General features: G+C 72.6%; 210 protein-coding genes and 5 tRNA genes (2 of these 215 cut by a window edge). 152 read left to right on the top strand and 63 right to left on the bottom strand.

The annotated features are described in order from the left end of the window. From JOE38_RS04700 to JOE38_RS04685, 4 genes are all read right to left on the bottom strand, one after another. Positions 1-1,257, bottom strand: the 5' portion of a protein-coding gene (locus tag JOE38_RS04700) for an amidohydrolase family protein (RefSeq protein ID WP_204575087.1). The gene continues 198 nt to the left of window position 1, outside the view; the window shows 1,257 of its 1,455 coding nt (coding positions 1-1,257); the start codon lies at positions 1,255-1,257; its stop codon lies beyond the left edge, outside the window. Between the two features lie 146 nt (positions 1,258-1,403). Then, positions 1,404-2,036, bottom strand: a complete 633-nt coding sequence (locus JOE38_RS04695; RefSeq protein WP_204575086.1) for a hypothetical protein — start codon at positions 2,034-2,036, stop codon at positions 1,404-1,406. A 13-nt stretch (positions 2,037-2,049) separates the two neighbouring features. After that, positions 2,050-2,658: a hypothetical protein gene (locus tag JOE38_RS04690; protein WP_204575085.1), complete on the bottom strand. Its 609-nt coding sequence runs from the start codon at positions 2,656-2,658 to the stop codon at positions 2,050-2,052. Positions 2,659-2,745: 87 nt separating this feature from the next. Beyond that, positions 2,746-3,375 carry a hypothetical protein gene (locus JOE38_RS04685; protein ID WP_204575084.1) on the bottom strand — a complete coding sequence of 210 codons (630 nt, stop codon included), beginning with the start codon at positions 3,373-3,375 and terminating at the stop codon, positions 2,746-2,748. 186 nt (positions 3,376-3,561) lie between these two features. On the opposite strand from JOE38_RS04685, the gene JOE38_RS04680 reads away from it, so the two are divergent. Continuing rightward, the gene (locus JOE38_RS04680) at positions 3,562-4,668 is read left to right on the top strand and encodes an XdhC family protein (RefSeq protein WP_204575083.1); all 1,107 of its coding nucleotides are present in this window, start codon (positions 3,562-3,564) and stop codon (positions 4,666-4,668) included. Continuing rightward, on the top strand, positions 4,665-5,951 hold the full coding sequence (locus tag JOE38_RS04675) for an APC family permease (protein ID WP_204575082.1): 1,287 nt from the start codon (positions 4,665-4,667) through the stop codon (positions 5,949-5,951). Before JOE38_RS04680 ends, JOE38_RS04675 begins: the two co-directional genes overlap by 4 nt. An 11-nt stretch (positions 5,952-5,962) precedes the next feature. On the opposite strand, the gene JOE38_RS04670 is transcribed toward JOE38_RS04675, so the two are convergent. Both JOE38_RS04670 and JOE38_RS04665 read right to left on the bottom strand, forming a co-directional pair. Next, positions 5,963-8,842, bottom strand: coding sequence for a molybdopterin-dependent oxidoreductase (locus JOE38_RS04670; RefSeq protein ID WP_204575081.1), 2,880 nt, complete (start codon positions 8,840-8,842; stop codon positions 5,963-5,965). Next, entirely contained in the window at positions 8,839-9,750 is a 912-nt protein-coding gene (locus JOE38_RS04665; RefSeq protein WP_204575080.1) for an FAD binding domain-containing protein, read from the bottom strand. Before JOE38_RS04665 ends, JOE38_RS04670 begins: the two co-directional genes overlap by 4 nt. 175 nt (positions 9,751-9,925) lie before the next feature. Here JOE38_RS04665 and JOE38_RS04660 point away from each other — a divergent pair, with 175 nt between their 5' ends. From JOE38_RS04660 to JOE38_RS04650, 3 genes are all read left to right on the top strand, one after another. Beyond that, positions 9,926-10,651 carry a hypothetical protein gene (locus tag JOE38_RS04660; RefSeq protein WP_204575079.1) on the top strand — a complete coding sequence of 242 codons (726 nt, stop codon included), beginning with the start codon at positions 9,926-9,928 and terminating at the stop codon, positions 10,649-10,651. 132 nt (positions 10,652-10,783) lie between these two features. Then, positions 10,784-12,448 (top strand): stealth family protein, encoded by a 1,665-nt coding sequence (locus tag JOE38_RS04655; protein ID WP_204575078.1) that lies wholly within the window; start codon positions 10,784-10,786, stop codon positions 12,446-12,448. Next, positions 12,445-13,425 carry a J domain-containing protein gene (locus JOE38_RS04650; RefSeq protein ID WP_204575077.1) on the top strand — a complete coding sequence of 327 codons (981 nt, stop codon included), beginning with the start codon at positions 12,445-12,447 and terminating at the stop codon, positions 13,423-13,425. The genes JOE38_RS04655 and JOE38_RS04650 overlap by 4 nt, the downstream gene beginning before the upstream one ends. Before the next feature lie 72 nt (positions 13,426-13,497). Here JOE38_RS04650 and JOE38_RS04645 read toward each other — a convergent pair whose 3' ends face one another. The 3 genes from JOE38_RS04645 to JOE38_RS04635 all read right to left on the bottom strand — a co-directional run bounded on the left by JOE38_RS04645 (position 13,498) and on the right by JOE38_RS04635 (position 15,514). Then, a complete protein-coding gene (locus JOE38_RS04645; RefSeq protein WP_204575076.1) occupies positions 13,498-13,755 on the bottom strand; it encodes a hypothetical protein in 258 nt (85 codons plus the stop codon). 74 nt (positions 13,756-13,829) lie between these two features. Then, positions 13,830-14,858 carry a hypothetical protein gene (locus JOE38_RS04640; RefSeq protein ID WP_204575075.1) on the bottom strand — a complete coding sequence of 343 codons (1,029 nt, stop codon included), beginning with the start codon at positions 14,856-14,858 and terminating at the stop codon, positions 13,830-13,832. Between the two features lie 221 nt (positions 14,859-15,079). Continuing rightward, positions 15,080-15,514, bottom strand: coding sequence for a hypothetical protein (locus JOE38_RS04635; protein WP_204575074.1), 435 nt, complete (start codon positions 15,512-15,514; stop codon positions 15,080-15,082). A 91-nt stretch (positions 15,515-15,605) separates the two neighbouring features. Here JOE38_RS04635 and JOE38_RS04630 point away from each other — a divergent pair, with 91 nt between their 5' ends. After that, the gene (locus tag JOE38_RS04630) at positions 15,606-16,580 is read left to right on the top strand and encodes a 3-methyladenine DNA glycosylase (RefSeq protein WP_204575073.1); all 975 of its coding nucleotides are present in this window, start codon (positions 15,606-15,608) and stop codon (positions 16,578-16,580) included. On the opposite strand, the gene JOE38_RS04625 is transcribed toward JOE38_RS04630, so the two are convergent. Next, complete coding sequence (locus JOE38_RS04625; protein ID WP_204575072.1) at positions 16,577-16,996, bottom strand: RNA-binding S4 domain-containing protein; 420 nt, start codon at positions 16,994-16,996, stop codon at positions 16,577-16,579. The genes JOE38_RS04630 and JOE38_RS04625 overlap by 4 nt on opposite strands. 43 nt (positions 16,997-17,039) lie before the next feature. Between JOE38_RS04625 and JOE38_RS04620 the strand changes: the two genes are divergently transcribed. Then, the gene (locus JOE38_RS04620) at positions 17,040-18,533 is read left to right on the top strand and encodes a flavin monoamine oxidase family protein (protein WP_204575071.1); all 1,494 of its coding nucleotides are present in this window, start codon (positions 17,040-17,042) and stop codon (positions 18,531-18,533) included. On the opposite strand, the gene JOE38_RS04615 is transcribed toward JOE38_RS04620, so the two are convergent. Next, on the bottom strand, positions 18,530-19,279 hold the full coding sequence (locus JOE38_RS04615; protein ID WP_204575070.1) for a hypothetical protein: 750 nt from the start codon (positions 19,277-19,279) through the stop codon (positions 18,530-18,532). The genes JOE38_RS04620 and JOE38_RS04615 overlap by 4 nt on opposite strands. Positions 19,280-19,328: 49 nt before the next feature. Continuing rightward, positions 19,329-20,072 (bottom strand): Pr6Pr family membrane protein, encoded by a 744-nt coding sequence (locus JOE38_RS04610; protein ID WP_204575069.1) that lies wholly within the window; start codon positions 20,070-20,072, stop codon positions 19,329-19,331. Between the two features lie 116 nt (positions 20,073-20,188). Here JOE38_RS04610 and JOE38_RS04605 point away from each other — a divergent pair, with 116 nt between their 5' ends. Then, positions 20,189-21,196: an NADP-dependent oxidoreductase gene (locus JOE38_RS04605; protein WP_239544744.1), complete on the top strand. Its 1,008-nt coding sequence runs from the start codon at positions 20,189-20,191 to the stop codon at positions 21,194-21,196. Between the two features lie 40 nt (positions 21,197-21,236). Here JOE38_RS04605 and JOE38_RS04600 read toward each other — a convergent pair whose 3' ends face one another. Further along, the gene (locus JOE38_RS04600; RefSeq protein WP_204575067.1) at positions 21,237-21,716 is read right to left on the bottom strand and encodes a hypothetical protein; all 480 of its coding nucleotides are present in this window, start codon (positions 21,714-21,716) and stop codon (positions 21,237-21,239) included. Between the two features lie 40 nt (positions 21,717-21,756). On the opposite strand from JOE38_RS04600, the gene JOE38_RS04595 reads away from it, so the two are divergent. Further along, a complete protein-coding gene (locus JOE38_RS04595; protein ID WP_204575066.1) occupies positions 21,757-22,713 on the top strand; it encodes an NUDIX domain-containing protein in 957 nt (318 codons plus the stop codon). Here JOE38_RS04595 and JOE38_RS04590 read toward each other — a convergent pair. From JOE38_RS04590 to JOE38_RS04570, 5 genes are read right to left on the bottom strand one after another with little or no spacing between them, the layout of a single operon-like run. Next, positions 22,710-24,293, bottom strand: coding sequence for an inositol monophosphatase family protein (locus tag JOE38_RS04590; RefSeq protein ID WP_204575065.1), 1,584 nt, complete (start codon positions 24,291-24,293; stop codon positions 22,710-22,712). The genes JOE38_RS04595 and JOE38_RS04590 overlap by 4 nt on opposite strands. Next, the gene (locus JOE38_RS04585) at positions 24,290-25,450 is read right to left on the bottom strand and encodes an ABC transporter ATP-binding protein (RefSeq protein WP_204575064.1); all 1,161 of its coding nucleotides are present in this window, start codon (positions 25,448-25,450) and stop codon (positions 24,290-24,292) included. The genes JOE38_RS04590 and JOE38_RS04585 overlap by 4 nt, the downstream gene beginning before the upstream one ends. A gap of 7 nt (positions 25,451-25,457) precedes the next feature. After that, complete coding sequence (locus JOE38_RS04580) at positions 25,458-26,273, bottom strand: ABC transporter permease (protein ID WP_204575063.1); 816 nt, start codon at positions 26,271-26,273, stop codon at positions 25,458-25,460. After that, entirely contained in the window at positions 26,273-27,223 is a 951-nt protein-coding gene (locus JOE38_RS04575; RefSeq protein ID WP_204575062.1) for an ABC transporter permease, read from the bottom strand. Before JOE38_RS04575 ends, JOE38_RS04580 begins: the two co-directional genes overlap by 1 nt. Next, positions 27,220-28,428, bottom strand: coding sequence for an extracellular solute-binding protein (locus JOE38_RS04570; RefSeq protein ID WP_239544743.1), 1,209 nt, complete (start codon positions 28,426-28,428; stop codon positions 27,220-27,222). The genes JOE38_RS04575 and JOE38_RS04570 overlap by 4 nt, the downstream gene beginning before the upstream one ends. Before the next feature lie 112 nt (positions 28,429-28,540). Here JOE38_RS04570 and JOE38_RS04565 point away from each other — a divergent pair, with 112 nt between their 5' ends. Then, entirely contained in the window at positions 28,541-29,614 is a 1,074-nt protein-coding gene (locus tag JOE38_RS04565) for a LacI family DNA-binding transcriptional regulator (protein ID WP_204575061.1), read from the top strand. A 21-nt stretch (positions 29,615-29,635) separates the two neighbouring features. Here the strand turns inward: JOE38_RS04565 and JOE38_RS04560 are convergent, their stop codons facing one another. From JOE38_RS04560 to JOE38_RS04540, 5 genes are all read right to left on the bottom strand, one after another. Next, positions 29,636-30,496, bottom strand: a complete 861-nt coding sequence (locus JOE38_RS04560) for a DUF3097 domain-containing protein (protein WP_204575060.1) — start codon at positions 30,494-30,496, stop codon at positions 29,636-29,638. Beyond that, positions 30,493-30,753, bottom strand: a complete 261-nt coding sequence (locus JOE38_RS04555; RefSeq protein ID WP_374191167.1) for a protealysin inhibitor emfourin — start codon at positions 30,751-30,753, stop codon at positions 30,493-30,495. Before JOE38_RS04555 ends, JOE38_RS04560 begins: the two co-directional genes overlap by 4 nt. A gap of 12 nt (positions 30,754-30,765) precedes the next feature. After that, positions 30,766-31,812 (bottom strand): M4 family metallopeptidase, encoded by a 1,047-nt coding sequence (locus JOE38_RS04550; RefSeq protein WP_204575058.1) that lies wholly within the window; start codon positions 31,810-31,812, stop codon positions 30,766-30,768. 93 nt (positions 31,813-31,905) lie between these two features. Then, positions 31,906-32,607: a response regulator gene (locus JOE38_RS04545; protein ID WP_204575057.1), complete on the bottom strand. Its 702-nt coding sequence runs from the start codon at positions 32,605-32,607 to the stop codon at positions 31,906-31,908. Beyond that, positions 32,604-34,328 (bottom strand): sensor histidine kinase, encoded by a 1,725-nt coding sequence (locus JOE38_RS04540; protein WP_204575056.1) that lies wholly within the window; start codon positions 34,326-34,328, stop codon positions 32,604-32,606. The genes JOE38_RS04545 and JOE38_RS04540 overlap by 4 nt, the downstream gene beginning before the upstream one ends. Positions 34,329-34,469: 141 nt before the next feature. On the opposite strand from JOE38_RS04540, the gene JOE38_RS04535 reads away from it, so the two are divergent. From JOE38_RS04535 to JOE38_RS04520, 4 genes are all read left to right on the top strand, one after another. Next, positions 34,470-35,855 carry a cation:dicarboxylate symporter family transporter gene (locus JOE38_RS04535; protein ID WP_204575055.1) on the top strand — a complete coding sequence of 462 codons (1,386 nt, stop codon included), beginning with the start codon at positions 34,470-34,472 and terminating at the stop codon, positions 35,853-35,855. A gap of 88 nt (positions 35,856-35,943) precedes the next feature. Beyond that, positions 35,944-36,426 carry an FHA domain-containing protein gene (locus tag JOE38_RS04530; protein ID WP_012298726.1) on the top strand — a complete coding sequence of 161 codons (483 nt, stop codon included), beginning with the start codon at positions 35,944-35,946 and terminating at the stop codon, positions 36,424-36,426. Next, complete coding sequence (gene ftsR, locus JOE38_RS04525; RefSeq protein WP_012038570.1) at positions 36,426-37,127, top strand: transcriptional regulator FtsR; 702 nt, start codon at positions 36,426-36,428, stop codon at positions 37,125-37,127. The genes JOE38_RS04530 and ftsR overlap by 1 nt, the downstream gene beginning before the upstream one ends. A 311-nt stretch (positions 37,128-37,438) precedes the next feature. Then, a complete protein-coding gene (locus tag JOE38_RS04520; RefSeq protein ID WP_012038569.1) occupies positions 37,439-37,981 on the top strand; it encodes a MerR family transcriptional regulator in 543 nt (180 codons plus the stop codon). 94 nt (positions 37,982-38,075) lie between these two features. On the opposite strand, the gene JOE38_RS04515 is transcribed toward JOE38_RS04520, so the two are convergent. Next, positions 38,076-38,888, bottom strand: a complete 813-nt coding sequence (locus tag JOE38_RS04515; protein WP_045528295.1) for a ParA family protein — start codon at positions 38,886-38,888, stop codon at positions 38,076-38,078. A 79-nt stretch (positions 38,889-38,967) separates the two neighbouring features. On the opposite strand from JOE38_RS04515, the gene JOE38_RS04510 reads away from it, so the two are divergent. From JOE38_RS04510 to JOE38_RS04500, 3 genes are read left to right on the top strand one after another with little or no spacing between them, the layout of a single operon-like run. Beyond that, entirely contained in the window at positions 38,968-42,369 is a 3,402-nt protein-coding gene (locus tag JOE38_RS04510; protein ID WP_204575054.1) for a pyruvate carboxylase, read from the top strand. A 15-nt stretch (positions 42,370-42,384) separates the two neighbouring features. After that, the gene (locus tag JOE38_RS04505; RefSeq protein ID WP_204575053.1) at positions 42,385-43,845 is read left to right on the top strand and encodes a mycothione reductase; all 1,461 of its coding nucleotides are present in this window, start codon (positions 42,385-42,387) and stop codon (positions 43,843-43,845) included. Positions 43,846-43,879: 34 nt separating this feature from the next. Then, positions 43,880-44,371: a peptide deformylase gene (locus JOE38_RS04500; RefSeq protein ID WP_104234875.1), complete on the top strand. Its 492-nt coding sequence runs from the start codon at positions 43,880-43,882 to the stop codon at positions 44,369-44,371. 44 nt (positions 44,372-44,415) lie between these two features. On the opposite strand, the gene JOE38_RS04495 is transcribed toward JOE38_RS04500, so the two are convergent. Further along, complete coding sequence (locus JOE38_RS04495; RefSeq protein WP_204575052.1) at positions 44,416-46,242, bottom strand: AMP-dependent synthetase/ligase; 1,827 nt, start codon at positions 46,240-46,242, stop codon at positions 44,416-44,418. 132 nt (positions 46,243-46,374) lie between these two features. Here JOE38_RS04495 and JOE38_RS04490 point away from each other — a divergent pair, with 132 nt between their 5' ends. The 3 genes from JOE38_RS04490 to JOE38_RS04480 all read left to right on the top strand — a co-directional run bounded on the left by JOE38_RS04490 (position 46,375) and on the right by JOE38_RS04480 (position 49,536). Further along, positions 46,375-47,340 (top strand): ROK family glucokinase, encoded by a 966-nt coding sequence (locus JOE38_RS04490; protein ID WP_204575051.1) that lies wholly within the window; start codon positions 46,375-46,377, stop codon positions 47,338-47,340. 76 nt (positions 47,341-47,416) lie between these two features. Beyond that, entirely contained in the window at positions 47,417-48,106 is a 690-nt protein-coding gene (locus JOE38_RS04485) for a lysophospholipid acyltransferase family protein (RefSeq protein ID WP_012038562.1), read from the top strand. 59 nt (positions 48,107-48,165) lie between these two features. Further along, positions 48,166-49,536: a class II 3-deoxy-7-phosphoheptulonate synthase gene (locus tag JOE38_RS04480; RefSeq protein WP_015490537.1), complete on the top strand. Its 1,371-nt coding sequence runs from the start codon at positions 48,166-48,168 to the stop codon at positions 49,534-49,536. Between the two features lie 80 nt (positions 49,537-49,616). Here JOE38_RS04480 and pknB read toward each other — a convergent pair whose 3' ends face one another. Both pknB and JOE38_RS04470 read right to left on the bottom strand, forming a co-directional pair. Then, positions 49,617-51,566 (bottom strand): Stk1 family PASTA domain-containing Ser/Thr kinase, encoded by a 1,950-nt coding sequence (pknB, locus tag JOE38_RS04475; protein ID WP_204575050.1) that lies wholly within the window; start codon positions 51,564-51,566, stop codon positions 49,617-49,619. 82 nt (positions 51,567-51,648) lie between these two features. Next, positions 51,649-52,923: a LysM peptidoglycan-binding domain-containing protein gene (locus JOE38_RS04470; RefSeq protein WP_204575049.1), complete on the bottom strand. Its 1,275-nt coding sequence runs from the start codon at positions 52,921-52,923 to the stop codon at positions 51,649-51,651. Positions 52,924-53,136: 213 nt separating this feature from the next. Here JOE38_RS04470 and JOE38_RS04465 point away from each other — a divergent pair, with 213 nt between their 5' ends. Continuing rightward, a complete protein-coding gene (locus JOE38_RS04465) occupies positions 53,137-53,478 on the top strand; it encodes an Rv2175c family DNA-binding protein (RefSeq protein WP_204575048.1) in 342 nt (113 codons plus the stop codon). A gap of 50 nt (positions 53,479-53,528) precedes the next feature. Here JOE38_RS04465 and JOE38_RS04460 read toward each other — a convergent pair whose 3' ends face one another. Continuing rightward, complete coding sequence (locus JOE38_RS04460; protein ID WP_204575047.1) at positions 53,529-54,650, bottom strand: polyprenyl synthetase family protein; 1,122 nt, start codon at positions 54,648-54,650, stop codon at positions 53,529-53,531. Between the two features lie 77 nt (positions 54,651-54,727). On the opposite strand from JOE38_RS04460, the gene JOE38_RS04455 reads away from it, so the two are divergent. The 20 genes from JOE38_RS04455 (at position 54,728) to dnaE (ending at position 78,486) form a co-directional block, all read left to right on the top strand. Next, positions 54,728-55,123 (top strand): DUF3040 domain-containing protein, encoded by a 396-nt coding sequence (locus JOE38_RS04455; protein ID WP_204575046.1) that lies wholly within the window; start codon positions 54,728-54,730, stop codon positions 55,121-55,123. 338 nt (positions 55,124-55,461) lie between these two features. Continuing rightward, positions 55,462-55,893 (top strand): division/cell wall cluster transcriptional repressor MraZ, encoded by a 432-nt coding sequence (gene mraZ / locus JOE38_RS04450; protein WP_012038555.1) that lies wholly within the window; start codon positions 55,462-55,464, stop codon positions 55,891-55,893. Positions 55,894-55,996: 103 nt separating this feature from the next. Continuing rightward, positions 55,997-56,953 carry a 16S rRNA (cytosine(1402)-N(4))-methyltransferase RsmH gene (gene rsmH / locus JOE38_RS04445; RefSeq protein ID WP_204575045.1) on the top strand — a complete coding sequence of 319 codons (957 nt, stop codon included), beginning with the start codon at positions 55,997-55,999 and terminating at the stop codon, positions 56,951-56,953. Beyond that, complete coding sequence (locus JOE38_RS04440; protein WP_204575044.1) at positions 56,950-57,624, top strand: hypothetical protein; 675 nt, start codon at positions 56,950-56,952, stop codon at positions 57,622-57,624. Before rsmH ends, JOE38_RS04440 begins: the two co-directional genes overlap by 4 nt. Before the next feature lie 91 nt (positions 57,625-57,715). Beyond that, positions 57,716-59,497 carry a peptidoglycan D,D-transpeptidase FtsI family protein gene (locus JOE38_RS04435; RefSeq protein ID WP_204575043.1) on the top strand — a complete coding sequence of 594 codons (1,782 nt, stop codon included), beginning with the start codon at positions 57,716-57,718 and terminating at the stop codon, positions 59,495-59,497. Positions 59,498-59,509: 12 nt separating this feature from the next. Then, complete coding sequence (locus tag JOE38_RS04430; RefSeq protein ID WP_204575042.1) at positions 59,510-61,054, top strand: Mur ligase family protein; 1,545 nt, start codon at positions 59,510-59,512, stop codon at positions 61,052-61,054. 1 nt (position 61,055) lies between these two features. Continuing rightward, complete coding sequence (locus JOE38_RS04425; protein WP_204575041.1) at positions 61,056-62,465, top strand: UDP-N-acetylmuramoyl-tripeptide--D-alanyl-D-alanine ligase; 1,410 nt, start codon at positions 61,056-61,058, stop codon at positions 62,463-62,465. After that, complete coding sequence (gene mraY / locus JOE38_RS04420; protein WP_204575040.1) at positions 62,459-63,568, top strand: phospho-N-acetylmuramoyl-pentapeptide-transferase; 1,110 nt, start codon at positions 62,459-62,461, stop codon at positions 63,566-63,568. The genes JOE38_RS04425 and mraY overlap by 7 nt, the downstream gene beginning before the upstream one ends. A gap of 2 nt (positions 63,569-63,570) precedes the next feature. Next, on the top strand, positions 63,571-65,115 hold the full coding sequence (murD, locus tag JOE38_RS04415) for a UDP-N-acetylmuramoyl-L-alanine--D-glutamate ligase (RefSeq protein WP_204575039.1): 1,545 nt from the start codon (positions 63,571-63,573) through the stop codon (positions 65,113-65,115). Beyond that, positions 65,072-66,361 (top strand): putative lipid II flippase FtsW, encoded by a 1,290-nt coding sequence (gene ftsW, locus JOE38_RS04410; protein WP_204575037.1) that lies wholly within the window; start codon positions 65,072-65,074, stop codon positions 66,359-66,361. The genes murD and ftsW overlap by 44 nt, the downstream gene beginning before the upstream one ends. Further along, a complete protein-coding gene (gene murG, locus JOE38_RS04405; RefSeq protein WP_204575036.1) occupies positions 66,358-67,458 on the top strand; it encodes an undecaprenyldiphospho-muramoylpentapeptide beta-N-acetylglucosaminyltransferase in 1,101 nt (366 codons plus the stop codon). The genes ftsW and murG overlap by 4 nt, the downstream gene beginning before the upstream one ends. Positions 67,459-67,503: 45 nt before the next feature. Continuing rightward, positions 67,504-68,934: a UDP-N-acetylmuramate--L-alanine ligase gene (gene murC, locus JOE38_RS04400; protein WP_204575034.1), complete on the top strand. Its 1,431-nt coding sequence runs from the start codon at positions 67,504-67,506 to the stop codon at positions 68,932-68,934. Continuing rightward, positions 68,931-70,145: an FtsQ-type POTRA domain-containing protein gene (locus tag JOE38_RS15900; RefSeq protein ID WP_307838831.1), complete on the top strand. Its 1,215-nt coding sequence runs from the start codon at positions 68,931-68,933 to the stop codon at positions 70,143-70,145. Before murC ends, JOE38_RS15900 begins: the two co-directional genes overlap by 4 nt. A 137-nt stretch (positions 70,146-70,282) precedes the next feature. After that, positions 70,283-71,422: a cell division protein FtsZ gene (gene ftsZ, locus JOE38_RS04390; RefSeq protein ID WP_204575032.1), complete on the top strand. Its 1,140-nt coding sequence runs from the start codon at positions 70,283-70,285 to the stop codon at positions 71,420-71,422. Next, on the top strand, positions 71,419-72,150 hold the full coding sequence (locus JOE38_RS04385) for a YggS family pyridoxal phosphate-dependent enzyme (RefSeq protein ID WP_204575030.1): 732 nt from the start codon (positions 71,419-71,421) through the stop codon (positions 72,148-72,150). The genes ftsZ and JOE38_RS04385 overlap by 4 nt, the downstream gene beginning before the upstream one ends. A 46-nt stretch (positions 72,151-72,196) precedes the next feature. Next, positions 72,197-72,691, top strand: coding sequence for a cell division protein SepF (locus JOE38_RS04380; RefSeq protein WP_204575028.1), 495 nt, complete (start codon positions 72,197-72,199; stop codon positions 72,689-72,691). A 66-nt stretch (positions 72,692-72,757) separates the two neighbouring features. Continuing rightward, the gene (locus JOE38_RS04375; RefSeq protein ID WP_015490517.1) at positions 72,758-73,057 is read left to right on the top strand and encodes a YggT family protein; all 300 of its coding nucleotides are present in this window, start codon (positions 72,758-72,760) and stop codon (positions 73,055-73,057) included. Positions 73,058-73,196: 139 nt separating this feature from the next. Then, positions 73,197-73,850 carry a DivIVA domain-containing protein gene (locus JOE38_RS04370; protein ID WP_204575026.1) on the top strand — a complete coding sequence of 218 codons (654 nt, stop codon included), beginning with the start codon at positions 73,197-73,199 and terminating at the stop codon, positions 73,848-73,850. 129 nt (positions 73,851-73,979) lie between these two features. Continuing rightward, complete coding sequence (locus JOE38_RS04365; RefSeq protein ID WP_204575025.1) at positions 73,980-74,897, top strand: RluA family pseudouridine synthase; 918 nt, start codon at positions 73,980-73,982, stop codon at positions 74,895-74,897. Positions 74,898-75,024: 127 nt separating this feature from the next. After that, on the top strand, positions 75,025-78,486 hold the full coding sequence (dnaE, locus tag JOE38_RS04360) for a DNA polymerase III subunit alpha (protein WP_239545055.1): 3,462 nt from the start codon (positions 75,025-75,027) through the stop codon (positions 78,484-78,486). Between the two features lie 46 nt (positions 78,487-78,532). On the opposite strand, the gene JOE38_RS04355 is transcribed toward dnaE, so the two are convergent. Next, complete coding sequence (locus JOE38_RS04355; RefSeq protein ID WP_204575022.1) at positions 78,533-79,048, bottom strand: flavin reductase family protein; 516 nt, start codon at positions 79,046-79,048, stop codon at positions 78,533-78,535. Positions 79,049-79,109: 61 nt separating this feature from the next. Between JOE38_RS04355 and hisD the strand changes: the two genes are divergently transcribed. From hisD to JOE38_RS04340, 3 genes are all read left to right on the top strand, one after another. After that, entirely contained in the window at positions 79,110-80,414 is a 1,305-nt protein-coding gene (gene hisD, locus JOE38_RS04350) for a histidinol dehydrogenase (protein ID WP_204577121.1), read from the top strand. Positions 80,415-80,431: 17 nt separating this feature from the next. After that, positions 80,432-80,905, top strand: a complete 474-nt coding sequence (nrdR, locus tag JOE38_RS04345; RefSeq protein ID WP_204575020.1) for a transcriptional regulator NrdR — start codon at positions 80,432-80,434, stop codon at positions 80,903-80,905. Between the two features lie 63 nt (positions 80,906-80,968). Continuing rightward, positions 80,969-82,003, top strand: a complete 1,035-nt coding sequence (locus JOE38_RS04340; RefSeq protein ID WP_204575018.1) for a quinone-dependent dihydroorotate dehydrogenase — start codon at positions 80,969-80,971, stop codon at positions 82,001-82,003. A 58-nt stretch (positions 82,004-82,061) separates the two neighbouring features. Here JOE38_RS04340 and JOE38_RS04335 read toward each other — a convergent pair whose 3' ends face one another. After that, a complete protein-coding gene (locus tag JOE38_RS04335) occupies positions 82,062-82,655 on the bottom strand; it encodes a DUF3043 domain-containing protein (protein ID WP_204575016.1) in 594 nt (197 codons plus the stop codon). A 40-nt stretch (positions 82,656-82,695) separates the two neighbouring features. Here JOE38_RS04335 and JOE38_RS04330 point away from each other — a divergent pair, with 40 nt between their 5' ends. From JOE38_RS04330 to JOE38_RS04305, 6 genes are all read left to right on the top strand, one after another. Next, positions 82,696-84,117 (top strand): dipeptidase, encoded by a 1,422-nt coding sequence (locus JOE38_RS04330; RefSeq protein ID WP_204575015.1) that lies wholly within the window; start codon positions 82,696-82,698, stop codon positions 84,115-84,117. A 134-nt stretch (positions 84,118-84,251) separates the two neighbouring features. Continuing rightward, positions 84,252-84,614 (top strand): iron-sulfur cluster insertion protein ErpA, encoded by a 363-nt coding sequence (gene erpA, locus JOE38_RS04325; RefSeq protein ID WP_012298767.1) that lies wholly within the window; start codon positions 84,252-84,254, stop codon positions 84,612-84,614. A 124-nt stretch (positions 84,615-84,738) separates the two neighbouring features. Beyond that, complete coding sequence (ctaC, locus tag JOE38_RS04320; protein ID WP_204575013.1) at positions 84,739-85,650, top strand: aa3-type cytochrome oxidase subunit II; 912 nt, start codon at positions 84,739-84,741, stop codon at positions 85,648-85,650. A 10-nt stretch (positions 85,651-85,660) separates the two neighbouring features. Next, a complete protein-coding gene (ctaD, locus tag JOE38_RS04315; RefSeq protein WP_172405937.1) occupies positions 85,661-87,406 on the top strand; it encodes an aa3-type cytochrome oxidase subunit I in 1,746 nt (581 codons plus the stop codon). A gap of 1 nt (position 87,407) precedes the next feature. Further along, entirely contained in the window at positions 87,408-87,824 is a 417-nt protein-coding gene (locus JOE38_RS04310; RefSeq protein ID WP_204575011.1) for a cytochrome c oxidase subunit 4, read from the top strand. Between the two features lie 4 nt (positions 87,825-87,828). After that, positions 87,829-88,266, top strand: coding sequence for a GNAT family N-acetyltransferase (locus JOE38_RS04305; RefSeq protein WP_204575010.1), 438 nt, complete (start codon positions 87,829-87,831; stop codon positions 88,264-88,266). A 135-nt stretch (positions 88,267-88,401) separates the two neighbouring features. Here JOE38_RS04305 and JOE38_RS04300 read toward each other — a convergent pair whose 3' ends face one another. The 6 genes from JOE38_RS04300 to ctaE all read right to left on the bottom strand — a co-directional run bounded on the left by JOE38_RS04300 (position 88,402) and on the right by ctaE (position 95,255). Further along, a complete protein-coding gene (locus tag JOE38_RS04300) occupies positions 88,402-89,769 on the bottom strand; it encodes a PP2C family protein-serine/threonine phosphatase (protein WP_204575008.1) in 1,368 nt (455 codons plus the stop codon). A gap of 217 nt (positions 89,770-89,986) precedes the next feature. Beyond that, entirely contained in the window at positions 89,987-90,904 is a 918-nt protein-coding gene (locus JOE38_RS04295) for a methyltransferase domain-containing protein (RefSeq protein WP_204575007.1), read from the bottom strand. 115 nt (positions 90,905-91,019) lie between these two features. Further along, the gene (gene qcrB / locus JOE38_RS04290; RefSeq protein ID WP_204575006.1) at positions 91,020-92,651 is read right to left on the bottom strand and encodes a cytochrome bc1 complex cytochrome b subunit; all 1,632 of its coding nucleotides are present in this window, start codon (positions 92,649-92,651) and stop codon (positions 91,020-91,022) included. Further along, positions 92,635-93,744 carry a cytochrome bc1 complex Rieske iron-sulfur subunit gene (gene qcrA / locus JOE38_RS04285; protein WP_204575005.1) on the bottom strand — a complete coding sequence of 370 codons (1,110 nt, stop codon included), beginning with the start codon at positions 93,742-93,744 and terminating at the stop codon, positions 92,635-92,637. Before qcrA ends, qcrB begins: the two co-directional genes overlap by 17 nt. Before the next feature lie 45 nt (positions 93,745-93,789). Then, a complete protein-coding gene (gene qcrC / locus JOE38_RS04280; protein ID WP_204575004.1) occupies positions 93,790-94,590 on the bottom strand; it encodes a cytochrome bc1 complex diheme cytochrome c subunit in 801 nt (266 codons plus the stop codon). 26 nt (positions 94,591-94,616) lie between these two features. Continuing rightward, positions 94,617-95,255, bottom strand: a complete 639-nt coding sequence (ctaE, locus tag JOE38_RS04275; protein WP_079533409.1) for an aa3-type cytochrome oxidase subunit III — start codon at positions 95,253-95,255, stop codon at positions 94,617-94,619. A 79-nt stretch (positions 95,256-95,334) separates the two neighbouring features. Between ctaE and trpD the strand changes: the two genes are divergently transcribed. Next, entirely contained in the window at positions 95,335-96,390 is a 1,056-nt protein-coding gene (trpD, locus tag JOE38_RS04270) for an anthranilate phosphoribosyltransferase (protein ID WP_204575002.1), read from the top strand. Positions 96,391-96,437: 47 nt separating this feature from the next. Beyond that, positions 96,438-97,184, top strand: coding sequence for an SOS response-associated peptidase (locus tag JOE38_RS04265; RefSeq protein ID WP_204575001.1), 747 nt, complete (start codon positions 96,438-96,440; stop codon positions 97,182-97,184). A gap of 78 nt (positions 97,185-97,262) precedes the next feature. Here the strand turns inward: JOE38_RS04265 and glpK are convergent, their stop codons facing one another. Both glpK and JOE38_RS04255 read right to left on the bottom strand, forming a co-directional pair. Then, positions 97,263-98,780 (bottom strand): glycerol kinase GlpK, encoded by a 1,518-nt coding sequence (gene glpK, locus JOE38_RS04260; protein ID WP_086513256.1) that lies wholly within the window; start codon positions 98,778-98,780, stop codon positions 97,263-97,265. A gap of 27 nt (positions 98,781-98,807) precedes the next feature. Further along, entirely contained in the window at positions 98,808-99,614 is an 807-nt protein-coding gene (locus tag JOE38_RS04255) for an MIP/aquaporin family protein (RefSeq protein WP_204575000.1), read from the bottom strand. 227 nt (positions 99,615-99,841) lie between these two features. Between JOE38_RS04255 and dhaK the strand changes: the two genes are divergently transcribed. Genes dhaK through dhaM form a run of 3 tightly spaced genes read left to right on the top strand, consistent with a single transcriptional unit; the run spans position 99,842 to position 102,231 of the window. Next, entirely contained in the window at positions 99,842-100,843 is a 1,002-nt protein-coding gene (gene dhaK / locus JOE38_RS04250; protein WP_204574998.1) for a dihydroxyacetone kinase subunit DhaK, read from the top strand. Between the two features lie 3 nt (positions 100,844-100,846). Beyond that, positions 100,847-101,500 (top strand): dihydroxyacetone kinase subunit DhaL, encoded by a 654-nt coding sequence (gene dhaL, locus JOE38_RS04245; protein ID WP_204574997.1) that lies wholly within the window; start codon positions 100,847-100,849, stop codon positions 101,498-101,500. Further along, entirely contained in the window at positions 101,497-102,231 is a 735-nt protein-coding gene (gene dhaM / locus JOE38_RS04240; protein ID WP_204574995.1) for a dihydroxyacetone kinase phosphoryl donor subunit DhaM, read from the top strand. Before dhaL ends, dhaM begins: the two co-directional genes overlap by 4 nt. Before the next feature lie 25 nt (positions 102,232-102,256). Here the strand turns inward: dhaM and JOE38_RS04235 are convergent, their stop codons facing one another. After that, a complete protein-coding gene (locus JOE38_RS04235) occupies positions 102,257-102,673 on the bottom strand; it encodes a YchJ family protein (RefSeq protein WP_204574993.1) in 417 nt (138 codons plus the stop codon). A 90-nt stretch (positions 102,674-102,763) separates the two neighbouring features. Between JOE38_RS04235 and JOE38_RS04230 the strand changes: the two genes are divergently transcribed. Then, on the top strand, positions 102,764-103,279 hold the full coding sequence (locus JOE38_RS04230) for a mycothiol transferase (RefSeq protein ID WP_204574992.1): 516 nt from the start codon (positions 102,764-102,766) through the stop codon (positions 103,277-103,279). 37 nt (positions 103,280-103,316) lie between these two features. On the opposite strand, the gene JOE38_RS04225 is transcribed toward JOE38_RS04230, so the two are convergent. Next, the gene (locus JOE38_RS04225; protein ID WP_119401694.1) at positions 103,317-103,808 is read right to left on the bottom strand and encodes a glutathione peroxidase; all 492 of its coding nucleotides are present in this window, start codon (positions 103,806-103,808) and stop codon (positions 103,317-103,319) included. Between the two features lie 116 nt (positions 103,809-103,924). Continuing rightward, the gene (locus tag JOE38_RS04220) at positions 103,925-105,685 is read right to left on the bottom strand and encodes a glycerol-3-phosphate dehydrogenase/oxidase (protein ID WP_204574990.1); all 1,761 of its coding nucleotides are present in this window, start codon (positions 105,683-105,685) and stop codon (positions 103,925-103,927) included. 107 nt (positions 105,686-105,792) lie between these two features. Here JOE38_RS04220 and JOE38_RS04215 point away from each other — a divergent pair, with 107 nt between their 5' ends. Beyond that, a complete protein-coding gene (locus tag JOE38_RS04215; RefSeq protein WP_204574989.1) occupies positions 105,793-106,752 on the top strand; it encodes a sugar-binding transcriptional regulator in 960 nt (319 codons plus the stop codon). 41 nt (positions 106,753-106,793) lie between these two features. Here JOE38_RS04215 and JOE38_RS04210 read toward each other — a convergent pair. After that, a tRNA-Val gene (locus JOE38_RS04210) sits at positions 106,794-106,866 on the bottom strand. A gap of 280 nt (positions 106,867-107,146) precedes the next feature. Between JOE38_RS04210 and JOE38_RS04205 the strand changes: the two genes are divergently transcribed. The 16 genes from JOE38_RS04205 to JOE38_RS04130 all read left to right on the top strand — a co-directional run bounded on the left by JOE38_RS04205 (position 107,147) and on the right by JOE38_RS04130 (position 121,156). Continuing rightward, positions 107,147-107,218: transfer RNA gene (locus JOE38_RS04205), tRNA-Gly, on the top strand. 50 nt (positions 107,219-107,268) lie between these two features. After that, positions 107,269-107,339, top strand: a tRNA-Cys gene (locus tag JOE38_RS04200). Between the two features lie 13 nt (positions 107,340-107,352). Next, positions 107,353-107,427: transfer RNA gene (locus tag JOE38_RS04195), tRNA-Val, on the top strand. Positions 107,428-107,586: 159 nt separating this feature from the next. After that, positions 107,587-109,641 carry a threonine--tRNA ligase gene (thrS, locus tag JOE38_RS04190; RefSeq protein ID WP_204574988.1) on the top strand — a complete coding sequence of 685 codons (2,055 nt, stop codon included), beginning with the start codon at positions 107,587-107,589 and terminating at the stop codon, positions 109,639-109,641. Between the two features lie 2 nt (positions 109,642-109,643). Continuing rightward, positions 109,644-110,228 (top strand): HIT family protein, encoded by a 585-nt coding sequence (locus JOE38_RS04185; protein ID WP_204574987.1) that lies wholly within the window; start codon positions 109,644-109,646, stop codon positions 110,226-110,228. A 13-nt stretch (positions 110,229-110,241) separates the two neighbouring features. Further along, positions 110,242-111,144, top strand: a complete 903-nt coding sequence (gene pdxS / locus JOE38_RS04180; RefSeq protein WP_119382817.1) for a pyridoxal 5'-phosphate synthase lyase subunit PdxS — start codon at positions 110,242-110,244, stop codon at positions 111,142-111,144. Then, a complete protein-coding gene (gene pdxT, locus JOE38_RS04175; RefSeq protein ID WP_204574986.1) occupies positions 111,134-111,763 on the top strand; it encodes a pyridoxal 5'-phosphate synthase glutaminase subunit PdxT in 630 nt (209 codons plus the stop codon). The genes pdxS and pdxT overlap by 11 nt, the downstream gene beginning before the upstream one ends. A gap of 77 nt (positions 111,764-111,840) precedes the next feature. Beyond that, positions 111,841-112,608: a YebC/PmpR family DNA-binding transcriptional regulator gene (locus JOE38_RS04170; RefSeq protein WP_204574985.1), complete on the top strand. Its 768-nt coding sequence runs from the start codon at positions 111,841-111,843 to the stop codon at positions 112,606-112,608. Positions 112,609-112,659: 51 nt separating this feature from the next. Next, positions 112,660-113,268 (top strand): crossover junction endodeoxyribonuclease RuvC, encoded by a 609-nt coding sequence (gene ruvC, locus JOE38_RS04165; RefSeq protein WP_204574984.1) that lies wholly within the window; start codon positions 112,660-112,662, stop codon positions 113,266-113,268. Between the two features lie 17 nt (positions 113,269-113,285). Continuing rightward, positions 113,286-113,930 carry a Holliday junction branch migration protein RuvA gene (gene ruvA, locus JOE38_RS04160; protein ID WP_204574983.1) on the top strand — a complete coding sequence of 215 codons (645 nt, stop codon included), beginning with the start codon at positions 113,286-113,288 and terminating at the stop codon, positions 113,928-113,930. Next, entirely contained in the window at positions 113,927-115,006 is a 1,080-nt protein-coding gene (gene ruvB, locus JOE38_RS04155) for a Holliday junction branch migration DNA helicase RuvB (RefSeq protein ID WP_204574982.1), read from the top strand. The genes ruvA and ruvB overlap by 4 nt, the downstream gene beginning before the upstream one ends. Before the next feature lie 76 nt (positions 115,007-115,082). Beyond that, positions 115,083-115,466, top strand: coding sequence for a preprotein translocase subunit YajC (yajC, locus tag JOE38_RS04150; protein ID WP_239544740.1), 384 nt, complete (start codon positions 115,083-115,085; stop codon positions 115,464-115,466). Positions 115,467-115,595: 129 nt separating this feature from the next. Further along, positions 115,596-117,404, top strand: a complete 1,809-nt coding sequence (gene secD / locus JOE38_RS04145) for a protein translocase subunit SecD (RefSeq protein WP_204574980.1) — start codon at positions 115,596-115,598, stop codon at positions 117,402-117,404. After that, positions 117,404-118,414 carry a protein translocase subunit SecF gene (gene secF, locus JOE38_RS04140; protein WP_204574979.1) on the top strand — a complete coding sequence of 337 codons (1,011 nt, stop codon included), beginning with the start codon at positions 117,404-117,406 and terminating at the stop codon, positions 118,412-118,414. Before secD ends, secF begins: the two co-directional genes overlap by 1 nt. Continuing rightward, a complete protein-coding gene (locus tag JOE38_RS04135; RefSeq protein ID WP_204574978.1) occupies positions 118,411-118,770 on the top strand; it encodes a rhodanese-like domain-containing protein in 360 nt (119 codons plus the stop codon). The genes secF and JOE38_RS04135 overlap by 4 nt, the downstream gene beginning before the upstream one ends. Positions 118,771-118,906: 136 nt before the next feature. Beyond that, positions 118,907-121,156: a RelA/SpoT family protein gene (locus JOE38_RS04130; protein WP_204574977.1), complete on the top strand. Its 2,250-nt coding sequence runs from the start codon at positions 118,907-118,909 to the stop codon at positions 121,154-121,156. On the opposite strand, the gene JOE38_RS04125 is transcribed toward JOE38_RS04130, so the two are convergent. The 3 genes from JOE38_RS04125 to JOE38_RS04115 form a co-directional block, all read right to left on the bottom strand. Beyond that, positions 121,143-121,751, bottom strand: a complete 609-nt coding sequence (locus JOE38_RS04125) for a type IV toxin-antitoxin system AbiEi family antitoxin (protein ID WP_204574976.1) — start codon at positions 121,749-121,751, stop codon at positions 121,143-121,145. The genes JOE38_RS04130 and JOE38_RS04125 overlap by 14 nt on opposite strands. A 94-nt stretch (positions 121,752-121,845) precedes the next feature. Beyond that, positions 121,846-123,078 (bottom strand): DUF349 domain-containing protein, encoded by a 1,233-nt coding sequence (locus tag JOE38_RS04120; protein WP_204574975.1) that lies wholly within the window; start codon positions 123,076-123,078, stop codon positions 121,846-121,848. A 208-nt stretch (positions 123,079-123,286) separates the two neighbouring features. After that, the gene (locus JOE38_RS04115) at positions 123,287-123,598 is read right to left on the bottom strand and encodes a dioxygenase (protein ID WP_204574974.1); all 312 of its coding nucleotides are present in this window, start codon (positions 123,596-123,598) and stop codon (positions 123,287-123,289) included. Positions 123,599-123,671: 73 nt separating this feature from the next. On the opposite strand from JOE38_RS04115, the gene JOE38_RS04110 reads away from it, so the two are divergent. The 48 genes from JOE38_RS04110 to pyk all read left to right on the top strand — a co-directional run bounded on the left by JOE38_RS04110 (position 123,672) and on the right by pyk (position 177,406). Then, positions 123,672-125,093 (top strand): replication-associated recombination protein A, encoded by a 1,422-nt coding sequence (locus JOE38_RS04110; protein ID WP_204574973.1) that lies wholly within the window; start codon positions 123,672-123,674, stop codon positions 125,091-125,093. A 249-nt stretch (positions 125,094-125,342) separates the two neighbouring features. Continuing rightward, positions 125,343-125,972 (top strand): 30S ribosomal protein S4, encoded by a 630-nt coding sequence (rpsD, locus tag JOE38_RS04105; RefSeq protein WP_012038492.1) that lies wholly within the window; start codon positions 125,343-125,345, stop codon positions 125,970-125,972. Between the two features lie 196 nt (positions 125,973-126,168). Next, positions 126,169-126,390, top strand: coding sequence for a hypothetical protein (locus JOE38_RS04100; protein ID WP_086513230.1), 222 nt, complete (start codon positions 126,169-126,171; stop codon positions 126,388-126,390). Between the two features lie 6 nt (positions 126,391-126,396). Continuing rightward, positions 126,397-129,054, top strand: coding sequence for an alanine--tRNA ligase (gene alaS / locus JOE38_RS04095; protein ID WP_204574972.1), 2,658 nt, complete (start codon positions 126,397-126,399; stop codon positions 129,052-129,054). Further along, positions 129,054-129,539 carry a Holliday junction resolvase RuvX gene (gene ruvX / locus JOE38_RS04090; RefSeq protein ID WP_204574971.1) on the top strand — a complete coding sequence of 162 codons (486 nt, stop codon included), beginning with the start codon at positions 129,054-129,056 and terminating at the stop codon, positions 129,537-129,539. Before alaS ends, ruvX begins: the two co-directional genes overlap by 1 nt. A gap of 163 nt (positions 129,540-129,702) precedes the next feature. After that, positions 129,703-131,061, top strand: a complete 1,359-nt coding sequence (mltG, locus tag JOE38_RS04085) for an endolytic transglycosylase MltG (RefSeq protein ID WP_239544739.1) — start codon at positions 129,703-129,705, stop codon at positions 131,059-131,061. Next, positions 131,054-131,944 (top strand): shikimate dehydrogenase, encoded by an 891-nt coding sequence (locus JOE38_RS04080; protein ID WP_204574970.1) that lies wholly within the window; start codon positions 131,054-131,056, stop codon positions 131,942-131,944. The genes mltG and JOE38_RS04080 overlap by 8 nt, the downstream gene beginning before the upstream one ends. An 87-nt stretch (positions 131,945-132,031) precedes the next feature. Further along, on the top strand, positions 132,032-133,270 hold the full coding sequence (aroC, locus tag JOE38_RS04075; protein WP_204574969.1) for a chorismate synthase: 1,239 nt from the start codon (positions 132,032-132,034) through the stop codon (positions 133,268-133,270). Between the two features lie 2 nt (positions 133,271-133,272). Beyond that, on the top strand, positions 133,273-133,764 hold the full coding sequence (locus JOE38_RS04070; protein WP_204574968.1) for a shikimate kinase: 492 nt from the start codon (positions 133,273-133,275) through the stop codon (positions 133,762-133,764). Then, positions 133,761-134,894 (top strand): 3-dehydroquinate synthase, encoded by a 1,134-nt coding sequence (aroB, locus tag JOE38_RS04065; protein ID WP_204574967.1) that lies wholly within the window; start codon positions 133,761-133,763, stop codon positions 134,892-134,894. Before JOE38_RS04070 ends, aroB begins: the two co-directional genes overlap by 4 nt. Beyond that, complete coding sequence (locus JOE38_RS04060) at positions 134,891-135,676, top strand: SDR family oxidoreductase (protein ID WP_204574966.1); 786 nt, start codon at positions 134,891-134,893, stop codon at positions 135,674-135,676. Before aroB ends, JOE38_RS04060 begins: the two co-directional genes overlap by 4 nt. A gap of 20 nt (positions 135,677-135,696) precedes the next feature. Further along, positions 135,697-136,137, top strand: coding sequence for a type II 3-dehydroquinate dehydratase (locus tag JOE38_RS04055; RefSeq protein ID WP_204574965.1), 441 nt, complete (start codon positions 135,697-135,699; stop codon positions 136,135-136,137). Positions 136,138-136,249: 112 nt separating this feature from the next. Beyond that, the gene (efp, locus tag JOE38_RS04050; protein WP_012038481.1) at positions 136,250-136,813 is read left to right on the top strand and encodes an elongation factor P; all 564 of its coding nucleotides are present in this window, start codon (positions 136,250-136,252) and stop codon (positions 136,811-136,813) included. A gap of 3 nt (positions 136,814-136,816) precedes the next feature. Further along, positions 136,817-137,230, top strand: a complete 414-nt coding sequence (nusB, locus tag JOE38_RS04045; protein ID WP_204574964.1) for a transcription antitermination factor NusB — start codon at positions 136,817-136,819, stop codon at positions 137,228-137,230. A 139-nt stretch (positions 137,231-137,369) separates the two neighbouring features. After that, positions 137,370-138,221, top strand: a complete 852-nt coding sequence (locus tag JOE38_RS04040) for an ABC transporter ATP-binding protein (protein WP_204574963.1) — start codon at positions 137,370-137,372, stop codon at positions 138,219-138,221. Positions 138,222-138,294: 73 nt separating this feature from the next. Continuing rightward, positions 138,295-139,347: an aliphatic sulfonate ABC transporter substrate-binding protein gene (locus JOE38_RS04035; RefSeq protein ID WP_204574962.1), complete on the top strand. Its 1,053-nt coding sequence runs from the start codon at positions 138,295-138,297 to the stop codon at positions 139,345-139,347. Further along, the gene (locus JOE38_RS04030) at positions 139,344-140,207 is read left to right on the top strand and encodes an ABC transporter permease (protein ID WP_204574961.1); all 864 of its coding nucleotides are present in this window, start codon (positions 139,344-139,346) and stop codon (positions 140,205-140,207) included. The genes JOE38_RS04035 and JOE38_RS04030 overlap by 4 nt, the downstream gene beginning before the upstream one ends. Before the next feature lie 73 nt (positions 140,208-140,280). After that, the gene (gene acs, locus JOE38_RS04025; protein WP_204574960.1) at positions 140,281-142,326 is read left to right on the top strand and encodes an acetate--CoA ligase; all 2,046 of its coding nucleotides are present in this window, start codon (positions 140,281-140,283) and stop codon (positions 142,324-142,326) included. Between the two features lie 112 nt (positions 142,327-142,438). Continuing rightward, complete coding sequence (gene pyrR / locus JOE38_RS04020) at positions 142,439-143,023, top strand: bifunctional pyr operon transcriptional regulator/uracil phosphoribosyltransferase PyrR (RefSeq protein WP_204574959.1); 585 nt, start codon at positions 142,439-142,441, stop codon at positions 143,021-143,023. Beyond that, positions 143,020-143,976 (top strand): aspartate carbamoyltransferase catalytic subunit, encoded by a 957-nt coding sequence (locus JOE38_RS04015; protein ID WP_204574958.1) that lies wholly within the window; start codon positions 143,020-143,022, stop codon positions 143,974-143,976. The genes pyrR and JOE38_RS04015 overlap by 4 nt, the downstream gene beginning before the upstream one ends. Beyond that, on the top strand, positions 143,973-145,382 hold the full coding sequence (locus JOE38_RS04010; RefSeq protein ID WP_204574957.1) for a dihydroorotase: 1,410 nt from the start codon (positions 143,973-143,975) through the stop codon (positions 145,380-145,382). The genes JOE38_RS04015 and JOE38_RS04010 overlap by 4 nt, the downstream gene beginning before the upstream one ends. Next, positions 145,379-145,906, top strand: a complete 528-nt coding sequence (locus JOE38_RS04005; protein WP_204574956.1) for a PH-like domain-containing protein — start codon at positions 145,379-145,381, stop codon at positions 145,904-145,906. Before JOE38_RS04010 ends, JOE38_RS04005 begins: the two co-directional genes overlap by 4 nt. Positions 145,907-145,911: 5 nt before the next feature. Continuing rightward, entirely contained in the window at positions 145,912-147,081 is a 1,170-nt protein-coding gene (carA, locus tag JOE38_RS04000; RefSeq protein ID WP_204574955.1) for a glutamine-hydrolyzing carbamoyl-phosphate synthase small subunit, read from the top strand. Further along, entirely contained in the window at positions 147,081-150,371 is a 3,291-nt protein-coding gene (gene carB / locus JOE38_RS03995; protein ID WP_204574954.1) for a carbamoyl-phosphate synthase large subunit, read from the top strand. The genes carA and carB overlap by 1 nt, the downstream gene beginning before the upstream one ends. Further along, complete coding sequence (gene pyrF / locus JOE38_RS03990) at positions 150,368-151,264, top strand: orotidine-5'-phosphate decarboxylase (protein ID WP_204574953.1); 897 nt, start codon at positions 150,368-150,370, stop codon at positions 151,262-151,264. The genes carB and pyrF overlap by 4 nt, the downstream gene beginning before the upstream one ends. Beyond that, complete coding sequence (gmk, locus tag JOE38_RS03985) at positions 151,261-152,169, top strand: guanylate kinase (protein ID WP_204574952.1); 909 nt, start codon at positions 151,261-151,263, stop codon at positions 152,167-152,169. Before pyrF ends, gmk begins: the two co-directional genes overlap by 4 nt. Positions 152,170-152,217: 48 nt before the next feature. Next, positions 152,218-152,487: a DNA-directed RNA polymerase subunit omega gene (gene rpoZ / locus JOE38_RS03980; protein WP_012038467.1), complete on the top strand. Its 270-nt coding sequence runs from the start codon at positions 152,218-152,220 to the stop codon at positions 152,485-152,487. A gap of 80 nt (positions 152,488-152,567) precedes the next feature. After that, positions 152,568-153,782, top strand: a complete 1,215-nt coding sequence (gene coaBC / locus JOE38_RS03975) for a bifunctional phosphopantothenoylcysteine decarboxylase/phosphopantothenate--cysteine ligase CoaBC (protein WP_239545027.1) — start codon at positions 152,568-152,570, stop codon at positions 153,780-153,782. Positions 153,783-153,820: 38 nt separating this feature from the next. Then, positions 153,821-155,032 carry a methionine adenosyltransferase gene (gene metK, locus JOE38_RS03970; protein ID WP_045528172.1) on the top strand — a complete coding sequence of 404 codons (1,212 nt, stop codon included), beginning with the start codon at positions 153,821-153,823 and terminating at the stop codon, positions 155,030-155,032. Between the two features lie 66 nt (positions 155,033-155,098). Next, positions 155,099-157,210, top strand: a complete 2,112-nt coding sequence (locus JOE38_RS03965) for a primosomal protein N' (RefSeq protein WP_374191153.1) — start codon at positions 155,099-155,101, stop codon at positions 157,208-157,210. Positions 157,211-157,313: 103 nt separating this feature from the next. Continuing rightward, a complete protein-coding gene (gene fmt / locus JOE38_RS03960; protein WP_204574949.1) occupies positions 157,314-158,231 on the top strand; it encodes a methionyl-tRNA formyltransferase in 918 nt (305 codons plus the stop codon). 67 nt (positions 158,232-158,298) lie between these two features. After that, positions 158,299-159,780: an RsmB/NOP family class I SAM-dependent RNA methyltransferase gene (locus JOE38_RS03955; protein ID WP_204574948.1), complete on the top strand. Its 1,482-nt coding sequence runs from the start codon at positions 158,299-158,301 to the stop codon at positions 159,778-159,780. Between the two features lie 10 nt (positions 159,781-159,790). Then, positions 159,791-160,459 (top strand): ribulose-phosphate 3-epimerase, encoded by a 669-nt coding sequence (gene rpe / locus JOE38_RS03950; protein ID WP_194666699.1) that lies wholly within the window; start codon positions 159,791-159,793, stop codon positions 160,457-160,459. A gap of 34 nt (positions 160,460-160,493) precedes the next feature. Further along, positions 160,494-160,862 carry an FKBP-type peptidyl-prolyl cis-trans isomerase gene (locus JOE38_RS03945; protein ID WP_012038460.1) on the top strand — a complete coding sequence of 123 codons (369 nt, stop codon included), beginning with the start codon at positions 160,494-160,496 and terminating at the stop codon, positions 160,860-160,862. Positions 160,863-160,971: 109 nt separating this feature from the next. After that, positions 160,972-161,235: a phosphoribosyl-ATP diphosphatase gene (locus tag JOE38_RS03940; protein WP_043586624.1), complete on the top strand. Its 264-nt coding sequence runs from the start codon at positions 160,972-160,974 to the stop codon at positions 161,233-161,235. 48 nt (positions 161,236-161,283) lie between these two features. Beyond that, a complete protein-coding gene (hisG, locus tag JOE38_RS03935) occupies positions 161,284-162,123 on the top strand; it encodes an ATP phosphoribosyltransferase (protein WP_086522439.1) in 840 nt (279 codons plus the stop codon). A gap of 2 nt (positions 162,124-162,125) precedes the next feature. Next, complete coding sequence (gene hisF, locus JOE38_RS03930; RefSeq protein WP_204574947.1) at positions 162,126-162,920, top strand: imidazole glycerol phosphate synthase subunit HisF; 795 nt, start codon at positions 162,126-162,128, stop codon at positions 162,918-162,920. Further along, a complete protein-coding gene (hisI, locus tag JOE38_RS03925) occupies positions 162,917-163,315 on the top strand; it encodes a phosphoribosyl-AMP cyclohydrolase (RefSeq protein ID WP_204574946.1) in 399 nt (132 codons plus the stop codon). The genes hisF and hisI overlap by 4 nt, the downstream gene beginning before the upstream one ends. After that, the gene (locus JOE38_RS03920) at positions 163,312-164,871 is read left to right on the top strand and encodes an anthranilate synthase component I (protein WP_204574945.1); all 1,560 of its coding nucleotides are present in this window, start codon (positions 163,312-163,314) and stop codon (positions 164,869-164,871) included. The genes hisI and JOE38_RS03920 overlap by 4 nt, the downstream gene beginning before the upstream one ends. Continuing rightward, positions 164,871-165,509: a Trp biosynthesis-associated membrane protein gene (locus JOE38_RS03915; protein ID WP_204574944.1), complete on the top strand. Its 639-nt coding sequence runs from the start codon at positions 164,871-164,873 to the stop codon at positions 165,507-165,509. The genes JOE38_RS03920 and JOE38_RS03915 overlap by 1 nt, the downstream gene beginning before the upstream one ends. Positions 165,510-165,612: 103 nt before the next feature. Beyond that, complete coding sequence (locus tag JOE38_RS03910; protein ID WP_015490434.1) at positions 165,613-165,852, top strand: DUF6704 family protein; 240 nt, start codon at positions 165,613-165,615, stop codon at positions 165,850-165,852. Continuing rightward, positions 165,853-166,629, top strand: coding sequence for an indole-3-glycerol phosphate synthase TrpC (gene trpC / locus JOE38_RS03905; protein WP_204574943.1), 777 nt, complete (start codon positions 165,853-165,855; stop codon positions 166,627-166,629). Further along, positions 166,626-167,840: a tryptophan synthase subunit beta gene (trpB, locus tag JOE38_RS03900; protein WP_204574942.1), complete on the top strand. Its 1,215-nt coding sequence runs from the start codon at positions 166,626-166,628 to the stop codon at positions 167,838-167,840. Before trpC ends, trpB begins: the two co-directional genes overlap by 4 nt. Beyond that, positions 167,837-168,655 carry a tryptophan synthase subunit alpha gene (trpA, locus tag JOE38_RS03895; RefSeq protein WP_086513568.1) on the top strand — a complete coding sequence of 273 codons (819 nt, stop codon included), beginning with the start codon at positions 167,837-167,839 and terminating at the stop codon, positions 168,653-168,655. Before trpB ends, trpA begins: the two co-directional genes overlap by 4 nt. 71 nt (positions 168,656-168,726) lie before the next feature. Beyond that, positions 168,727-169,749, top strand: coding sequence for a prolipoprotein diacylglyceryl transferase (lgt, locus tag JOE38_RS03890; RefSeq protein WP_204574941.1), 1,023 nt, complete (start codon positions 168,727-168,729; stop codon positions 169,747-169,749). 104 nt (positions 169,750-169,853) lie between these two features. Continuing rightward, the gene (gene gltB, locus JOE38_RS03885; RefSeq protein ID WP_204574940.1) at positions 169,854-174,425 is read left to right on the top strand and encodes a glutamate synthase large subunit; all 4,572 of its coding nucleotides are present in this window, start codon (positions 169,854-169,856) and stop codon (positions 174,423-174,425) included. Continuing rightward, positions 174,418-175,875 carry a glutamate synthase subunit beta gene (locus tag JOE38_RS03880; RefSeq protein WP_204574939.1) on the top strand — a complete coding sequence of 486 codons (1,458 nt, stop codon included), beginning with the start codon at positions 174,418-174,420 and terminating at the stop codon, positions 175,873-175,875. Before gltB ends, JOE38_RS03880 begins: the two co-directional genes overlap by 8 nt. An 85-nt stretch (positions 175,876-175,960) precedes the next feature. Beyond that, positions 175,961-177,406: a pyruvate kinase gene (gene pyk / locus JOE38_RS03875; RefSeq protein ID WP_204574938.1), complete on the top strand. Its 1,446-nt coding sequence runs from the start codon at positions 175,961-175,963 to the stop codon at positions 177,404-177,406. Between the two features lie 97 nt (positions 177,407-177,503). Here pyk and JOE38_RS03870 read toward each other — a convergent pair. Further along, positions 177,504-177,586, bottom strand: a tRNA-Leu gene (locus JOE38_RS03870). An 85-nt stretch (positions 177,587-177,671) separates the two neighbouring features. Here JOE38_RS03870 and JOE38_RS03865 point away from each other — a divergent pair. Then, on the top strand, positions 177,672-178,280 hold the full coding sequence (locus JOE38_RS03865; protein WP_015490426.1) for an ANTAR domain-containing response regulator: 609 nt from the start codon (positions 177,672-177,674) through the stop codon (positions 178,278-178,280). A 32-nt stretch (positions 178,281-178,312) separates the two neighbouring features. On the opposite strand, the gene JOE38_RS03860 is transcribed toward JOE38_RS03865, so the two are convergent. After that, positions 178,313-178,747: a PaaI family thioesterase gene (locus JOE38_RS03860; protein ID WP_204574937.1), complete on the bottom strand. Its 435-nt coding sequence runs from the start codon at positions 178,745-178,747 to the stop codon at positions 178,313-178,315. A gap of 53 nt (positions 178,748-178,800) precedes the next feature. Here JOE38_RS03860 and polA point away from each other — a divergent pair, with 53 nt between their 5' ends. The 16 genes from polA to JOE38_RS03780 all read left to right on the top strand — a co-directional run bounded on the left by polA (position 178,801) and on the right by JOE38_RS03780 (position 199,707). Further along, complete coding sequence (gene polA / locus JOE38_RS03855; RefSeq protein ID WP_204574936.1) at positions 178,801-181,485, top strand: DNA polymerase I; 2,685 nt, start codon at positions 178,801-178,803, stop codon at positions 181,483-181,485. Positions 181,486-181,533: 48 nt separating this feature from the next. Continuing rightward, a complete protein-coding gene (locus tag JOE38_RS03850; protein WP_204574935.1) occupies positions 181,534-181,992 on the top strand; it encodes a PTS sugar transporter subunit IIA in 459 nt (152 codons plus the stop codon). Further along, positions 181,989-183,668: a DUF885 domain-containing protein gene (locus JOE38_RS03845; RefSeq protein ID WP_204574934.1), complete on the top strand. Its 1,680-nt coding sequence runs from the start codon at positions 181,989-181,991 to the stop codon at positions 183,666-183,668. Before JOE38_RS03850 ends, JOE38_RS03845 begins: the two co-directional genes overlap by 4 nt. A gap of 186 nt (positions 183,669-183,854) precedes the next feature. After that, positions 183,855-185,309: a 30S ribosomal protein S1 gene (gene rpsA / locus JOE38_RS03840; RefSeq protein ID WP_012038440.1), complete on the top strand. Its 1,455-nt coding sequence runs from the start codon at positions 183,855-183,857 to the stop codon at positions 185,307-185,309. A gap of 99 nt (positions 185,310-185,408) precedes the next feature. Further along, positions 185,409-186,023: a dephospho-CoA kinase gene (gene coaE / locus JOE38_RS03835; RefSeq protein ID WP_204574933.1), complete on the top strand. Its 615-nt coding sequence runs from the start codon at positions 185,409-185,411 to the stop codon at positions 186,021-186,023. A gap of 9 nt (positions 186,024-186,032) precedes the next feature. Beyond that, entirely contained in the window at positions 186,033-188,099 is a 2,067-nt protein-coding gene (gene uvrB / locus JOE38_RS03830) for an excinuclease ABC subunit UvrB (RefSeq protein ID WP_204574932.1), read from the top strand. 79 nt (positions 188,100-188,178) lie between these two features. Continuing rightward, complete coding sequence (gene uvrA / locus JOE38_RS03825; protein WP_204574931.1) at positions 188,179-191,100, top strand: excinuclease ABC subunit UvrA; 2,922 nt, start codon at positions 188,179-188,181, stop codon at positions 191,098-191,100. Further along, positions 191,100-193,028 carry an excinuclease ABC subunit UvrC gene (gene uvrC / locus JOE38_RS03820; protein ID WP_204574930.1) on the top strand — a complete coding sequence of 643 codons (1,929 nt, stop codon included), beginning with the start codon at positions 191,100-191,102 and terminating at the stop codon, positions 193,026-193,028. Before uvrA ends, uvrC begins: the two co-directional genes overlap by 1 nt. Before the next feature lie 76 nt (positions 193,029-193,104). Continuing rightward, positions 193,105-193,980, top strand: coding sequence for an RNase adapter RapZ (gene rapZ / locus JOE38_RS03815; protein WP_204574929.1), 876 nt, complete (start codon positions 193,105-193,107; stop codon positions 193,978-193,980). A gap of 29 nt (positions 193,981-194,009) precedes the next feature. Beyond that, on the top strand, positions 194,010-194,990 hold the full coding sequence (gene whiA, locus JOE38_RS03810; RefSeq protein WP_012038434.1) for a DNA-binding protein WhiA: 981 nt from the start codon (positions 194,010-194,012) through the stop codon (positions 194,988-194,990). Positions 194,991-195,157: 167 nt separating this feature from the next. Further along, the gene (locus tag JOE38_RS03805; protein ID WP_204574928.1) at positions 195,158-195,784 is read left to right on the top strand and encodes a superoxide dismutase; all 627 of its coding nucleotides are present in this window, start codon (positions 195,158-195,160) and stop codon (positions 195,782-195,784) included. A 127-nt stretch (positions 195,785-195,911) separates the two neighbouring features. Further along, positions 195,912-196,919: a type I glyceraldehyde-3-phosphate dehydrogenase gene (gene gap / locus JOE38_RS03800; protein ID WP_204574927.1), complete on the top strand. Its 1,008-nt coding sequence runs from the start codon at positions 195,912-195,914 to the stop codon at positions 196,917-196,919. 6 nt (positions 196,920-196,925) lie between these two features. After that, positions 196,926-198,140: a phosphoglycerate kinase gene (locus JOE38_RS03795; RefSeq protein WP_204574926.1), complete on the top strand. Its 1,215-nt coding sequence runs from the start codon at positions 196,926-196,928 to the stop codon at positions 198,138-198,140. Next, positions 198,131-198,934: a triose-phosphate isomerase gene (gene tpiA / locus JOE38_RS03790; protein WP_204574925.1), complete on the top strand. Its 804-nt coding sequence runs from the start codon at positions 198,131-198,133 to the stop codon at positions 198,932-198,934. The genes JOE38_RS03795 and tpiA overlap by 10 nt, the downstream gene beginning before the upstream one ends. A 141-nt stretch (positions 198,935-199,075) precedes the next feature. Beyond that, entirely contained in the window at positions 199,076-199,327 is a 252-nt protein-coding gene (gene secG, locus JOE38_RS03785) for a preprotein translocase subunit SecG (protein WP_012038429.1), read from the top strand. Positions 199,328-199,338: 11 nt separating this feature from the next. Further along, positions 199,339-199,707: an RNA polymerase-binding protein RbpA gene (locus JOE38_RS03780; protein WP_012038428.1), complete on the top strand. Its 369-nt coding sequence runs from the start codon at positions 199,339-199,341 to the stop codon at positions 199,705-199,707. Between the two features lie 193 nt (positions 199,708-199,900). Here the strand turns inward: JOE38_RS03780 and pgl are convergent, their stop codons facing one another. From pgl to tkt, 6 genes are all read right to left on the bottom strand, one after another. Continuing rightward, positions 199,901-200,671 carry a 6-phosphogluconolactonase gene (gene pgl / locus JOE38_RS03775; RefSeq protein ID WP_204574924.1) on the bottom strand — a complete coding sequence of 257 codons (771 nt, stop codon included), beginning with the start codon at positions 200,669-200,671 and terminating at the stop codon, positions 199,901-199,903. Beyond that, a complete protein-coding gene (locus tag JOE38_RS03770; RefSeq protein ID WP_043586688.1) occupies positions 200,668-201,666 on the bottom strand; it encodes a glucose-6-phosphate dehydrogenase assembly protein OpcA in 999 nt (332 codons plus the stop codon). Before JOE38_RS03770 ends, pgl begins: the two co-directional genes overlap by 4 nt. Continuing rightward, positions 201,663-203,204: a glucose-6-phosphate dehydrogenase gene (zwf, locus tag JOE38_RS03765; protein ID WP_204574923.1), complete on the bottom strand. Its 1,542-nt coding sequence runs from the start codon at positions 203,202-203,204 to the stop codon at positions 201,663-201,665. The genes JOE38_RS03770 and zwf overlap by 4 nt, the downstream gene beginning before the upstream one ends. 38 nt (positions 203,205-203,242) lie before the next feature. Further along, positions 203,243-204,838 (bottom strand): glucose-6-phosphate isomerase, encoded by a 1,596-nt coding sequence (locus JOE38_RS03760; RefSeq protein ID WP_204574922.1) that lies wholly within the window; start codon positions 204,836-204,838, stop codon positions 203,243-203,245. Then, on the bottom strand, positions 204,835-205,950 hold the full coding sequence (tal, locus tag JOE38_RS03755) for a transaldolase (RefSeq protein ID WP_204574921.1): 1,116 nt from the start codon (positions 205,948-205,950) through the stop codon (positions 204,835-204,837). The genes JOE38_RS03760 and tal overlap by 4 nt, the downstream gene beginning before the upstream one ends. A gap of 150 nt (positions 205,951-206,100) precedes the next feature. Next, a complete protein-coding gene (tkt, locus tag JOE38_RS03750) occupies positions 206,101-208,191 on the bottom strand; it encodes a transketolase (RefSeq protein ID WP_204574920.1) in 2,091 nt (696 codons plus the stop codon). 173 nt (positions 208,192-208,364) lie between these two features. Here tkt and JOE38_RS03745 point away from each other — a divergent pair, with 173 nt between their 5' ends. After that, complete coding sequence (locus tag JOE38_RS03745) at positions 208,365-209,285, top strand: heme o synthase (protein WP_012038421.1); 921 nt, start codon at positions 208,365-208,367, stop codon at positions 209,283-209,285. A 269-nt stretch (positions 209,286-209,554) separates the two neighbouring features. On the opposite strand, the gene JOE38_RS03740 is transcribed toward JOE38_RS03745, so the two are convergent. After that, positions 209,555-210,565 carry a COX15/CtaA family protein gene (locus JOE38_RS03740; RefSeq protein ID WP_204574919.1) on the bottom strand — a complete coding sequence of 337 codons (1,011 nt, stop codon included), beginning with the start codon at positions 210,563-210,565 and terminating at the stop codon, positions 209,555-209,557. Between the two features lie 266 nt (positions 210,566-210,831). Between JOE38_RS03740 and sufB the strand changes: the two genes are divergently transcribed. The 6 genes from sufB (at position 210,832) to JOE38_RS03710 (ending at position 216,717) form a co-directional block, all read left to right on the top strand. Then, positions 210,832-212,250: a Fe-S cluster assembly protein SufB gene (sufB, locus tag JOE38_RS03735; RefSeq protein WP_043669553.1), complete on the top strand. Its 1,419-nt coding sequence runs from the start codon at positions 210,832-210,834 to the stop codon at positions 212,248-212,250. Further along, complete coding sequence (gene sufD, locus JOE38_RS03730) at positions 212,251-213,462, top strand: Fe-S cluster assembly protein SufD (RefSeq protein ID WP_204574918.1); 1,212 nt, start codon at positions 212,251-212,253, stop codon at positions 213,460-213,462. Then, a complete protein-coding gene (locus JOE38_RS03725; protein WP_204574917.1) occupies positions 213,459-213,779 on the top strand; it encodes a non-heme iron oxygenase ferredoxin subunit in 321 nt (106 codons plus the stop codon). Before sufD ends, JOE38_RS03725 begins: the two co-directional genes overlap by 4 nt. 13 nt (positions 213,780-213,792) lie before the next feature. Further along, a complete protein-coding gene (gene sufC / locus JOE38_RS03720) occupies positions 213,793-214,563 on the top strand; it encodes a Fe-S cluster assembly ATPase SufC (protein ID WP_015490399.1) in 771 nt (256 codons plus the stop codon). Further along, positions 214,560-214,895, top strand: coding sequence for a metal-sulfur cluster assembly factor (locus JOE38_RS03715; RefSeq protein ID WP_012299299.1), 336 nt, complete (start codon positions 214,560-214,562; stop codon positions 214,893-214,895). The genes sufC and JOE38_RS03715 overlap by 4 nt, the downstream gene beginning before the upstream one ends. Positions 214,896-215,118: 223 nt before the next feature. Beyond that, on the top strand, positions 215,119-216,717 hold the full coding sequence (locus JOE38_RS03710; RefSeq protein WP_204574916.1) for an ABC-F family ATP-binding cassette domain-containing protein: 1,599 nt from the start codon (positions 215,119-215,121) through the stop codon (positions 216,715-216,717). 6 nt (positions 216,718-216,723) lie between these two features. Here JOE38_RS03710 and JOE38_RS03705 read toward each other — a convergent pair whose 3' ends face one another. From JOE38_RS03705 to JOE38_RS03695, 3 genes are read right to left on the bottom strand one after another with little or no spacing between them, the layout of a single operon-like run. Beyond that, positions 216,724-217,569: an SURF1 family cytochrome oxidase biogenesis protein gene (locus JOE38_RS03705; RefSeq protein ID WP_204574915.1), complete on the bottom strand. Its 846-nt coding sequence runs from the start codon at positions 217,567-217,569 to the stop codon at positions 216,724-216,726. Then, positions 217,566-217,823: a hypothetical protein gene (locus JOE38_RS03700; RefSeq protein ID WP_086522221.1), complete on the bottom strand. Its 258-nt coding sequence runs from the start codon at positions 217,821-217,823 to the stop codon at positions 217,566-217,568. Before JOE38_RS03700 ends, JOE38_RS03705 begins: the two co-directional genes overlap by 4 nt. After that, complete coding sequence (locus tag JOE38_RS03695; RefSeq protein WP_204574914.1) at positions 217,820-218,275, bottom strand: DUF3099 domain-containing protein; 456 nt, start codon at positions 218,273-218,275, stop codon at positions 217,820-217,822. The genes JOE38_RS03700 and JOE38_RS03695 overlap by 4 nt, the downstream gene beginning before the upstream one ends. Before the next feature lie 120 nt (positions 218,276-218,395). Between JOE38_RS03695 and fabG the strand changes: the two genes are divergently transcribed. Then, positions 218,396-219,106: a 3-oxoacyl-ACP reductase FabG gene (gene fabG / locus JOE38_RS03690; protein ID WP_204574913.1), complete on the top strand. Its 711-nt coding sequence runs from the start codon at positions 218,396-218,398 to the stop codon at positions 219,104-219,106. Between the two features lie 23 nt (positions 219,107-219,129). Further along, complete coding sequence (locus tag JOE38_RS03685) at positions 219,130-220,086, top strand: phosphotransferase enzyme family protein (protein ID WP_204574912.1); 957 nt, start codon at positions 219,130-219,132, stop codon at positions 220,084-220,086. A 24-nt stretch (positions 220,087-220,110) separates the two neighbouring features. Here JOE38_RS03685 and serB read toward each other — a convergent pair whose 3' ends face one another. Together serB and JOE38_RS03675 are read right to left on the bottom strand one after the other, a co-directional pair. After that, positions 220,111-220,809: a phosphoserine phosphatase SerB gene (gene serB / locus JOE38_RS03680; protein ID WP_204574911.1), complete on the bottom strand. Its 699-nt coding sequence runs from the start codon at positions 220,807-220,809 to the stop codon at positions 220,111-220,113. Beyond that, on the bottom strand, positions 220,806-222,047 hold the full coding sequence (locus tag JOE38_RS03675) for a glucose-1-phosphate adenylyltransferase (protein WP_204574910.1): 1,242 nt from the start codon (positions 222,045-222,047) through the stop codon (positions 220,806-220,808). Before JOE38_RS03675 ends, serB begins: the two co-directional genes overlap by 4 nt. 46 nt (positions 222,048-222,093) lie before the next feature. Between JOE38_RS03675 and glgA the strand changes: the two genes are divergently transcribed. The 3 genes from glgA (at position 222,094) to JOE38_RS03660 (ending at position 224,541) form a co-directional block, all read left to right on the top strand. Continuing rightward, complete coding sequence (gene glgA / locus JOE38_RS03670) at positions 222,094-223,278, top strand: glycogen synthase (protein ID WP_204574909.1); 1,185 nt, start codon at positions 222,094-222,096, stop codon at positions 223,276-223,278. Positions 223,279-223,365: 87 nt separating this feature from the next. After that, entirely contained in the window at positions 223,366-224,154 is a 789-nt protein-coding gene (locus JOE38_RS03665) for an ABC transporter ATP-binding protein (RefSeq protein ID WP_204574908.1), read from the top strand. A gap of 129 nt (positions 224,155-224,283) precedes the next feature. After that, entirely contained in the window at positions 224,284-224,541 is a 258-nt protein-coding gene (locus JOE38_RS03660) for a type B 50S ribosomal protein L31 (protein ID WP_204574907.1), read from the top strand. Positions 224,542-224,616: 75 nt separating this feature from the next. Here the strand turns inward: JOE38_RS03660 and JOE38_RS03655 are convergent, their stop codons facing one another. Together JOE38_RS03655 and treS are read right to left on the bottom strand one after the other, a co-directional pair. Continuing rightward, positions 224,617-225,318, bottom strand: a complete 702-nt coding sequence (locus tag JOE38_RS03655; protein WP_204574906.1) for a 3'-5' exonuclease — start codon at positions 225,316-225,318, stop codon at positions 224,617-224,619. Positions 225,319-225,328: 10 nt separating this feature from the next. Continuing rightward, entirely contained in the window at positions 225,329-227,062 is a 1,734-nt protein-coding gene (gene treS / locus JOE38_RS03650; protein ID WP_174239530.1) for a maltose alpha-D-glucosyltransferase, read from the bottom strand. 123 nt (positions 227,063-227,185) lie between these two features. Between treS and JOE38_RS03645 the strand changes: the two genes are divergently transcribed. Both JOE38_RS03645 and JOE38_RS03640 read left to right on the top strand, forming a co-directional pair. Next, the gene (locus JOE38_RS03645; protein ID WP_204574905.1) at positions 227,186-228,082 is read left to right on the top strand and encodes an alpha/beta fold hydrolase; all 897 of its coding nucleotides are present in this window, start codon (positions 227,186-227,188) and stop codon (positions 228,080-228,082) included. Further along, positions 228,079-229,173, top strand: coding sequence for a glycosyltransferase family 4 protein (locus JOE38_RS03640; protein WP_204574904.1), 1,095 nt, complete (start codon positions 228,079-228,081; stop codon positions 229,171-229,173). Before JOE38_RS03645 ends, JOE38_RS03640 begins: the two co-directional genes overlap by 4 nt. Positions 229,174-229,218: 45 nt before the next feature. Here the strand turns inward: JOE38_RS03640 and JOE38_RS03635 are convergent, their stop codons facing one another. Beyond that, a complete protein-coding gene (locus tag JOE38_RS03635) occupies positions 229,219-229,854 on the bottom strand; it encodes a histidine phosphatase family protein (RefSeq protein ID WP_204574903.1) in 636 nt (211 codons plus the stop codon). Next, positions 229,851-229,979, bottom strand: partial view of a Sir2 family NAD-dependent protein deacetylase gene (locus JOE38_RS03630; protein WP_204574902.1) — the final stretch only. It continues 726 nt past the right edge of the window; the window shows 129 of its 855 coding nt (coding positions 727-855); its start codon lies off the right edge, out of view; it ends in the stop codon at positions 229,851-229,853. Before JOE38_RS03630 ends, JOE38_RS03635 begins: the two co-directional genes overlap by 4 nt.

The following is a 229,979-nucleotide window of genomic DNA, read 5'->3' as shown; positions in this document are numbered from 1 at the left end:
GAGGTTGCCGTAGCGGTCCTCCATGTCGAGCGCGCGGGCGCCGGCGAGCGTGCCGGTGAACAGCAGCTCGGCCGCGTCGATCTCCACGCCCGCGTCGCCCGGCTCCGAGAGGTGCACCTTGAACGCGTCGTTGAGCACGCGGGAGACGAGCCACTCGTCGCCGGCCCCCACGTCGGATCCGATCGCCACGTTCACGCCCGACGCCACCGTGCGGCGCCACGGCATGGTGCCGGAGCCCAGGAACTGCTGCGACGTCGGGCAGTGCGCGATGCTGCTGCCGGTCTCGGCGAGGCGCGCGAGCTCGGAGTCCTGGCAGTGCACCGCGTGGGCGAAGACGCTGCGGCGGCCGAGGAGGCTGGATCCGCCCCGCTCCGACCCGGGCAGGAAGAGCCCGTCGTAGGTGTCGAGGTAGGTGGCGGTGCCGAAGACCTCGCGGACGGCGGCGATCTCGCCCGTGCCCGGCCGGTCGTTCTCGTTGAGGTGCGAGTGGAAGTGCACGCCCTCGCCGCGCGCCACGTCGTACAGCTCGCCGAGGCCGCGGAGGGTCGTCGGGGTCACCGAGAGGCTGAAGCGCGGCACGATCGCGACCTGGAGCGTCGCGGTCGTCGCGTCGCCCGTGTCGACGGCGTGCCAGCGGTCGATCTCCGCGCACGAGAGCGCGATCGCGTCCTCCTCCGAGGTGAGGAGCGGGGCGGCGGGGCCGGAGCCGACCGTCTGGATCCCGCGGCCGCTCACCAGCCGGAGGCCCGCGTTGCGGGAGGCCTCGAACAGGGCGTCCTGGGCGTGCGGGAACGCGGATCCGAACACGAGCGCGCTCGTCGTGCCCGCCATGATCCGGCGGCGCGTGAAGTCCGCCGCGATCATGCGCGCGAAGCCCTCGTCCTCGAGCCGTGCCTCGGACGGGAAGACGCACGTGTCGAGCCACTCGAGGAGCTGGCCGCCGCCGTGCGCGCTCGTCGTGTAGGTCTGCGGGAAGTGCACGTGGGCGTCGACGAAGCCGGGGATGAGGAAGTCGGACGCGTCGCCGTGCACGGGGGCGTCGGCGAAGGCGGCTGGGAGGTCGCGGAACGGGCCGACCCACGCGATCCGGCCGGCGTCGTCGACCGCGAGCGCGCCGTCGGGGACGGAGACGAGGTGGCGCCGGGCGTCCTGCACGAGCGGGGCGCCCGTGATGTGGAGGACGTGGCCGCGGTGCACGGCGCGGCGGGCGGCCGTGGCGGGCGCGGCGGGGGAGGGCGTGGTGCGGTGGTCGCTCATGCGGATCCGTTCGCTCGGATGGTGCGTGACGGTGAGGGGCGGCGGGACGGCGGCGCAGCGGGCGCGTTCCCCGGACGATGGTCGACCGCGGGCGACCGGCGGGCATCCGACACGCCGCGCGGGACGGCCGCGCTCAGGAAGCCGTCCTACTCGTGCGCCCGCGGCTCGTCGTCCCGGCCGTCGTCGAGGCCGTCGCCGTCGTGCCGTGCCGCTCTCCGGGCCTCCTCCGCGAGCAGCGGCTGGAGCAGGGCGTCGATCCGCTCGAGCCGACGGCGTCGCACGACGGCCATGCCCGCGACCATCGCGGCGAGGACCGCCGGCAGCGTCCAGGCGCACGGCGGCCCGCCGAGCACCCCGAGCGCGATCGTGCCGACGAGGAGCACGGCCGCGACGAGCACCGCCCACGGTCCGCCGAGCTGGTCGTGCACCTCGCGGCGGCGGAGCAGGAGGAATCGCCAGGCGTCCGCGTCGTCCTCGGCGTCCGTGGGCAGCTGCCCGGCGTCGATCGCCTCGGAGACGTCGATCCACCGCAGGAGGGGACGGCCGCCGCGTCGGCGACGCGCGAGGACGAGCGTCAGGACGGCGGCCGCGAGCAGGGCCACGGTGAGGGTCCCGAGGATCCGGTCGCCGCTCGCCTCGTGCCCGAACGCGGCGCGCGAGTAGAGCGTGATCCCCGCGTAGGCGGCAGCGGCGGCCAGGGCGGGCACCGCGGGGTGGCGGTCGGCGAACCGGCGGGCGCGCCAGACTCGGCCACGCGCGGGGTTCGTCGGGCCGGTCACGGGCGGAGACGGATCAGGCGCCCGCCGCCGGGCTCGTGGGAGCCCGCCGGGTCGCGTCGCCGGTGTCGCCGGCGTAATCCGCGTCGGCCCGGGCCCCGTCGCGCTCGCGGAACTGGCGCAGCAGGTCGTCGATGCGGGGGATGGTGCGGCGGGCCTGCACCACGCTGACGATGCCGAGGGCGAGGAAGACGACCACGATGATCCAGCCGGCGGGGGAGCCGGGGACCAGCAGGGCCGCCGCGACGCCCATCGCGACCAGCACCACGACGAGCACGGGCATCAGCCACAGCGAGCGCCGGAACTGCCGGCGCCGCCACTCGAGGGCCGGGATCCACGCGGCGGGGTCGGCATCGAGCGGGAGCTGCCGGGTCTTCAGCGACGTGGTCACGTCGGCCATCGTGTCGGCGCCGCCGCTGCGACGGCGCTGACGCGCGACGACGAACGTCATGACGCCGGCGATGAGCAGCGAGCTGACGAGGGTCGCGATCGTGCGGCCGGGCGACAGGGCGTCGTCGAGCAGGAGGGGCCCGACCAGGGTGCGGACGACGAAGACGATGGCCGCGAGGACCAGGAAGACGATCCCGAGGGGAGCCCGCTGGAACCGGTCCGACAGGGCCTTCATGCGGTGGGGCCGGACGCGCGGCGGGTCGTCGGGGTCATGGTCGCTCCTCGGATTCGCGGGGCGCCCGGTCGTCGCGCGCGCTGCACATTATCCAGCAGCCGGGGGAATGCGGTCTTCCGAGGACGGCGGCGCCCAGCCGGCGCGACGCTCCTCGTCGGCGCGCGCCGACTCCTGCAGCGGGATGAGCAGGGCGTCGACGGCGTCGCGGCGGCGGGTGCGCGAGACGATCAGCACGGCGGCCCAGGAGACGAAGACCGCGAGGAACACGATCCCCGCGACGGCGCGGTCCGCGCTCGCGCCGTTCAGGAAGGTCAGGGCCACGACGACGACCAGCGCGATCGGCACGAGCCACGCCTCCTGCCGGATCTCGGCGCGGCGTCGCTCCAGCGCCGCGAGCCAGGCGCCGGGGTCCGCATCCGCCGGGAGCTCCCCGTCCTCGGTGGCCTCCGACACCTCGACCCAGCTGGGGGTGCGGGCCGAGCGTCGGCCGCGGATGCGGCGCGAGCCGATCATCAGCGCGCCGAACACGAGCGCGAGGCCGGCGCGGAGGAGCAGGGCGAACCCGACCTCGTTCCACCCGGCGAAGTCGATGAGGGTCAGGAAGCCGAAGTAGACCACGGCGACGGCGAGCACCTGCACGACCGCGGGCGCATCGGCCCACGCGCGGCGGATCCGCCGGAACATCGGCTGCGGGCGATCGGGTGCGGTCGACGTCATGGGTCCCCCTCTGGCGGCGCCGGATGCGGCGCGCGACACCGCGGGAGGATCCCCCCGGCATCCGCGTCCCACCCTACGCAGGGGCCGTGCGAGGCTTGACGCGGGCGGTACCATCGCGATCCCGCGGGCCACCGCCCTCCCGCCCGTTCCGCGCCCGACCATCGGCGCGCCCGTCCCGGAGGTGCCGTGCTCGAGATCGCCGCCGAGGTGCTCGACGCCCTCGCCGACGGCCGCCGCCTCGCCGTCGCGTGCGTCACGGACGTGCTCGGCAGTGCCCCGCGGACGGCGGGCACCGCGATGGCGGTCGACGACGGGGGCCGCGTCATCGGATCCATCTCCGGCGGATGCGTGGAGGGCGCGGTCGTCGAGGTCGCGACCGGCGTGCTCGACGACGGGATGCCCGCGCTCACGTCCTTCGGCGTCAGCGACGACGACGCGTTCCAGGTAGGCCTCACGTGCGGCGGTCGGATCGGCGTGGTGGTCGTGGAGGTCGCGCCCGCCGGCGACGCGCGGTCGCCCGTGTGCGACGCCGTGCGCTCGGCCCTCGAGGACGCCCGCGCCGGCCGTGCCGCGTCGCTCGCGCTCGTGCTGGAGGGGCCGGCCGTCGGCACCTGGATCACGAGCGCGCCCGACGCCGCGGTGGATGCGGCCGTGGGCGCCGACCCCGCCCGCCGGATCCGCGCCGAGCTCGCCGCCCGCCTCGCCGCCGGCCGCTCGGGCACGACGGAGGTCGACTGCGCCGACGGCCCGCTGCGCGTCCTCCACCTCGTCGCCGCCCCGCCGCCCCGGCTCCTCGTCTTCGGCGCCGTCGACTTCTCCGCCGCCCTCGCCGACGCGGCAGCGCTGCTCGGCTACCGCGTCACCGTGTGCGACGCCCGACCGGCCTTCGCGACGCGGGCGCGCTTCCCGACGGCGCACGAGGTCGTCGCCGAGTGGCCGGACGAGTACCTCGCGCGCACCGAGGTCGACGCCCGCACCGTGATCTGCGTGCTCACCCACGACGACCGCTTCGACGTGCCGCTGCTCGTCGCCGCGCTCCGCCTGCCGGTCGCGTTCGTCGGGGCGATGGGATCCCGCGCCACCGACGTGCGTCGCCGCGCTCTCCTCGTGGAGGAGGGCGTGACGGACGCGGAGCTCGCGCGCCTGCGCTCGCCCATCGGCCTCGACATCGGCGCGAGCACGCCGCAGGAGACGGCCGTCTCGATCCTCGCGGAGGTGCTGGCCGCGCGCGCCGGCGCCGCGGGTGCGCCGCTCACGACGACCACCGGGCCGATCCACGGGGAGACCGCATGACCGCCGCATCCGCATCCGCCGCGCCGCAGCCCGGCCTCGCCCGCCGCCTCGGCCTCCTCGACGCCACCGTGCTCGGCCTCGGCGCGATGATCGGCGCCGGGATATTCGCGGTCATGCCCGCCGCCGCCCGCGCGGCAGGTTCCGGCCTGCTCCTCGGCCTCGCGATCGCGGCGGTCGTCGCCTTCTCCAACGCCACCGCATCCGCCCAGCTCGCGGCCCGCTACCCGTCGTCCGGCGGCTCCTACCTCTACGGCCGGGAGCGGCTGGGGGAGTGGCCGGGCTTCCTCGCGGGCTGGTCGTTCGTCATCGGCAAGACCGCGAGCTGCGCGGCCATGGCCCTGACCTTCGCCGCGTACGCGGTGCCCGCCGCGTGGCAGCGGCCCGTCGCCGCGCTCGCCGTCGTCGCCCTGGCGGTGGTCGGCTGCCTCGGCGTGACCCGCACGGCGCGGCTCGCCCGCGTGATCATCACGGTGGTCCTCGCGGTGATCGCGCTCGTGCTGGTCGCCGGCCTCCTCGCGGGCGGACCGACCGCCGGCGCGGACCCGGTCACCGGCGTCGTCGACACCACCCCGTACGGCGTCCTCCAATCCGCCGGACTCCTGTTCTTCGCCTTCGCGGGGTACGCGCGCATCGCGACCATGGGCGAGGAGGTGCGGGATCCCGCGCGCACCATCCCGCGCGCGATCCTCCTGGCGCTCGGTGGCGCGCTCGTCGTCTACGCGCTCGTGGCCGTGACGCTCCTCGGGGTGCTCGGGGAGGCGCGGCTCGGCGGATCCACCGCGCCGCTCGCCGACGTCGTGCGCGACGCGGGCTGGGCGTGGGCGGTGCCGGTCGTCGGCGTCGGGGCCGCGGCCGCGTGCCTCGGCGCGCTGCTCGCGCTCCTCGCCGGGATCGGGCGCACGTCGCTCGCGATGGCGCGCGAGGGCGACCTGCCGCGCGGGCTCGCGGTCGTGCACCCGCGGTACCGGGTACCGCAGCGGGCCGAGATCGCGGTGGCCGTGGTCGTCGTCGCGCTCGTGCTCACGGTGGACCTCCGCGGCGTCGTCGGCTTCTCGTCCTTCGGCGTGCTGCTGTACTACGTGGTCGCCAACGCCGCCGCGTTCACGCAGGAGCGCGCGCACCGTCGGTACCCGAAGGCGCTGCAGGTGCTCGGCGTCGTCGGCTGCCTGGTGCTCGTGGCCACGCTGCCCGCGGCGTCGATCGCGGTGGGGGTCGGCGTGCTGCTGGTCGGCGTGGTCGGGCGCGCGGTCGTGGTGGCCCGGCGGCGCCGCGTCGCCGCCTGATCGCCCCGCGGCTACTCCCGCGTCCCGCGCTCCCCGAGCGTCGTCGGGCTGTCGAACCGCGGCTGCGGCCCGCCGCCGTGCAGGAGCCGCCACACGCGGTCCCGCGACATCGGCAGGTCGTGCGGCCGGATCCCGATGGCGTCGCGCACCGCGTTCGCGAGCGCGGGCGCGACCGGGTTGTAGGGCGCCTCGCTCATCGACTTCGCGCCGTGCGGCCCGTTGTCGTCGTGCGTGTCGGCGAACAGCACCTCGGTCACCGGCAGGTCGGCGAGCTGGGGGATGTGGTAGTTCCGCAGCACGTCCGTGAGGATCCGCCCCTCGCCGTCGTGCACGACCTCCTCGTACATGGCCGTGCCGAGCGCCTGCGCCGTCCCGCCCTCGACCTGGCCGCGCAGCTGCGCGGGGTTGAGCACGGTGCCCGCGTCGACGGCCTGCACCGAGCGGAGGATGCGGACCTCGCCCGTCGCGGGATCCACCGCCACCCGGAACGCGTGCACGTTGAACGCGAGGGAGCGGAGCGCGCCGTCCTCGTGAGCCTGGGCGGCGAGGCCGTCGGGGCCGATGAGCTCGGCGATCAGCACTTGCACGCCGTCGGCGACGAGCGCGTCCGGCGTGAGCGCGAACGCGTCCGCGGCGATCCCCGTGCGCGCGGCGGCCGCCTCCCGCAGCAGGCCGGCGAGCGCGACGGCGGCCCGGTGCACGGCCTTGCCCGCGACGACCGTGCCCGCGGAGCCGAACGCGCCCGTGTCGTAGCGGGTGACGTCGGTGTCGGACTGGCGGATGCGGATCCGGTCGGGCGTCGTGCCGAGCGCGGTCGCGGCGAGCTGCGCGTGCACGGTGGTCGTGCCGTTGCCGAACTCGGCCGTGCCGACCGACACCGTGACGACCCCGTCGGCGGCCATCGCCACCGTCACGTCGGCGAAGTGCCCGCGCGGCGGCATGGTGGCGATCATCGCCGCGGCCATGCCCTCGCCCACGAGCCAGCGGTCGCCGGCGGGCACCGGATCCCCGCCGCCGTCGCGGAGCGCCTGCTCGGCGAGGTCGAGGCACTGGTCGAGCCCGTAGCTGCCGCCGAAGCCGAGGTCCGGGCCCTCGGCGTGCGTGATGATCAGCGGGTCGCCCGGCACCACGGCGTTGCGGCGCCGGATCTCGAAGCCCGAGATGCCGAGCTCCCGCGCGAGCTCGTCGAGCGCGGACTCGATCGCGAAGATCACCTGCCCGAGGCCGTAGCCCCGGAACGCGCCCGACGGGAGGTTGTTCGTGTAGATGCTCTGCGCGTCCACGCGCTTGGCCGGCGAGCGGTAGAGCGCGATCGACTCGTTGCAGCCGTGGAACATGACGCCGGGCCCGTGGTTGCCGTATGCGCCCGTGTCGCTGAGCACGTCGACGGCGAGCGCCGTGAGCACGCCGTCCGAGGTCGCGCCGGCCGTGACGCCCACCCGCATCGGGTGCCGCGCGGGCGAGAGCGTGAACTCGTCCGACCGCGTGAACTCCAGCTGCACCGGGCGGCCGGTGGCGAGCACGGCGAGGGTGACGACGTCCTCGGTGAGGATCTCCTGCTTGCCGCCGAACCCGCCGCCGACGCGCGCCGTGAAGACGCGCACCTCCTCCGGCTCCAGCTCGAACAGCCGGCAGATCTCGCGCTGCACGAGGAACGGCACCTGCGAGCTGGTGCGGAGCACGAGGCGGCCCTCCTCCATCCAGCCGACGGTCGCGTGCGTCTCCAGGTGCGTGTGCGCGACGCGGTGCGTCGACCACGTGCCGCAGACGACCGCGTCGGCGCGGGCGAGCCCGGCCGCCACGTCGCCGTGCTCGCCGTGCATCTCCGCGACGACGTTGCGCTGCGGGTCGGCGAGGCGCGAGACGGCGGGATCCTTGTCGCCGTGCACCAGGGGAGCCCCCGGCCGCCTCGCCTCCTCCGGGTCGAAGACGGCGGGGAGCACCTCGTAGTCGACCCGCACCAGGCGCGCGGCGGCCTCCGCGATCCCGACCTCGTCGGCGATCACGGCGGCCACGCGCTGCCCGCGGAACCGCACCACGTCGTCGAAGACGCGGCTGTCGTCGGGATCGTCGAAGCGGTCCTCGTGCCGGGCGGACGAGTAGAGCGTCGCGGGGGAGTCGTGGTGGGTGAGCACGGCGTGCACGCCCGGCAGCGCGAGCGCCTCCGTCGTGTCGATGGAGCGGATGCGCGCGTGCGGGTGCGGGCTGCGCACCAGGCTCGCGTGCAGGAGGCCCGGGATCGCGACGTCGAGCGTGTAGGGCTCGAGGCCGCTGACGACGCGCTCGCTCGCGGGCGCGTGCAGCGACGTGCCGACGCGGCCGGTCTGGGCGCGCTCGGCGGTGCGGGCGTCCTCGGCCGTCGCGGCGGATCCGGCGGCGGACGCGGATCCCGTCGCCCGCACCGGCCCCAGCCCCTCGGGCCGCGCCCCGCCGCAGCCCTCCGCGTGCGCGTGATCCGCGCCGCCGTGCTCCCCGCGGATCGCCTCGTCGATCGCCCGGTACCCCGTGCACCGGCAGAGGCTGCTCTTCATCAGGCGCGGCAGGTCGTCGAGGTCGTCCGCGCCGAGCGATGCCGCCGTCACGACCATGCCGGGCGTGCAGAACCCGCACTGGAACCCCGCCGCCTCGACGAACCGCTCCTGCACCGGATGCAGGTCGCCCGGCGTCCCGAGCCCTGCCGCCGTCGTGACCTCCCGGCCCGCCGCCCGGAACGCCGGCAGGATGCACGAGTGCACGGCCTCGCCGTCGAGGAGCACGGAGCACGCGCCGCAGTCGCCGGAGTCGCAGCCCTTCTTCACGCTGAAGACCTCGTGCGCGCGCAGCCAGGTGCGCAGGCTCTGGCCGGGGGCCGGTTCTCCCGGGATCTCGCGGCCGTCCACGGTCATGCTCACGGGCGTGCTCCTGCCGTCGTCGTGGTGGCGGCGCCGGGCGGGGTGCCGCGCTCGCCGGATGCCGGCCCGTCGCCCGAGCCCGCCGCATCGCCCGCCAGCTCCGCGCGGATCTCCTCCGCGAGCAGCGCGCTCACCGCACGGCGCCAGTCCGCGGCCCCGTGCGCGTCGGTGAACCAGGATCCGATCGCCCGCACGTCGTCCGCGAGCGCCTCCGCCGCGGGGAGGGCCTGGTAGCGCAGCTGCTCGGGCCGCAGGGTGGCGCCCGTCACGGTGAGCGCGAACGCGCCGTCCTCGTCGAGCCGGCCGATCACCACGGACCCGGAGCGCCCGATGGGCGACAGCGCGATCTTGCGGAACGCCGTCCGGGAGCGCAGCGACGACGCCGGGACGTGGATCGACCGCAGCACGTCGCCCGGCCGGAGCGCGGTGGTCCGGTCGCCGGTCACGAGCTCGGAGACGGGCATGCGCTCGTCGTGGGCGGGGTCGTCCGCGGTGGCCGCCCGCCAGATCAGCGCCTCCGCGTCGAGCGCGGACGCGAGCGCCGTCATCGGGCCGGCCGGCAGCGCCGAGCAGACGTTCCCGCCGACCGTCGCGACCCGCCAGATCTTCGTCGATCCGAACAGCGCCGTGCAGGCCTGGAGGAACAGCGGGTGCGCCGCCCAGCCGTCCCGCGGCGCGATCCCGGCGACCTCGGCGATGGTGCACGTCGCCGCGATCTCGAGCCCGTCGTCCGTGACCACGAGCGACGGCCAGCCGAGCGCCTGCAGGTCGACCAGCCCCGTGAGGTGCGGGTGCGGCTCGGCGAAGATGCCGGATCCGCCCGCGAGCGCCGCCACGGTCGGCCCGAGCGCGGCGAGGTCGTCGCGCGTCCGGGCGGGCACGACGGAGCGGACGGTCGGCTGGTCCATGGATCTCCTCTGCGGGCGTCCCGGTCGACGGCCGCGGATCCACCGGGGGAGCGCGGTCGGGCGTGGGGTCTGACAGCGATCCTCGCATCCGCGTGGCCGCGCCCCCGCCGGCGCGCCCCCGACTTGCCGCGGTCCGGGCCCTGCTGCCACGCTCGGAGGGAGACCCGGGGAGACCATGAGCATCCGCACCACCGTCCACGCCGCCCGTCCCCGCCGTCGATCCCGCGGCCGCGCCGCGCTCGCCGCGACCGGATCCGCGCTCGCCGCATCCCTCCTCCTGGCGGGCTGCTCCGTCGGACCCGACGGCCCGCCCGCGCCGCCGTTCGACGCCGTGACGATGGACCCCGCCGCCGCGCCCACGGTCACCCCCGGCCAGCGCGTCGCCCTCGGCGAGGTGGTCGCCCTGCCGAGCGTCGACGAGACCGGCGCGACGGACGACGTGGTCGCGACGACACTGCTGGGCGTCGCCGAGGGGCAGCCCACCTACTGGTCCGGCTACGAGGACGGCGCGCGGTTCGCCGACCGCACCCCCTTCTTCGCGTTCGTGCAGACCCGGTGGCTCCAGGGCCAGGCCGGCCCGCAGAACGGCCCGGTCCTCCGCCCGTTCCTCGCCGACGGCACCGAGGTCGACATCATCCAGCGCCAGCTCGGCGGCATCTCCGACGACGCCGAGTGCCCCTACGAGGTCCCCGACCTCGGCCTGGAGGACGGACACGACGTGGAGGAGCGGATGCAGTGCGTCGTCTACGCGGTCCCCGTCGGCCAGGAGCTCGCGGAGCTGCGCTGGCACGACGTCCCGCGCACGATCCTCCAGACGCCGGACCCCGCCACGCACCCGTTCCTCGCGGAGCCGGTGGTCTGGGAGGTCGACGCCCTCCCGGCCGCCGACGTCGAGGGCTGAGAGCCGGACGTCCCTCATCCGCTGACCGCCCCCGACCGGGGGCGCTGGCCCCGGCTCGGTAGAATGGCGCGTCGCCACCCGTCGGGTCGGGCGCACGCATCAGGCACACGAGAAGCACCAAGGGGATGATCCATGGCGGGCAGCGCACGGCAGTTCAACGTAGCGCTCGAGCCGACGGTCGATCCCGCCACCAGCGAGGAGGAGTACTCCCGCCAGGACGACGCGGTCGCTCCCGCGCCCGCCACGTGGCCCACCACGCACCACCGCCCGGACGTCGTCGTCCGCAAGGGCCTCGCGACCCTCGTCAACCGCACGCTCACGCCGCACCAGGCGCTCGTCACCGACCTCCTCTTCATCCGGGACGCGCTGCTCGCGACCGGCATCGACTTCTGGCTGATCCGCGGCAACGACGAGCGCCCGGTCATCGCCATCGACGTGGCGAACCGCGACACCGTGGTGCGCGCCCTCGTCGCCGCGTGCGCGGACGAGCCGCTCTACGCGAAGACCGTCGACGGCCGCCGCCGCCCGCCGCTGCTCGTCGCCGACGGCCGCCTCACCGACAATCCCGACGCCGGCATCTTCCGCCTCTACCGCCCGCGCATCGAGCCGGTGGGCCTCCTGGCCTACGGCGCGTCCACCGCCGTCGAGCTGCAGTTCTTCCGCTTCGAGGGCGAGACCATCGTCTGGCCGGTCGAGAACTCGCTCACCCGCGAGATCCTCCCCGCCGCCGAGGTGGTCCCCACCACGGTCGAGATGTACGGCCACGAGTGGAAGACGCTCCGCGGCATGTTCGACGCGCAGGCGTCCGACATCACGTTCGACATCGACATGGTCTTCTCCTGGGTCGACGGCAACGACCCCGAGTTCCAGAAGCGTCGCGCCGAGCGCATGAAGGACGTCGTGGTCGGCGAGGGCGACGACTCCGAGGCGCGCTTCCGCCAGATCGACGAGCTCAAGTACGCGCTCCGTTCCGTCTACCTGTTCGCGCCGTGGGTGCGCCGGATCTTCATCGTCACCGACTCGCCGAAGCCGTCGTGGCTGGCCGACCAACCCGCCGTCACGTTCGTGCGCAGCGAGGAGTTCTTCACGGATCCCGCCGCCCTGCCCACGCACAACTCGCAGGCCGTCGAGTCGCAGCTCCAGCACATCCCCGGCCTCAGCGAGCACTTCCTCTACTCGAACGACGACATGTTCTTCGGCCGCCCGGTGCAGCCCGGCATGTTCTTTTCGCCCGGCGGGATCACCAAGTTCATCGAGGCGTCCACCCGCATCGGCCTGGGCGACAACGACTCCGACCGCAGCGGCTTCGAGAACTCGGCGCGCGTCAACCGGCGCCTGCTCATGGACCGCTTCGGCCGCCTCATCACGCGCCACCTCGAGCACGCCGCCACGCCGCTGCGCAAGAGCGTGCTGCTGGAGCTCGAGCAGGAGTTCGCGGAGGACTTCCACCGCACGCAGCTCAGCCGCTTCCGCTCGAGCACCGACATCTCGGTCACCAACTCGCTGTACCACTACTACGCGCAGATGACCGCGCGCGCGGTGCAGCAGGAGAACGCCAAGGTCGCCTACGTCGACACCACGTCGCGCGCCGGGCTGGACATGCTCCCCGGTCTCCTCAAGCGCCGCTCGCAGGACTTCTTCTGCCTCAACGACGGCTCCTTCCCCGAGGTGCCCGCCGATGAGCGCCAGGCGCGCGTGCAGGACTTCCTCGAGCGCTACTACGGCATCCCGGCGCCGTGGGAGGCGGAGGTCCAGGACGAGGCCGCCGCCGACGCGCCCGCCTCTCCCGCGGAGTGAGCCGCGCGGGCAGCCCCGCCGACCGCACGCCGTACGAGGTGCTCGGCGTGGATCCCGCCGCGGACACCGCGACCCTCCGCGCCGCGTACCGCCGGCTCGTCCGCGCGACCCACCCCGACACGGGCGGCGAGGCGCACCTGTTCCACGCGGTGCAGCGCGCGTGGGAGCTCGTGGGGGATCCCGACGACCGCGCCGCCTACGATCGCGGGCAGGGGCGCGCGTCCGCCGCCGACGACGAGCCGCTCGGCCCGGACGAGGCCGGATACGCGCCCGCGCCCGGATCCGGCACCCGCATCGGCGCGGCCGTCCACGGCGTCGCGGGCGCGCTCGCCCGGGCCCACTACCTCGACCGCGTCGCCGACTGGCAGGGCGTCGCGCCGGGCGCCGACCCGGGCGTGGATCCCTGGTCGCCCGAGCTCGTGCGCCGCGCCCCGCGCGACGTCCGCTGGCTGCTCGCGAAGGCCCTGGCCGAGGAGGCGACCGCGCGCGCCGCGGCGTCGCTCGGCATGGGCGCCACGATCTTCCACGACGTCCGGCCGCTCGCCGGAGCCGGCAAGGTCGACCACGTCGTGCTCGCGCCCGCGGGCCTCTTCGCGCTCAGCTCCGAGGACTGGGGCACGGACGTCCAGCTCGTGCGCGGCGAGCTGCAGCCCGTCGCGGCGGATCCCGAGGGCGCGTTCGCCCCGGGCGACGCGCCCGTCACGTGGCTGGTCGGTGCCGCGCGGGCCCTCGCGGCCTCCGCGGGCGTGCGCTTCGCGGCCGCGGTGGTCGTCGTGCCGGACGACGCGCTCGCGCAGCCCGTCGAGCGTGTGGAGCGCGGACGCAACCGGGGCGCGCTCGTCGTCCGCCGATCCGTCCTTCCGCTCGTCTTGCGCGACGGCGTCTCCGAGGAGGGGCGGCTGAGCGTCGCGGATCCCTACGCCGTCCGGGCGCTCCTCCGCGAGCGGCTGACGCTGCTGGGGCCCGCCGCGGGCTGACCCGGGCCCGCCGGCGCGCGCACGAGGGCCCGCCGTGACGGATCACGGCGGGCCCTCGGGCGGTGCGGTGGATCAGGCCGGCAGGTCGGTGGGCGCGTCGCCCGAACCCGCGCCCGTGTCGGCCGCGTCCTCGTCGGAGCCGAGCGAGTCGCCGCCGCTGGAGAGACCCCCGTCGCCGGGCGCCTCGTCGTCGTCGACGTGCTGGATGCTCTCGCCGTCGGGGACCGTGCCGCCGACGCTGGCGTCGGAGTCGCCCTCGCCGGGCATGGCCTGCGTGACGCCGGGGGCGCCCTGGACGGTGGACAGGGGATCGATGTCGGAGTCGCTCATCCCTCGACCGTACGCCGGAGCCCCGCGCGCGTCCGGGCCGGCGCGGACGGGCGGCCGCGGACGGGCGGGCGCGGTCAGACGGCGGGGGCGAGCGGCGCGTCGAGCTCGTCGACGCAGCGGGCGAAGGCGCGGGCGAGCGCGTCGAGCTCCCCGGCGTCCGGACGCGGATCCGGGAAGAGCGCACGCGCCTCCCCGACCTCCCGACCGGCGAACAGCAGGGCGCGCTCGTGCAGGCGCTTGTCCCCGGCCGCGACGCAGGCGTCGCCCATGAGCGCCACGTGCTGCTCGACGCGTGCGTCGAGACCCGCCGCACGGGCGTGGGCCACCCGCCAGAGGATCGGGGTGCGCGGGTTGTGCATCGTCGTGGCCGCGACGACGCGGTCGACGGCGGCGTCGAACTCCGCGACGGGGAGGATCGGACGTCCCACCCGGGACCGGGCGCGGATCAGCTGGCAGACCTCGACGGCCGTGGCGGGAGGCGAGCCCGGCGCGGCGGCGGGCGCGTCGTCGTCGAGTGCCGCGACGTAGTCGAGCGCCGCGTCGAGCAGCGGGCCGCCCCCGTCGCGGCTGTCCTCGGCCGCGGACCGGGCGAACGCGAGCGCCTCGGCCTCGTCGCCGACCGCGACGAGGGTCTTGAGCAGCGAGATCCGGCTGCGCAGCCGCAGCATGAACATGGCGCCGCCGATCACCGCCGGGCTCGCGTCCCGGCCGCGCACGAGATCCACCCCGAGGATCTCCGCGCGATCCGGCTGCCGGCCGCCGGACAGCTCGTGCACCTCCCGCAGGAGCGCGATCGCGGCACGCGGCTGACCTGCGTACCGCAGGAGGTCGGCGTGGTTGATCACGCACTCGACGCCGAACCGGATCGCGTCCGCGTCCGCGCGCATGAGCCGGTCGGCCGCCCGGATCCCGCGATCCAGCAGCTCGGACGCCTGCGCTGCCCGGCCCGAGCGGGCCAGCACCAGCGTGAGCGTGTTCAGGGCGAGGAACAGGCGGTCGGGCGTGCGGGCGTCGATGCCGTCGACGTAGCGCCGGGCGTTGTCGACCAGCTCCGAGGTGCGCCACAGCTGCGGAGGCGTGTCGATGAGGGTCTCGTTGATCATGCGGTGCTCGGCCTCTCCCCGTGGGGCGCCGGCTGTCCGGCGCTCGTGATGCGCCGTCGGGCGCCCCGCGTCCCGGGGCCGTGGGCGAGGCCGCCGGCCGGATCGGGACGGGAGGTCCACGGTAGGGCGCCCGTCGCCCGGGGCGCCCGCCCCGTCCACACCCGCGGCCCACGCACGAGCGCGCCGCCCGCGATGCGGACGGCGCGCTCGGGGATCGCGACTCAGTCGATGCGCTTCAGGCTGTCGAGGCGACCGAGCAGGTCGCGGTCCTGGGCGTCGAGGTCGCCGTCCGCCGCGACGATGCGGATGGCGGCCTCGAAGTCGAGGTCCTGGTCGTCGGCGACGCCCGCGACGTCGGCCACGACCCAGAGGAAGCTCACGAGCTCGGGGAGGATCTCGGACAGCACCGCGTCCGGGAAGATCGCGGCGGCCTGGCGGAACATGCGGTCGGTGGCCGGGCCGCCGAACGCGTGGTCGAGGTCGGCGACGATGCCGTCGTCCTCGTCGAGGTCGGTGGAGATCCAGTTGGCGACGTGCTCGCCGTCGAGGTGGATCGCGGAGATGAAGAGGGGCTCGCCGCCCGACTCGCTCTCGACGATCTCGGTGATCGTGTAGCCGGCGACGCCGGGAGGCGTGAGAAGGGAGTCGTCATCCATGCGCTCATGCTATCCGGGCACGGGCCTCCGGCGAGCCCCCGTTCCGCGCCCCCGGGCGGATCCCGGGAGGCGCCGCGGGTAGCCTCGACGGATGACCCCCGCCGCCGACCTCGCGCCCTCCGCGGCGACGGTCCCGGCGGCCCTCGCGGTCGACCCGGAGGCGCGCGACCTGCCCGCGGTCCTGGATCCCGCCGCCTGGCGCGAGCGCGCCGCCCGGCACGCCGACCGCGCCGACGCCTTCTCCGCGGGCTTCCGCGCGCGCCGCCTCGCCGGCCGCACCCACGAGGTCGACGACTTCCTCTTCACCTACTACCCGCACAAGCCGTCGCTCCTGCGGCGGTGGCACCCGGGCGCGGGCGTCGCGCTCGCGGACGCGGCGGGCGACGAGCGCGCGGCCTGGCGCTGGTACGTCGCGGACGAGGAGCGGGCGGCGGGTGGAGTGCGCGTCGAGGCGTCCGCGTACCTCGAGGCGCGCGGATCCACCGCCTCCTTCATCGAGCGGATCCTCGGCCGCACCGCCGCGCGCCCCGGCCGCTTCTCCTGCTTCGGCCTGCACGAGTGGGCGATGGTCTACAGGGTGGGGCCCGGCGAGCAGCGGCACGAGCGGCTGCCGCTGCGCCTCGGATCCGCGGCCACCGACGAGGTCGTCGAGACGCACAGGCTCGCGTGCACCCACATCGACGCGTTCCGCTTCTTCACGCCCGAGGCCGTGCCGCGGAACGCGCTCGCGCCGACCCGCGAGACGCAGCCGGAGCTCGAGCAGCCCGGCTGCCTGCACGCCGGCATGGACGTCTACAAGTGGGCGACCAAGCTCGGCCCGCTCGTGCCCGGCGAGACGCTGCTCGACGCGTTCGAGCTGGCCCGCGACATCCGCTCGCTCGACATGCGCGCGAGCCCGTACGACGTGTCGGGCCTCGGGCTCGAGGCCGTGCGGATCGAGGAGCCCGCGGGCAAGGCGCGCTACGCCGCGGAGCAGCGCGGGTTCGCCGAGCGGTCGAACGGGCTGCGGGCGCGGATCCTCGCGGAGCTCGCGCACGCCCGTCGCGCGGCGGACGCCGGGCTCTAGCGCCCGCGCATCCCCTCCGGGTCGCGCAGCCGCTCGATCTCGCGCCGGTCGCGCTTCGTCGGGCGTCCGGCGCCGCGGTCGCGCACGACCGTCGCGGGCGCGGCGTCGCGCGGGGGCGGCGCGGGAGTGAGGTCGGTCATCGCCTCCGCGGCGATCGCGGGACCCACGCGCTTCACGAGCGTGCGGCGCACCACCAGGATCCGCTCGGCGCCCGCGACGCGCACGCGCACCTCGACGCCGGGACGCACCGGCTGCGACGCCTTCGCGCGCTCGTCGCCGACCTTGACGTGCCCGGCCCGGCAGGCGGCCGTGGCCTGCGACCGGGTCTTGTAGACGCGCACCGCCCAGAGCCAGCTGTCGACGCGGACGGCGGACTGCGCGGCGCCCGCGGGAGGCGGGGCGGCGTCGGACGGCATGCTCCGACCCTAGGCGACGGCTCCCCGGTACGCTGGCCCGAGCATGTCGATCTCCCGCCGCACCCTCCTCACCGCGTCCGTGTCGGGGCTGTCGCTCCTCGGGCTCGCGGCGTGCACGCGGACGAAGCCGACGCCCGCGACCCCCACGGCCACCCCCTCGACGACGCCGACCCCCACGCCCACCGTGGGAGCCGCCGGACTGCCGGAGCCCGTCGCCTTCGCGCGCTCCGACTGGGCGGGCGACCCCTTCGCGCGCGGATCCGGCAGCTTCCTCCGACCCGGCGCCACGACCGCCGACCGCGAGGCGCTCGCCCGCCCGATCGAGGACCGCGTGTTCTTCGCCGGCGAGGCCACGAGCGCCGACCGCCCCGGCACGGTCGCGGGCGCCTACGCGTCGGGGCTCCGCGCGGCGGGGGAGGTGGATCGCGCGGGCGCCGGATCCGAGCGCGTCGCGGTCGTCGGCGCCGGCATCGCGGGCACCGCTGCGGCCCGCGCCCTCCGCGACGCCGGGCACGACGTCGTCCTCGTCGAGGCGCGCGCCGAGCTCGGCGGCCGGATCCGCGCGGCCGGCGGCACCGACTGGCCGCACCCCGCGGAGCTCGGCGCCCTCTGGATCGCCGCGGACCACGACGACCTCCTGCGGGACGCGCTCGAGGCCGCCGGCATCACCCGGTACGGCCTCGCGCTCGTCGCCGAGAGCCGCGGACCCGACGGCGCGGTGCTGGAGCCCTCGACCGCCGGATCCGACGCCCTCGCCGCCGCGCAGGCCCGGGCCCGCGCGCAGCCCGGCGCCGTGAGCCTCGCGGCGGCCCTGCGCGAGACCGGCGGCGAAGCGCTCTCCACGGAGGGCGGCGCCGCGTCGCCCGCCGCCCGCCTCGCCGCGCTCCTCGCGACCGACGTCGCGATCGCCCACGGCGCGTCCCCCGACGAGCTGTCCGGCGCCCGCGGCCTCGACGAGCCGGCGCCCGTCGGCAACGTCGCCGTCACGGGCGGCTTCGCGGGCCTCGTGCAGCACCTGCTGCGCGACCAGGACATCGACGTGCTGCGGGAGTCCACGGTCACCCGCATCGCCTTCGGCAACGGCCGGGTGGGGCTGCGGCTGGGATCCGGCGAGTCGCTCTCGGTCGACCGCGTGGTCGTCACGGTGCCGCTCGGCGTGCTGCAGGAGGGCGCGATCGCCTTCGACCCGGCGCTGCCGTCCTCCCACGACGTCGCCATCCGCGCGCTCGGCCGCGGCCGCGCCGACCGGATCTGGCTGCGCTTCGCCGAGCCGTTCTGGTCGACAGCGGCCACGGTCTGGACCTCCTACGACGCCGGCGGAAGCTTCACGCGCTGGTACAACCTCATGCCGATCTCGGGCGAGCCCGTGCTGATGGCCGAGGTGGGCGCGGCGGCGGCGGAGCGGGTCGCGGCCATGGACGACCCGGCGCTGCGGTCGGCGGCGCTGCGCTCGCTCGCGCCGTTCGCGGATCCGGCGCTCCTCGCGCTGGGGACGGCCACCCCGGAGCCGGGCCCGAGCGCCACCCCGACGCCCTAGGCCGGATCCGGCTCCTCCGCGGGCTCCGGCCCGAGCGCGTCCCGCCGCGTCACGGCCTCGGCGACCTCCCGGCGGGTCGCCTCCGCCGAGTACGGCAGGAGGTCCTGCAGCTGCGTGTGCAGCACGAGCTGGGCGTGCTCCTCGTCGAGGTCGAGCAGCAGGCGGATCCGTGCCACGGCCTCGGCCCGGGACGCGACCGCGGCGAGCTCGGAGCCGAGGGGCACGAGCGCGTCGGCGGCGGCGACGCGCGTCCGGAGCCAGGCGATGCGCGCGTCGTACGAGCGGCGCATGTCGGAGTCCGTCGGCGGCCGTCCCGACGTCGCGACGGGGCGGCGGCGCGCGATGCCCTCGGCCGTGACGGTCACGCGGAGGGGGCCGGCCCGACGCGCGTGCGGCCCGACGAGCGCGGCGTGGAGGTCGTGCGGGCCCGGGCGCAGCTCGGCCCAGTCGCCGGCCGGGATCGCGACGGGCACGCGCGTGCTGTCGCCGGGATCCAGCGCCACCGCACCGCGCGGCCCGCCCGCGAAGGCGAAGGGGATCCCGGGCGCGGGCGCGCCGGGCTCCGTGAACGCGCCGAACGCCAGGAGGGCGTCGCCCTCCCGGGGGATCCACCGCTCGGTGCCGACGTTCACGACGTCGACGACCGGGGCCTCCGGGTCGCCGCCGTCGGTCATCACGGTCGGCCAGCGCAGCTCGAGGGCGGGGCGGTCGTCGTCCGGGGCCCGGGGGTCGTCGGGAGCGGTCATGCCCCCAGGCTCGCACGTGCGCATCCGCCCGTCCCGGCGCGGCGGACGCTCAGCGCTCGGCGGCCGCCGTCTCGCGCGGCGTCGACGCGGACGCGGGCGTCGAGACGGGCGCGGGCGCGCCGTCCACCCGGTCCGGCTCCCCGCCCCCCGATCGCGCGCCGTCTCGGGTCCCGACCCCCGCCGGCCGCACGCGGCTGAGCGCCACGACGAGCGCGGACACCCCCGCCAGCACGCCCGCGACGAGCGCCAGCCAGGCGGCGATCTCGAACGGCACCCCGACCTGCGCGGGATCCAGGAAGAAGTAGGGGTACCAGCCGACGCGCGGACCGCGGACCTCCGTGAACGCGCACCAGGCGACCGGGAAGAGCATCGCCCAGCCGACGGCCTTCCACGTGACGCGCGGACGGCCGGGGGCGAGGGTCCAGTCGAGGAGCGCGTAGGCGGGGATCACGAAGTGCAGCAGCCGGCTCGACCACGGCACCTCGACGTAGTAGGCCTGCGAGCTCGACTCCAGCACGATGAGCCCGAAGACCACGCCGGACACCACGACGTAGCTCAGCACCACCGCGCGCACGGCCGCCATCAGCCTCGGCTCGACGCCGCCGCGCAGCGCGTGCAGCCCGGAAGCCGCGAGCACCACGGCGCCCGCCATCCCGCTCTGCGTCGTGAAGTAGCTGAACCAGTTCTCGGCCGCGAAGGTCGTGAAGCCCTGCACGTAGTCGAAGTCGGCGACGAGCGCGGCGACCACGACGATCGCGGCGACCAGGCGCACGCCACCGAGGATCCTCTGCACGTGACTCCGATCGCGGCCGACTCCGGGCAGGCCCGCCGCGTCCAGTGTACGAACGAGGTCTCACGATCGGCTCCGTGCCCTCGCGCGTCGCGGGCGGGAGCGGCAGGATGACGCGCATGAGCCCTTCATCGCGATCCACCAGCCAGCAGGTGCAGTTCGGGTCCTTCGGCGGCGTCGACGTCCTCGAGGTCGTCGACATCCCGCGTCCGTCGCCCGGCCCCGGCGAGGTCCTCGTCGAGGTCTTCGCGGCGGGCATCAACCACATCGAGGCGTACATCCGTCAGGGCCGGTTCCCCGACGAGGTGCCCACCGCCTTCCCCAACGGGCAGGGCAGCGACTTCGCCGGATGCATCGCCGCGGTCGGCGAGGGCGTCACCCGCTTCAAGAAGGGCCAGGACGTCCTCGGCCACACCGTCATGGCCGCGCACGCGACGCACGTGGTCGTGCCCGCGGGCAACGTCGTCCTGAAGCCCGCGCAGCTCCCGTGGGAGGTCGCGGGCGGCCTGTTCCTCGCGGGGCTCGTCGCGCACGACGTGCTGCACGCCGTCACGGTCGGCGAGGGCGACACGCTCGTCGTCACCGCGGCGGCCGGCGGCGTGGGCAGCATCGAGGCGCAGCTCGCCATGCGACGCGGCGCCCGCGTCATCGGCACGTGCGGCGAGCGCAACTTCGACTACCTGCGCCAGATCGGCGTCACCCCCGTGGTCTACGGCGACGGCCTGGCCGACCGGATCCGCGCGGCCGCCCCGAACGGCGTGCAGGGCTTCGTCGACAACTTCGGCGGCGGCGAGCACGTGGCCGAGGAGCTGGGCGTGGCGGGCAAGCGCTTCAGCTCGAGCGACGACCGCCGCGAGCTCGAGCTCGAGGCCGTCCTGCCGCCCGTCGACGAGGACGACGTCCACCGCTCCCGCACGCTCGCGACGGTCGCGGAGCTCGCGGCCAAGCGCGAGGTCGACGTGCTCGTCTCGGGCTTCTACCCGCTGGCCGAGGTGCAGGACGCGTTCGACGACCTGGAGCGGCGGCACGCGCGCGGCAAGATCGTGCTGGGCATGCGCCCCGTGCACTACCCGGGCGATCGCCGCAGCACGACGAAGGCGCGCGACGTGGCGGAGGGGCGGGCCTGACGCGGGTCGGATGACGCCCGCCGTGTGAGGCGCGTCGCGGTCAGCGCGCGACGACCTCGGCGGGCTCCGGCTCGGCCGGCGTCTCGATGTGCGCCTCGCGCCAGCGCAGCAGGTCGCGCACGGCGGGCGACTCGTCGCACTCGAGCATGGCGACGGCGGCGCGCGGCGTCTGGTCGTTGACGGCCAGCCAGGAGCGCACGCGCTCGGACGTGTCGCCCACCAGCATCGTGAGCACGGCCACGGGTGCCTGGGGGTTCCGGGCGAGGCACGCGCGGACGCCCTCGTCGGGGTCGCGCGCGAGCGCCCGCTGCACGTCCTCGGGCGCGTGCAGGCTGCTCGCCACGCTCTCCCGCACCTTGGGGTCGCGGTGCTCGGCGAGCAGGCGCAGCCGGCGGATCTTGCTGGGCGTGACCTCGGGCGCGGGATGCAGCGCCGCGGCCTGCTCCGCGGTGAGGACGGCGGGCGCGGTCCGGTGCAGGGCCTCGAGCTGCGCGGCGGTGGTGAACCTGATGCACGACATGCCCCGACGCTATCGAAGGTGCCCGTGAGATGGTGGATCCATGACCGCCGAGCGCCCGCCCGAGCCCCCGCGCGGGGCGCATCGCGACAGCGGCGACGCGTGGGTGGAGGGCCCCGACGGCCAGCGGTTCTGGGGCGCGTTCGGCGCCGCGGGACTGCTCGTGCACGACCCGGATCGCGGCGTCCTCCTCCAGCACCGCGTCGCGTGGAGCCACCACGGCGGCACGTGGGGCCTGCCCGGCGGCGCGCGTCATGCGGGCGAGTCCGCGGTCGACGGCGCCGCGCGGGAGGCCGCCGAGGAGGCGGGCGTCCCTCCCGCGGGGATCCGGCCCGTGCTCGCCACCGTGCTCGACCTCGGCTTCTGGAGCTACACGACCGTCACCGCGCGCACCGTCCGTCCGTTCGAACCGCGCGTCGCGGACGCCGAGAGCATCGAGCTGCGCTGGGTGCCGGTCGACGAGGTCGACGACCGCGAGCTGCACCCGGGCTTCGGCGGGGCCTGGCCGATGCTCCGCGACGAGCTCGCGCGCGAGGTGATGCTGGTCGTCGACACCGCCAACCTCCTCGGCTCCCGGCCGGACGGCTGGTGGCGCGACCGCGCCGGATCCACCTCCCGCCTGCTCGCCGAGCTCGACGCCCTGGCGCGCGACGGCCTCCCCGCCGCCGACCTCGGGCTGCCGGGCGACGTTCGGTGGCCGGACGTGGTGGCCGTCGTGGAAGGGCACGCGCGCGACGCGGCGCTGCCGGCGGTGCCGGCGGAGGAGCCCGCGGCGCCCGTGCTGCGCGCCCCCGGCGTGGCGGTGGTGGAGGCCGCGGCGGACGGCGACGGCGAGATCGTGCGCGTGGTCGGCGCGGCGCGCGAGGCCGGCCGCGACGTCGTGGTGGTCACGGCCGACCGCGGGCTCGTCGCGCGGGTCGAGGCGCTCGGCGCGCGGGCGCTGGGGCCCGGCCGGATCCGCGCGCTGCTCGACGCGCGCGCGGACCGCGACGCGGGCTAGGCGGCCGGAGCCTGCTCGGCCGACGGGAGCGCGGCCGAGGTCGCGTCCACGATCCCGGCGCGCCAGAGCGCGTGCAGCGCCTCGGCGGTCCTGCGGTCGCGGGCCGCGAGCACCCCGCCCGACGCGGGGAACAGCGTGTCCTCGCCGTCCGCGTCGAGCACCACGCCCCCGGCCTCGCGCACGATGAGCGTCGCCGCGAGGTGGTCGACCGGCCCGAACGAGCCGATCACCGCGCCCGCGCCGTGGCCGAGCGCGATGCCGGCGACCGTGAGGGTGCCGGATCCCATGATCCGCAGCGTGCAGTACCGCGCGGCGAGCGCGTCGAGCAGGGGGAGCATCCCCGGCCAGGGCGCGTGGCCCGCGAGCTCGGTGCTCACCATCCGGCCGCGGAGCGGATCCGCGTCGGGCGCGTGCACGCCGCCGGGCGTCGCCGTCAGGTCGAGGCGCGCGCCGGCGGACCAGGCGCCCTCGCCGGCGGCGGCCTCGACGACCGTGCCGCGCCAGGGGTCCGCGACGATGCCCACCACCGGCTCGCCGTCGACCACGAGGGCGAGCGAGAAGCTCGTCCACGGCACGCCGTTCGCGAGGTTCGCGGTGCCGTCGACCGGGTCGAGGTACCAGCACGGGCGACCGGGCACGGCCTCGCCGCCGTACTCCTCGCCGACGAGCACGTGGTGCGGGAACTGCGCTCCGATCACCGCGCGCACGTCGCGCTCGACGGCGCGGTCGATCTCCGTCACGTGGTCGGCCGGGTTCGCCTTCGTCGTGACGGCGCCGACCTCGTGCGACCGCACGTGGTGCACCGCGCGCGCGGCGAGGTCGCGCGCCGCGACGCGGGCGCGGGTCCGCTCGGCGGCGGGCGCCGACGCGCGGGCGTCCGCGGCGGCGGGATCCTCCGCGCGGCGCGCGAGCACGTCGAGGAGCGTCGCCAGCTCGTTCGTGGTGATCGCGTCCACGCCGATCGACGCCAGCCACTCCATCTGAGCGGGCTCGTCGACGGTCCAGGCGGCCACCCGGGCGCCCAGTCCGTGCACGGCGTCCACGAGGGCGCGGCCGACGACGACGTGCGGCATGTTGACGACCGCGGGTCGGAGCTCGGCGAGGTCGTCCGCGGTGGGCGGCTGGGGGTCGGCCCACGGCAGCCAGATGACGGCTTCCGGGTCCAGCTCGCGGATCACGCGCATGCCGTCGAGGTGCCCGCACCAGGCGACGCGCGGCGTGCGGGGAGCCGCGGCGACGACCGCGTGGGCGGCGGCGGCCGGATCCCCCGCGGCCATGTCGATCACGAGCTCGACGTCGGTGCCCGCGAGGAGCTCGAGCGCCTCGGCCAGCAGCGGGATCCGGAGGTCGCCGCCGCCGAGCGCCCGCACGTCCGCGTGGTCGAGGTCAGCGACGCGCGCGTCGACGCCCCAGAGGCGCTCGAGCGTGTCGTCGTGGAGGAGCACGACCCGGCCGTCGCGCGTGACGTGGACGTCGACCTCGACCGTCCGCGCGCCGGCCTCGGCCGCCGAGCGGATGGCGGCGAGCGTGTTCTCGCGGTGCCGGGAGGAGTCTCCGCGGTGGGCGGTCGCGGCGGTCATCGGGCGTCCTCGGCACCGGTGGGCGCAGCCGACACGGCGGGGGCGCCGTGGCCGGGCACGAGGATGCCGTCCCGGTAGTGCCGCACCTCGCGGAGCGTCACGGTGCCGGCCTCGCCGACCGCGGGCGCGGATCCGGTCGCGAGCGCCCGGACCTCCACGCCGCCCGCGTCGAGCACGAGCTCCTGGAAGTGGCCGTGCGGCAGGACGCGGCGGACGACCACGGACGTCGCGTCGGGCTCCGGACGCGTGCCGCGCGGCGCGTAGGCGACGTCCTCGGGGCGCACGGCCCAGACATCCACGTCGGCCGATGTCGGGACGAAGGCCGCGGGTGCGCCGGCCGTGAGGGTCTCGGGCGTCGTGCCCTGCAGGCGCGGCGCGGGCAGCAGGTTCATGCTGCCGATGAACGACGCGACCACGAGCGTCCGCGGCCGGGCGTACAGCTCGGTCGGGGCCGACACCTGCTCGATGCGGCCCTGGTGCATCACGGCGACGCGGTCGGAGATGGCGAGCGCCTCGTCCTGGTCGTGCGTGACCATCACGGTGGTGATCCCCAGGCGCTGCTGGATGTCGCGGATCTCCTCGCGCACCTTCACGCGCAGCTTTGCGTCGAGGTTCGACAGCGGCTCGTCGAGGAGCAGCAGGTCGGGCTCCTGCACGATCGCGCGGGCGAGCGCGGCGCGCTGCTGCTCGCCGCCGGAGATGTGCGCGGGCCGCGAGTGCGCGTGGTGGGCGAGGTTCACGGTCTCGAGCGCGGCCATCACCCGGCGAGCCACCTCGTCCTTGGGCAGCTTCCGCAGCGTGAGCGGGAAGGCCACGTTCTTGAACACGGTGAGGTGCGGCCAGAGCGCGTAGTTCTGGAACACCATCGCGCTCGGCCGCTTGTTGGGGCCGGACGCGGTGACGTCGCGGCCGCCGATGACGACGGATCCCCGGTCGGGCTCGAGGAACCCCGCGATCATGCGGAGCGTCGTGGTCTTGCCGCAGCCCGACGGGCCGAGGAGCGCGACGAGCTCGCCGCGCGCGACGTCGAGGTGGAGGTCGTCGACGATGGTGCGGCCGCCGAGGTCCTTCGACAGGCCCGCGATGGAGAGGCCCGCCGTGGCGGGGGCGCCGGTCGCGGAGGCCGCGGGGGCGGGGATCGTGGGGGAGGAGGTCATGTCCGTCCTAACGGATCTGGAAGCCCTCGGCCAGACGCCCGCCCATGATGTAGCGGCGGGCGAGCAGGAGGAGGGCGACGGAGGGGATGGAGAGCAGGATCGCGAACACGGCGGCCACCTGCTTCGGGTAGTTGAGGACGAGCGAGTACATCTCGGTCGGCATCGTCATGTAGACGGGCGCGCCCACGAGGTAGGTGCCCTGGGCCTCGTCGAACGCGGCGAGGAACGACATCAGCACGGCGACGAGGATGCCCGGCAGCGCGAGCGGCAGGGTCACGCGGAGGAACGTGCGCGCGCGCCCGGCCCCCGCGTCGCGCGCCGCCTCCTCGAGGGAGCGCGGCACGGCGCTGAACGCGGCGGCCGGGATCCAGGTCATGAACACGACCGTGCCGATGAGCTGCACGATGACGATGCCCGTGACCGTGTTCATCAGGTGCAGCCCGTAGAACAGCGACGCCATCGACACGAAGAGGCCCATCTTGGGGAAGGCGTTCGTCGCGAACAGGCCGACCAGGAGGATCCGCCTGCCGGGGAACTCGTAGCGCGAGAACGCGTACGCGGCGGGGAGGCACACGATCGCCGACACCAGCACCGTGAGCGGCGCGAAGTACAGCGAGTTCTTGACGGCCGCGGCGAGCTGGGCGTCCTCGAAGATCACCGACCACCAGTGCAGGGTGAGGCCCGCGGGCAGGAGGCTCGGGTAGTCCCATGACGTGGCGAACGCGTGCGCGGCCAGCCAGACGAGCGGTCCGAGGATGAACACGGCGACGAGGGCGAACAGCGCGGCGGTGACCAGCGCGCGGGGGATGGCGAGTGCGCGCATCAGACGCGGCCCTCCTTCTTGGCGGAGCGGAAGTTGGCGCGCACGTAGAGGAACGCGATGCCGGAGGCCATCACGAACACCACGACGGCCATCACGATGGACTGCTGCGGCTGGTTGAAGGACGTGAAGTACTTCGAGATGTCGACGCCGAGCATGCTCGGCGCGTTGGCGCCCGTGAAGTACGGCACCGTGAAGGAGCCGAGCACGCCGATCGCCGTGAACGTCGCGGCGATCACGAGCGGGATGGCGGCGAGCGGCACGAGGATCCGCGTGATGATCGCGAGCGTGGACGCACCCGCGTCCTTCGCGGCCTCGATCATCGCGTCCGGGACGGCCTGGACGCCCGAGGTCGCCATGAGCGTGGCGAAGGGCAGGCTGGTCCACACGGATCCGATGACCACCGCCACCGTGGTGTACCCGTAGGTCGGCCCCTCGAGGCCCACGAGCGCGAACACCGTGCGCACGAAGCCGTCACCCGAGTAGAAGGTGAGGATCGCCCACGAGGCGATGACCACCGGGATGAACAGCGGCACCACCGCGAGCCCCGCGAACAGGGTCGCGAGCCGGCCGCCGCGGAGGCGCAGGTTGATGGCGATCGCGACCGCCATGACCAGCACGATCACCGTGGAGAGCACCGTCACGCCGACCGTCATGCCGAGGTCGCGGAGGAAGCGCGGGTCGCGGAACACGTCCGCGTAGGCGTCGAGGGTGCCCCACCACTCGGTCGCCGTGTGCGTGCCGAGGCCGATGGAGGCGATGGTGCTGTTGAGCCCGCCCGTGTGGCCGAGGCTGAACCCGATGGCGAGCACGACGGGGATCCCGACGAACACCGCGAGCAGCAGGGCGGGCGGCAGCGCGAGCGCCAGGCCGATGCCGGCGCGGCGGGCCTCCGAGGAGACCCGCCGCGCTGCACCGGCCCGGGCGCGGAGCCCGGACCGGACGGCCGTCACTGGCCGGGGACCTTCTGGTCCCAGAGGTTCGACATGTCCTGGCCCATCTTGCTGTAGTAGCCGGGACGCAGGGTCGACGGGTCGGCCGCGGCGAAGGTGTCCTTCAGGTCGGCGGGCACGTCGTCGAGGGAGATGACGGGGTAGCCGGCGATCGTCGAGGCGATGACCGCCTGTCCCTCGGCGGAGAGCACGTAGTCGGCGAGCTTCTGCGCGACGTCCTGGTGCGTGGCGGTCTTCGGGATGCCGAGGTACGACGCGCTGCCCGTGAACGACGGGTTGGAGATCTGCGTGTACTTCACGGTCGACGGCAGCGTGCCCGTCTTCTGCGCGGTGATGACCTGGTCGCTCCAGACCGGGGCCATCTCGATGGCGCCCGTGCCGAGGAGGTCGAGCACCTGGTTGTTGCCGTTGGGGTAGACGCCGTCCTGGTACATGGAGGAGCCGAGGCTCTTCAGCTCGTCGAAGCCCTTGTCCCACGCGCCCTCGAGCGACTGGTCGTAGCCCGTCGTCATCTTGTCGCGGGTGTCCGTGTCGACGTACTTGTCGAGGACGCTCGTGACGAAGGCGGCGCCGGATCCGCCGGTGGAGGGGGAGTTGTAGGCGAACTGGCCGGGGTTGTCGGTGATCCACTGCAGCAGCTCGTCGAGCGACTTCGGCGGCGTGCTCACCTTGGTGGAGTCGTAGGCGAGGAGCACGGAGGAGGCGCGGTAGGGGATCCCGAAGCCGTTGCCCGCCTTCACGGTGGCATCCGGCACGGTCGCGAGGTTGGGGATGGTGGAGGAGGAGACCGGCGCGAGGAGGTCGGCCGAGCCGGCCGCCTGGATGAAGCCCGAGTCGATGAGGTCGTAGCCCGGGTCGGAACCCGCCTGCACGGAGCTCGTGAGCGTGGCCATGGTCTGCGCGTCGTGCTCGCCGTGCAGGTCGAGGGTCGTCGTGACCGACGCCCCGGGGTTGGCCTTCTCGAACGCGGGGATGATCCCGTCGTTCCAGAGGCTCTGGATGTTGGTGTCTCCGGAGATGAAGAGGCGGACGGAGCCCGAGGCGTCGGTGACGGCCTGGTTCTGGGCCTGCGCGGCGGTGCTCGTGGTCGGCGCGCAGCCGGCCAGCGAGACCGCGGCGGCGGCGACCGCGGCGAGGGTGAGGAGGGAACGGCGGGGGATCACGGGTCGGGTGTCCTTCTGCTGGGGGAGCGATGCGGATCGCATCGTTTCGATGGTGCGTTCCTCCGGTGGCCCGGACGTGAACGGGACGTTGCGATCCCGGTCCCCGAGGGCGAACGGGCCTGCCGGGGAGCGGGCCGTGAATAGGGTGGGCGGCATGAGGAGGAACTCGCCGCGTGCCTCCGTGACCCTCGCCGACGTGGCCGCCCTCGCGGGCGTCTCCACCTCCACGGCGTCGCTCGCGTACCGCAGCACCGGCTCGATCACGCCCGCCACCCGCGCCCGGATCCTGCGCGCCGCGGCCAGCATCGGCTACGCGGGGCCGGATCCCACGGCCAGGTCCCTGAAGAGCGGCCGGACCGGCATCGTCGGGGTCGTCGTCGCGGGCAGCATCCGCCGCGCGTTCCAGAACCCGGTCGCGCTGGCGACCATGGCCGGACTCAGCGAGGCGCTCGACGACCTCGACGTCGGACAGCTGCTGCTGCCGGGTCGGCGGGAGCCGCGCGAGGGATCCGCGCCCCTGCTCGAGGGCATGCCCGTCGACGCCGTGGTCTTCCTCACCCGGGGCGAGGAGGTGGACGCGCTCCTGCCCGGGCTGCGCGCGCGCCGGATCCCCATGGTGGGCGTCGAAGGGCCGCACGGCGAGGGCGTCGCCGTGGTCGACATCGACGACGCCCGCGGCATGGGCGAGCTCGCCCGCCACGTGCGCGCCCTCGGCCACCGGCGCGTCGCCGTGCTGATGCGCACCACGCGGATCGAGGAGGACGGCCCGCCCGGACCCGTGATGCCCGTGGGTCGCGGTCTCGAGGAGATCGTCAACCGCACGATCCGCGAGCGCCTCCGCGCCGCGCGCAGCGTCTTCCCCGACGCCGTGCGCGTCGAGGCGGGCGGGCGCGACCTGGAGGCGGGGGAGCGCGCCGCGGGCGTGCTGCTCGACCTGCCGTCGCGGCCCACGGCGATCCTCGCCCAGAACGACATGCTCGCCGCGAGCGTCATCCGCGCCGCCGCCGCCCGCGGGCTGCGCGTGCCGGAGGACCTCACGGTCACGGGCTTCGACGGCGCGCACCTGCCGTGGCTCGAGCGCCGTCTCACGACCGTGGAGCAGCCGCTGCACGACCGCGGCGTGCGCGCCGGGCGCATGGTCGGCGAGCTGCTCGCGGGCCGGACGCCATCCGACGTCGTGCTGCCGGTGCGCGTGCGGATCGGCGACACGGCGGCGGCGCCCGCCTGATCGCGCGCCGCCGTCCGCGCGCTAGCGTCCCGCGGGGTCCGTCACGAAGTCGATGAGCTGCTCCACGCGGCCGAGGAGCGCGGGCTCCAGGTCCTGGTACGAGCGCACCTGCCCGAGGATCCGCTGCCACGCCCGCGCGATGTCCGCCTGCTCCGCGTGCGGCCAGCCGAGCGCCGCGCAGATGCCGTGCTTCCACTCCACATTCCGCGGGATGACGGGCCACTCGCGGAGGCCGAGGCGCCCGGGCTTCACGGACTGCCAGACGTCGACGTAGGGGTGCCCCACCACGAGCGCGTGCGCGCGGTGCGGCCCGCGGGCGACGGCCTCGGCGATCCGGCTCTCCTTGGATCCCTTCACGAGGTGGTCGACGAGCACGCCCACGCGGCGGCCCTTCCCGGGGCGGAAGCGGTCGAGCTCCTCGTCGAGGTGGTCGACGCCCTCGAGGTACTCGACGACGACGCCCTCGATCCGGAGGTCCTCGCCCCACACCTTCTCCACGAGCTCGGCGTCGTGCCGGCCCTCCACGAAGATCCGGCTGGGCAGCGCCACGCGGGCCTGCCGGTCGGAGACCGCGAGCGATCCGGAGGCCGTGCGCGCGGGGCCGGCGGGAGCGGCGCGCGGGACGCGGAGCGCCACCGGCTCGCCCTCGAGCAGGAAGGACCCGCCGAGCGGGAACGTGCGCTGCTTCCGACGGAAGTCCTCGAGCACGACCATGCCGGACTCGACGCGCACGATGGCGCCGCAGAACCCGCTCGACAGCTCCTCGACCACGAGGTCGCGCGTCGCGTCCTGCGGCCGCGGGGCCTTCTTCGCGGGCCCGCGCCAGCCGGCGGCGAGCACGTCCTGTCCGTAGCGGTCGTCGTCGAAGGGAGGCGGCGTCATCCTCCGAGGCTCTCACGGGACGCGTCGCGCACCCGGTCGACGAGCCGACGCCACGGACCGTCGACCGCGGCCTCGCCGAGGCGCGCCTCGCGGTCGCCCGCGCGCACGAGGTACACGAAGCGGTCGGCGCCGGGCGTGGGCACGGCGGGCTCGTCCCAGGGGCAGGCGTCGACGAGCTCGCCCCACTCGGACGCGCCGGCGTCCACGCGCACTGACCAGGTGCGGGTCATGCCCGCCATCCCGCCCGTGCGCGACACGGCGATCTCCACCTAGACCTCGATCCCGACGCCCTCCCACGCCGCCTGGACCGCGGCGACCTCGGACGCGCCCTCACCGTACCGCGCGGACGCGGCGTCGACCGTGGCCCGAGCGAACGCCGGGAAATCCGCGTCGGCCCGCACGGCGCCCGACTCGATCACGTCGTACCAGACGCGGCCCGCGCCCTCCCAGGCCGCACCGCCGATCCCGGTGGCCGCCAGGAAGAACGCGCGGTTCGGGATCCCGGAGTTGATGTGGACGCCGCCGTTGTCCTCCTGGGTCTCCACGTAGTCGTCCATGTGGCCGGGCTGCGGGTCCTTCCCGAGCACGTCGTCGTCGTACGCGGTGCCGGGCGCGCGCATGGAGCGGAGCGCGAGCCCCGTCGATCGCTCCAGGAACAGCTCCGGCCCGACGAGCCACGTGGCCTCGGCAGCCGTCTGCCCGAGCGCGTGCTGCTCCACGAGCACGCCGAACACGTCGGAGATGGACTCGTTGAGCGCGCCCGACTGCCCCTGGTAGACGAGGCCGAGCGTCAGCTCGGTGACCCCGTGGGTCAGCTCGTGCCCGATGACCGTGAGCGACCGCGTGAAGGGCGCGAACACCTCGCCGTCCCCGTCGCCGAAGACCATGCGGGTGCCGTCCCAGAAGGCGTTGTCGTACTCCTCGCCGTAGTGCACGGTCGCGAGCAGCGGCAGGCCGCGGTCGTCGAGCGACTCGCGGCCGTACACCTCGGAGAAGAGCGCGTACGTGGCGCCGAGCCCCACGTAGGCCTCGTCGACCTGGGCGTCGCCCGTGTCGGGCGCGCCCTCGACCCGCACCGCGCGGCCCGGGAGCTCCTCGCGGTTCCCCGCGTCCGAGATGGTGCGGTGGATCCCCGACGGGTCCCGCTCGGCGAGCGCCGACGCGTCCGGCGCGGCGCCCGTCCCGCGACGGTCGTGGATGAGCGGCCCCTGGTCGCGGAGGGCGCGGCGGGCGGCCTGGCGGGCGGCGGCCATGCGGTCGGGGTCGGCCTCGGCGAGGCGGGTCAGCAGGTACGGCGGGAGGATGGTGCGTCTCATGACCCGAGACTCGCACGGGGCGGCGACATCGTCACGGGCCGGGTCGGGATCCGGCGCCGGGTGGCGTGACCCCGTCTCGTGCCGTACGGTGCGTCAGCTCGTCCAGCGGTACCCGAGCTCGGGTCGGCCGGGCGTCCCGTAGCGCGGCACCCGCTCCACCTGGCCGACGTCCGCGAGGTATTCGAGGTACCGGCGCGCGGTCACGCGAGACACGTCGAGCGCGCCCGACACCTCCGCCGCCGAGACGCCCTCGGCGGCGGTCGCGGGCGCGTCGCCCCGCGCGATCCCGCGCACCAGGTCGAGCGTCTCCGCCGACATGCCCTTGGGCAGCCGCGCGTCCGACGCGGGGGAGCGCAGCGCCGCGAGCGCCCGATCCACCTGCAGCTGCGTGGTGCTCCCGCTGCCCGCGCCGAGCCCCTCGCGGTAGCCGACGTACGCCGCCATCTTCTCCGCGAAGGCCGCGAACGTGAACGGCTTGATGAGGTACTGCACGATGCCGGCCGTCACCGAGCTCCGCACGACGGCCTGGTCGCGCACCGCGGTCACGGCCACCACGTCGGTCGCGCGACCGGCGGCCCGCAGGCGGCGGCACACCTCGAGGCCGTGCATGTCGGGCAGCGTCATGTCGAGCAGCACCAGGTCGATCCCGTCGGGTCCGGCCTCCGCCACGAGCCGCAGCGCCTCGCCGCCCGTGTGCGCGAGACCCGCGACCTCGAAGCCGTCGAGCCGGCCGACGTAGAGGGCGTGCGCCTCCGCGGTCAGCGCGTCGTCGTCGACGACCAGCACGCGGATCACGCGCGGACCCCGCCGTCGAGCGCGTCGGCGCGGCCGGCTCCCCGGGCGGCGGCCGGATCCGCGGGCAGCACGACCCGCACGCGCGCCCCGCCCAGCGGAGCGTCCGCGTCGCCCACCTCGACCCGTCCGCCGAGCCGCGCGGCCGAGCGCGCCACGAGCGCGAGGCCCACGCCGCGTGGTCCCGCGTCGCCCGTCTTGGTCGTGACCCCGAACTCCAGCACGCGCGGCCGGACCGCGGGATCCACGCCCGGACCGTCGTCCGCCACCTCGACGACGAGCGCGCCCGCCTCCGTGCGCGACAGCGACAGCTCGACCCGCCCGCGGTCGTCCCCGCGCGCCGTGGCGACGGACGGGTCGGCCGCCGCGTCGATCGCGTTGTCCACCAGGTTCCCGACGATCGTCACGAGCTCGGTCGCGGGCACGCCCGGATCGCCCGTGCCGTCGGCCACGCGCACGGACAGCTCCACGCCGCGCTCGGCCGCCTGCGCCGTCTTGCCGCGCACGAGGGCGCGCACGACGGGATCCGCGTCCGCCGCCAGCCCGCCCTCCGACGCGCGCCGGTCCGTCTCGAGCTCGGATGCCGCGAGCGCCAGCGCCTCGCGCGTCCGCTCCAGCTCGATGAGCGAGACGATCGTGTGCAGCCGGTTGGCGAACTCGTGGGTCTGCGCCCGCATGGCGTCCGAGAGGGTCCGCAGCGTCGCGAGCTCGCCCGACAGGCGCTGGATCTCCGTCCGGTCGCGCAGCGTCGTCACCGTCCCGAGCCGCGCGGCGCTGCCCGTGCGTCCCGTCGGCAGCGCCGGCCGCTGCGTCACGACGAGCACGCGCCCGCTGGGCAGGTGCACGACCTCGTCGGCCGTCGACCCCTCGAGCAGCAGCCGCTCGATCGCGGGCGGCAGCCCGAGCGCCCGGACCTCGACGGGGCCGGCCGCGGGATCCAGCTCGAGGTCGAGCAGCTCGGCCGCCTGGTCGTTGTGGAGCACGAGCCGCCGGTCGCGGTCGACGAGCACGATCCCCTCGCCGACCGAGTGCAGCACCGACTCGTAGTACGCGAGCATGCGCGCCATCTCCTCGGGGCCGAGCCCCCACGTCGTCCGCTCGAGCGATCGGCTGAGGAGCACGGCCCCGGCGGCGAGCAGGAGCGCGAGCGCCCCGACCGTGCCGACGAGCCCGGGGATCCTGGCGCCCAGCACCTCGGTGACGCGGTCGACGGTGACGCCGGCCGCGACCAGCCCGACGATGCCGCCGTCCGCGTCGCGCACGGGCACGACCGCGCGGACGCTCGGCCCCAGCGTCCCCGTGAACGTCTCGGTCAGCGACCGGCCGGCGAGCGCCGGGCCCGTGGTGCCGAGGTACCTGCGGCCGATCTCGTCGAGGTCGGGGTGCGTGACGCGCACGGTGTCGCGGTCCATGATCGTGACGAAGTCGACCCCGGTGTCGCGCGTCACGTCCAGCGAGTAGTCGAGGAGGGCGGCCGTGGGATCCGCGGACGCGAGGCCCTCCGCCACCCGCGGCGAGTCGGCCACGGTCGTCGCGACGGCCAGGCTCCGATCCGCGGCGGCCTGCTCGGCGCGCTGCCGGGAGTCGGACCACAGCGCCGCGGTGGCGACGACGGCGACGAGGAGCAGGACCGCGAGCTGGACCACCAGCAGACGGGCCGCGATGCCACGGGGGAGGCCGACGCGGGAGGAGCGGATGCGGTCGGCGAGCGCGCGTCGCGCCATGCTGCCCCCTCGCGTCCGCGGCCGGCACCCGGCAGGAACATTATGAACACAACGCCGGAGCGCTCCCGCGCGTGGGCCATCCTGTCGAGGACCGCCTTGCGCACCCGTGCGCGGGCGCCGCTCACGAGACAAGGACGTCCCATGACCAACCCCATCGCCGCGCTCCGTCGCCTGGACCGCCAGCACTACCTCTACATCGCCGTCATCGTCGCGGTGATCCTCGGCGTCACGGTCGGGCTCGTCGCCCCCGAGGCGGGCGTGGCCCTGAAGCCGATCGGCGACGCGTTCGTCGCCCTCATCAAGATGATGATCGCGCCCATCATCTTCTGCACCATCGTGCTCGGCGTCGGCTCGGTGGCGAAGGCCGCCACGGTCGGCCGGGTCGGCGGCCTCGCGCTCCTCTACTTCATCGTCATGTCGACGTTCGCGCTCGCGATCGGCCTCGTCGTCGGCAACCTCATCCACCCGGGCGAGGGCCTCGACCTCAGCGGGCTGCGCGCGCCGGAGGGCTCGACCGAGGCGGCGGGCGAGACGGACTTCCTCCTCTCGATCATCCCCACGTCGCTGCTCTCGTCGCTCACCTCGGGCAGCATCCTGCAGACGCTGTTCGTGGCCCTCCTCGTCGGCTTCGCCCTGCAGCAGCTCGGCAAGCGCGGCGAGCCCGTGCTCGAGGGCATCCGCAACATCCAGATCCTCGTGTTCCGCATCCTCAGCATGGTGATGTGGGTGGCCCCGCTCGGCGCGTTCGGCGCGATCGCGGCGGTCGTCGGCGCCACCGGGTTTCAGGCGGTCATCAGCCTCGCGACCCTCATGATCGGCTTCTACATCACGTGCGCGCTGTTCATCGTCGTGATCCTCGGCTCGCTCCTCTGGTTCGTCACCCGCGTCAGCATCTTCAAGCTGATGCGCTACCTCGGCCGCGAGTACCTCCTCATCGTGTCCACGTCCTCGTCCGAGGTCGCCCTGCCCCGCCTCATCGCGAAGATGGAGCACGTGGGCGTCTCCAAGCCCGTCGTCGGCATCACCGTGCCCACCGGCTACTCGTTCAACCTCGACGGGACGGCCATCTACCTCACGATGGCGTCCCTCTTCATCGCCAGCGCGCTCGGCAGCCCGCTGGCCCTCGGCGAGCAGGTGTCGCTGCTGGTGTTCATGATCATCGCGTCGAAGGGCGCGGCGGGCGTCACGGGCGCCGGCCTCGCGACCCTCGCGGGCGGCCTGCAGTCGCACCGGCCGGACCTGGTGGACGGCGTCGGCCTCATCGTCGGCATCGACCGCTTCATGTCGGAGGCGCGCGCCCTCACGAACTTCACCGGCAACGCGGTCGCGACGCTCCTCATCGGCACCTGGACCCGCGGCATCGACGCCGACCGCGTCGCCCTCGTCCTCGGCGGCGGCGACCCCTTCGACGAGAAGACCATGGGCACCGATCACGAGGCCCAGCTGGCGGCCCCCGCCGAGGCCCTCGAGGCGGACGTGACGCGGGCGGGAGAGCGCGGCGACGAGCCGCGCACCCCCGCCCGCTGACCCGGACCGGGGCCACGCCCGGGTCGCACCCACCGTGGTCCCGGCCGTGTCCGATCCGTTACGCTGTCAGGTCACAGGAGGTACGACCATGGATGGACGCGAAGAGGGTCACGGCGCCACGCGCGTGCCCGAGCAGTACACGAGCACGGACACCACGGCCACCTTCCGCGATGAGCTCGGAGCGGCGCTCGCGGGTCTCGACGGCGCGGTCTCCGCCGAGGAGAAGGACGCCGTCACGGCGCTCCCCTCCGGATCCGCCCTCCTCGTCGTCCGCCGCGGCCCCAACCAGGGCGCGCGCTTCCTCCTCGACGCCGACGTCACGGTGGCCGGCCGCCACCCCGACGCCGACATCTTCCTCGACGACGTCACCGTCTCCCGTCGTCACGCGGAGTTCGTCCGGCAGGGCACGTCGTTCCAGGTCAAGGACCTCGGCTCGCTCAACGGCACCTACTTCGACGGCGTGCGCATCGACACCGCGCTCCTCCAGGACGGCGCGGAGGTCCAGGTCGGTAAGTTCCGCCTCACGTTCTACGCGTCCCGCACCGACCTCGTCGGCCGGACCGCCGAGTAGTGCCGGCGTCCGCCGCCCGGTCGACGCCAGCCCGCACACCCGGTCTCCTCAGCATCGGGCAGGTGCTGGCGCGCCTCACGCCGGAGTTCCCCGACCTCACGAACAGCAAGCTCCGCTTCCTCGAGGAGCAGGGGCTCGTCCAGCCGTCCCGCACGGAGTCCGGCTACCGCAAGTTCAGCCCGGCCGACGTCGAGCGCCTGCGCACCGTCCTCGGGATGCAGCGCGACCACTACCTCCCGCTCAAGGTCATCCGCTCCTACCTGCACGACCTCGATGCAGGCCTCTCGCCCGCGCTCCCCGGCGGCACGCCCGTCCCGACGGTCTCCATGCTCGATCAGGAGCGTCGCTACAGCCGCGCCGAGCTCGTACGCGAGTCCGGCGCCACCGCCCCGCTCCTCGGCGACGCCATCACGGCCGGCGTGCTCATGCCGGCGGAGGTCTACGGCGAGGAGGCGGTCCAGGTGATGCGGGCGCTCGTCGAGCTGCAGCGCACCGGCATCGAGCCGCGCCACCTCCGCGGCTTCCGCCAGGCGGCGGAGCGCGAGCTCAGCCTCATCGAGTCGGCCCTCGTCCCCGTGTCGCGTCGCCGCGACGCGTCCAGCCGGGCGCACGCCGCGGAGCTCGCGCGCGAGATCGCCACCCAGCTCGAGGTCGTGCGGGGGAGCCTCATCCGCTCCGCCCTCGGCCGCCTCTCGTCCTGACCTCGCGCTCGCGCCGGAGTCCGCGCTCGGCCGCCTGTCGTCCCGATCCGGCGCCCGCGTGCGGACGCGGCCGGTAGGCTGACGTGTCCGCACGGGGCCGTCCGCACTCCGGAGGGACCCATCGGGACCGGTCGACGCGCACCCCCGACGGGGGCGCGACGGAGGGCCGGGACGACACGCCGGGCGCTTCCGCCGGATGTCGTTGATCGGGCCCGCGGGCCCCGCTACCGTGAGAACACGATCCCGACGAACTGACCCGAGCAGCGCGCGAACCCCTCCGGGGCGAGCGCTGAGGGGTGGAAGGCAGAACGATGAGCGACTCCACCCCGGACTCCGGGCGCTACGACCTCGGTCTGCTGTTCACCGACGGCCTGCCCGAGATGGACGCGAGCGCCGGATACCGCGGTGCCGTGGCTGCCCGCGCCGCGGGGATCACCTACCGCCAGCTCGACTACTGGGCCCGCACCGGCCTCGTCGAGCCGACCGTCCGCGGGGCCTCCGGCTCCGGTACCCAGCGCCTCTACGGCTTCCGCGACATCCTCGTCCTCAAGCTCGTCAAGCGCCTCCTCGACACCGGCATCTCCCTGCAGCAGATCCGCACCGCCGTGAACCAGCTCCGCGAGTCCGGCGTCGTCGACCTCGCGCAGACCACGCTCATGAGCGACGGCGCGAGCGTCTACCTCTGCACCAGCAACGACGAGGTCATCGACCTCGTGAGTCGCGGCCAGGGCGTCTTCGGCATCGCCGTCGGCAAGGTCCTCCGCGAGGTCGAGCACTCCCTCGTCGAGATCGACACGCAGACCGTGGATCCCACCGACGAGCTCGCCGCCCGTCGCGCCGTCAAGGCCTCCTAGGTCCCATCGCACCCCCGGGCCGCCGGTCCGCCCTCGTCGAACACGACGAACGCCGCCCCTCGAGGAGGAGCGGCGTCCGTCGAAGCGGAGCGGATCAGCGCGCGGCGTTCTCCGCGTAGTCGCCGATCTTCGCCGTGCGCATGATGCGCTCGAGCAGCTGGTCGAAGTTGCGCGCCATCTCCTGCGCGCTCTCGCCGGGCCACACGTGCAGCGGCTTGGCGGCGCCCTGCGCCTGCTGGAGCGACGTGCGCTCGGGTAGCTGCGGGCTGAGCACGAGCGGGCCGAACATGTCGCGCAGCTCCTTGATGCGGAACTGGTGCTCGAGCGACTGGACGCGGGCGCGGTTGACGATGATCCCGAGGGGCTGCAGGCGCGGGGAGAGGCCGCGGCGGATCTCCTCGATGGCGCGGAGCGCGCGGTCGGCGGCGGCGACGGAGAAGAGGCCGGGCTCGGTGACGACCGTCACGCGGTCGCTGGCGGCCCACGCGGTGCGCGTGAGGGCATTGAGGGAGGGCGCGCAGTCGATGAGCACGAGGTCGTAGTCGGCCTCGACGTTCGCGAGCGCCTCCTCGAGCTTCCAGATGTCGCGGATGCTGGGGTGCGGGCCGTCGAAGTTGATGGCGGACGGGCTGCCGATCATGACGTCGATGGTGCCGGTGCGGCCCTTGGTCCAGCCGCTGGGCGCGATGGCCGCGCGGACGATCTTCTCCTTGGGGGAGGCGAGGACGTCGGCGACGTTGAGGTGGCCGGCGACCTGGATGTCCATGCCCGTGGACACGTCGGCCTGCGGGTCGAGGTCGACCACGAGGGTCCTCAAGCCGCGGGAGAAGGCGGCGGACGCCAGTCCCAGGGTCACTGTGGTCTTTCCCACGCCCCCCTTCAGGGAGCTGACGCTCAGTACATGCACGTGGGAGAGGCTACCGTCGATACTCTGGGAAGACCTAAACGCGGGGGTGCCCGAGCCCCATCCGACGAGAGGCCCCGCCATGTTCGAGAAGATCCTGGTCGCCAACCGCGGGGAGATCGCGATCCGCGCGTTCCGCGCCGCCGTCGAGCTGGGCGCCCGCACGGTCGCCGTCTACCCGCACGAGGACCGGCACTCGCTGCACCGGCTCAAGGCGGACGAGGCGTACCTCATCGGCGAGGAGGGCCACGCCGTCCGGGCGTACCTCGACGTCGACGAGATCATCCGCGTGGCGAAGGAGTCGGGCGCCGACGCGATCTACCCGGGGTACGGCTTCCTGTCGGAGAACCCGGACCTGGCGCGCGCCGCGGCGGCGAACGGCATCGTCTTCATCGGTCCCGACGCCGGCGTGCTGGAGATGGCGGGCAACAAGGTCACGGCGAAGGAGCACGCGACCGCGGCGGGCGTGCCGGTCCTCGCGTCGACGCCGCCGTCGACCGACGTGGAGCTGCTGCTCGAGCAGGCGGCCGGCATCGGCTTCCCGATCTTCGCCAAGGCCGTCGCGGGCGGCGGCGGCCGCGGCATGCGGCGCGTCGAGCGCGCGGAGGACCTCGAGGACGCGCTCCGGGCCGCCATGCGCGAGGCGGACAGCGCCTTCGGCGACCCGACGCTGTTCCTCGAGCAGGCCGTGCTGCGGCCCCGGCACATCGAGGTGCAGATCCTCGCCGACGCCGCCGGGGAGACCGTGCACCTGTTCGAGCGCGACTGCTCGGTGCAGCGCAGGCACCAGAAGGTCGTGGAGATCGCCCCGGCGCCGAACCTCGACCCCGCGATCCGCGACGCCATGCACGCGCACGCGATCGCCTTCGCGCGGAGCATCGGGTACGTCAACGCCGGCACGGTCGAGTTCCTGCTCGACACGGACGGGCCGCGCGCGGGCCAGCACGTCTTCATCGAGATGAACCCGCGCATCCAGGTGGAGCACACGGTGACCGAGGAGGTCACCGACGTCGACCTCGTGCAGTCGCAGATGCGCATCGCAGCGGGGGAGACCCTCGCGGAGCTCGGCCTCCGCCAGGACGCGATCGTGCTGCGCGGCGCGGCGCTGCAGTGCCGGATCACGACGGAGGACCCCGCGCAGGGCTTCCGGCCGGACACCGGCAAGATCACGACGTACCGCTCGCCCGGCGGCGGCGGGATCCGCATCGACGGCGGCACCGTGGCGACCGGCGCGCAGATCAGCCCGCACTTCGACTCGATGCTCGCGAAGCTCACGTGCCGCGGGCGCGACTTCCCGACGGCCGTCAGCCGGGCCAAGCGCGCCCTCGCCGAGTTCCGGATCCGCGGCGTCTCCACGAACATCCCCTTCCTCCAGGGCGTGCTCGACGACCCCGACTTCCAGGCGGGCGACATCAGCACGTCCTTCATCGACGAGCGGCCGGGGCTCGTGCGGAGCAATGTGTCGAAGGACCGCGGCACGAAGATCCTCAACTGGCTGGCCGACGTCACCGTCAACCAGCCGAACGGGCCGCGGACGGCGGTCGTGCGGCCCGCGGACAAGCTGCCCGAGGCCGACCTCCGGCAGCCGGCGCCCGCCGGATCCCGCCAGCGGCTCCTCGAGCTCGGGCCGCGCGGCTTCGCCGAGGCCCTCCGCGCGCAGACCGCCCTCGCGGTCACGGAGACCACCTTCCGCGACGCGCACCAGTCGCTGCTCGCGACGCGGGTGCGCACGCGCGACCTCGTGGCCGTCGCCCCGTACGTCGCGCGCACGACGCCCGAGCTGCTCTCGGTCGAGGCGTGGGGCGGGGCCACCTACGACGTCGCCCTGCGCTTCCTCGGCGAGGACCCGTGGGAGCGGCTCGCGTCGCTGCGCGAGGCGCTGCCGAACGTCGCGATCCAGATGCTTCTGCGCGGCGCCAACACCGTCGGCTACACGCCGTACCCCACGGAGGTCACCGACGCCTTCGTGCAGGAGGCGGCGGCCACCGGCGTCGACGTGTTCCGGATCTTCGACGCGCTCAACGACGTCGAGCGGATGCGGCCCGCCATCGACTCCGTGCTCGCCACCGGCACCACCGTCGCCGAGGTCGCGCTCTGCTACACGGGCAACCTGCTCGATCCGGCGGAGGACCTCTACACGCTCGACCACTACCTCGGCCTCGCCGAGCGCAGCGTGGCCGCGGGCGCGCACGTCCTCGCGATCAAGGACATGGCCGGGCTCCTGCGTCCTGCCGCGGCCGAGAAGCTCGTCACCGCGCTCCGCCGCGAGTTCGACCTGCCGGTGCACGTGCACACGCACGACACGGCGGGCGGCCAGCTCGCGACCCTGCTCGCGGCAAGCCGCGCCGGGGCGGACGCGGTCGACGTCGCGAGCGCGCCCATGTCGGGCACCACGAGCCAGCCGTCGGCGTCCGCGCTCGTCGCCGCCCTCGCCGACACCGAGCGCGACACGGGCCTCTCGCTCGACGCGGTCAGCGACCTCGAGCCGTACTGGGAGGCTGTCCGCCGCCTGTACCGGCCGTTCGAGTCCGGGCTCGCCGGCCCGACCGGGCGCGTGTACCGGCACGAGATCCCGGGCGGCCAGCTGTCGAACCTGCGGCAGCAGGCCATCGCGCTGGGGCTCGCCGACGACTTCGAGCTCATCGAGGACATGTACGCCGCCGCCGACCGCATCCTCGGCCGCATCCCCAAGGTCACGCCGTCGTCGAAGGTGGTCGGCGACCTCGCCCTCCAGCTGGCGGCCGCGAAGGCCGACCCGGCCGACTTCGAGCGGAACCCGCAGGACTACGACATCCCCGACTCGGTCGTGGGCTTCATGGCGGGCGAGCTCGGCGACCTGCCCGGCGGCTGGCCGGAACCGTTCCGCACGCGCGTGCTCCAGGGCCGCGACGTGCGGATCGGGGTCACGCCGCTCTCCGACGACGACCGGGCCGCGCTCGAGCTGCCCGGCGCCGCGCGGCGCCGCACGCTCAACCGCCTGCTCTTCCCGCAGCCGACCGAGCAGTTCGAGACCATCCGCGAGCTCTTCGGCGACCTCTCCGTGCTCGACACCGACGACTACCTGCACGGCCTCCGCCCGGGTCAGGAGCACGCGGTGCGGATCAGCCGGGGCGTCGAGGTCCTCATCGGGCTGGAGGCCGTGGGCGAGGCCGACGAGTCGGGCATGCGCACCGTCATGGTCGTCATGAACGGGCAGCTCCGCCCGGTGTTCGTGCGCGACCGCGGCATCGCGGTCACGACGACCGCCGCCGAGCGCGGCGACCCCGCGAAGCCGGGCCACGTGTCGGCGCCGTTCTCCGGCGTCGTCACGCTCAAGGTCGAGGAGGGCCAGGTCGTCGCCGCCGGCCAGCCCGTCGCGTCCATCGAGGCGATGAAGATGGAGGCGGCCATCACGTCGCCCGTCGCGGGCCGCGTCGCGCGGCTCGCGGTCCCCACCACCCAGCAGGTCGACGCGGGCGACCTGCTCGTGGTCGTCGAGCAGTAGGAGATGAGCCACGAGATGACCGACACCCCCGAGGACCAGCGCTACGACCTCGTGATCGTGGGGGCCGGATCCGGCAACTCGATCGCCGACGAGCGCTTCGCCGACCAGCGCGTGCTGCTCGTCGACGACGGGGAGCACTTCGGCGGCACGTGCCTCAACGCGGGCTGCATCCCGACGAAGATGCTCGTGCACGTGGCGGACGTCGCCGCGGAGACGCGCGACGGCGCCGCCCTCGGGATCCGCGCCTCGGTCGACGCCGTGGACTGGCCCGCCATCGGCGCCCGCGTGTTCGGCCGCATCGACGCGATCAGCGAGGGCGGCCGCGAGTGGCGCGAGAGCGGCTCGGAGAACGTCACGCTGCTGCGCGAGAGCGTCGGCTTCGAGGCGCCCGGCGTGCTCGTCTCCGCGAGCGGGCAGCGGATCACCGCCGATCGCATCGTGCTCGCGGCGGGTTCCCGCCCGCGGCCGCTGCAGGCGGTCTATGCGCCCGACCCGGACATCCACGACTCCGACTCCATCATGCGGATCGCCGAGCTGCCCGCCTCGCTGCTCATCGTGGGCGGCGGATACGTCGCGGCCGAGTTCGCGCACGTCTTCAGCCACCTCGGCGTGCACGTGACGCAGGTCGCCCGCTCCGCGCACCTGCTCGGCAACCTCGACGCCGACGTCTCGACGCGCTTCACGACGCTCGCGCGCACGCAGTGGGACGTCATCACCGACTGCGAGGTCGAGGAGATCGAGCGCGACGGCGACGTGCTGCGCTCACGGCTCGCCTCGGGCCACCTGGTCGAGACGGAGGCGGTGCTCATGGCCCTCGGCCGCGTCCCCAACACGGACACGCTCGCGGTCCAGAACGCGGGCTACGACATGCACGACGACGGCCGCATCGTGGTCGACGACCGGCAGCGCGTGCTCGCGGGCGGCGAGCCGGTGCCGGGCGTCTTCGCCCTCGGCGACATCAGCGCCGACCACCAGCTCAAGCACGTCGCCAACCACGAGGCCCGCGTCGTGCAGCACAACCTGCTGCACCCGGAGGACCTCATCGGCGGAGCTCCCGGGCCCGTGCCGCAGGCGGTCTTCTCGCGCCCGCAGATCGGCTCCTTCGGCCTCACGGAGGCCGAGGCACGCGAGGCCGGACCCGTCGTCACGATCGAGCAGCCGTACTCGTCCACCGCGTGGGGTTGGGCGCTCGAGGACACGACCTCGTTCTGCAAGCTCGTGGTGGATCCGCGCGACGGGGGCACGCTCCTCGGGGCGCACATCATCGGCTCGGACTCCGCGGCGCTGATCCAGCCGCTCCTCATGGCCGCGAGCCTCGGCCATCCGGTCACCGGGCTCGCGCGGGCGCAGTACTGGCCGCACCCGGCCGTGACGGAGATCGTCGAGAACGCGCTGCTCGCCGCCGAGTCCGCGGTGGCCGACTGGGCACGGGAGAATGGCCAGGGCGACGCGCCCGCGGGGGCCGGTCGATCCTGACCCGCCGCCCGCCCAGGAACCACGGAAGCAGAGAATGACTGAACGACAGATCCGCCTGTTCGGCGATCCGGTGCTGAAGACCGTCTCCTCGGAGATCCACGAGATCGACGAGGGCGTGCGAGCCCTGGTCGAGGACCTCCTCGACAGCGTGCGGCCCGACGGCCGCGCCGGGGTGGCCGCCGCGCAGATCGGCGTGAACCTCCGGGCATTCAGCTACAACGTGGGGCCGGCGTTCGGCTACGTCCTCAACCCCGTCATCGAGGAGCTCCGCGGCGAGGCCGTCCTCGTCGACGAGGGCTGCCTCTCGGTGCCGGGCCTCTGGTTCCCCACCATGCGCCACCCCGAGGCCGTCATCACCGGCATCGACCTCGACGGGAAGCCCGTCCGCATCGAGGGCACGGGCGTCCTCGCGCAGGCCTTCCAGCACGAGGTCGACCACCTCGACGGACTCGTGTACCTCGACCGGCTCGACAAGCAGCGCCGCCGCGAGGCCATGAAGCAGGTGCGCGAGTCCGACTGGTTCTGATCCGAAGCGTCGGCCCGCGCGCTCGCGCGGGCCGACGCTCAGGGTCAGTGGACCAGCGAGTGCCCCTCGGTCGTCGGCGCCGCCTCGTAGATCCGCGTGATCACGTCGGCGAACGCGTCGAGCACCACCTGGCGCTTGATGCTGAGCTTCGGCGTCAGGTGCCCGGCCGCCTCGGTCAGCTCCACCGGCAGCACGACGAACTTCCGGATGGACTCCGCGCGCGACACCGTCGCGTTGGCCGCGTCGACCGCGCGCTGCACCTCGGCGAGCACCGCCGGGTTCTGCGACGCCTGCTCGAGCGTCATGGCGGGATCCTGCCCGTTGTTCGCCAGCCAGACCTTGAGCATCTCGGGATCCAGCGTGATGAGCGCCGAGATGAACGGCCGCCGGTCGCCCGCGACCACGACCTGCCCGACGAGCGGGTTCGCGCGGATCGGGTCCTCGAGCGCGGCCGGCGCGACGTTCTTGCCGCCCGCCGTCACGATGATCTCCTTCTTGCGGCCCGTGATCGTGAGGTAGCCGTCGGCGTCGTAGCTGCCGAGGTCGCCCGTGCGGAACCAGCCGTCGTCGAAGACGGCCGCGGTCGCCTCCTCGTCCTGCCAGTAGCCGTCGAAGACGTTGACGCCCTTGACCTGGATCTCGCCCTCGTCGGTGATGCGCGTCGCCACGCCGGGCATCGCCGGCCCCACCGTGCCGATGCGGAATCCCTTGACGAGGTTCACGCTGACGGGCGCGGTCGTCTCCGTCAGGCCGTAGCCCTCGAGGATCGTGAGGCCGAGCGACCGGTAGAAGTGCCCGAGCCGGAGGCCGAGGGGCGCGGATCCGCTCACCGCGAAGCGCACGCGCCCGCCCATCGCCTGCCGGATCTTGGAGTACACGAGCGCGTCGAACACCTTGTACTGGAGCTTCAGCGCGAGCGGCACCGATCCGGCGTCGACGGCGACCGAGTGCGCGTACGCGACCTCGGCGGCCTTGCGGAAGACCTTCCCGCGGCCGGCGCCCTCGGCCTTCTGCTCCGAGGAGTTGTAGACCTTCTCGAACACGCGCGGCACCGCGAGCAGGAACGTCGGCTTGAACGACGCGAGCGCGGGCAGGAGCTGCGTGGTGTCGGCCTGGTGCCCGGTCTTCACGCCCGCCTGCACGTTGAGGATGGAGATGAAGCGCGCGAACACGTGCGCGGTCGTGATGAAGAGGAGCGTGGACGCGCCGACCCGCACCACCTCCTCCATCGCGACCTCGGCGTTCCGCGAGAGCTCCACGAAGTTCGCGTGCGTGAGGATGCAGCCCTTCGGCCGCCCCGTGGTGCCCGACGTGTAGATGAGGGTCGCCATGTCCGAGCCGACCGCGATGTTCCGGCGACGCTCGATCTCGGCGTCCGGCACGTCGACGCCCTGCTCGGCGAGCTTGTCCAGGTCGCCGAGGTCGATCTGCCAGACGCGGCGCACCGCGGGCAGCTCCGGGTGGACCTCGTCGAAGCGCGAGAAGTGCTCGGCCGTCTCGAGGATCATCGCGACCGCGCCGGAGTCCTGCATGTTCCAGTGCACCTGGCCGGGGGAGGAGGTCTCGTAGACGGGGACGAGGACGGCTCCCGCGAAGAACACCGCGAAGTCCACGAGGGTCCACTCGTAGCGCGTCCGGCACATCATCCCGATGCGCTCGCCCGGCTCGATCCCCGCGGCCACGAGGCCCTTCGCGAGGGCGATCACCTGGCGGTGGAACTCGGACGCCGAGACGTCGCTCCACCCGCCCGACCCGTCCGGCAGCGCGAACAGCGGAGCGTCGGGGCTCGTCCTCACGCGGTGCACCAGGACGTCGGTGATGTTGTCGTCGGGTCTCGCCTCGACGACGGCGGGCATGGTGTGCTGTTCCACGGCAACTCCCTCGGTACCGGAAATGGATGTGACCAGACTACGGGGCGGGCCCGCCGGGCGCTCGTCCCCGCTCGGGGGCGCCGGACGCCTCAGTAGGATCGACGGGCGAGACGATGAGGAAGGGCCCGCGGAGTGCATGCAATAGGGATCGACATCGGCGGGACGAAGATCGCGGGAGCCGTGGTCGACGAGCTCGGCGTCATCGCGGCGGAGGAGCGCACGCCCACCGAGGCGAGCAGCCCGGACGCCATCGTCGAGGCCGTCGTCGGGATGGTCGAGCGGCTCCGCGCCCTGCACCCCGACGTCGTCGCGGTCGGCGTGGCGGCCGCCGGCTTCATCGACGCCGCGCAGTCCACCGTCTACTACGCCCCGAACATCAACTGGCGAAACGAGCCGGTGCGCGAGAAGCTGCGCAGCCGGATCGACCTCCCCATCGTCATCGAGAACGACGCGAACGCCGCCGGCTGGGCTGAGTTCCGCTACGGCGCGGGTCGCCTGGTCAGCGACATGGTGACGCTCACGATCGGCACGGGCGTGGGCGGCGCGATCGTCGCCGACGACCGCCTCTTCCGTGGCGGCTTCGGCGCCGGCGCCGAGCTCGGCCACATGCGCGTCGTGCCCGACGGCCTGCCCTGCGGCTGCGGCGCCCGCGGCTGCATCGAGCAGTACGGATCCGGCCGCGCGCTCCTGCGCACCGCCGACGAGCTGGCCGACCTCGGCGGCACGCACGGCGAGGGCCTCGCCGCCCGCCGCCGGGAGGTGGGCACGCTCACCGGCCACGACGTCAGCGACCTCATCCAGGCCGGCGACCCCGGCGCGCTCCTCGCCCTCCGCCGCCTCGGCGGCTGGCTCGGCGAGGCGGCCGCGAGCATCGGCGCGATCCTCGACCCGCAGATGTTCGTGATCGGCGGCGGCGTCGCGCAGGCGGGCGACCTCCTGCTCGACCCGATCCGCGAGGCGTACCTGGCGCACCTCCCGGCCCGCGGCTACCACCCGGAGCCCGAGTTCCGCATCGCGGAGCTCGTCAACGACGCCGGAGTCGTGGGCGCGGCCGACCTCGCCCGCCGTCACGCGGCCGCGCTGCACCACGGGGCCTGACCCGGCGTCGGCCTGCGGCGTCGCGCCGCCCCGGCCGCCTATGCTGGATGCGACCCCACCCGGAAGGTGACCGACGATGTTCTACTGGTTCATGAAGAACCTGGTCGCCGGACCCCTCCTCCGGAGCACGTTCCGGCCCTGGGTCACCGGGATCGAGAACATCCCCGCCAAGGGCGGCGTGATCCTCGCGAGCAACCACCTCTCGTTCATCGACTCGGTCTTCCTGCCGCTGCTGGTCGACCGCAACCTCGTCTTCCTCGCGAAGAGCGACTACTTCACCGGCACCGGCCTCAAGGGCTGGGCCACCAAGATGTTCTTCACGGCCACGGGCATGCTCCCCATCGACCGCTCCGGCGGCAAGGCGTCCGAGGCGTCGCTCAACACCGGCCTCCGCGTGCTCGCCGAGGGCCGCATGCTCGGCATCTACCCCGAGGGCACCCGCAGCCCGGACGGCCGGATGTACCGCGGCCGCACGGGCGTGGCGCGCATGATCCTCGAGGGCGACGTCCCGGTCGTCCCGATCGCGATGATCGACACCGAGAAGGTCATGCCCATCGGCACCCGCATCCCGAAGGTCCGCCGGATTGGTGTGGTCATCGGCGAGCCGCTAGATTTCAGTAGGTTCGCCGGCCTCGAGGGAGACCGCTTCATCCTCCGCTCCATCACCGACGAGATCATGTACGAGCTCTCGAGGCTGAGCGGCCAGGAGTACGTCGACGTCTATGCGACCTCGGTCAAGGAGAAGCGCGCGAGCGCGGCCCGCTGACCGTCTCCCGCACAGCCTCCACCGCGCACCACGCGCACGACACGAACCGGGATCCCACCGTGGCCTCTGAGCACCTCGTCCCCGCCCATCCCGACGTCCTCGCCGGCCTCGACCACTGGCGCACCCTCGAGGTCAAGCAGCAGCCGCAGTGGCCCGACGCCGCCGCCGTGCACGCCGCTTCCGCCGAGATCGCCCTGCTGCCGCCCCTGGTCTTCGCCGGCGAGGTCGACCTGCTGCGGTCGCGCCTGGCCGCCGCCGCCGACGGCCGCGCGTTCCTGCTCCAGGGCGGCGACTGCGCCGAGACCTTCGCGGGCGCCACGGCCGACGCCATCCGCAACCGCGTGAAGACCGTGCTCCAGATGGCCGTCGTCCTCACCTACGGCGCGGCCATGCCCGTCGTGAAGATGGGCCGCATGGCCGGCCAGTTTGCGAAGCCCCGCTCGAGCGACTCCGAGACGCGCGGCGACCTGACCCTGCCCGCGTACCGAGGCGACATCGTCAACGGCTACGACTTCACGCCCGAGTCGCGCGCGGCCGATCCCGCGCGCCTCGTGAAGGGGTACCACACGGCCGCCTCGACGCTGAACCTCATCCGGGCCTTCACGCAGGGCGGCTTCGCCGACCTCCGCGAGGTGCACAGCTGGAACAAGGGCTTCGCCGCCAACCCCGCGAACCAGCGCTACGAGCAGCTCGCGCGCGACATCGACCGGGCCATCAAGTTCATGGAGGCCGCGGGCGCCGACTTCGACGACCTCAAGCGCGTCGAGTTCTACACCGGCCACGAGGGCCTCCTCATGGACTACGAGCGGCCCATGACGCGCATCGACTCGCGCACCGGCACGCCCTACAACACGTCGGCGCACTTCATCTGGATCGGGGAGCGGACGCGCGACCTCGACGGGGCGCACGTCGACTTCCTCTCGCGCGTCCGCAACCCGCTCGGCGTCAAGCTCGGCCCGTCGACCACGCCGGAGACCGTGCACGAGCTCATCGAGAAGCTCGACCCGGACCGCGAGCCCGGCCGGCTCACCTTCATCACGCGCATGGGGGCGGGCAGGATCCGCGATGCCCTCCCGCCCCTGCTCGAGGCCGTCAAGGCGTCGGACGCGAACCCGCTCTGGGTCACCGACCCGATGCACGGCAACGGCCTCACCACGCCCACCGGCTACAAGACGCGGCGCTTCGACGACGTCGTCGACGAGGTGCAGGGCTTCTTCCAGGCGCACCGGGCGGCGGGCACGCACCCCGGCGGCATCCACATCGAGCTCACCGGCGACGACGTCACCGAGTGCCTGGGCGGATCCGAGCACATCGACGAGGCGACGCTGGCCACGCGCTACGAGTCGCTGTGCGACCCTCGGCTCAACCACATGCAGAGTCTGGAGCTCGCGTTCCTGGTCGCGGAGGAGCTCGCCGCCGCGCGCAGCTGATCCCGACCGCACGACGATGCCCCGCGGCCCTCGAGGCCGCGGGGCATCGTCGTGCCGGGACTGCGGTCGTGCGCGTCGGATCAGCCGGACGCGGTGATGCCGAGGTTGACGGTGGACCCGCGACGGGCCATCGCCTGCGCCTCCGGGCTGGCCGAGGCCACCCGGGTGATGCTGTTGGGCAGCGCGTCCCAGAACGCGGAGTACGCGTACTTGAAGCCCGCCGCGTCGAGCGCCGCCTTCGCCTCGTCGCGCGTCAGCCCGACGACCGCCGGCACCGCCACGAGGTCGGGCCCCTTCGAGATCTCGAGGCCGACCTTGCTGCCGGGCGCGCCGTCGAGCCCCGAGCGCACGGGGTTCTGGTCCACCGGGTAGACCGAGATGACCTCGCCCTTCTCGACGTCGTCGCTGAAGCTCTGCTTCCCCGCCTCGCCGACGAGACCCGCCTGGGCGAGCGTCGCCACGGCCTGGTCGACGGAGCGGCCATTCACCTGGGGGATCTTCCCGGCGGCGACCACGAGGGTCACGGGCTGCTGCTCTGGGTACTGCGCCGCGACGGGGGCTCCCGAGGAGTCCAGCACCTGCACGACGGTGCCCTCGGCGGCGTCACCGTACTGCCGGATGGTCGCCTCCTGGACGACGAAGGGGACGCCCTCGAGGCGCGTGCGGGCGTCCGCCTCGGCAGCCCCGACCACGTCGGGCACGTCGAGGAGCCGCGGTCCGGTCGAGGCGTAGACGGTCACGGTGGACCCCTGGTCGACGGGCGTGCCGGAGGCCGGGACGCTGCGGGTCACGTGCCCCACCTCGACGTCCACGCTCGGCTCCTCGGCACGCGCGACGACGAAGCCCTGGCCCTGGAGCGTGCCGGCGGCGTCGTCGACGGCCATGGCCGTGACGGACGGCACGGGCACGCGCGCGCCCGGCCCCTGGCCGTAGTACCAGCCCGTGCCACCGGCGAGGGCGGCGAGCATCACGACGAGGAGCGCGAGCATCCAGCCGCGCGAGCGGCGGCGCGATCCGGCCTCCGCCAGCGCGACGACGGACTCCGGCTCGGTGCGCTCGGTCTCCTGGCGCGTCATGACCGGGGGACCTCCCACGACCTGCGTCTCGCCGGTCGTGACGGAGGGGAGCGCCGGGGCGCTCGGGAAGACGACGGTGCGCTGGAGCGGAGCCGGGTCGCCCGACCGGGCGTCGAGCCGGTTCTGCACGGCGTAGAGCTCGTCGAGGAGGGCGCGGGCGTCGCGGGGCCGCTGCTCGGGATCCCGGGCGGTGGCCCAGAGCACGAGCTCGTCGAGCTCGACGGGGACGGACGCGTTGGCTGTGCTCGGGGTGGGCACCTGGTCGTTCGCGTGCTGGTACGCGATCTGCATCGGCTGCTCGCCCTTGAACGGCTGCTCGCCCGCGAGCATCTCGTACATCATGATGCCGACCGCGTAGATGTCGCTGCGGGTGTCGGCGATGCCCCGGGTGACGAGCTCGGGGGAGAGGTACGCGATGGTGCCGAGGAGCGCCTGCCCGGTGGCCGTGTTGGCGCTGACCGCGCGCGCGAGGCCGAAGTCGCCGATCTTGATGCGTCCGTCGTCGGCGAGCAGCACGTTCTCGGGCTTGAGGTCACGGTGGACGATGCCGGCCTTGTGCGCGGCGGCGAGGCCGGAGAGCACGGCCTCGAGGATGTCGAGGGTCTGCTCCGGCGTCAGCCGCTCGTACTCCTGCAGCAGCTCGCGCAGCGTCATGCCGGGCAGGTACTCCATGACGAGGTACGCCATGTCGGAGTCCTGGCCCTGGTCGAAGACGTTGACGACGTTGGGATGGGCCAGCCGCGCGGCCGAGCGCGCCTCCTGGATGAAGCGGTCGCGGAACGCGCTGTCGTCGGCGAGGTGCCCGTGCATCACCTTCACGGCGACGCGGCGCTCGAGCCGCAGGTCGGTGGCCACGTAGACCGTCGCCATCCCGCCGCGCGCGATGCGGGACCTGACCTGGTACCGACCGTCGAGGAGACGGCCGATCATGGGGTCGGTCGGGCTGGAGGTCACTGGATGATTCTAGGGATCGCCGGTGCCGGGGCCTCCCCGGCACACCGGTGCGCCGCCGCGCGGGTGCGCCTGCGGATCGGCGTCAGCCGATCTCGTCGAGCCACGCCCAGGCGGATGCCTCCCACTTGGCGTAGGCGTCGGGGTAGGCCGAGTACTGCACGGCCTGCGCCGCCTGCGTGACGGTCATCGACTTCCAGCCGGCGATGTCGAGGAGACCGCGCGTCGCGCCGGGGTTCGGGTTGACGCTCCCGCCGAAGAACGCGCGCGCCGCGTACACGGGGTCGTTGAGCTGGGCGGGCTGACCCCAGCCCTGGCTCGGGCGCTGCTGGAACAGGCCGATCGAGTCGCGGTCGCCCCAGTCGAGGTTGCGGAGGGTCGACTCCTGCGCCGCGGTGGCGAGGGCGATGACGAGGCCGTAGTCGCTCACGCCGGCGGAGCGTCCGACCTGGACGATGACGCGCGCGTTGCGGCGCATCTCATCGGTCATGATCGTCGTCCCGTCCAGCGACGCGACCTGCACGACGGATGCGGACACGTGCGGGATGGTGAGCTTGCTGCCGGCGTAGATGATGCTCGACCAGTTGAGGCCGTTGGCATTCAGGAGGTCCTGGATGGTGACGCCCGACTCCGTCGCGATGCTGTGCAGCGTGTCGCCGGTCTCGATCGTGTAGGTGCCGGAGAGGCCCTGCTTCGCGGCGGGGGAGGCGCTGGCGGGTGCCGCGGGCGCGGCCGGCGCGGCGGTGGAGCCGGCCCCCGGGATGATGAGCCTGTTGCCGGGGAAGATCGTGCTCGTCGCCTGCAGGCCGTTGGCCTGGAGCACCGCCGAGGTCGAGACGCCGTGCTTGCCGGCGATGCCGGTGACGGTGTCGCCCGCGACGACCGTGTAGCTCGCGCCCGATCCCGTGGACGCCGCGGCGGGCGCCGGGGTCGATGCGCCGGATCCGCCGAGCGTGAGCGTCTGGCCGGGGAAGATCGTCGTCTTCCAGCCGAGGCCGTTCTGCGCGAGGACGGATGCGGTGGAGAGGCCGTAGCGACCGGCGATGCTGGACACGGTGTCGCCCTGCTCGACCACGTACGTGGAGGGAGCGGCCACGGTGGGCGCCGCTGCCGGGGCTGCCGTCGGAGCGGCGACGCGCGGGAGCTTGGTCTGCGTGGGGCCGGACTTGGCCTTCGGGATGCGCTTGACGGGGGCCGCCTCCGCGGGCGTCGCCATGCCGAGGCTCACCGCGAGGGAACCGACGAGCACGATGGGCATGGTCGCGAGGAGAGCCTTGGAGCGGCGGTTCGCCGAGCGTCCGGCACCGGTGTCCGCGGATCGATGGGGGTCGCGAGGGGAGGTGGGTTCGGTCATGGGCATGCTGGTCTACTCCGGCCGTCGTGCTCGATTCCCTGATGCAGGAGTTCCACGTTAACACGCAGAGAGAGAAAAGGGCACATAAGGGACGGATGTGACTGGAGTGAACAGCGACACGCGCCTTCGGCGGATAGGCAGGCGCGCGACGTCGCCGAGCTCCGGGCCGTCGCGGCGCCCGGTCCCTGGCCCGTCGCATGACGTGCCAGCATGTGAGGCGTGAACGAGCCCTATGCCGACCGTGAGTGGTTGACCGTCCCCGATCTCGTCGACCTCCTGGGTCTCACCGTCAGCCGCGTGCGCCGGCTCATCGAGGACAGGCGCCTGCTCGCGGTCCGCCTCGACGGCGTGCTCAAGGTGCCGGCCGTCTTCCTGCGGGACGGCGAGCCGCTGTCCGAGCTGCGGGGCACGATCATCGTGCTCGGGGACAACGGATTCACCGACGAGGAGGCCATGCACTGGCTCCTCGCGGAGGAGCCGAGCCTGGGTGCCGCCCCCGTCGACGCCCTGTTGGCCGGACGCAAGGCCGAGGTGCGTCGGGTGGCGCAAGCCAGCGCCTGATCGACGCCTGCCCGGTCGGAGTCCAGCCGTCAGGCGCGGATGGCGTCGGATCAGGTGACGCGACGCGTGACGCTGTCGACGAGCAGCTCGAGCTGGTTCCTCGCCCGGGCGCCGATCGGGGCCTCGCGCAACGCCGCGAGCGACTCTCGGACGTGGCGGGAGATCATCCCCTCCACCTCGTCGAGAGCGCCGCTCTCGCGGAGTATCGACTGGAGCGCGCGGATCTGATCGTCGTCGAGGTCCGGATCCCCGAGGAGCGCGTCGACCGTGCGGCGCACCCCGTCCGGCAGCCGACGGCGCGCCAGCGCGATGAGCACCGTGCGCTTGCCCTCGCGCAGGTCGTCGCCGCTCGGCTTCCCGGTCACGGCGCTGTCGCCGAAGACGCCGAGCACGTCGTCGCGCAGCTGGAACGCGATGCCGAGCGGCAGGCCGACGGCCCGGAGCGCCGCGACCTGCTCGGGCGTCGCCCCCGCCAGGCTCGCGCCGACGACGAGCGGAGCCTCGATGCTGTACTTCGCTGACTTGTAGACGATGACGTTGTGGGCGCGGGCGAGCGTGTCGTCCTCGGGAACGGTCGGCCACGCGACCTCCTCGAGCACGTCGAGGTACTGGCCGAGCGTGACCTGGGTCCGCATCGTCGCGAGCTCCGCGCGGGTGGCACGGGCGGCGGACCCGTCCGCGAGCGCTAGCAGCGAGTCGATGAGCAGCTCGTCGCTCCACCCCAGGAGGAGGTCGCCGAGGAGGGTCGCCCCCGCCTCGCCGAAGCCCGCCGACGACCCGCCCCAGCCGCTCGCCGCATGCAGCGCCTCGAAGCGGCGGTGCGCGGCGGGACGGCCCCGACGGGTGTCGGAGCGGTCGATGATGTCGTCGTGGACGAGGGCCGCGGCGTGGAAGATCTCGAGGCCCGCGGCGACGCCGACGACCGCGCGGTACCCCGGTCGCTCCTCGCCCTGCGGCCGTCCGGCGGGGGAGGGCTCGAGGTCGATCACCGACCGCCAGCCCCAGTAGCAGAACTGCGCCCGGAACCGCTTCCCGCCTCTCAGCAGATCCGAGGAGAACTCCTGGATGGGCACAAGATCCGGGCTGATCTCCCGGAGTCCCGCCGCCTGGGCCGTCAGGAAGTCGTCGAGGCGGGTCTGGACGTGGCTGACGAGGCGGTCGCTTTCGGGCACCCGCCTAGCCTAGCCAGGGGCAGGGAGCTAGAATCCACAGGTGAACATCGACGCGTCGTCCCGAGCCTGAGGGGAACATGATGCCGCTTTCCGAGCAAGAGCAGCGCCTGCTGGAGGAGATGGAGCGCAGCCTCTATCGCAACGACGCAGACTTCGTGGCGACCGTCAGCGGTCGCCGCACCAGACCGAACTACACGATGGTCGTGGTCGGGGTGCTGGTCATCGTCCTCGGCATCGCCGCCCTGGCCGCCGGCGTCATCACCAAGCTGGCCATCATCGGCATCCTCGGCTTCGCGATCATGATCGTGGGGGCGCTCCTCATCTTCAGCCCGCGCGATGCGGCCGCCGATGCGTCGGCTCCGACCGCGCCCCGGGCCGCCGGCCGTGGTCCCGGCAAGCGACCCGCCTCGTCGTCCTCCTTCATGGACCGCATCAACGAGCGCTGGGAGAAGCGCCAGGGCGGTCAGGACTGACCTCCACCTGAGGCGGTCCTCCACCGCCCTCCACTCGACCCGAAGGGGCCGATCCCGAACCGGGATCGGCCCCTTCTCGTGTCCCCAGCACCACCCGCATCCCTCCCCGGCGCTCCACGGGCGGTCCCTCGACCCCCCGCGGGGCGCTTCTGCGTGTCCGCGGCGCGCCGGTCGCTCGATTCCCCTCCACATCCCTCCCCTCAGCACATGCCCCGTATCCACGGGCATCGGGGGACACGCGCCGGGAATTCACCTCGCATGCCTGGCGATAGGTGGAGGGCTGTGGAGTAAAGTGGAGCAAGTCCTGAACCACGGCCGGAGAGACAGGGGGTGTCGGTGTGTTCCTCGGCACCCATTCGCCTCGTCTCGACGACAAGGGGCGGCTCATCCTCCCCGCGAAGTTCCGCGACGAGCTCGAGGGCGGCGTCGTCATGACGCGCGGCCAGGACCGCTGCATCTACGTGTTCACGACGCGCGAGTTCGAGGAGCTGCACGACCGCATGCGCCAGGCGCCGCTCGCGAGCAAGCAGGCGCGCGACTACATGCGCGTCTTCCTGTCCGGCGCGAACGCCGAGACGCCGGACAAGCAGCACCGCATCACCATCCCGCAGGCGCTCCGCACCTACGCGGGCCTCGACCGCGAGCTCGCGGTCATCGGCGCGGGCAGCCGCGTCGAGATCTGGGACGCCGGCACGTGGGACGAGTACCTCACCGCCAACGAGAGCGCGTTCGCCGACACCGCGGAGGAGGTGATCCCCGGCCTGTTCTGACCCCGGCCCCTGACTCCCAGCCGTCCGACGCCCTGCCGCACTTCCCCGGTGGCAGGTCGGGACGGATGGGGATCAGGAGCCGCGGACAGGACAGCGGGATGCCATGGCCCTCGACGACATCCACACCCCCGTCCTCCTCGAGCGGTGCCTCGAGCTGCTCGCCCCCGCCCTGCAGGGTGATGGCGCAGTGCTGGTCGACGCCACCCTCGGGATGGCCGGCCACTCCGAGGCGTTCCTCGACGCGCTGCCCGGCCTCCGGCTGGTCGGGCTCGACCGCGATCCGGACGCCCTCGCGATCGCGGGGGAGCGGCTCGCGCGGTTCGGCGACCGCGTCCACCTCGTGCACACGGTCTACGACGGCATCGGGCGCGCGCTCGACGGGCTCGGGATCGGCGAGGTGCAGGGCGTGTTCTTCGACCTGGGCGTCTCGTCGCTCCAGCTCGACCGCGTCGAGCGCGGATTCTCGTACTCGCAGGACGCGCCCCTCGACATGCGCATGGACGGGACCGCGGGCCTCACCGCCGCCCAGGTCGTGGCGGAGTACGACGAGCTCGAGCTGCGCCGGATCTTCTACGACTACGGCGAGGAGAAGCTCGCCCCCCGCTACGCCAGCCGCATCGTCCAGGCGCGCGAGGTGGAGCCGATCACCACGTCGGCCAGGCTCGTGGAGATCATCCAGCAGGCCACGCCCGCGGCGGTGCAGCGGGCCGGGCACCCGGCCAAGCGCGTGTTCCAGGCGCTGCGCATCGAGGTCAACCAGGAGCTGAGCGTGCTGGCGCGCGCCATGCCGGCCGCGATCGACCGGCTCGCCGTCGGCGGACGCGTGGTCGTCGAGTCCTACCAGTCGCTCGAGGACCGCATCGTCAAGCGCGAGCTGCGCGCCCGCTCCACGAGCACGGCGCCCGTGGGGCTCCCCGTCGAGCTGCCCGAGCACCGTCCCGAGCTGAAGCTCCTCGTCCGCGGCGCCGAGCTCGCGGACCAGCACGAGATCGCCCAGAACCCCCGCGCCGCTTCCGTCCGGTTGCGCGCCGCCGAACGAGCCAGGAGGCGACACGCATGACCGATGCAGCACGCGCGACCGCGCGTCCCCGGATCCGGCCGTCCGCCGAGCCGCCCACCCGCCACATCGAGGTCGTCGCCACCCGCGGCCAGCGTCGCGCCCGACCGCGCACCGTCTACGCGGTGATCGTCGTGGGCGGGCTCTTCGTCGTCCTCCTCGCGCAGCTGCTGCTCTCCATCGGCCTGTCCGACGGGGCGTACGCGATCCAGTCGCTGCAGCAGCAGCAGAAGGAGCTGGACCGCACCCACCAGGCGCTGACCGAGGACGTCGACCGGCTGTCGTCCCCGCAGAACCTCGCGCGGAACGCCCAGGCGCTCGGCATGGTCGCGAGCGCGTCGCCCTCCTTCCTCTCGCTCGACGGCACCATCCAGGGCACGCCGCAGGCGAAGGACGGCGCCACCACGGCGCTCACGGCCGACACCCTCATCGGCAACTCGCTCCTCGGCGGCGTCCCGCTCACCATCGAGAGCGACCCCGCGAAGCGGGCGGCCGCCCTCCAGGCCGCCACCGCGCAGGACGGTGCCGCCGCGGTCGACCCGGGCTCCGCGATCCCGGGCTCCGCGGAGGCCGCTGGCGGGGTGACCGCCGGGACCCCGAGCGCGCCTCCCGTGTCAGGCGCGGCCTCCGGGCTAGCGTCGGCCACGGCGATCCCGACCCCGCAGACCCGCTGAGGCCGGGCCCCGTCGAGGGGCCGTCGGCACCGCACGACACCGCTCCGACGGAGCACCGCACCGCATCGCAGGCATCGAGAGGAACCCCCGAGTGAGCACGATCTCGAACCGACGGCGCATCGCCTTCTCCCTGATCGCGATACTCGCCGTCATCGGGGTCTTCGTCGTCAAGCTCATCGACATCCAGGTCGTCCAGGCCTCGGAGCTCAACGAGGAGGCGCTCGGCAAGCGTGCGATCTCGCAGACCCTGCCCGGCGTCCGCGGCAGCATCTACGACGCCGACGGCAAGGTGCTCGCGGACAGCGTGCTCCGCTACGACGTCACGATGGATCCGTCCAAGGCCGGCGACTTCACCCGGACGGTCACCGGCGACGACGGCAAGCCCGTGAAGCAGGACGTGTCGCTGGCGGACGCCGAGGCGCAGCTGGGCGCGATCACCGGGCAGAAGCCCGAGGAGATCGACGGGCTCATCACGGGAGCGCTCGCCAAGGACCCCAAGTCGCTCTTCGGCTACGTGACCAAGGGCGTCGACGTCGACGCCTACCTCGCCATCCGGGACCTGAAGATCCCGTGGATCTACTTCCAGGCCGTGTCGAGCCGCACGTACCCGAACGGGCAGATCGCGGGCAGCATCCTCGGCTACATCGCGGGCGACGGGACGATCAAGGCCGGGCTCGAGCAGGAGTACGACTCGTGCCTCGCCGCCCAGGACGGCGCGCAGACCTACGAGCGCGGTGCGGACGGCGTGCCCATCGCCGGCAGCACCGTCACGCAGAAGCCGGCCGTCGACGGCAGCGACGTGATGACCAACATCGACACGGACCTCGAGTACTTCGCGCAGACCGCGGTGGCCGAGCAGGCCGTGAAGGTCGGTGCCGACTACGGGCACGCGACCATCGTCGAGGTGAAGACCGGCAAGGTCCTGGCGGTCGCCGAGTACCCGTCGGTCGACCCCAACGACGTGTCCGCCACGAAGCCGGAGGACCGGGGGAGCCGCGCTTTCAGCTCGCCGTTCGAGCCCGGATCCACGCTCAAGGCCGTGACCGCCGCCGCGCTCCTCGACTCCGGCAAGGCCGACGCGGGCACGCATGTGGTGGCGCCCTACACGTTCACCCGTCCGAACGTGAAGCTCAGCGACAGCTACGTCCACCCCGACCTGCACTTCACGCTCGCGGGCGTGCTCATGGACTCCTCGAACACGGGCATCTCTGCGCTCGGCGAGCGTCTCTCCGCCGAGGATCGCTACAACTACCTCAAGGCGTTCGGGGTGGGCGGCGATACCGGCCTCGGCTTCCCCGGCGAGAGCAGCGGCCTGATCCGGCCGTGGCAGGAGTGGGATCCGCAGACCAACTACGCGACCATGTTCGGCCAGGGCCTCACGACCACGGCGCTGCAGGTCGCGAGCATCTACCAGACCATCGGCAACCACGGCGTGAAGCTGCCGCTGTCGCTCGTCTCCGGCTGCAAGGCCGCCGACGGCACCGTCACGGACCAGCCTTCGACCCAGGGCACGCAGGTCGTCTCGCCCCAGGCCGCCGACTCGACCGTGAACATGCTCGAGACGGTCGTCACCGACGGGCACCTCTCCAAGGACCTCACGATCCCCGGCTACCGGGTCGCGGCGAAGTCCGGCACGGCGCAGGTCGCGGAGGCCGACGGCAAGTACGGCAAGAACTACCTGGTGTCGATCGCGGGCCTCGCGCCGGCCGAGGACCCCCAGTACGTCGTGTCGATCAGCCTGGCCAATCCGGATACCATGAAGTCCTCGGCGGCCGCGGCGCCCGTCTTCCAGAAGATCATGTCCCAGGTCCTGAAGACGTACCGGGTGCCCCCCTCCACCGTGCCGTCCCCGAACCTCCCGACGACCTACTGAGAGATGAGGGCGATGACCTCCCCTGCCACCCCCGCCCTCCGCCCCGAGCATCCCGTCGCACGGTCGCTGTCCGGCCTGGTGAGCGACTTCGCGCTCGACGTCGTCGGTGACGTGGACGACGTGGAGGTCACGGGCGTCACGCTGTCCTCCGGCGACGTGCAGCCCGGCGACCTCTACGTGGGGCTCCGCGGGGTCCGCGTGCACGGTGCCCGCTTCGCCTCCGACGCGGCGGCGAGCGGCGCGGTCGCGGTGCTGACCGATCCCGACGGGCTGGCCGACGCCCAGGGGTCCGGCCTCCCGGTGATCCTCACCCCCGACCCGCGGGCCGCCCTCGGCGACATCGCCGCGTGGGTCCACCGCTCGGCCGAGAACCCGGCGACGCTGTACGGCGTCACGGGCACCAACGGGAAGACGAGCGTGGTGTACCTGCTCGACGGCCTGCTCCGCCAGCTCGGCGTGGTGACCGGGCTCACGTCCACGGCCGAGCGCCGCATCGGCGAGGAGAGCATCACCAGCCGGCTCACGACGCCCGAGGCGAGCGAGCTGCACGCGCTCCTCGCCCGGATGCGCGAGGCCGAGGTCCGCGCCGTGACGATCGAGGTGTCGGCGCAGGCCCTCACCCGGCATCGGGTCGACGGCCTGGTGTTCGACGTGGCCGCGTTCATCAACCTGAGCCACGACCACCTCGACGACTACGCGGACTTCGAGGAGTACTTCGACGCCAAGGCCGCGTTCTTCGACCCCGACCGCGCGCGCCGCGGCGTCGTCTCGCTCGACACCGAGTGGGGCCAGCGCATCGTCGACGGATCCCGCTTGCCGATGACCACGATCGCCTCGAAGCCCGGCGTCGACGCCGACTGGACCGTCACGGTGCTCGAGCAGACGCCCGACTCCACGGGCTTCCGTCTCGAGGGGCCCGACAACCGCGTGCTCGTCTCCCGCGTGCCCGTCCCCGGCTGGTTCATGGCCGCCAACGCGGGGCTCGCCATCGTGATGCTCGTCGAGTCCGGCTACGACCTCGACGCCGTCGCCCACGTGCTCGACCGCGACGGCGGCATCCAGGCGTACATCCCGGGTCGCGCCGAGCGCGTCTCCGGCGAGACCGGCCCCCTCTTCTTCGTCGACTACGGGCACACGCCCGACGCCTTCGAGCAGACGCTGCAGGCGCTGCGTCCCTTCACGCCCGGCAAGCTCGTGATGGTGTTCGGCGCCGACGGCGACCGCGACACCACGAAGCGCGCCGAGATGGGCGCGATCGCGGCCCGCCTCGCCGACGTCGTGGTCATCACCGACTACCACCCGCGCTACGAGGACCCGGCGTCCATCCGGGCCAGCCTCATCGCGGGCGCGACGGCCGCGGTGCCCGACCGCGAGATCCACGAGGTGCCCGACCCCGCCACGGCGATCCGCACGGCCGTGTCGCTGGTCGGCGAGGGGGACACCATCCTCGTCGCCGGACCCGGGCACGAGGACTACCACGAGGTGGCCGGGCGCAAGATCCCGTTCTCCGCCCGTGACGACGCGCGCGCGGCCCTCCGCGACGCAGGCTGGAGCTGACATGATCGCCCTCACCCTCGCCGAGATCGCCGAGGCGGTCGACGGCCGCCTCCTGCTGCGCGGCGACGCGACCGCGCAGACCGTCGTCGACGGCGTCGTCGACACCGACAGCCGGCTCATCGCGCCCGGCGGGATCTTCGTCGCCAAGCCCGGCGAGGAGACCGACGGCCACCTGTTCGCGCCCGCGGCGGTCGAGGCGGGCGCCGCGCTGCTCCTCGTCGAGCGCGAGCTCGACCTGCCCGTGCCGCAGGTGCTCGTCCCTGACGTCGTCGACGCGCTCGGCCGCCTGGCGCACGAGGTCGTGGCGCGGGTGCGCGCGCTCGGCGACCTGCGGATGGTGGCGGTCACGGGATCCAACGGCAAGACCACCACGAAGAACCTGCTGCACGCGATCCTCTCCACGCAGGGCGAGACCGTGTCGCCCGTCGCGTCCTTCAACAACGAGGTCGGCGCTCCGCTCACCATGCTCAAGGTCACGCGCTCCACGCGGTTCCTCGTGGCGGAGATGGGCGCGAGCGGGCTGGGCGAGATCACGCGGCTCATCCGCATGGCGAAGCCCGACGTCGGCATCGTGCTCACCGTGGGCCTCGCGCACGCGGGCGGCTTCGGCGGCATCGAGCGCACGCTCGTGACGAAGACCGAGATGGTCAAGGACCTCCTGCCCGAGGACACGGCGGTGCTCAACGCGGACGACCCGCGCGTGGCCTCCATGAGCGACAAGACCGAGGCGCCCGTGCTCTGGTTCGGCCGCGACGCCCGCGCCGCCGTCCGCGCGACCGACATCGTCGCGTCCGCCGCCGGCACGACCTTCACGCTGCACCTGCCCGACGGATCCGAGCGGCCCGTCTCGTTCCGCGTGCTCGGCGAGCACCACGTCACCAACGCGCTGGCCGCGGCGGCGGGCGCCTGGGCGCTCGGCGTCGACGGCGACTCCATCGTCTCCGCCCTGCAGACCGTGCAGCGCGCCGAGCGCTGGCGCATGGAGGTGCTCGGCGGCAACGGCGTCACGGTGATCAACGACGCCTACAACGCGAGCCCCGACTCCATGGCCGCCGCCCTCCGCACGCTCGCGCAGATCCGCGGCCCGGAGCAGCGCACGGTCGCGGTGCTCGGCGAGATGAGCGAGCTCGGCGAGTTCTCCGAGGAGGAGCACGACCGCGTGGGCCTGCTCGCTGTGCGCCTCAACATCGGCCAGCTCGTCGTGGTCGGCCGGCCCGCCCGCCGCCTGCACCTCGAGGCCATCGCGCAGGGATCCTGGGACGGCGAGTCGATCTTCGCCGAGGACGCGGCCGAGGCCCGCGAGATCCTCGACCGAATCCTCCGCGACGGCGACCTCGTGCTCGTGAAGTCCTCGAACTCCGCCGGGCTCCGCTTCCTCGGCGACGAGCTGGGGGAGAAGTACTCGTGGTAGCCCTCCTCGGCGCGGGCGCCATCTCGCTCGTCTTCACGCTCTTCCTGACGCCGCTGTTCATCAAGCTGTTCCACCGGCTGCAGTGGGGCCAGTTCATCCGCGACGACGGTCCGCAGTCGCACCACACGAAGCGCGGCACGGCCACGATGGGCGGCATCGTCATCATCCTGGCGAGCGTCATCGGCTACTTCGTGGGGCACCTGCTCACGTGGGACGGGATCCGGTTCGACCCCGTGACGCCGTCGGGCCTGCTCGTGGTGTTCATGATGGTCGGCCTCGGCTTCGTCGGATTCCTCGACGACTACCTGAAGACCCGCAAGCAGCAGTCCCTCGGCCTCGGCGGCTGGCAGAAGATCGCCGGCCAGGTCCTCGTCGCCACCGTGTTCGCCGTGCTCGCCATCACGCTGCGCGACCCGGTGTCGGGACTCACGCCCGCGTCCACCGCCATCAGCCTCTTCCGCGACCTGCCGCTCGACTTCATGGCGCTCGGCGCGGTCGTCGGCACGGGCCTGTTCATCGTCTGGATCTGCCTCATCGTCGCGAGCGCCTCCAACGGCGTGAACGTGGCCGACGGCCTCGACGGCCTCGCGGCCGGCGCGTCGATCTTCTCGATCGGCTCCTACGTCATCATCGGCTTCTGGCAGTTCAACCAGTCGTGCGACAGCGTCTCCAGCTACCAGAACGAGTACCGCTGCTACGAGGTGGCGAGCCCGCTCGACCTCGCGATCATCGCGGCCTCCATCGTCGGCGCGCTCATCGGCTTCCTCTGGTGGAACACCTCGCCCGCGCAGATCTTCATGGGCGACACCGGATCCCTCGGCCTCGGCGGCGCCCTCGCGGCCCTCGCCATCCTCAGCCGCACCGAGCTGCTGCTCGTCTTCATCGGCGGCCTGTTCGTCATCGTTGCGGGCTCGGTGGTGCTGCAGAGGATCTACTTCAAGCTCACGCACGGCAAGCGCATCTTCCTCATGAGCCCGCTGCACCACCACTTCGAGCTCAAGGGCTGGGCGGAGGTCACGGTCGTCGTGCGCTTCTGGATCATCGCCGGCCTGCTGGTGGCGGCGGGCGTCGGCACCTTCTACCTGGAATGGATCACGCAGTAGAGATGACAGACGGCACCTCGGACGGCGGCCGGGCGCTCGCGCGACCCGACTCCCTGCACAGCTGGCACGACGACTGGACCGGCCTGCGCGTCGCCGTCCTCGGCCTCGGCCGCACGGGCTTCTCGGTGGCCGACACCCTGATCGAGCTCGGGGCGGACGTGCTCGTGGTCGCCGCCGACGCGTCGCCCGAGCGGCTGGCGCTGCTCGACGTGATCGGCGGGCGCCTCGTGCGGCCGACCGAGGAGGAGCCCGTCCCCGCGGAGCTCGCGGCCTTCGCGCCCGAGCTCGTGGTCGTCTCGCCGGGCTACGCACCCACCCACCCGCTGCCCGCCTGGGCGACGGAGGCGGGGATCCCGCTGTGGGGCGACATCGAGCTCGCGTGGCGCGTGCGCGACAAGACGGGCACGCCCGCCGAGTGGATCACCATCACCGGCACCAACGGCAAGACCACCACCACGCAGCTCACGGCCGCGCTCCTGCAGGAGGGCGGCGTGCGCGCGGTGCCGTGCGGCAACATCGGCCTGCCCGTGCTCGACGTCGTGCGGCACCCGGACGGCTTCGACGTGCTCGTCGTCGAGCTCTCCAGCCACCAGCTGCACTACATGCGCGAGGTGCGGCCGTACTCGAGCGCCTTCCTCAACCTCGCCGACGACCACCTCGAGTGGCACGGGTCACGTCAGGCGTACGCCGCGGCCAAGGGCCGCGTCTACGCGGACACGCGCGTCGCCTGCGTCTACAACCGCGCCGACCGCGCGACCGAGGACGCCCTCCGCGACGCGGACGTCCAGGACGGCGCGCGCGCCATCGGGTTCGGGCTCGACGCGCCGGGCCCGAGCGACCTCGGCATCGTCGACGGGATCCTCTGCGACCGCGCCTTCCTCGAGGAGCGCTTCACGAGCGCCCTCGAGCTGACGACGCTCGACGAGCTGCGCGCGGTGGGCCTCGCGGCGCCGCACATCGTGCAGAACATCCTGGCCGCGGCGGCGCTCGCCCGGTCCTACGGCGTCTCGCCGGCGGTCGTGCGGCAGGCGCTCCAGCGCTTCGAGCTCGACAGCCACCGCATCGAGCGGATCGGGGAGCGCGACGGCGTCGCGTTCGTCGACGACTCGAAGGCCACCAACCCGCACGCCGCGTCCGCGTCGCTCGCGGCGTTCCCCTCCGTGGTGTGGCTCGTCGGCGGCCTGCTCAAGGGCGTCGAGCTGGACGAGCTGATCCGCGCCCACGCGCCGCGCCTGCGCGCCGCCGTCGTCATCGGCGTCGAGCGCGCCGAGGTGCTCGCGGCATTCGCGCGACACGCGCCCGACGTCACCGTCCTCGAGGTGGCCGAGAGCGACACTGAGGAGGTCATGCGGTCCGCCGTGCGGCTCGCGGCGGGCGTGGCCCGGGAGGGCGACACCGTCCTCCTGGCCCCGGCAGCGGCATCCATGGACCAATTCACCGACTACGCCGATCGCGGAAGCCGATTCCGGGCCGCGGTCGACCACCACCTGGGAGGTGCGGCGGATGACACTGCCCCCGAGAACGACGCGGACCCCTCGCGCGGCTGACGCGCCGGGCCCCCGCGGTCCGCGCACCCCGCAGGCGCACGACCAGGACGCGCAGGAGGGGACGCAGCGCCGCGGACTCGCCGCGCGGATCCACCTCGGCCGCGCCTTCCACGCGGAGAGCGGCTCCTACTTCCTGCTGCTCGGCACGACGCTCTTCCTGGTCGTCTTCGGCCTGGTGATGGTGCTGTCGTCCTCGAGCATCGACTCGTTCGTCGCCGGCGGCGGCTTCTTCGGCATCTTCCTCAAGCAGGGCATGTTCGCGCTCATCGGCGTGCCGCTCATGCTCCTCGTCTCGCTCGTGCCGCCTATGTTCTGGAAGCGCTGGGCCTGGGTGCTGCTGATCGCGGCCAGCGCCGTGCAGCTGCTGGTGTTCGGCCCCATGGGCGTGAAGGTCGGCGAGAACATCGGCTGGATCCGCATCGCCGGCACCACGTTCCAGCCCGCCGAGCTCATCAAGGTGGGCCTCGTGATCTGGCTGGCGTTCATCCTCGCGAGGAAGCGCCACCTGCTGCGCACCTGGCCGCACATCCTCATCCCCGTGCTGCCCGTCGCGGGCGGCGCCGTCGGCCTCGTCGCGCTCGGCGGCGACCTCGGGACCGTGATCATCATGGCGAGCATCGTGCTCGGCGCCCTGTTCTTCGCGGGCATCCCGATCGGCAAGCTGACGCTCATGCTCACGATCGGCTCCGTGCTCGCGGTGCTCATGACCGTGATCAGCGACAGCCGCATGCGCCGCGTCACCGAGTTCCTCACCGGGCAGTGCGACTACGCGGGCGGCTGCTGGCAGTCCACGCACGGCCTGTACGCGCTGGCCGCCGGCGGGATCTTCGGCGTCGGCCTCGGCAACTCGAAGGCCAAGTGGATGTGGCTGCCCGAGGCCGACAACGACTACATCTTCGCGATCATCGGCGAGGAGCTCGGCCTCATCGGCGCGATCGTCGTCATCCTCCTGTTCGTCGTGCTCGCCATCGGCTTCATCCGCGTGATCCGCGCCAACACCGACACGTTCGCGCGCGTCGCCACGGGCGCCGTCATGACCTGGATCATCGTGCAGGCCTTCGTCAACATCGGCGTGGTGCTCAACCTGCTCCCGGTGCTCGGGGTGCCGTTGCCGTTCGTGTCGTCCGGAGGGTCATCGCTCGTGACGACGCTCGTGGCGATGGGCATCGTGCTCGGCTTCGCCCGGAGGCCCACCACCGAGGAGTCGCCCGACGTCATCCCGGCCGTGATCGGCATGCGCTCGTGACCACCTATCTGCTGGCCGGCGGCGGCACCGCGGGGCACGTGAACCCGCTGCTCGCCGTGGCGGACGAGCTGCGCGCGCGCGAGCCGGAGGCGGCGATCCTCGTCCTCGGCACGCGCGAGGGCCTCGAGGCCCGGCTCGTCCCGGCGCGCGGCTACGAGCTCCTCACCATCGCGCGCCTGCCCTTCCCGCGCCGTCCGAACGGGGCCGCGGTGCGCTTCGCCCCCGCATTCGCCCGGGCCGTCGGGCAGATCCGTCGCATGATCGCCGAGCGGGGGATCGACGTGGTCGTCGGCTTCGGCGGCTACGCGGCCGCGCCCGCCTACCTCGCCGCGCGCCGCTCGGGCGTCCCGGTCGTCGTGCACGAGGCGAACGCGTCACCCGGGCTCGCCAACCGGCTCGGGGCCCGCGTCGCGACCGCCGTCGGAATCACGTTCCCCGACACCGCCCTCCCGCGGGCGCAGGCGGTGGGCATGCCGCTGCGCCGCGAGATCGCGACCCTCGACCGCGACGCCGTCCGCGATGCCGCGCGCGCTGAGCTCGGCCTCGACGCCGACCGGCCGACGCTGCTCGTCACGGGCGGATCCACGGGCGCCCGCAGCCTCAACCGCACGATCGTGCAGGTGGCCGAGCGCATCACCGCGACGGGCGCGCAGATCCTGCACATCGTCGGCGGCGCGCAGGACTTCACCGACCCGCACGTCGAGCGCTACCACGTGGTCGGCTACTCCGACCGGATGGAGCTCGCGATCGCGGCGGCCGACCTCGTCGTCTCCCGCGCCGGCGCCGGCGCCCTCTCCGAGCTCACCGCCGTGGGCGTCCCCGCGGTCTACGTCCCGTACCCCGTCGGCAACGGCGAGCAGGCCGTCAACGTCCGCGGCGTGGTCGCGGCGGGCGGCGGGATCGTCGTGGCCGACGCCGACTTCACGCCCGACTGGGTGCTCGCGCACGTCCTCCCGCTCCTGTCCGACCCGGCGGCGCTCGCGCGCATGTCCGAGGCGGCGGCCTCCGTCGGCACGCGCGACGGCGCCGCCCGGATGGCCGCCCTCGTCCGCGACGCCCTCGCCGCCCGACCGTCCCGGCCCGCCGCGCGGCGCTGACCGCCCGCCGCCCGCCCCGCTTCCCACCTCCCGAGGAGACCGCACGTGATCGCACCCGACCTGACCATGGACATCCCGAGCGAGCTCGGCCGCGTCCACTTCGTGGGCATCGGCGGGTCCGGCATGAGCGGCATCGCCCGCCTGTTCCTCGCCGCGGGCCATCGCGTCACCGGATCCGACTCCCGCGACTCCGACGCCGTCCAGGCGCTCCGGGAGCTCGGCGCCGAGATCCACGTCGGCCACGACGCCGCGCACGTGGGCGATGCCGAGGCGCTCGTCGTCACGGGCGCGCTCTGGCAGGACAACCCCGAGTACGTGCTCGCGAAGGAGCGGGGCCTCCCGATCCTCCACCGCTCGCAGGCGCTCGCCTGGCTCATCAGCGGCCAGCGTCTCGTCGCCGTCGCGGGCGCGCACGGCAAGACCACGTCGACCGGCATGATCGTCACCGCGCTCCTCGAGGCGGGCCGCGACCCGTCGTTCGTCAACGGCGGCGTGATCGGCGGGCTCGGCGTCTCGAGCGCCCCCGGATCCGAGGAGCTGTTCGTCGTCGAGGCCGACGAGTCCGACGGCTCGTTCCTCCTCTACGACACGGCCGTCGCGCTCATCACCAACGTCGACGCCGACCACCTCGACCACTACGGCTCGCACGAGGCCTTCGACGACGCGTTCGTGCGCTTCGCGAGCGCGGCATCCGAGCTCGTCGTCATCTCGAGCGACGATCCGGGCGCGCGGCGCGTGACCGCCCGCATCGAGGGCCGCGTCGTCACGTTCGGCGAGGACCCCGCGGCCGACATCCGGATCACCGACATCGTCACCGACGGCCCCGTCGCCTTCACGCTGACCCACGACGGCGTGTCCCGTCGCGCCGCGCTCCGCGTCCCCGGCCGCCACAACGCGATCAACGCCGCGGGCGCGTACGCCGTGCTCGTGGGCCTCGGCGTGGATCCCGACGACGCGATCGCGGGACTCGCCGGCTTCACCGGCACCGGCCGCCGCTTCGAGCTGCACGCGGAGGTCCGCGGCGTGAGCGTCTACGACGACTACGCGCACCACCCCACCGAGGTGCGCGCCGCGCTCGAGGCCGCGCGCACGGTCGTCGGGGGCGGCCGCATCATCGCCGTCCACCAGCCGCACCTCTACAGCCGCACGCAGATGATGGCCGGCGACTTCGCGCGCGTGTACGAGGAGCTCGCCGACCACACCATCGTGCTCGACGTCTTCGGCGCCCGCGAGGACCCGATCCCCGGGGTCACCGGCGCCCTCGTCTCCGAGCGCTTCCAGGACCCGAGCCACGTGGACTACCTGCCCGACTGGCAGCAGGCGGCCGACCGCGCGGCGGAGATCGCGCGCGACGGCGACTTCGTCGTGACACTCAGCTGCGGCGACGTGTACCGGATCATCCCGCAGGTGATCGGCGCGCTCGAGCGCGGCGCCGGATCCCCGCAGCCCGCCGCGTCCGCCCGGCCCCGCGAGTGAAGCGGCCCGAGGGCTTCGACCGGCCCCGGGTCCCGAAGCCGCCGACGCCCGACGCGCCCGTCGAGGGGGCCGACGCCCCCGCCCGTCGCCGCCGCGGATCCGCGCCCGTGACGCCCGCGCCGACGCCGACCCCGACGCCGCCGCCGCCCGCGGCCCCGCGCCCTCGCGCCGCGTGGCGCGACGACGACGAGCCGGACACCGAGCCCATCGTCCTCCCGCACCTCCAGCAGGCGCCGGTGCAGGCCCCGCCCGCGCCGCGCACCGGGCGTGAGGAGGCCGCCGCGCGCACGGGCGGTCTCCTCGGCAGGGTCGGCGTCCGGGCGCGCGGGGCAGCGGAGGCGGCTGCCGCCCCGAAGCCGTTCCGGCGGCGCACGCCGGCGGACGCGGACGGGGAGCCCACGCCCCGGTCCCGCCGCCCCGCCCGCCCCGCGAGCGCGGCCACCGGCGACGCGGAGGCGCGCCGCCAACTGCGCCGCGCCCGCCGCGAGCGGCAGCGCTACGAGCGCCAGGAGGTCCGCCGCTTCACGCAGCGCGCGCGCCGCCGACGCGCCGGGCTCCTCGGCGCGCTCGGAGCCGTGGTGACCCTGGCGATCGTCGTCGGCATCGCCGTGTACTCCCCGCTGCTCGCGCTCCGCACCGTCGAGGTGGAGGGCGCCGACCGCGTCTCGCCCGCGAGCATCCAGGCGGCGCTCGCGGACCAGGTCGGCACGCCGCTGCCGCTCGTCGACCTCGACCGCGTCGGGGAGGAGCTCCGCGCGTTCCCCCTCATCCGCAGCTACAGCACCGAGAGCCGCCCGCCGTCGACGCTCGTGATCCGCATCGTCGAGCGCACGCCCGTCGCCGTGATCCAGTCGGGCGCGGGCTTCGACCTCGTGGATCCCGCGGGCATCACGATCGAGCGGTCCACCGCGCGCCCCGACGGCTACCCGCTCATCGACCTGCCGAGCGCGGACTTCTCGTCCCCGCGCTTCCAGGCCGCCGCCGCCGTGCTGGTCGCGCTGCCCGCGGACTTCCTGCCGCAGGTCGACAGCATCCAGGCGAACACGACCGACGACGTGATGCTCACGCTGCGCAGCGGCAAGAAGGTGCTGTGGGGGAGCGGCGAGCGCTCGGTCGACAAGGCCGAGGTGCTGCAGGCGCTCGTGAAGGCGCGGGGCGACGTCGGCTCGTACGACGTCTCGGCGCCCGACGCGCCCGTCGCCGGCCCCTGATCCCGCCCGGCCTTCGCGACACGCGGCACGGGAGTCGGCGCGCCGACCCCGAGCCCCCTAACGTCGGGATCAGGAAATGCATACTGAGTAAACTCTAAGCCTCCACCGGAGGTCGAAGGTTCTAGCGGAGGCCCGTCGTGTCGAACAACCAGAACTACCTCGCCGTCATCAAGGTCGTCGGCATCGGCGGTGGCGGCGTCAACGCCGTCAACCGCATGATCGAGCTCGGTCTGCGGGGCGTGGAGTTCATCGCGATCAACACCGACGCGCAGGCGCTGCTCATGAGCGACGCGGACGTCAAGCTCGACGTCGGCCGCGAGATCACCCGCGGCCTCGGCGCGGGCGCGGACCCCGAGGTCGGCCGTCGCGCCGCCGAGGACCACGCGGAGGAGATCGAGGAGGCCCTCTCCGGCGCCGACATGGTCTTCGTCACCGCGGGCGAGGGCGGCGGCACCGGAACCGGCGGCGCGCCCGTCGTGGCCCGCATCGCGAAGTCCATCGGCGCGCTCACCATCGGCGTCGTCACGAAGCCCTTCGGCTTCGAGGGCAAGCGCCGCTCGGCCCAGGCCGAGCTCGGCGTCGCGACGCTGAAGAACGAGGTCGACACCCTCATCGTCGTGCCGAACGACCGCCTCCTGGAGATCAGCGACCGCGGCATCAGCATGCTCGAGGCGTTCGCGACCGCCGACCAGGTGCTCCTCGCGGGCGTCCAGGGCATCACCGACCTCATCACGACCCCCGGCCTCATCAACCTCGACTTCGCCGACGTCAAGTCGGTCATGCAGGGCGCCGGATCCGCGCTCATGGGCATCGGCTCGTCCCGCGGCGCCGACCGGTCCATCAAGGCCGCCGAGCTCGCGGTCGCGTCGCCCCTCCTCGAGGCGAGCATCGAGGGCGCCCACGGCGTGCTCCTCTCCATCCAGGGTGGATCCAACCTCGGCATCTTCGAGATCAACGACGCGGCCAAGCTGGTGCAGGAGGCCGTCCACCCCGAGGCGAACATCATCTTCGGCGCGGTCATCGACGACACCCTCGGCGACGAGGTGCGCGTCACCGTCATCGCCGCGGGCTTCGACGGCGGCGAGCCGGCCTCCAAGGTCGAGAACCGCCGCAGCGGCTTCGTCGCCGCCGGCGGGGGAGCGGTCGCCGCTCCCGAGGCCGTCGAGCAGGCGCCGGCCCGCCCGCAGGCCGAGGCGCCCGTCGCGTCCGTCCCCGCGAGCGACCCGACGTTCGAGGACGACGGCGACGACCTGGACATCCCCGACTTCCTGAAGTGACCGACGCTCCGCTGATCGGCGGCGCGCACGCGTCGGACGCCCACCCTGGCGAGGCCCACCCCGGCCTCGCCGAGCGGTGGGCGTCCGTGCAGGCGGACGTCGCCGACGGGATCCGCGCGGCGGGCCGCCAGCCGGACGAGGTGACGACGATCGTCGTCACCAAGTTCCAGCCCGTCTCGCTCCTGCGCGCCCTCGTCGACCTGGGCGTCCGGGACCTCGGCGAGAGCCGCCACCAGGAGGCCCAGGGCAAGGCGGCCGAGCTCGAGGGCACGGGCGTCGCCTGGCACTTCGTGGGCCAGCTCCAGGGCAAGAAGGCCAGGCAGGTCCGCCGCTACGCCTCGGTGATCCACTCCGTCGACCGCCTCTCCCTCGTCGACGCGCTCGCGTCCGACGAGCAGGAGACGCGCGTGTTCCTGCAGGTGAACCTCACGGACGACGCGGGGCGCGGCGGCGTCCCGCCGGCGGAGGCCGAGGCCCTCGCCGAGCACGCGGCGGCCGCCCCCGGCATCCGCGTCCTCGGCGTCATGGCGGTCGCGCCCGACGACGGGGAGCCCCGGCGCGCGTTCGCGCGCCTCCGCGGCATCTCCGACGACGTGCGCCGCATCCTGCCCGAGGCGAGCGCCATCTCCGCCGGCATGTCCGGCGATCTCCACGAGGCGCTCCTCGAGGGCGCGACACACCTTCGGATCGGATCGGCAATCACGGGAAAGCGACCCGGCGGCCCTTAATGTCGACAGTGCGGTCCGGTCGGAGGCCGACCCGGAAAGAGGAATGATGGCCAACCCACTTCGCAAGACCATGGTGTACCTGGGACTCGCCGACGAGGAGCTCGAGTACCAGCAGGGGCAGCAGCCCGCGCAGCAGCAGCAGTCGCCCGTGCAGGCCGTCCCGACGCCCGTCCCCGCTCCCCAGCAGCAGGCGAAGCGCGCACCCGTGACCCCCCTGCACAAGCCCTCGACCACCACAAGGAATGCGGCGCCGGCTGAAATGAACGAGATCCTCACCGTCCACCCCAAGGCCTACAAGGACGCGCAGGTCATCGCCGAGAACTTCCGCGAGGGCGTGCCGGTCATCATCAACCTCTCGCAGATGACGGACGACGACGCGCGTCGCCTCATCGACTTCGCGAGCGGCCTGTCCATCGGCCTCTACGGCAAGATCGAGCGCGTCACGGCGAAGGTCTTCCTCCTGTCGCCGTCGCACGTCGCCGTGTCCGGCGAGCAGTCGGCCACCGAGGCCGAGGTCGAGGCCTCCTTCTTCGGACGCTGATCCACCGAGCCCCGCGATGGCGGGCGTCGACGGGACCTCCCATCGGCGCCCGCCATACTTGTGTCCGTGATCATCGTCAACATCGTCGCCACCGTCCTGTGGTTCGCCCTCCTGGCGTTCATCATCTGCATGTGGGGCCGGTTCGTCCTCGACCTGGTCCAGTCGCTGTCGCGGCAGTGGCGTCCGCGCGGCGCGATGCTCATCGTCGCCGAGGCCTCCTACACGGTCACGGATCCGCCCATCGGCTTCGTCCGTCGCCTCATCCCGCCGCTGCGCCTCGGCCCGGTCGCGCTCGACTTCGGCTGGATGATCACGATGCTCGTGGCGATCATCCTGTTCAACGTCGCCAGCTCCCTGATGCGCTGAGGCGGGTCCGCCGCGTCCGCCGATCCGCGCGCGGGTCCCCGGAGCGACGCGTTCCGCTGATAGCGTTGGGTCGCACGTTGTCCCGAATCCCCGTCCGCTCCTGCGGACCCCGCTCTACGCACAAAAGAGGTGGCAGGCCATGGCTCTCACTCCTGAAGACGTCGTCAACAAGCGTTTCCAGCCGACCAAGTTCCGCGAGGGATACGACCAGGACGAGGTCGACGACTTCCTCGACGAGGTGGTCGTCGAGCTGCGACGCCTCCACCAGGAGAACGAGGAGCTGCGCCAGCGCCTCTCGTCGGGCGACGCCGCCCCGGCCGCGACCACCGTCATCGACACCCCCGCTCCCGCGCCCGCCGCGGTCGAGCAGGCCCCCGTCGTCGTCGAGCCGGAGCCCACCCCGGAGCCCGAGCCGGCCCCCCTCGTCGCCCAGGCGCCCGCCGCCCCGGCCGCCGGCGATGACGACGAGACCTCCAGCACGAGCAGCCTCCTGAAGCTCGCCCGCAAGCTCCACGAGGAGCACGTCCGCGAGGGCGTCGAGAAGCGCGACGCGCTCGTCGCCGAGGCGCACGCCACCGCCGCCCGCATCGCCGCCGAGGCCGAGGCGGAGCAGCGCTCGAAGACCGCCGCCCTGGAGAAGGAGCGCCAGGTCCTCGAGGGCCGCATCGACGAGCTGCGCACGTTCGAGCGCGAGTACCGCACCAAGCTCAAGGGCTACATCGAGGGCCAGCTCCGCGAGCTGGACTCCGCCGGTTCCAGCGAGGCGCCCGCCACCGCCTCGTTCGGCAACTAGCACCGCACCACCCGCGCGCCCGACGGCGGCGCGGGACCCGGCTCCTCGGAGCCACGGGGTCCCGCGTCGCCGTCGTCGTTCGCGCCCCCGCATCCGCGCATCCCGCCCCGCACCGGAAGAGGTCCCCCGATGGAGCACCGCACCATCCCCGTCCCCGACGGGCTCGACGGCCAGCGCGTCGACGCGGGCCTCGCCCGGCTGCTCGGCTTCTCCCGGAGCTTCGCGGCCGAGGTCGCGGAAGCCGGCGGCGTGACGCAGGACGGGCGGGAAGCGGGCAAGTCCGACCGCCTCGTCGGCGGATCCATGCTCGCCGTCAGCTGGCAGCCGCGACAGGAGCCCTCGGTCGTCCCGCTCGCCGTCCCCGACCTCGGCATCGTCCACGACGACGACGACATCGTGGTCGTCGACAAGCCCGTCGGCGTCGCGGCGCACCCGAGCGTCGGCTGGACGGGGCCCACCGTCCTCGGGGCGCTGGCCGCCGCCGGCTTCCGCCTCAGCACCTCGGGCGCGGAGGAGCGGAAGGGCATCGTCCACCGGCTGGACGCGGGCACCAGCGGCCTGATGGTGGTCGCCAAGACCGAGCGCGCGTACACGGAGCTCAAGCGCCAGTTCCACGACCGCGAGGTCGAGAAGATCTACCACGCGGTCGTCCAGGGCCATCCGGATCCGCTCGCGGGCACCATCGACGCGCCCATCGGCCGCCACCCGCGCAGCGACTGGAAGTTCGCGGTCACCGCCGACGGCAAGCCGTCCGTCACGCACTACGAGACGCTCGAGGCGTTCCGCCGCGCGGCGCTGCTCGAGGTGCACCTGGAGACCGGCCGCACCCATCAGATCCGCGTGCACATGGCCGCGCAGCGCCACCCCTGCGCGGGCGACGCGATGTACGGCGCCGACCCGACCCTCTCGGCCCAGCTCGACCTCCACCGGCAGTGGCTGCACGCCATGCGGCTCGAGATCACGCACCCCGCCACGGGCGACCGCGCGTCGTTCTCGAGCACCTACCCGGCCGACCTGCAGCACGCGCTCGACGTCCTGCGCGACTGATCCGCGACACGCCCGAGGGGCCTCCCGGAGCCTGCCTATGATGGCCACACCGTCGATCGACCAGTAGAAGAGACCCGTGCCCCGCAACGACTCGTTCGTCCATCTCCACGTCCACAGCGAGTACTCGATGCTCGACGGGGCGGCCCGCGTCGGCCCGCTCGTGCAGGCCGCCGCCGAGCAGAAGATGCCGGCCGTCGCCATCACCGACCACGGCAACGTGTTCGGCGCGTTCGACTTCTGGAAGCAGGCGAAGGCCGCGGGCGTGAAGCCCATCATCGGCACCGAGGCGTACATCACGCCGGGCACGCACCGCGGCGACCGCACGCGCATCCGGTGGGGCAACGGCGGCCAGGACGACGTCTCCGGATCCGGCGCCTACACGCACCTCACGATGCTCGCTGAGACGACGGAGGGCATGCACAACCTGTTCCGGCTCTCGTCGCGCGCCTCGCTCGAGGGCTACTACTTCAAGCCCCGCATGGACCGCGAGCTCCTCAGCACCTACGCGAAGGGCCTCATCGCCACCACCGGCTGCCCGTCCGGCGAGGTGCAGACGCGCCTCCGCCTCGGCCAGTACGACGAGGCCGTGAAGGCCGCGGCGGACTTCCGCGACATCTTCGGCGCCGAGAACTACTTCTGCGAGGTGATGGACCACGGGCTCGGCATCGAGCGACGGATCATGACCGACCTGCACCGGCTCGCGAAGGACCTCGGCCTCCCGCTCGTCGCTACCAACGACCTGCACTACACGCACGAGCACGACGCGACGAGCCACGCGGCGCTCCTGTGCGTCCAATCCGGCACCACGCTCGACGACCCCAACCGCTTCAAGTTCGACGCCGACGAGTTCTACCTCAAGACCGCGCAGCAGATGCGCCACCTCTTCCGCGACCACGAGGAGGCCTGCGACAACACGCTGCTCATCGCCGAGCGGTGCGACGTGCAGTTCAACGAGTCCGCGAACTACATGCCGCGCTACCCGGTGCCCGAGGGCGAGAGCGAGCAGACCTGGTTCGTCAAGGAGGTCGAGCGCGGCCTCGTGCGCCGCTACCCGCGTGGGTTCTCGGACGACGTGCGCAAGCGCGCCGACTACGAGGTCGGGGTCATCGCGCAGATGGGCTTCCCGGGCTACTTCCTCGTCGTCGCCGACTTCATCAATTGGTCCAAGGAGAACGGGATCCGCGTGGGCCCCGGCCGCGGATCCGGCGCCGGCTCGATGGTCGCGTACGCCATGGGCATCACCGACCTCGACCCGCTGGAGCACGGACTGCTGTTCGAGCGGTTCCTCAACCCCGACCGCGTCTCCATGCCCGACTTCGACGTCGACTTCGACGACCGTCGCCGCGGCGAGGTCATCCGGTACGTGACCGACAAGTACGGCGACGAGCGCGTCGCGCAGATCGTCACCTACGGCACCATCAAGGCCAAGCAGGCGCTGAAGGACTCCAGCCGCGTGCTCGGCTACCCGTTCTCCATGGGCGACAAGCTCACGAAGGCCATGCCGCCCGCGATCATGGGCAAGGACATCCCGCTGTCCGGCATCCTCGACACCGACCACCCGCGCTACCGCGAGGCCGGCGACTTCCGCGAGGTGCTCGCGATGGACCCCGAGGCGCAGAAGGTCTTCGAGACCGCGCAGGGCATCGAGAACCTCAAGCGCCAGTGGGGCGTGCACGCGGCCGGCGTCATCATGTCGAGCGAGCCGCTCATCGACATCATCCCGATCATGAAGCGGGAGCAGGACGGCCAGATCGTCACGCAGTTCGACTACCCCGCGTGCGAGTCGCTCGGCCTCATCAAGATGGACTTCCTGGGGCTGCGCAACCTCACGATCATCGACGACGCGCTCAACAACATCGAGTCCAACCGCGGCGAGAAGCTCGTGCTCGAGGACCTGGGCCTCGACGACCAGGGCGCGTACGACCTGCTCGCCCGCGGCGACACCCTCGGCGTCTTCCAGCTCGACGGCGGTCCCATGCGCTCGCTCCTGCGCATGATGAAGCCCGACAACTTCGAGGACATCTCGGCTGTCATCGCGCTGTACCGGCCGGGCCCCATGGGCGCCAACTCGCACACGAACTACGCGCTGCGGAAGAACGGCCTGCAGGAGATCACCCCGATCCACCCGGAGCTCGAGGAGCCGCTGCGCGAGGTGCTCGGCACCACGCACGGCCTCATCGTGTACCAGGAGCAGGTGATGTCGGTGGCGCAGAAGCTCGCGGGCTTCACGCTCGCGCAGGCCGACCTGCTCCGCCGCGCGATGGGCAAGAAGAAGAAGTCGGAGCTGGACAAGCAGTTCGAGGGCTTCTCGCAGGGCATGAAGGACAACGGCTACTCGATGGCCGCGGTGAAGGCGCTCTGGGACATCCTGCTGCCGTTCTCCGACTACGCGTTCAACAAGGCGCACTCCGCGGCGTACGGCGTCGTGTCGTACTGGACCGCGTACCTCAAGGCCCACTACCCGGCCGAGTACATGGCCGCGCTCCTCACGAGCGTCGGCGACTCCAAGGACAAGATGGCGCTGTACCTCAACGAGTGCCGCCGCATGGGCATCAAGGTGCTGCCGCCGGACGTGAACGAGTCCATCGGCTTCTTCGCGGCAGCGGGAGCGGACATCCGGTTCGGGCTCGGCGCCGTGCGCAACGTCGGCGCGAACGTGGTCGAGGCCCTCCGCGGCGCGCGCACCGAGCAGGGCGCGTTCGAGTCCTTCGACGACTTCCTCAAGAAGGTGCCGCTGCCGGTCGCGAACAAGCGCACCGTGGAGTCGCTCATCAAGGCCGGCGCCTTCGACTCGCTGGGCGACACCCGCCGGGCGCTCCTCGAGGTGCACGAGGGCATGATCGACGCCTCCGTCAGCGACAAGCGCGCGGCCATGAACGGGCAGGTCGGGTTCGACTTCGACAGCCTGTGGGACGAGCCGCAGCACGCGCGCAAGGTGCCCGAGCGGCCGGAGTGGGCGAAGCGCGACAAGCTCGCCTTCGAGCGGGAGATGCTCGGGCTCTACGTCTCCGACCACCCGCTGGCCGGGCTCGAGATCCCGCTGGCGAAGCTCGCCTCGACGGGCATCGCCGAGCTGCTGGCGACCGACGCTTCGATGGACGGCGAGACGGTCACGCTCGCGGGACTGCTCACGAGCGTGCAGCACCGCACCGCGCGGAACTCCGGCAACCAGTACGGCATGGTGCAGCTCGAGGACTTCGGCGGCGAGATCACCTGCATGTTCATGGGCAAGGCGTACCAGGAGTTCGCGCCGGCCCTCCAGAGCGACACCGTCGTGGTGATCCGCGGACGCGTGTCCACGCGCGACGACGGCATGAACATCCACGCCTTCTCGATGTTCCAGCCCGACCTCGGGCAGAGCCTCGGGTCCGGCCCGCTGCTCATCAGCCTCGCGGAGAACCGCGCGACGACGGAGACCGTCATGGGCCTCAACGACGTGCTCATCCGCCACTCGGGCGACACCGAGGTGCGGCTGCAGCTCGTGAAGGGCGATACGGGACGCGTCTTCGAGATCCCGTTCCCGGTCACCGTGAGCGCCGACCTCTACGGGGAGCTGAAGTCGCTGCTCGGGCCGAACTGCCTGGGCTGATCCGGGGATCCGGCCGCCCGGGCGCCGACGCGCAGACGGTCGGGGCTCAGGCCTCGGCGCCCGGCCGCAGGTAGCGGCGCGCGTGGTAGACGAGCGGGTCGTCGTCCACGCCGGTCCCGCCGTCCTCGATCCGCACGATCACGACGACCGCGTCGTGCACGTGAACCCGCTCGACGATCCGGGCGACGAGGAGCGCCGTCCCGCCCGTGAGCACGGGGAGGCCGTGCGGGCCGGAGGACCAGTGGTCGCCCGCGAAGCGCTCGGAGGCCGGGCCGCTGAGCCGCTCCGCGAGGTGCCGGTCGCGCGCGCCGAGCACGTGGATCGCGACGTGGTCGGCCGCCGCGAGGGCGGCGGCGCTCGACGCCGTGCGCGCCAGGCTGAAGCTGGCGAGCGGCGGATCCGCCGAGACGGAGGCGAGCGACGTCGCCGTGAAGCCGACGGGGGAGCCCTGGGCATCGCGGGTCGTGACGACCGCGACGCCCGCGGCGTGGCGCCGGAACGCAGCGCGGAAGGCGGCCTGGCCCGGGGCCTCGGCGAGCGTGGTGACGGGGTGCGCGTCCATGCCTGGAGACGCTAGCCGCCGGATCCGCCACGCGCCCGCTCGGTAGACTTCCGGAGTCATGATGCGCATCCAGGACCTCCGCGGCACCACGCCCAGCACCGCCGACCTGCTCGACCTCCTCCCGCGTCCCGTCACCGACGTCGCCGTCGCGCTCGACGTGGCGCGCGAGCTCGTCGAGGACGTGCGCACCCGGGGGAGCGCGGCCCTGCTCGACCAGGCGGAGCGGCTCGACCGCGTGCGCCCGGAGTCGCTGCGCGTGCCCGCCGCGGACATCGCCGCCGCCGTGGAGTCGCTCGACCCCGCCGTGCGCGCGGCCCTCGAGGAGGCCATCCGCCGCGTGCGCCTGGGATCCGCCGCGCAGGTCCCGCCGGAGACCACCACCACGGTCGTGCCCGGCGGCACCATCGTCCAGCGCTGGCAGCCGGTGCGCCGGGTGGGCCTCTACGTCCCCGGCGGCAAGGCCGTCTACCCGTCGAGCGTCGTGATGAACGTCGTGGCCGCGCAGGTCGCGGGAGTGGCGAGCATCGCCCTCGCCTCGCCCGCGCAGGCCGCGCACGGCGGATCCGTGCACCCGGTCATCCTCGGCGCGGCCGGCCTCCTCGGCGTGGACGAGGTCTACGCGATGGGCGGCGCCGGGGCCATCGGGGCCTTCGCGCACGGAGTGCCGGATCTCGGCCTCGAGCCCGTCGACGTCGTCACCGGCCCCGGCAACATCTACGTGGCCGCCGCCAAGCGCGTCGTGCGCGGCGTCACGGGCATCGACTCCGAGGCCGGCACGACCGAGATCCTCGTCATCGCGGACGCGCAGGCCGACGCGCGCCTCGTGGCCGCCGACCTCGTCAGCCAGGCGGAGCACGACGAGATGGCCGCCTCCGTCCTGGTCACCGACTCGCCCGAGCTCGCGCGCGCGGTCGACGCCGAGGTCGAGGCCCTGGCCGCGACCACCGGACACGCGGGCCGCGTCGGCCAGGCGCTCACCGGCCCGCAGTCGGCGATCCTCGTGGTCGACGACCTCGTCACGGCCGCGCGCTACAGCGACGCGTACGGCCCCGAGCACCTCTCCGTCCAGACCGCCGACCCGGACGCCCTGCTCGCGCACCTGCACAGCGCCGGCGCGATCTTCCTGGGTCCGCATTCGCCGGTGAGCCTCGGCGACTACCTCGCCGGATCCAACCACGTGCTCCCCACGGGCGGCCAGGCCCGCTTCGGCTCGGGCCTCGGCGCGTACACGTTCCTCCGCCCGCAGCAGGTGGTGCGCTACGACGCCGATGCTCTCCGTGAGGCCGAGCCGATGATCGTCGCGCTCAGCCGGGCCGAGGACCTGCCCGCGCACGGCGACGCGGTGACGGCGCGCCTCACGCCCTGACGTATCCTGGCCACACCATGTTCTGCCCCTTCTGCCGCCACCCCGACTCCCGCGTCGTCGACTCCCGCACGAGCGACGACGGGCTGTCGATCCGCCGGCGCCGGCAGTGCCCCGAGTGCGGCCGCCGCTTCAGCACGACGGAGACCGCGAGCCTCAGCGTGATCAAGCGCAACGGCGTGGTCGAGCCGTTCAGCCGGGAGAAGATCGTCACCGGCGTCCGCAAGGCGTGCCAGGGGCGTCCCGTCACCGACACCGACCTGGCGGTCCTCGCGCAGCGCGTGGAGGAGGCGATCCGGGCCACCGGCGCGTCGCAGATCGAGGCGAACGACATCGGGCTGAGCATCCTCCCGCCGCTCCGCGAGCTCGACGAGGTCGCGTACCTCCGCTTCGCCAGCGTCTACCAGGGCTTCGACTCGCTCGACGACTTCGAGTCGGCCATCGCGCAGCTGCGCGTCGCGCACGCGGCGACCCCCGACGTCGACGCGCCCTGAGCCCCGCCGCGACCCGGACCGGGGCAGCCGACGGGGGCCCGCGCAGGCGCTAGCCTGGTGCCGATGTATCCCCTCCTCTTCCGCACGGTCCTGTCGCGCATGGATCCGGAGGACGCCCACCACCTCGCGTCCACGGCCATCGCCCTCCTCCCGTCGTCCGGCCTCGGTTGGATCGCCCGGCGGCTGACCGCACCGGATCCGTCGCTCGCGGTCGACGCGCTCGGCCTCCGCTTCCCGTCGCCGTTCGGCGTGGCCGCCGGCTTCGACAAGGACGCGCAGGCCGTGCTCGGACTCGGCCAGCTCGGCTTCGGCCACGTGGAGGTCGGCACGGTCACCGCCGCGGCGCAGCCCGGCAACCCGCGCCCGCGCCTGTTCCGGCTCGTCGAGGACCGCGCCGTCATCAACCGGATGGGCTTCAACAACGGGGGAGCGGCGGCCCTGGCCGACCGGCTCCGTCGCCTGCGGGCCCGGCCCGACCGGCCCGTCATCGGCGTCAACATCGGCAAGACGCGCGCCGTCGCCGTGGAGGACGCGGTCGCCGACTACGTCACGTCCACGCGCCTCGTCGCCCCCGTGGCCGACTACCTCGCGATCAACGTCAGCTCGCCGAACACGCCGGGCCTCCGCGGCCTGCAGGAGATCGAGCTGCTCCGGCCGCTCCTCACGAGCATCCGCGACGCGGCGGACGGCGTGCCCGTCCTCGTCAAGATCGCGCCCGACCTGCAGGACGCCGAGGTCGAGCGGATCGCGGAGCTCGCCACCGAGCTCGGCCTCGCCGGCGTCATCGCCACGAACACGACCCTGTCCCGCGCGGACCTCCGCACCGACGCGGCGGTCGTCGAGGCGGCCGGCGCCGGCGGCCTGTCCGGTGCGCCGCTCGCCCCGCGCGCGGTCGAGGTGCTTCGGATCCTGCGCCGCGTCCTGCCGTCCGAGGCGTGCGTCATCTCGGTCGGCGGTGTGGACACGGCTGCCGACGTCCAGGCGCGGCTCGACGCGGGCGCCACCCTGGTGCAGGGCTACACGGCCTTCCTCTACCGCGGTCCGCTCTGGGCGCGGTCGGTCAACACCGGCCTCGCTCGGATCCGCCGCTCACGCTGACCCGCGCTCCCCGAGCGACGGAGCGGTCGCGCGCCCGGTCCGGGCCCGCGGGCGTCGATCAGCTGAAGGTGACCTTCTCGCGGCGCTTCACCTGCGGCTTCGGCAGGCGCATCGGCCGCATCTGGATGGTGCGCATGCCGGTGTACCAGCGGATGCCGCGCTCGACGCGGTCGGCGCCGACGCGGGCGGCGATGGCGGCCCGCACGCGGCGCCCCGTGAGGTACGCGTCGATGATCGCGGCGATGACGAAGACGTAGATCGACAGCAGCGGGATCGCCGACAGGTTCGGCAGCACGAACGTGAGCACCACCACGACGCCCATCACGGGCAGGAGCAGCTCGCCGACGCTCCAGCGGGCGTCCACGACGTCGCGGGCGTACCGCTTCTGCGGGCCCTTGTCGCGGACGGGCAGGTAGCGCTCGTCGCCCGCGGCCATGCCAGCGTTGGCGCGGGCGCGTGCCTCGCGCGCCTTCTCCTTGGCCTGCTGCGCCGCGAGCTTGCGGTCCTGGGGCACGAGCGGGCGGAGGTTCGCGGCCTCCCGCTCCCGACGGGTCGGGGTGGGGCCCTTCTTCCCGTCGGCCGTGCGGCCGTCGACGGGCACCGGTGCGCTCGTCTCGGAGGGGGTCTCTGCGGGGGTCTGCTGCTTCGCCACGTCTCTCGTCCTTGCCTGGAGTGAATCTAAGATTACCTGCATGACGCCTCCCGACACCTCCGCAGACGCCGTGACCGCACCGGACCAGGAGGCCGTCGACCGGCTCGCCGCCGTCGTCGCGGGCGGGCTGCCCACCACGATCGCCGACCTCTCGGCGCTCGTGCGCATCCCCTCCGTCTCCTGGCCGGCCTTCGACCCGACCCACGTCGTGGCCAGCGCGGACGCCGTCGCGGGCCTGCTCGCGGGGCTCGGCGTCTTCGACGACGTCTCCGTCCACCGCGCCTCGACGCCGTCGGGCGACGACGGGCAGCCGGCCGTCCTCGCCACGCGCGTCGCGCGGAACGGCAAGCCCACCGTCCTCCTCTATGCGCACCACGACGTGCAGCCCCCCGGCGCGGACGAGCACTGGGAGACCCCGCCCTTCGAGCCCACCCTCCGCGGCGACCGCCTGCACGGGCGCGGCGCCTCCGACGACAAGGCCGGCATCATGACGCACGTCGCGGCCATCCGCGCGCTCGTCGAGGCGGAGGGCGACGACCTCGACCTCGGCCTCGCCGTCTTCATCGAGGGCGAGGAGGAGGCCGGATCCCGCTCCTTCTCCGACTTCCTCGCGACGCACCACGACGCCCTCGCGGCCGACGTCATCGTCGTCGCCGACAGCGACAACTGGGACGTCGACACCCCCTCCATCACCGTCGCCCTCCGCGGCAACGTCACGTTCCGCCTCACGGTGCGCACGCTCGACCACGCGTCCCACTCGGGCATGTTCGGCGGCGCCGTCCCCGACGCGATGATGGCGACCGTCCGCCTCCTGGACACCCTGTGGGACGAGAGCGGATCCGTCGCGGTCGCGGGCCTCACCTCGACCGGGATGGACACGCCCGCCTACGACGACGCGCGCCTCGCGGAGGAGGCCGCGCTCCTGCCGGGCGTCTCGCCCGTGGGCACCGGCCCGATCCTCACGCGCCTGTGGGCGCAGCCGTCCATCACCGTGACGGGGATCGACGCGCCTTCGGTCGCCAACGCGAGCAACACGCTCCTCCCGGAGGTGTCCGTGCGCCTCAGCGCGCGCATCGCCCCCGGGCAGACCGGCGCGGACGCGTACCGCGCCCTCGAGGCGCACATCCAGGGGAACCGTCCCTTCGGCGCGCACGTCGAGATTAGCGACGTCGACCAGGGCGATCCGTTCCTCGTCGACACGAGCGGCTGGGCGATGGCCGAGGCCACCGCCGCGATGACGGCGGGCTGGGGCCGCGCGCCCGTGCAGACCGGCATCGGCGGATCCATCCCGTTCATCGCCGACCTCGTGCAGGCCTTCCCCTCCGCGCAGATCCTCGTCACCGGGGTGGAGGACCCGGACACCCGCGCGCACAGCCCGAACGAGTCGCAGCACCTCGGCGTGCTGCAGCGCGCGATCCTCAGCGAGGCCGTCCTCCTGTCGCGCATCGCCCGCCGCAGCTGACGGTCGCGTTCCGGTCCAGGAGCACATGACGGATCGGGCCGGCGGACGGGAACACCCGGGTGACTCCCGCGGTTGCACGACGTAGACTCCACCGGAGTCGCCCGACCGCAGATCCCACCACCCGAGGAGTGCTCATGACCGACACCACGCTGACCGAGACCGCCGAGGCGGCCCACCGCGTCGGACTCACGGACACCGCGGCGAGCAAGGTCAAGAGCCTGCTCCAGCAGGAGGGCCGCGAGGACCTCCGCCTCCGCGTCGCCGTCCAGCCCGGCGGCTGCTCCGGCCTCATCTACCAGCTCTACTTCGACGAGCGCGAGCTCGACGGCGACGCGACGGTCGACTTCGACGGGGTCGAGGTCATCGTCGACAAGATGAGCGTCCCGTACCTCGACGGCGCCACGATCGACTTCGAGGACACCATCCAGAAGCAGGGCTTCACCATCGACAACCCGAACGCGGGCGGTTCGTGCGCGTGCGGTGACTCGTTCCACTGACACACGGAACGGTAAGCGGATCTGGGCCCGGAAACACGGGGCCCGAGCAGGGAGTCGTCCTTCGGGCGGCTCCCTGTCGCGTAGTGTGGAACTCGTCACATCCGGTTCTCCGAAGGGTCTGCACGTGCGCTTCACTCGCCGTCAACGTTGGCTGACGATTCCCGTCGCCCTGGGCATCTCGATACTCCTCGCGGGGTGCACCCAGCAGCAGCTCCAGGGATTCCTGCCGACGGAACCGGGCACGACCAACCACGTCGATTCGGTCATCGGACTGTGGGTCACGGCCTGGATCGTCCTCCTCGCGGTGGGCGTCCTCACGTGGGGCCTCACCATCTGGGCCGCGGTCGTGTACCGCCGCCGCAAGGGCCAGACCGGCCTGCCCGTGCAGATGCGCTACAACATGCCGATCGAGATCTTCTACACGATCGTGCCGCTGATCCTCGTCCTCGGCTTCTTCGCGTTCACCGCCAAGGACCAGGCCGCCATCGAGGCCCGCTTCGACAAGCCCGAGGTCAAGGTCCAGGTCTTCGGCAAGCAGTGGGCGTGGGACTTCAACTACCTCGGCGGCGAGACCGAGGCCGGCCAGCCCATCGAGGGCGGCGCCTACGAGCAGGGCGTCCAGGCCGTCGACGACCCGAACGGCCCCCAGGGCTCCATCGACAAGGACAAGCTCCCCACGCTCTACCTGCCGGTCAACACCAAGGTCGAGCTCGAGCTCAACACCCGTGACACGCTGCACTCCTTCTGGGTCGTGGACTTCCTCTACAAGAAGGACCTCATCTCGGGCAAGACCAACTACATGACGTTCATCCCCGAGAAGGAGGGGACGTACATGGGCAAGTGCGCCGAGCTCTGCGGCGAGTACCACTCGCTCATGCTCTTCCAGGTCAAGGTCGTCTCGATCGACGAGTACAACGCGTACATCGAGAAGCAGAAGGCGGCCGGGTTCGCCGGCGACCTCGGCAAGGACTACGACCGCCTGCAGAACCTCCCCGGCACCGACGTGCCGGCCACCACCGAGTCGTCCGAGAAGTAGGGCACACATCGTGACATCGACACTGAACCGTCCCACCGCGATCCCCGCGGGTCAGGCGAAGGTCCTCGACGGCTCCGGCAAGGCCGAGCGTCGCGGCAACGTCGTGGTCAACTGGATCACCTCCACCGACCACAAGACCATCGGGTACCTGTACCTGATCACCTCGTTCCTCTACTTCTGCCTCGGCGGGGTCATGGCGCTCGTCATCCGCGCCCAGCTCTTCGAGCCGGGCCTGCACGTGGTGGAGACGAAGGAGCAGTACAACCAGCTCTTCACCATGCACGGCACGATCATGCTGCTCATGTTCGCGACGCCGCTCTTCGCGGGCTTCGCCAACGTGCTCATGCCGCTGCAGATCGGCGCTCCGGACGTCGCGTTCCCGCGACTCAACGCGTTCGCGTACTGGCTGTTCAACTTCGGCTCGCTCATCGCGGTCGCCGGCTTCCTCACCCCGGCCGGAGCGGCCTCGTTCGGATGGTTCGCGTACGCGCCGCTGTCCAGCACGACGTTCTCGCCAGGGTTGGGAGGGAACCTCTGGGTGATGGGCCTGGCGCTCAGCGGCTTCGGGACGATCCTCGGCGCGGTGAACTTCGTGACGACCATCATCACGATGCGCGCGCCCGGGATGACGATGTTCCGCATGCCCATCTTCACGTGGAACATCCTCGTGACGTCGATCCTCGTGCTGATGGCGTTCCCGGTGCTCGCGGCGGCGCTGTTCGGCCTCGGTGCCGACCGCATCTTCGACGCGCACATCTACGACCCGGCCAACGGCGGCGCCATCCTGTGGCAGCACCTCTTCTGGTTCTTCGGGCACCCCGAGGTGTACATCATCGCCCTGCCGTTCTTCGGCATCGTCTCCGAGGTCTTCCCGGTCTTCAGCCGCAAGCCGATCTTCGGGTACAAGACGCTCGTGTACGCGACCATCTCCATCGCGGCCCTCTCGGTCACGGTGTGGGCGCACCACATGTACGTCACCGGATCCGTCCTGCTGCCGTTCTTCTCGCTCATGACCATGCTCATCGCGGTCCCCACGGGCGTGAAGATCTTCAACTGGATCGGCACCATGTGGCGCGGCTCGGTCACGTTCGAGACGCCCATGCTCTGGGCCATCGGATTCCTCATCACGTTCACGTTCGGCGGTCTCACCGGCGTCATCCTCGCGTCGCCCCCGCTCGACTTCCACGTGTCCGACACGTACTTCGTCGTCGCGCACTTCCACTACGTGGTCTTCGGCACCGTCGTGTTCGCCATGTTCTCCGGCTTCTACTTCTGGTGGCCGAAGTGGACGGGCACGATGCTCAACGAGCGCCTCGGCAAGGTCCACTTCTGGCTGCTGTTCATCGGCTTCCACACGACGTTCCTCATCCAGCACTGGCTGGGCGTCATGGGCATGCCGCGTCGCTACGCGACGTACCAGCCCGAGGACGACTTCACGTGGATGAACCAGCTGTCCACCATCGGCGCCGGCATCCTCGCGCTGTCGATGATCCCGTTCTTCCTGAACGTCTGGATCACCGCCCGCACGGCGCCGCGCGTCACCGTGAACGATCCGTGGGGCTACGGCCGCTCGCTCGAGTGGGCGACCTCGTGCCCGCCGCCGCGGCACAACTTCACGTCTATCCCGCGCATCCGCTCGGAGGCCCCGGCCTTCGACCTCAACCACCCCGAGGCGGGCATCCCCGTGGGAATCGGTCCGGCCAAGGACGCTCCCGATGCCGCGACCTACGACATCTCCAGCGACAAGGTGAAGTGACGTGCGCGCCAATAGGAACCTCTTCTACGTCCTCGCGGTCTTCTTCGTCATCGCGGCGGCCGCGTACACGGTCTGGCACCTGATCGACCAGAACACGGTCGAATGGGTGGGCACCCTGGCCATCGCGCTCTCCGGCGTGCTGGCGGCGTTCATCGGCTTCTTCGTGGCCCGGCTCTACGCCGCCCAGAACGGCGAGCTCCCGGAGGACCGCAGCGACGCCAACGTCGACGACGGCGACCCGGAGCTCGGGTTCTTCAGCCCCTGGAGCTGGTGGCCCGTGATCCTCGCGGCCGGCGCCGCATCCGTGTTCCTCGGCCTCGCCGTGGGCATCTGGATCGCGATCATCGGCGGCGGGCTGGCGATCATCGCGCTCGTGGGCTGGACCTACGAGTACTACCGCGGCTACTTCGCGCGCTGATCCGATGGTCGACATCCGGCACGCCCAGGCATCGGACGGGGACGCGGTCTTCGCCCTCTGCCAGCAGCTCGACATGATCAACGCCCCGGCGACTCGGGACGACTTCGACGTCACGTTCTCCCACATCCTCCGTGCCAACAAGGACGTGGGACGGGACGTCCTGCTGGTCGCCGAGGACGGCGGCCGGGTCGTCGGCTACGCGTACCTCGTGGTGTCGCGGCTCCTGTACGCGGGTGGGCTGAGCGCGCACCTCGAGGAGCTCGTGGTCGACACCACGGCGCGCAGCGCCGGGACGGGGTCCGCGCTGGTCGGCGCGGTCGAACGGCTGTGCGGGGATCGCGGCGTCGGGCAGATCACGATGAGCACGCGTCGGGCGGGCGAGTTCTACAAGCGCCTCGGTTACGAGCGGACGGCCGAGTTCTACAAGAAGCTCTTGCGCTAGACGCTCGCTGACGCATCGACGAAGCCCGGCCCCCGAGGGGGCCGGGCTTCGTCGCGTCCGGTGCGCGGCGGAGCCGGGCCGCCGACGGAGCCGCGGCGATGGCGACGGGGGCGACACGAGCTGCGATTCCGGGGTTCAGCGTGGCGAGGCGGCCCGCCGGATCGCCACGACGGTGACGTCGTCGGGTGGCGTCGTCGCCAGGCGCGTGAGGCTCGTGACGGCGGCATGAGCCGTGGTCGCAGCACCGGCGGCCGTCCGGGCGGCGATGTCCATCGAGGCGGAGGTGCCGTCGAAGAGATCCAGGACCCCGTCGCTGCAGACGAGCAGCATGTCACCGGGATCGAGCCGGATGGTCGTCGTGGTCCACTCCTGCGTGCCCAGCACGCCGAGAGGGAGATGACGCGACGGCACGGGCTCCCGCCGGCCGTCGGCGCGGCAGACGACGGAGAGCCCGTGGCCCGCGTCGACGAGGGCGATCTCCCCGCTGCGGGCGTCGAGGCGGAAGTGCAGGAGGGTGACGAAGGCGTCGTTCGCGTCGAGGTCCGACACCACCGCGCGATCCACCACGGAGAGCGTCCGGGCGGGGTCGAGGGCGGGGGAGGCGACGCGGAGCGCGGCGCGGACCGTCGCCGCGATCATCGCGGCGCCCACCCCCTTCCCCATGACGTCGGCGAGCGTGACGACGAGGCCGTCCCGCGTGCGCTGCCAGTCGAAGAAGTCGCCGCTCACCGCGCCGCTGGGGACGCACGACCCGGCGACCTCGTAGCCGGGCAGATCCGGGACGGTCTGCGGCAGGAGACGTCGCTGCACGCCGCCGCCGTCGACGAGCTCCTGACGGGACGTCGCGGCCCGCGCGGCGAACATCTTCGCCACCTGCTCACCGCTGAGCGACGCCATGCTGAACGACACGACGACCAGGAGCAGCATCGTGATCAGCGTGGTGCTCGGGGTGCCGAACCACTCGACGAACGCGTCGCTCCGCGGACCGGCGACGAGGAACACGACCGTCCGGACCACGTAGTAGGCCGCCAGCGCCCCCGACGCCAGGATGAGCGGCCACCGGGTCCGGGACAGCCCCGCGTCCAGCATGACGATCTCGCGGGTGGACATCCCGATGAGGCTGGCCATGAGCGCCAGGTAGAGCGGACCGCCGGACCAGTCGTTCGTGGCAGGGGAGTCCGCGGCGGACACGACCGTGATGAGCGTCGCGGGACTCGCCACGAGCCACCAGGGCGTCTCCCGCTCGCGGAGGGATCGGCTCCCCATCCACACCGACGCCGCACCGGCCACGATGAGCCCGTTGCCCAGCGGGTTGCTCCACCCCTGCGCGGTCGTCCCGTCCAGGAGGTAGGCGAGCGAGCCGCCCATGAAGAGGGCCAGCGCGGCGCACCACCAGAAGCTGAACGGCGATCGCGTGCTGCGGAAGGTCACGAGGGCGAACAGCAGGAACAGCGTGAGGGTGGTGACGCCGAAGGCCACGCGGAGGGTGAGCGAGTCGAGCAAGGTGCGGTCCGTGTTCCCTGGGTCGGGCTCGGCGGGAGATCCGCAAGAGGATCCGCCCGTCGCGAGAGCGGGGCCCCCACCGGGAGGGACGACGCCGAGGGAACCGCTTCCCCCCGGCAGCAGCAGTGTGACGTCCACCACGCTACCCGCGGTCGGGCGTGCTGTGGCGCTCGGGAGGGTGACCGACGTGCATCGGCGTGCCCTGATCGGTCGAGGGTCAGGCCGGGGCGTTCCGCTCGCGCCGGCGCAGCACGTGGATCATCACGTCGATCGTGACGCCCTGCCGGATGGCGCCGGCCGCTGTCGCGTCGACGGGGGAGGGCAGCTCGAGGGCGTCCTGGCCGGGCGGATGGTGGGCGGACGGACCCATGCCCAGCAGCAGGTCGACGTCCTCATCGGACAAGCGCAGGACGCGCTGCACGCGCGTCTCCGACACGGCCTCGAAGAGGGCATCGGCGGCCCCGAGGATGCGCTCCCGCTTGTCCTCCTGGACGCCCACGGCGCGACCCTCGTCCCGGAGCTCCGCCAGGTGATGCGGCCCAGCGGCGACGATGGCCACATGCCCGCCCGGACTGAGCGCACGGTGGAACTCGGGCAGGTTGCGCGGCGCGAACACGTCGAGGATCACGTCGGCCACGCCGTCGCGCAGGGGGAGGGCCGCCCAGGTGTCGGCGACCAGTCCGTCCACGTCGTGCCTGCTGCGCACCGCGATCGCGACGGCCGCGGGGGAGAGGTCGGCCGCCAGGCCGGTCGCACCGGGGAACCGGTCGAGGACACCGTGCAGATAGTGCCCCGTCCCGCATCCGGCGTCGAGGATGCGGAGCCCGCCGGCCGACGCCAGCGCCGAGCTCGCCGCGGAATCGTCCTGACGGCTCATGGCCGCCGTGAGCGCACGGATCAGCGCGTCGACCAGCGGCGCGTAGTGGCCGCGCTCGAGGAAGCCGCTCCGGGCCGCGAGCATTCCGGACGAGTCGCCGGTGACACGGGTGCCCGGCGCGAGCAGGGAGGCGTAGCCCCGCTTGTTGACGTCGACGGCGTGGCCGCGGTCGCAGCGGAGGACGAGCGGTGGCACGGCGTGGAGGCCCTCGCCGCAGGTCGGGCAGCGGAGCCACGATGCGAGCCGGACGAGATCCACGGGTGCTCCTCGAAGGTGGTGACGGATGCGGCGGGCGGACGCACGAGAGCCGGTCCAGCGTGTCGCCGGACCGGCTCTCGGTCATCGTCCGCCGTGAGCGGGGACGGGGTGGTGCCTAGTGGTGGTCGCCGTGGCTGCGCTCGACGTCCTTCGTGGTGACCGGGGAGATCCGGTCCTCGAAGAACCACTTCGACAGCGCCGCGCGGGCCCGCTGGTTGACCGTGATGCGTCCACGGCTGTCCGGGCGGATCATGAGCGGCTTGTAGTCGTCGAAGCTGACCAGGCACCAGCGCTCGTACTCGTCGAGCTGCTCGTGCACCTCGATGAACTCGCCGCCGGGCAGCTTCACGATGCGGCCCGACTCGACGCCGTGGAGGGCGATCTCGCGGTCCTTCTTCATGAGCGCCAGGCAGATGCGCTTCGCCACCTGGTAGGCGATGACCGGTCCGAGGATCAGCAGCGCCTGCAGCGTGTGGATGACGCCCTCCATCGACACCTTGAAGTGCGTGGCGATGAGGTCGGAGCTCGCGGCGGACCAGAGGACCGCGTAGAACGTGACGCCGGCGGCGCCGATCGCGGTGCGCGTCGGGGCGTTGCGCGGGCGGTCGAGGATGTGGTGCTCGCGCTTGTCGCCCGTGATCCACGCCTCGATGAAGGGGTAGAGCGCGACGAGCACGATGAACAAGCCCAGGACCGTGATCGGCAGGATGATGTTGAACGAGAACGTGTGGTCGAACAGCACGAACTCGAGTCCCGGCGGCACGAGACGCAGCGCGCCGTCCGCGAAGCCGATGTACCAGTCGGGCTGGGTGCCGGCCGACACGGGCGAGGGGTCGTAGGGGCCGTAGTTCCAGATCGGGTTGATCGTGAAGAACGACGCCATCACGACGATCACGCCGAAGACGACGAAGAAGAACCCGCCCGCCTTCGCCGCGAAGGTGGGGAGCACCGGGACGCCGACCACGTTCTCGTTCGTGCGGCCGGGGCCGGCGAACTGGGTGTGCTTGTGCACGACCACGAACAGGAGGTGGAGCGCCAGGAACGCCACGAGGATCGCCGGCAGCAGCAGGATGTGCAGCGTGTAGAGCCTCGGGATGATGTGCGTGCCCGGGAACTCGCCGCCGAAGAGCAGGAACGAGATCCACGTGCCGATGACCGGGATGCCCTTGACCATGCCGTCGATGATCCGCAGGCCGTTGCCGGAGAGCAGGTCGTCGGGGAGCGAGTAGCCCGTGAAGCCCTCGGCCATCGCGAGGATGAAGAGCACGAAGCCGATGAACCAGTTGAGCTCGCGTGGCTTGCGGAACGCACCCGTGAAGTAGATGCGCAGCATGTGCAGGCCGATGGACGCCACGAACAGCAGCGCCGCCCAGTGGTGGATCTGCCGCATGAGCAGTCCGCCGCGGATGTCGAACGAGATGTCGAGCGACGACGACATCGCGACCGACATCTCGACGCCCTTGAGAGGCGCGTACGAGCCGGCGTAGTGCGTCTCCGCCATCGACGGGTTGAAGAAGAAGGTCAGCCATGTGCCCGTGAGCAGGATGACGACGAAGCTGTAGAGCGCCACTTCGCCGAGCATGAAGGACCAGTGGTCGGGGAAGATCTTCCGCCCGAACTCCTTGACGGCGACGCTGACGCTGGTGCGCTCGTCGAGGTAGGTGGCGGCGGCGGCGGTGAGGCCGCCTCCGCTCTTGGCGGCGGGCGCGGCAGCACCCGTCGTGGTCGGATCAGCTGTTGTAGTCACCACGACGCTCCCAGAAACTCGCCCCTACGGGCTCGGTGAAATCACTCTGTGCAATGAGGTAGCCCTCGTCGTTGACGGCGATGGGCAGCTGCGGCAGGGGCCGCTTGGCCGGTCCGAAGATGACCTCGCAGTGGTTGGTCACGTCGAACTGGGACTGGTGGCAGGGGCAGAGCAGGTGGTGGGTCTGCTGCTCGTAGAGCGCCACCGGGCAACCCACGTGCGTGCAGACCTTGGAGTAGGCGACGATGCCGTCGTAGGACCAGCCCTTGCGTTCCGGCGACTCGACGAGGTCCTCGGGGCGGAGGCGCATGAGCAGCACCGCGGCCTTGGCCTTCTCCTCGAGCTTGCCCTCCTCGAGCTCCATGAGGGAGGCCGGGATGACGTGGAACGCGGAGCCGATCGTGACGTCCGATGCCTTGATGGGGGTGCCGGAGGGATCGCGGGTCAGGACCTCGCCCTTCTTCCACAGCGTGTGGCTGAGGGCGGAGGCGGGCTCCTCGGCGCTGCCCGGGTACAGGTCGCGGAACAGGATCACGGCCGGGAGCGGGAAGGCCACGAGGGCGCCGATGAGGCTGTTGCGGATGAGCGAGCGGCGGCCGAAGCCGGACTCCTCGTTCGCCTGCGCGAAGATCTCGACGGCGCGGGCCTGCGTGGCGGGTGAGCCGCCCTGCGGGTGGCGCTCGTCGATCAGCTCGTGGTCGCTCATGAGCGCCTTGGACCAGTGGATGGCGCCGATGCCCAGGCTGAGGAGGGCCAGCGCGATGCCGACGCCGAGGAACAGGTTGTTCAGGCGCACGCTCCCCGGGTCGTCCGCGTAGATCGGGAAGCCGAAGTAGGCGCCGATCGCGAAGACGCTGCCCACGATGGACAGGTAGAACCAGGTGTAGACGACGCGCTCGGCCGTCTTCGCCTTCTTCGGGTCCTTGTCGGTGACGCGGAGGCGGTGCTCCGGGAAGCCGGGGTTCTGGAACGCGTCGCGCGTGGCGACGGCGGTGCCGCCGGCGAGCACGACGTCACGGCCTGCCGGCTCGAGCTCGCCGGCGTCGTAGCCCGCGGGGACGACGCCCGACTCGTCCTTATCGTCGTGTGCCATGTGCGTGCCTCTCCTGTGTTCTGGTGCGGGTCATCGATGCGGGCGTCAGTTGGACCGGGCCGTGAGCCACACGGTCAGGGCGACGATGCCGCCGAGGCCGAAGATCCACATGAAGAGCCCCTCGGAGACCGGGCCGAGCCCGCCGAGGTTCGCGCCGCCGACCGTGCTGTTCTCCTCGATGTACTGCAGCGACGTGATGATGTCGCGCTTGTCCTCGGGGGAGATGTTGGTGTCGTTGAAGACCGGCATGTTCTGCGGGCCCGTGACCATGGCCTCGTAGATGTGGACCGGGGCGACGCCCTCGAGGCTGGGCGCGAACTTGCCCTCCGTGAGGGCGCCTCCCGCCGCGGCGACGTTGTGGCACATGGCGCAGTTGATGCGGAAGAGCTCGGCGCCGTTGGCGGCGTCGCCCTTCCCGTCGAGGTACTGGCCGTCCGGGATGGCCGGGCCGGGCGCGAGGGAGGCGACGTAGGCCGCGAGCTGCTTCACCTGCGTGTCGGTGAACTGCGTGGGCTTCTCGGGCGCCTGGACCGTGGTGCCCTGCAGCGGCATGCGGCCCGTGCCGACCTGGAAGTCGACGGAGGCCGCGCCGACGCCGATGAGGCTCGGGGCCACGCCGGTGCCGGTCGCGTCCATGCCGTGGCACGTGGCGCAGTTGGAGCCGAAGAGCTTCTGGCCCTCGTCGATGGTCTGCGCCGACTTGAGGTCGACCTCGGCCGACGCGGTGCCCGACTGGATCATCGCGTAGGCGCCGCCCGTGGTGAGCAGGCCGATGGCGAGCAGGGCGATGGTGGTCAGGGGGCTGCGGCGACCGGTTCGACGGGCGCGTGCTGTCTTGGTGCTCATGCTGTGGTTGATGCTCCCGCTCGGTGCTATTTGAGGACGTAGATGACCAGGAAGAGCCCGATCCAGACGACGTCGACGAAGTGCCAGTAGTAGGACACGACGATGGCGCTCGTCGCCTCCCTGTGCCCCATCGACCGGACGGCGAAGATGCGCCCGATGACGAGGAGGAAGGCGATGAGTCCGCCGGTGACGTGCAGGCCGTGGAAGCCCGTGGTCATGTAGAACGCCGAGCCGTAGGCATTGCTGCTGAGCGTGATGCCCTCCGTGACGAGGGTGGCGTACTCGAAGATCTGACCCACGACGAAGATCGCGCCAAGGGCGTAGGTGAGGAAGAACCACTCGACGGTGCCCCACTGGCTGGGCTTCCAGCCGGTGGCCCGCGCCTGCAGGCGCTCGGCCGCGAACACGCCGAACTGGCAGGTGAACGAGCTCGACACGAGGATGAGCGTGTTCACGAGGGAGAAGGGCACGTTGAGGCGTCCCGCCTCGAACTCCCACAGGGCGCCGGACGTCGAGCGCAGGGTGAAGTAGATCGCGAAGAGACCCGCGAAGAACATCACCTCGCTGCCGAGCCACACGATGGTGCCGACGGCGACCGTGTTCGGCCGGTTCACCACCGGCGCGGTCGATACAGGGGAGATTGAGGTGGTCGTCACAGGTTCCATTATGACCTAGCCCGGCGACACCGGACGCCCACCCGGCCGCCCGTGAGATCCGATCCAGCCGCTCGTTAGGCTGATCGCCATGCCCTCCGCCCCGACCTGGCCCGCGCTCATCACCACGCTCATCGAGGGGCGCCACCTGTCGGTGTCCGAGTCCACGTGGGCCATGCGCCAGGTGATGCGCGGGGAGGCCACTCCCGCGCAGCTGGGCGGCCTCCTGGTCGCGCTGCGGGCCTCGGGCGAGACCGTCGACGAGATCGTCGGCTTCCGCGACGCCGTCCTCGAGGAGGCCCTGCCACTCGACGCCGATCCGCGTGCGCTCGACATCGTGGGCACGGGAGGCGACCCTTACGGCGCCGTCCTCAACATCTCGTCCGTGGCCTCGGTCATCGCCGCCGCCGCGGGCGTCCCCGTGATCAAGCACGGGAACCGCGGGGCGAGTTCCGCCTCGGGCGCGTCCGACGTGCTGACGGCCCTCGGGGTCGACCTCACCATCACGCCCGAGCGCGTCGCGGAGGTGCTGCGCGAGACCGGCATCACGTACGCGCACGCCGCCCTCTTCCACCCGGGCTTCCGCCATGCCGCGGCCACCCGGCGCGAGCTCGGCATCTCGACGCTGTTCAACGTGCTCGGGCCGCTCTGCAACCCGGCGCGCCCCGAGGCGTCCGCGGTGGGCGTCGCCGACCTCTCGCGCGTCCCGCTCATGGTGGGCGTCTTCCGGACCCGCGGCGCCACCGCGCTCGTCTACCGCGGCGACGACGGGATCGACAAGCTGACGACCACCGGGCACAGCCACATCTGGGAGGTCAGCCGGGGCGCGGTCACCGAGCACGACCTCGACCCGCTCGAGCTCGGGATCCCCCGAGCTCCCATCGAGGCGCTCCTCGGCGAGGGGGTGGAGGAGAACGCGGGGGTGATCCGCCGCGTCCTCGCCGGAGAGCCCGGTCCGCAGCGCGACGTGGTGCTGCTGAACGCGGCGGCCGGCCTCGAGGCCTTCGACCTGATGGGGGATCCGACGCGCGTGCAGCAGCCGATGGCGCGCCGGCTGCGCGAGAAGGTCGCGGTCGCCGCCGACGCGGTGGACTCCGGCCGCGCCGCCGCGAAGCTCGAGGAGTGGGCGGCCGCGACGCGCGCCTGATCGGCATCGCCGCGGACGATGTCCGCCGTGCGGCGGATGATGGACGCATGTGCGGGAGATTCGTGGTGGCGCGGGCGACGGGCGACCTCGTCGGGGACTGGGCGGTCGACGACGTCGAGGGCGACGACCCGGCACCGTCCTGGAACGTCGCCCCGACCACCACGGTCCGCATGGTCGCCGACCGGCATCCGCGCGACGACGCGGGCGGCGACGTCCGCCGCGTCGTGACCGGCGCCCGGTGGGGGATCGTCCCGCCGTGGGCGAAGGCCGTGCAGGGGGCGCCGCTCATCAACGCGCGCGTCGAGACGGTCACGGAGAAGCCGACGTTCCGCAGGGCGGTTCTGACGCGACGGGCCGTCGTCCCGGCGGACGGGTACTACGAGTGGCAGGCCACCGCGTCGGGCAAGCAGCCCGTGTACCTGCACGGCGAGGACGAGCGCCCGCTGGCGTTCGCCGCCGTGTACGAGCACTGGCGGGACCCGGCCGTCCCGGACGGGGAGCCCGGCGCGTGGCTGCGGAGCCTCGCGATCATCACGTCCGCCGCGAGCGACGCGCTCGGGCACATCCACGACCGCACGCCCGTGATCGTGCCGCGCGACCGCCTCGACGACTGGCTCGACGCGGGCACGACCGCCGTCGACGACGTGCGGCACCTGCTGGGCTCCCTGCCCGAACCCCGCCTCGTGCCGCGCCTCGTGTCGACGCGCGTCAACAGCGTGCGGAACGACGGGCCGGACCTCGTGGCGCCCGTCGACGATGCACCCGCGGACGACGGTCAGCCGACGCTCATCTGACCTGCCGGGTGGTCGCCGGGAGACGCCGCGCGCCCCGCCAGCGATGCTGACGGGGCGCGCGGATCGTACCGGTGCGGTCTACTGCACGTCGTCGTCGACCCAGTCGAAGGTCTTCGTGACGGCCTTCTTCCAGAGACGCAGCTGGCGCTCGCGCTCGGCGTCGTCCATGTCCGGCGTCCAGCGGCTGTCCTCCTGCCAGTTCTGGCGCAGGTCGTCGAGGTCCTTCCAGAACCCGACGGCGAGGCCCGCGGCGTACGCGGCGCCGAGCGCGGTGGTCTCCGCGACGACGGGGCGGACGACGGGCACGCCGAGGATGTCGGCCTGGAACTGCATGAGCAGGTTGTTGGCGATCATCCCGCCGTCGACCTTGAGCTCGGTGAGGTCGACGCCCGAGTCGGCGTTGACGGCATCCAGCACCTCGCGCGTCTGGAAGGCCGTGGCCTCCAGCGCCGCGCGGGCGATGTGGCCCTTGTTGACGAAGCGCGTGAGTCCCACGAGCGCGCCGCGGGCGTCCGAGCGCCAGTACGGCGCGAACAGGCCGGAGAACGCGGGGACGAAGTACACGCCGCCGTTGTCCTCGACCGTGGCCGCCAGGGTCTCGATCTCCGCGGCGCTCGACACGAGGCCGAGGTTGTCGCGCATCCACTGCACGAGCGAGCCCGTGACCGCGATGGATCCCTCGAGCGCGTAGTGCGGCTCCGCGTCGCCCAGCTTGTAGCCGAGCGTCGTGAGGAGGCCGTTCTGCGAGTGGATGATGTCGGTGCCGGTGTTGAAGATCAGGAAGTTGCCGGTGCCGTACGTGTTCTTCGACTCGCCCTGGTCGAACGCGGCCTGCCCGAACGTGGCGGCCTGCTGGTCGCCGAGGATGCCCGCGATGGGCACCTCACGCAGGAGGCTGGACGACTCGACGACGCCGTAGACCTCGGAGGAGCTCTTGATCTCGGGGAGCATCGAGCGCGGCACGTCGAACGCCTTCAGGATCTCGTCGTCCCACTGGAGGGTCTCGAGGTCCATGAAGAGGGTGCGGGACGCGTTGGTCACGTCGGTGACGTGGACGCCGCCGTCGGTGCCGCCGGTGAGGTTCCAGAGGACCCACGTGTCGGTCGTGCCGAACATGAGGTCGCCGGCCTCGGCCTTCTCGCGGGCGCCGTCGACGTTCTCGAGGATCCAGACGATCTTCGTGCCCGAGAAGTAGGTGGCGAGCGGGAGCCCGACGGTGGGCTTGAAGCGCTCGACGCCGCCGTCGGCCGCGAGGCGGTCGACGATCTTCTGCGTGCGGGTGTCCTGCCAGACGATGGCGTTGTAGACCGGCTTGCCCGTGGTGCGGTCCCACACGACGGCGGTCTCGCGCTGGTTGGTGATGCCCACGGCCTCGACGTCGTGGCGCGTGATGTCGGCCTTGGACAGCGCCTGGCCGATGACCTCGCGCGTGTTGCGCCAGATCTCCATCGGGTCGTGCTCGACCCAGCCGGCCCGGGGGAAGATCTGCTCGTGCTCGAGCTGGCCGGTGGACACGATGGATCCGCTGTGGTCGAAGACGATGGCACGCGTGCTGGTGGTGCCCTGGTCGATGGCGACGATGTACTTCTCGCTCATGTGGTCTCTCCTATGAGGTTCGGGGTTCTAGAGGATGGGGAGCAGCGCGTAGGACGCGAGGCCGGCGAGGACGCCGCCGATGGCGGGGCCGACGACGGGCACCCAGGCGTAGGACCAGTCGCTCGAGCCCTTGCCCTTGATGGGGAGGATCGCGTGCGCGATGCGGGGTCCGAGGTCACGGGCCGGGTTGATGGCGTAGCCGGTCGGTCCGCCGAGGGAGGCGCCGATGCCGACCACGAGGAGGGCGACGGGGACCGCGCCGAGGGCCGAGAGGCCGGCGGGGGTGGCCGCGTCCGCGTCGGGGTTGTTCGCGAGGCTGAAGCCGAGGATCACGATCACGAGCACGAAGGTGCCGATGATCTCGGTGACGAGGTTCCACGCGTAGTTGCGGATGGAGGGGCCGGTCGAGAACACGCCGAGCTTGGTGGCCGCGTCGGGCTCCTCGTCGAAGTGCTGCTTGTAGGCGAGCCAGCAGAAGACGGCGCCGATGATCGCGCCGACCATCTGGGCGAGGATGTACACGGGGACGCTGGCGACGTCGTCGATCTTGCCGGCGGCGAGGAGGCCGAGCGTGACGGCCGGGTTCAGGTGCGCGCCGGACGCGTAGGAGACGGTGACGCCGGCGAAGACCGCGAGGCCCCAGCCGAAGTTGACCATCAGGGTGCCGCCGGCGAGCCCCTTCGACTTGATGAGCGCGACGTTCGCCACGACTCCGCATCCGAGGAGGACGAGGAGGGCGGTGCCCACCGTCTCCGACAGGAATATGACTCCAAGATCCACTGCGTGGTGCTCCGATCGTTCGTCGAGGCGCGGGGGCGACCTCTTCCGCATCATCGCGGTGGCTCCAATCTAGTGCCGGTGGCGCGACCCTCCCTGTCGCGGCTAGCCGCTCGGCGACGCGGATCCCTGCCCCTGAGGGAGGGTCGGCGGGGCTGTCGGAGCTCCTCCTGCCGGGCGTATGTTGGCGACACACCCGAGTCGCCGCCGACCGAGTCCCGTCCTCGATCCGGCTCGGATGCGCGGCGGCCGTCCGGCCGCCCGGGACCCGCGAGGAGCCGGCAGTGAAGAAGCTGATCAACGATCCGAGGGCGGTGGCCGACGAGGCCGTCGCGGGCTTCGCCGCCGCCCATCCCGACCTGGTCGCCCTGAGCGTCGATCCGCTCTTCGTCCGTCGTGCGGAGGCCACCCGCCCCGGGCGCGTGGCCCTCGTCAGCGGCGGCGGCAGCGGGCACGAGCCGCTGCACGCCGGGTTCGTGGGGCACGGGATGCTCGACGCGGCCGTGCCCGGACCGGTGTTCACGAGCCCCACCCCGGATCCGGTCGTCGCCGCCACCCTGGCCGTGGATGGCGGGGCGGGCGTGCTGCACATCGTGAAGAACTACACGGGCGACGTCCTCAACTTCGAGACCGCGGCGGAGCTCGCGGAGGCGGAGGGCGTCCGGGTGCGGACGGTGGTGGTCGACGACGACGTCGCCGTCACCGACTCCCTCTACACGGCAGGCCGCCGCGGGGTGGCCGGCACGGTGCTCGTGGAGCGCATAGCGGGTGCGGCGGCGGAGCGCGGGGACGACCTCGACGCCGTGGCCGCGATCGCCGAGCGGGTGGTCGGGCAGGTGCGGAGCATGGGCGTCGCCATCCGCGCGTGCACCGTCCCCCACGCCGGCGAGCCGAGCTTCGCGCTCGAGGACGACGAGATGGAGATCGGCATCGGGATCCACGGGGAGCCCGGCCGCGTCAAGCTGCCGCTCGAGCCCGTGGACGCCATCGTGGAGCGCCTCCTCGACCCCGTGCTCGAGGACCTGGGCGCGCCGGCCGGCAGCCGCGTCCTGCTGCTCGTGAACGGGATGGGCGCGACGCCGCTGTCCGAGCTCTACATCGCCTACCGCCGCGCGGCCGCCGTGCTCGAGGAGGCCGGCCTGACCGTCGCCCGCAGCCTCGTGGGAGACTACGTCACGGCCCTCGACATGGAGGGACTGTCCCTCACGGTGCTCCTGCTCGACGACGAGCTCGTCGACCTGTGGGACTCGCCCGTGCAGACCGCCGCGCTGCGGTGGGGGAGGTAGCTCATGGCACTCGGGACCGACTGGGTCGTCGCCTGGATCACGGAGGCGGCGCGCGTCGTCGCCGACCAGCGCGGTGAGCTCATCACGCTCGACCGCGAGATCGGCGACGGCGACCACGGCGAGAACCTCGACCGCGGCTTCGGCGCCGTCACGGAGAAGCTGGCGGGCCTGGCGTCCGACGCCGCGCCCGCCGACGCGCTGAAGACCGTCGCCACCACGCTGATCTCCACCGTCGGCGGCGCATCCGGCCCGCTGCTCGGGACGGCGTACCTCAAGGCCTCCGCGGCCGTCGCGGGCCGCGCGGACCTCGACGCGTCCGCGATCGCCGACCTCCTCGAGGCGGCGGTGGGCGGCATCGTCCTCCGCGGCAAGGCCGAGCGCGGCGACAAGACGATGGTGGACGCGTGGGGGCCCGCCGCCGAGGCCGCCCGGGCGGCCGCCGGCGCGGGATCCGCACCCGCCGACGCCCTCGAGGCCGCCGCCGACGCCGCCGCGCGCGGGGCGGAGGCGACGGAGCCGCTCGTGGCCCGCAAGGGACGCGCGTCCTACCTGGGCGACCGCGCCATCGGCCACCGCGATCCGGGCGCGCAGTCGTCCGCGCTCATCCTGCGCGCGGCGGCCACCACCGCCCGCGCCGCCGACGGGGCGTCATCGTGAGCGTCGGCCTCGTCCTCGTCTCCCACAGTGCCCTCATCGCGCACGGGCTCGTCGACCTCGCGCGCCAGATGGCGCCGACCGTCGCCCTCGTCCCCGCGGGCGGGTCCGGCGACGGCACGCGCGCCGACGCGGGCATCGGCACGAGCTTCGACGTCGTCTCCGCGGCGCTCGCCGAGGCGGAGGGCGGCGACGGCGTCGTCGTGCTCGCCGACCTCGGATCCGCGTACCTCACGGCCGAGACCGCGGTCGACATGCTCGACGAGGACGCCGCCGCGCGCATCGTCGTGGTGCGCGCGCCGCTGGTGGAGGGCGCGGTCGCCGCCGCGGTGGCCGCCGAGACGGGTGGATCGCGCGAGGACGTGGCCGCGGCCGCCGCCTCGGCCGCGGTCGCCGACTCCGCGGACGACGCCGATGCGGGACTCGCGCCGGATCCGCGCGCCGACGGCACGGGACCCGCTCCCGCATCGGGCACGGGCACCGTCCGCGGCGAGGCCACCCTGGTCAACCGCGACGGTCTGCACGCGCGGCCCGCGGCCGACTTCGTCACGCGCGCATCCGCCTACTCCTCGGCCGTCACCGTGAACGGGCAGAACGCGGCGTCGCTCCTCGGCGTCATGGCCCTGGGCCTGACCCGCGGCGCGCACGTCGTGATCGAGGCCACGGGCGATGACGCCGAGGAGGCGGTCACCGCGCTGGTCGAGCTGATCGAGTCGGGGTTCGGCGAGGCCTGACGAGCGGCTCCCGGCCGCGAGGCGGTCAGAGGGCGTCGAGGTAGACCCAGGATCCCGCCTGCCGGACGAAGCGGCTAGCCTCCCGCTGGCCGCCGCGCTCGCCGCCCTGCCGGAACGCCGCCTCGAATTCGACGACGCCGGTCGCGTCGTCGGGACCTCCGAGAGCGGTGCGGTGGATCGTGAGCCGGAACCAGCGGACGGACGGGTCGAGGTCGATCTCCCCGGGGCGCGTCGACGCGTGCCAGCTGCGCGCGAGGTATGCCGCGTCGCCGCGGGAGTAGGCGGCGAAGCGGGAGCGCATCAGCCGCTCGGCGGTCGGGGCCTCGGCGTCCCCCCGGTGCAGCGGGCCGCAGCACGTGCCGTACGGGTCGCCGCTCGTGCACGGGCACCAGGCGTCGTCGTCGGGTGTCGACCACGGAGCGTCGGGGCAAAGGCGCGTCATCCCCCGAGCCTCCCACGACGGCGGCCGGAGCAGGATGGGAGGAGCGACCGCCTCGCTGGCCCACCCCATCCCCGACCCGAGGAGAGCACCATGACCCCCGCCACCGACCTGCTCGTGGACGCCTACGGGCGCATCGCCGAGATCGTCCGCGACGCCGTCGACGGCCTCGGCGCCGACGACCTCGCCTTCCGCCCCGATGCCGAGGCCAACTCCGTCGGCTGGCTCGTCTGGCACCTCGCCCGCGTGCAGGACGCCCAGGTCGCCGACGTCGCCGGCCGCGACCAGACGTGGACGTCCGGTGGTTGGGCGGGGCGCTTCGCCCTCCCGTTCGACGACTCGGCGACCGGGTACGGGCAGTCGCCCGACGACGTCGCGTCGCTCGAGGGCATCACCTCCGAGCTGCTGCTCGGCTACCTCGACGCCGTGCAGTCGGCCACGCTGTCGTACCTCGCCGGGCTCGACGACACGGAGCTCGACCGCGTGATCGACGAGGACTGGACCCCGCCCGTGACGCTCGGCGCCCGCCTCGTCAGCGTGCTCGCCGACGACCTGCAGCACGCCGGGCAGGCGTCGTACCTCGCGGGCCTCATCGCCCGTCGCCGCTGACCGCGCCGGCGCGAGCGCGGGGCCGGGGGAGACGCGCTCAGGCGGGCAGCTCGGCCTCGATGAGGGACACGATCTCCGGCGCGTCCGGCTCGACCGTGGGCCGGAAGCGGTGCACGGCGCCCGACGGCGTGACGACGAACTTCTCGAAGTTCCACTTCACGCGGCCGGCCTTGCCCTCCGCGTCGGGCGTCTTCGTGAGCTCCGCGTAGACGGGATGCGCGGAGCGGCCGTTGACCTTGACCTTCTCCATCATCGGGAAGGTGACGCCCCACGTGGTGGAGCAGTACTCGTCGATGGCCTCCGCGGATCCGAGCTCCTGCAGGAACTGGTTGCTCGGGAAGCCGATGACCGTGAAGCCCCGCTCCCCGTACGTGCGCTGCAGCTGCTCGAGCTTCTCATACTGCGGCGCCAGGCCGCAGCGCGAGGCGACGTTGACGACGAGCACGACCTTGTCGGCGTACGCGCCGAAGGTGGTGTCCTCGCCCTGGAGGGTGGTCAGCGGGATCGGGTCGAGCCGGGGATGCGTCATGGCCCGACCGTAGACCCGTCCGCTGACAGCGGCTCCCGGCTCCCGGGACGCGGGGAGGCCGGCCGCCCTTCGGCGACCGGCCTCCCGGATGCGGATCGGATCCGCCGTGCGCGGTGCTAGTTCGCGAACTCCGTGACGGTCGCGTCGGCGGCGACCTTCGTGGCGCCCACGTCGACCCCGTGGTACGTCAGCAGCGTGTCGACGGTGTCCTGGATCTCCGCGTCGCGCTCCTCGCCGGTCCAGCCGAGCGCGTCCTGCAGCACGTCCGCGATCTCGGCGAGCATCTCGTGGGTCACGCCGCCGACGAACGCGAGGTTCGTGCGACGGAGGACGACGTCGGCGAGGTGCACCGCGTCCTCGTGCGTGGCGAAGTACGCGATCTCGGCGCGCGTGAGCTGCGGGTCGGTCGCGAGCGGCGTCGAGGGCTGTCCGGAGAGGACGTCGATGACGCTCGTGGCGCGGGTGCCGTAGCGGTTCAGCAGCCGGTCGACCTGCTCGGTGCCGATGCCCTCCGCGCGGGCGGCCTGCGTGGCGATCCACCGTGCGCGGGCGGTGCTGGAGGACGGGAAGTCCTTGCCGCCGCCGATGGGCATGCCCGTCGTGTCGACCGAGCGCTCCACGCCGAGGCGCGTGGTGGCCTCGGTGGAGAGGTGCGCGGACAGCGCGCGGAACGTCGTCCACTTGCCGCCGACGAGGCTGAGGACCTTCGCGTCGGGCAGGCCGTCGATCTCGGTCTCGACGATGCGGTAGTCGCGCGACACGAAGCCGGGCGCCGTGTCCTCGTGGCGCGGCAGCGGGCGGATGCCCGAGTAGCGGTACACGATGTGGTCGCGGTTCAGCTCGATCTGCGGGAAGACGTGCTTGACGAGGTCGAAGAAGTAGTCGACCTCCTCCTCGGTGCAGACGGCCGGCTCGCTCGGATCGGCGTCGATGTCCGTGGTGCCGATGAGGACGCGGCCCTTGAGCGGGTAGATGAGGACGATGCGGCCGTCGTTGTTCTCGAAGAAGATCTCGCGGCCCTTGGTGGCCTCGAGCAGCTCCGCGTTGTCGACGACGATGTGCGAGCCCTTGGTGCCGCCCATGAACTTCGTGTCGCCGCCCATGGCCTCGTTGGTGAGGTCGGTCCAGGGGCCGGACGCGTTGACCACGACGTCCGCGGTCACGACGAACTCGGTGCCGGAGATCACGTCGCGCAGCTTCACGCCGCCGTCCGCGACGCCCACGGCCTCGAGGTAGTTGGCGCTGCGCGCGTGGTCGCCCGCGGCCAGGCCGTCCTTCAGCACGTCGAGCGCCAGGCGCTCCGGCTCGTGCACGGAGGCGTCGTAGTAGGTGCCGGTGAACTTGACGTCCTTGTTGAGGGCGGGCATGTCCTCGCGGGCCGCCTTGCCGATGCGGAAGCGGTGACGGGGGACCGAGCCGCCGTCGCGGGAGAAGGAGTCGTAGAGCGTCATGCCGACGCTGATGAGGAGGGCGCCGCGCTCCTTGGTGGAGCGCTGCTTGTGGGTCAGCATGCGCAGGGGCGCGTTGAGGATGCCCGAGAACGTGGAGAAGATCGGCATGGTCGTCTGCAGCGGCTTCACGTAGTGGGGCGCGATGCGGATCAGGCCGTTGCGCTCCTCGACGGACTCGCGGACGAGGCGGAACTCGCCGTTCTCGAGATAGCGGATGCCGCCGTGGATCATGTGCGAGCTCGCGGCCGAGGCACCCGAGCCGTAGTCGGCGCGCTCGACGAGGACGACGTCGACGCCCTGCAGCGCGAGGTCGCGGAACGTCGCGATGCCGTTGATGCCACCGCCGATGACGAGCACCTTGGCGCTCGGGCGGTCGTGGATGCGGGCGACGTTGTCCCGCAGGTCGGTCTTCTTCGACTGGGTCACGAGGGCTTCTCTCTGTTGAGACGTGCGTGGTGCGCGTGCTGTGACTCCATCCTCCGCCCGCGAACGGATTCGACCTAGCCCGTGCACGGATGTGCAAGGCTCGCGTCATGGTCGACGGCATCGCGCACGAGCGCACCCAGGACGCCCTCCGCGCGGCGCACCTCTACTACATGCAGGACCTGACGATGGAGGCGATCGCGCGCGAGCTCGGGACGAGCCGCTCCTCCGTCTCGCGGCTCCTCTCCTTCGCCCGGGAGACGGGGCTCGTGGACATCCAGATCCGCTCGCCGCTCGACCTCGCGACGGTGCTGGGGGAGCAGCTGCACGACCGCTACGGCGTGGTCGCGCACGTCGTGCCCGTGCCGGACCAGACGAGCGACGTCGACCGCGTCGACCGGGTCGCGCTCTCCGCTGCACGGATGCTCACCCAGTACGTCGACTCGAACATGGTCGTCGGCGTCGCGTGGGGCTCGACCGTGAGCGCCGTGAGCCGGTACCTCGTGCCGAAGCCGACGCACAACACGCTCGTGGTGCAGCTGAACGGGGCGGGCAACGTGCGCACGACGGGGATCATGTACGCGAGCGAGATCCTCCGCCGGTTCGGCCAGGCGTACGGCGCGACCGTGCAGCAGTTCCCCGTGCCGGCCTTCTTCGACGACCCGGCGACGAAGCTGGCGCTGTGGCGCGAGCGGAGCACGAAGCGCGTGCTCGAGCTGCAGGAGCGGATGGACATGGTGCTGTTCGGTGTCGGATCCCCCGTGGCCCTCGTGCCGAGCCACGTCTACTCGGGCGGCTACCTCGAGCGGTCCGACCAGCGCGCGCTCGACGCCGACGGCGTGGTGGGCGACGTCTCCACGGTCTTCTTCCGCGAGGACGGCTCGTCGGCCGACATCGCGATCAACGCCCGGGCGAGCGGGCCGGACCTCGCGACGATCCGCAAGGCGCCGCGGCGCGTGTGCGTGGTCGCGGGCGCGTCCAAGGTCCGCAGCGTGCGGGGAGCGCTGGCCGCCGGGCTCGTGACGGACATCGTGCTCGACGAGGGGACGGCGCGCGCCCTGTTGGCGTGAGGCGAAGGATTGCCACGGGATCCGTGAGGGGACTGCTTCGGTGGGCGATACCGGACTCGAACCGATGACCTCTTCCGTGTGAAGGAAGCGCGCTACCAACTGCGCCAATCGCCCGTGCTCGCACCGCGGACGGTGCGGATCCATGATGCCATACCGCGGGGCCGCTCGCGGTCACGGGGCGGCGGCGGCACGAGGCGGAGCGGACCCGTCCGCGACACGCCCGGGGCGCCATGCAGCGCGCGTCCACCCGATCCGCGTGAACACGGGGCGAACGGCGCGTGGGCGCCGCGCCGAGGGCGCTCGGGAGGGCGTCGTTTTGCACCCGCGCCAGGAGATCGGCTAGAGTCATCGAGCACGCAGGGTCGCCGGGAAGCCGGCGGTGAGCGAGCGAAATGCGGATGTGGCGCAGTGGTAGCGCATCACCTTGCCAAGGTGAGGGTCGCGAGTTCGAATCTCGTCATCCGCTCGAACAGGGGCCCCGAAGGGGGTCCCTTTCACAAGGTGGGAACCACCGGTGGTGGGGTGGCCGAGAGGCGAGGCAGCGGCCTGCAAAGCCGTCCACGCGGGTTCAAATCCCGTCCCCACCTCGAGCAAGTGCATGAGCGATTGGCGCAGCGGTAGCGCGCTTCCCTGACACGGAAGAGGTCGCTGGTTCGATCCCAGTATCGCTCACCACCAGAAGGCCCCGGGAGACCGGGGCCTTCTGCTTTTCCCGGGCGCTTCGCGCCGATGGCCGGCGGCCGTCGGGGCGCTCCGCGCTCCTCTCGTCGATGGGGCCTCGTCGCGCGCCGGTAGTCTGGATCGGTTCCCTCCCCGTCCCGCAAGGAGCCCGCAGTGGTAGACGCCGCCCAGCCCGAGATCCACGACGAGGCCGCGCCCGCGGAGACGACCGGGCAGCCGGTCGAGGCGACGGAGGCGGGCACCGGGTTCACGCTCTTCTCCGACCGCGCCGTCGTCGCCATGCGCATCGGCGGGGAGCTCAAGGACCTCGCGGCCGAGGTCGCCCCCGGCGACGTCGTCGAGCCCGTCCGCATCGACTCGCCCGACGGGCTCGCGATCCTCCGCCACTCCGCCGCGCACGTCATGGCGCAGGCCGTGCAGCAGATCAACCCCGACGCGAAGCTCGGCATCGGGCCGCCCGTCACCGACGGCTTCTACTTCGACTTCGACGTCGACGAGCCCTTCACGCCCGAGGACCTCAAGGCCATCTCCAAGAACATGGAGCGCATCATCCGGCAGGGCCAGCGCTTCACGCGCCGCGTCGTGACCGAGGACGAGGCCCGCGAGCTCATGGCCGAGGAGCCGTACAAGCTCGAGCTCATCGGCCTCAAGGGCGGATCCAGCGAGGAGCTGGGCGAGGACGGCGAGTCCGTCGAGGTCGGCGGCGCCGAGCTCACGGTCTACGAGAACGTCGACGGCAAGACCGGCGAGGTCTTCTGGCGCGACCTCTGCCGCGGCCCGCACCTGCCGAGCACGCGCATGGTCGGCAACGGCTGGGCGCTGTCGCGCGTCGCCGCCGCCTACTGGCGCGGATCCGAGAAGAACCCGCAGCTGCAGCGCATCTACGGCACGGCGTGGCCCACGAAGGACGAGCTGCGCGCGTACCAGGGCCGCATCGAGGAGGCGCTCAAGCGCGACCACCGCCGCCTCGGCGCCGAGCTCGACCTCTTCTCCTTCCCGGACGAGATCGGATCCGGCCTCGCGGTCTTCCACCCCAAGGGCGGAATCATCCGCCGCGAGATGGAGGACTACTCGCGCCGCCGGCACGAGACGGCCGGCTACGAGTTCGTCTACTCGCCGCACATCACGAAGTCGAACCTGTTCGAGACGAGCGGCCACCTCGACTTCTACAAGGACGGCATGTTCCCCGCCATGCACCTCGACGAGGCGCGGAACGACGAGGGCGAGATCACGCGCCAGGGCGCGGACTACTACCTCAAGCCCATGAACTGCCCCATGCACGTGCTCATCTACCGGTCGCGCCAGCGCTCGTACCGCGAGCTGCCGCTGCGCCTGTTCGAGTTCGGCACGGTCTACCGCAACGAGAAGTCCGGCGTGATCCACGGCCTCACCCGCGTGCGCGGCATGACGCAGGACGACGCCCACATCTTCACGACCCGCGAGCGCATGGCCGACGAGCTGAAGGGCACGCTCGAGTTCGTGCTGTCGCTGCTGCGCGACTACGGCCTCGACGACTTCTACCTCGAGCTGTCGACGAAGGACCCGGAGAAGTTCGTCGGATCCGACGAGGTGTGGGAGGAGGCGACCGAGACGCTCCGCCAGGTCGCGGTCGACACGGGCCTCGAGCTCGTGCCGGATCCCGCGGGCGCCGCGTTCTACGGCCCCAAGATCTCGGTGCAGGCGCGCGACGCCATCGGGCGCACGTGGCAGATGTCGACGATCCAGCTCGACTTCAACCTGCCCGAGCGCTTCGGCCTCGAGTACACGGCGAACGACGGCACGCGCAAGCAGCCCGTGATGATCCACCGCGCGCTGTTCGGGTCCATCGAGCGCTTCTTCGGCGTGCTCACCGAGCACTACGCGGGCGCGTTCCCGGTGTGGCTGTCTCCCGTGCAGGTCGTCGGGATCCCCGTGGCCGAGGACTACGAGGAGTACCTCGGCGGCGTCCTCGACCGGCTCCGCGCGGAGGGCGTGCGCACGCAGCTCGACACCTCGGACGACCGGATGCCCAAGAAGATCCGCACGCACACCAAGGCCCGGGTGCCGTACCAGCTCATCGCGGGCGAGGACGACCGGGCGGCCGGATCCGTGAGCTTCCGCTTCCGCGACGGCACGCAGGTCAACGGCGTGCCCGTGGCCGAGGCCGTCGAGCGGATCACGGGCGCCATCGCGCGCCGCGAGCAGGTGGTGACCGCGTGGCCCGTCTGACGATGTCGGACCACGAGTCCGGGGGCGAGGACGAGCGGGCCGACGTGCGCGTCGACGACCCCGGCCACCTCGCGGGCGTGCCCGACGAGTTCCAGCGCCTGTGGACCCCGCATCGCATGGTCTACATCCAGAAGGGGCAGCAGCCGGACCGCGACGAGTGCCCGTTCTGCATCGCGCCGTCGATGTCGGACGAGGACGCGCTCATCGTCGCGCGCGGCGAGCACGCGTACGTGCTGCTCAATCTCTTCCCGTACAACAGCGGGCACTTGCTCGTCTGCCCGTATCGTCACATCGCGACCTACGATCTCGCGAGCGCGGAGGAGGTCGCCGAGATCGGGTCCCTCACGCAGACCGCCATGCGGGTCGTGCGCGAGGTGTCGCGGAACGACGGCTACAACATCGGCATGAACCAGGGCCAGGTGGCGGGCGCCGGCATCGCCGAGCACCTGCACCAGCACATCGTGCCGCGGTGGGGGCAGGACGCGAACTTCCTGCCGATCATCGCGAAGACCAAGGCGCTGCCGCAGCTGCTGGGCGACGTGCGCGCATCCATCGCCGCAGCCTGGCCCGCCCCCGCGGGCGAATAGGATAGGGATCACAATGACTGACACCAACACCCCCGGACAGGTCGGCTCGAGCCGCGTCAAGCGCGGACTCGCGGAGATGCTCAAGGGCGGCGTCATCATGGACGTCGTCAACGCCGAGCAGGCGCGCATCGCGGAGGACGCGGGAGCGGTCGCCGTCATGGCGCTCGAGCGCGTCCCCGCCGACATCCGCTCGCAGGGCGGCGTCGCGCGCATGAGCGACCCCGACCTCATCGACCAGATCAAGGCCGAGGTCTCCATCCCCGTCATGGCGAAGGCCCGCATCGGCCACTTCGTCGAGGCGCAGGTCCTCCAGTCCCTCGAGGTCGACTACATCGACGAGTCCGAGGTGCTGAGCCCGGCCGACTACGTGAACCACATCGACAAGTGGGGCTTCACCGTCCCCTTCGTCTGCGGTGCCACCACGCTCGGCGAGGCGCTCCGCCGCATCACCGAGGGCGCGGCCATGATCCGCTCCAAGGGCGAGGCCGGCACGGGCGACGTCTCCGAGGCCACCAAGCACATCCGCACGATCAAGTCCGAGATCCGCGCGCTCAGCGCCCTCACGCACGACGAGATCTACGTCGCCGCCAAAGAGCTGCAGGCGCCGTACGACCTCGTGCTCGAGGTCGCGAGGACCGGCCAGCTGCCCGTCGTCCTCTTCACCGCCGGCGGCGTGGCCACCCCGGCCGACGCGGCGATGATGATGCAGCTGGGCGCCGACGGCGTGTTCGTCGGATCCGGCATCTTCAAGTCGGGCAACCCGGTCGCGCGCGCCAAGGCCGTCGTCACGGCGACCGCCCTGTTCAACGACCCCGACGCCATCGCCGAGGCGTCGCGCGGGCTGGGCGAGGCCATGGTCGGGATCAACGTCGCCGACGTCCCCGCCCCGCACCGCCTCGCCGAGCGTGGCTGGTAGCACGGCGGGGCAGCACGGGGACGGTCCGCTCGTCGGCGTCCTCGCGCTGCAGGGGGACGTCCGGGAGCACGTGCGCGTGCTCGAGGGCTTCGGCGCCCGGACGCGGCTCGTCCGCCAGCCGAAGGACCTCCCCGGCCTCTCCGGGCTCGTGATCCCCGGCGGCGAGTCCACGGTGATGGACAAGCTCTCGCGCCAGTTCGGGATCGCGGAGCCGCTGCGCGCCGCCATCGACGACGGCCTGCCCGTCTACGGCACGTGCGCGGGGCTGATCATGCTGGCCGACGAGATCGTGGACGCGATCCACGACCAGCGGAGCATCGGCGGCCTCGACGTCTCCGTGCGCCGGAACGCCTTCGGATCCCAGACGGCGTCCTTCGAGGTGGACCTCGACGTGCCCGAGCTGGGGGACCCGCCCGTGCACGCGGTCTTCATCCGCGCACCCGTGGTGGCCTCGGTCGGCCCGGCCGCGTCGGCGCTCGCCTCGCTCGACGACGGCCGCGTCGTCGCCGTCCGGCAGGGCGCGCTCCTCGGCACCTCGTTCCACCCGGAGGTCACGGGCGATCTCCGGTTCCACCGCCTCTTCCTCGACATGGTCGAGGACGCGGGCCGCACCCTCTGACCTCTCCGGTCGTCGGCGGCGCGCCCCCGATGGTCCATCATTGACAGCGAGCAGACGCCGCGTAAGGAGATCCACCCGTGTCCGGACATTCCAAGTGGGCGACCACGAAGCACAAGAAGGCGATCATCGACTCGCGGCGCGCCAAGTCGTTCGCGAAGCTGATCAAGAACATCGAGGTCGCGGCCAAGATCGGCGGCGCCGACATGTCCGGCAACCCGACCCTCGTCGACGCGGTGCAGAAGGCCAAGAAGACCAGCGTCCCGAACGACAACATCGACCGTGCCGTCAAGCGCGGAGCCGGCCTGCTCGGCGAGGTCGTCGACTACCAGACGATCATGTACGAGGGCTACGCCGCCAACGGCGTCGCGATGCTCGTCGAGTGCCTCACCGACAACAAGAACCGCGCGGCCGCCGAGGTCCGCACGGCCATGAGCCGCAACGGCGGCACGATGGCCGACCCGGGCAGCGTCGCCTACAACTTCCACCGCAAGGGCGTCATCGCGGTGCCGCACGCGGACGCGCCGACCGAGGACGACGTCCTCGCGGCGGTCCTCGACGCCGGTGCCGAGGACGTGACCGACCACGGCGAGGTGTTCGAGATCCGGTGCGAGCCGTCCGACATGGTCGCCGTCCGCCAGGCGCTGCAGGACGCGGGGATCGACTACGACTCCGCCGACGTGGAGTTCGTGCCGCAGGTCAAGGTCGAGGTCGACCTGGAGACCGCGCGCAAGGTGAACAAGCTCGTCGACGCCATGGAGGACCTGGACGACGTGCAGAACATCTACGTCAACAGCGACGTGCCCGCTGACGTGCAGGCCGCGCTGGACGACGAAGACGAGGAGTAGGACCTCATCGCCGGGGTGCGGGGGAGCGGCGCGGCGGGCAGCGGCCCGTCCGTGCGGATCCTCGGGATCGACCCCGGCCTGACGCGCTGCGGCGTCGGGGTCGTGGACGTCTACGCCGACCGGTCCGCGCGGCTCGTCGACGTGCAGGTCGTCCGCACGAGCCCGACGGCGGAGCTGCACCACCGGCTGCTCGCGGTCGGCGACGGCATCGAGGAGCTCGTGGACCGGCACCGGCCGTCCGTCGTCGCCATCGAGCGCGTCTTCGCGCAGGACAACCTGTCGACCGTGATGGGCGTGGCGCAGATCACGGGCGTGGCCCTCGTGGGCGCGGCGCGGCGCGGGCTCGACGTCGCCCTGCACACGCCGAGCGAGGTCAAGGCCGCCGTCACCGGGTACGGGCAGGCCGACAAGAAGCAGGTGGCGACGATGGTCGCGCGGATCCTCGGCCTCGACGAGCTGCCGACGCCCGCCGACGCGTCGGACGCGCTCGCCCTCGCGATCTGCGCCGGCTGGCGAGCCGGCATGTCCCGCGCCGGCATCGCGGGCACCCCGGAGCCGGTGGCGCGCGGTGCCGCCCCGGGCGCTGCTGCCGGCGCGGGGCCGACCGCGGCGCAGACCGCGTGGATCGCGGCCGAGCGTGCGCAGCGGGGTCGGCGCTAGCTCGTAGGGTTGGGGGCGTGATCTCCTCCCTCCGCGGCACCGTGCTGTCCGTCTCCGGTCAGACCCTCCTGCTGGAGGTGCACGGGGTGGGCTACGGCGTCTCGGTGACGCCGCGGCACGCGCTCGAGCTGCGGCACGGATCCGAGGCGACGGTGCTCACCTCGCTGGTCGTCCGCGAGGACTCGCTGACGCTGTTCGGCTTCCCGGGGCCCGACGAGCTGCGGGCCTTCGAGCTGCTCTGCGGCGTCACGGGCGTCGGCCCGAAGTCGGCCCTCGCGGTGCTCGAGCACCTGGATCCCGAGGCGATGGCCGATGCCGTCGCGGCCGAGGACGACGCCGCCTTCCGCCGCGTCTCCGGCATCGGCCCGAAGACCGCCAAGCTCATCGTGCTGCAGCTCGCGGGGAAGCTGTTCGTCACGCAGCCGCGTGCGCGTCCGGCGGCGTCCGCGTCGTCGACGGTCACGGCCGACGTGGTCACGGCCCTCATCGGCCTGGGCTGGTCGGAGCGCGTCGCCCGCACCGCGGTCGACGACGCCGCGGCCGCGGCCGCCGAGCAGGGGGCGCCCGCCGACATGCCCCGCCTGCTGCGCGTGGCGCTCGGGATGCTCGGGCCGCAGCAGCCCGCGGGCGCCTCCGCCGCCGGGCAGGCGGCCGACCGGTGAGCGACCTCGCGCACGGCGACGCGTCCAGCCCCGTCCCGGAGTCCGACGCGGAGCTCGCCTTCGAGGGCGCGCTCCGCCCGAGGTCGCTGTCCGAGTTCGTCGGCCAGGTCAAGGTCCGCGGCCAGCTGGAGCTGCTGCTGACCGCCGCCGCCATGCAGAACCGCTCGCCCGACCACATCCTCCTCGCCGGTCCGCCCGGCCTCGGCAAGACGACGCTCGCCATGATCGTGGCCGAGGAGAGCCGCCGCCCCCTGCGGCTCACCAGCGGTCCGGCCATCCAGCACGCGGGCGACCTCGCTGCCGTGCTGTCGGCGCTGGTGCCGGGCGAGATCCTGTTCGTCGACGAGATCCACCGCATGGCGCGCTCCGCCGAGGAGATGCTGTACCTCGCGATGGAGGACTTCCGCATCGACATCATGGTGGGCAAGGGCGCGGGCGCGACCTCCATCCCGCTGGAGCTGTCGCCCTTCACGCTGGTGGGCGCGACGACGCGCTCGGGCATGCTGCCGAGCCCGCTCCGCGACCGCTTCGGCTTCACGGCCCACCTCGAGTTCTACGAGACGCACGAGCTCGAGCAGGTGATCGAGCGCGCGGCCCGCATGCTGCACCTGGAGATCGAGCACGAGGCCGTCGCCGAGATCGCCGGACGCTGCCGCGGGACCCCGCGCATCGCGAACCGCCTGCTCCGCCGCGTCCGCGACTACGCGCTCGTGCACGGCACGGAGGCCGGCCTCGAGTCCGTCCGCGCGGCGCTCGACCTCTACGACGTGGATCCGCTCGGCCTCGACCGCCTCGACCGCGCCGTCATGCGCGGCATCCTCACGCGCTTCGGCGGCGGTCCCGTGGGGCTCAACACGCTCGCCGTCTCGGTGGGGGAGGAGGCGGAGACGATCGAGTCGGTCGTCGAGCCCTTCCTCGTCCGCATCGGCCTGGTGACGCGCACCCCGCGCGGCCGGGTCGCGACGCCGGCGGCCTGGGAGCACTTCGGGCTCGTAGCTCCCGCGGCCCCGGCCGCCCCCGCCCGCGCGACGGGTCTGCCGAGCGCCGCGGGGGCGCTCTTCGGCGATGAACTATGATTCAAGCTGGCCTCCCGCGGAACGTCGCCGGTTCGTCGTGTCCGTCACCTCCCAGCACCTGAAAGGCCCGTCCCGCATGGACCCGTTCACCCTGATCATGTTCGCCGTCCTGGCGCTGCTCATCTTCTTCATGTTCCGCAACAGCCGGAAGCGCCAGAAGGACCTGGCCGAGCTGCAGACGCAGATGGTCCCCGGTGCCGAGGTCATGACCGCGTCCGGCATCTACGGCACGCTCGTCTCCTTCGACGAGGAGAACAACCTCGCCTACCTCGAGGTCGCGCCCGGCACGGTGCTGAAGCTGCACCGCCAGACGATCGCCCGCGTGGTCGAGCCCACCGTCGCCGACGACGCCTCCGTCCTCGTGGACGACGCGCCCGCGGCCGACGCGGTCGACGAGACCGGCACGAGCGACGTCCCGCGCCGCATCGACGACGGCGACGCCCCCACCGCGCGCTCCTGATCCCCCGGGCGGGCGGCCACCGGTCGTCCGCCCCACCCGGGCGCCTCCCCGCCCGGACCCGCTCACCCCCTCCATCCGGAGCGCCGCGCGGTTCCCGCCGGCCCACCGCGAAGAAAGTCGAGTGTCCAGGTGGCCAAGTCGCCCACACCGGTACGCAAGGCCAGGCGCAAGCTCATCTGGCTGCTGGTCATCATCGGCCTCCTGGCTGGCGGCAACGCCGCCAGCGTGGCGTTCAGCAACGGGTCCTGGACCCCGAAGCTCGCGCTCGACCTCGAGGGCGGCACGCAGATCATCCTCGCGCCGCAGCTCGACGGCGCGTCCTCCGGGCCCACGAGCGAGCAGCTCGCCCAGGCGGTCTCGATCATCCGGCAGCGCGTCGACGCGAGCGGCGTGTCCGAGGCGGAGATCACCACGCAGGGCGGCAGCAACATCGTCGTGAGCCTGCCCGGCGAGCCCGACGCGGCCACCATGCAGCGCCTGCAGTCGTCGGCGAAGCTCGAGCTCCGCCCCGTGCTCATCGGCGCGGCCGGCACGGCGTCGGTCGCCCCTACCCCGACGCCCACGCCCACCGACGGATCGGCGCCCGCGGATGGGTCCACCCCCGCGGCCGAGACGCCGGCCGCGGCGGCCACCCCGGATCCCTCCACCCTCTCCGACGAGCCGACCGCGGAGCCCACAGGCCCGAGCGACGTCTCCTGGGTCACCCCGCGCCTCCAGGCCGAGTTCGCCGCCTACGACTGCGCGACCGCCCCCGAGAGCGACGGCCAGGCCGCTCCCGCCGACCGCGCGATCATCGCCTGCTCCGACGACGGCGCCGCGAAGTACGTGCTCGGCCCCGTCGAGGTGGACGGCAGCACCATCTCCGACGCCACGAGCGGCCTCCAGCAGTCCAGCCAGGGCGTCAGCACCGGCACGTGGTCGGTCAACCTGGTCTTCGACGGCGACGGCACCAAGCAGTTCGGCGACATGTCCACGCGCCTCATCACGCTCGAGTCGCCGCGCAACCAGTTCGCGTTCGTGCTCGACAACGAGGTCATCTCGGCGCCGGTCACGCAGGGCGTGGTCACCAACGGCAAGCCGTCCATCACCGGCAACTTCACGCAGGAGAGCGCCAAGGCCCTCGCGGACCAGCTCAAGTTCGGCGCCCTGCCGCTCAGCTTCACGCTGCAGAGCTCGGACGTCATCTCGGCGACCCTCGGCTCCTCGCAGCTCACCAGCGGCCTGATCGCGGGCCTCATCGGCCTCGTGCTCGTGGTGCTGTACTCGCTCGTGCAGTACCGGGTGCTCGGCACGGTCACCATCGCGTCACTCGTGATCGCCGCCGTGATCACCTACCTCCTCATCACGCTGCTCAGCTGGCGGGAGGGCTACCGGCTGTCGCTCGCCGGGGTGGCGGGTCTCATCGTGGCCATCGGCATCACGGCGGACTCGTTCATCGTCTACTTCGAGCGCATCAAGGACGAGCTGCGCGACGGCCGCGGCCTCGTCTCCTCGGTCGAGCAGGGCTGGAAGCGCGCGCTGCGCACGATCATCGCGTCCGACACGGTCAACTTCCTGGCCGCCGCGGTGCTCTTCATCCTCGCGGTCGGCAACGTCAAGGGCTTCGCGCTCACGCTCGGGCTGACGACGATCATCGACCTCATCGTCGTGTCGCTCTTCACGCACCCGATCCTCCAGCTGCTCGCGAACCGGCCCTTCTTCGCCGAGGGCCACCGCTGGAGCGGGCTCGACCCGCGGGCGCTCGGCGCGGTGTACCGCGGCCGCGCGACGTTCCGCACCCCCACGGCCGCTGCGGGGCGCAACGCCGCCGCCGCCAAGGAGGCCGCGCGCCGGCAGACCATCGCCGAGCGCAAGGCCGCCCAGGGTGGGGCGACCGGATCCACGAAGACCGCGACGATCGACGCACCGCGGGCCGACGACACGAGCAGGGACGACTGATGGCTGGCTTCTCCGAGTTCGGCAACGACCTCTACACGGGCAAGCGCTCGTTCGACATCGTCGGCCGCCGGCGCCTCTGGTACGCGATCGCGGCGATCTGCATCCTCGTCTCCATCCTCGGCCCGCTCCTGCGGGGCGGCTTCACGTTCGGCATCGAGTTCACGGGCGGATCCGAGTACACGGTGAGCGGCGTGCAGTCGCAGTCGCAGGACATCGCCAGCGAAGCCGTCGCCACCGTGACGCCCGTGCCGGCGCGGGTCTCGTCCGTCGGGTCGGACGCCGTCCGCGTCCAGACCGACCAGCTGCAGCCCGAGGACAGCACCGCCGTCCGCCAGGCGCTCGCGACCGCGTACGGCGTCGAGACGTCGAGCGTCACCGAGTCCTTCATCGGGCCGTCGTGGGGCCAGGACATCACCCGCCAGGCGCTCTGGGGGCTCGTGGTGTTCCTCGCGCTGGCGGCGGTCGTCATGTCGGTCTACTTCCGCACGTGGAAGATGTCGGTCGCCGCGATCATCGCGCTGCTGCACGACCTCGTCCTCACCGCCGGCATCTACGGCATCACGGGCTTCGAGGTCACGCCGGCCGCGGTCATCGGCTTCCTCACGATCCTCGGGTACTCGCTCTACGACACCGTCGTGGTGTTCGACAAGATCCGCGAGAACACCGCGGAGGACGGGCAGGAGTCGAGGCGGACCTTCGGGCAGTCGGTGAACCTCGCGGTGAACCAGACCCTGGTGCGCTCGATCAACACCTCCATCGTCGCCATCCTGCCGGTCGGCTCGATCCTCTTCATCGGCGCCGTCGTGCTCGGCGCCGGCACGCTGCGCGACATCGCCCTGTCCCTGTTCATCGGCATCATCGTCGGCACCTACTCGACGATCTTCATCGCGGCCCCGCTCTACGCGCACCTCCGCGAGGGCGAGCCCAAGGTGAAGCGCGGGGACGCCCTCGCGGCGTCGGCCGCGAGCCGGGCGCAGGCGGAGCGCGCCGCCGTGGCGGTGGAGTCGTGACGAGCGCGCAGGGCGCGGGCGTCCCCGAGGACCTCGACGCGGCCACCGCGAAGGCCCGCACCACGACGGGGGACTCCTGGCTCCTCGACGTGCGCGAGCCCGACGAGTGGCAGGCGGGGCACTCCGCCGTCGCCCACCACATCCCCATGGGCGAGCTCGAGGCCCGTGTCGGCGAGATCCCGACCGACCGGCACATCGCGGTCGTCTGCCGCTCCGGCCACCGGTCGGGCATCGCGACCCAGGCGCTCCTGCGCGGCGGGTTCGCGGCATCCAACATCACGGGCGGCATGCACGCCTGGTCGGAGATGGGCGGCGACGTCGTCACCGACGACGGGCAGCCCGGCCGCGTCGCCTGATCCGCGACCGCCGCGCCCCTCGTCGGATCTCGTCCTCCGGGACGCGCCGCCCCAGACGCTGCTGGTCCGCCCGTGGTCGGGAGCCCTCGGGCACGGTGATAATTTGGTCTCCAGCACACGCCTGGGAGGCTGAACGATGACGGAGACGACCTCGAGCACGGCTTCCCTCCGGCGCCTGGTGCCCCGCCTCTTCTCCCGGGCGCAGCCGGCCGGCGCCGTCGAGCAGCTCATCCGCACCGCGCGCCTGCACCACCCGAAGGCCGACATGAGCCTGATCGAGCGGGCCTACGCCGTCGCCGAGCGCGCGCACGAGGGGCAGAAGCGCAAGAGCGGCGAGCCGTACATCACCCACCCGGTGGCCGTGGCGCAGATCCTGGCGGACCTCGGCATCGGCCCCAAGACCCTCGCGGCGGCCCTCCTCCACGACACGGTCGAGGACACCGACTACACGCTCGACATGCTTCGCCACGACTTCGGCGACGAGATCGCCATGCTCGTCGACGGCGTCACGAAGCTCGACAAGCTCAAGTACGGCGACAGCGCCCAGGCCGAGACGGTGCGCAAGATGGTCGTGGCCATGTCGAAGGACATCCGCGTGCTCGTGGTGAAGCTCGCCGACCGTCTGCACAACGCGCGCACGTGGGGCTTCGTCGAGTCGGCGTCCGCCGAGCGCAAGGCGAAGGAGACCCTCGAGATCTACGCGCCGCTCGCGCACCGCCTCGGCATCTCGACCATCAAGTGGGAGCTCGAGGACCTCTCGTTCGCCGTGCTCTACCCGAAGATCTACGTCGAGATCGAGAACCTCGTGAAGCAGCGCACGCCGCAGCGCGAGGAGTTCGTGCAGCAGGTGATCGACAGCGTCAACGACGACCTGCGCGCCGCCAAGATCCGCGGCAAGGTGGCCGGCCGGCCGAAGCAGTACTACTCGATCTACCAGAAGATGGTCGTGCGCGGCCGCGAGTTCGACGAGATCTACGACCTCGTGGGGATCCGTGTGCTGGTCGACTCGCTCCGCGACTGCTATGCCGTGCTCGGCGCGATCCACGCCCGATGGACGCCCGTGCCCGGGCGCTTCAAGGACTACATCGCCACGCCGAAGTTCAACCTCTACCAGTCGCTCCACACCACCGTCATCGGTCCCAAGGGCCGCCCGGTGGAGATCCAGATCCGCACGCACGAGATGCACCAGCGTGCCGAGTTCGGCGTCGCGGCGCACTGGAAGTACAAGGACCGCATGAACGGCGGGCGCGCGGCCGAGGTGTCGCCGCAGGGGGACACCGACCTCGCCTGGCTCGCGCACATCTCCGACTGGCAGTCCGAGACCGCGGATCCGGGCGAGTTCCTCGACTCCCTGCGCTTCGAGATCGGCGCGAAGGAGGTCTACGTCTTCACGCCGCACGGGAAGGTCATCGGCCTGCCCGCCGGCGGGACCCCGGTGGACTTCGCGTACGCCGTGCACACGGACGTCGGCCACCGCACCATGGGCGCGAAGGTGAACGGGCGGCTGGTGCCGCTCGAGAACCCGCTCGCCACGGGCGACGTGGTCGAGGTGTTCACGTCGAAGAACCCCGACAGCGGTCCGAGCAAGGACTGGCTCGCGTTCGTGAAGAGCGCCCGCGCGCGCAACAAGATCAAGCAGTGGTTCACCAAGGAGCGGCGCGAGGAAGCGATCGAGCAGGGCAAGGACGCCATCGCCCGCGCCATGCGCAAGCAGAACCTGCCGCTGCAGAAGCTCATGAACCAGGACGCGTTCTCGGACGTGGCGCAGAGCATGAAGTACGACGACGTCGCGGCGCTCTACGCGGCCGTCGGCGAGGGCCACGTCTCCACGCAGTCGGTGATCGAGAAGGTGCTCTCCTCCATCCAGGGCGACAGCGGCGGGGAGGCCGAGGAGGTCTTCGCCGTCACGCAGCGCTCGCGCGTGTCGCGCAACAGCGACTCCGGCGTGCTCGTGCGCGGCGCCCCCGACATCCTCGTGAAGCTCGCCAAGTGCTGCACTCCGGTGCCGGGCGACGAGATCATCGGGTTCGTGACCCGGGGCGCAGGCGTCTCCGTGCACCAGGCCAACTGCCACAACGTGGACTCGCTGCGCGCCGAGCCCGACCGCATGATCGAGGTGGAGTGGGCGCCGTCGTCGAAGAGCTTGTTCCTGGTGCACATCCAGGTCGAGGCGCTCGACCGCTCGGGGCTCCTCAGCGACGTGACGCGTGTGCTGTCGGAGCACCACGTCAACATCCTCTCCGCGTCCGTCTCGACGTCGTCCAACCGGCTGGCCATCAGCCGCTTCGTCTTCGAGATGGGCGACGTGACGCACCTGGACCGCGTGCTCAACGCGGTGCGCCGCATCGACGCGGTGTACGACGTGTACCGCGTCAACGGCGGCTGACCGGATCCGCTCCACCGGCGCTCCCCGCGGGAACCGCCGATGCGCCGCGGCGGGCCAGGGCGTCGAGGCGCGTCAGCGCGCGGCGCTTGTCGGGAAGCGCGCCGGAGGCCGCGAGGTGCTCGCGGGCGGCCGAGTCCGTCACCCCGGGCAGCGCCAGCAGACCGAGGCACGCGGCCTCGTGGATCGGCGTGAAGTCGGCGACCGTGCGCGCGATGTCGCACAGGGTCCGCAGCGGGGTCGTGACGCGGAGGCCGGCCAGCACGACCGTGTCGCGATCGTCGAGCACGACCTCGCGGATGCGCACGTTGCGCAGCGCCGGCGGGTGGCAGCGCGCGACGCTGTCGACGCAGTACTCGTGCGTCCGGGGCGGGGTGCGGACGGCGCCGTGCACCCAGGCCGCCGTCGACCTCTCGGCGATGAGGCGCGAGGGTACCTGCGTGGCGAGGGCCGCGGCGCGGAGCCAGGGCGAGGCCAGCTCGTCCACGGGGGAGTAGCAGGCGTCGACCTCGTACACCTCGCCGTCGAGGCGGGCGGAGCAGAGCTCGGCGAGCGGGAGGTCGAGGACGGACAGGACGGGCGCGAGGCGGGGTGGCATGCGCGCACCATGCCATCGCGCGCCGCCGTACGCACGACGGCCCGGGATCCTGTGGAGGATCCCGGGCCGTCACGGGTGGTGCGGAGGGGGCGCGCTACGAGCCGAGCGCGTCCAGCCAGACGCGGCGGGCGGCGAGCGCCTCCTCGGCGTCCTTGATGCGTCGCGCGTCTCCGTCGGCCTTGGCCGCATCGAGCTCGCGCTGCAGCTTGTCGATCGCGGCGCCGAGCTGCGAGGCGAGCCCCTCGGAGCGCGCCTTGGTCTCCGGGTTGTTCTTGCGCCAGAACTCCTCGTCCAGGGTGCGGACGTGGGTCTCGACCTTGCGCAGCCGATCCTCGACGGTCTTGACGCTGTCCCGCGGGACGCGACCGATGGCGTCCCAGCGCAGCTGGACGGCGGTGAGCTTGTCGCGCGCCGCCGTGCGCTCCGTGATCTGCAGGATCGGCTCGGCCTCGTCGAGGAGGGCGAGCTTGGCCTGGAGGTTGGCCTGCTGCTCCTCGTCGTCCGCGGCGTCGACCTCGGCCTTGGCGCCGTACAGGACGTCGCCGGCGGCCTTGAACTGCGCCCACAGCGCGTCGTCGTACCGCTTGCCCGCGCGCCCCGCGAGCTTCCACTCGTCGAGGAGACGACGGTACGCGGGGATCCCGCCGACGCCCTGCGGCTCGAGCGCACGCGCCTGCTCGACGATGGCCTGCTTCTTCGAGCGGGCGTCCTTGTGGGCGTTGTCGAGCTCGGCGAAGAACGCCTTCCGCTCAGTGTCGATGGTGGAGCGCGCGGTGCGGAAGCGCTTCCAGAGCTCGTTCGCGTCGGTCTTGGGCAGACGCGGTCCCGTCTGCTGGTGCTGCTGCCAGCGGCCGAACAGCGCGTCGACCTCGGCGGTCAGCTGCTTCCACTGGACCTTCGAGAAGTCCTGCGTCGCGAGGCGCTCGGTCTCCTCGACGATGGCGGTCCGCTCGGCGATGGCGCCCTGCACCACCTGCCGCTGCTCCTCGCCCTGCTTCTCGGTGAGCTCGCCGACGGTGGCGGCGAGGACGTCGAGCCGGGCGCGCAGGGCGGCGAGGTCGCCGACGGCGTTCGCGCCGGTGACGGCCTCGATGAGGTGCGCGACGGCCTTGGAGACGTCGGCAGCGGGTGCGCCGCGCTTGGCGCGCTGCTCCAGGAGCGTGACCTGGCCCGCGAGGTCGGTGAACTTGCGCTGGAAGTAGGCCAGCGCCTCCTCGGGGGTCCCGTCGGGGTACTGGCCGACGGCGCGTTCGCCGTCGCCCTCGCGGAGGAAGACGGTGCCCGTCTCGTCGACGCGGCCCCAGGGGGTCTGATCGTTGTCAGCCACGGATGTTCACCTTGTTCGTAGGACCGGCCGGACCGGTGCGGAGACGTGCACGCCAGCCTAGAGCACGCCTCGCGGGCGGGATCGTCTCGCGACGGACGCTGGCTGACCTGTCGATCATGCCCCAGGGCGGGCCGGGCCTGCGCGGGCGCGGCGCCCATCGGCCTCGGCTCGCAGACGCTCGTGAGGACCGGCCGGCCGGATCGGCGGCTCAGGGTGTCGGGGTCGCCTCCGGCACGGGGGCGGGGTCGGCGGTCGGGGTGACGTCGGGCGTCGTCGGCGCGGGGGCGTCGGGGGACGTGGGGGTGGAGGACGCCGGCACCGGTGCGGGAGCTCCGGGACCCGACTCGTAGGCGAGCTGCGCCCCGATGGCGAGGGCGGCGACGACGACCACGGCGACGACCGCCGCCAGGTCGTCGCGGCGACGGCGTCGGACGGCCCGTGCGTGGAGCTCCTGACGGGCCGCGTAGCGGCGGAGCCGGGCCTGCGCCTCGCGGGCTGCGCGGTCGTTCTTCGGGGCCACGGCGTCCTCACGGTCGGTCCCGCCCGAGGCGGCGGTACGGGAACCATAGCCGGTCGCGCCTACCATCGAGACCATGACCGACACGCGACCGGGCCTCCGTTCGGGGGCGACGCCCCTGGCCGTCCGGATGCGTCCCCGCAGCCTCGACGAGGTCACCGGTCAGCGTCATCTCCTGACACCCGGCTCGCCCCTCGTGAGCCTCGCCTCGGACGTGGCGGGGGAGCAGGGCTCGGTCTCGATCATCCTGTGGGGCCCGCCCGGCACGGGCAAGACGACGCTCGCGCAGGCCATCGCGCACGGATCCAGCCGCCGATTCGTCGAGCTCTCGGCCGTGACCGCGGGCGTCCGCGACGTGCGGCAGGTGATGGAGAAGGCGCTGAGCGACCGCGACCTCTTCGGCGTCTCGACCGTGCTCTTCCTCGACGAGATCCACCGCTTCACCAAGGCCCAGCAGGACGCGCTGCTGCCGGGCGTGGAGAACGGGTGGGTGATCCTCATCGCGGCCACCACCGAGAACCCGTCGTTCTCCGTCATCTCCCCGCTGCTGTCCCGCAGCCTCCTCCTGACCCTGGAGCAGCTCGACGACGACGACCTCGGCGTGCTGGTCGACCGCGCGGTCGCCGACGACCGGGGCCTGGGCGGGCGGTTCTCCCTCGACGACGACGCGCGGGCGATGATCATCCGGCTCGCGTCGGGGGACGCGCGACGCGCGCTGACGGCGCTCGAGGCGGCGGCCGTGTCGGCCCAGGCGGACGCGTCGGGCAAGGCGCGCGCGGCGTCAGAGGATGACGAGGACGGCGACGCGGACGAGGACGATGACGAGGGCGGCGACGCGGCTCCCGCCGAGGATCCCGCGCCCATCCCCATCTCCACCGAGCAGGTCGCGCTCGCGGTCGACCGCGCGCTGCTCCGCTACGACCGCAACGGCGACGAGCACTACGACGTCATCAGCGCGTTCATCAAGTCGATCCGCGGATCCGACGTCGACGCCGCGCTGCACTACCTCGCCCGCATGATCGAGGCGGGGGAGGACCCGCGCTTCATCGCCCGGCGGATCATCGTCTCGGCCTCCGAGGACATCGGGCTCGCCGACCCGCAGGCGCTCGTCGTCGCGGTGGCCGCCGCCGACGCGGTGCAGCTCATCGGCATGCCCGAGGGGCGGATCCCGCTGGCGCAGGCGGTCGTGCACCTCGCGACCGCGCCCAAGTCGAACGCCTCCTACCTCGGCATCGACCAGGCGATCGCGGACGTGCGCGCCGGCGCCTTCGGCCGCGTGCCCCTGCACCTCCGCGACGCGCACTACCCGGGCGCGAAGCGGCTCGGCCACGGCAGGGGCTACCGCTACCCGCACGACGCGGACATCGGCGTCGTCACCCAGCAGTACCTGCCGGACGAGCTCGTCGGACGCACCTACTACTCGCCCACGCAGCACGGGCACGAGCGCGACCTGTCCGCCCGGCTGGAGAAGCTGCGGCGCATCGTCCGCGGCGGCTGATCCCGGCGCGGCGCATCCCCGGGATCGCGCCCCTCGCGTGCTACGCTTGCTGACGCCTCAATCGGGTGTCGCGTGCGGCTGCGTCGACATCATGATCAAGGGACACGTCCTGTAGCCGGACGACCCGTGGCGAATCCCTCTACTTCCGCAGGACACCGCATCAGCGGTCTCGTGTCGTCGCGCGCACATGCGTGTGCGCGGACGCCCTGCATCATCCGTAGTCAGAGACTTTCTCCCTGGAAGGAAAACGTGTCCACCAAGTCACGCACCCGCAGCAAGACCCGCCTCTCCCGCGCGCTGGGCATCCCGCTCACGCCGAAGGCGGCCAAGTACCTCGAGAAGCGCCCCTACGCACCGGGCGAGCACGGTCGGTCCAAGCGCAAGCAGGACAGCGATTACGCCGTCCGCCTGCGCGAGAAGCAGCGTCTGCGCGCCCAGTACGGCATCCGCGAGGCCCAGCTCAAGATCGCCTTCCAGGAGGCGCGTCGCACGCAGGGCCTGACCGGTGAGAACCTCGTCGAGATCCTCGAGCAGCGCCTCGACGCGCTCGTCGTCCGCTCCGGCCTCGCGCGCACCACGGCGCAGGCCCGCCAGCTCGTCGTGCACCGTCACATCATGGTCGACGGCAAGATCGTCGACCGCCCCTCCTTCCGCGTGAAGGCCGGCCAGATGATCCACGTCAAGCCGCGCTCCGAGGGCACCGAGCCGTTCCAGGTCGCCGCCGCCGGCGGTCACGCCGACGTGCTGCCGAAGCTCCCCTCGTACCTCGAGGTCGAGCTCGACAAGCTGCAGGCCCGCCTCGTGCGCCTGCCGAAGCGCGCCGAGGTCCCCGTGACCTGCGAGGTCCAGCTGGTCGTCGAGTACTACGCGGCACGCTAAGCACCGCACCACCGTCCGCGAGGCGGGTCGTCCATCCGGGCGGCCCGCCTCTCGGCGTCTCCGGGCCCGGACGCGATCCGGACGCCGCCCGACGCGGGTGGCGCGCGGACCGGCCGGTAGGATCGCCCTCGGCCCCCGCTGGCCTCCGCACCGCACGTCACCTCCGTCTGGGGGCAGCTCCCGGAAGGGGAGAAGCATGAAGAACCTCGTCCTCATCGTCGTGGGGGTCGTCATCGGCTTCGCCGTCGCCCACGTGGTCGACCGCACGCCGGCCGGGCACCGCCTGTTCCAGGGCGTCGACGCCCGGGCCCGCCGGTTCGGCGAGGCCGTCGAGGACGGCTACCGCCGCCGCGAGGCCGAGCTCCGCTCCGCCGTGGGCGAGGCCGAGGACACCATCACCGAGCTGGGAAAGCAGTAGGACCGCATGCAGACCGCAGACATCCGCAACGCCTGGCTGACGTACTTCGGCGACCGAGGGCACACCGTCGTGCCGTCGGCGTCGCTCGTCAGCGACGACCCGACCCTGCTGTTCACGGTGGCCGGCATGGTGCCGTTCGTGCCGTACCTCACGGGCGTCGTGCCCGCGCCGTTCCCGCGCGCCACGAGCGTCCAGAAGTGCATCCGCACGCTCGACATCGAGGAGGTCGGCCGCACGCCCCGGCACGGCACCTTCTTCCAGATGAACGGCAACTTCTCCTTCGGCGACTACTTCAAGGAGCAGGCCATCGCGTACGCGTGGGAGCTGCTCACCACGAGCGAGGCCGACGGCGGGCTCGGCTTCTCGCCCGACGACCTCTGGGTCACCGTCTACCACGAGGACGACGAGGCGCGTCAGGCGTGGAAGCGCATCGCGGGCCTGCCGGACGAGCGGATCCAGGGCCTCGGGCGCGACACGAACTACTGGCACACGGGCCAGCCGGGCCCGGCGGGCCCCTGCTCGGAGATCTTCTTCGACCGCGGCCCCGCCTACGGCGCCGATGGCGGCCCGGCGACCGACGACGACCGCTACGTGGAGATCTGGAACCTCGTCTTCATGCAGTACCTGCGCGGGGCCGGCACGGGCAAGAGCGAGTTCGAGATCCTCGGCGACCTGCCGAAGAAGAACATCGACACCGGCATGGGCCTCGAGCGCGTCGCGTTCCTCAAGCAGGGCGTCGAGAACATGTACGAGATCGACCAGGTGCGCCCCGTGCTCGACCGCGCGGCCGAGCTCGCGGGCCGCCGCTACGGCGCCGACCACGAGGACGACGTGCGCATGCGCATCGTCGCCGACCACGTGCGCTCCTCGCTCATGCTCATGTCCGACGGCGTGCGGCCGTCCAACGAGGGGCGCGGCTACATCCTGCGCCGCCTCATGCGCCGCACCGTGCGGGCGATGCGCCTCATGGGCGTGGACGCCGCGACCTTCGGCGAGCTGTTCCCCGCGTCGCGCGATGCAATGAAGGCCGCCTACCCCGAGGTGTCCGACGACTTCGACCGCATCTCCCGCCTCGCCTACGCGGAGGAGGAGACCTTCCTCCGCACGCTCTCGGGCGGCACGACGATCCTCGACGTGGCCGTCGGCGAGACGAAGGCGAAGGGCGGCGAGCGGATCGCGGGCGACACCGCGTTCCTGCTGCACGACACGTTCGGCTTCCCCATCGACCTCACGCTCGAGATGGCCGAGGAGAACGGCCTCACGGTCGACCGCGAGGCCTTCGACCGCCTGATGCTGGAGCAGCGCACGCGCGCCAAGGCCGACGCCAAGAGCAAGAAGACCGCCCTCGCCGACCTCACCGTGTACAGCGAGTTCCGCGCGGCGGGCGAGACGCGCTTCACCGGGTACGACGAGCTGGAGACCGGGACGACGATCCTCGGCCTCATCGTGGGCGGCCACAGCGTCGACCACGCGGTCGCGGGCGACATCGCGGAGGTCATCCTCCCCGAGACGAGCCTCTACGCGGAGTCCGGCGGCCAGGAGGCCGACGCGGGCAGCATCGTCGGCCAGGGCTTCGACCTCGAGGTGCTCGACGTGCAGAAGCCCGTGAAGGGCCTCATCAGCCACCGCGTGCAGGTGCGCTCGGGCGAGGTGGGCGTCGGCGACGCCGCCACCACGGTCGTCGACGCCGACTGGCGCCGCGGCGCGACGCAGGCGCACTCGGGCACGCACCTCGTGCACGCCGCGCTCCGCCAGGTGCTCGGCCAGGACGCCCACCAGTCCGGCTCCTACAACCGGGCCGGCTACATGCGCCTCGACTTCGCCTGGAACCAGGCGCTGAGCCCGGAGACGCGCAGCGAGATCGAGGACATCGCGAACGGCGCCGTGCGGGACGACCTGCAGGTCGTGACGCGCGTGATGCCGATCGACGAGGCCAAGCAGCTCGGCGCCATGGCGCTGTTCGGCGAGAAGTACGGGGACACCGTGCGCGTGGTCGACATCGGCGGCCCGTGGTCGCGCGAGCTCTGCGCCGGCACGCATGTGTCGTCCAGCGCGCAGATCGGGCTCATCAACGTGGTGGGGGAGTCGTCCGTCGGATCCACCAACCGCCGCATCGAGTCGCTCGTCGGCCGCGAGGCGTTCCAGGACCTCGCCGTCGAGCGCGCGATCGTGTCGCAGCTCACGTCGAGCCTCAAGACGCCGCGCGAGCAGCTGCCCGACCGCATCGCCGACCTCCTGCAGAACCTGAAGACGGCGGAGCGGCGCATCGCCGACTTCGAGGCGCAGGCGCTGCAGCAGCGCGTGCCGGCGCTCCTCGCGCAGGGCTCGCGCGTCGGATCCGTGACCCTCATCCAGGAGTCGCTCGGCAGCGTGCGCTCGGCCGACGAGGTGCGCCAGCTCGTGACGCTCGTGCGGGAGCGCGCGGGATCCGAGCCCGTCGTGGTCGCCCTCGCGGGCGACGCGGGCGGCAAGCCGACCGTCATCGTGGCCACGAACCAGGCCGCGCGCGACGCCGGCGCCAAGGCCGGGCAGCTCGCCCGTGCGGCGGCGGCCGTGCTCGGCGGCGGCGGCGGCGGCAAGGACGACCTCGCGCAGGGCGGCGGATCCGACGTGTCGGCCATCGGCGACGCCCTCGCCGCTGTCCGCCAGGCGCTCGCCTCCTGATGCGCGTCGGGTCCCGGCTGGCGGTCGACGTGGGGAAGGCCCGCATCGGCCTCGCCCGGTCGGATCCGCACGGCCTGATCGCGACGCCCGTCGAGACCGTGCCGCGCGACGCGGCCGGCTCGGCGGACGTGCGGCGGATCCTCGAGGTGGCCGCCGAGATCGACTGCGCGGAGATCCTCGTGGGCCTGCCGCTCGCGCTCTCGGGCCGGGCCACGGCGTCCACGGAGGACGCGGAGGGGTTCGCCCGGCGCCTCGCGGATGCGACGGAGATCACCGTGCGGCTGGTCGACGAGCGCCTCTCGACGGTCTCCGCGCAGGGCGCCCTGCGCGCCTCGGGCAGAGGCTCCCGTAAGCAGAAGCCGGTGATCGACCAGGTGGCGGCCGTTATAATCCTTCAACATGCGCTCGAGACCGAGCGCGCCGCCGGCTCCCCACCCGGTGCTCTCGTCCCGAGGAACCGAGTCGATCCTGACCGACACGCCTGAGACCGATCCCACCCGACGCGCCGCGGCGGCCGCGGGTGGCGGTGGCGACCCCTTCGAGAGCCTGTTCGGCGATCAGCCCGGCGATGCCCCGGCACCGGCCGCGACGCCGGCTCCGTCTCCCGCTCCCCGCGGCGAGGGCCCCGGCATCGGCACCGGCGCGCCCATGACGCGACGCGAGCTCCGCGCCCTGCGCGAGGCCGCGGAGGCGCAGGCGGGGACCCCGGCGCCCGCACCGGACGACGCGCCGCGATCGGCGGCGGCCGACGGGCGTCCCGCCGCACGGGAGACCGCACCCCTGCCGCCCGCCGGCGCTCCCCGTCCCGCATCCGAGGACCGGTCGCGCGTCGACGTGGCCGCGGCGAGCGTGGCCCGGACCTCACCGACCCCCCTCACGCCCACCCGCGAGACGTCGGACGGCGGACGCGGTGCACCGCCGCGCCAGAAGGCCCCCGTCGCCCCGAAGCCGAAGCGGCGCCACCCCAAGTGGCCGTACGTCGTGGTCCTGCTCATCGCGCTGTTCGGCGGCGCGGCCGTCATCGCCACGTCGCTCTTCGGCCCGGTGGTGACGGCGCTCCTCACGCCCGCCGAGCCCACCGACTACGACGGCGACGGATCCGGCGAGGTGCAGGTGGTCGTCAAGACGGGTGACACCGGCAGCACCATCGGTGACACGCTCGCGGCGCAGGACGTCGTGAGGACGTCGAAGGCGTTCTACCAGGCCGTCGTCGCGTCCGGCGGCGAGGTCGTCTTCCAGCCGGGCACGTACACGCTCCGGAAGCAGATGAGCGCGGCGTCCGCGCTCGCGCTGCTGCAGGATCCGTCGAGCCAGATCCAGGCCAAGGTCACCATCCCCGAGGGCCAGACGGCCGCGCAGGCGTTCGAGCTCATCGCGGAGGGCACCGGCACGCCCGTCGCCGACCTGGAGGCAGCCGCCGCCGATCGCGCCGCGCTCGGCATCCCCGCGGAGGCGCCGAACATCGAGGGCTACCTCTTCCCGGCCACGTACGACTTCCCGCCCGGCACCTCCGCGACGGACATGGTGAAGGCGATGGTGAGCCGCACGTTCCAGGCGCTCGACCAGGCCGGCGTCGCGGCCGCCGACCGGCACCGCGTGCTCACGCTCGCCGCGCTCATCCAGAAGGAGGCCCGCTTCGAGGGCGACTTCTACAAGGTGTCGCGCGTGTTCCAGAACCGCATCGCGATCGGCATGCCGCTGCAGTCGGACGCCACCGTCGCCTACGGCGCGCAGTCCGTCGGCCGGGTGACGACCACCGACGCCGAGCGCGCCGACGACAACCCCTGGAACACCTACGTGCACCCGGGGCTGCCGGTGGGCCCCATCTCGAACCCGGGCGACCTCGCGATCAAGGCCGCGCTGGCGCCGGCCGACGGCCCGTGGCTGTACTTCGTCACGGTCAACACCATCACGGGCGACACCGTGTTCTCCCAGACGTACGAGGAGCACCAGAAGGCCGTCGCCCAGTGGCAGCAGTTCATGAAGGACAACCCCGGCAATGGCTGATCCGCGGACGCCGGCCGTGCGGCTGGCGGTCCTCGGCAGCCCCATCGCGCACTCGCTCTCGCCGCGGTTGCACGCGGCGGCCTATCGGGTGCTCGGGCTCGACTGGTCCTATGAGGCGGTGGAGTGCACGGGGGCCGACCTCGGCGCGTTCGTCGCGGGCCTCGGATCCGGTTGGCGCGGCCTCTCGCTCACGATGCCGCTCAAGCGCGACGTGCTGCCGCTCCTCGACCTGCTCGACGACACCGCACGCCTCGCGGGCGCGGCCAACACGCTGCTCCTCGAGGAGGACGGCGACGGCGGGGTGCGGCGCCGCGGCGCGAACACGGACGTCGCGGGGATCGTGAGGGCCTTCGGGATGGCCGGCGTCGCGCGGTGCGGGCGTGCCGTCGTGCTGGGCGCCGGATCCACCGCGCGCTCGGCCGTCGTCGCGCTGGGTCGCATGGGCGCCCGCGAGATCGTGGTCGCGGCCCGCCGCCCGGAGCAGGGGCGGGAGCTCGCGCCGCTGGCCGAGGAGCTGGGCATCGTGCTCCACGCCGTGCCGCTCGACGACGCCGTGAGCGCGCTCCGCGACGCCGACACCGTGATCAGCACCCTCCCGGGCGACGCCGCCGCGGCGGTGCCGCTGCCGTCCTACCTGCCGGAGGCGACCGTGCTCCTCGACGTCACTTACGCCCCATGGCCCACGGGCATCGCCAGCGGGTGGGAGCGGGCGGGCGGCCGCGTCGTGCCGGGGATCGACATGCTCGTGCACCAGGCGCTCGACCAGGTGCGCCTGTTCGCGCACGCCGACGACGCCCGGCCGCTGCCGGACGAGGAGCGCGTGCTGGCGGCGATGCTCGCGAGCGTCGGCCGGGATCCGGATCGGGCCTGGGCCGGCGCCTGACCCGCGGGTCGGTCCCTGCCGTTGTGGGAGGCCGTGGACGCGAGCCTGCTCGCGGGTCGGTCCCTACCGCTGTGGGAGGATGGGGGCATGCTGCGTTGGCTCACCGCCGGGGAATCCCACGGCCCCGAACTCATCGCCGTCCTGGAGGGCCTGCCCGCGGGCGTGCCCGTCAGCCTCGACGGCATCCGCGCCGACCTCGCCCGTCGCAAGCTCGGCTACGGCCGCGGCGCGCGCATGGCGTTCGAGCAGGACGAGCTGAGCCTGTCGACCGGCGTGGTCCACGGGCGCACGCTCGGCAGCCCCATCGCCGTGCGCATCGGCAACACCGAGTGGCCCAAGTGGGTCGACGTGATGAGCCCCGAGCCGGTGGACCCCGCGAAGCTGCAGGGCGCGCGCGCCGCGGCCCTCACTCGTCCCCGCCCCGGCCACGCCGACCTCGTGGGCATGCAGAAGTACGACTTCGACGAGGCGCGCCCCGTGCTCGAGCGCGCGAGCGCCCGGGAGACCGCCGCCCGCGTCGCGCTCGGCGCCGTGGCGCGCGCGTTCCTCGCCGAGCTCGGCATCACGCTCGTGAGCCACACGCTCGCCATCGGTCCCGTCCGCGTGCCCGAGGGCGCGCCGCTGCCGACGCCGGCCGACGTGGACGCGCTGGACGCGGATCCGCTGCGCTGCTTCCACCCCGAGACGAGCGCCCGCATGGTCGCCGAGGTCGACGACACGAAGGCCAGCGGCGACACGGTCGGCGGCGTCGTCGAGGTCCTCGCCTACGACCTGCCGCCGGGCCTCGGCTCGCACGTGCACTGGGACCGCCGCCTCGACTCGAAGCTCGCGGCCGCGCTCATGGGCATCCAGGCGATCAAGGGCGTCGAGGTCGGCGACGGCTTCCTCACCACCACGCGCCGCGGATCCGAGGCACACGACGAGCTGTTCTCCACGGACGCCGGCATCGGCCGGTCCACGGACCGCGCTGGCGGCACCGAGGGCGGCATGTCGACGGGCACGGTCCTCCGCGTCCGTGCGGGCATGAAGCCCATCGCGACCGTGCCGCGCGCCCTCCGCACCATCGACACCGCCACGGGCGGCGCCGCCCCCGCGAACCACCAGCGCTCCGACGTGTGCGCGGTGCCCGCCGCGGGCGTCGTGGCCGAGGCCATGGTGGCGCTCACGCTCGCCGACGCCGTGCTGGAGAAGTTCGGCGGCGACTCCGTGGGCGAGACCCTGCGGAACCTCCGCGGCTACCTCGACGCGATCCCGGAGGGCCGCCGCACGGGCGCCGACCTCGTGGACGAGGCGGACGCCGCGCCGCCGGCGGCGCCCGAGGCCTGAGCGTGCCGGTCGTCCTGATCGGCCCGCCCGGCGCGGGCAAGACCACGGTCGGCCGCCGCGTGGCGAAGGCGCTGGGCGTGCCGTTCACCGACACGGACCGCGCGATTGTCGAGGCGCACGGATCCATCGCCGACATCTTCCGCGAGCACGGCGAGCCGCGGTTCCGCGAGCTCGAGCGGGCCGCGGTCGCCGCGGCCCTCGCGGACGACGGGGTCGTCTCGCTCGGTGGGGGAGCCGTGCTCGACCCGGCGACGCGCGCCGACCTGGAGTCCTGCCGGGTCGTGCTCCTGACCGTGAGCGAGCACGCCGTGCGCGCGCGGATCCGCGGCCACGACCGCCCGCTCGTCGACGGCCTCGACAGCTGGCGCCGCATCGTCGCCGACCGCGAGGAGCTCTACCGCTCGCTCGCCGACCTGACCATCGACACCTCCGACCGCCCGCTCCCGCGCATCGCCCGCGAGATCGAGCGCTTCGCCCGGGAGAGGCAGCCATGACCGACGCACACCCCACCGACGCTGACGCCCCCGCGACGCCGGCGACCGCCGAACCCGACGCGCCCACCGTGATCCGCGTCTCCGGCACCCCCGGCTACGACGTCACCGTGGGCCGCGGCCTCGTCCAGGGCGTGGGCGCGCTGCTCGGCCCGCGCGTCCGCAAGGTGCTCATCGTGCACGCGCCCGCCCTCGCCGAGGAGGCGTCGCGGCTCCGCGAGCGCCTGCAGGGCGACGTGGAGGTGTACCTCGCGGAGGTGCCCGACGCCGAGGGCGCCAAGCGCGTCGAGGTCGCCGCGTTCTGCTGGAAGATCATGGGCACCACCGACTTCACGCGCTCGGACGCCGTCATCACGCTCGGCGGCGGCGCCACGACCGACCTCGGCGGGTTCGTCGCGGCGACGTGGCTGCGCGGCGTGATGCTCATCCAGATCCCGACGACGGTGCTCGCCATGGTCGACGCGGCCGTCGGCGGCAAGACGGGCATCAACACCTCCGAGGGCAAGAACCTCGTCGGCGCCTTCTACGCGCCGACCGCCGTGATCGTCGACCTCGACCTGCTGGCGACCCTGCCGCGGAACGAGATCGTCACGGGCTTCGCGGAGATCGTGAAGGCCGGGTTCATCGCCGTGCCCGAGATCCTCGACATCATCGAGCGCGACGTGGCGCGGGTCACGGACCCGACGGCACCTGAGTTCCGCCGCGTCGTGGAGCTGTCCATCGCGATGAAGGCCGAGGTCGTGGGGGAGGACTTCACCGAGAAGGGCCGCCGCGAGATCCTCAACTACGGCCACACGCTCGGCCACGCCATCGAGCACGCCGAGCGCTACCGCTGGCGGCACGGCGCGGCCGTCGCGGTCGGCATGGTCTTCGCGGCCGAGCTGTCGCGCCTCACGCGCTCGCTCTCCGACGAGGCCGTCGACCGGCACCGGCGGATCCTCGACTCGCTCGACCTGCCCACCAGCTACCCCGTCGGCCGCTGGCCCACGCTCGTCGCGAGCATGAAGCGCGACAAGAAGGCGCGCGGCGACATGATGCGCTTCATCGTGCTCGACGGCGTCGGCCGGGCGAGCGTGCTCAACGGGCCCGAGGAGGCGCTGCTGTTCGCGGCGTACCAGGAGATCGGCTCGTGACCGACCCCGCGCATCCCGACGCGCCCGTCCGGCCCGTCGCGCTGATCACGGGCGTCGGCCGGGTCGCGGGGCTCGGCGCGGCCATCGCCGAGGACCTGGCCCTCGGCGGGTGGGACGTGGCCTTCTCGTACTGGTCGGCCTACGACGCGCGCATGCCCTGGGGCCCGCAGCCCGAGGACCCCGCGCGGGTCGCCGACGCCGTCGAGCGCGCCGGCGGCCGCGCGCACGCGATCGAGGCCGACCTGATGGACACGGGCGCGGCCGAGCGGATCCTCGACGAGGTCGAGCGGGAGCTCGGCCCCATCACGGGCCTCGTGCTCAGCCACGCCGAGTCGGTCGACAGCGGCCTCCTCGACACGACCGTGGAGGCCCTCGACCGGCACCTCGCCGTGAACGTGCGAGCGTCGCTCCAGCTCATCCAGGGCTTCGCCCGGCGGTACCGCGCCGAGCCCGGCGCCGGCCGCATCGTGGCGCTCACGAGCGACCACGTGGTCGGCAACGTGCCGTACGGCGCGAGCAAGGCCGCGCTCGACCGGATCGTCATCGCGGCCGCGCGCGAGCTCGAGCACGTGCGCGTCACGGCGAACCTCGTGGATCCCGGGCCCACCGACACCGGCTGGTTCACGCCCGAGCTGCGCGAGGGCCTCCGGCAGGCCACGCCCCGCGGCCGGCTCGCCGAGCCCCGCGACGCCGCCGCGCTCGTCTGCTTCCTGCTGTCGGCCGAGGGCGGCTGGATCAACGGCCAGCGCATCCGCTCCGACGGCGGCCAGAGCGTCGGCTGACCCGCCCCTAGGCTGGATCCATGACACGCGTGCTCGTCCTCAACGGCCCCAACCTCGGACGGCTCGGCAGCCGCGAGCCCGACGTGTACGGCACGGGATCCCTCGACGACCTCCGCCGCGAGCTCGTCGCGTTCGCGCCCGACGACGTCGAGATCGACCTGCGGCAGACCGACGACGAGGCGACCCTCATCGGCTGGCTGCACGAGGCCGTCGACGCCCGGACCCCCGTGATCATGAACCCCGCCGCCTTCACGCACTACTCGTACGCGCTCCGCGACGCCGCCGCGCTCGTGACGAAGGCCGGGATCCTCCTCATCGAGGTGCACATCTCCAACCCGCACGCACGCGAGGAGTTCCGGCACACCAGCGTCATCTCGCCCGTCGCGACGGGCGTCATCGCGGGCCTCGGGCAGGGCTCGTACCTCCTGGCCCTCGCGCACGTCGTGACCGGCACCCGTTAGGCTGATCCCTCGGATCGCCACGCCGCCCGCACCGGGTCGGCTCCCGGCATCCCCGTGCGGCCGCACCGACGCCGCACCTCCCGCTCGTCGAACAGGCAAGGACCCTCCCCGCATGGCCTCTACCGCTGACATCAAGAACGGCGTCGTCCTCAACATGGACGGCCAGCTGTGGACCGTCATCGAGTTCCAGCACGTCAAGCCGGGCAAGGGCGGCGCGTTCGTGCGCACCAAGGTCAAGAACGTGATGAGCGGCAAGGTCGTCGACCGCACGTTCAACGCGGGCGCGAAGATCGAGACCGAGACGGTCGACCGCCGCGACTTCCAGTACCTCTACGCCGACGGCGAGAACTTCGTGTTCATGGACACGAGCGACTACGACCAGATCACGCTGTCCGCGGCGCAGGTCGGCGACGCGAAGAACTTCATGCTCGAGAACCAGGACGTCACCGTGGCGCTGCACAACGGCGAGGGGCTCTACGTCGAGCTGCCCGCGTCGGTCGTGCTCACCATCACGTACACGGAGCCGGGCCTGCAGGGCGACCGCTCGACGGGCGGCACCAAGCCCGCGACCGTCGAGACCGGCCACCAGATCCAGGTCCCGCTCTTCCTCGAGCAGGGCACGCGCGTCAAGGTGGACACCCGCACGGGCGACTACCTCGGCCGCGTCACCGACTGACCCGTGAGCGCACGCACCAAGGCGCGCAAGCGCGCCCTCGACGTCCTCTACGTCGCGGACATCCGCGGCGAGTCCATCCCCGCGACCCTCGCGGTCGAGCAGCAGCGCGCCGCCGCCGAGCCCGATCGGCAGGCCTCGTGGCAGTACGCGCGCGAGATCGCCGAGGGGTTCGTCGCGCACCAGGACGAGATCGACGAGCTCATCGAGACGTACTCGGTGAACTGGACGCTCGCCCGCATGCCCGCCGTCGACCGCGCGATCCTGCGCATCGGCATCTGGGAGATCCTCTTCAACGCGGACGTGCCCGACGGCGTCGCGATCTCGGAGAGCGTCGACCTCGCGTCGTCGCTGTCGACGGACGAGTCGGCGTCGTTCGTCAACGGCATGCTGGCGCGGATCGCGGCGGCGCAGGCCTAGACCGGGCGTCGACGGCACACTGGCGCGGATCGCGGCGGCGCGGGCCTGATCGCGCCAGCCCGTTACGCCGCGTGACGCTGCGCGACGGCGCGTGACGCGGGCCGCATCGCCCGCGCGCGCGTCGCCCTAGCGTCGGGTCATGCCCGTCACCGCATCCGCCTCGCGACCCGACCCGACGACCGCCGCGTCGCCAGCCCCCGGCTCCGCCGGCGCGGTCGAGCTCCGCGGGGTCGGCCGCTCGTTCCCCGTGGAGGGATCCCGGGCAGGGCGCACCGTGCTCCGGGACGTGGACCTCGACCTCGCCGCGGGCGACGTCGTCGCGATCCTCGGGCCGTCCGGCTGCGGCAAGTCGACCCTCCTCCGCCAGGTGAGCGGGCTCGACCGGCCGGACGCCGGATCCATCCGCATCGACGGCACGCCCGTGCGCGACGTCGACCAGCGCTCCGCCGTCGCGTTCCAGGAGCCGCGGCTGCTGCCGTGGCGCACGATCCGCGCCAACGTGCGCCTCGGCCTGCCCCGCGACGTGCCGCGTGCCGAGGGCGACGCCCGCGTGCGCGACCTGCTCGAGCTCACGGGCCTCGCCGAGGCCGCCGACCTCCGTCCGCGACAGGTCTCCGGCGGCATGGCGCAGCGCGCGTCGCTGGCCCGCGCGCTCGCCCGGCGGCCCCGTGTCCTCGTGCTCGACGAGCCGTTCGGCGCGCTCGACGCCCTCACGCGCCTCCGCATGCAGGACCTGCTGCTCGACGTGCACGCCGCCATCCCGACCACGGTCCTCCTCGTCACGCACGACGTGGACGAGGCCCTGCACCTCGCCGACCGCGTGGTGCTGCTCGGCCCGGATCCCGCGGAGGGCGCCGCTCCGGGCGCGACGGTCCGCCGCGTCCTCGATGTGCCGGGCGCCCGCCCGCGCGACCGCGGCGACGCGACCCTCGCCGCCCTCCGCGCCGAGCTGCTCGAGGGGCTCGGCGTGCCGGGCCATCGGGCGCGCTGAGCCCGACCACCACCGACACCAGCCGCTCGACCACCCGACCTGCCACCATCCGACACCGCACCGAGGACCCACCGTGACCCGTCTCCTGCCCCGCAGATCCATCCCCGCCCTCGCGCTCGCGGGCGCCGCCGCGATGCTCCTCGCCGGATGCGCCGCGGGGGAGGGGTCGGCCGTCGCCCCCGCCGCCGACGCCACCGCGGATGCCGCGGGCTGGAGCGCCGACACGCTCACCCTCGACTGGGCGACCTACAACCCGCTGAGCCTCATCGTGAAGGACCAGGGCCTCGTGGAGAAGCGGCTCGGGTCGGACGTGAAGGTCGACTGGGTGCAGAGCGCCGGCTCGAACAAGGCCAACGAGCTGCTGCGCGCGGGTGCCGTGGACGTGGGATCCACCGCCGGGTCCGCCGCGCTCCTCGCCCGGGCCAACGGATCGCCCATCCGCACCATCGACGTGTACTCGCAGCCGGAGTGGACCGCGATCGTCGTGCCGAAGGGGTCGCCCATCACGAGCGTCGACCAGCTGCGCGGCGCCGACATCGCCGCGACGAAGGGCACCGACCCCTACTTCTTCCTGCTGCAGACGCTCGAGGAGGCGGGCATCCCCGCCTCCGACGTCACCATCCAGAACCTCCAGCACGCCGACGGCCGCGCCGCCCTCGAGAACGGCTCCGTCGACGCGTGGGCGGGGCTCGACCCGCTCATGGCCGCGAGCGAGGCCGAGGCGGGATCCACGCTGCTGTACCGCAACGTCGACTTCGCGACCTACGGGTTCCTCAACGCCACGCAGTCGTTCCTCGACGCGTCGCCCGACCTCGCGCAGGCCGTCGTCGACTCCTACGAGGAGGCGCGGGCCTGGGCCGTCGACCACCCCGACGAGACGGCGGCGATCCTCGCGCAGGCCGCCGCGATCGACCCGGCCGTGGCGTCCACGGTGATCGACCGCACGAACCTCGGCGTCGATCCCGTGCCCGGCGACGCCCAGCGCGACGTGCTCGAGCGCGTCGGCCCGATCCTCGTGGAGTCCGGCGACGTGCCGGACCAGGGGAAGGTCGACACGGCCCTCGACGAGCTGTTCGAGCCGCGGTTCGCCGAGGCCGCGGATCCCGCCTCCGGGTCCGCCGGATGACCGCGCTCCGGCCCGCGCGGGAGATCGTCCGCGCCGACGACCGCACGGCCGCCGACGCCCCGGACGACGACGGCCGCGTCGCGCGACGAGCCCCGGGCCGCGCGACGGGCGGCGCGCTCGTCCGGGTCGGCGTGGGCCTCGTCGTGCCCGTCCTGGTGGTCGGCCTCTGGGCGGTCGTCACCGCCACGGGCGCGGTCGCGCCGCACCTCCTGCCCGCGCCGCTCGACGTCGTGCGCGCCGGCGTTGAGCTCGGCCAGCAGGGGATCCTCGGCCAGTACGTCGCCATCTCACTGCAGCGCGTCCTGCTCGGCTTCGCGCTCGGCGCCACCGTGGGCCTCGTGCTCGGCGCCGTCGTCGGGCTCTCCCGCGTCGGCCTGCTCCTCCTCGCGCCCACCGCCGGCGCGTTCCGCACCGTGCCGTCGCTGGCGTGGGTGCCGCTGCTGCTGCTCTGGATGGGGATCAACGAGGACTCCAAGGTGACGCTCGTCGCCATCGGCGCGATGTTCCCCGTGTACACGACGGTCGCGGGCGCGCTCCGGCACGTGGACCCGCACCTCGTGGAGGTGGGGCGCGCGTACGGGCTCACGCGGATCCCGCTGCTGGTCACCGTGCAGCTGCCCGCCGTGCTGCCCGCCGTCGTCTCGGGGCTCCGGCTCGCGCTCGCCCAGTCGTGGCTGTTCCTCGTGGCGGCGGAGCTCCTCGCCGCGTCGATGGGGCTCGGGTACCTGCTCACGGAGTCGTCCTCGAACGGACGCGTCGACCGGGTGCTGCTCGCGATCGTGCTGCTCGCCGTGCTGGGCGCCGTCACCGACGCGGTCGTGGGCCTCGTGGAGCGGGTGCTCGTCCGCCGCTGGGGCTGACGGCCTCCCTCTCCGTGTCGTCGCGTGACGTCCCGGTTCCGGATCGGGGCCGCGCCGCCCGTAGCGTCGGCGCATGACCTCGCAGCGCGCCGAGCAGGCCGAGACCGCCGACCCCGAGCCGGACACCGACGCGACCGTCGAGCAGGCGCTCTACCCGCCGCCCGCTGCGCTCGCCGCCTCCGCCAACGTCACGGCGGAGGCGTACGCGCGCGCCGAGGCGGATCCGGTCGCCTTCTGGGAGGAGGCCGCCCGCCGCCTCGACTGGGAGACGCCGTGGGAGACCGCGCACACGTGGATCCCGCCGGTCGCCGCCGACGGCACCCCGCGGGTCCCCGAGGCCACCTGGTTCGCGGGCGGCCGGCTCAACGTCGCCGCGAACTGCGTCGACCGCCACGTCGTCGCCGGCCGTGGCGAGAAGGTCGCGCTGCACTTCGAGGGGGAGCCGGGCGATCGCCGCACGGTCACCTACCGCGACCTCCAGGAGGAGGTGTCGCGCGCCGCCAACGCGCTCACGGCGCTCGGCATCGGGCCCGGCGACCGCGTCGTGATCTACCTGCCCGTGCTCGTGGAGACGATCGTCGCCACGCTCGCGGTCGCCCGCATCGGCGCCGTGCACTCGCTCGTCTTCGGCGGCTTCTCCGCGGAGGCGCTGCGGTTCCGGGTCGAGGACACGGGCGCCAAGCTGCTCATCACGAGCGACGGGCAGAACCGCCGCGGCCAGGCCGTCGCCACCAAGCCGCAGGCCGACGAGGCCGTCGCGGGCGTCGCCTCGATCGAGCACGTGCTCGTCGTGCGCCGCACCGGCCAGGACGTGCCGTGGAACCCGGCACGCGACGTGTGGTGGCACGACGCCGTGGGATCCGCGTCGCCCGTGCACGAGCCCCGGGCCTTCGACGCCGAGCACCCGCTCTTCATCATCTACACGTCCGGCACCACCGGCCGCCCCAAGGGCCTCGTGCACACCTCGGGCGGGTACCTGACGCACGCGTCGTGGGCGCACTGGGCGCACTTCGACGCCAAGCCCGACGACGTGCACTGGTGCACGGCCGACCTCGCCTGGGTCACCGCGCACACCTACGAGATCTACGGGCCGCTCTCCAACGGCCTCACGCAGGTGATCTACGAGGGCACGCCCGACACGCCCCACCGCGGCCGGCACCTCGAGATCATCGAGCGGTACGGCGTCACGACCTACTACACGGCGCCCACGCTCATCCGCTCGCTCATGGGCTGGTACCCGGACGGCGTCGCCGGGCACGACCTGTCGAGCATCCGGCTGCTGGGATCGGTGGGGGAGGCCATCAACCCCGCCGCGTGGCGCTGGTTCCACCGCGAGATCGGCGGGGGATCCGCGCCCGTCGTCGACACGTGGTGGCAGTCGGAGACCGGGGCCGCGGTCATCGCGCCGCTGCCAGGCGTCTCGACCCTGAAGCCCGGCGCCGCCGGCCGCGCGCTGCCCGGCTTCCGGGTGGACGTGGTCGACGACGACGGCGCGCCCACGGCGCCGGGCGAGGCCGGCCTCCTCGTGATCCAGCGCCCGTGGCCCGGCATGGCCCGCACCGTGTGGGGCGACCCCGCCCGCTACCGCAGCGCGTACTGGGAGCGGTTCGCCGACCGCGGCTGGTTCCTCGCGGGCGACGGCGCCCGGCGCGACGCCGACGGCGACGTGGCGCTGCAGGGGCGGATCGACGAGGTCGTCAACGTCTCCGGGCACCGCCTGTCCACCATCGAGATCGAGTCGGCGCTCGTCGCGCATCCGCGCGTGGGCGAGGCCGGCGTCACGGGAGTCGCCGACGACCTCACCGGGCAGCGCGTGGTCGCGTTCGTCGTGCCGCGCGGCGACGACCGCCCCGCGGACGACGACGCGGCCGGCTGGGCAGCGCTCGCCGCGGAGCTCGGGCCCGTGCTCACCGCGCACGTGGCGCGCGCCATCGGGCCGGTCGCCAAGCCCCGCCGGATCGTCGCCGTGCCGGACGTGCCCAAGACGCGCTCGGGCAAGATCATGCGCCGCCTCCTCGCCGACCTCGTGGAGGGCCGGACCCTCGGCGACGCCACGAGCCTGCAGGACGCGGCCGTCCTCGGCCGGATCCGCGCGGTGCTCGACGCGTCGCCGCGCTGAGGACACGCGCGGGCTGCGCGACGCACCCCGCGCACGGGGGACACCCGCTAGAGTGACCGGCGGAACAGACCACCTTTAACATCCGTCCCGAGAGGCGGGGAAGGAGGTCGGATTGCCTCAGCGCATCGTGCTGCAGCCCTCTGACATCACCCGTGCGCTCACGCGCATCGCCCACGAGATCCTCGAGTCGAACCGCGGTCCCCACGACCTGCTGCTCCTCGGGATCCCCACCCGCGGCACCGTCCTCGCCGAGCGCATCGGCCGGATCATCGCCCGCCTCGAGCCCGAGGCCCCCGCCGACCTGGTGGGCTCGCTCGACGTCACCATGTACCGCGACGACCTGCAGCGGAACCCCACCCGCGCGCCCGCGCCCACGCGGCTGCCCGCCGGCGGCGTCGACGGCCGCACCGTCGTGCTCGTCGACGACGTGCTGTTCTCCGGCCGCACCGTGCGCGCCGCCCTCGACGCGATCGGCGACCTCGGCCGCCCCACGGCCGTGCGGCTCGCCGCGCTGGTCGACCGCGGCCACCGCGAGCTCCCCATCCGCGCCGACTTCGTGGGCAAGAACCTGCCGTCCAGCCTCGCCGAGCGGATCTTCGTCCGGCTCGAGGAGACCGACGGCGAGGAGTCGGTGAGCATCGCCGGCCCGGACGACGAGCCCGCGACCGGAGCCGCCGACGAGGGGGCGACGCGATGAGGCACCTGCTCTCCACGCGCGACCTGTCCCGGGACGAGGCCCTCCACATCCTCGACGTCGCCGAGGACATGGCCGACGTCGGCACGCGCGAGATCAAGAAGACCCCCGCGCTCCGCGGCCGCACGGTCGTCAACCTCTTCTTCGAGGACTCGACCCGCACCCGCATCTCGTTCGAGGCCGCCGCCAAGCGCCTGTCGGCCGACGTCATCAACTTCAGCGCGAAGGGCTCGAGCGTCTCCAAGGGCGAGAGCCTCAAGGACACCGCGCAGACGCTGCAGGCCATGGGCGCCGACGGCGTGGTCGTCCGGCACCCCTCCTCGGGCGCGCCGCACACGCTCGCCGGCAGCGGCTGGATCGACGCCGGCATCGTCAACGCGGGCGACGGCACGCACGAGCACCCCACGCAGGCGCTGCTCGACGCGTTCACCATCCGCCGCCGGCTGCACGGATCCGCCGCGCGCGGGAAGGGCCTCGACGGCACGCGCGTCGTCATCGTCGGCGACGTGCTCCACAGCCGAGTCGCGCGCTCCAACGCGTGGCTGCTCACGACGCTCGGCGCCGAGGTCACGCTCGTCGCGCCGCCCACGCTCGTGCCCGTGGGCGTCGGATCCTGGCCCGTCACCGTCCGCTACGACCTCGACGCGGCGCTCGCGGAGGGGAAGCCCGACGCCGTGATGATGCTCCGGATCCAGGCCGAGCGCATGCGCGCCGCCTTCTTCCCGAACCCGCGCGAGTACGCGCGCATCTGGGGGCTGGACGACGCGCGCCTCGCGCTCCTCGGGCCCGATACGATCGTCATGCACCCGGGGCCCATGAACCGCGGGCTCGAGATATCCGCCGCCGCCGCCGACTCGGAGAGGTCCACGGTGCGCGAGCAGGTCGCCAACGGCGTCTCGGTGCGCATGGCCGTCCTCTACCTCCTGCTGTCCGGCGACGGGAAGGCCGACCGATGACCCAGAACGCGATGAACCCCGACGACACCCACCTGATCCGCGGCGCGACCATGCCGTCGGGCGAGCGCGCCGACATCCTCGTCGCGGACGGCCTGATCCGCGAGATCGGGCCCGACCTCGAAGCCGCCGCGGGCGCGCACGTCATCGAGGCCGACGGCCTCGTCGCGCTGCCCGGCCTCGTCGACCTGCACGTGCACCTCCGCGAGCCCGGCTACGAGCAGAGCGAGACCGTGCTCACGGGATCCCGCGCGGCGGCCCTCGGCGGCTTCACCGCGGTCTTCGCGATGGCGAACACCATGCCCGTGCAGGACACGGCGGGCGTGGTCGAGCAGGTCAAGGCCCTCGGCGACGCCGCCGGGTACGCGACCGTGCGCCCCATCGGCGCCGTCTCGGTCGGCCTGGCGGGGGAGTCGATGGCCGAGATCGGCGCGATGGCCTCCAGCCGCGCCGCCGTCCGCGTCTTCTCCGACGACGGGAAGTGCGTCTCCGACCCGCTGCTCATGCGCCGCGCGCTCGAGTACGTGAAGGCCTTCGACGGCGTGATCGCGCAGCACGCGCAGGACCCGCGCCTCACCGAGGGCGCCACCATGAACGAGGGCGCGCTGTCCGGCGAGCTCGGCATCACGGGCTGGCCCGCGGTCGCCGAGGAGTCGATCATCGCGCGCGACGTCCTGCTCGCCGAGCACGTCGGATCCCGCCTGCACGTCTGCCACGTCTCCACCGCCGGCTCGGTCGACGTGATCCGCTGGGCCAAGGCCCGCGGCGTCGACGTCACCGCGGAGGTCACGCCGCACCACCTGCTCCTCACCGAGGACCTGGTCGCCGGCTACGACGCGCGCTACAAGGTGAACCCGCCGCTCCGCCGCCGCGAGGACGTCGAGGCCCTCCGCCAGGCCCTCGCCGACGGCACGATCGACGTCGTCGCGACCGACCACGCGCCGCACCCCACCGAGGCCAAGGACTGCGAGTGGGACGCGGCCGCGTTCGGCATGGTCGGCCTCGAGTCGGCGCTCTCCGTGGTGCAGCTCGCCATGGTCGACACGGGGCTCCTCGACTGGGCGGGCGTCGCGCGGGTCATGTCGCACGCGCCCGCGCGCATCGGCCGGCTCGCCGAGCACGGGCACGCGCTCGAGGGCGGATCCCCGGCCGACATCACGCTGTACAACCCGGCCGCGTCGCGCGTCTTCGGCCGCGACGACCTCGGCGGCCTCAGCGGCAACTCGCCGTACCTGGAGATGACGCTGCCCGGCCGCGTCGTCGCCACCTTCCACCGCGGCTACCCGACCGTGCTCGACGGCGCGCTCGTCGACCGCGAGACGGTCGCCCGCGCCGCGGTCCTCCGCGACCGCGCGGACGCCGACGCGCGCGACGCTTCCTCCTCCGGCGCCCGGGCGGGACGCGCATGAGCGACCGCATCGGACCCGCGATCACGGTGATCGCCTTCCTCCTCCTGCTCCTCGCGCTCATGGTGCTCGGCTGGCGCGCGCGCCGCCGACGCCAGCGCGCGCTGCCCGAGCCGCCGCGTCCGCCCGCCGGGCTCGGCGCCCCGACGCTCGAGGTCGACGTGCTCTACGTCGCCACGACCACGGCCGGCGAGCCGCTCGACCGGCTCACGGTCGCGCCCCTCGGCTTCCGCGGGCGCGCCGCGGCCCGGGTGCACGACGCGGGCCTGGTGCTCGCGATCGACGGCGAGCGCGAGGTGCTCGTGCCCGCCGACCGCATCACGGGATCCGGGCTCGCGACCTACGCGATCGACCGCGTGGTGGAGGAGGGCGGCCTGGTGGCCGTGACCTGGATCCTCGACGCGGACGCCGGAACCGCGGTCGACACGTACCTCCGGGTGATCGACCCGCGCGAGAAGACCGCGCTCGTCGACGCCCTCCAGCGGATCCAGCGCATCGCGCACGACGACGACAACGAAGGGAAGTGACCGACATGGCCCGACACGAACCAGCTGTCCTGGTGCTCGAGGACGGACGGAGGTACGTCGGACGCGCGTACGGCGCCCGCGGCGTGACCCTCGGCGAGGCCGTCTTCGCGACCGGCATGACCGGCTACCAGGAGACGATCACCGACCCGTCCTACGCGGGCCAGATCGTGCTCCAGACGGCGCCGCACATCGGCAACACCGGCATGAACGACGACGACATGGAGTCCCGCCGCATCTGGGTCGCCGGGTACGTCGTCCGCGACCCCTCCCGCGTGGTCTCCAACTTCCGCGGGCAGCGCACGCTCGAGGACGACCTCGTCGCCCAGGGCGTCGTCGGCATCTCCGGCATCGACACGCGCGCCGTCACGCGCCGGATCCGCGACGAGGGCGCCATGCGCGCCGGCGTCTTCTCCGGCGAGGCCTTCGCGCTCGGCGACGACGAGCAGCTCGCGCAGGTGCGCCAGGCGCCCGACATGGCGGGCCGCAACCTCTCCGCCGAGGTCTCCACGCAGGAGACCTACACGATCCCGGCCGAGGGCGAGCGCATCGGATCCGTCGCCGTGCTCGACCTCGGCATCAAGACCGCGACGGTGAAGCACCTCGCGGCCCGCGGCCTCGACGTGCACGTGGTGCCGCAGTCGATCACCACGGCCGAGCTCGCCGAGCTCGCGCCCACGGCGGTCTTCTACTCGAACGGCCCCGGCGACCCCGAGGCGTCGCAGTACCACGTCGAGCTCCTGCAGGACGTGCTGCGCAAGGGCATCCCGTTCTTCGGGATCTGCTTCGGCAACCAGCTCCTCGGGCGCGCCCTCGGGTTCGACACCTACAAGCTGCCGTTCGGCCACCGCGGGATCAACCAGCCCGTGCTCGACCGCCGCACCGGCCGCGTCGAGATCACGAGCCAGAACCACGGCTTCGCGGTCTCCGCGCCGCTCGACGGCCCCGTGGACAGCCCCGCCGGCTTCGGCCGCGCGGAGGTCAGCCACGTCTCGCTCAACGACCAGGTCGTCGAGGGGCTCAACTGCCTCGACATCCCCGCATTCAGCGTCCAGTACCACCCGGAGGCGGCCGCGGGCCCGCACGACTCGTCGTACCTCTTCGACCGGTTCATCGAGCTGATCCACGATGCCGCGGGCACCGCCCCCGCCGCCGCGACCCCCCAGGAGACCGTGTAATGCCCAAGCGCGACGACATCAACAGCGTCCTCGTCATCGGCTCCGGGCCGATCGTCATCGGCCAGGCCGCCGAGTTCGACTACTCCGGCACGCAGGCCTGCCGCGTGCTCCGCGAGGAGGGCGTGCGCGTCATCCTCGTGAACTCGAACCCCGCCACGATCATGACCGACCCGGGCTTCGCCGACGCGACCTACATCGAGCCGATCACGAGCGAGGTGCTCGAGAAGATCATCATCAAGGAGCGTCCCGACGCGGTGCTCCCCACCCTCGGCGGCCAGACCGCGCTCAACGCGGCCATCCGCCTCGACGAGCTCGGCATCCTCGCCAAGCACGGCGTGGAGCTCATCGGCGCGAAGGTCGAGGCCATCCAGAAGGGCGAGGACCGCCAGCTCTTCAAGGACCTCGTCATCGAGTCCGGCGCCGACGTCGCCCGCTCGCACGTCGCGAAGACGCTCGAGCAGGCCGTGGAGTTCGCCGAGGACCTCGGCTACCCGCTCGTGATCCGCCCGTCCTTCACCATGGGCGGCCTCGGCTCCGGCTTCGCGCACACGCGCCAGGAGCTCGAGCGCATGGTCGCCGACGGCCTGCAGTCGAGCCCCACCACCGAGGTGCTCCTCGAGGAGTCGATCCTCGGCTGGAAGGAGTACGAGCTGGAGCTCATGCGCGACACGGCCGACAACACGGTGGTGGTCTGCTCCATCGAGAACGTCGACCCGGTCGGCGTGCACACGGGAGACTCGATCACGGTCGCGCCGGCGCTCACGCTCACCGACCGCGAGTACCAGCACATGCGCGACATCGGCATCGACATCATCCGCCGGGTGGGCGTCGACACGGGCGGCTGCAACATCCAGTTCGCGGTGGACCCGACGGACGGCCGCCTCATCGTCATCGAGATGAACCCGCGCGTGTCCCGCTCGAGCGCGCTCGCGTCGAAGGCGACGGGCTTCCCCATCGCGAAGATCGCCGCGAAGCTCGCCATCGGCTACCGGCTCGACGAGATCCCCAACGACATCACCAAGGTCACGCCCGCGAGCTTCGAGCCCACGCTCGACTACGTGGTCGTGAAGGTGCCGCGCTTCGCGTTCGAGAAGTTCCCGGCCGCGGACGCCGAGCTCACGACCACCATGAAGTCGGTCGGCGAGGCCATGGCCATCGGCCGCAACTACTCCACCGCGCTGCAGAAGGCGCTGCGCTCGCTCGAGAAGCGCGGATCCTCCTTCCACTGGGGCGCCGAGAGCCGCTCGGTCGACGAGCTGCTCGAGGTGAGCCGCACGCCCACCGACGGCCGCATCGTCACGGTGCAGCAGGCGCTCCGCGCGGGCGCCACGGCGGAGCAGGTCTTCGACGCGACGAAGATCGACCCCTGGTTCATCGACCAGATCGTGCTGATCAACGAGGTCGCCGACGCCGTGCGCGACGCCGACGAGCTCGACGCCGACACGCTCCGCGAGGCCAAGGACCACGGCTTCTCGGACGCGCAGATCGCCGAGATCCGCGGCCTCGCCGAGCAGGAGGTGCGCGACGCGCGCCACGCGGCCGACATCCGGCCCGTCTACAAGACGGTCGACACGTGCGCGGGCGAGTTCCCGGCGCTCACGCCGTACCACTACTCCAGCTACGACTCCGAGACGGAGATCGTGCCGTCCGACCGCCGCAAGGTGATCATCCTGGGCTCGGGCCCCAACCGCATCGGCCAGGGCATCGAGTTCGACTACTCGTGCGTCCACGCGTCCTTCGCGCTGGCCGACGCCGGGTTCGAGACCATCATGATCAACTGCAACCCGGAGACGGTCTCGACCGACTACGACACGAGCGACCGGCTCTACTTCGAGCCGCTCACGCTCGAGGACGTCCTCGAGATCGTGCACGTCGAGCAGCAGGCGGGCGAGCTCGTCGGCGTGGTCGTGCAGCTCGGCGGCCAGACCGCGCTCGGGCTCGCCAAGGGCCTCGAGGCCGCGGGCGTCCCCATCCTCGGCACGAGCCCCTCGGCCATCGACCTCGCGGAGGAGCGGGGCCTGTTCTCCGGGATCCTCGACGCCGCGGGACTCGTGGCGCCGCGCAACGGCACGGCCACGGCGATCGACGAGGCCGTGGTGGTCGCGGAGGAGATCGGCTACCCCGTGCTCGTCCGCCCGAGCTACGTGCTCGGCGGCCGCGGCATGGAGATCGTGTTCGACACCGCGACGCTCCACGACTACTTCCTGCGCATGGCCGACCAGGGGATCATCGGCCAGGGCAAGCCGCTCCTCATCGACCGGTTCCTCGACGACGCCATCGAGATCGACATCGACGCCATCTACGACGGCACCGAGCTGTACGTGGGCGGCGTCATGGAGCACATCGAGGAGGCCGGGATCCACTCGGGCGACTCGAGCTGCACGCTCCCGCCCGTCACCCTCGGCCGCGGCCAGATCCAGCAGGTCGTCGACGCCACGCGCGCCATCGCCGAGGGCGTGGGCGTCCGCGGCCTCCTCAACGTGCAGTTCGCGATCGGCGCGGGCGTGCTCTACGTCCTCGAGGCGAACCCGCGCGCGAGCCGCACGGTGCCGTTCGTCTCCAAGGCGCTCGGCATCCCGCTCGCGAAGGCCGCGTCGCTCGTCATGGTCGGCACGTCCATCGCCGAGCTGAAGTCCTCCGGGCTCCTGCCCGAGCGCGACGGATCCGACGTGCCGATGGACTCGCCCGTCGCCGTCAAGGAGGCCGTGCTGCCCTTCAAGCGGTTCCGCACGAAGGACGGCCTCATCGTCGACTCCGTGCTCGGCCCGGAGATGCGCTCCACGGGCGAGGTCATGGGCATCGACCGCGACTTCCCGCGGGCGTTCGCGAAGAGCCAGGAGGCGGCGTTCGGCGGCCTCCCGCTCTCCGGCACGGTGTTCGTCTCGGTCGCCGACCGCGACAAGCGCTCCATCGTGCTGCCGGTGCTCCGCCTCCAGCAGCTCGGCTTCGAGGTGCTCGCGACCGCGGGCACGGCGGAGATCCTCAGCCGCAACGGGATCCAGGCGCGCGTCGTCCGCAAGTACAGCGAGGAGCCCGCCGCGGGCGACTCGCCGTCGATCGTCGACCTCATCAACCGCGACGAGGTGGACGTCGTGATCAACACGCCGTCGGGCCGCACCGCGCGCGCGGACGGCTACGAGATCCGCGCGGCGGCCGTCGCGGCCGACAAGGCGCTGTTCACGACCATCGCGCAGCTCACGGCGGCGGTCGCGTCCTTCGACGCCATCCGCGAGGGCTTCGACGTGACGAGCCTGCAGGACTACGCGATCGCCCGCGAGGCCCGCAGGTGACGCCGACGGACGGCGGGGCGGTTCCCGACGCCCCGTCGTTCGGCGCGCGGCTCGCCCGCACCTTCCGCGCGCACGGGCACCTCTGCGTCGGCATCGACCCGCACCGGTCGCTGCTCGACGCCTGGGGCCTCGCCGACGACGCGCGGGGACTCGAGGAGTTCGGCCTGCGCGTGGTCGAGGCGACCGCGGGGCGCGCCGGCATCGTCAAGCCGCAGGTCGCGTTCTTCGAGCGCCACGGATCCGCCGGGTACGCCGCCCTCGAGCGCGTGCTCGCCGCCGCGCGCGACGCCGGCCTCCTCGTGATCGCCGACGCCAAGCGCGGCGACATCGGCTCCACGGTCGACGCGTACGGCGCCGCCTGGCTCGCGCCCGACAGCCCGCTGCGCGCCGACGCCGTCACGCTCACGGCCTACACGGGCGTCGGATCGCTGGACGGCGTCCACGCGGCGGCCGACGCATGGGGCGCGGGCGTCTTCGTCCTCGCCGCGACCTCGAACCCGGAGGCGCGCGACCTGCAGCGCGCCGTGCTCCCGGCCGACGCCGGCGGGTCCGCCGCCCGCACCGTGGCCCGCGGCATCCAGGACGCCGCCGTCGCCGCGAACGGCCCGCTCGACGACCCGTCGGCCGACCCCGGGTCCTTCGGCCTGGTCGTCGGCGCGACCGTCGACGCCGCCGACGCCGGGCTCGACCTGGCCCGGCTCGTCCGCACGCCGATCCTCGCGCCCGGCTTCGGCCACCAGGGCGCGCTGCTCGGCGATGTCCGGAAGCTGTTCGGCCCGGCCGCCGGCGTTGTGATCGCGGCCGCGTCGCGGAGTATCCTCACGGCAGGGCCACGGCGTGTCGCGGAGGCCGTCACCGACCACGCCGGACGACTCGAAGAGGTGCTGCCATGAGGCCCGAACCACCCGAGGTCGACCGGGTCGCCGCGTCGCAGGCCGCCGTCGCCGCCCGTCGTGCCCGCGCGCAGGTGAAGCACGACATCGTCACGGGGGAGCGCACGCCGCTCGGCGTGCTCGACGCGTCCGCGGATCCCGCCCGCCGCGCCGAGGCCACGCTCCGCGTCACGGAGTTCCTCACGAGCATCCCGAACATCGGCCCCACCAAGCTCGAGCGGATCCTCGGCGACCTCGGCATCTCCACGGCCAAGCGCCTCGGCGGCCTCGGCGTGCACCAGCGCGTGCGCCTCACCCGGTTCCTCGAGGAGTGGCAGGCGGCGAAGCAGATCGTCGAGCCCAGCCGCCTCGTCGTCCTCGCGGGTCCCACCGCCGTGGGCAAGGGCACGGTCTCCACCTTCATCCGCGAGAACGAGCCCGACGTGCTGCTCTCCGTCTCCGCCACCACGCGCGCGCCGCGTCCCGGCGAGGTCGAGGGCGTCAACTACTACTTCGTCTCCGACGCCGAGTTCGACCGGATGGTCGACGAGCGCGAGCTCCTCGAATGGGCCACGGTGCACAACGCCCACCGCTACGGCACGCCGCGCGCGCCCATCGACGCCGCGCTGGCCGAGGGCCGGAGCGTGCTGCTCGAGATCGACATCCAGGGCGCGCGTCAGGTCAAGGCCGCGATGCCCGAGGCCCGGCTCGTGTTCCTGCTGCCGCCCACCTGGGAGGAGCTCGTGCGCCGCCTGGTCGGCCGCGGCACCGAGGGGCCGGAGGAGCAGCAGCGCCGGCTGGACACCGCGAAGGTCGAGCTGGCCGCCCAGGACGAGTTCGACCACCTCGTCGTCAACCGCGATGTCGCGGAGGCGGCGCGCGAGGTCGTAGACTTGATGAGATCCAGGAAGGCCGTCGGTCCATGACGCGGACCAGTGCGGCCTTCTTCCATGCAATGAGGAAGCGGCACATCCATGGTTGACAAGACCCAGGGCATCATCGACCCGCCCATCGACGAGCTCCTCTCGAAGGTCGACTCGAAGTACGCGCTCGTGATCTTCGCCTCCAAGCGGGCCCGTCAGATCAACGACTACTACGCCGACCTGCACGAGGGCAGCCTGTTCGACAACGTCGGACCGCTCGTCGACTCCACCATCGACGACAAGCCCCTCTCGGTGGCCATGCACGAGATCAACGAGGACAAGCTCGTCGCCACTCCCATCGTGGAGCCCGCGGCCTCCTAGCCGCACCGCCCCCGGATGCCCCGCGCCCACCGCACGCCGCACGCCCGCCCCGCCCTCGAGCGCCGGAGCGCCGAGCGGTGATGGTGGTCGTGGGGATCACGGGCGGCATCGCGGCCTACAAGGCCGTCGGCGTGGTCCGGGGCCTCGTGCTCCTCGGTCACGACGTGCACGTCGTCCCCACCGAGGCCGCGCTCCGCTTCGTCGGGAAGCCGACGCTCGAGGCCGTCAGCCGCAACCCGGTGACGAGCGACCTCTACGACGGGGTGTCCGAGGTCCGCCACGTGGCGCTGGGCCAGAAGGCCGACCTCATCGTGGTCGCGCCGGCCACCGCCCACACGCTCGCGACCATGGCCCTCGGCCTGTCGGACGACCTGCTCGGCACCACGATCCTCGCCAGCCGCGCGCCCCTGGTCGTCGCCCCCGCGATGCACACCGAGATGTGGCAGCACCCGGCGACCCAGGCCAACGCGGCCCTCCTGCGCTCCCGCGGCGCCACCCTCGTCGGACCCACGTCGGGCCGCCTCACGGGCACGGACTCCGGGCCCGGGCGCATGGCCGAGGTGGAGGACGTCATCGCCGCCGCCCTCGCCGCGGTCCGCCCCGGCGGACGCGACCTCGAGGGCCGGCGCGTCGTCGTCTCCGCGGGCGGCACGCGCGAGCCGCTGGATCCCGTGCGCTTCCTCGGCAACCGCTCCTCCGGCCGTCAGGGGGTCGCCCTCGCCGCCGCTGCACGCGACCGCGGCGCCGACGTCGTGCTCGTCGCCGCGCACCTCGAGGTGCCGGCGCCCGCCGGCGTGCGCGTCGTGCCCGTGTCGACCGCGCTCGAGCTCTCGGACGCCATGGTGCGCGAGGCGGACGACGCCGACGTCGTGATCATGGCCGCGGCCGTGGCCGACTACCGGCCGGTCGCCGTCTCCGCGGGCAAGATCAAGAAGGAGGAGGCGGGGGATTCTCTCTCCGTCGAGCTCGTGCGGAACCCCGACATCCTGCAGCGCCTCGCGGCCGACGCCGCCGCGCCGCGCGCGGACGGCATGCGTCGTGTCGTCGTCGGCTTCGCGGCGGAGACCGAGGAGGACCCGGCCGAGCTGCTCCGGATCGGCCGCGCGAAGCTCCAGCGGAAGGGCTGCGACCTGCTCGTCCTCAACAGGGTGGGGTGGTCGCGGGGGTTCGCCACAGAGGGCAACACGGTCACGGTGCTCGCGAGGAGCGGAGATACACTGGCCGAGGCCTCCGGCTCCAAGGAGCAGGTCGCCCATCGAATTCTCGACGTAGTGGGCGCGCCGACGCCGCAGTAGCGCACGGCGCGCGACCACGCGATCCCCTGGAGCGACCCGTGACCGATCTGCGCCTGTTCACCTCCGAGTCCGTCACCGAGGGCCACCCCGACAAGATCTGCGACCAGATCTCCGACAGCATCCTCGACGCGCTCCTCACACAGGACCCGACGAGCCGCGCCGCGGTCGAGACGCTCGTCACCACCGGGCTCGTGCACGTCGCGGGCGAGGTCACCACGAGCGGGTACGTCGACATCCCGCAGATCGTGCGCGACCGCATCCGGGACATCGGGTACGACTCCTCCGAGGTCGGCTTCGACGGCAGCAACTGCGGCGTCACGGTGTCCATCGGCGCGCAGTCGCCCGACATCGCGCAGGGCGTCGACCGCTCGTACGAGTCGCGCTCGGGATCCGCGTCCACCGACGCGCACGACCTCCAGGGCGCCGGCGACCAGGGCCTCATGTTCGGCTACGCGTCGCGCGACACCCCGGTCTTCATGCCGCTGCCCATCTACCTCGCGCACCGCCTCGCCGAGCGCCTCGCGGCCGTCCGCCACTCCGGCGAGCTCGCGTACCTGCGGCCCGACGGCAAGACGCAGGTCACCATCGGCTACGACGGACTCGTGCCGCGCACGGTCGACACCGTCGTGCTCTCCACCCAGCACGGCCCGCAGGTCTCCCAGGAGGACCTCCGCCGCGAGGTCGAGGAGCACGTCATCCGCCCGGTGCTGGCCCAGGCCGCGGAGATCGGCATCGAGCTCGACTCGCGCGACGCGACCCTGCTGATCAACCCCACCGGCAAGTTCGAGATCGGCGGGCCCAAGGGCGACGCGGGGCTCACGGGACGCAAGATCATCGTCGACACGTACGGCGGCTTCAGCCGGCACGGCGGCGGCGCGTTCAGCGGCAAGGACCCGTCGAAGGTCGACCGCAGCGCCGCGTACGCCATGCGCTGGGTCGCGAAGAACGCGGTCGCCGCGGGCCTCGCCGACCGGCTCGAGGTGCAGGTCGCGTACGCCATCGGCAAGGCCGCGCCCGTGGGCCTGTACGTCGAGGCCTTCGGCACGGCGCACGTCCCGGAGGAGCGCATCGTCCGCGCGATCCGCGAGACCTTCGACCTGCGTCCCGCCGCCATCGTCGAGCGGCTCGACCTGCTCCGTCCCATCTACGCGCAGACCGCCGCCTACGGGCACTTCGGTCGCGAGCTGCCGGACTTCACCTGGGAGGCGCTCGACCGTGTCGCCGACCTGCAGAGCGCCGCGGGCCTCTGACGCGCGTCGCCGCCCGGGTCCCGGCATGACCGGGGGTGCCCGGTGACCGCGGGGGATCCGTCCGGCGTGCCCGCGGCCGAGGCTGCCGCGGGCGCGGTGAGGTCCGGCTCCGCCGACGCGCGCCCGCCCGTCGTGCGCGTCATGGTCGACTCCCCGCTGCCGCAGCTCGACCGCCTGTTCGACTACGCCGTGCCCGAGGCGCTGCGCGCGACGTGCGTGCCCGGCGTCCGCGTGCGCGTGCCGCTGCGCTCGGCCGGCCGGGTCGCCGACGGCTACGTCGTCGAGGTCGGTGACGGCGGGGGCTACGACGGCGCGCTCAGCGAGGTCGAGCAGGTCGTGTCGCCGCTGCCCGTGCTGCGGCCGGAGATCTGGACGCTCGCGCGGGAGGTCGCCGACCGCCAGGCCGGGACCGTGTCCGACGTGATCCGGCTCGCTGTGCCACCACGCCAGGTGCGCGTGGAGAAGGCCCACCTCGCGGCCCTGGCGTCCACGGCCGCGGAGTCCGCGTCGGAGGACGCGGATGGGACGGCGTCGGACGCCGATGCCCCCGCGACTGCCGTCGTCGCCGATCCCGCCGATCCCGCGGCTCCCGCCGTCGACGCCGCCGCGCTCCCGCCGATCGACGGCTACGCGCCCGGCACGCTCGACGCGGCGGTCGACGGATCCGGGCGCGTGGCCGTCGACGCGATCCCCGAGGTCGTCGAGCTGCCCGGCGGCGTCTGGGCGGGCCGCTGGGCCGTGACGCTCGCGCAGGCCGCCGCGCGCGTGCTCGCGTCGGGCCGCAGCAGCGTCCTCGTGGTGCCCGACTACCGCGACCAGGACCAGCTGGAGGCGGCCCTCGCCGCGCACGCCCCCGACGGATCCGTCCTGCGCACCGATGCGCGCCAGTCCGGCCCCGACCGCTACCGCTCCTTCCTCGCGGGCCTCGGCGACGCGCCCCGGATCGTCGTCGGCAACCGCTCGGCCGTCTACGCGCCCGCGCCGCGCCTCGGCCTGATCGCCATGTGGGACGAGGGGGATCCGCTGCACGCCGAGCCGCTCAGCCCGTACGCGCACGCCCGTGACGTCGCCCTCCTCCGCAGCCGCCAGCAGGGCACGGCGCTCGTGCTGCTCGCGCACTCCCGGAGCACGGAGGTCGAGCGCCTCGTCGCGATCGGCTACCTCACGAGCGTCGCGCCCGAGAAGAACCGCACCCCGCGAGTGATCCCGACCACCTCGCAGACGGGCGACGAGGGGTTCGCCCGGCAGGCCAGGATCCCGTCCGGCGCCTGGCGCGCGGCCAAGGACGCCGTCGAGCACGGGCCGGTCCTCATCCAGGTCGCGCGCCCCGGATACGCGCCGCTCGTCGCCTGCCGCGCCTGCCGCCAGGCCGCCCGCTGCACCGTCTGCACGGGCCCGCTCGGCATGTCCACCGCCACGAGCACGCCCACGTGCGGCTGGTGCGGGCACCTCGCGGGCGACTGGCGCTGCGCCAACTGCGGATCCGACGAGCTGCGGCTCGTCACCATCGGCGCCGGCCGCACCGCGGAGGAGCTCGGCCGCGCCTTCCCCGGCGTGCAGGTGGTGCTGGCCGACGGCGAGCGCCACGTGCAGGAGGTCGACGCGGAGTCGCGGCTGGTCGTCGCCACGCGCGGGGCCGAGCCCGTCGCCGCCGGCGGCTACCGCGCGATCCTGCTGCTCGACGGCGAGCGGATGCTCGCGCGCGAGAGCCTGCGCGTGGGGGAGGACGTGCTCCGCCAGTGGTCCAACGCCGCCGCCCTCGCCGCGCCGCGCGCCCCCGTGATGCTCGTCGGCGTCGGCGGCCAGGTCGCGCGCGCCCTCGCCACCTGGCAGCAGCCGCGCTACGCGCGCGAGGAGCTGCTCGAGCGCCGGGCCCTGCGCTTCCCGCCCGCCGTGCGCGCCGCGAGCGTCGAGGGACTGCCGGACGCCGTCGGACAGGCGGTCGAGCGGCTCGGCGGGATCGAGGGCGTCGACGTCCTCGGCCCGGTGCCCACCGAGCAGGGCCGCGTGCGCGCCATCGTCCGCCTCGACTACGCGAGCGGACCGGACGCGGCGCGGGAGCTCCGCGCGGCCGTCGTCCGCAACGCCTCGAGCCGCCGCAAGCCCGTCGCGGGCCGCACCGGGTTCCGGCCCACGGTCCCGCTCCGTGTACGGTTCGACGACACGGGGCTGTTCTGATCCGCGGCCGCCGCCCGGCCCGCGTGCCTCGTCGCGTCGCCCCGGCACGCGCCTCCACCGCACGACCCGACCACCCGCACGCCGTCCCCGGGAGGACTCCGCAATGAGACTCGTCTTCGCCGGCACGCCCCTCGCCGCCGTGCCCTCGCTCCGACTGCTCGCCACATCCGGCCACGAGGTCGCCCTCGTCGTCACGCGCGCCGACGCCCCGCTCGGCCGGAAGCGCGTGCTCACCCCGTCGCCCGTCGCCGCCGAGGCCGAGCGCCTCGGGATCCCGACCCTCCGCGTGAACCGCCTCGACGACGAGGCGACCGCCCGCATCGCCGCGGTCGCGGCCGACCTCGGCGTCATCGTCGCGTACGGCGGCCTCGTCCGCGAGCCGCTCCTCTCCACGCCCGCCCAGGGCTGGATCAACCTGCACTTCTCCCTGCTGCCCCGGTGGCGCGGCGCCGCGCCCGTCCAGCGGTCGATCATGGCGGGCGAGCGCGTCACGGGCGCGAGCGTCTTCCAGCTCGAGCGCGGCATGGACACCGGTCCCGTCTTCGCGATGGAGGAGCGGCCCACGGGCGACCACGAGACAGCGGGCCACGTGCTCGACGCGCTCGCGGTCCAGGGCGCCGATCTCCTCGCGCGCACGGTCGACGCGATCGCCGCCGGGACCGCGGTCGCGCGCCCGCAGGAGGGCGAGCCCACGCTCGCGCCGAAGACGTCGATCGAGGACGGCCGCGTCGACTGGGCGCGTCCGGCCGGCGAGGTGCTGGCCCGGATCCGCGGGGTCACGCCCGAGCCCGGTGCGCACACGTCCGTGGACGACGTGCGCCTCAAGATCCACCGCGCCGCCGCCCTCCGCGACGCCGCGCCGCTCGCGCCCGGCGCGATCGCCGCCGTCGACGGCCGCGTCGCCGTCGGCACCGCCAGCCACCCCGTCGAGCTCATCCAGGTGCAGCCCGCGGGCAAGAACCCCATGCCCGCCGCGGACTGGTGGCGCGGCGTCACGGACAAGGACGTCATCGCACGATGAGCGAGAGCACAAGGCGCCCCGCCGCGGACTGGTGGCGCGGCGTCACGAGGAAGGACGTCACCGCACGATGAGCGACAGCACCGGATCCCCCGCCCGCCGACCGGGCGGACGCCGTCCCGCGGGAGGCGACCGCCGTCGCCCCGCCGATCGCGCCGACGTCGGCGGGCCCGCGTCCGTCAGCCCCGCGCGCCGCGTCGCCTACGAGGTCGTCAGCGCGGTCCGCGAGTCGGACGCGTACGCGAACCTCCTGCTGCCCGTCAAGATCCGGCGCGCGGCCCTCACCGCCCAGGACGCGGCGCTCGCCACGGAGCTGACCTACGGCACGCTCCGCATGTCCGGCTACTACGACCGCGTCGTCGAGCTGGCCGCCGGCCGTCCCGTCACCGCGATCGACGCCCCGATCCTCGACGTGCTCCGCCTCTCGGTCCACCAGCTCCTCAGCATGCGCGTGGCCACGCACGCCGCCGTCAACGAGGGCGTCGACATGGCGCGCGCGGTCGGATCCCGCTCCGCCACGGGCTTCGTCAACGGCGTCCTCCGCACCATCACGCGCACGGAGCCAGCCGAGTGGCGCCAGCGCGTGCTCGACAGCGCCGCGAGCGACGACGAGCGCCTCGCGCTCGAGCACTCCCACCCGCTCTGGGTGCTGCGCGCGCTCCGCCAGGCGCTCGCCCGCGAGGGCCGCGCCGACGAGCTCGAGGACCTGCTGCGCGCCGACAACGCCGCGCCCGCCGTCAGCCTCGTCGCGCTCCCGGGCCTCGCGACGGTCGAGGAGACCGGCGAGCAGCCGGCCGCGTTCTCGCCCGTCGGCGCCTACCTCGAGGGCGGCGACCCGATGGACGCGCCCGGCGTCGCCGAGGGCCGCGTCCGCGTGCAGGACGAGGGCTCCCAGCTCGCCGCCCTCGCGCTCAGCCGCGCCCGCGCCGTCACGCCCGGCGAGCGCTGGCTCGACCTGTGCGCGGGCCCCGGCGGCAAGGCCGCGCTCCTCGCCGCGGAGGCCGGCCGCTCCGGCGCCCTGCTCACCGCCAACGAGCTCGTCCCCGCGCGCGCCGGGCTCGTCCGCGACGCCCTCCGCGCCGTCCCCGGCGACACCGAGGTGTGGGAGCTCGACGGCACGACCGTGGGGGAGGAGCACCCGGGCGCCTTCGACCGGATCCTGCTCGACGCGCCGTGCAGCGGCCTCGGCGCCCTCCGCCGCCGGCCCGAGGCGCGCTGGCGGAAGACGCCGCGCGACGTCGCGGGCCTCGGCGCGCTGCAGGCCGGCCTCATCGACTCCGCGATCGGCGCGCTCGCGCCCGGCGGGATCCTCGCCTACGTCACGTGCTCGCCGCACCTCGCCGAGACCCGCGCCATCGTGCAGGCGGCGCTCCAGCGCCACGCGGACGTGACCGCGCTCGACACGGCCGCGGTGCTGCAGGAGGTGGCCGACGGCGACCTCGAGCTGCCGGCGGCCGACCCCGACGCCGCGACCCGCGGATCCAGCGTGCAGCTCTGGCCGCACCGGCACGGCACCGACGCCATGTTCATCGCCCTGCTGACCCGCCGGTAGGGTCGGGAGCATGCCCGTCCGCATCGAACCGAGCATCCTGTCCGCCGACTTCGCGAACCTGGAGCGCGAGATCCAGCGCCTCGCCACCGCCGACCTCGTGCACGTCGACATCATGGACAACCACTTCGTGCCGAACCTCACGTTCGGCCTGCCGATGGTCGAGCGCCTCCAGCAGGTGACCCCGGTCCCGCTCGACATCCACCTGATGATCGACGACGTCGACCGCTGGGCCCCCGGCTACGCGGAGGCCGGCGCCGCGAGCGTCACCTTCCACGCCGAGGCCACGCGCGAGCCCGTCGCCCTCGCGCGGCGCCTCCGGGAGATCGGCGCGCGCGCCGGCATCGCGCTGAAGCCCGGCACGCCCGTCGACGACTACCTCGACCTCCTCCACGAGTTCGACCAGGTGCTCGTGATGACGGTCGAGCCCGGCTTCGGCGGCCAGTCCTTCATGCCCGAGACCATGCCGAAGCTGCGCGCCCTCCGCTCCCGCCTCCGCGAGTCCGGCCACGACGTGTGGCTCCAGGTCGACGGCGGCATCGACGTCGAGACCATCGGCCGCGCGGCCGAGGCCGGCGCCGACACGTTCGTCTCCGGATCCGGCGTCTTCCGCGGCGGCGACCCCGAGGCGGCCATCGCCGAGCTGCGCCGGGCCGCCGAGGCGCACACGCACGCGCACTGACGGGAGGCGCGCGCGGATCTGCTTGACTGGATCCATGACCGACACCACGAAGCCCGAGGTCGAGCCCGTCGACGGCCCGGCCCCCGCAGAGCTCACCATCTCCGACATCACCGTGGGCGACGGCCCCGAGGCCCAGCCCGGCGACACGGTCGACGTGCACTACCTCGGCGTCGACTTCGAGTCCGGCGAGGAGTTCGACTCCTCCTGGAGCCGCGGCCAGTCCGTGCGCTTCCCGCTCCGCAGCCTCATCGCCGGCTGGCAGCAGGGCATCCCCGGCATGAAGGTCGGCGGACGCCGCCAGCTCGTCGTCCCGCCGGAGCTCGCCTACGGCCCCGCGGGCGGCGGCCACCGCCTCTCCGGCCGCACGCTGATCTTCGTGATCGACCTGCAGGGCGTCGGCTAGCGCCTCGCCCACCGCACGACCAGCACGACACCGGGAGGCCGGGAGCGCAGCGCTCCCGGCCTCCCGTCGTCGTGCCGGGGGCATCGCGCGCGCCTGTACCCTGGAGCACGTGAAGACCTTCGATGACCTGTTCGGCGAGCTGACCCGGATCGCCGCCGAGCGGCCCGAGGGGTCCGGCACCGTCCGCGAGCTCGACGGCGGCGTGCACGCGATCGGCAAGAAGGTCGTCGAGGAGGCCGCCGAGGTCTGGATGGCGTCGGAGTACGAGTCCGACGACCGCACGGCCGAGGAGATCTCGCAGCTGCTGTACCACGTGCAGGTCATGATGATCGCGCGCGGCCTCACCCTGGAGGACGTCGGCCGACATCTGTGACGCGCCCCGTCACCCGCGTCGTCCCCTCCATCGGAAGAAGTGATCCCCATGCTCCGTGTCGCCGTGCCCAACAAGGGCTCGCTCGCCGAGACCGCCGCCCAGATGCTCGCCGAGGCCGGGTACGCCGGCCGTCGTGATCCCAAGGAGCTCTACGTCCTCGACGCGCGCAACGACGTCGAGTTCTTCTACCTCCGTCCGCGCGACATCGCGACCTACGTCGGATCCGGCGCGCTCGACGTCGGCATCACCGGCCGTGACCTCCTCATCGACTCCGCGTCGGACGCCACCGAGACCGCGGAGCTCGGCTTCGCGGGATCCACGTTCCGCTTCGCCGGCCCCGTCGGCCGCTTCGCCGACCTGGCCGACCTGGCCGGCGTCCGCATCGCCACCAGCTACCCCGTCCTCGTCGGCGGCTTCCTCCGCGAGCACGGCGTCGAGGCGCAGCTCATCCGCCTCGACGGCGCGGTCGAGTCCGCCATCCAGCTGGGCGTCGCCGACGCCATCGCCGACGTGGTGGAGACGGGCACGACGCTGCGGAAGGCCGGGCTCGAGATCTTCGGCCCCGTGATCCTCCGCTCCACCGCCGTCCTCATCTCCGGCGCAGAGGAGAAGCCGGGCGCCGCCACGCTGCTGCGCCGCCTCGAGGGAGTCCTCGTCGCGCGCCGCTACGTGCTCATGGACTACGACGTGCCGCTCGACCTGCTCGACGCCGCCACGGCCATCACGCCGGGCATCGAGTCGCCCACCATCTCGCCGCTGCAGGACCCCGCGTGGGTCGCGGTGCGCTCGATGGTGCCGCGCGACGACACGAACCAGATCATGGACCGCCTGCACGAGGTGGGCGCGCGCGCCATCCTCGTCAGCCCCATCCACGCCGCCCGGATCTGACCGTGGCACCCGCTGGATCCGTCGCCGAGCCCGCCGCGCAGCTCGCCGTCCGCGTCATCCCCTGCCTCGACGTGGCCGCCGGGCGCGTCGTCAAGGGCGTCAACTTCCTCGACCTGCAGGACGCGGGCGATCCCGTCGAGCTCGCGCGCCTCTACTACGAGCAGGGCGCCGACGAGCTCACCTTCCTCGACGTCACGGCCACGGTCGAGGACCGCTCGACGATGTACGACGTCGTGAGCGCCACCGCCGAGCAGGTCTTCATCCCGCTGACGGTGGGCGGGGGAGTGCGCAGCGCCGACGACGTCGCGCGCCTGCTCGCGAGCGGCGCCGACAAGATCGGCGTCAACAGCGCGGCCATCGCGCGCCCCGACCTCGTCGGTGAGATCGCCGACCGGTTCGGCGCGCAGGTCTGCGTGCTCTCGCTCGACGTGACGCGCGGCGACACGGCGTCCGGCTTCGTCGTCACCACCCACGGCGGACGCACGCGCACGACCATCGACGCGGTCGCCTGGGCCCGCGAGGCCGTCGAGCGCGGCGCGGGCGAGCTGCTCGTCAACTCCATCGACGCCGACGGGACGCGCGACGGCTTCGACCTCGAGCTCGTGGCCGCCATGCGCGCCGCGAGCCGCGTGCCCGTCATCGCCTCGGGCGGCGCGGGCGAGCTCGACCACTTCGCGCCCGCGATCGAGGCCGGCGCCGACGCCGTGCTCGCCGCGAGCGTCTTCCACTCCCGCCGGTTCACGATCGGCGACGTCAAGGGCGCCCTCCACGACGCCGGTCAGGTGGTCCGACGATGAGCGCAGCAGCGTCCGTCCCCGACGTCGACGGCATCCTCGCGCGCGCGTCCTTCGCCGACGACGGGCTCCTGCCCGCCGTGATCCAGCAGCACGACACGCGCGAGGTGCTCATGCTCGGCTACATGGACCGCGAGGCCCTCCGCCGCACGCTCACCACGGGCCGCGTCACCTTCTGGTCGCGCTCCCGGAGCGAGTACTGGCGGAAGGGCGACACGTCGGGACACGGCCAGTACGTCCGCGACGCGGCCCTCGACTGCGACGGCGACACGGTCCTCGTCCAGGTCGACCAGGTAGGAGTGGCCTGCCACACCGGCACGCGCACCTGCTTCGACGCCGATCACCTCCACCCCGTCACGGGCGCGCGCCCGGCCGCCGACGAAGGGCCCACCCCATGAGCGAGTCCCCGCGCCCCGCCGCGCCGTCCGTCCCCGCACCCGGCACCACCACGCGGGAGGCGTTCGGCACCCTGGCCGCCGACCACCGCGTGATCCCCGTGCTCCGCGAGGTCTTCGCGGACGGCGAGACGCCCGTCGGCGTGCACCGCAAGCTCACCGCCGGCCGCCCGGGCAGCTTCCTGCTCGAGTCCGCCGGCCAGGGCGGCATCTGGACGCGCTTCTCGTTCGTCGGCGTCTCGTCGTTCGGCGTCCTCACCCAGCAGGGCGACTCCGCGCGCTGGCTCGACTACGGGATGGACGCGCGCCGCGCCCTCGGCGACGACGCTCCCGACGGCCCGCTCGCCGCCCTCGCGGCGCTCTACGCGCGCTGGGAGACGCCGCGCATCCCGGGCCTCCCGCCCCTCACCGGCGGCCTGGTCGGCTTCATCGGCTGGGAGGCCGTGCGGCAGATCGAGCGTCTGCCCGACCGCCCGCCGGCCGAGGTGCCCGTACCTGGCCAGGCGCTCAGCTTCGTCTCCGAGCTCGCGGTGCTCGACCACCGCCGCGGCACCGTCACGCTCGTCGCGACCGCCCTCAACGACGGCGTGGACGACGCGGACGCCATGTGGGCCGGCGCGCAGGCGCGCCTCGACCGCATGCAGGCCGACCTCGCCCGTCCGTCCGAGACCTTCCTCGCGGAGGTCGACCTCCAGGCGCAGCCGTCCGCGACGCTCCGCACCGAGCCCGCCGACTTCCACGAGGCCATCGCCCGCAGCAAGCACCACATCCACGAGGGCGACGTCTTCCAGGTCGTCGTCTCGCAGCGGTTCGACCAGCCGACCACGGCCGAGCCGATCGACGTCTACCGCATCCTGCGCGTGCTCAACCCGAGCCCGTACATGTACCTGCTCACCCTCGAGGACGCGGACGGGAAGCCGTACTCCATCGTCGGGTCCTCGCCCGAGGCGCTCGTCACCGTCACCGACGACCACGTCTACATGCACCCCATCGCGGGATCCCGCCCGCGCGGCGCGACCGTGGAGGAGGACGTGGCGCACGAGGAGTCGCTCCTCGCCGACCCGAAGGAGCGCGCCGAGCACCTCATGCTGGTGGACCTCGCGCGCAACGACATGCTGAAGGCGTGCGCCCCGGGATCCGTCGAGGTCACCGAGTTCATGCGCGTCGAGCGCTTCAGCCACATCATGCACCTCGTCAGCTCGGTCGAGGGCACGCTGCGGCCCGGCGTCTCGAGCATCGACGTCTTCCGGGCCACCTTCCCGGCCGGCACGCTCTCGGGGGCGCCCAAGCCGCGGGCGCTGCAGATCATCGACGAGCTCGAGCCCGCCCAGCGCGGCGTGTACGGGGGAGTGGTGGGCTACTTCGACTTCGCGGGCGACGCCGACCTCGCCATCGCGATCCGCACGGCCACCATCGTCGACGGCATCGCGCACGTGCAGGCCGGCGGTGGCATGGTCGCCGACTCCGACCCGGACGCCGAGTACCTCGAGTCGCAGAACAAGGCCGCCGCGCCGCTCCGCGCGGTCGCCGTCGCCGAGGCCATGCGGCGCGTGCGCTGATGCGCGTCACCCGCCGCACGAAGTCCCTCGCCCTCCTGCTCGTCCTCGCCACGAGCGCCGCCACCTTCCTCGGCTGGTCGCAGGACTGGTCGACGCTCCGCATCGGCGGCCAGGCCCCCGCGCTCGTGCCCGTCGCGGGCAGCGTCGCCGCCCCCGCCCTCAGCGCCCTCGCGCTGTCGAGCCTCGCCCTCGCCGGCGCGCTCGCCATCGCGGGGCGCGTGCTGCGCGTGGTGCTCGGGATCCTGCAGGCGCTCATCGGCGTGACGGTGGCGATCACGGCCTTCGCCGCGACCGCGGGGCCCGTCCAGGCGGGCGAGGCCGCGGTCACGACCGCCACGGGCGTCGCGGGCTCGTCGGCCGTGGCGGCGCTCGTCGACGGATGGAGCACGACCCCCTGGGGTCCGGTCACGCTGGTCGCGGGCATCGCGTCCGCGCTCACGGGCCTCTTCGTGGCGGTCACCGGGCCGCGCTGGCCCACCCGCCGGTCCCGGTACGACGCGCCCGACCAGGCGCCCGCCCGCGGGATCGTCCCGCGCGAGGATCCCGTGGCCGCCTGGGACAGCCTGAGCGGAGGCGCGGATCCCACCCGCCGCGAGGCCGGCGACGCGGACGAGGCCCCGGCAGGCACAGCCACGTGAGGGTCGACTGACGTCCCCGCCCACCCTCCCCAAGCCGACGGCCGCGCCGACGCCGACCGGTAGACTCGACCCGTCCCTTTCGCACGAACCCCGAGGAGCACGCATGTCCACAGAGTCCGCAGAACCCGGCCACGGCAACTCGCCGGCGGCCTGGACGGCTGTCGTCATCATGCTCGTCGCGTTCACCGTCGGCACCATCGCCTTCTGGTTCGCCATCGAACCCGTCGTGTGGGCCTCCGCCGTGCTCGCCATCCTCGGCTGGATCACCGGCGGCGTCATGAAGAAGCTGGGCTTCGGCGTCGGCGGGCACCGCACCGTCACCCACGCGAAGGCGCACTCCTAGATGCTGGGCGACCTCCTCGCCGGCGCCCTCGAGGACGCGGCCGCACGTCGCGAGACCCGTCCCCTCGCCCAGGTCGAGGCCGACGCGCTCGCGCGTCCCGCGGCCCTCGACGCGCTGAGCGCCCTCGCGCCGGCCGACCGCGTGAAGATCATCGCCGAGGTCAAGCGCTCGAGCCCGTCGCGCGGCGCCCTCGCCGAGATCCCCGATCCCGCGCTCCTCGCGTCCCGCTACGAGACGGGCGGCGCCAGCGCCATCAGCGTCCTCACCGAGGGCCGCAAGTTCCGCGGCTCGCTGCAGGACCTCGAGCAGGTGCGCGACACCGTCTCCATCCCCGTGCTCCGCAAGGACTTCATCGGCGAGCCGTACCAGGTGCTGGAGGCGCGCGCCTCGGGCGCCGACCTCGTCCTCCTCATCGTCGCCGCGCTCGACCAGAAGACGCTCGTCGAGCTGCACGCGCTCGTGGGCGAGCTCGGCATGACCGCGCTCGTCGAGACGCACTCGGCCGAGGAGGTGTCCCGCGCGCTCGACCTCGGCGCGCAGGTGGTCGGCGTCAACGCCCGCAACCTCACCACCTTCGAGCTCGACCGCGACCTCTTCGGATCGCTCGCCGACTCCATCCCCGCGGGCGTCGTGCGCATCGCGGAGTCCGCGGTGAAGACCGCCGACGACGTGGCGCACTACCGCCGCGCGGGCGCCGACGTCGTCCTGGTGGGCGAGGCGCTCGTCACGGGCGACCCCGTCCGCACGCTCGGCGAGTTCCTGGACATCCGCGCATGACCGACCTGCGCAGCGTGACCGGCCCGTACTTCGGTGACTTCGGCGGGCGCTACGTCCCGGAGTCGCTCGTCGCCGCCCTCGACGAGCTGTCGGCGGCGTGGGACGAGCTCAAGGTGGACCCCGCGTTCATCGAGGAGCTGAAGGAGCTGCACCGCAGCTACACGGGTCGTCCGTCGCTCATCACGGAAGTGCCGCGGTTCGCCGAGCACGCCGGAGGCGCGCGCATCATCCTCAAGCGCGAGGACCTCAACCACACCGGTTCGCACAAGATCAACAACGTGCTCGGCCAGGCGCTGCTCACCAAGAAGATCGGCAAGAAGCGCATCATCGCCGAGACGGGCGCGGGCCAGCACGGCGTCGCGACCGCCACGGCGGCCGCGCTCTTCGGCCTCGACTGCGTCATCTACATGGGCGAGGTCGACACCGAGCGCCAGGCGCTCAACGTCGCGCGGATGCGCCTGCTGGGCGCCGAGGTCATCCCGGTCCGCTCGGGATCGCGCACGCTCAAGGACGCCATCAACGACGCCATGCGCGACTGGGTCACCAACGTCGAGACCACGAACTACGTGTTCGGCACGGTCGCGGGCCCGCACCCGTTCCCCGCCATGGTGCGCGACCTGCAGAAGGTCATCGGCGAGGAGGCCCGCGAGCAGGTCCTCGCGCTCACCGGGCGCCTGCCCGACGCCGTCGCCGCGTGCGTGGGCGGCGGATCCAACGCCATCGGCATCTTCCACGCGTTCCTCGACGACGCCGACGTGGCCCTCTACGGCTTCGAGGCCGGCGGCGACGGCGCGGACACCCCGCGCACCGCCGCCACCATCACCAAGGGCCGGCCCGGCATGCTGCACGGCGCGCGCAGCTACCTCCTCCAGGACGAGGACGGCCAGACCATCGACTCGCACTCGATCTCCGCCGGCCTCGACTACCCGGGCGTCGGCCCGGAGCACTCCTGGCTGTCGGACCTCGGCCGCGCGTCCTACCGTCCCGTCACGGACGACCAGGCCATGAGCGCGCTCCGCCTGCTCAGCCGCACCGAGGGCATCATCCCGGCCATCGAGTCGGCGCACGCCCTCGCCGGCGCGCTCGAGCTGGGGAAGGAGCTGGGCCCGGAGTCGATCATCCTGGTCAACCTCAGCGGCCGCGGCGACAAGGACATGGAGACCGCGGGGAAGTACTTCGACCTCATCGACGCCGGGGCGGAGCAGTCGTGACCGCGGCAGCGCACGCCGCCGCACCCACCGGCAGCCCCGTCGAGCGCACCATCGCGCTTCGTCGGGAGCAGGGGTCGGGTGCCCTCGTCGGCTACCTCCCCGTCGGCTTCCCGGACGTCGCCACGAGCATCGAGGCCGCCGTCGCGCTCGTCGAGAACGGCGTCGACGTCATCGAGCTCGGCCTGCCGTACAGCGACCCCGTCATGGACGGCCCCGTCATCCAGCGCGCCACCCAGACCGCGCTCGCGCAGGGCTTCCGCCTCCGTGACGGCTTCGACGCGCTCCACGCGATCACCCAGCGCGTCGACGCCCCCGTGCTCCTCATGACCTACTGGAACCCCGTCGTGCAGTACGGCGTCGAGCGCTTCGCCGACGACATCGTCGCCGCGGGCGGCGCCGGGCTCATCACGCCCGACCTCATCCCGGACGAGGGCGCCGACTGGCTCGCCGCGTCCGAGCGCACGGGCCTCGACCGCGTGTTCCTCGCGGCCCCGTCGTCCAGCGAGGCCCGGCTGCACCAGGCGGTCGAGCGCAGCCGCGGATTCGTCTACGCGGTCTCCACCATGGGGATCACGGGCGCACGCCAGGACGTCGACCAGGCCGCGCGCGGGCTCGTCTCGCGCCTGCGCGACGCCGGCTCCACGAGCGCCTGCGTGGGCATCGGCATCTCCACCGGCGACCAGGTGCGCGAGGTGCTCGACTACGCCGACGGCGCCATCGTCGGATCCGCCCTCGTGGCGGCCCTCGCCGACGGCGGCGTGCCCGGCGTCGCCCGCGCCGCGGCCGATCTCGCGCGGGGAACCGCGCTACAGTAGCCCCCGGCCCGCGGTCCCGCCGCGCCCGCCGAATCCCCTGCGAAAGTGAGCGCCATCCGTTGTTCGACCCGATGAGCATCCCCAGCCCGGATCCGTCCGACACCCGGTTCGACGTCACGGCGTGGCTCCAGGGCTTCGGCATCGACCTGCCGCTCACCTTCGTCATCCACGCGTACGCCGTGTGCATCCTCGTCGGCATCCTCATCGCGGCGTTCCTCACCAACCGCCGCCTCGTGGCGCGTGGCGTCGAGTCCGGCACGGTCATCGACTTCACGCTGTGCGCGCTCGTCCTCGGCATCGTCGGCGCCCGCGCGTTCCACGTGCTCACGCACCCCGGCGACTACTTCTACGAGGGCGCGAACCTGTGGCGCGTGCTCTACGTGTGGGAGGGCGGCATCGCCATCTTCGGCGCCCTCATCGGCGGCGCCGTGGGCGTGTGGCTCGGCTCCAAGTGGACGGGCGTGCGCTTCTGGACGTTCGCCGACGCGCTGGCCCCCGGCCTCCTCATCGCGCAGGCCGCCGGCCGCATGGGCAACTACTTCAACCAGGAGCTGTTCGGCACGCCCACCACGCTGCCGTGGGGCCTCGAGGTCGACCCGACCAACGCCGCGTTCCCCGCCGGCCTCCCCGCCGGCACTCTCTTCCACCCCACGTTCCTCTACGAGATCGTGTGGAACGTCGCGGGCGCCCTCGTCATCATCGCGCTTGGCCGCGCCGTCCGACTGCAGTGGGGTCGCGGCCTCGCCGTGTACCTCATGTGGTACGGCCTCGGGCGCATGGTCTTCGAGTCCATCCGCATCGACCCCAGCGAGATCTTCTTCGGCGTCCGCACCAACGTCTGGGCGGCGTTCCTCGCCGTCGCGCTCGGCTTCGTGCTCTTCCTCGTGCAGACCCGGCGCCACGTCGGCAGCGAGCCGAGCCCGTACCTTCCCGGCCGCACCCCGGAGGACGTAAGCGCCCGCGCGAAGTCGGGTCGCGACGGCGAGGTAGCATCGGTGTACACGGATTCGGATTTCGCCGACGTCGACGACGATCGGGCATCCACCGGTTCGGACTCCCACGCTCTCCCCGCCACAAGCGGACGCGGCGCCTAGTCCCCAGCGCGGGCACCCCCGCGGTCACCGCCTGCTCCTCCCGCGAGGCGGTCCCCACCACAGGGCCAGCGACGTCCCTCCGCAGTGCATCTAGGACGGTTCCCATGGCGTTCTCCTCCACCTCCCCTCCCGGCGGCTCGTTCCCCGCGAAGCAGGGCCTGTACGACCCGGCGTTCGAGAAGGACGCGTGCGGCCTGGCCATGGTGGCCACCCTGCGCGGCACCCCGGGTCACGACATCATCGTCAACGCGCTCGACGCGCTGCGGAACCTCGAGCACCGCGGCGCCATCGGCTCCGACGCGGGAACGGGCGACGGCGCCGGCATCATGACGCAGATCCCCGACGAGTTCCTGCGCGGGGTCGTCGGCTTCGAGCTGCCGCCCATGGGGGAGTACGCCGTCGGCATGGCGTTCCTGCCGACGGACGACGCCGAGCGCGAGGAGCTGCAGGCCGGCATCGAGCGGCTCGCGGGCGAGGAGCGCCTGCGCGTCCTCGGCTGGCGCGAGGTGCCGGTGGGCCCGTCCCACCTCGGCAACCTGGCCCGGAAGGCCATGCCCGCCTTCCGCCAGCTGTTCCTCGCCTCCGACGCCGCGCAGCCGTCCGACCGCCCGTCGGGGCTCGCCCTCGACCGCCTGGCCTTCCGCCTGCGCAAGCGCGCGGAGCGGGAGCTCGGCGCGTACTTCATCTCGCTCTCCTCGCGCACCCTCGTCTACAAGGGCATGGTCACCACGCTCCAGCTGGAGCCGTTCTACCCCGACCTCTCCGACGAGCGCTTCGCCTCGAAGCTCGCCATCGTGCACTCGCGGTACTCCACCAACACGTTCCCCTCGTGGCCGCTCGCGCAGCCGCTGCGGATGATGGCGCACAACGGCGAGATCAACACGGTCGCGGGCAACCGCAACTGGATGCGCGCGCGCCAGTCCCAGCTCGAGTCGGAGCTGCTCGGCGACCTCGCGCCGCTGATGCCGATCGTCACCCCGGGTGCGAGCGACTCCGCCTCCTTCGACGAGGTCCTCGAGCTCCTCAGCCTCAGCGGTCGCAGCCTGCCGCACGCGATGATGATGATGGTCCCCGAGGCGTGGGAGAAGCAGACGGACATCGACCCCGTCCGCCGCGACTTCTACGAGTACCACTCCATGGTCATGGAGCCGTGGGACGGCCCGGCCGCCCTCACCTTCACCGACGGCACGCTCGTCGGCGCGACGCTCGACCGCAACGGCCTGCGGCCCGGCCGCTACCTCGTCACGCACGATGGCCTCGTGGTGCTCGGCAGCGAGATCGGCGTGCTCGAGATCGACCCCGCGCGCATCATGCGCAAGGGCCGCCTGCGCCCCGGGAAGATGTTCCTCGTCGACACCGAGGCCGGCCGCATCATCGAGGACGACGAGATCAAGTCCGAGCTCGCCGCCAGCGCGCCCTGGGGCGAGTGGCTCCGGAACCGCATCCACCTGGCCGACCTGCCGGAGCGCGAGCACGTCGTGCACACGCCCGCGTCCGTCGTCCGCCGCCAGCGCACCTTCGGCTACACGGAGGAGGAGGTGCGGATGCTCCTCATGCCCATGGCGAAGGTCGGTGCCGAGCCCCTGGGCGCCATGGGGTCGGACACGCCCATCGCCGTGCTCTCGCAGCGCCCGCGCCTGCTGTTCGACTACTTCACGCAGCAGTTCGCGCAGGTCACGAACCCGCCGCTCGACTCCATCCGCGAGGAGGTCGTCACCAGCCTGCGTCTCGGCCTCGGTCCGCAGCGCAACCTCCTCGACGCCGGGCCCGAGCACACCAAGCAGGTCGTGCTGGACTTCCCCGTCATCGACAACGACGAGCTCGCGAAGGTCATCCACATCGACCACCGGCCGGGCAGCCGCACCACCACCATCGTGAGCGGCCTCTACCGCGTCGACGACGGTCCGCTCGCCATGCAGAAGCGCATCGACGCCATGTGCGACGAGGTCGACCGCGCCATCGCGCACGGCGCGCAGTTCATCGTGCTGTCGGACCGCGACTCGAACCGCGACCTCGCGCCCATCCCGTCGCTCCTCATGATCGCGGCCGTGCACCACCACCTCATCCGCAAGCAGACGCGCATGAAGGTCGGCATCGTGGTCGAGGCCGGCGACGTGCGCGAGGTGCACCACATCGCGCTGCTCATCGGCTACGGCGCCTCGGCGGTCAACCCGTACCTGGCGATGGAGTCCTGCGAGGACCTCGTCCGCAGCGGGATGCTCACGGGCGTGACGCCGGAGAAGGCGACGCGGAACCTCATCAAGGGCCTCGGCAAGGGCGTGCTGAAGATCATGTCCAAGATGGGCATCTCGACGGTGTCCTCGTACGCCGGCGCCCAGTGCTTCGAGGCCGTCGGCCTCTCGCAGGGGCTCGTGGACCAGTACTTCTCGGGCACCACGACGCGCCTCGGCGGCGTCGGCATCGACGTCATCGCGGCCGAGAACGCCGCGCGTCACCGCAGCGCCTACCCGACCGACGGCGCCGTGCTCTCGCACGAGCGCCTGCAGACGGGCGGCGAGTACCAGTGGCGTCGCGACGGATCCCCGCACCTGTTCAACCCGGACACGATCTTCCGGCTGCAGCACGCCACGCGCACGCGCCGGTACGACATCTTCCGCGAGTACACGTCCATGGTCGACGCGCAGTCGAAGGACCTGATGACCCTCCGCGGCATGTTCCGGCTGCGGACGGGCACGCGCCCGCCCGTGCCGCTCGACGAGGTCGAGCCCATCAGCGACATCGTGAAGCGCTTCTCCACGGGCGCGATGAGCTACGGCTCCATCTCCGAGGAGGCGCACGAGACGCTCGCCATCGCGATGAACCGGCTGGGAGCCAAGTCGAACACGGGCGAGGGCGGCGAGAACGTGGAGCGCCTGCTCGACCCCGAGCGTCGCAGCTCCATCAAGCAGGTCGCGTCCGGGCGCTTCGGCGTCACGAGCATGTACCTCACGCACGCCGACGACATCCAGATCAAGCTCGCGCAGGGCGCCAAGCCCGGCGAGGGCGGCCAGCTGCCGCCCGGCAAGGTCTACCCGTGGGTGGCGCGCACGCGCCACGCGACCGCGGGCGTCGGCCTCATCTCGCCGCCGCCGCACCACGACATCTACTCGATCGAGGACCTCAAGCAGCTGATCTTCGACCTCAAGCGCGCGAACCCCTCCGCCCGGATCCACACGAAGCTCGTCAGCCAGTCGGGCATCGGCGCGGTGGCCGCGGGCGTCGCGAAGGCGCTGAGCGACGTGATCCTCGTCTCGGGCCACGACGGCGGAACGGGCGCGAGCCCGGTCAACTCGCTCAAGCACGCGGGCACGCCGTGGGAGCTCGGCCTCGCGGAGACGCAGCAGACCCTCCGCCTCAACGGCATGCGCGACCGCGTGGTCGTGCAGGTCGACGGGCAGATGAAGTCCGGCCGCGACGTCATCGTCGGCGCGCTGCTCGGCGCCGAGGAGTTCGGCTTCGCCACCGCGCCGCTCGTCGTGTCGGGCTGCATCATGATGCGCGTCTGCCACCTCGACACCTGCCCCGTCGGCGTCGCCACGCAGAACCCGGAGCTGCGCAAGCGCTTCCCCGGCAAGGCGGACCACGTCGTCAACTTCTTCGAGTTCATCGCGCAGGAGGTGCGCGAGCACCTGGCCGCCCTCGGCTACCGCTCGCTCGACGAGATCGTGGGCCGCAACGACCTGCTCGGCGTCGAGGACGCGGTCGACCACTGGAAGGCGTCCGGGCTCGACCTCACGCCGATCCTGGTCGGCCCCACCTTCGCGGACGACGAGCCGATGAAGCACGCCCGGTCGCAGGACCACGAGCTCGAGGCCCACTTCGACAACGAGCTCATCCGCCTCAGCCGCGACGTGCTCGACCACGGCGGGCGGGTCGAGATCGACCTGCCCGTGCGGAACACGGCGCGCGCGGTCGGCACGATGCTCGGCCACCTCGTCACGAAGGCGCACGGCGAGGACGGGCTGCCGACGGGATCCATCGACGTCACGCTCCGTGGCTCCGCCGGCCAGTCCTTCGGCGCGTTCATGCCGTCGGGCATCACGCTGCGCCTCGTCGGGGACAGCAACGACTACCTCGGCAAGGGCCTCTCGGGCGGCGACATCGTCGTGCGGCCCGACGAGAAGGCCGGCTTCCCCGCCGAGGAGAACGTCATCGCGGGCAACGTCATCGGCTACGGGGCGACGCAGGGCACCATGTTCATCCGCGGCATGGTGGGGGAGCGGTTCCTCGTCCGCAACTCCGGCGCGACCGCGGTCGTCGAGGCCGTGGGCGACCACGCGCTGGAGTACATGACCGGCGGGCTCGCGCTCGTGCTCGGCGGCACCGGCCGGAACATCGGCGCGGGCATGTCGGGCGGCACGGCGTACGTGATCGACCTCGACCGCGACCGCATCAACACCGACGCCCTCGCATCGGGCGAGCTCGAGCTGCACCCGCTCGGGAGCGCCGACGCCGAGATCGTGCTCGACCTCCTCCGCCGGCACCTCGCCGAGACCGGATCCACCGTGGCCGAGCGCCTGCTCGCCGAGCCGGAGACCTCCATGGAACGCTTCACCAAGATCCTGCCGCGGGACTACGCGGCCGTCCTCGCCACCCGCCAGACCGCGGTGGACGAGGGCCTCGACCCCGACGGCGACGTCGCCTGGAAGCGCATCCTGGAGGTGACCGGTGGCTGACCCCAAGGGCTTCCTCAAGGTGACGGAGCGCGAGCTCCCCAAGCGCCGACCCGTCTCGGTGCGGCTCATGGACTGGAAGGAGGTGTACGAGCAGCAGGAGCGCGGCGAGCTCGTGCGCCAGGCCGGCCGGTGCATGGACTGCGGCATCCCGTTCTGCCACCAGGGCTGCCCGCTCGGCAACCTCATCCCGGAGTGGAACGACCTCACGTGGCGCGGCGAGGGCCGCCAGGCCATCGAGCGCCTGCACGCGACGAACAACTTCCCGGAGTTCACGGGTCGGCTGTGCCCCGCGCCCTGCGAGAGCTCGTGCGTGCTCGGCATCAACCAGCCGCCGGTGACGATCAAGCAGGTCGAGGTGTCGATCATCGACGACGCCTTCCAGAACGGCTGGGTCGAGCCGCATCCGCCCGAGCGCCTCACGGGCAAGACCGTGGCGGTCGTGGGATCCGGCCCCGCCGGCCTCGCCGCCGCCCAGCAGCTCACGCGGGCTGGCCACACGGTCGCGGTGTTCGAGCGCGACGACCGCATCGGCGGCCTGCTGCGGTACGGGATCCCCGACTTCAAGATGGAGAAGCGCCACCTCGAGGCGCGCCTCGCGCAGATGACCGCCGAGGGCACCCGCTTCCGCGCGGGCGTCGACATCGGCAAGGACATCACCTGGTCCGACCTGCGCCTGCGCTACGACGCGGTCGTGGTCTGCACGGGCGCGCTCGTGCCGCGCGACCTCGACATCCCGGGCCGCGACGTCGACGGCGTGCACTTCGCCATGGACTACCTGCGCCAGTCGAACCACGCGACGGCCGGCGACCAGGTGCCCGAGCAGATCCACGCGGAGGGCAAGCACGTCGTCGTCCTCGGCGGCGGCGACACGGGCGCGGACTGCATCGGCACCGCGCACCGCCAGAAGGCGGCCTCGGTCACCAACCTCGCCATCGGCCAGCAGCCGCCGTCGGAGCGTCGCCCCGACCAGCCGTGGCCGACGTACCCGACCCTCTTCGAGGTGTCGAGCGCGCACGAGGAGGGCGGCGAGCGCCAGTACCTCGCCACCACGGTCGAGTTCCTGAAGGACGACGACGGGCACGTCCGCGCCGTCCGGGTCGCCGAGACCGAGTTCCGCGACGGCCGCCGCGTGCCGAAGTCGGGCACCGAGCGCGAGATCCCCGCCGACCTCGTGCTCCTCGCGCTCGGTTTCACGGGCCCCGAGAAGGCGGCCCTCGAGAGCCAGCTGGAGGTCCCCTTCGACGAGGGCGGCAACGTCGCGCGCGGCGAGGACTACCAGACCGACCAGGCCGGCGTCTTCGTCGCGGGCGACGCGGGCCGCGGCCAGTCGCTCATCGTGTGGGCGATCGCGGAGGGACGTTCAGCGGCCTCCGCCGTCGACCGGTACCTTGAGGGGGACACGGAGCTCCCGTTCCCGGTCCGTCCCACGGACCGCGCTCTCTCCATCTGACCCGGACGCCGCCCTCGGCGCGCGACCGCGACCACTCACCCGAACCGCGTCCGTGTGCGACGCAGAAACGCGAGACAGACAGAGCATGACCAGACGAGCGAAGATCGTCGCGACCCTCGGGCCCGCGACCAGCTCCTATGAGAGCATCCGCGCCATCATCGACGCCGGCGTTGACGTGGCCCGGATGAACCTCAGCCACGGCACCTACGACGTCCACGAGGGCATCTACTCCACCATCCGGAAGGCCGCGGACGACGCGGGCCGCGCGGTCGCGGTCCTCGTCGACCTGCAGGGCCCGAAGATCCGGCTCGGCAAGTTCTCCGACGGCCCGCACGACCTGGCGTTCGGCGACACCTTCGTCATCACCGTCGAGGACATCCTCGGCACGAAGGACATCTGCTCCACCACCTACAAGGGCCTCCCCGGCGACGTGAAGCCGGGCGACCCGCTGCTCATCGACGACGGCAAGGTCACGCTCCGCGTGGTCTCCACCGATGGCACGCGCGTCACGACCACGGTCGAGGTCGCCGGCGCGGTCAGCAACAACAAGGGCATCAACCTCCCGGGCGTCGCGGTCAACGTGCCCGCGCTGTCCGAGAAGGACGAGGCGGACCTCCGCTGGGGCCTCCGCCTCGGCGCCGACCTCATCGCCCTGAGTTTCGTCCGCGACGCCTCGGACATCGTCCGCGTGCACGAGATCATGGACGAGGAGGGACGTCGCGTCCCCGTCGTCGCCAAGGTCGAGAAGCCGCAGGCCGTCGACGCGCTCGAGGAGATCGTCGACGCGTTCGACGCGATCATGGTCGCGCGCGGCGACCTCGGCGTCGAGCTGCCGCTGGAGGCCGTGCCGATCGTGCAGAAGCGCGCGGTCGAGCTCGCCCGCCGCAAGGCGAAGCCCGTCATCGTCGCCACGCAGATGCTCGAGTCGATGATCACGAGCCCCCGCCCCACGCGCGCCGAGGCGTCCGACTGCGCCAACGCGGTGCTCGACGGCGCCGACGCGCTCATGCTGAGCGGCGAGACGAGCGTGGGCGAGTTCCCCGTCGTCACGGTCAAGACCATGGCGCGCATCATCGAGTCGACCGAGGAGCACGGGCTGGAGCGCATCCCCAAGCTCGGCACGCGTCCCTTCACGCAGGGCGGCGCCATCACGCTCGCGGCCGCCGAGGTCGCGGAGTTCGTCGAGGCGAAGGCGCTCTGCGTCTTCACCGAGTCGGGCGACTCCGTGCGCCGCATGACGCGCCTCCGCAACGGCATCCCGATCCTCGCCTTCACGCCGAACGAGGGCATCCGCCGTCGCCTCGCGCTGTCGTGGGGCGTGCAGACCTACCTCGTGGAGCCGGTCACCCACACCGACCAGATGTTCCACCAGGTGGACGACGTGCTCCTCGCGGAGGGCCTCGCGGAGGTCGGCCAGAAGGTCGTCGTCATCGCCGGATCCCCTCCCGGGATCGCGGGCTCGACCAACGAGCTGCGCGTCCACGTCGTCGGCGACGCCGTGAACGAGGCGGCTCCCGCGTACGAGAAGTAGCGCGACGCGCGCGGGGGTCCCGGCCCCCGCGGACGTGCGAGAGGGCGGGCGACCACGTGGTCGCCCGCCCTCTCCGCGTCTCCCTCGCGGGATGCGGTGCCGGATGTGGGACTCGAACCCACACGCCCTCACGGACAGAGCATTTTGAGTGCTCCGCGTCTGCCATTCCGCCAATCCGGCGCACCTCGGCCGTCCGACGCTACCGCAGGCACCGGGCCGATCCGGCACACACCGGCCCGCCCGACGATACCGTAGGCTCCTATCCGTGAGTGACCAGGAAACAGCCCCCGCAGCCCCCCGCCGTGTCGTCGTCGCCGAGGACGAGTCGCTCATCCGCCTCGACATCGTGGAGACCCTCCGCGACAACGGATTCGAGGTCGTGGGCGAGGCGGGAGACGGCGAGACGGCCGTCGCGCTCGCCACCGAGCTGCGTCCCGACCTCGTCATCATGGACGTCAAGATGCCCCAGCTCGACGGCATCTCCGCGGCCGAGCGGCTCAACCGCAACCACATCGCGCCCGTCGTCCTCCTCACGGCCTTCAGCCAGAAGGAGCTCGTGGAGCGCGCGGGCGAGGCCGGCGCGCTGGCGTACGTCGTCAAGCCGTTCACGCCGAACGACCTGCTCCCCGCGATCGAGATTGCGCTGGCCCGCTACGCCCAGATCATCACGCTCGAGGCCGAGGTGTCCGACCTCGTCGAGCGCTTCGAGACCCGCAAGCTCGTCGACCGGGCCAAGGGCCTGCTCAACGAGAAGATGGGGCTCACCGAGCCCGAGGCCTTCCGCTGGATCCAGAAGGCGTCCATGGACCGCCGCCTCACCATGCACGACGTGGCCCAGGCCATCATCGAGCAGCTGAGCGCCAAGAAGGCCTAGCAGGTCGTCGCCGCGGTCGCGCGGCGCCCCGGTCAGCGCCGCGAGCGCTCGCGGATGATGTTGGTGATGCGCACGGTCGAGAGCCGGCGGCCCTCGTCGTCCGTCATGACGATCTCGTGCGTGGTGAGCGTGCCGCCCAGGTGGATCGCCGTGCAGGTGCCGGTGATGGTCCCTGACGTCGCCGAGCGCGTGTGGCTGGCGTTGAGCTCGATGCCGAACGCGACGCGGTCGGGACCGGCGTGGACGTTGGCGGACATGGATCCGAGCGACTCGGCGAGCACGACGTACGCGCCGCCGTGCACCACCCCGTAGGGCTGCGTGTTGCCCTCCGCGGGCATGGTGGCGACGGAGCGCTCGGGGCTCAGCTCGTGGAAGACGATGCCCATCTTCTGGGCGAGCGCTCCCACGTCCTGGGGCTGGCGGAGGAGCCGCGCGGAGGCGTCGTGCTCGGGTGCGGGCTGGGTCATGGGGGATCCTCCAGGGCCGGTCGGACGTCGGGAGCCCTCTATAGGCTGGACCCGTGCCGAACACGGAAAAGCCTACCCTCCTCGTCATCGACGGCCATTCCCTGGCGTTCCGGGCCTTCTACGCCCTGCCGGCGGAGAGCTTCCAGAACCGCGAGGGGCAGCACACGAACGCCGTGCACGGCTTCATCGCGATGCTCATCAACCTCCTGCAGAAGGAGAAGCCCACGCACGTGGGCGTCGCGTTCGACATCTCGCGCTTCTCGTTCCGCACCCGCGAGTACCCCGAGTACAAGGGCACGCGCGGCGAGACGCCCGTGGAGTTCACCGGGCAGGTCCCGCTGCTGGAGCGGGCGCTGAAGACCATGAACATCCCCACCCTCACCAAGGAGGACCACGAGGCGGACGACATCCTCGCCACCCTCGCCACGCAGGGCAGGGAGCAGGGGTTCCGCGTGCTCGTCGTCTCGGGGGACCGCGACGCCATCCAGCTCGTCAACGACGACGTCACGCTGCTCTACCCGTCCACGCAGGGCGTCTCGCAGCTCACGCGGTACGACGCCGAGAAGGTGTTCGAGAAGTACGGCGTGCAGCCCGAGATGTACCCGGACATCGCCGCGCTCGTCGGGGAGACCAGCGACAACCTCATCGGCGTCGACAAGGTCGGCCCGAAGACGGCCGTGAAGTGGCTCAACCAGTACGGGTCCCTCGACGCGGTCCTCGAGCACCGGGACGAGATCTCGGGCAAGGTCGGCGACAACCTGCGCGCCCAGTACGAGAACGTCATCCGCAACCGCCGCCTCAACCGGCTGCTCACCGACGTCGAGCTGCCGCTCGGCCCGAAGGACCTCGAGCGGAAGCCCATCGACGAGCCCGCCCTCCGCGAGGTGTTCGCGGTGCTGGAGTTCAAGCAGCTGCTGGACCGGGTGCTGAAGCTCGAGGGATCCGGTGCCTCCGCGTCGAGCGAGGGCACGCCCGTGGGCGTCGTCGAGCAGGAGCCGTCCACCGCGCCCGCCGCCCCGCAGCCGCAGCAGCTGCTCGACGAGGAGCTCGCGAAGTGGATCGAGAGGCAGAGCGCCGCCTCGCCCCACGGCCTCGGCCTCACGGTCGAGACGCAGGACGGGAAGCCCGTCGGCTTCGGGCTCGCGAGCGCGACCGAGGCGGTGACCCTGCCGTGGCAGGAGGGCCGCGCCGACTACGCGCCGTTCGAGCGGTGGCTCGCGAGCGATGCCCCGAAGATCATGTCCGACGCCAAGGTGCAGGTGAAGGCCATGCGCCGCGCCGGCCTCGAGGTCCAGGGCCTCGCCTTCGACGTGCTCGTCGCCGGCTGGCTCCTGCGCCCGGGCTTCACCGACAAGACGCTCGCCGCGCTCGTCAGCCGCTACCTCCTGGAGGACCTGCCCCAGCCCGACGCGAACCAGCTCGTGCCCGAGACGGAGGCGCTCACGGCGCCCGTCGAGGCCTGGTACACGCTCCGGGTCGAGCACGCGCTGCGCGAGGTGCTCGACGAGCGCACGCTCGGCGTCATGGTCGACATCGAGATGCCGACGCTGCTCGTGCTCGTGGAGATGGAGCTGCGCGGCGTCGCGACCGACCGCGCCGGCCTCGCCGAGCTGTCGGCGCAGCTGCAGGAGCGCGTCACCGACCTCGCCCAGAGGGCCTTCGCCGAGATCGGCAAGGAGATCAACCTCGGGTCGCCCAAGCAGCTGCAGGAGGTCCTCTTCGACCAGCTCGGCATGCCGAAGACGCGCGCCAACAAGACCGGCTTCTCCACGGACGCCGGCGCGCTGGCCGACCTGCAGGCGTCGAACCCGCACCCGTTCCTCGACCTGCTCCTCGAGCACCGCGACGCGAGCAAGCTGCGGCAGATCATCCAGACGCTCGAGCGCGGCATCGGCGACGACGAGCGGATCCACACCACGTACGTGCAGACCGGGACCACCACCGGCCGCATCTCCTCGAACGACCCGAACCTGCAGAACATCCCCGTCCGCACCGAGGAGGGGCGCCGCATCCGCAGCGCCATCCGCGTGGGCGAGGGCTACGAGACGCTCCTCACGGCCGACTACTCGCAGATCGAGATGCGGATCATGGCGCACCTCTCCGGCGACGCGGGGCTCATCGAGGCGTTCGCGGCGGGGGAGGACCTGCACCGCTTCGTGGGATCCCGCATCTTCGGCGTGGAGCCGGCGGATGTGAGCGCCGAGATGCGCACCAAGGTCAAGGCCATGAGCTACGGCCTGGCCTACGGGCTCAGCGCGTTCGGGCTGTCGAAGCAGCTGCGCATCCCGTCGTCCGAGGCGAAGCAGCTCATGACCGACTACTTCGCGCGCTTCGGCGCGGTGCGCGACTACCTCCGCCAGGTCGTGGAGGAGGCGCGCGCGGCCGGGTACACGGAGACGATCTTCGGCCGCCGCCGGCCGTTCCCCGACCTGAACAGCCCGAACCGCGTCCTCCGCGACAACGCCGAGCGGGCCGCCCTCAACGCGCCGATCCAGGGATCGGCCGCCGACATCATGAAGATCGCGATGATCCGCATCGAGTCCGACATGCGCGAGCGCGACATGGCGTCGCGCATGCTGCTGCAGGTGCACGACGAGCTCATCCTCGAGGTCGCCCCGGGGGAGTGGGACGCGCTCGAGGCCATCGTCACCGAACGCATGGCCCACGCAGCCGACCTCCGGGTGCCGCTCGAGGTGCAGGTGGGCCGCGGCGACTCCTGGGCCGCGGCCGCGCACTGACCCGCGCCATCCGCTCGCCCATCCATCCCAGCACGAGGAGCACAGCGCATGACGACAGCACGACTCTCCGACCTCCTCGCCGACGGCTCCATCCGGCTCGACGCGCGCGCCGACGACCGCGAGTCCGCCATCCGCCAGGCGGGCGAGGCGCTGGTCGCGGCCGGCGCGGTCGATCCCGCCTACGTGGAGGCCATGGTCGAACGCGAGCGCTCCGTGTCCACCTTCGTGGGCGAGGGCGTCGCCGTGCCGCACGGCACCCTCGCCGCCGGACGCGACCTCGTGCGCGCCGACGCCATCAGCGTGCTGCGCCTGCCCGACGGCGTCGACTGGGACGGGCACGACGTCCGCATCGTCATCGGCATCGCGGCCACCGGGGGCGGCCACATCGCCCTGCTGTCGCGCCTCGCGGAGATCCTGCTCGACCCCGAGCGGGCCGAGCGGCTGCGCGGCGCGACGGACCCGGCGACGGTCCGGTCGCTCCTGGGAGCCGGTACGGTCGAGGGATGACGACGACGCCGAAGGCCCCCCGACCGCAGACGGACATCGACCGGATCGCCGAGGGGTGGATCGACGCGTCGCTCGACCTGCACCCCGAGGAGCGCGTCTACCTCGGCCGTCCGGGTCGCGAGGGCGAGTACGGCGACACGTCGCCCGCGGGGCACGCGGCGCACGCGGAGGCGGCCCGCGCGGTCGTCCGGCAGCTCGCCGAGGCGACGCCCGTCGACGCCGTCGACGAGGTGACCCGCATGGACCTCACGCGTGAGCTGGAGCTCGACGTCGAGATGCACGACGCCGGCGTGCACCTCTCCGACCTCAACGTGATCGCCTCGCCCGCGCAGGGCATCCGCGAGGTCTTCGACATCTCGCCCACCGCGACCGAGGAAGACTGGGCCCACATCGCCACGCGCCTCGGCAACGTCGCCGGCGCGGTCGACGGCTACATCGAGACCCTGCGCGAGGGAGTGCGTCGCGGCCAGGTCCCGGCGAAGCGGCAGATCCGCGAGGTGCTCGGCCAGGTCGAGCGCCAGGCCGCGCCCGAGGGCTTCTTCCGCTCCTTCGCCGAGGACGCACGGCCCGACGCCGGCGAGCTGCCCGCGTCGCTGCGCCAGGACCTCGGCGCGCGCGCCGAGGAGGCCAGGTCGGCGTACGAGCGCCTCGCCGCCTTCCTCGGATCCGAGCTCGAGCCGGCCGGGCGCGACGCCGACGCCGTGGGCCGCGAGCAGTACGCCCTGCGGTCGCGCTCCTTCCTGGGCGCCGAGGTCGACCTCGACGAGACCTACGAATGGGGCGTCGGCGAGCTCGCCCGCATGGTGGAGGAGCAGGAGGCCATCGCCCGCGAGATCCTCCCGGGCGCCAGCGTGCTGGAGGCCATCGCGCACCTCGACGGCGACGCGTCGCGCAAGCTCCACGGCACGGACGCGCTGCGGGCGTGGATGCAGGAGACGAGCGACCGCGCCGTGGAGGAGCTCGGCCGCACGCACTTCGACATCCCCCAGGAGATCCGCGCGCTGGAGTGCATGATCGCCCCCACGCAGGAGGGTGGCATCTACTACTCCGGCCCCGCCGACGACTTCAGCCGCCCCGGCCGCATGTGGTGGTCGGTGCCCGAGGGCGTCACCGAGTTCGACACGTGGCGCGAGCTGACGACCGTCTACCACGAGGGCGTCCCCGGCCACCACCTGCAGATCGCGCAGGCCACCTACAACAAGGCCGAGCTCAACACCTGGCGGCGCTTCGCCGGCACCTCCGGCCACGCGGAGGGCTGGGCCCTGTACGCCGAGCGCCTCATGCAGGAGCTCGGCTACCTCGACGACCCGGCCGACCGGCTCGGCATGCTCGACGGCCAGCGCATGCGCGCCGCCCGCGTGGTGCTCGACATCGGCGTGCACCTCGGCAAGACCCGCCCCGACGGCGCGGGCCTCTGGGACGCCGACTACGCGTTCGACTTCATGGGCCGCAACGTCAACATGGATCCGTCGTTCGTCCGCTTCGAGGTCAACCGCTACCTCGGCTGGCCGGGCCAGGCCCCCTCCTACAAGGTCGGCCAGCGCATCTGGGAGGACCTCCGCGACGAGACCCGGAAGCGCGAGGGCGACGCGTTCGACATCCGCGCGTTCCACCGCCGCGCGCTCGACGTCGGCGGCGTGGGCCTCGACACGCTGCGGGCCGCGGTCCTGCGCTGACCCGGCGCCGGGCGGTCGCGTCGCGTCGCGTCGTGCTCCCGAGCGGCGCGGTTGTCCCGCCTCCCGGGCCGGGTCTAAGATCGACTGTCGCACTTCTGCGACGACCCATCCGTCCGCCGCTCGACCGGTACCCGCGCGGGTCCGCGCCAGCGGCCTTATTCATGCCCATCCTGGAGCACTAACTACATGACAATCGCAACGACCGACAAGGCGCCCAAGCAGGTCGCGATCAACGACATCGGATCTGCAGAGGACTTCCTCGCCGCGGTCGAGAAGACACTGAAGTTCTTCAACGACGGAGACCTCATCGAGGGCACCGTCGTGAAGATCGATCGGGACGAGGTCCTGATCGACGTCGGCTACAAGACCGAGGGCGTCATCCCCTCGCGTGAGCTGTCCATCAAGCACGACGTCGACCCCACGGAGGTCGTCAAGGTCGGCGACACCGTCGAGGCCCTCGTCCTCCAGAAGGAGGACAAGGAAGGCCGTCTGATCCTGTCCAAGAAGCGCGCGCAGTACGAGCGTGCGTGGGGCGACGTGGAGAAGATCAAGGAGTCCGACGGCGTCGTCACCGGCACCGTCATCGAGGTCGTCAAGGGCGGCCTCATCGTGGACATCGGCCTCCGCGGCTTCCTCCCGGCCTCGCTCATCGAGCTGCGCCGCGTCCGCGACCTCACGCCGTACCTCGGCCAGGAGATCGAGGCCAAGATCCTCGAGCTCGACAAGAACCGCAACAACGTGGTCCTGTCGCGCCGTGCCCTGCTCGAGCAGACGCAGTCCGAGAGCCGCAGCACGTTCCTCAACAACCTCCAGAAGGGCCAGGTCCGCAAGGGCGTGGTCTCCTCGATCGTCAACTTCGGTGCGTTCGTGGACCTGGGCGGCGTCGACGGCCTCGTGCACGTCTCCGAGCTCAGCTGGAAGCACATCGAGCACGCCAGCGAGGTCGTCGAGGTGGGCCAGGAGGTGACCGTCGAGATCCTCGAGGTCGACCTGGACCGCGAGCGCGTCTCGCTGTCGCTCAAGGCGACGCAGGAGGACCCGTGGCAGGTCTTCGCCCGCACGCACGCCATCGGCCAGGTCGCGCCCGGCAAGGTCACCAAGCTGGTGCCGTTCGGTGCGTTCGTCCGCGTGGCCGAGGGCATCGAGGGCCTCGTGCACATCTCGGAGCTCTCCGGCAAGCACGTCGAGCTCGCGGAGCAGGTCGTGTCCGTCGGCGACGAGGTGTTCGTCAAGGTCATCGACATCGACCTCGAGCGTCGCCGCATCTCGCTGAGCCTCAAGCAGGCCAACGACGGCGTCGACCCCGAGGGCACCGAGTTCGACCCGGCCCTCTACGGCATGCTCACCGAGTACGACGACCAGGGGAACTACAAGTACCCCGAGGGCTTCGACCCGGAGACCAACGAGTGGAAGGAAGGCTTCGAGTCGCAGCGCGAGACCTGGGAGCAGCAGTACGCCGCAGCCCAGGCCCGCTGGGAGGCCCACAAGAAGCAGGTCGCGGCGGCAGCCGAGGCCGAGGCGGCCGACACGGGCATCACGTCCGCCGGCCCCGGCTTCACGAGCGACTCGACGGGCGCCGGCACGCTGGCGGACGACGAGAGCCTCGCCGCCCTGCGCGAGAAGCTGTCCAGCTCGAAGTAGCACCACCCGCACCACGACGAGGCCGCTCTCCCTTCGGGGAGGGCGGCCTCCGTCGTCCCCGGCGTCCGTCTGGGGGAGTGCCGCACCTAGGCTGGATCCATGCAGGTGATCGGACTGACGGGCGGCATCGCCGCGGGCAAGACGGTGGTGGCCGACCGGCTGGCGGAGCTCGGCGCCGTGCGCATCGACGCCGATCGGCTCGCCCGGGAGGTGGTGGAGCCCGGCACCCCGGCCCTCGCGGAGATCGCCCGGCGATTCGGTCCCGGCGTCATCGCGCCCGACGGCTCCCTCGACCGGCCCGCGCTCGGCGCGATCGTCTTCCAGGATCCGGACGCGCGTCGCGACCTGGAGGCCATCACGCACCCCGCGGTGCGCGCGCTGTCCGCGCAGCGCATGGCCGCGGCGGGGGAGGCCGACGCCGACGCGGTCGTCGTCTACGACATCCCGCTCCTGGTGGAGTCCGGCCGCGTCGACGAGTTCGACCGGATCGTCGTGGTCCACGCGCCGCGCGAGGAGCGGATCCGCCGCCTCGTCGACCTCCGGGGGATGTCACCCGAGGAGGCCGGACGCCGCATCGCGTCGCAGGCCACCGACGAGGAGCGCCTCGCGATCGCCGACGACGTCATCGACTCCGGCGTCTCGCTGGCGTCGACGCTCGCGCAGACGGATCGGCTCTGGGCGAACCTGTCCGGCGGTGTCGGTGGTCGCTCGTAGGCTGATGGCATGCAGCCCACCCGTTCCGTGCGCCCGTTCAAGGTCGTCAGCGACTACTCCCCGAGCGGCGACCAGCCCACGGCCATCGCGGAGCTGGCGGGCCGGGTCAACGCCGGCGAGCCCGACGTCGTGCTCCTCGGTGCGACCGGAACGGGCAAGTCGGCGACGGCCGCCTGGCTCATCGAGCAGGTCCAACGGCCCACGCTGATCCTCGCGCACAACAAGACGCTCGCCGCCCAGCTCGCCACCGAGTTCCGCGAGCTCATGCCGAACAACGCGGTCGAGTACTTCGTCTCGTACTACGACTACTACCAGCCCGAGGCGTACGTCCCGCAGACGGACACCTTCATCGAGAAGGACTCGTCGGTCAACGCCGAGGTCGAGCGCCTCCGCCACTCCACGACCAACTCGCTGCTCAGCCGTCGCGACGTCGTCGTGGTGAGCACCGTGTCCTGCATCTACGGCCTCGGCCAGCCCGAGCAGTACATGAACGCCATGGTGGCGCTCCAGGTCGGCATGCAGATCAACCGCGACACCCTCATCCGCAAGTTCGTCTCCATGCAGTACCAGCGCAACGACGTCGACTTCTCGCGCGGCAACTTCCGCGTGCGCGGCGACACCATCGAGATCATCCCGATGTACGAGGAGCTGGCCATCCGCATCGAGATGTTCGGCGACGAGATCGAGGCGCTGTACCAGCTGCACCCGCTCACGGGAGACGTGGTCCGCAAGATGGACTCGGTGTCCGTGTTCCCCGGCTCCCACTACGTCGCGGAGACCGAGGTCATGCGGCGCGCCATCGGCACCATCCAGCAGGAGCTCGAGGAGCGGCTCGCCGTGCTCGAGCGCGAGGGCAAGCTGCTCGAGGCCCAGCGGCTCCGCATGCGCACCAACTTCGACATCGAGATGATGCAGCAGATCGGCTTCTGCTCCGGCATCGAGAACTACTCCCGCCACATCGACGGGCGCGACGCGGGGGAGGCCCCGCACTGCCTGCTCGACTACTTCCCGGACGACTTCCTCGTGGTCATCGACGAGTCGCACGTCACAGTCCCGCAGATCGGCGCCATGTTCGAGGGCGACTCGTCGCGCAAGCGCACGCTCGTCGAGCACGGCTTCCGCCTGCCGAGCGCGCTCGACAACCGGCCGCTGAAGTGGAACGAGTTCACCGAGCGCGTGCCGCAGACCGTGTACATGTCGGCGACGCCCGGCAAGTACGAGCTCGGCATGGGCGACGGCGTGGTGGAGCAGATCATCCGCCCCACCGGCCTCATCGACCCGGCCATCGTGGTCAAGCCCACGAAGGGCCAGATCGACGACCTGCTCGAGCAGATCCGCATCCGCGTGGAGAAGGACGAGCGCATCCTCGTCACCACCCTCACGAAGAAGATGGCGGAGGAGCTCACCGACTACTTCGCCGAGGCGGGTGTCCGCGTGCGCTACCTCCACTCGGACGTCGACACGCTGCGCCGCGTCGAGCTCCTCAGCGAGCTGCGCGCCGGCGTGTACGACGTGCTCGTGGGTATCAACCTCCTGCGCGAGGGCCTCGACCTGCCGGAGGTGTCGCTCGTCGCGATCCTCGACGCCGACAAGGAGGGCTTCCTCCGGTCGTCCACCTCGCTCATCCAGACCATCGGCCGCGCGGCGCGCAACGTGTCCGGCGAGGTCCACATGTACGCCGACGTGCTCACGGACAGCATGAAGCGCGCCATCGAGGAGACCGACCGCCGCCGCGAGAAGCAGGTGGCCTACAACACCGAGCACGGCATCGACCCGACGCCGCTGCGCAAGCGCATCGCCGACATCACCGAGATCCTGGCCCGCGAGGGCGAGGACACCAAGAAGATGCTCGAGGGCCGCGGCGGCGGCAAGCGGTCGCCCACGCCCAACCTCCGGCGCGAGGGCAAGGCGGCGGCCGGGGCGAACGAGCTGGAGACGATCATCTCCGACCTCAACGACCAGATGCTGCAGGCCGCGGGCGAGCTCAAGTTCGAGCTCGCCGCGCGGCTCCGCGACGAGCTGGGCGACCTGAAGCGCGAGCTGCGGCAGATGGAGAAGGCCGGCCACCTGTCCTGAGGGCGCCGCCGACGGGGGAGGGCGGCGTCCGCGCCCCCGCTCCGTCGGCGGTGTCGGTGGCGACGCATACGATGGACGGGTGTCAATCTCCCCCGTCGAGTCCTCGTCCCTCCTGAGCGTGCGCGGCGCTCGCGTCCACAACCTCCGCGACGTCGACCTGGACATCCCGCGCGACTCGCTCGTGGTCTTCACGGGCCTGTCCGGGTCCGGCAAGTCGTCCCTCGCGTTCGACACGATCTTCGCCGAGGGGCAGCGCCGCTACGTCGAGTCGCTGTCCGCGTACGCGCGCCAGTTCCTCGGCCAGGTCGACCGGCCGGACGTCGACTTCATCGAGGGCCTGAGCCCCGCGGTCTCCATCGACCAGAAGTCGACGAACCGCAACCCGCGCTCGACGGTGGGCACCATCACCGAGATCTTCGACTACATGCGCCTTCTCTGGGCGCGCATCGGCGTCGCGCACTGCCCCGTGTGCGGCGAGCGCATCTCCCGCCAGACCGTGCAGCAGATCGCCGACCAGCTGATGGAGCTGGAGACCGGCACCCGGTACCAGGTGGTCAGCCCCATCGTGTCGCAGAAGAAGGGCGAGTTCGTCGACCTGTTCGCGGAGCTCGCGTCCGGGGGATACTCGCGGGCCATCGTCGACGGGGAGCTCATCCAGCTCAGCTCGCCGCCCAAGCTCAAGAAGCAGTACAAGCACGACATCTCGGTGGTCGTCGACCGCCTGGTCGCGAGCGACGACATCCTGGGCCGCCTCACGGACTCGCTCGAGACCGCGCTCCGGCTCACCGACGGCATCGTGATGATCGACTTCGTCGACGTCGAGGGCCCGGGCGGCCTCCGCACGTACTCGGAGAAGCTGTCCTGCCCGAACAACCACCCCATCCAGCTCACCGAGATCGAGCCCCGCACCTTCTCGTTCAACGCTCCCTTCGGCGCCTGCCCCGAGTGCTCCGGCCTCGGCACGCGCATGTCGGTGGACCAGGAGCTCCTCATCGGCGACGAGTCGCTGAGCATCGCGGACGGCGTCATCCTCCCGTGGACCACGCAGGGCAAGGGCCTCTTCCAGTACTACGAGAAGCTGCTCGCGGGTCTCGCGCGCGACCTCAAGTTCTCGCTCACGACGCCCTGGCGGAAGCTCTCCGAGGAGGTCCGCGAGGCGGTCCTCCGCGGCAACGACTTCGAGGTCCAGGTGAAGTGGAAGAACCGCTACGGCCGCGAGATGACCTACTCGTCGGGCTTCGAGGGCGTCATGCCCTACATCGAGCGCCAGTTCGCCCAGGCGGAGACCGACAACCAGCGCGCCCGCTGGGGCGAGTACCTGCGGGAGATCCCGTGTCCCGTCTGCGACGGCAAGCGCCTGAAGCCCGAGGTGCTCGCGGTGCTCGTGCACGGCGCGAACATCGCCGACGTCGCCGAGATGAGCCTCTCGGACGCGCAGGAGTTCATGGCCCAGCTCGAGCTCACCGACCGCGAGGCGCACATCGCCGCACAGGTGCTGCGGGAGATCCGCGTCCGGCTCGAGTTCCTCATCGAGGTGGGGCTCAACTACCTCAACCTCGCGCGTGCGGCGGCGTCGCTCTCCGGCGGCGAGGCGCAGCGCATCCGCCTGGCAACGCAGATCGGCTCCGGGCTTACGGGAGTGCTCTACGTGCTGGACGAGCCGTCCATCGGCCTGCACCAGCGCGACAACCGCCGCCTCATCGAGACGCTCGTGAAGCTGCGCGACCTCGGCAACACGCTCATCGTCGTCGAGCACGACGAGGACACCATCCGCACGGCCGACTGGATCGTCGACATCGGTCCCGGCGCCGGCGTCAACGGCGGCAACGTCGTGCACTCCGGTTCGTACGAGGGGCTCATCGAGAACCGCGAGTCGCTCACGGGCGACTACCTCGCGGGTCGCCGCGCCATCGCGACGCCGGCGAAGCGCCGGAAGATCGACAAGAAGAGGCAGATCCAGGTCGTCGGTGCTCGCGCCAACAACCTGCAGAACGTCACCGCGACCTTCCCGCTCGGCACGCTCACCGCCGTCACGGGCGTCAGCGGATCCGGCAAGTCCTCGCTCGTGAACGACATCCTCTACCGCGTGCTCGCCAACGAGCTCAACGGCGCCCGCAAGGTGCCGGGCAAGCACTCCCGCGTCACCGGCCTCGAGAACCTCGACAAGGTCGTCCACGTCGACCAGAACCCCATCGGCCGCACCCCGCGCTCGAACCCGGCCACGTACACGGGCGTGTTCGACCGCATCCGGAACCTGTTCGCCGAGACCACCGAGGCCAAGGCCCGCGGGTACCTCCCCGGACGCTTCAGCTTCAACGTCAAGGGCGGGCGCTGCGAGGCCTGCTCGGGCGACGGCACCATCAAGATCGAGATGAACTTCCTGCCCGATGTGTACGTGGCCTGCGAGGTCTGCGGGGGAGCGCGGTACAACCGCGACACCCTGAGCGTCCACTACAAGGGCAAGAGCATCGCCGAGGTGCTCGACATGTCCATCAGCGAGGCGGCGGAGTTCTTCGAGCCGATCCAGGCCATCCACCGCTTCATGAAGACGCTGGTGGACGTGGGCCTCGGCTACGTGCGGCTCGGCCAGAGCGCCACGACGCTGTCCGGCGGCGAGGCGCAGCGCGTCAAGCTGTCGACCGAGCTGCAGCGGCGCTCGAACGGCCGGAGCATCTACGTGCTCGACGAGCCCACCACCGGCCTCCACTTCGAGGACGTGCGCAAGCTCCTCCTCGTGCTCAACGGGCTGGTCGACAAGGGCAACACCGTCATCGTCATCGAGCACAACCTCGACGTCATCAAGTCCGCCGACTGGCTCATCGACATGGGTCCCGAGGGCGGGGCGGGCGGCGGCACGGTGCTCGCCACCGGCACGCCCGAGCACCTGGCCACCGTGCCGGAGAGCTACACGGGCGGATTCCTCAAGGAGGTCCTCGACGCCGAGGCCGAGGCGGCGGCGGTCGCGTCCCAGCGTGCGCGCGAGGAGCGCGCGGCCGGCTGATGGCCCGCACCGACACGGTCGGCTACCGCCCGGCGGCGGGGGAGATCCCCACGTCGCCCGGCGTGTACCGCTTCCGCGACGCCGCGGACCGCGTGCTCTACGTGGGCAAGGCGAACAACCTCCGCGCCCGGCTCGCGAACTACTTCGCGCCCCTCGAGAGCCTGCACGAGCGCACGCGGCGCATGGTCACGTCGGCGGCGGGCGTCGAGTGGACCGTGGTCGGCAGCGAGTTCGAGGCGCTCCAGCTCGAGTTCACGTGGATCAAGGAGTTCGATCCGCCCTTCAACGTCAAGTTCCGGGACGACAAGTCGTACCCCTACCTGGCGGTCACCCTCGGCGAGGACCACCCTCGGGTCATGGTCACCCGCAACCGCAAGATCCGCGGTGCCAAGTACTTCGGCCCGTACACCAAGGTCTGGGCCATCCGCGAGACGGTCGACCACCTGCTCAAGGTGTTCCCCATGCGCTCCTGCTCGGAGAGCACGTTCAAGCGGGCGCGGCAGACCAACCGCCCGTGCCTGCTCGGCGACATCGGGCGCTGCGCCGCGCCGTGCGTCGGCCGCGTCTCGCAGGAGGAGCACCGCGAGATCGCGGACGACTTCGTGAGCTTCATGGCGGGCAACGACTCCAAGTACGTGGGGCAGCTCACGCAGCGGATGAAGGACGCCGCGGCGGAGATGGACTACGAGGCCGCGGCACGCCATCGCGATGACATCGGCGCCCTCGAGGCCGCCCTCTCCAAGACCGCCGTCGTGTTCGACGACCGGGTGGACGCGGACGTCTTCGGCATCGCGGCCGACGAGCTGGCGGCCGCCGTGCAGCAGTTCATGGTCCGCGGCGGCCGCATCCGGGGCACGCGCACCTGGGTCGTCGACAAGGAGCTCGACATCGGCATCGGCGAGCTCGTCGAGACCGTCCTGCACAACGCCTACGAGGACGAGGCGCACCCGCCGCGCGAGGTCCTCGTCCCCGAGCTGCCGGCCGACGCCGCGGAGCTCGAGCTGTGGCTCAGCCAGCGCCGCGCCGCGGGGGAGGACGACGGATCCGTGCGTCGCGGCCGCCCGAGCTCGTGGCAGGTCGACCTCCGGGTCGCGCAGCGCGGCGACAAGGCGGCGCTCGCGCACACCGCCGCCACCAACGCGCAGAACGCGCTCATGCTCTACAAGACGCGCCGCAGCTCCGACTTCACCACCCGCTCCAAGGCCCTGGCCGACATCCAGGAGGCGCTCGGCATGCCGGACGCCCCGCTGCGGATGGAGTGCTACGACGTCTCGCACCTGAGCGGCACCAACATCGTCGCGTCCATGGTGGTCTTCGAGGACGGGCTGCCGCGCAAGGACCAGTACCGCCGCTTCAACATCGCCGACTCCACGGACGACACCGAGTCGATCCACCAGGTCATCACGCGCCGGCTCGCCTACCTGGGCAAGGAGGCGGAGTTCCCGGCCGACGCGGCGCCGCCGGAGCTCGGCGAGGCGCCGCCCGTCAACAAGTTCTCCTACAGCCCCAACCTGCTCATCGTCGACGGCGGTCAGCCGCAGGTCGCGGCGGCCCAGCGGGCGCTCGAGGAGTCGGGCGTGACGGGGATCCAGCTCGCGGGCATCGCCAAGCGCCTCGAGGAGATCTGGCTGCCGGACTCCGATTACCCGATCATCCTGCCGCGCAACAGCGACGCCCTCTTCCTCATCCAGCGCATCCGCGACGAGGCCCACCGGTTCGCCATCACGCACCAGCGTGCCCGGCGCAAGCGCGACATCACGTCGGTGCTCAACGAGATCCCGGGGCTCGGGCCGTCGCGCGTGCAGCGGCTGCTGCAGCAGTTCGGCTCCGTGGCCAAGCTGAAGCAGGCCGAGGTCGAGGAGATCGCCGCCGTCCGCACCATCGGGCCGACGCTGGCGCAGGCCGTCTACGAGCGGCTCCGCTCGTGACCCGCGCCCGGTCGGGTGTCGCGGGTCGCGCCTAGACTGGCTCCATCGACCGGCGCGACGAGAGGTGCATGCCCGCATGAGCGTGGAGATCCCCCAGCAGGACGTCATGATCGTGACGGGGATGTCCGGCGCGGGCCGCTCCACCGTCGGCAACGCGCTGGAGGACCTCGGCTGGTACGTGGTCGACAACCTCCCGCCGCAGATGCTCACGCCGCTCGTCGAGCTGGCGGGCCGTGCGGGCACGTCGCTGCCCAAGATCGCCGCGGTGGTCGATGTGCGCGGCGGTGACTTCTTCTCCGAGCTGCGCGACATCCTCCAGACCTTCGGCACCGGCCCGCGACTGCGCGTCCTCTTCCTCGAGGCCACCGACGCGGCGCTCGTGCGGCGCTTCGAGCAGGTCCGGCGGCCCCACCCGCTCCAGGGCAACGGCACGCTGCTCGACGGCATCGCGGCGGAGCGGGCCCGCATGATCGAGATACGCGAGGCCAGCGACCTCGTCATCGACACCTCCGAGCTCAACATCCACCAGCTCGCCACCACCATCACCGAGCAGTTCAGCGGGGCGGACGACGCCGGCGTGCGCGTCACCGTCATGAGCTTCGGCTTCAAGTACGGCACCCCGGCGGACGCCGACATGGTGGCCGACATGCGGTTCCTGCCGAACCCGTTCTGGACGCCGGAGCTCCGCCCGCTCACGGGTCGCGACAAGGCCGTCAGCGACTACGTGCTGGGCCAGGAGGGCGCCGAGGAGTTCGTGCACGCGTACGCCAGGGCGCTCGCCCCGGTGCTCGCCGGGTATCAGCGGGAGAACAAGAGACACGCTACGATCGCTATCGGCTGTACCGGCGGCAAGCACCGCTCGGTGGCCGTCGCCGAGGAGCTCTCCAGCCTCCTCCGCGCCCTTCCCGGCGTCGCTGTCAGCACCAAGCACCGCGACCTCGGCCGGGAGTAGGGCACCCATCTCATCAAGGGAGTAAGCATTTGCCTCTGACCTCGGACGTCAAGGAAGAACTGTCACGCGTCGAGGTCAGCAAGACCACGGTGAGGGCCGCCGAGCTGGCCACGATCCTGCGGTTCTCCGGCGGGCTGCACCTCATCTCGAACCGCATCGCGGTCGAGTCCGAGCTCGACACCCCGCTCCTCGCCCGACGTGTGCGCAAGGACCTGGCCGAGCTCTACGGCGTCCGCAGCGACATCTCCGTCATCCCCGCGTCCGGCATGCGCCGGGCCACGCACTACCTGGTCCGCGTGATGGAGGGCGGCGAGACCCTGGCCCGCCAGACCGGCCTGCTCGACGCGCGCCGCCGTCCCATCCGCGGCCTGCCGAACCGCCTCACCACGGGCTCCCGCGAGGAGATCGCGGCGGTCTGGCGGGGCGCGTTCCTGGCCGCCGGGACTCTCACGGATCCCGGCCGCTCCGCCGCGCTCGAGGTCACCTGCCCGGGCAACGAGGCCGCCATGGCGCTCGTCGGCGCCGCGGGCCGCCTCGACGTCAGCGCCAAGGCGCGCGAGGTGCGCGGCGTCCACCGCGTGGTCATCCGCGACGGCGACGCCATCGGGCAGATGCTGCGCGTCATGGGCGCGCAGGGCACCGTCGTCAACTGGGAGGAGATGCGCCAGCGCCGCGAGGTGCGGGCCACCGCCAACCGCCTCGTCAACTTCGACGACGCGAACCTCCGCCGTTCCGCGCAGGCCGCCGTCGCCGCCTGCGCGCGCGTCGAGCGGGCCATGGAGATCCTCGGCCCGGACATCCCCGAGCACCTCAAGTACGCGGGCGACCTGCGCCTGCGGTTCCGCGACTCCAGCCTCGACGAGCTGGGCCACCACGCCGACCCGCCCATGACGAAGGACGCCGTCGCCGGCCGCATCCGCCGCCTGCTCGCGATGGCCGACAAGAAGGCCGTCGACGAGGGCCTGCCCGGCACCGACGCGAACCTCCCCGCCGACCTCGACGACGTCTGATCCGCGCGTCCTCCGACGACGCGAGCGCGCCCCGGCGGGCGGCGATCCGCTGGACGCCGGGCGTCATCCGGCCAGGTGGCGCGGAGGGCCGCCGGACTAGACTCGATCCGTCACCCACCCCCGGCCTCTGGCCGGGAGCCCCCGGGCAATGAAGAGGAGATACACCTATGGCTGACTACACTCTCGTCGACCTCCCGTACGACTACTCGGCCCTCGAGCCGAGCATCAGCGGCCGCATCATGGAGCTGCACCACGACAAGCACCACAAGACCTACGTCGACGGCGCGAACACCGCCCTCGTCAAGCTGCAGGAGGCGCGCGACGCCGGCGACCTGACCTTCGTCAACAAGCTGCAGAAGGACCTCGCGTTCAACCTCGCGGGCCACGTCAACCACACGGTGTTCTGGAACAACCTCAGCCCCGACGGCGGCGACAAGCCCACCGGCGAGCTCGCCGCCGCCATCGACGAGTTCTTCGGCTCGTACGACAAGTTCCAGGCGCACTTCACCGCGTCCGCCCTCGGCATCCAGGGGTCCGGCTGGAGCATCCTCGCGTGGGACTCGCTCGGCCAGAAGCTCATCATCGAGCAGCTCTACGACCACCAGGGCAACGTCGCCGCGGCCACCGTGCCGATCCTGCTGCTCGACATGTGGGAGCACGCCTTCTACCTCGACTACGTCAACGTCAAGGCCGACTACGTGAAGGCGTTCTGGAACATCGTCAACTGGGCTGACGTGCAGGCGCGCTTCGACGCCGCCCGCACGAAGACGCAGGGCCTCTTCCTCCTCTCGTAGCCGCATCCGCGGGCGGCCCGCCGGGAGACCCGGGCCGTCCGCGGATCACGCACGTCGGGACTCCCGCCCGCTCGACCCCCTCCATCACCCACGCCGCCTCAGCGCGCGAAGAACATCAGGAGAACACGTGACCGTCAAGATCGGCATCAACGGCTTCGGCCGCATCGGCCGCAACTACTTCCGCGCCGCGCTCGCCAAGGGCAGCGACATCGAGATCGTCGCGGTGAACGACCTCACCGACAACAAGGCGCTCGCGCACCTGCTCAAGTACGACTCCATCACGGGCCGCCTCGATGCCACCGTCGAGCTCGACGGCGACAACATCATCGTGAACGGCAAGGCCATCCGCGTCCTCGAGGAGCGCGACCCCGCGAACCTCCCCTGGGGCGAGCTGGGCGTCGACATCGTCATCGAGTCCACCGGCCGCTTCACGAAGGCGGAGGACGCGCGCAAGCACATCACCGCCGGCGCCAAGAAGGTCCTCGTCTCCGCGCCCGCCACGGGTGACAACGTCGCGACCCTGGTCCTCGGCGTCAACGAGGGCACCTACGACCCCGCCACGCACGACGTCATCTCCAACGCGTCCTGCACCACGAACTGCCTCGCGCCCCTCGCCAAGGTCTTCCTCGACGAGTTCGGCATCGAGCGCGGCCTCATGACGACGGTCCACGCCTACACGGCCGACCAGAACCTGCAGGACGGCCCGCACAGCGACCTGCGCCGCGCCCGCGCCGCCGCCGTCAACATCATCCCCACGTCGACGGGTGCCGCGAAGGCGCTCGGCCTCGTGATCCCCGAGCTCGTCGGCAAGCTCGACGGCTACGCCCTCCGCGTGCCCGTGCCCACCGGCTCGATCACCGACCTCACCATCGAGACCTCGGCCAACGTCACGGTCGAGCAGGTCAACGCGGCCTACAAGGCCGCTGCCGAGGGCCCCCTCAAGGGCATCCTCAAGTACACCGAGGACCCCATCGTCTCGAGCGACATCGTCAACGACCCGCACTCCTCGATCTTCGACGCCGGCCTCACCAAGGTCATCGGCAACCAGGTCAAGGTCGCGTCGTGGTACGACAACGAGTGGGGCTACTCCAACCGCCTCGTCGACCTCACCGAGTACGTCGCCGACCGCCTGTAGCCGGCCGTGGCTCTCCGCACCATCGACTCCCTCGGGGATCTCCGGGGTCGCCGCGTCATCGTGCGCTGCGACCTCAACGTCCCCCTGAAGGACGGCGTGATCGGCGACGACGGGCGCATCCGCGCCTCGCTGGGGACCCTCTCGGGTCTCCGCGAGGCCGGCGCGCGCGTCGTCGTGATCTCGCACCTCGGCCGCCCCGACGGCACGCCGGATGAGAAGTACAGCCTGCGTCCCGTCGCGGCGCGCCTCGGCGAGCTGCTCGGCGCCGACGTGGCCTTCGCGAGCGACACCGTGGGCGACTCCGCGCGGGCGGCCGTCGAGGCCCTCGGCGACGGCGACGTCGTCGTGCTCGAGAACCTCCGCTTCCACGCGGAGGAGACCAGCAAGGACGAGGCCGTGCGGCGCGGCTTCGCGGAGTCGCTCGCCACGCTCGGGGACGCGTTCGTGTCCGACGGCTTCGGCGTCGTCCACCGCAAGCAGGCGAGCGTGTTCGAGCTGGCATCGGCGCTGCCCAGCGCCGCCGGCTCGCTCATCGCGAGCGAGCTCGAGGTCCTCGACCGCCTGACGGAGAACCCGGAGCGTCCCTACACGGTCGTCCTCGGCGGATCCAAGGTGTCCGACAAGCTCGGCGTGATCGGCCACCTGCTGCCGCGCGTGGACTCGCTGCTCATCGGCGGCGGCATGCTCTTCACGTTCCTCAAGGCCCAGGGCCACGAGGTCGGCGCTAGCCTCCTCGAGGAGGACCAGGTCGAGACCGTCAAGGGCTACCTGGCCGAGGCCGAGGAGCGCGGCGTGAAGATCGTGCTCCCGACCGACGTGGTCGTCGCCGACGGGTTCTCCGCCGACGCCGCCCACGAGGTCACGCGCGCCGACGCCATCGAGTCGACGCCCGCGGGCGCGAAGGGGCTCGGGCTCGACATCGGCCCCGAGACCGCCGACGCGTTCGCGACGATCATCCGCGGATCGACCACGGTGTTCTGGAACGGGCCCATGGGCGTCTTCGAGCTGGAGCCGTTCGCGGCGGGCACGAGGACGGTCGCCGACGCGCTCACGCGCGTGGAGGGGCTCTCCGTGGTCGGCGGCGGCGACAGCGCCGCGGCCGTCCGCGCGCTCGGATTCGATGATGACCGCTTCGGTCACATCTCGACCGGAGGCGGCGCGAGCCTCGAGTTCCTCGAGGGGAAGCGCCTGCCGGGACTGGAGGTCCTCGGATGGCAGTGATCGATCGCCCGCAGGGGCGCACGCCCCTCATCGCGGGCAACTGGAAGATGAACCTGGACCACCTCCAGGCCATCGCGTTCGTCCAGAAGCTCGCATGGAGCCTCAAGGACGCCAAGCACGACTACGCGGATGCGGAGGTCGCGGTCTTCCCGCCGGCCACCGACATCCGCAGCGTGCAGACGCTCGTCTCGGCCGACAAGCTCGAGCTGGCCTACGGCGCGCAGGACCTGTCCGAGCACGAGTCCGGCGCGTACACGGGGGAGATCTCCGCGGCGTTCCTCTCTCAGCTCGCCTGCCGCTACGTCATCGTGGGCCACTCCGAGCGGCGCACGCTGCACGGCGAGACCGATGAGCAGGTGGCTGCCAAGTCCGCTGCCGCCGTGAAGCACGGAATCGTGCCGGTGATCTGCGTGGGCGAGACCGCGGCCGACCTCGAGGAGCACGGCGCCAGCGCCGTCCCCGTGGCCCAGCTGCGCGTCGCGCTGCAGGGCCTGCCGAAGGGCGCCGACGTGGTCGTCGCCTACGAGCCCGTCTGGGCCATCGGGTCCGGCCAGGCCGCGACGCCGGAGCAGGCCCAGCAGGTCGCGGCACCGCTGCGGGCCGTCGTCGCCGAGCTCCTGGGCGACGAGGCGGCGAAGGCCACGCGCATCCTCTACGGCGGCTCGGTCAAGTCCGGCAACATCGCGGGTTTCCTCCGCGAGCCGGACGTCGACGGAGCCCTCGTCGGCGGCGCCAGCCTCGACGTGCAGGAGTTCTCCGCGATCGCCCGGTTCCGCTCGCACGTCGGCGTCTGATCTGCGACGCCTCCTCGAGCCGCTCGCGTCCATCCGGGCGCGGGCGGCTCGTCATGCTCAGCCGCCCGCTATAATCGACAACGGCCCATCGGCCGTTCACCGGTCGGTCTCGGCCACAGCACCGCACCCGAAAGGCCGCACGTGGAAATCCTCCAGGTAGTCCTGCAGGTGGTTCTGGGAATCACCAGCCTCCTGCTGACCATGCTCATCCTCCTGCACAAGGGGCGGGGCGGCGGTCTGTCCGACATGTTCGGGGGCGGCACCACGTCGAGCCTCGGCTCCTCGGGCGTGGCCGAGCGGAACCTGAACCGCATCACCGTCATCCTCGGCCTCGTCTGGGTCACGTGCATCGTGGTCCTGGGGCTCATCACCAAGTTCGACACCGGATTGTAGGGAGCAGCCACATGGCATCAGGAGGAAGCGCCATCCGCGGTTCGCGCGTCGGCGCGGGCCCCATGGGCGAGCAGGACCGCGGCTTCCACGCGGAGCGCATCTCGATCTCGTACTGGGACGCCCTCGGCAACGAGACCGTCCGCCACTTCGCGGCGAACCTGCCGGAGGAGGAGATCCCCGTCACCATCGACTCGCCTCAGTCGGGTCTTCCGGCCGGGCGCGACAAGGCGAACCCGCCGTCGGTCGCGAAGCTCGAGCCGTACAAGACGCACCTCGCGTACGTGAAGGAGCGTCGCAGCGAGGAGGAGGCGAGCCAGCTCCTCGAGGAGGCGCTCGAGCAGCTCCGCGCCCGCCGCGGCACGGTCAAGGCCACCAAGTAGCACTGACCGCATCCGAACGTCGAACGCCCCCGTCCTGAGGACGGGGGCGTTCTGCGTCTCCGGGAGGCCCGGTCGGTTCCACCACCCCCGGCGGCACGCCTCCTACCGTGGCGCGTCCCCGCGGGGACGACGAAGGGCGGGTCCCGGAGGACCCGCCCTTCGTGTCGAGCGCCGGACCGCTCCGGCTCCCGCGTCAGTACGACGACAACCGGAGGTTCTCCGGGACGTCGGCGGCGGCCTCGCGGTCGATGAAGAACACCGTGCGCTTGCGGCCCTTGATGCCCGCGACGGGCACCTCGGTCCGGTCGGCGCCCGCGAGCGCCAGGCCCAGCGCGAACGCCTTGTCGGGGCCCGCGAGCACCATCCAGATGCGCAGCGACGAGTTCAGCACAGGCAGCGTGAGCGAGATGCGCTCGGCCGGCGGCTTCGGCGAGTTGCGCACGGGGATCACGGCGGCGTCCATGGTGCGGATGCCGTCGCTGTCGGGGAAGAGCGATGCCACGTGCCCGTCCGGGCCGACGCCGAGGAACGTGATGTCGAACCGGGGGAGCGCGGTGTCGCCGTTGGCGTGCGCGGCGAGCTCCGCCGTGTACGCGGCCACGGCCTCGTCGAGGCTGAGGCCGGCGTCGCTCGCGCCCATCGCGTGGACGTTCTCCGCGGGCAGCTCGATGTGATCGAGCAGGGCCGCGCGCACCGTGGTGTCGTTGCGCTCGGGGTCGCCGTGGGGCAGCCACCGCTCGTCGCCGAACCAGAAGTGCACGCGCGTCCAGTCGACGCTGTCGCGCGCCGCGGACTCGTTGACGGCCGCGAGGATGCTCGGGCCGACCGTCCCCCCGGTGAGGACGACGTTCGCGGTCTCCTCCTCATCCAGGATGTCGACGAGCTTCGTGAGGAAGCGCGCGGCGACGGAGCCGGTCATGGCCTTCTTGTCGGGGTGCACGAGCACCCTGCGGTCGTTCGTCATCGGTCTCCCGAGTCCTTCCGTGCGGTGGTGGACGCGGGGATGTACCCGTGGCCGGCGTTCGAGCGCTCGAGGCCGTGACGGATCACGTCCCCGTAGAGGGCGTCCGGGTCGAGGCGCCGCAGCTCCTCGGCCAGGCAGTCGCGGAGGCTGCGCCGGGGGAGGCTCACGTCGTGCGTCGGCTGGTTCGGCTGCTTGAGCGTCGCTACGTTGGCGATCGGCCGGTCGAGGTCGATGACGCCCGACGCGCGGTGGAGCCGCACGCCGTGGATCCCGCTCGAGCCGGTGGCGCGCGTGGTGACCTCGTGGAGCACGGGCACCTGCAGCTGCAGCCCGAGCCACGCGGCGAGCAGCACGGTGGAGGGGGAGTCGGCGGCGCCGGACACCTCCACCTGCGTGACGGGCTCGTACGGCGGCTGGTCGAGCACCGCGGCGAGCAGCGCGCGCCAGAGCGTGAGGCGCGTCCAGGCGAAGTCCGTGTCGCCGGGGGCGTACGTCGCCGCCAGGTGCTGCAGGGCCAGGCGCGGGTTGCTGCTCGTGGACGAGTCCGTGATGCGGCGCTGCGCGATGCGGCCGAGCGGCGACTGGCTGACGACCGCGGGAGCATCGTGCGGCCACCAGGCCACGACGGGCGCGTCGGGGAGGAGGAGGCCCGTGACCAGGCTCTCCTCGTCCTCGGCAGCCGCGCCGTAGACGCGCAGCACGACGACCTCGCTCGCGCCGGCGTCGCCGCCCACGCGGATCTCGGCGTCGACGCGCGCCTTCTCCGTCGTCGTCTCCGCGGCGGCACCGCGCTCGGTGGAGATCACGATGACGCGCATGGGGTGCTCGCGCGAGGCGTCGTTCGCCGCCTCGATGGCCTCCTCCTCGCTGCCGAGCGAGGTGGAGATCACGAGCGTCAGGACGCGGCCGAGGGCGACCGCGCCGCCCTCCTCGCGGATCTTGACGAGCGCCTTCGAGATCTTGGCGGTGGTGGTGTTCGGCAGATCGACTCTCATGGCCGCCTCCAGGTCCGTCCGTCGCGGGCGAGGAGCTCGTCGGCCGAGGCCGGCCCCCAGGTGCCCGGACGGTACTGCTCGGGCTGGCCCTGCGTGCGCCAGAATTCTTCGATGGGGTCCAGGATCTTCCAGCTCAGCTCGACCTCCTGGTGGCGGGGGAAGAGCGGCGGGTCGCCGAGCAGCACATCGAGGATGAGCCGCTCGTACGCCTCCGGGCTCGCCTCGGTGAAGGCGTGGCCGTAGCCGAAGTCCATGGTGACGTCGCGCACCTGCATCCCCGCGCCGGGCACCTTGGAGCCGAAGCGGATGGTGACGCCCTCGTCGGGCTGCACCCGGATGACGAGCGCGTTCTGCCCGAGGGCCGACGTCTGGTCCTCCGCGAACAGGTTCTGCGGGGCGCGCTTGAACACGACCGCGATCTCCGTCACGCGGCGGCCGAGGCGCTTGCCCGCGCGCAGGTAGAACGGCACGCCGGACCAGCGGCGCGTGTTGATGTCGAGCCGCATGGCCGCGTAGGTCTCGGTCAGGGACTCGGGGTTCATGCCGTCCTCGTCGAGGAAGCCCACGACCTCCTCGCCGCCCTGCCACCCGCCGGCGTACTGCCCGCGGGCCGTGGCGGTGGAGAGGTCCTTCGGCAGGCGCACCGCGGACAGCACCTTCTCCTTCTCGTCCCGGAGGCTCGACGCGTCGAACGCGACGGGCTCCTCCATGGCCGTGAGGGCGAGGAGCTGCAGGAGGTGGTTCTGGATCACGTCGCGGGCCGCGCCGATGCCGTCGTAGTAACCGGCACGGCCGCCCACGCCGATGTCCTCGGCCATGGTGATCTGCACGTGGTCCACGTAGTTGGCGTTCCACAGGGGCTCGTAGAGCTGGTTCGCGAAGCGCAGCGCCAGGATGTTCTGGACCGTCTCCTTGCCCAGGTAGTGGTCGATGCGGAACACCGAGTCCGGCGGGAAGACGGACTCGACGACCGCGTTCAGCTCGCGTGCCGTCTTGAGGTCGCTCCCGAAGGGCTTCTCGATGACGACCCGGCGCCAGTGCCCCTCCTTCTGGTCCGCGAGGCCCGAGCGGCGGAGCTGCTCGGTGACCAGCGGGAAGGACTTCGGCGGGATCGACAGGTAGAACGCGTGGTTCCCCATCGTGCCCCGCTCGCGGTCGAGCTCCTCGGTGATGTCCTTCAGCGTCTGGAACGCCTCGTCGTCGTCGAAGGTGCCCTGCACGAAGCGGATGCCCTGCGCCAGCTGGCGCCAGACGTCCTCGTCGAACTTGGTGCGCGAGTACTGCTTGACGGCCTCGTACACGACCTGCTCGAAGTCCTGGTCCTCCCAGTCCCTCCGGGCGAAGCCGATGAGCGCGAAGCCGGGGGGCAGGAGCCCCCGGTTGGCGAGGTCGTAGACGGCCGGCATCAGCTTCTTGCGCGACAGGTCACCCGTCACGCCGAAGATGATGAGGCTGCTGGGCCCCGCGATGCGGTTCAGCCGTCGGTCTGACGGGATCCGCAGTGGATTGAATTCCGGGGTGATATCCACCGGCGACATGTAACTCCTCGATCTGCCGGACGGATCCGGCGATGCGGTCATTCGAGCGTCGAGAGCAGGGCCCGGGCGTCCGTGGTGGGGTCGGTCAGGTTCAGTCGCAGGACGGGACGACCGTGCTCGGCGAGCACGGTGGCGTCGCCGGCGGCCTGCGCCTGGATGAGCTGCCCGAAGGTGAAGGGGCGGTCGGGGATCTCGAGATCCTCGGCCGCGTCCGCGGTGATCTGCAGGAACACGCCGACGGGAGTGCCGCCCTTGTGGAACTGCCCCGTGGAGTGGAGGAAGCGGGGGCCCCAGCCGAAGGTGACCGGACGGCCGACCTTGCGGGCGACGGCGTCGCGGAGGCGCTCGAGCTCGGGGAGCGCGAGGCGGTCGACGAAGGCCTGGACGGCGACGTAGCCCGTGGGGCCGACCTGGGCGAGCAGGGCGTCGATCGCCGACGCGACGTCGGACGCGCCCGCGGTGACCTCGCTCGTGCCGCGCACCTCGATGCCGTCCGTCGTGACGACGGGGGCCTCGGGCGCGGGACGGTCGTCCAGCAGTCCGCGCGCGGCGACCTTGGCGGCCTCCACGTCGGGCTGGTCGAAGGGGTTGATCTCGAGCAGGCGGCCCGCGACGGCGACGGCGTACTCCCACGTGAGGATCTGCGCGCCGAGCGTGCCGCTGATGACGATCTCGCCGTCGGCCGCGTCGTGCGCGTCGGCGTCGGCGACGAGCCGCGCGATCTGCAGGTCGGCGAGGCCGAGGCCCAGCTCGGGGGCGTCGGTCGGCAGCACGACGGGCAGGAGGCCCGTGCCGAGCTTGCCGGTGGACTCCGCGATGAGCTGCTCGACCCAGTCGCCGAAGCCCACGATGTGCGTGCCGTCGGAGACGATGCCGAGCTTGTCCTTGAGCGGCGAGGTGCCGGCGATCGCGGCGCCGAGCACGAGGCCCGGGTTCGACACGTCGTCGACGGCGAGCTGCGCGGACGCCGCCTCCGCCTCGTCGAGCAGGCCGCCGATGTCGGCACCGGCCAGTCCGGACGGCACGAGGCCGAAGGCGGTCAGCGCGCTGTAGCGGCCGCCGACGTCGGGGTCCGCGTTGAACACGCGGTACCCGTCGGCGCGCGCCGACTCGTCGAGCGGGGAGCCCGGGTCGGTCACGATGACGATCCGGGTGGTCGGGTCGATGCCCGCCGCGCGGAACGACTTCTCGTAGACGCGCTTCTGGCTGTCCGTCTCGAGCGTGGAGCCGGACTTCGAGGAGATGACCACCGCGGTGGTGGTGAGGCGGTCGCCGAGCGCGGCGAGCACCTGGCCCGGGTCGGTCGAGTCGAGGACCGTGAGCTCGACGCCCGCGGTGCGGGTGATGACCTCGGGCGCGAGCGAGGATCCGCCCATGCCGCCGAGGACGATGTGTTCGACGCCCTGGCCGCGGAGCTCCTCCCGGAGCGCGGTGATCTCGGCGACGAGGGGGCGCGAGACGGAGACCGCCTGCGTCCAGCCGAGGCGCTTGGTGGCCTCGGACTCGGCGTCGGGACCCCACAGCGTGCCGTCGAGACCGGTGATGCCGGAGGCGACGTGCGCCTCGACGAGGGCGGGGACGTGGTTCTCGACGGCCGTGGCCGCCGCGCCGCTCAGCGCGATGCGCACGCTCACTTGGCGCCGTCCAGGGCGGTCGTGACGGTCTCGATGAGCTCGCTCCACGACACCTTGAACTTCTCGACGCCCTCCTTCTCGAGGAGCTCGGTGACCTCCTTGTAGGAGATGCCGAGCGCGTCGACCCGGTTGAGGACGTCGTTCGCGGCGTCGTAGGAGCCCGTGATGGTGTCGCCCTCGATCACGCCGTGGTCGAATGTCGCGTCGAGCGTCTTCTCCGGCATGGTGTTGACGACGTCCGCCGCGACGAGCTGCGTCACGTAGAGCGTGTCGGGCAGGTCGGGGCTCTTGACGCCCGTGGACGCCCAGAGGGGGCGCTGCTTGTTGGCGCCGGCGCCGAGGAGGCCCTGGGCGCGCTCGGACGCGAAGGACTGCTCGAACGCCTGGTAGGCGAGCTGCGCGTTGGCGACGCCGGCCTTGCTCTTGAGCGCGGTGGCCTCGTCGGTGCCGAGCGCGTCGAGGCGCTTGTCGATCTCGGTGTCGACGCGCGACACGAAGAAGGAGGCGACCGAGTGGATGGTCGACAGGTCGATGCCCGCCGCCTTGGCCTTCTCGAGGCCGGTGAGGTACGCGTTGATGACCTCGCGGTAGCGCTCGAGGCTGAAGATGAGCGTGACGTTGACGCTGATGCCGGCGCCGATGACCTCGGTGATGGCCTCGAGGCCCTCGCGGGTCGCGGGGATCTTGATCATGACGTTGGGCTCGGCGATCTTGTCCCACAGCTTGTGGGCCTCGTCGATGGTCGCCTGCGTGTCGTTGGCGAAGTCGGGGGAGACCTCGATGGAGACGCGGCCGTCGAAGCCGGCGGTGCGGTCGTAGACCGGGCGGAAGATGCGCGCGGCCTCGCCGACGTCGCGGGTGGTGATCTCGAAGACCGCGCGGTCGACGTCGGCGCCGTCGGCCGCGAGCTCGCGGACCTGTGCGTCGTACGCCTCGCCCTTGGCGAGGGCCGACGCGAAGATGGTGGGGTTCGTCGTGATGCCGACGACGTCGCGCTCGGCGATCACCTTCTCGATGCCCTTGGCATCGATGCGCTCGCGCGACAGGTCGTCGAGCCAGATGCTGACGCCCGCGGCGGAGAGCTGCGCGGTGGGGGAAGTGGTGTCGGTCATGTTGCCTTCTTCTCGCTGGTTGTGAGGTTCGGGGGGAGGGGCGCACGCGTGCGCCCCTCCCGGGTACCCGGTCGACGCGCCGATGGGCGGGTCGATCGGGGCGGCCGGCGGGGAGCGGAGCAGCTCGGCCGCCCCGCTCCTCGTCAGCTTCTAGAGGGAGGCGATGGACTCCTTGGCCGCCTTCACGACGGCCTCCGTGGTGATGCCGAACTCGCGGTACAGGACCTCGTACTCGGCGCTGGCGCCGAAGTGCTCGATCGAGATGCTGCGGCCGTGGTGCCCGACGTACTGCTTCCAGGAGAGCGAGATGCCCGCCTCGACGGAGACGCGCGCGGCGACCGCCGCGGGGAGCACGTGCTCCTTGTACTCGGCATCCTGCTCCTCGAACCACTCGAGGCTCGGGGCGCTGACGACACGGGCCTGGACGCCGTCCGCGGCGAGGGCCTCGCGGGCCTCCACGGCGAACTGGACCTCGGAGCCCGTGGCGATGAGGATCACGTCGGGCGTGCCCTCGGTGTCGGCCAGGATGTACGCGCCCTTGGCCACGCCGGTGGCCGAGGCGAACTCGGTGGCCGTGGCGTCGCCCGCGCCGCGCTCCAGGACCGGGAGGTTCTGGCGCGAGAGCGCGAGGCCCGCGGGGCCCATGCGACGCGTGAGGATCGTCTTCCACGCCTGCGCGGTCTCGTTGGCGTCCGCGGGGCGGATGACGTCGAGGCCCGGGATGGCGCGGAGGCTGGCGAGCTGCTCCACCGGCTGGTGCGTGGGACCGTCGCCGCCGAGGGCGACGGAGTCGTGCGTCCAGACGAAGATCGACGGCGCCTTCATGAGCGCGGCGAGACGGACCGCCGGGCGCATGTAGTCGCTGAAGATGAGGAACGTGCCACCGAAGGGGCGCGTGTTGCCGTGCAGGACGATGCCGTTGAGGATCGCGCCCATCGCGTGCTCGCGGATGCCGAAGTGGAGGACGCGGCCGTAGGGGTCGCCCTTCCACATGTCGGTGGAGCGCTCGGCGGGCACGAAGGACGGCGCCGACTCGATGGTCGTGTTGTTCGACTCGGCGAGGTCGGCGGAGCCGCCCCACAGCTCGGGCATGACCTCGGCGATGGCGTTGATGACCTTGCCGGAGGCGGCGCGCGTCGAGACGTCCTTGCCCGCGGGGAACACGGGGAGCGCCTCGTCGAGGCCCTCGGGGGCGTCGCCGGCGAGGACGCGGTCGAGCAGCGTCTTGCGCTCGGGGTTCGCCTCGGCCCACGCGGCGAGCTTCTCGTCCCACTCGCGGTGCTGCTGCTGGCCGCGCTCGACGGCCTGGCGGGTGTGCTCGAGGACGCCGTCCGGCACCTCGAAGCTCTTCTCGGGGTCGAAGCCGACGATCTGCTTGACGGCCGCCAGCTCCTCGGCGCCGAGGGCGGAGCCGTGGATCTTGCCCGAGTTCTGCTTCTTGGGGGAGGGCCAGCCGATGATCGTCTTGAGGATGATCAGCGAGGGCTTCCGCGTCTCGGCCTTGGCGGCCTCGACGGCGTCGAACAGCTCCTGCACGTCCTCGACGTACTCGCCCGTCTTCTTCCAGTCGACGTGCTGCACGTGCCAGCCGTAGGCCTCGTAGCGCGCGGCCACGTCCTCGGTGAACGCGATGTCGGTGTCGTCCTCGATGGAGATCTGGTTGCTGTCGTAGATCGCGATGAGGTTGCCGAGCTCCTGGTGCCCCGCGAGGGAGGAGGCCTCGGAGGTGATGCCCTCCTGCATGTCGCCGTCGCCGGCGATCACGTACACGAAGTGGTCGAACGGGCTCTCGCCCGCGGGGGTCTCGGGGTCGAAGAGACCGCGCTCGTAGCGGGCGGCGTAGGCGAAGCCCACGGAGGAGGCGAGGCCCTGGCCGAGGGGGCCGGTGGTGATCTCGACGCCGTCGGTGTGTCCGTACTCCGGGTGACCCGGGGTCTTGGAGTCCCACGTGCGGAGGGCCTGGAGGTCCTCGATCTCGAGGCCGTAGCCGCCGAGGAAGAACTGCGTGTACTGCGTGAGCGAGCTGTGGCCCACCGAGAGGATGAACCGGTCGCGACCGATCCAGGTGCTGTCGGACGGGTCGCGGCGCATGACCTTCTGGAACAGGAGGTAGGCCGCCGGGGCCAGGCTCATGGCGGTGCCGGGGTGACCGTTTCCGACCTTCTCCACCGCGTCCGCGGCGAGGATACGTGCGGTGTCGACCGCCTTGCTGTCGATGGGGTCCCATTGCAATGCTGCCACTTGGTTCTAGCCCTTCTGAAGATGGGGGGAGGCCCAGCCGGACCGCCTATCAGTATAGGGAACACCCACCTGGCCCCAGGTGTTCCGAGCCCGTCGCGACGGGCGCCCGCGGCTCGGCTCGCAGGGGCCGTGGCCTACCATGGGGAGGGAATGTCCGGCGAGTTAGAGGTGCGATGAACGTTGCGGTGCAGAGTCGGGTCGATCGGGAGACGATCGGCGTGGCGAGGAAGACCAAGGCGTACGTCGCACTGACGAAGCCGCGTGTGATCGAGCTCCTGCTCGTGACCACCGCGCCCGTCATGATCCTCGCCCAGGGCGGGTGGCCGAACCCCTGGCTGATCCTCGGCGTCCTCGTCGGCGGCACGCTCAGCGCGGGCAGCGCCAACGCATTCAACTGCTACATCGACCGCGACATCGACCGCGTCATGAAGCGCACGCAGCGCCGTCCCCTGGTGACGGGGGAGCTGACGGACCGCGAGGCCCTCGTCTTCGCCTGGATCATCGGCGTGGCCAGCATCGTCTGGCTCGGCGTCATCTCCAACTGGCTGGCCGCGGCGCTCTCGCTGGCCGCCATCCTCTTCTACGTCTTCGTCTACACGCTGTGGCTGAAGCGCCGCACGCCGCAGAACATCGTCTGGGGCGGAGCTGCCGGCTGCATGCCGGTCCTGATCGGCTGGGCCGCCGTCACGGGTGACATCTCGTGGGCGCCCGTGATCCTCTTCATGATCGTGTTCCTCTGGACGCCACCGCACTACTGGCCGCTGTCCATGAAGTACCGGGACGACTACGCCTCGGTCAACGTGCCCATGCTCGCCGTCGTGCGCGGACGTGCGGCCGTCGGCCTGCAGACCATCCTGTACGCGTGGGCCACGCTCGCCTGCTCGCTCCTGCTGATCCCGGTCGCGGGCATGGGGCTCGTCTACACGCTGGCAGCTCTCGCGGGCGGCGGCTGGTTCGTCTACGAGACGCACCGCCTGTACGACCTCGCGGTGCGCCACGAGCCGATCAAGCCGATGCGCGTGTTCCACGCGTCCATCTCGTACCTCTCGCTGCTGTTCCTCGCGGTCGGCATCGACCCGCTGCTGCCCTTCTGATCCCTGCGGTCCCGACGCGGGGGTCGCACGTCGGCTGACCCCGGCGCCGCAGCCGGTGCCGCGGCCGCCTGGTGCGTGCCCGGTCACGGGGCTCGCGGCGCGGCGTCCGACGCACCTGCCGCCTGCCGTGCCGAGCGCGTGCCGCGTCCGGCTCTCCTCCGGGCGTGCCCTCGACGGGCGACGGCGCCTCGCCTCGGACCGGCTGCCGCACGCGAAGACGCCCGCCGCGAGCGGGACTCGGGCGGGCGTCGGCGGGATTGGGCGGGCGGTCAGCCCACGTGCGCGGAGCGCCGCACCTCCGCGGGGGTGAGCCGCAGGGTGTCCGCGCGTCGCGTGGTGCTCAGGAGCGTCGCCGTCATGGCCGACGCGAGCAGGCACGCCAGGACCATGTGCAGCCCCACGAGGAACTCGGGGAGGCCCGTCCGCGCCTGGATGAGGCCCACGGCGATCTGCACGAGCTCGACGGCCAGCAGCACCCGGGTCCAGCGCGACACGGCGGTCCATCGGTTGCGGGTCGCGATGACCACGAGGGCGATCGTGAGGCCGAAGGTCGTGTAGGCCGGCCAGCTGTGCACGTGCTGCAGCAGCTCCGGGTCGAGCCCGTTGCGCGCCGCGCCCTGGTCGCCCGCGTGGGGACCGGATCCGGTGACGACGATGCCGACGAGGATCGTGACGCCCACGACGACGGCGGTGATGCGCGCGAGGATCACGAACGAGGACGGGACCGAGCGCTCGGCCTCGTCGAGCGGGTGGTACGTGCGCCACACGAGCACGGTCGACAGCACGACGAGCACGACGGACACGACGAAGTGCAGGCCCACGATGTAGGGGTTCAGCCCCGTCAGCACCGTGATCCCGCCGATGACGCCCTGCGCGGGGATGCCCAGGCCGATGGCGAGCGCGATCGAGAAGAGCCCGCGTCCGCGGTTCCGGAGCCGGAGCACGACCAGGAACGTGGCGATGGCGACGATCACCAGGACGAAGGTGAGCAGGCGGTTGCCGAACTCGATGATCCCGTGCACGCCCATCTCCGGCGTCGACACGAAGGAGTCGGCGGTGCACCGCGGCCAGGTGGGGCAGCCGAGGCCGGAGCCCGTGAGCCGGACGAGCCCGCCCGTCCCGACGACGAGCGTCTGCACGACGAGCGTGGTCCACACGAGGAACCGCGTCGTGCGCGTGATCCCGTCCGGCAGCCGCTCCCGCAGCCGCCTCGTGACCATGAGGGTCTGACCTAGCACGCTCCCACTGGGAGACTGCCCCGCATCGGTGCCGTGAGTCACTGCCTGCCTTCCGCGCCCGCTGGATTGCCCGTAGAATCGGGTGGTTCATGGAACACGTCGGGTCTTGCAGCATCCGGCACGTCAGCGAGGACGGCGGGAACAAGTCCACCCGCGTTCCTGTTCATCCTAAGAGGGGCGCGGGGCGTGAAGCCGCCGCATCCCGGACACCCACAGTCTTCCTCTCGTCACCGAAGCGGCGTCGCCGTGCGGGGGGTGAATGCCGATACGGCGCTGATACGCCCAGATCGTCAGGAAAGCAGGTAGCCATGTCAGATGTGCTCATCGACCGACCCGAGCTCGAGAGCCTGGGGCAGTACGAGTTCGGCTGGTCCGACTCGGACGTCGCCGGCGCCTCGGCCAAGCGCGGCATCTCCCCCCAGGTCGTCGCGGACATCTCGCGGCGCAAGGACGAGCCCGAGTGGATGCTCGCCAACCGCATGAAGGGCTACGAGCTCTTCGGCAAGAAGCCCATGCCGACGTGGGGCGCCGACCTCTCCGGCATCGACTTCGACAACATCAAGTACTTCGTGCGCTCCACGGAGAAGCAGGCCCAGACGTGGGAGGACCTGCCCGACGACATCAAGAACACGTACGAGCGGCTCGGCATCCCCGAGGCCGAGCGCCAGCGCCTCGTCTCCGGCGTCGCGGCGCAGTACGAGTCCGAGGTCGTCTTCCACTCCATCCAGAAGGAGCTCGAGGACCAGGGCGTCATCTTCATGGACACCGACACGGCGCTGCGCGAGCACCCCGATCTGTTCAAGGAGTACTTCGGCACCGTCATCCCCGCGGGCGACAACAAGTTCGCGGCGCTGAACACCGCCGTCTGGTCGGGCGGCTCGTTCGTGTACGTGCCCAAGGGCGTCCACGTCGAGATCCCGCTGCAGGCGTACTTCCGCATCAACACCGAGAACATGGGCCAGTTCGAGCGGACGCTGATCATCGCGGACGAGGGCAGCTACGTCCACTACATCGAGGGCTGCACCGCCCCCATCTACAAGTCCGACTCGCTGCACTCCGCGGTCGTCGAGATCATCGTGAAGAAGGACGCCCGCGTCCGCTACACGACCATCCAGAACTGGTCGAACAACGTCTACAACCTCGTCACCAAGCGCGCGACGGCGGCCGAGGGCGCGACCATGGAGTGGATCGACGGCAACATCGGCTCCAAGGTCACGATGAAGTACCCCTCCATCTACCTCATGGGCGAGCGCGCCAAGGGCGAGACCCTCTCGGTCGCCTTCGCGGGCCCCGGCCAGCACCAGGACGCCGGCGCGAAGATGGTGCACATGGCGCCGTACACGCAGTCGTCGATCGTCTCCAAGTCCATCGCGCGCGGCGGCGGCCGGGCCGGCTACCGCGGCGAGATCCGCGTGGACGCGGCGGCGCACCACTCCGCCAACACGGTCCGCTGCGACGCCCTGCTGGTCGACACCATCTCCCGCTCCGACACGTACCCCGCGATCGACATCCGCGTGGACGACGTCCAGCTCGGCCACGAGGCCACGGTCTCGCGCGTCAGCGAGGAGCAGCTGTTCTACCTGATGAGCCGGGGCATGCCCGAGGACGAGGCCATGGCCATGATCGTCCGCGGCTTCATCGAGCCCATCGCCCGAGAGCTGCCCATGGAGTACGCGCTCGAACTCAACAAGCTCATCGAGATGGGCATGGAAGGATCCGTCGGCTAGATGACGACCCCACTCGCCACCACAGAAGCCCCCGTCCCCGCCGACCAGCACGGCAACCGGGCGCACACCGACGGAGGGTGGGCGACCGTCCCCATCCAGACCCGCTCCGAGCGCTTCACGTCCACGGACGTCGCGGCGTTCGAGGCCGTGACCGGCCGCGAGGCCGTCTGGAAGCTGACGCCCGTCCGCCGGCTCGACGACCTCATCTCGGGTGAGCTCGACGGCTCGCGGTACCCGGTCACCGCCTCCGACGCCGCCGGCACGTCCGTCTCCTGGATCCCCCGGGACGACGCGCGCATCGGCACCGCGGGTGCCCCCGAGGACCGCGCCCAGGCCAACGCCTGGTCGTCCTTCGGCGAGGCGCTCGCCATCGAGGTCACGGGGGAGGAGCGCGTCACCGTCACGGTCGGCCGCTCCGAGCTCGGCTCGACGCCGCGCGCCGCGCACACCGTCATCACGGCGGCGCCGTTCAGCCGCGGCGTCGTCATCCTCGACAACGCCGGATCGGCGTCCCTCGTCGAGAACGTCGAGATCCTCGTCGGCGACCAGGCCGAGCTCACCGTCGTCACCGTGCAGCAGTGGGACGACGAGGCGCGCCACCTCGCGGCGCACCAGGCCGTCGTCGGCCGCGACGCCAAGCTCAAGCACGTGGTGGTGACGCTCGGCGGATCCATCGTCCGGGTCAACCCCTCGGCCCACCTCTCGAACGAGGGCGCCGACGGCGAGCTGCTCGGCGTGTACTTCGCCGACGCGGGCCAGCACCTCGAGCAGCAGGTGTACGTCGACCACGACGCCCCCAACACCCGCAGCCGCGTCACCTACAAGGGCGCGCTGCAGGGGAAGGGCGCGCGCACCGTGTGGATCGGCGACGTCCTCATCCGCCGCTCCGCGCCGGGAACCGACAGCTACGAGCAGAACCGCAACCTGGTCCTCACGGACGGCACGCGCGCCGACTCGGTCCCGAACCTCGAGATCGAGACCGGCGACATCGCCGGCGCCGGTCACGCGAGCGCCACGGGCCGCTTCGACGACGAGCAGCTGTTCTACCTGCAGGCCCGCGGGATTACGGAGGAGGAGGCGCGCCGCCTCGTCGTCCGTGGCTTCCTCAGCGAGATCGTGCAGCAGATCGGCGTCCCCGACCTCGAGGAGCGGCTGCAGGCCGCCATCGAGGCCGAGCTGTCCACCACTACGACCGAGGCGGTCGCCCGATGACCGCCGTCCGCATCTGCGCCGTCGACGAGCTCGGCGAGAACGAGGCCCTCCGCGTCGAGATCGAGGGCCTCGCCATCGCGCTCGTGAAGGACTCCTCCGGCACCGTGCACGCCATCGGCGACACCTGCACGCACGGCGACATCTCGCTCGCCGAGGGCTTCGTCGAGGGCGACACCCTGGAGTGCTGGGCCCACGGGTCGAAGTTCTCCCTCGAGACGGGCAAGCCGCGCACGCTGCCGGCGTACGAGCCCGTCCCCGTCTACCCCGTGTCCATCGTGGACGGCGACATCCACATCGACACCACCCCGAAGAGCTAGAGGAACCGCACGCATGTCAACTCTCACCATCACCGACCTGCACGTCAGCGTCGACACCGAGCAGGGTCGCAAGCAGATCCTCAAGGGCGTCGACCTCACGATCAACGAGGGCGAGATCCACGCGATCATGGGCCCGAACGGCTCCGGCAAGTCCACGCTGGCGTACACGATCTCGGGTCACCCCAAGTACCACGTCGACTCCGGCTCCATCACGCTCGACGGCGTCGAGGTCCTCGACATGACGGTGGACGAGCGCGCCCGCGCGGGTCTGTTCCTCGCCATGCAGTACCCGGTCGAGATCCCCGGCGTCACCACCACCAACTTCCTCCGCACCGCGAAGACCGCGATCGACGGCGAGGCCCCGGCCATCCGCGGCTGGATCAAGGACGTCCGCACGTCCATGGCGGCGCTCAAGATGGACCCGGCGTTCGCCGAGCGCAACGTCAACGAGGGCTTCTCCGGCGGCGAGAAGAAGCGCAACGAGGTGCTGCAGCTCGAGCTGCTGAAGCCCAAGTTCGCCGTGCTCGACGAGACCGACTCCGGCCTCGACGTCGACGCGCTCAAGATCGTCTCCGAGGGCGTCAACCGCGCGAAGGCGAACACGGGCCTCGGGCTCCTACTCATCACGCACTACACGCGCATCCTGCGCTACATCCAGCCCGACTTCGTGCACGTCTTCGTCGCGGGCCGGGTCGCCGAGCAGGGCGGCCGCGAGCTGGCCGACCGCCTCGAGGAGGAGGGCTACGACCGCTTCCTCACCCCCTCGACCACGGTGGACGCGTGAGCACGCAGAGCACGCTGACCCCGCAGAAGTTCGACGAGGTCGAGGAGGCGCTCAAGGACGTCATGGATCCCGAGCTCGGGATCAACGTGGTCGACCTCGGACTCATCTACGACCTCGCGTGGGACGACGAGAACGACGCGCTCATCATCCACATGACGCTGACGTCGGCGGGCTGCCCGCTCACGGACGTGCTCGAGGAGCAGACCGCGGAGGCGCTCGACGGCGTCGTGGCCGCGTTCCGCATCAACTGGGTGTGGATGCCGCCGTGGGGTCCCGACCGGATCACCGACGACGGCCGCGACATGATGCGGGCGCTCGGCTTCTCCATGTGATCCTCGCCCCCGCTCGTCCTCGACGGCCCCACCCGCTCCCGGGTGGGGCCGTCGTCGCGTCGCCCGCCCGCCCTGCGGAGGGCGGCGGCACCCTGCGTCTCGTACACTGGACCGGTCGGGTCCGATGGACGCCCTCGACCGACCGGGCTCGACCCCCTCTGCTGCGGGTCGCCCCCCCTCCCACGGACCGTGGGACATCCGCTCAACAGAAGGACCCCTCACCGTGCTCGCTGTACACGACCTGGAGCTGCGCGTCGGCGCCCGCGTCCTCATGGAGGACGTCTCGTTCCGGGTGAGCCCGGGGGACAAGATCGGCCTCGTCGGCCGCAACGGCGCCGGCAAGACGACGCTCACCAAGATCCTCGCGGGGGAGGGCCAGCCCACCGGCGGCCGCATCGACCGCTCCGGCGAGATCGGCTACCTGCCGCAGGACCCGCGCTCCGGCAACCCGGAGGACCTGGCCCGCACGCGCATCCTCGACGCCCGCGGCCTCGGCACGCTGTCGCTCGACATGCAGCGCGCGATGCTCGACATGGCGTCCACCGACGACAAGGTCTCCGCCAAGGCGATGAAGGACTACGGCCGGCTCGAGGAGCGCTTCGTCGCGCTCGGCGGGTACGCGGCCGAAGCAGAGGCCGCGTCCATCGCGAGCAACCTCAGCCTGCCCGATCGCATCCTCGACCAGCCGCTCAGCACCCTCTCCGGCGGCCAGCGCCGCCGCATCGAGCTCGCGCGCATCCTGTTCTCCGGCGCCGACACGATGCTCCTCGACGAGCCCACCAACCACCTCGACGCGGACTCCGTCACCTGGCTCCGCGAGTTCCTCAAGGGGTACCAGGGCGGCCTCATCGTGATCAGCCACGACGTGGAGCTCGTCGGCGACACGGTGAATCGGGTCTTCTACCTCGACGCGAACCGCATGGTCATCGACATCTACAACATGGGATGGAAGCACTACCAGCGCCAGCGCGCCGCCGACGAGGAGCGCCGCAAGAAGGAGCGCGCCAACGTCGAGAAGAAGGCGGGCGTCCTTCAGCTGCAGGCCGCGAAGTTCGGCGCCAAGGCCTCGAAGGCCGCCGCCGCCCACCAGATGGTGCGGCGCGCGGAGAAGATGCTGTCCGGCCTCGAGGAGGTGCGCGCCGTCGACCGCGTCGCCAAGCTGCGCTTCCCCGAGCCCGTCGCCTGCGGCCGCACGCCGCTCATGGCGAGCGACCTCAGCAAGAACTACGGCTCGCTCGAGATCTTCACGGCCGTCGACCTCGCGATCGACCGCGGCAGCAAGGTCGTCATCCTCGGCCTTAACGGCGCGGGCAAGACGACGCTTCTGCGGATCCTCGCCGGTGTCGACGAGCCCGACACCGGGCGCCTCGAACCCGGCCACGGCCTGCGCATCGGCTACTACGCGCAGGAGCACGAGACCATCGACGTCAAGCGCAGCGTGCTGGAGAACATGGTGTCCTCCTCGCCCGACATCTCCGAGATGGAGGCACGTCGCGTCCTCGGCTCGTTCCTGTTCACGGGCGACGACTCGGCGAAGCCCGCCGGTGTCCTGTCCGGCGGCGAGAAGACGCGTCTGGCGCTGGCGATGATCGTGGTGTCCGGCGCCAACGTGCTGCTGCTCGACGAGCCCACCAACAACCTCGACCCCGCGAGCCGCGAGGAGATCCTCGGCGCGCTCAACACCTACTCGGGCGCCGTGGTGCTGGTCAGCCACGACTCGGGAGCGGTCGAGGCGCTGAACCCGGAGCGCGTCCTCATCATGCCGGAGGGCACCGAGGACCACTGGAGCCCCGACTACATGGACCTCATCGAGCTGGCCTGACCGGTCTCAGCGGGCGTCGTCGAGGATCCGGTCCTCGACGTCCGCGTCCGAGGGCTGCTTCCGGGCGCGCTTGGCCTGCCGGGCTCGCTCGCGGTCCTGCTCGTCGGGATCGTCGGCGTTGATGATGCGGTACTCGTTGCGGATCGCGACCCCGAGGCCGACGAACGCGATGATGGCGAACACCAGCCACTGGAACGCGTAGGAGAGGTGCGGGCCTTCGTCCTCCTCGGGACGCGGCGTCGCGAAGGGGGCGGCGTCGGCGGGGGCGGGATCCTCGGAGATCAGCAGCCCGTACGCGCCCGTGAACGTGGGCGACCCGACGCGTCCGGCGATGTCGGGCAGGTTGACGGTCGCGATCTGCCCCGCGGGCGCCGAGCGACCCGGCAGCTCCGGCTCACCCGCCTTGAGGCGCGCCGTCACCGTGACCTCGCCCGCGGGTGGCGCGGGGACGGAGTCGGGGGAGTCCTGCGAGTTGCCGATGGGCACCCAGCCGCGGTCGACGACGAAGACGCGGCCGTCGTCGAGGCGGAGGGGCGTGAGGACCTCGAAGCCGGGCTGGCCGTTGAACGGACGGTTGCGCGCGAGCAGCTGCTCGTCCACCAGGTAGGTGCCCGTCATCGTGACCGGGGTCCACTTCTGCGTGTCGACGTACGCCGACGTGTCGGCGAGCACCTGGTCGACGGGCTGCGGCGTGCGGTCCCAGTTGTCCTCGACCTTGGCGATCTCCGCGAGGGCCTCGTCGCGGCGCGCGAACTGCCAGTGGCTGAGGAGGACGCACGCGATGGCGAAGACCACGGCGACCGCGAGGTAGCCGGCCCACCTGCGGTTGAGGACGAAGCGCCAGCGGCTCACGCGATCGCCCCCGCGACAGGGGCGTCGATCGCGGCGACGCGCACGGGGAAGTCGCGCCCGGCGAGGAAGTCGCGCAGGAAGCCGACGTGCTCGTCGCACGCGGTCCAGGTCTTGACCCGATCGGGCGTGTGGATGCGCGGGTTCCGCCACTCGACGCGCCAGGCTGCGTCGGCGCGGCAGCCGGCGCGCGAGCACTCGACCACGTCGGCGGACGGGCCGGCGGATCCCAGGCCCCAGGAGGCGAGCCCGCTCACGCGTCGGTCGGGGTGTCGGGCGCGGTCGGTCCGCCTGCGCTCGTCGGACGGGCGTCGGATGCGCGGTCCGGCTCGGGCGCGCGCCCGGTCTCGTAGGTCGTGAACGGCTCGGGCATGGTGAAGGCCTCGGACGCGCGGAACGGCTCCGACGGCACGTAGGGCTCGGCGGGCGGCGGGAAGCCGGAGTGGCGGGCGGACACGACGACCACGCCGCCAGGCCGCTCGACCGCGGTGCCCTGGTTGCCTCCGACGTTCGCGAGGATGACCGCGAAGTACGGGAGCACGATGGCGCCGATGGCGGCGACGGCCAGCCACCAGCCCTGGAGGAAGAGGCAGGACAGGATGCAGACCATGCGGATGCTCATCGCGATGGTGTACTTCACCATGCGGGCATGGCGGTCCTCCTGCGGGGACCGGGGGAGGCTGGTGACCGACTGCTGCGGAGCTGGCATGCGTGGATGGCGTCCTTCGCAGGGAGCGACGCGCTCCCCATCGAGACCAGGGTACGCCCGGCCACCGATAGGCTCGTCCGCGTCCGCAAGCCCCCTCCAAGCCGTAATGGAAGGTCCCCCATGAGCACCGCACGCACCGTCGTCGTCACCGGAGGCAACAGGGGGATCGGATACGCGATCGCCGAGGAGATGCTGCGCCGGGGCCACCGCGTCGCCGTCACCGCGCGCTCCGGACAGGGCCCCGAGGGCAGCCTCACGGTGCGCGCCGACGTGACCGACGCCGCGTCCGTCGACGCCGCGTTCACCGAGGTCGAGGCCGCGTACGGTCCCGTCGAGGTCGTGGTCGCCAACGCGGGCATCACGCGCGACACCCTCATGATGCGCATGAGCGACGACGACTTCACCGAGGTCGTCGATACGAACCTGGGCGGCGCGTTCCGCGTCGTCAAGCGCGCGTCGAAGGGCATGCTCAAGGCGCGCTTCGGCCGCATCGTCCTCATCTCCAGCGTCGTCGGGCTGTACGGCTCGGGCGGCCAGGTCAACTACGCGGCGTCCAAGAGCGGGCTCGTGGGCCTCGCCCGCTCCGTCACGCGGGAGCTCGGCGCCCGCGGCATCACGGCCAACGTGGTCGCGCCCGGCTTCATCGAGACCGACATGACCGCGGAGCTGCCGGAGGCGAAGGCGGCCGAGTACAAGAAGTCCATCCCGGCCGGACGCTACGGCACCGCGGCCGAGGTCGCGGGCGTCGTGGCGTGGGTGTCCTCGGACGAGGCCGCCTACATCTCGGGTGCCGTGATCCCGGTCGACGGCGGCCTCGGCATGGGCCACTGACCCCGCTCGTCGGGGAGAGCGCCGTGTCCGACCTCCTGGCGGCCTGGGACATCGGTCCCGCCGCGCTCACCGAGCTGGGGGCCACGCACAACCACGCCTACCGCGTCGACGTCGACGGGGGACCGCGCTATCTGCTGCGCCTGCACGTGGCGCGCCGGAAGCAGCACGAGATCGACCTGGAGCTGGACTGGCTCGACGTGCTCGCCGCGCGCGGCTGGCCCTCGGTGCCCGGGCCGCAGCGCACCCGCGACGGATCCTGGACGGCGACGGTCGAGGTCTCCGTCCCGGACGACGACGAGGTGGGCCTCCGCCGCGCGGTCGTCGGCGCGTCGGGCGAGCGCGTCGAGCGCCGCCTCGCGAGCCTGCTCACCTGGCACGACGGGGAGATGCTGAGCAGCCTCCCCGCCTCGTCGGACGCGGGTCCCTTCGCCGAGACGCTGGCCGCCCTGCACGCGGCCGGCGCGGATCCGGCGGCCGTCGCGCTCGCCGGGCAGCGCCGCCGCTACGACGCGGACTACGCGACCGCGCGACTGGAGCGCCTCGTCGAGGGCTACCCGGGCATCATGGCCGACGGCTCCACCGCCGACGCGCTGGCCGGCGCGATCGACGAGCTGCGCGCCACCCTGGCGGAGGCCGGGCCGCCGATCATGGTGCACGGTGACTACCACCCGGGGAACCTCATCCAGGGACCGGCCGGTGTCTCCGTCATCGACTTCGACCGGTGCGGCCTGGGGCCAGCCGGACTCGACGTAGCCGCGGCGATCATGTACCTGGCGCCCCGGCAGCGCGCGCAGTTCCACCGCGCCTACACGGCGGCGGGCGGCAGCACGGGCGTCCCGGACGAGCGCTTCGGCGCGTTCATCTTCCTGGCGTACCTCGACAACGTGACCCACCTCGCGAGCCTGCCGTCGGAGCGGGAGCGCATGCCCGCGAACATCGCCCAGCTCGCGGCGATCGCCCGGGCCGTCGTCACGGGCTGACCCGCACCCGGGCGCGCGACCGGATCAGCGGGGGAGGCCGAGGAGCGCGAGCACCTGCGCGAGGTCCCGCCGGTCGACGCACACGTCGGCGCGCCCGCGGACCGCGGGCTTCGCGTCGAAGGCCACCGAGAGCCCGGCCACGGCCATCATCTCGAGGTCGTTGGCGCCGTCGCCGACCGCCACGACGCGGGCGAGCGGGATGCCCAGCCCGGCGCTCCACTCCTCGACGGCCGCGCGCTTGGCGGCGGCGTCGATGACCGGACCCGTGACGCGTCCCGTGAGCCGTCCGTCGGCCGTCTCCAGCCGGTTGGCGCGCCAGAGGTCGAGCCCGAGGCGCTCGGCGAGCGGATCCAGCAGCTCGTGGAAGCCGCCCGACACGACGGCGACGACGTGGCCGGCGTCGTGCAGACCCTGGATCATGCGCTCGGCACCCGGCGTGACGCGGATCCGGGACGCGACCGCCCGGTGCACCGTCGACGGGAGCCCGGCCAGCGTCGCGACCCGCGAGCGCAGGCTCTCCGCGAAGTCCAGCTCGCCGCGCATCGCCCGGTCGGTGACGGCGGCGACCTCGTCGAGCGAGCCCGCCTCGGCGGCGAGCAGCTCGATCGCCTCGTCCTCGATCAGGGTCGAGTCCACGTCGAGCACCACGAGCATGCGCGGCAGGGCACGGGCGGCGGGCGACGCCGACGCGGTGGCCGGCGTCAGCGGGAGGACGGCGCTCACGGGGTGACGCGCACGCCCTTGCCCACGACGGTGATGCCGCCGTCGGTCACGGTGAAGCCGCGCGCCAGGTCGCGGTCGTGGTCGACGCCCACCGTGGCGCCGGGCTCGACCTCGACGTCCTTGTCGAGGATGGCGCGCGTGACGACGGCACCCGCCCCGATGTGCACCTTGTCGAACACGATGCTGTCGACGATGCGCGCGCCCGACTCCGCGATGACCCACGGCCCCAGCACGCTGCGCTCCACGTGGGCGCCGCTGATCACGCCGCCGAGCGAGGTGATCGAGTCGATCATGGTGCCCGTGTTGCCCTGCGCGTCGCGGACGAACTTGGCCGGCGGGCTGTTGAGCTGCTGGCTGAAGATCGGCCAGTCCTTGTTGTAGAGGTTGAACACGGGCAGGGCCGAGATGAGGTCCTGGTGCGCGTCGAAGAACGACTCGATCGTGCCGACGTCGCGCCAGTAGTAGCGGTCGCGGTCGTTGGCGCCGGGCACCTCGTTGCGGTTGAGGTCGTAGACGCCGGCGTTCCCCTGCTCCACGAACCACGGCACGATGTCGCCGCCCATGTCGTGCGCGGACTCCGCGTTCTCGCCGTCGCGGCGCACCGCGTCGATGAGCTGGTCGGTGTCGAAGACGTAGTTGCCCATGGAAGCGAGCACCTCGCCGGGGGAGTCGTCGAGGCCCTGCGGGTCCTTCGGCTTCTCGAGGAAGGCGCGGATCTGGTACGGGTTCGCGGGGTCCACGTCGATGACGCCGAACTGGTCCGCGAGCTCGATGGGCTGGCGGATCGCCGCGACCGTCGCGCCGTGACCGGAGGCGATGTGCGCCTCGATCATCTGGCTGAAGTCCATGCGGTACACGTGGTCGGCGCCGACCACGACGACGATGTCGGGCTTCTCGTCGTTGATGAGGTTGAGGCTCTGCAGGATCGCGTCCGCCGAGCCGCTGAACCACCGCTTGCCGAGGCGCTGCTGCGCGGGCACCGACGCGATGTAGGAGTTGAGCATCTGGTTGAGGCGCCAGGTCTGCGACACGTGCCGGTCGAGCGAGTGCGACTTGTACTGCGTCAGCACGACGATCTGCGTGAGCCCCGAGTTGATGAGGTTGGACAGCGCGAAGTCGATGAGCCGGTACTGCCCGCCGAACGGGACGGCGGGCTTCGCCCGGTCCGCGGTGAGGGGCATGAGGCGCTTGCCCTCGCCGCCGGCGAGCACGATTCCAAAGATCTTCTTCGATGCCATTGCTCCAGCGTAGATGCACGTCGGGGCATGTACTAGCGTTCGACCAATGCGAGCAGACGTGATCACCAAGGAGTATCCGCCCGAGGTCTACGGGGGTGCCGGGGTCCATGTCACGGAGCTCGTCAAGGCCATGCGGCAGCGGACCGAGGTCGTCGTCCGGGCATTCGGGGCGCCGCGCGACGAGCCCGGCGTCCTCTCCTACCCCGTCCCGGCGGAGCTCGCGGGCGCCAACGCGACGCTGCAGACGATGGCGGTCGACCTGGCGATCGCGAGCGACGTGGCGGGTGCCGACGTCGTGCACTCGCACACCTGGTACGCGAACCACGCGGGCCACGTGGCGTCGATGCTGCACGGGATCCCGCACGTCGTCACCGCGCACAGCCTCGAGCCGCTGCGCCCGTGGAAGGCCGAGCAGCTGGGCGGCGGGTACCGCGTCTCCAGCTGGATCGAGCGCACGGCGTACGAGGCGGCCGACGCCGTCATCGCGGTCAGCGACGGGATGAAGCGCGACATCCTCCGCTCGTACCCCGCGCTCGACGAGGCCCGGGTCCACACGGTCTACAACGGCATCGACCTCGAGGCGTGGGCGCCCGTGCACGACGACGAGCTGGTGCGCTCGCTCGGCATCGACCCGTCGCGGCCCTCGGTCGTGTTCGTCGGCCGGATCACGCGCCAGAAGGGCCTGCCCTACCTGCTCCGCGCCGCCGCGCTGCTGCCCGCCGACGTGCAGATGGTGCTGTGCGCGGGCGCGCCCGACACCCCGCAGATCATGGAGGAGGTGACGGCCCTCGTCCGCGGCCTGCAGGAGGAGCGCTCGGGCGTGGTCTGGATCGACCGTCTGCTGCCGCGCCGCGAGCTCTCCGCCGTCCTCACCGCGGGCACCGTCTTCGTCTGCCCGTCGGTCTACGAGCCGCTCGGCATCGTGAACCTCGAGGCGATGGCGTGCGGCGCTCCCGTCGTCGGCACCGCCACGGGCGGGATCCCCGAGGTCGTCGACGACGGCGTCACCGGCCGCCTCGTCCCCATCGACCAGGCCACGGACGGAACGGGCACGCCCACCGACCCCGAGCGCTTCGTCCGGGACCTCGCCGCCGCGCTCACCGAGGTCGTCGCGGATCCCGACGCGGCGCGCCGCATGGGCGAGGCCGGCCGCGTGCGCGCCGAGCGCGAGTTCGGCTGGGACCGCATCGCGCGCCAGACCGAGGCGATCTACGCGTCGATCCTGCGCTGACCCACCGGGCGTCGGCCGCCGCCGGTGCGGCCCGGCGCACCCCACGGCCGCGAGGCGCGTCGGGCACGGGCCGGTAGACTCGTCGGCATGAGCCACGTCCTCTCCCTGTCCGGAGTGTCCTTCGTCCGGAACGGGACGACCATCCTCGACCAGGTGGAGTGGACGGTGGACGGCGACCAGCGCTGGGTCGTCCTCGGGCCGAACGGCGCGGGGAAGACGAGCCTCCTGCAGATCGCCTCCGCCATGGCCCACCCGTCCTCGGGCACCGCCACGGTCCTCGACCACGAGCTCGGCCGCGTCGACGTCTTCGAGCTCCGCTCGCGCATCGGCTTCGCGTCCACCGCGATGGCCCGGCGCATCCCCGCCGACGAGACCGTGCTCGACGTCGTGCTCACCGCCGCCTACTCCGTCACCGGCCGCTGGAACGAGGACTACGAGGAGATCGACGTGCGCCGCGCCCAGCGCGTGCTCGCCGAGTGGCGCCTCGGCCACCTCGAGCAGCGGAAGTTCGGCACCCTGAGCGACGGCGAGCAGAAGCGCGTGCAGATCGCGCGCTCGATCATGACCGACCCCGAGCTGCTGCTCCTCGACGAGCCGGCCGCGAGCCTCGACCTCGGCGCGCGCGAGGAGCTGCTGCAGCTCCTCGGCGGCTACGCGTCGGCGCCCGAGGCACCCGGCATCGTCATGGTCACGCACCACGTGGAGGAGATCCCGCGCGGCTTCACGCACGGCCTCCTCCTGCGCGACGGCGCGGTCGTCGCGGCCGGTCCCCTCGGGGATGTGGTGACGGCCGAGAACCTCGGCCGCACCTTCGGCCTCGATCTCGAGGTCACGCAGGACGACGGGCGCTTCACCGCCCGCGCCGTCCGCCGCTGATCCCGCGCGTCCGTCCGGCGCGCCGACCCGATCCGGGCACCCGTCTGGTAGGCTCGTCCACTGGTCCGGTGATCATCCCGGGCACCCACGCTTCCCACGCAGACACCAGAAACGACGAAGGACACCCCGATGAAGACCGACATCCACCCCAAGTACGCCCCCGTCGTCTTCCGCGACCTCGCCTCCGGCGCGACCTTCCTCACGCGCTCCACCGTGAGCAGCTCGAAGACCATCGTCTGGGAGGACGGCGTCGAGTACGCGGTCATCGACGTCGAGATCTCGAGCGAGTCGCACCCGTTCTACACGGGCAAGCAGCGCATCATGGACTCCGCCGGCCGCGTCGAGAAGTTCAACTCGCGCTACGCGGGCTTCGGCACCAAGAAGTAGCAGCCCGAAGCTGCAGCACGAAGGGCGCCCGGCCTCGGCCGGGCGCCCTTCGTCGTCCCCGGGCGGGGGAGCGGATCAGGATCCGGCGTGCCGCTCGGGCCACGCGCCGGACGTCGTGAACGCGGGATCCCGCGTGCGCCGCATGTAGTCCTGGAAGCTCTCCGCCTGCACGCGCGACCAGTCGACCTGCCGGTCGTGGAGGTCGAGCACGGGGATGTCGAGCTGATCCGCGTAGCGTCCGGCGATGGCCTGGGCGACGCGGCCCGCGGCGATGGCGTCGGCGCCCGCGTCGTGCGCGTCGTCGAGGCGCACGCCGTAGTGCTCGGCCGCGACGGACAGCGTGCGCTTGCCGCGGCGGTAGGTGTCCACCGCCTTGTCGATGACGAGCGGGTCGATGACCGGTCCGGTGTCGCGCAGCGGCTCCACCCCGTGACGCACGGCCTCGCGGTTGAGGAGCGTGAGGTCGTAGGGCGCGTTGTAGACCACGAGCGCCAGGCCGCGGGCGAACATCTCGCGGATGGTGGTGACGATCTCGAGGACGACCGCGGCGGCATCGCGACCCTCGGCTCGGGCGCGCTCCGTGGTGACGCCGTGGATGGCCGCCGCCCCCGCGGGGATCTCGACCCCCGGATCCGCCAGCCAGTCGTGCCGTTCGGTGACCTGGCCGTCCGCGTCGAGCACGACGATGCACGCCGTGACGATGCGGGCGGTCTCGACGTCCACCCCCGTCGTCTCGAGGTCGAAGGAGGCGAGGGAGTGGTGCCAGCGGGAGCTCATCCTGTAGATGCTACGGGCGACCGCCGATGGCCGGCGCTCCCATGTGCAGCCAGTAGAAGCTCTGCGTCGCGAGCGTCAGCGTGAGCCGGCCGTCGTCGCCGACCGTCGGGAAGACGCCGCCGCCGAAGAGGTCGTACAGCTGGGATCCCGCGAAGTCGGACGCGTCGATCGTGACCGACACCGGGTTGTGCGCGAACGAGAAGACGCACAGCACGTCCTCGGCGCGGTCGCCGAAGTGCGTGCCGCTGCCCTCGTAAGAGCGCACGAACGCGAGCACGCTCTCGTGGTCGGTCGGGAGCACGCGGATGGTGCCCTGGCCGAAGACCGGGTGGGCCTTGCGCACGTGGATCACGTTGCGGACCCAGTGCAGCAGCGACCGCGACTGCGCCAGCTGCGACTCCACGTTGATCTGCGCGTAGTTGTAGACGAGCGACTGCACGACGGGGAGGTAGAGCTTGCCCGGGTCGGCCGTGGAGAATCCGGCGTTGCGGTCCGGGGTCCACTGCATGGGCGTGCGCGACGCGTCGCGGTCCGGCAGCCAGATGTTGTCGCCCATCCCGATCTCGTCGCCGTAGTACAGGAACGGGCTGCCGGGGAGGGAGAACAGGAGCGCGTGCACGAGCTCGAGCTCGGCCCGCGAGTTGTCGAGCAGCGGCGCCAGGCGGCGGCGGATGCCGATGTTGACGCGCATGCGCGGGTCGTAGGCGTACCAGCCGTACATCGCCTGGCGGTACTCCTCGCTGACCATCTCGAGCGTGAGCTCGTCGTGGTTGCGGAGGAAGACGCCCCACGCGGCGGCCTCGGGGATCTCGAACGTCTCGCTCATGATCCGCTTCAGCTCGTCCGCCGTCTGCGAGCGGAGGGAGTAGAAGATGCGCGGCATGATCGGGAAGTCGAACGCCATGTGGCACTCGGGCTCCTCCTCGGTGCCGAGGAACGCGGAGACCTCGCGGGGCCACTGGTTGGCCTCGGCGATGAGGATCCGGCCCGGGTACTCCTCGTCGACCATGGCGCGCAGGCGCTTGAGGAACTCGTGCGTCGCGGGCTCGCCCTCGCCGTTGCCCTCCTCGGTCTCGTAGAGGTACGGGATCGCGTCGAGGCGCAGGCCGTCGACGCCCATGTCGAGCCAGTGGCGGATGACGCCGTAGATCGCCTCGTGCACCTTCGGGTTGTCGAAGTTGAGGTCGGGCTGGTGCGAGAAGAAGCGGTGGAAGAAGAACTGGCGGCGCACCGGGTCGAAGGTCCAGTTGGACTCCTCGGTGTCGACGAAGATGACGCGGATGTCCTCGTACTTCTCGTCGGTGTCGCTCCAGACGTAGAAGTCGCCGTAAGGGCCGTCGGGGTCGGACCGGGACTGCTGGAACCACTCGTGCTGGTCGGAGGTGTGGTTCATCACGAGGTCGATGACGATGCGCATGTTGCGCTCGTGCGACTTGGTGACGAGCTCTTTGAAGTCGTCGAGCGTGCCGAACTCGGGGAGCACCGACATGTAGTCGCTGATGTCGTAGCCGCCGTCGCGGAGCGGGGACTGGAAGAAGGGCGGGATCCAGAGGCCGTCGATGCCGAGCCACTGCAGGTAGTCGAGCTTGGAGATGAGGCCCTGGATGTCGCCGGTGCCGTCGCCGTTCGAGTCGACGAACGAGCGGATCATCACCTCGTAGAACACCGAGCGCTTGTACCACTGCTTGTCGAGGGTGAGTCCGGGCAGGGTGATGGGGGCGGTGAAGCTCACGGTTCTCCTCATGGGCGCGACGGGGGCGTCGACTCGGGGCGGGAAGGCTCGATCGCCACTCTAGGCGCGGCGCGCGGGTGGGGGACCCCGGCGCGCCCGGGGGCGCGGGCCGCCCCCGCTCGTAGACTCGTCCCGATGACCGTCCCCTCGCCCTACGCCGCCCAGCTCGACCGCATCCCCGTGGTCCGCCGCACCGTCGACCTCCTCGGGAGCCGCACCGCCTGGTGGGAGTACGGGCCCGCCGACGCGGCGCAGACGCTCGTCGTCGTGCACGGGTTCCGCGGGGACCACCACGGGCTGGAGCCGGTCGTCGCGCAGCTGCCGGGCGTGCGGATCCTCTCGCCCGACCTGCCCGGCTTCGGCGACTCGACGCCGCTCGTCGACGTGCGGCACGACATCGCCGGGTACTCCGCGTGGCTCCGCGCGTTCGTGGAGGCGACCGGCACGCGCGACGCGACCGCGCTCGGCCACTCGTTCGGGTCGATCGTCGTCTCGGCAGCGCTCGCGGACGGCCTGCCCAGCCCGCGCGCGATCCTCGTGAACCCGATCGCGGCGCCCGCGCTCGAGGGGCCGCGGGGGATCCTCACCCGGCTCGCCGTGCTCTACTACCGCGCCGCCGCCCTGCTGCCCGAGCGCGCGGGCTTCGGCCTGCTGCGCAACCGCGCCATCGTGCGCGTGATGAGCGAGGCCATGGCGAAGACGCGCGACCGCTCGCTCCGCCGGTGGATCAACGACCAGCACGACCGCTTCTTCAGCGCGTTCAGCGACCGCCGCGTCGTGCTCGAGGCCTTCCGCGCGTCGGTCTCGTCGGATGCGAGCACGTACGCGCCGCGCGTCGCCGTGCCGGTGCTGCTCGTGGCGGCCGAGCGCGACGACATCACGCCCGTCGCCGCGCAGCACCGGCTGCAGCGGCTCTTCGCGGACGCGCGGCTCGAGGTGATCCCGCGGGTCGGGCACCTCATCCACTACGAGACGCCCCGGGAGGCGGCCGGTGCCATCCGGGCGTTCCTGGACGAGGGGAGCGCGTCGTGAGGCTCGTCTTCGACTGCAGGTACACGCGCATCGGCCGGCACGACGGGATCAGCCGCTACGGCGCCGAGCTCGTCGCCCGGCTCGGCGCGCGCTTCGACGTGACCATGCTCATCAGCGACCACCGTCAGCTCGCGCTGCTGCCCGACCTGCCGTGGCAGCTGGTCAGCTCGCCGACCGGGCCCCGCGAGCCCTGGGTCGCGCGTCGCGTCTCGCGCATGCGACCCGACGTGGTCTACAGCCCCATGCAGACCATGGGATCGCGCGGACGCACGTACCCGCTCGTGCTCACGCTCCACGACCTCATCTACTACCGGCACCGGCGACCTCCGCGCGACCTGCCCGCGCCCGTGCGCGCCCTCTGGCGGGCCTTCCACCTCGCGTGGTGGCCGCAGCGGCTGCTGCTCGACCGCGCCGACGCGATCGTGACGGTCAGCGAGACGACGCGCGGCCTCATCCGCGCGCACCGGCTGACCACGCGTCCCGTGGTCGTCGTGCCGAACGCCGCCGAGCTGGCGCCCGCGCCCGACGGCCGCCCGGACGGGCCGCGCGACGCGCCCGCCGAGCGCACCATCGTCTACATGGGCTCGTACATGCCCTACAAGAACGTCGAGACGCTCGTGCGCGCGGCCGACGACCTGCCCGACCACGAGCTGCACCTCATGAGCCGCGTCGGGCCGGCCGAGCGCGAGCGGCTGGAGGCGATCGCCGACGGCGCCCGGCTCGTGTTCCGCGACGGCGCCAGCGACGACGAGTACGCCGGGACGCTCCGGCGCGCGACCGCGTTGCTGACCGCCTCGCGCGACGAGGGCTTCGGCATCCCCGTGATCGAGGCCATGAGCGTCGGCCTGCCCGTGGTGGTGAGCGACATCCCGATCTTCCGGGAGATCGGGGGAGACGCGGCCGTGTACGTGGATTCGGACGACGCCGAGGGGTTCGCCGCGGCCGTGCGCGCGCTCGAGGACCCGGACGAGTGGCGGCGACGCTCCGCCGCGTGCATCGCGCGCGCGGCCGAGTACGACTGGGACCGGTCGGCCCGGGAGCTCGGCGACCTCCTCGAGCAGGTCGCGCGCACGGGGCGTCGTGAGGCCTGAGCTCGGCGCGGCTGCCGTCCGGTCCGCCGGCGGGCGGGCCCCGGGTCAGGCCCGGCGCGCCGGATCCAGGTCGACGATCGCCCCGAGGTCCGCGATGCCGCCGAACCGCAGCAGCGACAGCTCCCCGTCGACCACGCCGAACGTGTGGGCGGAGCCGTTCTCGATCATGGGCCCCGGACGGCTGCCGAGGGACGCGTCGAGGCTGCGGGCGAGCGCCGCGATGACGCCGCCGTGCGACACGGCGATGATCGACCCGCCGGGGTGCCGCTCCGCCAGGCGCAGGAGCGCGGCTCCCGCGCGCTCGGTGACGGACTCCACGGTCTCGCGGCCGGGCACGTCGTTGTCCGGGAAGCGCGCCTCGATCTCGGAGTGGGTGAGCCCCTCCGCGAGGCCGTAGCGGCGCTCCGCCAGCGCGGGCTCCGGAAGCGGACCCGTCGTGGGGCTGCCGCCGAGCGCGAGGTGCTCGGCGATGATCGACGCCGTCTCGAAGGCGCGGCTCAGCGGGCTCGCGTGCACCGCGTCCCAGCCCGCGCCGCCGGCGACCGCCGCGGCGAGCAGCGCGCCCGCGGTGGCGGCCTGCGCGCGGCCGGTGTCGTCGAGCGGGATGTCGCTGGAACCCTGCACGCGCCGCTCCACGTTCCACGCGGTGCGGCCGTGGCGCACGAGCACGATGCGCGTCATGACGCGAGCTCCGTCGCGATCGCCCGGAGGATCTCGCTCGTGCCGCCCTCCAGCCGCACGGTGGCGCGGGTGTCGCCCTTGGTGGTGCCGCGGTTGAGGATCACGATCGGCATGCGGCTCCTCCG

It is taken from the genome of Clavibacter michiganensis, from assembly GCF_016907085.1.
GTDB classification, from domain to species: Bacteria; Actinomycetota; Actinomycetes; order Actinomycetales; family Microbacteriaceae; genus Clavibacter; species Clavibacter michiganensis_O.
The sequence above is the reverse complement of the archived record's forward strand: the minus strand, read 5'-3'. Positions and strand labels throughout refer to the sequence as shown.

Excerpts from the sequence above, each read along its gene's own strand:
- JOE38_RS04570 (WP_239544743.1), bottom strand. The coding sequence starts at position 28,428 with ATGCGATCCGCATCGCTCCCCCAGCAGAAGGACACCCGACCCGTGATC.
- JOE38_RS03660 (WP_204574907.1), top strand. The coding sequence starts at position 224,284 with ATGAAGACCGACATCCACCCCAAGTACGCCCCCGTCGTCTTCCGCGAC.
- JOE38_RS03770 (WP_043586688.1), bottom strand. The coding sequence starts at position 201,666 with ATGAGAGTCGATCTGCCGAACACCACCACCGCCAAGATCTCGAAGGCG.
- mltG (WP_239544739.1), top strand. The coding sequence starts at position 129,703 with ATGACGCGACGCGAGCTCCGCGCCCTGCGCGAGGCCGCGGAGGCGCAG.
- JOE38_RS04580 (WP_204575063.1), bottom strand. The coding sequence starts at position 26,273 with ATGCGCGCACTCGCCATCCCCCGCGCGCTGGTCACCGCCGCGCTGTTC.
- JOE38_RS04015 (WP_204574958.1), top strand. The coding sequence starts at position 143,020 with ATGAGGCACCTGCTCTCCACGCGCGACCTGTCCCGGGACGAGGCCCTC.
- rpe (WP_194666699.1), top strand. The coding sequence starts at position 159,791 with ATGCCCGTCCGCATCGAACCGAGCATCCTGTCCGCCGACTTCGCGAAC.
- coaE (WP_204574933.1), top strand. The coding sequence starts at position 185,409 with ATGCAGGTGATCGGACTGACGGGCGGCATCGCCGCGGGCAAGACGGTG.
- JOE38_RS04550 (WP_204575058.1), bottom strand. The coding sequence starts at position 31,812 with ATGAGACGCACCATCCTCCCGCCGTACCTGCTGACCCGCCTCGCCGAG.
- JOE38_RS04040 (WP_204574963.1), top strand. The coding sequence starts at position 137,370 with ATGCCCGTCACCGCATCCGCCTCGCGACCCGACCCGACGACCGCCGCG.
- JOE38_RS04370 (WP_204575026.1), top strand. The coding sequence starts at position 73,197 with ATGGCTCTCACTCCTGAAGACGTCGTCAACAAGCGTTTCCAGCCGACC.
- rpoZ (WP_012038467.1), top strand. The coding sequence starts at position 152,218 with ATGGTTGACAAGACCCAGGGCATCATCGACCCGCCCATCGACGAGCTC.
- JOE38_RS04595 (WP_204575066.1), top strand. The coding sequence starts at position 21,757 with ATGACCGCCGAGCGCCCGCCCGAGCCCCCGCGCGGGGCGCATCGCGAC.
- JOE38_RS04305 (WP_204575010.1), top strand. The coding sequence starts at position 87,829 with ATGGTCGACATCCGGCACGCCCAGGCATCGGACGGGGACGCGGTCTTC.
- JOE38_RS04615 (WP_204575070.1), bottom strand. The coding sequence starts at position 19,279 with ATGACCGCTCCCGACGACCCCCGGGCCCCGGACGACGACCGCCCCGCC.
- JOE38_RS03850 (WP_204574935.1), top strand. The coding sequence starts at position 181,534 with ATGACGACAGCACGACTCTCCGACCTCCTCGCCGACGGCTCCATCCGG.
- JOE38_RS03915 (WP_204574944.1), top strand. The coding sequence starts at position 164,871 with ATGCGCGTCACCCGCCGCACGAAGTCCCTCGCCCTCCTGCTCGTCCTC.
- dnaE (WP_239545055.1), top strand. The coding sequence starts at position 75,025 with ATGCTCGACGGGGCGGCCCGCGTCGGCCCGCTCGTGCAGGCCGCCGCC.
- JOE38_RS04230 (WP_204574992.1), top strand. The coding sequence starts at position 102,764 with ATGACCCCCGCCACCGACCTGCTCGTGGACGCCTACGGGCGCATCGCC.
- JOE38_RS03655 (WP_204574906.1), bottom strand. The coding sequence starts at position 225,318 with ATGAGCTCCCGCTGGCACCACTCCCTCGCCTCCTTCGACCTCGAGACG.
- JOE38_RS03780 (WP_012038428.1), top strand. The coding sequence starts at position 199,339 with ATGGCATCAGGAGGAAGCGCCATCCGCGGTTCGCGCGTCGGCGCGGGC.
- ftsW (WP_204575037.1), top strand. The coding sequence starts at position 65,072 with ATGACACTGCCCCCGAGAACGACGCGGACCCCTCGCGCGGCTGACGCG.
- JOE38_RS04455 (WP_204575046.1), top strand. The coding sequence starts at position 54,728 with ATGATGCCGCTTTCCGAGCAAGAGCAGCGCCTGCTGGAGGAGATGGAG.
- JOE38_RS03635 (WP_204574903.1), bottom strand. The coding sequence starts at position 229,854 with ATGACGCGCATCGTGCTCGTGCGCCACGGCCGCACCGCGTGGAACGTG.
- tal (WP_204574921.1), bottom strand. The coding sequence starts at position 205,950 with ATGACCGACACCACTTCCCCCACCGCGCAGCTCTCCGCCGCGGGCGTC.
- JOE38_RS04635 (WP_204575074.1), bottom strand. The coding sequence starts at position 15,514 with ATGGATGACGACTCCCTTCTCACGCCTCCCGGCGTCGCCGGCTACACG.
- carB (WP_204574954.1), top strand. The coding sequence starts at position 147,081 with ATGCCCAAGCGCGACGACATCAACAGCGTCCTCGTCATCGGCTCCGGG.
- JOE38_RS04505 (WP_204575053.1), top strand. The coding sequence starts at position 42,385 with ATGACCGACACCCCCGAGGACCAGCGCTACGACCTCGTGATCGTGGGG.
- JOE38_RS03945 (WP_012038460.1), top strand. The coding sequence starts at position 160,494 with ATGACCGACACCACGAAGCCCGAGGTCGAGCCCGTCGACGGCCCGGCC.
- JOE38_RS03695 (WP_204574914.1), bottom strand. The coding sequence starts at position 218,275 with ATGCCAGCTCCGCAGCAGTCGGTCACCAGCCTCCCCCGGTCCCCGCAG.
- JOE38_RS03910 (WP_015490434.1), top strand. The coding sequence starts at position 165,613 with ATGTCCACAGAGTCCGCAGAACCCGGCCACGGCAACTCGCCGGCGGCC.
- uvrC (WP_204574930.1), top strand. The coding sequence starts at position 191,100 with ATGGCCCGCACCGACACGGTCGGCTACCGCCCGGCGGCGGGGGAGATC.
- yajC (WP_239544740.1), top strand. The coding sequence starts at position 115,083 with ATGGACCCGTTCACCCTGATCATGTTCGCCGTCCTGGCGCTGCTCATC.
- JOE38_RS04675 (WP_204575082.1), top strand. The coding sequence starts at position 4,665 with ATGACCGCCGCATCCGCATCCGCCGCGCCGCAGCCCGGCCTCGCCCGC.
- JOE38_RS04630 (WP_204575073.1), top strand. The coding sequence starts at position 15,606 with ATGACCCCCGCCGCCGACCTCGCGCCCTCCGCGGCGACGGTCCCGGCG.
- secF (WP_204574979.1), top strand. The coding sequence starts at position 117,404 with ATGGCTGGCTTCTCCGAGTTCGGCAACGACCTCTACACGGGCAAGCGC.
- JOE38_RS04625 (WP_204575072.1), bottom strand. The coding sequence starts at position 16,996 with ATGCCGTCCGACGCCGCCCCGCCTCCCGCGGGCGCCGCGCAGTCCGCC.
- JOE38_RS04645 (WP_204575076.1), bottom strand. The coding sequence starts at position 13,755 with ATGAGCGACTCCGACATCGATCCCCTGTCCACCGTCCAGGGCGCCCCC.
- JOE38_RS04125 (WP_204574976.1), bottom strand. The coding sequence starts at position 121,751 with ATGCCACCCCGCCTCGCGCCCGTCCTGTCCGTCCTCGACCTCCCGCTC.
- JOE38_RS04530 (WP_012298726.1), top strand. The coding sequence starts at position 35,944 with ATGGATGGACGCGAAGAGGGTCACGGCGCCACGCGCGTGCCCGAGCAG.
- JOE38_RS03745 (WP_012038421.1), top strand. The coding sequence starts at position 208,365 with ATGAACGTTGCGGTGCAGAGTCGGGTCGATCGGGAGACGATCGGCGTG.
- JOE38_RS03725 (WP_204574917.1), top strand. The coding sequence starts at position 213,459 with ATGACCGCCGTCCGCATCTGCGCCGTCGACGAGCTCGGCGAGAACGAG.
- hisD (WP_204577121.1), top strand. The coding sequence starts at position 79,110 with ATGCGCATCCAGGACCTCCGCGGCACCACGCCCAGCACCGCCGACCTG.
- JOE38_RS04535 (WP_204575055.1), top strand. The coding sequence starts at position 34,470 with ATGACCAACCCCATCGCCGCGCTCCGTCGCCTGGACCGCCAGCACTAC.
- JOE38_RS03860 (WP_204574937.1), bottom strand. The coding sequence starts at position 178,747 with ATGACCCAGCCCGCACCCGAGCACGACGCCTCCGCGCGGCTCCTCCGC.
- JOE38_RS04010 (WP_204574957.1), top strand. The coding sequence starts at position 143,973 with ATGACCCAGAACGCGATGAACCCCGACGACACCCACCTGATCCGCGGC.
- tpiA (WP_204574925.1), top strand. The coding sequence starts at position 198,131 with ATGGCAGTGATCGATCGCCCGCAGGGGCGCACGCCCCTCATCGCGGGC.
- JOE38_RS04660 (WP_204575079.1), top strand. The coding sequence starts at position 9,926 with ATGAGCATCCGCACCACCGTCCACGCCGCCCGTCCCCGCCGTCGATCC.
- JOE38_RS04265 (WP_204575001.1), top strand. The coding sequence starts at position 96,438 with ATGTGCGGGAGATTCGTGGTGGCGCGGGCGACGGGCGACCTCGTCGGG.
- JOE38_RS03805 (WP_204574928.1), top strand. The coding sequence starts at position 195,158 with ATGGCTGACTACACTCTCGTCGACCTCCCGTACGACTACTCGGCCCTC.
- JOE38_RS04340 (WP_204575018.1), top strand. The coding sequence starts at position 80,969 with ATGTATCCCCTCCTCTTCCGCACGGTCCTGTCGCGCATGGATCCGGAG.
- JOE38_RS04380 (WP_204575028.1), top strand. The coding sequence starts at position 72,197 with ATGGCCAACCCACTTCGCAAGACCATGGTGTACCTGGGACTCGCCGAC.
- JOE38_RS03645 (WP_204574905.1), top strand. The coding sequence starts at position 227,186 with ATGACCGTCCCCTCGCCCTACGCCGCCCAGCTCGACCGCATCCCCGTG.
- JOE38_RS04330 (WP_204575015.1), top strand. The coding sequence starts at position 82,696 with ATGACGCCTCCCGACACCTCCGCAGACGCCGTGACCGCACCGGACCAG.
- hisI (WP_204574946.1), top strand. The coding sequence starts at position 162,917 with ATGAGCGCAGCAGCGTCCGTCCCCGACGTCGACGGCATCCTCGCGCGC.
- JOE38_RS03845 (WP_204574934.1), top strand. The coding sequence starts at position 181,989 with ATGACGACGACGCCGAAGGCCCCCCGACCGCAGACGGACATCGACCGG.
- JOE38_RS04620 (WP_204575071.1), top strand. The coding sequence starts at position 17,040 with ATGTCGATCTCCCGCCGCACCCTCCTCACCGCGTCCGTGTCGGGGCTG.
- JOE38_RS04235 (WP_204574993.1), bottom strand. The coding sequence starts at position 102,673 with ATGACGCGCCTTTGCCCCGACGCTCCGTGGTCGACACCCGACGACGAC.
- uvrB (WP_204574932.1), top strand. The coding sequence starts at position 186,033 with ATGCAGCCCACCCGTTCCGTGCGCCCGTTCAAGGTCGTCAGCGACTAC.
- trpC (WP_204574943.1), top strand. The coding sequence starts at position 165,853 with ATGCTGGGCGACCTCCTCGCCGGCGCCCTCGAGGACGCGGCCGCACGT.
- glgA (WP_204574909.1), top strand. The coding sequence starts at position 222,094 with ATGCGAGCAGACGTGATCACCAAGGAGTATCCGCCCGAGGTCTACGGG.
- JOE38_RS04425 (WP_204575041.1), top strand. The coding sequence starts at position 61,056 with ATGATCGCCCTCACCCTCGCCGAGATCGCCGAGGCGGTCGACGGCCGC.
- JOE38_RS04565 (WP_204575061.1), top strand. The coding sequence starts at position 28,541 with ATGAGGAGGAACTCGCCGCGTGCCTCCGTGACCCTCGCCGACGTGGCC.
- JOE38_RS04540 (WP_204575056.1), bottom strand. The coding sequence starts at position 34,328 with ATGGCGCGACGCGCGCTCGCCGACCGCATCCGCTCCTCCCGCGTCGGC.
- JOE38_RS03675 (WP_204574910.1), bottom strand. The coding sequence starts at position 222,047 with ATGGCATCGAAGAAGATCTTTGGAATCGTGCTCGCCGGCGGCGAGGGC.
- acs (WP_204574960.1), top strand. The coding sequence starts at position 140,281 with ATGACCTCGCAGCGCGCCGAGCAGGCCGAGACCGCCGACCCCGAGCCG.
- murD (WP_204575039.1), top strand. The coding sequence starts at position 63,571 with ATGACAGACGGCACCTCGGACGGCGGCCGGGCGCTCGCGCGACCCGAC.
- fabG (WP_204574913.1), top strand. The coding sequence starts at position 218,396 with ATGAGCACCGCACGCACCGTCGTCGTCACCGGAGGCAACAGGGGGATC.
- JOE38_RS04440 (WP_204575044.1), top strand. The coding sequence starts at position 56,950 with ATGACCGATGCAGCACGCGCGACCGCGCGTCCCCGGATCCGGCCGTCC.
- JOE38_RS04520 (WP_012038569.1), top strand. The coding sequence starts at position 37,439 with ATGAGCGACTCCACCCCGGACTCCGGGCGCTACGACCTCGGTCTGCTG.
- JOE38_RS04100 (WP_086513230.1), top strand. The coding sequence starts at position 126,169 with ATGAAGAACCTCGTCCTCATCGTCGTGGGGGTCGTCATCGGCTTCGCC.
- carA (WP_204574955.1), top strand. The coding sequence starts at position 145,912 with ATGGCCCGACACGAACCAGCTGTCCTGGTGCTCGAGGACGGACGGAGG.
- rsmH (WP_204575045.1), top strand. The coding sequence starts at position 55,997 with ATGGCCCTCGACGACATCCACACCCCCGTCCTCCTCGAGCGGTGCCTC.
- alaS (WP_204574972.1), top strand. The coding sequence starts at position 126,397 with ATGCAGACCGCAGACATCCGCAACGCCTGGCTGACGTACTTCGGCGAC.
- fmt (WP_204574949.1), top strand. The coding sequence starts at position 157,314 with ATGAGACTCGTCTTCGCCGGCACGCCCCTCGCCGCCGTGCCCTCGCTC.
- JOE38_RS04005 (WP_204574956.1), top strand. The coding sequence starts at position 145,379 with ATGAGCGACCGCATCGGACCCGCGATCACGGTGATCGCCTTCCTCCTC.
- JOE38_RS04215 (WP_204574989.1), top strand. The coding sequence starts at position 105,793 with ATGGTCGACGGCATCGCGCACGAGCGCACCCAGGACGCCCTCCGCGCG.
- JOE38_RS04510 (WP_204575054.1), top strand. The coding sequence starts at position 38,968 with ATGTTCGAGAAGATCCTGGTCGCCAACCGCGGGGAGATCGCGATCCGC.
- JOE38_RS04185 (WP_204574987.1), top strand. The coding sequence starts at position 109,644 with ATGTCGGACCACGAGTCCGGGGGCGAGGACGAGCGGGCCGACGTGCGC.
- coaBC (WP_239545027.1), top strand. The coding sequence starts at position 152,568 with ATGGTGGTCGTGGGGATCACGGGCGGCATCGCGGCCTACAAGGCCGTC.
- JOE38_RS04030 (WP_204574961.1), top strand. The coding sequence starts at position 139,344 with ATGACCGCGCTCCGGCCCGCGCGGGAGATCGTCCGCGCCGACGACCGC.
- sufB (WP_043669553.1), top strand. The coding sequence starts at position 210,832 with ATGTCAGATGTGCTCATCGACCGACCCGAGCTCGAGAGCCTGGGGCAG.
- trpB (WP_204574942.1), top strand. The coding sequence starts at position 166,626 with ATGACCGACCTGCGCAGCGTGACCGGCCCGTACTTCGGTGACTTCGGC.
- JOE38_RS04585 (WP_204575064.1), bottom strand. The coding sequence starts at position 25,450 with ATGACCTCCTCCCCCACGATCCCCGCCCCCGCGGCCTCCGCGACCGGC.
- zwf (WP_204574923.1), bottom strand. The coding sequence starts at position 203,204 with ATGTCGCCGGTGGATATCACCCCGGAATTCAATCCACTGCGGATCCCG.
- rapZ (WP_204574929.1), top strand. The coding sequence starts at position 193,105 with ATGAGCGTGGAGATCCCCCAGCAGGACGTCATGATCGTGACGGGGATG.
- pyk (WP_204574938.1), top strand. The coding sequence starts at position 175,961 with ATGACCAGACGAGCGAAGATCGTCGCGACCCTCGGGCCCGCGACCAGC.
- JOE38_RS04600 (WP_204575067.1), bottom strand. The coding sequence starts at position 21,716 with ATGTCGTGCATCAGGTTCACCACCGCCGCGCAGCTCGAGGCCCTGCAC.
- glpK (WP_086513256.1), bottom strand. The coding sequence starts at position 98,780 with ATGAGCGAGAAGTACATCGTCGCCATCGACCAGGGCACCACCAGCACG.
- erpA (WP_012298767.1), top strand. The coding sequence starts at position 84,252 with ATGACCGACACCACGCTGACCGAGACCGCCGAGGCGGCCCACCGCGTC.
- aroC (WP_204574969.1), top strand. The coding sequence starts at position 132,032 with ATGCTGCGTTGGCTCACCGCCGGGGAATCCCACGGCCCCGAACTCATC.
- lgt (WP_204574941.1), top strand. The coding sequence starts at position 168,727 with ATGAGCATCCCCAGCCCGGATCCGTCCGACACCCGGTTCGACGTCACG.
- pdxS (WP_119382817.1), top strand. The coding sequence starts at position 110,242 with ATGACTGACACCAACACCCCCGGACAGGTCGGCTCGAGCCGCGTCAAG.
- ruvX (WP_204574971.1), top strand. The coding sequence starts at position 129,054 with ATGCGCGTCGGGTCCCGGCTGGCGGTCGACGTGGGGAAGGCCCGCATC.
- JOE38_RS04655 (WP_204575078.1), top strand. The coding sequence starts at position 10,784 with ATGGCGGGCAGCGCACGGCAGTTCAACGTAGCGCTCGAGCCGACGGTC.
- pgl (WP_204574924.1), bottom strand. The coding sequence starts at position 200,671 with ATGACGAACGACCGCAGGGTGCTCGTGCACCCCGACAAGAAGGCCATG.
- nrdR (WP_204575020.1), top strand. The coding sequence starts at position 80,432 with ATGTTCTGCCCCTTCTGCCGCCACCCCGACTCCCGCGTCGTCGACTCC.
- rpsA (WP_012038440.1), top strand. The coding sequence starts at position 183,855 with ATGACAATCGCAACGACCGACAAGGCGCCCAAGCAGGTCGCGATCAAC.
- JOE38_RS04690 (WP_204575085.1), bottom strand. The coding sequence starts at position 2,658 with ATGAAGGCCCTGTCGGACCGGTTCCAGCGGGCTCCCCTCGGGATCGTC.
- JOE38_RS04130 (WP_204574977.1), top strand. The coding sequence starts at position 118,907 with ATGACGGAGACGACCTCGAGCACGGCTTCCCTCCGGCGCCTGGTGCCC.
- JOE38_RS04605 (WP_239544744.1), top strand. The coding sequence starts at position 20,189 with ATGAGCCCTTCATCGCGATCCACCAGCCAGCAGGTGCAGTTCGGGTCC.
- JOE38_RS04055 (WP_204574965.1), top strand. The coding sequence starts at position 135,697 with ATGACACGCGTGCTCGTCCTCAACGGCCCCAACCTCGGACGGCTCGGC.
- ctaE (WP_079533409.1), bottom strand. The coding sequence starts at position 95,255 with ATGGAACCTGTGACGACCACCTCAATCTCCCCTGTATCGACCGCGCCG.
- JOE38_RS04255 (WP_204575000.1), bottom strand. The coding sequence starts at position 99,614 with ATGATGCGGAAGAGGTCGCCCCCGCGCCTCGACGAACGATCGGAGCAC.
- aroB (WP_204574967.1), top strand. The coding sequence starts at position 133,761 with ATGACCGACGCACACCCCACCGACGCTGACGCCCCCGCGACGCCGGCG.
- JOE38_RS04590 (WP_204575065.1), bottom strand. The coding sequence starts at position 24,293 with ATGACCGCCGCGACCGCCCACCGCGGAGACTCCTCCCGGCACCGCGAG.
- JOE38_RS04500 (WP_104234875.1), top strand. The coding sequence starts at position 43,880 with ATGACTGAACGACAGATCCGCCTGTTCGGCGATCCGGTGCTGAAGACC.
- hisG (WP_086522439.1), top strand. The coding sequence starts at position 161,284 with ATGCTCCGTGTCGCCGTGCCCAACAAGGGCTCGCTCGCCGAGACCGCC.
- JOE38_RS04665 (WP_204575080.1), bottom strand. The coding sequence starts at position 9,750 with ATGGACCAGCCGACCGTCCGCTCCGTCGTGCCCGCCCGGACGCGCGAC.
- treS (WP_174239530.1), bottom strand. The coding sequence starts at position 227,062 with ATGAGGAGAACCGTGAGCTTCACCGCCCCCATCACCCTGCCCGGACTC.
- efp (WP_012038481.1), top strand. The coding sequence starts at position 136,250 with ATGGCCTCTACCGCTGACATCAAGAACGGCGTCGTCCTCAACATGGAC.
- JOE38_RS04470 (WP_204575049.1), bottom strand. The coding sequence starts at position 52,923 with ATGCCCATGACCGAACCCACCTCCCCTCGCGACCCCCATCGATCCGCG.
- qcrA (WP_204575005.1), bottom strand. The coding sequence starts at position 93,744 with ATGGCACACGACGATAAGGACGAGTCGGGCGTCGTCCCCGCGGGCTAC.
- JOE38_RS03955 (WP_204574948.1), top strand. The coding sequence starts at position 158,299 with ATGAGCGACAGCACCGGATCCCCCGCCCGCCGACCGGGCGGACGCCGT.
- JOE38_RS04430 (WP_204575042.1), top strand. The coding sequence starts at position 59,510 with ATGACCTCCCCTGCCACCCCCGCCCTCCGCCCCGAGCATCCCGTCGCA.
- JOE38_RS03920 (WP_204574945.1), top strand. The coding sequence starts at position 163,312 with ATGAGCGAGTCCCCGCGCCCCGCCGCGCCGTCCGTCCCCGCACCCGGC.
- dhaL (WP_204574997.1), top strand. The coding sequence starts at position 100,847 with ATGGCACTCGGGACCGACTGGGTCGTCGCCTGGATCACGGAGGCGGCG.
- gmk (WP_204574952.1), top strand. The coding sequence starts at position 151,261 with ATGAGGCCCGAACCACCCGAGGTCGACCGGGTCGCCGCGTCGCAGGCC.
- qcrC (WP_204575004.1), bottom strand. The coding sequence starts at position 94,590 with ATGAGCACCAAGACAGCACGCGCCCGTCGAACCGGTCGCCGCAGCCCC.
- JOE38_RS04485 (WP_012038562.1), top strand. The coding sequence starts at position 47,417 with ATGTTCTACTGGTTCATGAAGAACCTGGTCGCCGGACCCCTCCTCCGG.
- JOE38_RS04355 (WP_204575022.1), bottom strand. The coding sequence starts at position 79,048 with ATGGACGCGCACCCCGTCACCACGCTCGCCGAGGCCCCGGGCCAGGCC.
- JOE38_RS04560 (WP_204575060.1), bottom strand. The coding sequence starts at position 30,496 with ATGACGCCGCCTCCCTTCGACGACGACCGCTACGGACAGGACGTGCTC.
- trpD (WP_204575002.1), top strand. The coding sequence starts at position 95,335 with ATGCCCTCCGCCCCGACCTGGCCCGCGCTCATCACCACGCTCATCGAG.
- JOE38_RS04685 (WP_204575084.1), bottom strand. The coding sequence starts at position 3,375 with ATGACGTCGACCGCACCCGATCGCCCGCAGCCGATGTTCCGGCGGATC.
- sufC (WP_015490399.1), top strand. The coding sequence starts at position 213,793 with ATGTCAACTCTCACCATCACCGACCTGCACGTCAGCGTCGACACCGAG.
- JOE38_RS04365 (WP_204575025.1), top strand. The coding sequence starts at position 73,980 with ATGGAGCACCGCACCATCCCCGTCCCCGACGGGCTCGACGGCCAGCGC.
- JOE38_RS04640 (WP_204575075.1), bottom strand. The coding sequence starts at position 14,858 with ATGATCAACGAGACCCTCATCGACACGCCTCCGCAGCTGTGGCGCACC.
- JOE38_RS03665 (WP_204574908.1), top strand. The coding sequence starts at position 223,366 with ATGAGCCACGTCCTCTCCCTGTCCGGAGTGTCCTTCGTCCGGAACGGG.
- JOE38_RS04225 (WP_119401694.1), bottom strand. The coding sequence starts at position 103,808 with ATGACGCATCCCCGGCTCGACCCGATCCCGCTGACCACCCTCCAGGGC.
- gltB (WP_204574940.1), top strand. The coding sequence starts at position 169,854 with ATGGCGTTCTCCTCCACCTCCCCTCCCGGCGGCTCGTTCCCCGCGAAG.
- sufD (WP_204574918.1), top strand. The coding sequence starts at position 212,251 with ATGACGACCCCACTCGCCACCACAGAAGCCCCCGTCCCCGCCGACCAG.
- JOE38_RS04080 (WP_204574970.1), top strand. The coding sequence starts at position 131,054 with ATGGCTGATCCGCGGACGCCGGCCGTGCGGCTGGCGGTCCTCGGCAGC.
- JOE38_RS04110 (WP_204574973.1), top strand. The coding sequence starts at position 123,672 with ATGACCGACACGCGACCGGGCCTCCGTTCGGGGGCGACGCCCCTGGCC.